Annotated in this window: 210 protein-coding genes, 2 pseudogenes and 2 riboswitches (2 of these 214 cut by a window edge); of the genes and pseudogenes, 175 read left to right on the top strand and 37 right to left on the bottom strand. The window is 37.8% G+C overall.

The window, feature by feature from the left end; translation table 11 throughout:
- The 4 genes from AC4G3O_RS13210 to upp all read left to right on the top strand — a co-directional run.
- A protein-coding gene (locus AC4G3O_RS13210) for a TIGR01440 family protein (protein WP_066109323.1) crosses the window boundary here: on the top strand, positions 1–137 show its 3' end. 433 nt of this gene lie to the left of the window's left edge; 137 of the gene's 570 nt are visible here — the last part of the coding sequence; its start codon lies beyond the left edge, outside the window; its stop codon occupies positions 135–137.
- 107 nt (positions 138–244) lie between these two features.
- Positions 245–1,486, top strand: a complete 1,242-nt coding sequence (gene glyA / locus AC4G3O_RS13205) for a serine hydroxymethyltransferase (RefSeq protein ID WP_066109321.1) — start codon at positions 245–247, stop codon at positions 1,484–1,486.
- Positions 1,487–1,636: 150 nt separating this feature from the next.
- Entirely contained in the window at positions 1,637–1,777 is a 141-nt protein-coding gene (locus AC4G3O_RS13200) for a hypothetical protein (RefSeq protein ID WP_175354322.1), read from the top strand.
- A 499-nt stretch (positions 1,778–2,276) separates the two neighbouring features.
- Positions 2,277–2,906 (top strand): uracil phosphoribosyltransferase, encoded by a 630-nt coding sequence (gene upp, locus AC4G3O_RS13195; protein WP_066109318.1) that lies wholly within the window; start codon positions 2,277–2,279, stop codon positions 2,904–2,906.
- Between the two features lie 191 nt (positions 2,907–3,097).
- On the opposite strand, the gene AC4G3O_RS13190 is transcribed toward upp, so the two are convergent.
- Positions 3,098–3,685 carry a hypothetical protein gene (locus AC4G3O_RS13190; RefSeq protein ID WP_066109314.1) on the bottom strand — a complete coding sequence of 196 codons (588 nt, stop codon included), beginning with the start codon at positions 3,683–3,685 and terminating at the stop codon, positions 3,098–3,100.
- Between the two features lie 216 nt (positions 3,686–3,901).
- On the opposite strand from AC4G3O_RS13190, the gene AC4G3O_RS13185 reads away from it, so the two are divergent.
- From AC4G3O_RS13185 to fabZ, 32 genes are all read left to right on the top strand, one after another.
- Positions 3,902–6,091 carry a S8 family serine peptidase gene (locus AC4G3O_RS13185; protein WP_491136331.1) on the top strand — a complete coding sequence of 730 codons (2,190 nt, stop codon included), beginning with the start codon at positions 3,902–3,904 and terminating at the stop codon, positions 6,089–6,091.
- Between the two features lie 426 nt (positions 6,092–6,517).
- Entirely contained in the window at positions 6,518–6,898 is a 381-nt protein-coding gene (locus AC4G3O_RS13180; protein ID WP_066109306.1) for an ATP synthase subunit I, read from the top strand.
- A 7-nt stretch (positions 6,899–6,905) separates the two neighbouring features.
- The gene (atpB, locus tag AC4G3O_RS13175) at positions 6,906–7,616 is read left to right on the top strand and encodes a F0F1 ATP synthase subunit A (protein ID WP_066109305.1); all 711 of its coding nucleotides are present in this window, start codon (positions 6,906–6,908) and stop codon (positions 7,614–7,616) included.
- Positions 7,617–7,673: 57 nt separating this feature from the next.
- Positions 7,674–7,880: a F0F1 ATP synthase subunit C gene (atpE, locus tag AC4G3O_RS13170; RefSeq protein ID WP_066109752.1), complete on the top strand. Its 207-nt coding sequence runs from the start codon at positions 7,674–7,676 to the stop codon at positions 7,878–7,880.
- 143 nt (positions 7,881–8,023) lie between these two features.
- Positions 8,024–8,548 carry a F0F1 ATP synthase subunit B gene (atpF, locus tag AC4G3O_RS13165; protein WP_066109304.1) on the top strand — a complete coding sequence of 175 codons (525 nt, stop codon included), beginning with the start codon at positions 8,024–8,026 and terminating at the stop codon, positions 8,546–8,548.
- Complete coding sequence (locus AC4G3O_RS13160) at positions 8,545–9,081, top strand: F0F1 ATP synthase subunit delta (protein WP_066109301.1); 537 nt, start codon at positions 8,545–8,547, stop codon at positions 9,079–9,081. Before atpF ends, AC4G3O_RS13160 begins: the two co-directional genes overlap by 4 nt.
- A 24-nt stretch (positions 9,082–9,105) precedes the next feature.
- A complete protein-coding gene (gene atpA / locus AC4G3O_RS13155; protein WP_066109298.1) occupies positions 9,106–10,614 on the top strand; it encodes a F0F1 ATP synthase subunit alpha in 1,509 nt (502 codons plus the stop codon).
- A gap of 35 nt (positions 10,615–10,649) precedes the next feature.
- Positions 10,650–11,507: an ATP synthase F1 subunit gamma gene (gene atpG, locus AC4G3O_RS13150; RefSeq protein ID WP_066109294.1), complete on the top strand. Its 858-nt coding sequence runs from the start codon at positions 10,650–10,652 to the stop codon at positions 11,505–11,507.
- A 60-nt stretch (positions 11,508–11,567) separates the two neighbouring features.
- Positions 11,568–12,989, top strand: a complete 1,422-nt coding sequence (atpD, locus tag AC4G3O_RS13145; RefSeq protein ID WP_066109291.1) for a F0F1 ATP synthase subunit beta — start codon at positions 11,568–11,570, stop codon at positions 12,987–12,989.
- Between the two features lie 28 nt (positions 12,990–13,017).
- Positions 13,018–13,425 (top strand): F0F1 ATP synthase subunit epsilon, encoded by a 408-nt coding sequence (locus AC4G3O_RS13140; protein ID WP_066109289.1) that lies wholly within the window; start codon positions 13,018–13,020, stop codon positions 13,423–13,425.
- Between the two features lie 563 nt (positions 13,426–13,988).
- Positions 13,989–14,363: an NADH-quinone oxidoreductase subunit A gene (locus tag AC4G3O_RS13135; RefSeq protein WP_175354321.1), complete on the top strand. Its 375-nt coding sequence runs from the start codon at positions 13,989–13,991 to the stop codon at positions 14,361–14,363.
- Positions 14,354–14,866, top strand: coding sequence for a NuoB/complex I 20 kDa subunit family protein (locus AC4G3O_RS13130; protein ID WP_066109280.1), 513 nt, complete (start codon positions 14,354–14,356; stop codon positions 14,864–14,866). The genes AC4G3O_RS13135 and AC4G3O_RS13130 overlap by 10 nt, the downstream gene beginning before the upstream one ends.
- Positions 14,867–16,393 (top strand): NADH-quinone oxidoreductase subunit C, encoded by a 1,527-nt coding sequence (locus AC4G3O_RS13125; protein ID WP_491136330.1) that lies wholly within the window; start codon positions 14,867–14,869, stop codon positions 16,391–16,393.
- Between the two features lie 6 nt (positions 16,394–16,399).
- Complete coding sequence (locus AC4G3O_RS13120; protein ID WP_066103293.1) at positions 16,400–17,500, top strand: NADH-quinone oxidoreductase subunit D; 1,101 nt, start codon at positions 16,400–16,402, stop codon at positions 17,498–17,500.
- Positions 17,500–18,501, top strand: coding sequence for an NADH-quinone oxidoreductase subunit NuoH (nuoH, locus tag AC4G3O_RS13115; RefSeq protein WP_066103290.1), 1,002 nt, complete (start codon positions 17,500–17,502; stop codon positions 18,499–18,501). The genes AC4G3O_RS13120 and nuoH overlap by 1 nt, the downstream gene beginning before the upstream one ends.
- A 31-nt stretch (positions 18,502–18,532) precedes the next feature.
- Positions 18,533–18,949, top strand: coding sequence for an NADH-quinone oxidoreductase subunit NuoI (nuoI, locus tag AC4G3O_RS13110; RefSeq protein WP_066103287.1), 417 nt, complete (start codon positions 18,533–18,535; stop codon positions 18,947–18,949).
- Positions 18,949–19,503, top strand: coding sequence for an NADH-quinone oxidoreductase subunit J (locus AC4G3O_RS13105; RefSeq protein ID WP_491136329.1), 555 nt, complete (start codon positions 18,949–18,951; stop codon positions 19,501–19,503). Before nuoI ends, AC4G3O_RS13105 begins: the two co-directional genes overlap by 1 nt.
- A complete protein-coding gene (gene nuoK, locus AC4G3O_RS13100) occupies positions 19,500–19,814 on the top strand; it encodes an NADH-quinone oxidoreductase subunit NuoK (protein ID WP_066103278.1) in 315 nt (104 codons plus the stop codon). Before AC4G3O_RS13105 ends, nuoK begins: the two co-directional genes overlap by 4 nt.
- Before the next feature lie 66 nt (positions 19,815–19,880).
- A complete protein-coding gene (gene nuoL / locus AC4G3O_RS13095; RefSeq protein ID WP_491136328.1) occupies positions 19,881–21,746 on the top strand; it encodes an NADH-quinone oxidoreductase subunit L in 1,866 nt (621 codons plus the stop codon).
- The gene (locus tag AC4G3O_RS13090) at positions 21,743–23,263 is read left to right on the top strand and encodes an NADH-quinone oxidoreductase subunit M (RefSeq protein WP_139892087.1); all 1,521 of its coding nucleotides are present in this window, start codon (positions 21,743–21,745) and stop codon (positions 23,261–23,263) included. Before nuoL ends, AC4G3O_RS13090 begins: the two co-directional genes overlap by 4 nt.
- A gap of 3 nt (positions 23,264–23,266) precedes the next feature.
- Positions 23,267–24,787, top strand: coding sequence for an NADH-quinone oxidoreductase subunit NuoN (gene nuoN / locus AC4G3O_RS13085; RefSeq protein ID WP_491136327.1), 1,521 nt, complete (start codon positions 23,267–23,269; stop codon positions 24,785–24,787).
- A gap of 307 nt (positions 24,788–25,094) precedes the next feature.
- A complete protein-coding gene (locus AC4G3O_RS13080) occupies positions 25,095–25,328 on the top strand; it encodes a DUF1146 family protein (RefSeq protein ID WP_066103265.1) in 234 nt (77 codons plus the stop codon).
- Between the two features lie 87 nt (positions 25,329–25,415).
- Positions 25,416–26,126, top strand: a complete 711-nt coding sequence (locus AC4G3O_RS13075; protein WP_066103262.1) for a YwmB family TATA-box binding protein — start codon at positions 25,416–25,418, stop codon at positions 26,124–26,126.
- A 32-nt stretch (positions 26,127–26,158) separates the two neighbouring features.
- The gene (murA, locus tag AC4G3O_RS13070) at positions 26,159–27,460 is read left to right on the top strand and encodes a UDP-N-acetylglucosamine 1-carboxyvinyltransferase (RefSeq protein WP_491136326.1); all 1,302 of its coding nucleotides are present in this window, start codon (positions 26,159–26,161) and stop codon (positions 27,458–27,460) included.
- A gap of 660 nt (positions 27,461–28,120) precedes the next feature.
- Entirely contained in the window at positions 28,121–29,140 is a 1,020-nt protein-coding gene (spoIID, locus tag AC4G3O_RS13065; protein ID WP_066103256.1) for a stage II sporulation protein D, read from the top strand.
- Positions 29,141–29,299: 159 nt separating this feature from the next.
- Positions 29,300–30,136, top strand: coding sequence for a stage II sporulation protein SpoIIQ (gene spoIIQ, locus AC4G3O_RS13060; RefSeq protein ID WP_066103298.1), 837 nt, complete (start codon positions 29,300–29,302; stop codon positions 30,134–30,136).
- Positions 30,137–30,475: 339 nt separating this feature from the next.
- Positions 30,476–30,742: a sporulation transcriptional regulator SpoIIID gene (gene spoIIID / locus AC4G3O_RS13055; protein ID WP_139892089.1), complete on the top strand. Its 267-nt coding sequence runs from the start codon at positions 30,476–30,478 to the stop codon at positions 30,740–30,742.
- A 189-nt stretch (positions 30,743–30,931) separates the two neighbouring features.
- Positions 30,932–31,933, top strand: a complete 1,002-nt coding sequence (locus AC4G3O_RS13050) for a rod shape-determining protein (RefSeq protein ID WP_066103249.1) — start codon at positions 30,932–30,934, stop codon at positions 31,931–31,933.
- Between the two features lie 895 nt (positions 31,934–32,828).
- The gene (locus AC4G3O_RS13045) at positions 32,829–33,662 is read left to right on the top strand and encodes a flagellar hook-basal body protein (protein ID WP_491136325.1); all 834 of its coding nucleotides are present in this window, start codon (positions 32,829–32,831) and stop codon (positions 33,660–33,662) included.
- 37 nt (positions 33,663–33,699) lie between these two features.
- Positions 33,700–34,545 carry a flagellar hook-basal body protein gene (locus AC4G3O_RS13040; RefSeq protein ID WP_490558514.1) on the top strand — a complete coding sequence of 282 codons (846 nt, stop codon included), beginning with the start codon at positions 33,700–33,702 and terminating at the stop codon, positions 34,543–34,545.
- A gap of 12 nt (positions 34,546–34,557) precedes the next feature.
- Positions 34,558–34,845, top strand: a complete 288-nt coding sequence (locus AC4G3O_RS13035) for a DNA-directed RNA polymerase subunit beta (RefSeq protein WP_066105709.1) — start codon at positions 34,558–34,560, stop codon at positions 34,843–34,845.
- A gap of 306 nt (positions 34,846–35,151) precedes the next feature.
- On the top strand, positions 35,152–35,586 hold the full coding sequence (gene fabZ / locus AC4G3O_RS13030; protein ID WP_066105716.1) for a 3-hydroxyacyl-ACP dehydratase FabZ: 435 nt from the start codon (positions 35,152–35,154) through the stop codon (positions 35,584–35,586).
- Between the two features lie 122 nt (positions 35,587–35,708).
- Here fabZ and AC4G3O_RS13025 read toward each other — a convergent pair whose 3' ends face one another.
- A complete protein-coding gene (locus AC4G3O_RS13025; RefSeq protein WP_491136324.1) occupies positions 35,709–36,761 on the bottom strand; it encodes an SDR family oxidoreductase in 1,053 nt (350 codons plus the stop codon).
- Positions 36,762–37,136: 375 nt separating this feature from the next.
- Between AC4G3O_RS13025 and AC4G3O_RS13020 the strand changes: the two genes are divergently transcribed.
- Positions 37,137–37,535, top strand: coding sequence for a hypothetical protein (locus AC4G3O_RS13020; RefSeq protein ID WP_491136323.1), 399 nt, complete (start codon positions 37,137–37,139; stop codon positions 37,533–37,535).
- A 34-nt stretch (positions 37,536–37,569) separates the two neighbouring features.
- On the opposite strand, the gene AC4G3O_RS13015 is transcribed toward AC4G3O_RS13020, so the two are convergent.
- Positions 37,570–37,983: a YwpF family protein gene (locus AC4G3O_RS13015; protein ID WP_066105723.1), complete on the bottom strand. Its 414-nt coding sequence runs from the start codon at positions 37,981–37,983 to the stop codon at positions 37,570–37,572.
- Positions 37,984–38,242: 259 nt separating this feature from the next.
- On the opposite strand from AC4G3O_RS13015, the gene AC4G3O_RS13010 reads away from it, so the two are divergent.
- The 3 genes from AC4G3O_RS13010 to AC4G3O_RS13000 all read left to right on the top strand — a co-directional run bounded on the left by AC4G3O_RS13010 (position 38,243) and on the right by AC4G3O_RS13000 (position 39,454).
- Positions 38,243–38,617 (top strand): single-stranded DNA-binding protein, encoded by a 375-nt coding sequence (locus AC4G3O_RS13010; protein WP_066105726.1) that lies wholly within the window; start codon positions 38,243–38,245, stop codon positions 38,615–38,617.
- Positions 38,614–38,802 carry a hypothetical protein gene (locus AC4G3O_RS13005; RefSeq protein WP_066105730.1) on the top strand — a complete coding sequence of 63 codons (189 nt, stop codon included), beginning with the start codon at positions 38,614–38,616 and terminating at the stop codon, positions 38,800–38,802. The genes AC4G3O_RS13010 and AC4G3O_RS13005 overlap by 4 nt, the downstream gene beginning before the upstream one ends.
- Before the next feature lie 208 nt (positions 38,803–39,010).
- The gene (locus tag AC4G3O_RS13000; protein WP_066105733.1) at positions 39,011–39,454 is read left to right on the top strand and encodes a CBS domain-containing protein; all 444 of its coding nucleotides are present in this window, start codon (positions 39,011–39,013) and stop codon (positions 39,452–39,454) included.
- A 37-nt stretch (positions 39,455–39,491) separates the two neighbouring features.
- Here the strand turns inward: AC4G3O_RS13000 and AC4G3O_RS12995 are convergent, their stop codons facing one another.
- The 4 genes from AC4G3O_RS12995 to AC4G3O_RS12980 form a co-directional block, all read right to left on the bottom strand.
- Positions 39,492–40,097 carry a DUF3920 family protein gene (locus tag AC4G3O_RS12995; RefSeq protein WP_066105738.1) on the bottom strand — a complete coding sequence of 202 codons (606 nt, stop codon included), beginning with the start codon at positions 40,095–40,097 and terminating at the stop codon, positions 39,492–39,494.
- A 249-nt stretch (positions 40,098–40,346) separates the two neighbouring features.
- Entirely contained in the window at positions 40,347–40,946 is a 600-nt protein-coding gene (locus AC4G3O_RS12990) for a hypothetical protein (protein ID WP_491090141.1), read from the bottom strand.
- A 128-nt stretch (positions 40,947–41,074) separates the two neighbouring features.
- Entirely contained in the window at positions 41,075–43,891 is a 2,817-nt protein-coding gene (locus AC4G3O_RS12985; RefSeq protein ID WP_139892098.1) for a DEAD/DEAH box helicase, read from the bottom strand.
- Complete coding sequence (locus AC4G3O_RS12980; protein WP_491136322.1) at positions 43,878–45,494, bottom strand: hypothetical protein; 1,617 nt, start codon at positions 45,492–45,494, stop codon at positions 43,878–43,880. The genes AC4G3O_RS12985 and AC4G3O_RS12980 overlap by 14 nt, the downstream gene beginning before the upstream one ends.
- A 129-nt stretch (positions 45,495–45,623) precedes the next feature.
- Between AC4G3O_RS12980 and AC4G3O_RS12975 the strand changes: the two genes are divergently transcribed.
- From AC4G3O_RS12975 to AC4G3O_RS12965, 3 genes are all read left to right on the top strand, one after another.
- Positions 45,624–46,532: an LCP family glycopolymer transferase gene (locus AC4G3O_RS12975; RefSeq protein ID WP_491136321.1), complete on the top strand. Its 909-nt coding sequence runs from the start codon at positions 45,624–45,626 to the stop codon at positions 46,530–46,532.
- 187 nt (positions 46,533–46,719) lie between these two features.
- Complete coding sequence (locus AC4G3O_RS12970) at positions 46,720–47,049, top strand: hypothetical protein (RefSeq protein WP_066105755.1); 330 nt, start codon at positions 46,720–46,722, stop codon at positions 47,047–47,049.
- Positions 47,050–47,600: 551 nt separating this feature from the next.
- On the top strand, positions 47,601–48,095 hold the full coding sequence (locus tag AC4G3O_RS12965) for a VanZ family protein (RefSeq protein WP_491136320.1): 495 nt from the start codon (positions 47,601–47,603) through the stop codon (positions 48,093–48,095).
- Between the two features lie 214 nt (positions 48,096–48,309).
- On the opposite strand, the gene AC4G3O_RS12960 is transcribed toward AC4G3O_RS12965, so the two are convergent.
- Positions 48,310–49,227 carry a helix-turn-helix domain-containing protein gene (locus tag AC4G3O_RS12960; RefSeq protein ID WP_491136319.1) on the bottom strand — a complete coding sequence of 306 codons (918 nt, stop codon included), beginning with the start codon at positions 49,225–49,227 and terminating at the stop codon, positions 48,310–48,312.
- 198 nt (positions 49,228–49,425) lie between these two features.
- On the opposite strand from AC4G3O_RS12960, the gene AC4G3O_RS12955 reads away from it, so the two are divergent.
- Positions 49,426–50,160 (top strand): hypothetical protein, encoded by a 735-nt coding sequence (locus AC4G3O_RS12955; protein WP_491136318.1) that lies wholly within the window; start codon positions 49,426–49,428, stop codon positions 50,158–50,160.
- Positions 50,161–50,526: 366 nt separating this feature from the next.
- On the opposite strand, the gene AC4G3O_RS12950 is transcribed toward AC4G3O_RS12955, so the two are convergent.
- From AC4G3O_RS12950 to AC4G3O_RS12930, 5 genes and pseudogenes are all read right to left on the bottom strand, one after another.
- A complete protein-coding gene (locus AC4G3O_RS12950; RefSeq protein ID WP_491136317.1) occupies positions 50,527–51,198 on the bottom strand; it encodes a TcaA second domain-containing protein in 672 nt (223 codons plus the stop codon).
- Positions 51,199–52,177: 979 nt separating this feature from the next.
- Positions 52,178–52,746, bottom strand: a pseudogene (locus AC4G3O_RS12945) (DUF6944 family repetitive protein).
- A 116-nt stretch (positions 52,747–52,862) separates the two neighbouring features.
- Complete coding sequence (locus AC4G3O_RS12940; protein WP_491136316.1) at positions 52,863–54,497, bottom strand: N-acetylmuramoyl-L-alanine amidase family protein; 1,635 nt, start codon at positions 54,495–54,497, stop codon at positions 52,863–52,865.
- A gap of 313 nt (positions 54,498–54,810) precedes the next feature.
- A complete protein-coding gene (locus tag AC4G3O_RS12935; protein WP_491136315.1) occupies positions 54,811–56,676 on the bottom strand; it encodes an N-acetylmuramoyl-L-alanine amidase family protein in 1,866 nt (621 codons plus the stop codon).
- Between the two features lie 320 nt (positions 56,677–56,996).
- Entirely contained in the window at positions 56,997–57,752 is a 756-nt protein-coding gene (locus tag AC4G3O_RS12930; protein ID WP_491136314.1) for an SGNH/GDSL hydrolase family protein, read from the bottom strand.
- A 149-nt stretch (positions 57,753–57,901) separates the two neighbouring features.
- Between AC4G3O_RS12930 and AC4G3O_RS12925 the strand changes: the two genes are divergently transcribed.
- From AC4G3O_RS12925 to AC4G3O_RS12850, 16 genes are all read left to right on the top strand, one after another.
- Complete coding sequence (locus tag AC4G3O_RS12925) at positions 57,902–58,645, top strand: YveK family protein (protein WP_148630462.1); 744 nt, start codon at positions 57,902–57,904, stop codon at positions 58,643–58,645.
- Positions 58,635–59,333: a CpsD/CapB family tyrosine-protein kinase gene (locus tag AC4G3O_RS12920; protein WP_490552762.1), complete on the top strand. Its 699-nt coding sequence runs from the start codon at positions 58,635–58,637 to the stop codon at positions 59,331–59,333. Before AC4G3O_RS12925 ends, AC4G3O_RS12920 begins: the two co-directional genes overlap by 11 nt.
- 80 nt (positions 59,334–59,413) lie before the next feature.
- On the top strand, positions 59,414–60,178 hold the full coding sequence (locus tag AC4G3O_RS12915; protein WP_491136313.1) for a tyrosine-protein phosphatase: 765 nt from the start codon (positions 59,414–59,416) through the stop codon (positions 60,176–60,178).
- A 364-nt stretch (positions 60,179–60,542) separates the two neighbouring features.
- A complete protein-coding gene (gene galU / locus AC4G3O_RS12910; protein WP_491136312.1) occupies positions 60,543–61,418 on the top strand; it encodes a UTP--glucose-1-phosphate uridylyltransferase GalU in 876 nt (291 codons plus the stop codon).
- 56 nt (positions 61,419–61,474) lie between these two features.
- Positions 61,475–63,304 carry a polysaccharide biosynthesis protein gene (locus AC4G3O_RS12905; RefSeq protein ID WP_491136311.1) on the top strand — a complete coding sequence of 610 codons (1,830 nt, stop codon included), beginning with the start codon at positions 61,475–61,477 and terminating at the stop codon, positions 63,302–63,304.
- Positions 63,305–63,688: 384 nt separating this feature from the next.
- Positions 63,689–64,324 carry a sugar transferase gene (locus AC4G3O_RS12900; RefSeq protein ID WP_491136310.1) on the top strand — a complete coding sequence of 212 codons (636 nt, stop codon included), beginning with the start codon at positions 63,689–63,691 and terminating at the stop codon, positions 64,322–64,324.
- A 23-nt stretch (positions 64,325–64,347) separates the two neighbouring features.
- A complete protein-coding gene (locus AC4G3O_RS12895) occupies positions 64,348–65,037 on the top strand; it encodes a DUF1919 domain-containing protein (RefSeq protein WP_491136309.1) in 690 nt (229 codons plus the stop codon).
- A complete protein-coding gene (locus tag AC4G3O_RS12890) occupies positions 65,015–65,881 on the top strand; it encodes an NAD-dependent epimerase/dehydratase family protein (RefSeq protein ID WP_491136308.1) in 867 nt (288 codons plus the stop codon). The genes AC4G3O_RS12895 and AC4G3O_RS12890 overlap by 23 nt, the downstream gene beginning before the upstream one ends.
- Before the next feature lies 1 nt (position 65,882).
- Complete coding sequence (locus tag AC4G3O_RS12885; protein WP_491136307.1) at positions 65,883–66,659, top strand: glycosyltransferase family 2 protein; 777 nt, start codon at positions 65,883–65,885, stop codon at positions 66,657–66,659.
- A gap of 78 nt (positions 66,660–66,737) precedes the next feature.
- Positions 66,738–67,856 (top strand): glycosyltransferase family 1 protein, encoded by a 1,119-nt coding sequence (locus tag AC4G3O_RS12880; protein ID WP_491136306.1) that lies wholly within the window; start codon positions 66,738–66,740, stop codon positions 67,854–67,856.
- A 74-nt stretch (positions 67,857–67,930) separates the two neighbouring features.
- Complete coding sequence (locus AC4G3O_RS12875) at positions 67,931–68,980, top strand: polysaccharide deacetylase family protein (protein WP_491136305.1); 1,050 nt, start codon at positions 67,931–67,933, stop codon at positions 68,978–68,980.
- A gap of 133 nt (positions 68,981–69,113) precedes the next feature.
- Complete coding sequence (locus AC4G3O_RS12870; RefSeq protein ID WP_491136304.1) at positions 69,114–70,259, top strand: hypothetical protein; 1,146 nt, start codon at positions 69,114–69,116, stop codon at positions 70,257–70,259.
- 134 nt (positions 70,260–70,393) lie between these two features.
- Positions 70,394–71,503 (top strand): EpsG family protein, encoded by a 1,110-nt coding sequence (locus tag AC4G3O_RS12865; RefSeq protein ID WP_491136303.1) that lies wholly within the window; start codon positions 70,394–70,396, stop codon positions 71,501–71,503.
- A gap of 347 nt (positions 71,504–71,850) precedes the next feature.
- Positions 71,851–73,368 carry a murein biosynthesis integral membrane protein MurJ gene (gene murJ, locus AC4G3O_RS12860; protein ID WP_491136302.1) on the top strand — a complete coding sequence of 506 codons (1,518 nt, stop codon included), beginning with the start codon at positions 71,851–71,853 and terminating at the stop codon, positions 73,366–73,368.
- A 326-nt stretch (positions 73,369–73,694) separates the two neighbouring features.
- Positions 73,695–74,111, top strand: a complete 417-nt coding sequence (locus tag AC4G3O_RS12855; protein WP_491136301.1) for a hypothetical protein — start codon at positions 73,695–73,697, stop codon at positions 74,109–74,111.
- Positions 74,111–74,290 carry an Ig-like domain-containing protein gene (locus tag AC4G3O_RS12850; RefSeq protein ID WP_491136373.1) on the top strand — a complete coding sequence of 60 codons (180 nt, stop codon included), beginning with the start codon at positions 74,111–74,113 and terminating at the stop codon, positions 74,288–74,290. Before AC4G3O_RS12855 ends, AC4G3O_RS12850 begins: the two co-directional genes overlap by 1 nt.
- Before the next feature lie 235 nt (positions 74,291–74,525).
- Here AC4G3O_RS12850 and AC4G3O_RS12845 read toward each other — a convergent pair whose 3' ends face one another.
- On the bottom strand, positions 74,526–75,302 hold the full coding sequence (locus tag AC4G3O_RS12845) for an SGNH/GDSL hydrolase family protein (protein WP_491136300.1): 777 nt from the start codon (positions 75,300–75,302) through the stop codon (positions 74,526–74,528).
- Positions 75,303–75,503: 201 nt separating this feature from the next.
- On the opposite strand from AC4G3O_RS12845, the gene AC4G3O_RS12840 reads away from it, so the two are divergent.
- The 21 genes from AC4G3O_RS12840 to galE all read left to right on the top strand — a co-directional run bounded on the left by AC4G3O_RS12840 (position 75,504) and on the right by galE (position 97,965).
- Positions 75,504–76,247: a YveK family protein gene (locus AC4G3O_RS12840; RefSeq protein ID WP_491136299.1), complete on the top strand. Its 744-nt coding sequence runs from the start codon at positions 75,504–75,506 to the stop codon at positions 76,245–76,247.
- Complete coding sequence (locus tag AC4G3O_RS12835; protein WP_491136298.1) at positions 76,237–76,935, top strand: CpsD/CapB family tyrosine-protein kinase; 699 nt, start codon at positions 76,237–76,239, stop codon at positions 76,933–76,935. Before AC4G3O_RS12840 ends, AC4G3O_RS12835 begins: the two co-directional genes overlap by 11 nt.
- Before the next feature lie 85 nt (positions 76,936–77,020).
- The gene (locus AC4G3O_RS12830; RefSeq protein ID WP_491136297.1) at positions 77,021–77,785 is read left to right on the top strand and encodes a tyrosine-protein phosphatase; all 765 of its coding nucleotides are present in this window, start codon (positions 77,021–77,023) and stop codon (positions 77,783–77,785) included.
- A 324-nt stretch (positions 77,786–78,109) separates the two neighbouring features.
- The gene (gene galU, locus AC4G3O_RS12825; protein ID WP_491136296.1) at positions 78,110–79,003 is read left to right on the top strand and encodes a UTP--glucose-1-phosphate uridylyltransferase GalU; all 894 of its coding nucleotides are present in this window, start codon (positions 78,110–78,112) and stop codon (positions 79,001–79,003) included.
- 69 nt (positions 79,004–79,072) lie between these two features.
- On the top strand, positions 79,073–79,696 hold the full coding sequence (locus tag AC4G3O_RS12820; protein WP_491136372.1) for a sugar transferase: 624 nt from the start codon (positions 79,073–79,075) through the stop codon (positions 79,694–79,696).
- A 21-nt stretch (positions 79,697–79,717) separates the two neighbouring features.
- A complete protein-coding gene (gene fcl, locus AC4G3O_RS12815) occupies positions 79,718–80,659 on the top strand; it encodes a GDP-L-fucose synthase (RefSeq protein ID WP_491136371.1) in 942 nt (313 codons plus the stop codon).
- Positions 80,660–80,677: 18 nt separating this feature from the next.
- Entirely contained in the window at positions 80,678–81,757 is a 1,080-nt protein-coding gene (gmd, locus tag AC4G3O_RS12810) for a GDP-mannose 4,6-dehydratase (protein WP_491136295.1), read from the top strand.
- Positions 81,758–81,887: 130 nt separating this feature from the next.
- Positions 81,888–83,081, top strand: coding sequence for an O-antigen ligase family protein (locus AC4G3O_RS12805; RefSeq protein WP_491136294.1), 1,194 nt, complete (start codon positions 81,888–81,890; stop codon positions 83,079–83,081).
- A gap of 14 nt (positions 83,082–83,095) precedes the next feature.
- Entirely contained in the window at positions 83,096–84,172 is a 1,077-nt protein-coding gene (locus AC4G3O_RS12800; protein ID WP_491136293.1) for a glycosyltransferase family 4 protein, read from the top strand.
- 16 nt (positions 84,173–84,188) lie between these two features.
- A complete protein-coding gene (locus AC4G3O_RS12795; protein ID WP_491136292.1) occupies positions 84,189–85,697 on the top strand; it encodes an oligosaccharide flippase family protein in 1,509 nt (502 codons plus the stop codon).
- 3 nt (positions 85,698–85,700) lie between these two features.
- Entirely contained in the window at positions 85,701–86,561 is an 861-nt protein-coding gene (locus tag AC4G3O_RS12790; protein WP_491136291.1) for an alpha-1,2-fucosyltransferase, read from the top strand.
- A 40-nt stretch (positions 86,562–86,601) separates the two neighbouring features.
- Entirely contained in the window at positions 86,602–87,594 is a 993-nt protein-coding gene (locus AC4G3O_RS12785; protein ID WP_491136290.1) for a glycosyltransferase family 2 protein, read from the top strand.
- A 38-nt stretch (positions 87,595–87,632) separates the two neighbouring features.
- Complete coding sequence (locus AC4G3O_RS12780) at positions 87,633–88,802, top strand: glycosyltransferase family 4 protein (RefSeq protein ID WP_491136370.1); 1,170 nt, start codon at positions 87,633–87,635, stop codon at positions 88,800–88,802.
- Entirely contained in the window at positions 88,795–89,595 is an 801-nt protein-coding gene (locus AC4G3O_RS12775; RefSeq protein WP_491136289.1) for a WecB/TagA/CpsF family glycosyltransferase, read from the top strand. Before AC4G3O_RS12780 ends, AC4G3O_RS12775 begins: the two co-directional genes overlap by 8 nt.
- Positions 89,592–90,704, top strand: a complete 1,113-nt coding sequence (locus AC4G3O_RS12770; RefSeq protein ID WP_491136288.1) for a glycosyltransferase family 4 protein — start codon at positions 89,592–89,594, stop codon at positions 90,702–90,704. Before AC4G3O_RS12775 ends, AC4G3O_RS12770 begins: the two co-directional genes overlap by 4 nt.
- Before the next feature lie 91 nt (positions 90,705–90,795).
- Positions 90,796–92,184 carry a sugar phosphate nucleotidyltransferase gene (locus AC4G3O_RS12765; RefSeq protein WP_491136287.1) on the top strand — a complete coding sequence of 463 codons (1,389 nt, stop codon included), beginning with the start codon at positions 90,796–90,798 and terminating at the stop codon, positions 92,182–92,184.
- 53 nt (positions 92,185–92,237) lie between these two features.
- Positions 92,238–93,314 carry a glycosyltransferase family protein gene (locus tag AC4G3O_RS12760; RefSeq protein ID WP_491136286.1) on the top strand — a complete coding sequence of 359 codons (1,077 nt, stop codon included), beginning with the start codon at positions 92,238–92,240 and terminating at the stop codon, positions 93,312–93,314.
- A 119-nt stretch (positions 93,315–93,433) separates the two neighbouring features.
- The gene (locus tag AC4G3O_RS12755; protein WP_491136285.1) at positions 93,434–94,753 is read left to right on the top strand and encodes a UDP-glucose dehydrogenase family protein; all 1,320 of its coding nucleotides are present in this window, start codon (positions 93,434–93,436) and stop codon (positions 94,751–94,753) included.
- Positions 94,754–95,034: 281 nt separating this feature from the next.
- Positions 95,035–95,172 carry a hypothetical protein gene (locus AC4G3O_RS12750; protein ID WP_491136284.1) on the top strand — a complete coding sequence of 46 codons (138 nt, stop codon included), beginning with the start codon at positions 95,035–95,037 and terminating at the stop codon, positions 95,170–95,172.
- A 42-nt stretch (positions 95,173–95,214) separates the two neighbouring features.
- Positions 95,215–96,960, top strand: coding sequence for a phospho-sugar mutase (locus AC4G3O_RS12745; protein ID WP_491136283.1), 1,746 nt, complete (start codon positions 95,215–95,217; stop codon positions 96,958–96,960).
- Between the two features lie 15 nt (positions 96,961–96,975).
- Positions 96,976–97,965, top strand: a complete 990-nt coding sequence (galE, locus tag AC4G3O_RS12740; RefSeq protein ID WP_491136282.1) for a UDP-glucose 4-epimerase GalE — start codon at positions 96,976–96,978, stop codon at positions 97,963–97,965.
- 454 nt (positions 97,966–98,419) lie between these two features.
- Here galE and AC4G3O_RS12735 read toward each other — a convergent pair whose 3' ends face one another.
- Positions 98,420–98,551 carry a hypothetical protein gene (locus tag AC4G3O_RS12735; protein WP_258188215.1) on the bottom strand — a complete coding sequence of 44 codons (132 nt, stop codon included), beginning with the start codon at positions 98,549–98,551 and terminating at the stop codon, positions 98,420–98,422.
- Positions 98,552–98,567: 16 nt separating this feature from the next.
- Positions 98,568–98,659, bottom strand: a riboswitch (cyclic di-GMP riboswitch).
- Between the two features lie 737 nt (positions 98,660–99,396).
- Positions 99,397–100,458, bottom strand: coding sequence for an acyltransferase family protein (locus AC4G3O_RS12730; protein ID WP_491136281.1), 1,062 nt, complete (start codon positions 100,456–100,458; stop codon positions 99,397–99,399).
- Between the two features lie 266 nt (positions 100,459–100,724).
- Here AC4G3O_RS12730 and galU (AC4G3O_RS12725) point away from each other — a divergent pair, with 266 nt between their 5' ends.
- The gene (galU, locus tag AC4G3O_RS12725) at positions 100,725–101,603 is read left to right on the top strand and encodes a UTP--glucose-1-phosphate uridylyltransferase GalU (RefSeq protein WP_491136280.1); all 879 of its coding nucleotides are present in this window, start codon (positions 100,725–100,727) and stop codon (positions 101,601–101,603) included.
- 379 nt (positions 101,604–101,982) lie between these two features.
- Here the strand turns inward: galU (AC4G3O_RS12725) and AC4G3O_RS12720 are convergent, their stop codons facing one another.
- On the bottom strand, positions 101,983–102,303 hold the full coding sequence (locus AC4G3O_RS12720; RefSeq protein WP_491136279.1) for a hypothetical protein: 321 nt from the start codon (positions 102,301–102,303) through the stop codon (positions 101,983–101,985).
- A gap of 426 nt (positions 102,304–102,729) precedes the next feature.
- On the opposite strand from AC4G3O_RS12720, the gene wecB reads away from it, so the two are divergent.
- Both wecB and AC4G3O_RS12710 read left to right on the top strand, forming a co-directional pair.
- Entirely contained in the window at positions 102,730–103,881 is a 1,152-nt protein-coding gene (wecB, locus tag AC4G3O_RS12715) for a non-hydrolyzing UDP-N-acetylglucosamine 2-epimerase (RefSeq protein WP_491136278.1), read from the top strand.
- Positions 103,882–103,989: 108 nt separating this feature from the next.
- Positions 103,990–104,151, top strand: a complete 162-nt coding sequence (locus tag AC4G3O_RS12710; RefSeq protein WP_491136277.1) for a YwzD family small protein — start codon at positions 103,990–103,992, stop codon at positions 104,149–104,151.
- 37 nt (positions 104,152–104,188) lie between these two features.
- On the opposite strand, the gene tagU is transcribed toward AC4G3O_RS12710, so the two are convergent.
- Both tagU and AC4G3O_RS12700 read right to left on the bottom strand, forming a co-directional pair.
- Entirely contained in the window at positions 104,189–105,127 is a 939-nt protein-coding gene (gene tagU / locus AC4G3O_RS12705; RefSeq protein ID WP_491136276.1) for a polyisoprenyl-teichoic acid--peptidoglycan teichoic acid transferase TagU, read from the bottom strand.
- A gap of 170 nt (positions 105,128–105,297) precedes the next feature.
- Positions 105,298–106,563 carry a C40 family peptidase gene (locus AC4G3O_RS12700; protein ID WP_491136275.1) on the bottom strand — a complete coding sequence of 422 codons (1,266 nt, stop codon included), beginning with the start codon at positions 106,561–106,563 and terminating at the stop codon, positions 105,298–105,300.
- Positions 106,564–106,730: 167 nt separating this feature from the next.
- Between AC4G3O_RS12700 and AC4G3O_RS12695 the strand changes: the two genes are divergently transcribed.
- The gene (locus AC4G3O_RS12695) at positions 106,731–106,892 is read left to right on the top strand and encodes a hypothetical protein (RefSeq protein WP_491136274.1); all 162 of its coding nucleotides are present in this window, start codon (positions 106,731–106,733) and stop codon (positions 106,890–106,892) included.
- Positions 106,893–107,272: 380 nt separating this feature from the next.
- Here the strand turns inward: AC4G3O_RS12695 and AC4G3O_RS12690 are convergent, their stop codons facing one another.
- Positions 107,273–109,396, bottom strand: a complete 2,124-nt coding sequence (locus AC4G3O_RS12690; protein ID WP_491136273.1) for an LTA synthase family protein — start codon at positions 109,394–109,396, stop codon at positions 107,273–107,275.
- Between the two features lie 195 nt (positions 109,397–109,591).
- On the opposite strand from AC4G3O_RS12690, the gene AC4G3O_RS12685 reads away from it, so the two are divergent.
- The 3 genes from AC4G3O_RS12685 (at position 109,592) to AC4G3O_RS12675 (ending at position 112,565) form a co-directional block, all read left to right on the top strand.
- Complete coding sequence (locus AC4G3O_RS12685) at positions 109,592–110,776, top strand: processed acidic surface protein (RefSeq protein ID WP_491136272.1); 1,185 nt, start codon at positions 109,592–109,594, stop codon at positions 110,774–110,776.
- Positions 110,773–111,381 (top strand): class D sortase, encoded by a 609-nt coding sequence (locus AC4G3O_RS12680; RefSeq protein ID WP_491136271.1) that lies wholly within the window; start codon positions 110,773–110,775, stop codon positions 111,379–111,381. Before AC4G3O_RS12685 ends, AC4G3O_RS12680 begins: the two co-directional genes overlap by 4 nt.
- A 167-nt stretch (positions 111,382–111,548) precedes the next feature.
- Positions 111,549–112,565, top strand: coding sequence for an LCP family protein (locus AC4G3O_RS12675; RefSeq protein WP_491136270.1), 1,017 nt, complete (start codon positions 111,549–111,551; stop codon positions 112,563–112,565).
- A 238-nt stretch (positions 112,566–112,803) separates the two neighbouring features.
- Here the strand turns inward: AC4G3O_RS12675 and AC4G3O_RS12670 are convergent, their stop codons facing one another.
- A complete protein-coding gene (locus tag AC4G3O_RS12670; protein ID WP_491136269.1) occupies positions 112,804–113,877 on the bottom strand; it encodes an MraY family glycosyltransferase in 1,074 nt (357 codons plus the stop codon).
- 293 nt (positions 113,878–114,170) lie between these two features.
- Positions 114,171–114,905 (bottom strand): WecB/TagA/CpsF family glycosyltransferase, encoded by a 735-nt coding sequence (locus AC4G3O_RS12665; RefSeq protein ID WP_491136268.1) that lies wholly within the window; start codon positions 114,903–114,905, stop codon positions 114,171–114,173.
- 309 nt (positions 114,906–115,214) lie between these two features.
- Here AC4G3O_RS12665 and AC4G3O_RS12660 point away from each other — a divergent pair, with 309 nt between their 5' ends.
- The 3 genes from AC4G3O_RS12660 (at position 115,215) to AC4G3O_RS12650 (ending at position 120,630) form a co-directional block, all read left to right on the top strand.
- Positions 115,215–116,633 carry an MBOAT family O-acyltransferase gene (locus AC4G3O_RS12660; protein WP_491136267.1) on the top strand — a complete coding sequence of 473 codons (1,419 nt, stop codon included), beginning with the start codon at positions 115,215–115,217 and terminating at the stop codon, positions 116,631–116,633.
- A gap of 12 nt (positions 116,634–116,645) precedes the next feature.
- Positions 116,646–117,821 carry a DHHW family protein gene (locus tag AC4G3O_RS12655; RefSeq protein WP_491136266.1) on the top strand — a complete coding sequence of 392 codons (1,176 nt, stop codon included), beginning with the start codon at positions 116,646–116,648 and terminating at the stop codon, positions 117,819–117,821.
- 619 nt (positions 117,822–118,440) lie between these two features.
- A complete protein-coding gene (locus AC4G3O_RS12650; RefSeq protein WP_491136265.1) occupies positions 118,441–120,630 on the top strand; it encodes an N-acetylglucosaminidase in 2,190 nt (729 codons plus the stop codon).
- A 288-nt stretch (positions 120,631–120,918) separates the two neighbouring features.
- On the opposite strand, the gene AC4G3O_RS12645 is transcribed toward AC4G3O_RS12650, so the two are convergent.
- Positions 120,919–122,469 (bottom strand): glycosyltransferase, encoded by a 1,551-nt coding sequence (locus AC4G3O_RS12645; RefSeq protein ID WP_491136264.1) that lies wholly within the window; start codon positions 122,467–122,469, stop codon positions 120,919–120,921.
- A gap of 288 nt (positions 122,470–122,757) precedes the next feature.
- Between AC4G3O_RS12645 and AC4G3O_RS12640 the strand changes: the two genes are divergently transcribed.
- The 18 genes and pseudogenes from AC4G3O_RS12640 (at position 122,758) to rfbD (ending at position 151,870) form a co-directional block, all read left to right on the top strand.
- Positions 122,758–123,474 (top strand): IspD/TarI family cytidylyltransferase, encoded by a 717-nt coding sequence (locus AC4G3O_RS12640; RefSeq protein ID WP_139892148.1) that lies wholly within the window; start codon positions 122,758–122,760, stop codon positions 123,472–123,474.
- Positions 123,467–124,498, top strand: a complete 1,032-nt coding sequence (locus AC4G3O_RS12635) for a ribitol-5-phosphate dehydrogenase (RefSeq protein WP_491090202.1) — start codon at positions 123,467–123,469, stop codon at positions 124,496–124,498. Before AC4G3O_RS12640 ends, AC4G3O_RS12635 begins: the two co-directional genes overlap by 8 nt.
- A 34-nt stretch (positions 124,499–124,532) precedes the next feature.
- Positions 124,533–125,693: a CDP-glycerol glycerophosphotransferase family protein gene (locus tag AC4G3O_RS12630; RefSeq protein ID WP_491090203.1), complete on the top strand. Its 1,161-nt coding sequence runs from the start codon at positions 124,533–124,535 to the stop codon at positions 125,691–125,693.
- Between the two features lie 118 nt (positions 125,694–125,811).
- Entirely contained in the window at positions 125,812–127,731 is a 1,920-nt protein-coding gene (locus AC4G3O_RS12625) for a CDP-glycerol glycerophosphotransferase family protein (protein ID WP_491136263.1), read from the top strand.
- Between the two features lie 88 nt (positions 127,732–127,819).
- Positions 127,820–129,073: a CDP-glycerol glycerophosphotransferase family protein gene (locus tag AC4G3O_RS12620; protein ID WP_139892151.1), complete on the top strand. Its 1,254-nt coding sequence runs from the start codon at positions 127,820–127,822 to the stop codon at positions 129,071–129,073.
- 26 nt (positions 129,074–129,099) lie between these two features.
- Entirely contained in the window at positions 129,100–131,382 is a 2,283-nt protein-coding gene (locus tag AC4G3O_RS12615) for a bifunctional glycosyltransferase/CDP-glycerol:glycerophosphate glycerophosphotransferase (RefSeq protein ID WP_491136262.1), read from the top strand.
- A 265-nt stretch (positions 131,383–131,647) separates the two neighbouring features.
- Positions 131,648–132,046, top strand: coding sequence for a glycerol-3-phosphate cytidylyltransferase (gene tagD / locus AC4G3O_RS12610; RefSeq protein ID WP_066105967.1), 399 nt, complete (start codon positions 131,648–131,650; stop codon positions 132,044–132,046).
- A complete protein-coding gene (locus AC4G3O_RS12605; protein ID WP_139892153.1) occupies positions 132,039–133,235 on the top strand; it encodes a CDP-glycerol glycerophosphotransferase family protein in 1,197 nt (398 codons plus the stop codon). The genes tagD and AC4G3O_RS12605 overlap by 8 nt, the downstream gene beginning before the upstream one ends.
- Positions 133,236–133,294: 59 nt before the next feature.
- Positions 133,295–134,101, top strand: a complete 807-nt coding sequence (locus AC4G3O_RS12600; protein WP_139892154.1) for an ABC transporter permease — start codon at positions 133,295–133,297, stop codon at positions 134,099–134,101.
- An 18-nt stretch (positions 134,102–134,119) separates the two neighbouring features.
- Positions 134,120–134,899 (top strand): annotated as a pseudogene (gene tagH, locus AC4G3O_RS12595) (teichoic acids export ABC transporter ATP-binding subunit TagH); the annotation flags it as partial.
- A gap of 829 nt (positions 134,900–135,728) precedes the next feature.
- Positions 135,729–138,320, top strand: coding sequence for an SH3 domain-containing protein (locus tag AC4G3O_RS12590; protein ID WP_491136261.1), 2,592 nt, complete (start codon positions 135,729–135,731; stop codon positions 138,318–138,320).
- Between the two features lie 285 nt (positions 138,321–138,605).
- Positions 138,606–141,962: an SH3 domain-containing protein gene (locus AC4G3O_RS12585; protein ID WP_491136260.1), complete on the top strand. Its 3,357-nt coding sequence runs from the start codon at positions 138,606–138,608 to the stop codon at positions 141,960–141,962.
- A 272-nt stretch (positions 141,963–142,234) separates the two neighbouring features.
- Positions 142,235–144,913 (top strand): SH3 domain-containing protein, encoded by a 2,679-nt coding sequence (locus AC4G3O_RS12580; protein ID WP_491136259.1) that lies wholly within the window; start codon positions 142,235–142,237, stop codon positions 144,911–144,913.
- 300 nt (positions 144,914–145,213) lie between these two features.
- The gene (locus AC4G3O_RS12575; RefSeq protein WP_491136258.1) at positions 145,214–147,862 is read left to right on the top strand and encodes an SH3 domain-containing protein; all 2,649 of its coding nucleotides are present in this window, start codon (positions 145,214–145,216) and stop codon (positions 147,860–147,862) included.
- A gap of 718 nt (positions 147,863–148,580) precedes the next feature.
- Positions 148,581–149,480: a glucose-1-phosphate thymidylyltransferase RfbA gene (rfbA, locus tag AC4G3O_RS12570; protein ID WP_491136257.1), complete on the top strand. Its 900-nt coding sequence runs from the start codon at positions 148,581–148,583 to the stop codon at positions 149,478–149,480.
- On the top strand, positions 149,477–150,037 hold the full coding sequence (gene rfbC / locus AC4G3O_RS12565) for a dTDP-4-dehydrorhamnose 3,5-epimerase (protein ID WP_491136256.1): 561 nt from the start codon (positions 149,477–149,479) through the stop codon (positions 150,035–150,037). The genes rfbA and rfbC overlap by 4 nt, the downstream gene beginning before the upstream one ends.
- Positions 150,037–151,023 (top strand): dTDP-glucose 4,6-dehydratase, encoded by a 987-nt coding sequence (gene rfbB / locus AC4G3O_RS12560; protein ID WP_490552653.1) that lies wholly within the window; start codon positions 150,037–150,039, stop codon positions 151,021–151,023. Before rfbC ends, rfbB begins: the two co-directional genes overlap by 1 nt.
- A gap of 1 nt (position 151,024) precedes the next feature.
- On the top strand, positions 151,025–151,870 hold the full coding sequence (rfbD, locus tag AC4G3O_RS12555; RefSeq protein WP_491136255.1) for a dTDP-4-dehydrorhamnose reductase: 846 nt from the start codon (positions 151,025–151,027) through the stop codon (positions 151,868–151,870).
- Between the two features lie 301 nt (positions 151,871–152,171).
- On the opposite strand, the gene AC4G3O_RS12550 is transcribed toward rfbD, so the two are convergent.
- From AC4G3O_RS12550 to AC4G3O_RS12540, 3 genes are all read right to left on the bottom strand, one after another.
- Positions 152,172–155,084, bottom strand: coding sequence for a S8 family serine peptidase (locus tag AC4G3O_RS12550; RefSeq protein WP_491136254.1), 2,913 nt, complete (start codon positions 155,082–155,084; stop codon positions 152,172–152,174).
- Positions 155,085–155,106: 22 nt separating this feature from the next.
- Positions 155,107–155,259, bottom strand: a complete 153-nt coding sequence (locus AC4G3O_RS12545) for a hypothetical protein (protein WP_491136253.1) — start codon at positions 155,257–155,259, stop codon at positions 155,107–155,109.
- Positions 155,260–155,842: 583 nt separating this feature from the next.
- Positions 155,843–156,475, bottom strand: coding sequence for a YigZ family protein (locus tag AC4G3O_RS12540; protein WP_066106000.1), 633 nt, complete (start codon positions 156,473–156,475; stop codon positions 155,843–155,845).
- A 301-nt stretch (positions 156,476–156,776) separates the two neighbouring features.
- On the opposite strand from AC4G3O_RS12540, the gene AC4G3O_RS12535 reads away from it, so the two are divergent.
- The 20 genes from AC4G3O_RS12535 to fliS all read left to right on the top strand — a co-directional run bounded on the left by AC4G3O_RS12535 (position 156,777) and on the right by fliS (position 172,917).
- Positions 156,777–157,931, top strand: coding sequence for a sensor histidine kinase (locus tag AC4G3O_RS12535; protein WP_066106003.1), 1,155 nt, complete (start codon positions 156,777–156,779; stop codon positions 157,929–157,931).
- 118 nt (positions 157,932–158,049) lie between these two features.
- Entirely contained in the window at positions 158,050–158,736 is a 687-nt protein-coding gene (locus tag AC4G3O_RS12530) for a response regulator (RefSeq protein ID WP_066106006.1), read from the top strand.
- A gap of 160 nt (positions 158,737–158,896) precedes the next feature.
- On the top strand, positions 158,897–159,397 hold the full coding sequence (locus AC4G3O_RS12525; RefSeq protein ID WP_077248102.1) for a GNAT family N-acetyltransferase: 501 nt from the start codon (positions 158,897–158,899) through the stop codon (positions 159,395–159,397).
- Between the two features lie 113 nt (positions 159,398–159,510).
- A complete protein-coding gene (locus AC4G3O_RS12520; RefSeq protein ID WP_066106009.1) occupies positions 159,511–160,359 on the top strand; it encodes a DegV family protein in 849 nt (282 codons plus the stop codon).
- A 66-nt stretch (positions 160,360–160,425) separates the two neighbouring features.
- On the top strand, positions 160,426–161,808 hold the full coding sequence (locus AC4G3O_RS12515; protein ID WP_491136369.1) for an ATP-dependent helicase ComFA: 1,383 nt from the start codon (positions 160,426–160,428) through the stop codon (positions 161,806–161,808).
- On the top strand, positions 161,805–162,497 hold the full coding sequence (locus AC4G3O_RS12510; protein WP_491136252.1) for a ComFC family protein: 693 nt from the start codon (positions 161,805–161,807) through the stop codon (positions 162,495–162,497). Before AC4G3O_RS12515 ends, AC4G3O_RS12510 begins: the two co-directional genes overlap by 4 nt.
- 64 nt (positions 162,498–162,561) lie before the next feature.
- Positions 162,562–162,873 (top strand): TIGR03826 family flagellar region protein, encoded by a 312-nt coding sequence (locus AC4G3O_RS12505; RefSeq protein ID WP_491136251.1) that lies wholly within the window; start codon positions 162,562–162,564, stop codon positions 162,871–162,873.
- Positions 162,874–163,101: 228 nt separating this feature from the next.
- Positions 163,102–163,365, top strand: a complete 264-nt coding sequence (gene flgM, locus AC4G3O_RS12500; protein WP_490552643.1) for a flagellar biosynthesis anti-sigma factor FlgM — start codon at positions 163,102–163,104, stop codon at positions 163,363–163,365.
- Between the two features lie 60 nt (positions 163,366–163,425).
- Entirely contained in the window at positions 163,426–163,920 is a 495-nt protein-coding gene (locus tag AC4G3O_RS12495) for a flagellar protein FlgN (protein WP_491136250.1), read from the top strand.
- A 21-nt stretch (positions 163,921–163,941) separates the two neighbouring features.
- Positions 163,942–165,546 (top strand): flagellar hook-associated protein FlgK, encoded by a 1,605-nt coding sequence (gene flgK / locus AC4G3O_RS12490; RefSeq protein ID WP_491136249.1) that lies wholly within the window; start codon positions 163,942–163,944, stop codon positions 165,544–165,546.
- A 10-nt stretch (positions 165,547–165,556) separates the two neighbouring features.
- The gene (gene flgL, locus AC4G3O_RS12485) at positions 165,557–166,432 is read left to right on the top strand and encodes a flagellar hook-associated protein FlgL (protein WP_491136248.1); all 876 of its coding nucleotides are present in this window, start codon (positions 165,557–165,559) and stop codon (positions 166,430–166,432) included.
- A gap of 81 nt (positions 166,433–166,513) precedes the next feature.
- Positions 166,514–166,645: a hypothetical protein gene (locus AC4G3O_RS12480; protein ID WP_302621341.1), complete on the top strand. Its 132-nt coding sequence runs from the start codon at positions 166,514–166,516 to the stop codon at positions 166,643–166,645.
- 139 nt (positions 166,646–166,784) lie between these two features.
- Positions 166,785–167,225 carry a flagellar assembly protein FliW gene (fliW, locus tag AC4G3O_RS12475; RefSeq protein WP_066106029.1) on the top strand — a complete coding sequence of 147 codons (441 nt, stop codon included), beginning with the start codon at positions 166,785–166,787 and terminating at the stop codon, positions 167,223–167,225.
- 3 nt (positions 167,226–167,228) lie between these two features.
- Positions 167,229–167,468, top strand: coding sequence for a carbon storage regulator CsrA (csrA, locus tag AC4G3O_RS12470; protein ID WP_066106032.1), 240 nt, complete (start codon positions 167,229–167,231; stop codon positions 167,466–167,468).
- A gap of 125 nt (positions 167,469–167,593) precedes the next feature.
- Positions 167,594–168,421: a flagellin N-terminal helical domain-containing protein gene (locus AC4G3O_RS12465; RefSeq protein WP_066106034.1), complete on the top strand. Its 828-nt coding sequence runs from the start codon at positions 167,594–167,596 to the stop codon at positions 168,419–168,421.
- A gap of 305 nt (positions 168,422–168,726) precedes the next feature.
- Positions 168,727–168,891: a carbon storage regulator gene (locus AC4G3O_RS12460; RefSeq protein ID WP_066106037.1), complete on the top strand. Its 165-nt coding sequence runs from the start codon at positions 168,727–168,729 to the stop codon at positions 168,889–168,891.
- Between the two features lie 200 nt (positions 168,892–169,091).
- On the top strand, positions 169,092–169,925 hold the full coding sequence (gene hag / locus AC4G3O_RS12455) for a flagellin Hag (RefSeq protein WP_491136247.1): 834 nt from the start codon (positions 169,092–169,094) through the stop codon (positions 169,923–169,925).
- Between the two features lie 229 nt (positions 169,926–170,154).
- Positions 170,155–170,517: a flagellar protein FlaG gene (gene flaG / locus AC4G3O_RS12450; protein WP_491136246.1), complete on the top strand. Its 363-nt coding sequence runs from the start codon at positions 170,155–170,157 to the stop codon at positions 170,515–170,517.
- Between the two features lie 12 nt (positions 170,518–170,529).
- Entirely contained in the window at positions 170,530–172,494 is a 1,965-nt protein-coding gene (gene fliD / locus AC4G3O_RS12445) for a flagellar filament capping protein FliD (protein WP_491136245.1), read from the top strand.
- Between the two features lie 21 nt (positions 172,495–172,515).
- Complete coding sequence (fliS, locus tag AC4G3O_RS12440) at positions 172,516–172,917, top strand: flagellar export chaperone FliS (RefSeq protein ID WP_066106049.1); 402 nt, start codon at positions 172,516–172,518, stop codon at positions 172,915–172,917.
- A 62-nt stretch (positions 172,918–172,979) separates the two neighbouring features.
- Here the strand turns inward: fliS and AC4G3O_RS12435 are convergent, their stop codons facing one another.
- The gene (locus AC4G3O_RS12435; RefSeq protein ID WP_066106052.1) at positions 172,980–173,183 is read right to left on the bottom strand and encodes a hypothetical protein; all 204 of its coding nucleotides are present in this window, start codon (positions 173,181–173,183) and stop codon (positions 172,980–172,982) included.
- A 236-nt stretch (positions 173,184–173,419) separates the two neighbouring features.
- Between AC4G3O_RS12435 and AC4G3O_RS12430 the strand changes: the two genes are divergently transcribed.
- The 20 genes from AC4G3O_RS12430 to AC4G3O_RS12335 all read left to right on the top strand — a co-directional run bounded on the left by AC4G3O_RS12430 (position 173,420) and on the right by AC4G3O_RS12335 (position 194,256).
- Positions 173,420–175,636, top strand: coding sequence for a hypothetical protein (locus AC4G3O_RS12430; protein ID WP_491136244.1), 2,217 nt, complete (start codon positions 173,420–173,422; stop codon positions 175,634–175,636).
- Positions 175,633–175,932, top strand: coding sequence for an EscU/YscU/HrcU family type III secretion system export apparatus switch protein (locus tag AC4G3O_RS12425; protein WP_140461800.1), 300 nt, complete (start codon positions 175,633–175,635; stop codon positions 175,930–175,932). Before AC4G3O_RS12430 ends, AC4G3O_RS12425 begins: the two co-directional genes overlap by 4 nt.
- Before the next feature lie 42 nt (positions 175,933–175,974).
- A complete protein-coding gene (locus AC4G3O_RS12420) occupies positions 175,975–176,400 on the top strand; it encodes a flagellar export chaperone FliS (protein ID WP_140461799.1) in 426 nt (141 codons plus the stop codon).
- Between the two features lie 20 nt (positions 176,401–176,420).
- Entirely contained in the window at positions 176,421–177,245 is an 825-nt protein-coding gene (locus AC4G3O_RS12415) for a flagellin N-terminal helical domain-containing protein (protein WP_491136243.1), read from the top strand.
- 18 nt (positions 177,246–177,263) lie between these two features.
- Positions 177,264–177,701 carry a YaaR family protein gene (locus tag AC4G3O_RS12410; RefSeq protein WP_490552618.1) on the top strand — a complete coding sequence of 146 codons (438 nt, stop codon included), beginning with the start codon at positions 177,264–177,266 and terminating at the stop codon, positions 177,699–177,701.
- 68 nt (positions 177,702–177,769) lie between these two features.
- The gene (gene fliT / locus AC4G3O_RS12405; RefSeq protein WP_066106070.1) at positions 177,770–178,123 is read left to right on the top strand and encodes a flagellar protein FliT; all 354 of its coding nucleotides are present in this window, start codon (positions 177,770–177,772) and stop codon (positions 178,121–178,123) included.
- 180 nt (positions 178,124–178,303) lie between these two features.
- Positions 178,304–178,852, top strand: a complete 549-nt coding sequence (gene hpf / locus AC4G3O_RS12400) for a ribosome hibernation-promoting factor, HPF/YfiA family (protein ID WP_066106072.1) — start codon at positions 178,304–178,306, stop codon at positions 178,850–178,852.
- 443 nt (positions 178,853–179,295) lie between these two features.
- On the top strand, positions 179,296–181,800 hold the full coding sequence (gene secA / locus AC4G3O_RS12395; RefSeq protein ID WP_490558614.1) for a preprotein translocase subunit SecA: 2,505 nt from the start codon (positions 179,296–179,298) through the stop codon (positions 181,798–181,800).
- A gap of 157 nt (positions 181,801–181,957) precedes the next feature.
- Positions 181,958–183,059, top strand: a protein-coding gene (gene prfB, locus AC4G3O_RS12390; protein WP_139063848.1) for a peptide chain release factor 2 whose coding sequence is annotated in 2 segments (ribosomal slippage) — positions 181,958–182,029 and positions 182,031–183,059 — 1,101 coding nt in all. Because the reading frame shifts where the segments join, the coding sequence is not laid out codon by codon here.
- A gap of 183 nt (positions 183,060–183,242) precedes the next feature.
- Positions 183,243–184,172, top strand: a complete 930-nt coding sequence (locus AC4G3O_RS12385; RefSeq protein ID WP_140461795.1) for an ABC transporter ATP-binding protein — start codon at positions 183,243–183,245, stop codon at positions 184,170–184,172.
- Positions 184,169–185,119 carry an ABC transporter permease gene (locus tag AC4G3O_RS12380; protein ID WP_491136242.1) on the top strand — a complete coding sequence of 317 codons (951 nt, stop codon included), beginning with the start codon at positions 184,169–184,171 and terminating at the stop codon, positions 185,117–185,119. The genes AC4G3O_RS12385 and AC4G3O_RS12380 overlap by 4 nt, the downstream gene beginning before the upstream one ends.
- 159 nt (positions 185,120–185,278) lie before the next feature.
- The gene (locus tag AC4G3O_RS12375; RefSeq protein ID WP_395940468.1) at positions 185,279–186,148 is read left to right on the top strand and encodes a YitT family protein; all 870 of its coding nucleotides are present in this window, start codon (positions 185,279–185,281) and stop codon (positions 186,146–186,148) included.
- A 55-nt stretch (positions 186,149–186,203) separates the two neighbouring features.
- Positions 186,204–186,545, top strand: a complete 342-nt coding sequence (locus AC4G3O_RS12370) for a c-type cytochrome (protein ID WP_077248104.1) — start codon at positions 186,204–186,206, stop codon at positions 186,543–186,545.
- Between the two features lie 343 nt (positions 186,546–186,888).
- On the top strand, positions 186,889–187,575 hold the full coding sequence (ftsE, locus tag AC4G3O_RS12365) for a cell division ATP-binding protein FtsE (protein WP_066106856.1): 687 nt from the start codon (positions 186,889–186,891) through the stop codon (positions 187,573–187,575).
- On the top strand, positions 187,565–188,458 hold the full coding sequence (gene ftsX / locus AC4G3O_RS12360) for a permease-like cell division protein FtsX (RefSeq protein ID WP_066106086.1): 894 nt from the start codon (positions 187,565–187,567) through the stop codon (positions 188,456–188,458). The genes ftsE and ftsX overlap by 11 nt, the downstream gene beginning before the upstream one ends.
- A 99-nt stretch (positions 188,459–188,557) precedes the next feature.
- Positions 188,558–189,808 carry a murein hydrolase activator EnvC family protein gene (locus AC4G3O_RS12355; protein ID WP_066106090.1) on the top strand — a complete coding sequence of 417 codons (1,251 nt, stop codon included), beginning with the start codon at positions 188,558–188,560 and terminating at the stop codon, positions 189,806–189,808.
- 213 nt (positions 189,809–190,021) lie between these two features.
- A complete protein-coding gene (locus AC4G3O_RS12350; protein ID WP_491136241.1) occupies positions 190,022–191,128 on the top strand; it encodes an AimR family lysis-lysogeny pheromone receptor in 1,107 nt (368 codons plus the stop codon).
- Positions 191,129–191,132: 4 nt separating this feature from the next.
- Entirely contained in the window at positions 191,133–191,258 is a 126-nt protein-coding gene (locus AC4G3O_RS12345; RefSeq protein ID WP_257469103.1) for a hypothetical protein, read from the top strand.
- Positions 191,259–191,363: 105 nt separating this feature from the next.
- A complete protein-coding gene (locus AC4G3O_RS12340) occupies positions 191,364–192,800 on the top strand; it encodes a S41 family peptidase (RefSeq protein WP_491136240.1) in 1,437 nt (478 codons plus the stop codon).
- Between the two features lie 280 nt (positions 192,801–193,080).
- A complete protein-coding gene (locus AC4G3O_RS12335; protein WP_491136239.1) occupies positions 193,081–194,256 on the top strand; it encodes a PDZ domain-containing protein in 1,176 nt (391 codons plus the stop codon).
- A 90-nt stretch (positions 194,257–194,346) separates the two neighbouring features.
- Here AC4G3O_RS12335 and AC4G3O_RS12330 read toward each other — a convergent pair whose 3' ends face one another.
- Positions 194,347–194,958 carry a PH domain-containing protein gene (locus tag AC4G3O_RS12330; protein WP_491136238.1) on the bottom strand — a complete coding sequence of 204 codons (612 nt, stop codon included), beginning with the start codon at positions 194,956–194,958 and terminating at the stop codon, positions 194,347–194,349.
- Positions 194,959–195,201: 243 nt separating this feature from the next.
- Here AC4G3O_RS12330 and AC4G3O_RS12325 point away from each other — a divergent pair, with 243 nt between their 5' ends.
- Entirely contained in the window at positions 195,202–196,356 is a 1,155-nt protein-coding gene (locus tag AC4G3O_RS12325) for an FtsW/RodA/SpoVE family cell cycle protein (RefSeq protein WP_490558620.1), read from the top strand.
- Positions 196,357–196,993: 637 nt separating this feature from the next.
- Positions 196,994–197,078: riboswitch (cyclic di-GMP riboswitch) on the top strand.
- 36 nt (positions 197,079–197,114) lie between these two features.
- Positions 197,115–197,240 (top strand): anti-repressor SinI family protein, encoded by a 126-nt coding sequence (locus AC4G3O_RS12320; protein WP_148630634.1) that lies wholly within the window; start codon positions 197,115–197,117, stop codon positions 197,238–197,240.
- A 132-nt stretch (positions 197,241–197,372) separates the two neighbouring features.
- Here the strand turns inward: AC4G3O_RS12320 and AC4G3O_RS12315 are convergent, their stop codons facing one another.
- The 6 genes from AC4G3O_RS12315 to AC4G3O_RS12290 all read right to left on the bottom strand — a co-directional run bounded on the left by AC4G3O_RS12315 (position 197,373) and on the right by AC4G3O_RS12290 (position 205,045).
- Entirely contained in the window at positions 197,373–197,693 is a 321-nt protein-coding gene (locus tag AC4G3O_RS12315) for a helix-turn-helix domain-containing protein (RefSeq protein WP_139892193.1), read from the bottom strand.
- A 161-nt stretch (positions 197,694–197,854) separates the two neighbouring features.
- A complete protein-coding gene (locus tag AC4G3O_RS12310; RefSeq protein WP_491136237.1) occupies positions 197,855–198,793 on the bottom strand; it encodes a cation diffusion facilitator family transporter in 939 nt (312 codons plus the stop codon).
- A 767-nt stretch (positions 198,794–199,560) separates the two neighbouring features.
- A complete protein-coding gene (locus tag AC4G3O_RS12305) occupies positions 199,561–201,501 on the bottom strand; it encodes a glycoside hydrolase family 15 protein (RefSeq protein WP_139892194.1) in 1,941 nt (646 codons plus the stop codon).
- 36 nt (positions 201,502–201,537) lie between these two features.
- Positions 201,538–202,362, bottom strand: coding sequence for a carbohydrate ABC transporter permease (locus tag AC4G3O_RS12300; protein ID WP_140461786.1), 825 nt, complete (start codon positions 202,360–202,362; stop codon positions 201,538–201,540).
- Entirely contained in the window at positions 202,363–203,658 is a 1,296-nt protein-coding gene (locus AC4G3O_RS12295; RefSeq protein WP_140461785.1) for a carbohydrate ABC transporter permease, read from the bottom strand.
- A gap of 100 nt (positions 203,659–203,758) precedes the next feature.
- Positions 203,759–205,045 carry an ABC transporter substrate-binding protein gene (locus AC4G3O_RS12290; protein ID WP_139892197.1) on the bottom strand — a complete coding sequence of 429 codons (1,287 nt, stop codon included), beginning with the start codon at positions 205,043–205,045 and terminating at the stop codon, positions 203,759–203,761.
- A gap of 266 nt (positions 205,046–205,311) precedes the next feature.
- On the opposite strand from AC4G3O_RS12290, the gene AC4G3O_RS12285 reads away from it, so the two are divergent.
- From AC4G3O_RS12285 to AC4G3O_RS12255, 7 genes are all read left to right on the top strand, one after another.
- Entirely contained in the window at positions 205,312–205,539 is a 228-nt protein-coding gene (locus AC4G3O_RS12285; protein WP_066106119.1) for a CsbA family protein, read from the top strand.
- 195 nt (positions 205,540–205,734) lie between these two features.
- Positions 205,735–207,711 (top strand): excinuclease ABC subunit UvrB, encoded by a 1,977-nt coding sequence (uvrB, locus tag AC4G3O_RS12280; RefSeq protein ID WP_140461784.1) that lies wholly within the window; start codon positions 205,735–205,737, stop codon positions 207,709–207,711.
- 7 nt (positions 207,712–207,718) lie between these two features.
- Complete coding sequence (uvrA, locus tag AC4G3O_RS12275; protein WP_491136236.1) at positions 207,719–210,589, top strand: excinuclease ABC subunit UvrA; 2,871 nt, start codon at positions 207,719–207,721, stop codon at positions 210,587–210,589.
- 211 nt (positions 210,590–210,800) lie between these two features.
- A complete protein-coding gene (locus AC4G3O_RS12270; RefSeq protein WP_139892200.1) occupies positions 210,801–211,124 on the top strand; it encodes a magnetosome magnetite crystal formation protein family in 324 nt (107 codons plus the stop codon).
- Between the two features lie 34 nt (positions 211,125–211,158).
- Positions 211,159–212,259: a DUF4097 family beta strand repeat-containing protein gene (locus AC4G3O_RS12265; protein WP_066106130.1), complete on the top strand. Its 1,101-nt coding sequence runs from the start codon at positions 211,159–211,161 to the stop codon at positions 212,257–212,259.
- Positions 212,260–212,297: 38 nt separating this feature from the next.
- Positions 212,298–212,510 carry a PspC domain-containing protein gene (locus tag AC4G3O_RS12260; RefSeq protein WP_066106133.1) on the top strand — a complete coding sequence of 71 codons (213 nt, stop codon included), beginning with the start codon at positions 212,298–212,300 and terminating at the stop codon, positions 212,508–212,510.
- Positions 212,507–212,851: a phage holin family protein gene (locus AC4G3O_RS12255; RefSeq protein WP_066106135.1), complete on the top strand. Its 345-nt coding sequence runs from the start codon at positions 212,507–212,509 to the stop codon at positions 212,849–212,851. The genes AC4G3O_RS12260 and AC4G3O_RS12255 overlap by 4 nt, the downstream gene beginning before the upstream one ends.
- Positions 212,852–212,886: 35 nt before the next feature.
- On the opposite strand, the gene AC4G3O_RS12250 is transcribed toward AC4G3O_RS12255, so the two are convergent.
- The 3 genes from AC4G3O_RS12250 to nagA all read right to left on the bottom strand — a co-directional run bounded on the left by AC4G3O_RS12250 (position 212,887) and on the right by nagA (position 215,718).
- Positions 212,887–213,585, bottom strand: a complete 699-nt coding sequence (locus tag AC4G3O_RS12250; protein ID WP_491136368.1) for an N-acetylmuramoyl-L-alanine amidase — start codon at positions 213,583–213,585, stop codon at positions 212,887–212,889.
- A gap of 217 nt (positions 213,586–213,802) precedes the next feature.
- Entirely contained in the window at positions 213,803–214,531 is a 729-nt protein-coding gene (nagB, locus tag AC4G3O_RS12245; protein ID WP_490558653.1) for a glucosamine-6-phosphate deaminase, read from the bottom strand.
- An 11-nt stretch (positions 214,532–214,542) separates the two neighbouring features.
- Positions 214,543–215,718, bottom strand: coding sequence for an N-acetylglucosamine-6-phosphate deacetylase (gene nagA, locus AC4G3O_RS12240; RefSeq protein WP_490552591.1), 1,176 nt, complete (start codon positions 215,716–215,718; stop codon positions 214,543–214,545).
- 156 nt (positions 215,719–215,874) lie between these two features.
- On the opposite strand from nagA, the gene hprK reads away from it, so the two are divergent.
- The 17 genes from hprK to rapZ form a co-directional block, all read left to right on the top strand.
- The gene (gene hprK / locus AC4G3O_RS12235) at positions 215,875–216,798 is read left to right on the top strand and encodes an HPr(Ser) kinase/phosphatase (RefSeq protein WP_066106142.1); all 924 of its coding nucleotides are present in this window, start codon (positions 215,875–215,877) and stop codon (positions 216,796–216,798) included.
- A gap of 21 nt (positions 216,799–216,819) precedes the next feature.
- Positions 216,820–217,620: a prolipoprotein diacylglyceryl transferase gene (gene lgt, locus AC4G3O_RS12230; RefSeq protein WP_139892202.1), complete on the top strand. Its 801-nt coding sequence runs from the start codon at positions 216,820–216,822 to the stop codon at positions 217,618–217,620.
- Between the two features lie 78 nt (positions 217,621–217,698).
- Positions 217,699–218,667 carry a nucleoside recognition domain-containing protein gene (locus tag AC4G3O_RS12225; RefSeq protein WP_139892203.1) on the top strand — a complete coding sequence of 323 codons (969 nt, stop codon included), beginning with the start codon at positions 217,699–217,701 and terminating at the stop codon, positions 218,665–218,667.
- The gene (ppaX, locus tag AC4G3O_RS12220; RefSeq protein ID WP_139892204.1) at positions 218,636–219,280 is read left to right on the top strand and encodes a pyrophosphatase PpaX; all 645 of its coding nucleotides are present in this window, start codon (positions 218,636–218,638) and stop codon (positions 219,278–219,280) included. Before AC4G3O_RS12225 ends, ppaX begins: the two co-directional genes overlap by 32 nt.
- Positions 219,277–219,804, top strand: coding sequence for an acyltransferase (locus AC4G3O_RS12215; RefSeq protein ID WP_066106154.1), 528 nt, complete (start codon positions 219,277–219,279; stop codon positions 219,802–219,804). The genes ppaX and AC4G3O_RS12215 overlap by 4 nt, the downstream gene beginning before the upstream one ends.
- A 193-nt stretch (positions 219,805–219,997) precedes the next feature.
- The gene (locus AC4G3O_RS12210) at positions 219,998–221,185 is read left to right on the top strand and encodes an ATP phosphoribosyltransferase regulatory subunit (protein ID WP_491136235.1); all 1,188 of its coding nucleotides are present in this window, start codon (positions 219,998–220,000) and stop codon (positions 221,183–221,185) included.
- The gene (gene hisG, locus AC4G3O_RS12205; protein ID WP_139892206.1) at positions 221,182–221,817 is read left to right on the top strand and encodes an ATP phosphoribosyltransferase; all 636 of its coding nucleotides are present in this window, start codon (positions 221,182–221,184) and stop codon (positions 221,815–221,817) included. The genes AC4G3O_RS12210 and hisG overlap by 4 nt, the downstream gene beginning before the upstream one ends.
- A gap of 15 nt (positions 221,818–221,832) precedes the next feature.
- The gene (hisD, locus tag AC4G3O_RS12200; protein ID WP_491136234.1) at positions 221,833–223,116 is read left to right on the top strand and encodes a histidinol dehydrogenase; all 1,284 of its coding nucleotides are present in this window, start codon (positions 221,833–221,835) and stop codon (positions 223,114–223,116) included.
- Complete coding sequence (hisB, locus tag AC4G3O_RS12195) at positions 223,113–223,700, top strand: imidazoleglycerol-phosphate dehydratase HisB (RefSeq protein WP_066106166.1); 588 nt, start codon at positions 223,113–223,115, stop codon at positions 223,698–223,700. The genes hisD and hisB overlap by 4 nt, the downstream gene beginning before the upstream one ends.
- Before the next feature lie 19 nt (positions 223,701–223,719).
- The gene (gene hisH, locus AC4G3O_RS12190) at positions 223,720–224,358 is read left to right on the top strand and encodes an imidazole glycerol phosphate synthase subunit HisH (protein WP_066106169.1); all 639 of its coding nucleotides are present in this window, start codon (positions 223,720–223,722) and stop codon (positions 224,356–224,358) included.
- Positions 224,358–225,104: a 1-(5-phosphoribosyl)-5-[(5-phosphoribosylamino)methylideneamino]imidazole-4-carboxamide isomerase gene (gene hisA / locus AC4G3O_RS12185; protein ID WP_491136233.1), complete on the top strand. Its 747-nt coding sequence runs from the start codon at positions 224,358–224,360 to the stop codon at positions 225,102–225,104. Before hisH ends, hisA begins: the two co-directional genes overlap by 1 nt.
- Complete coding sequence (hisF, locus tag AC4G3O_RS12180) at positions 225,101–225,859, top strand: imidazole glycerol phosphate synthase subunit HisF (protein ID WP_139892209.1); 759 nt, start codon at positions 225,101–225,103, stop codon at positions 225,857–225,859. Before hisA ends, hisF begins: the two co-directional genes overlap by 4 nt.
- Positions 225,856–226,527, top strand: coding sequence for a bifunctional phosphoribosyl-AMP cyclohydrolase/phosphoribosyl-ATP diphosphatase HisIE (hisIE, locus tag AC4G3O_RS12175; protein ID WP_066106181.1), 672 nt, complete (start codon positions 225,856–225,858; stop codon positions 226,525–226,527). The genes hisF and hisIE overlap by 4 nt, the downstream gene beginning before the upstream one ends.
- 729 nt (positions 226,528–227,256) lie before the next feature.
- Positions 227,257–228,747, top strand: coding sequence for a tetratricopeptide repeat protein (locus AC4G3O_RS12170; protein ID WP_066106184.1), 1,491 nt, complete (start codon positions 227,257–227,259; stop codon positions 228,745–228,747).
- A gap of 113 nt (positions 228,748–228,860) precedes the next feature.
- Positions 228,861–229,814, top strand: a complete 954-nt coding sequence (gene trxB / locus AC4G3O_RS12165; protein WP_066106186.1) for a thioredoxin-disulfide reductase — start codon at positions 228,861–228,863, stop codon at positions 229,812–229,814.
- A 294-nt stretch (positions 229,815–230,108) separates the two neighbouring features.
- Complete coding sequence (locus AC4G3O_RS12160) at positions 230,109–230,573, top strand: 8-oxo-dGTP diphosphatase (protein WP_139892212.1); 465 nt, start codon at positions 230,109–230,111, stop codon at positions 230,571–230,573.
- A gap of 3 nt (positions 230,574–230,576) precedes the next feature.
- Positions 230,577–230,686, top strand: partial view of an RNase adapter RapZ gene (gene rapZ / locus AC4G3O_RS12155; RefSeq protein ID WP_373925482.1) — the 5' end (the start) only. The gene runs 817 nt beyond the window's last position; only the first 110 of its 927 coding nucleotides appear in the window; it begins with the start codon at positions 230,577–230,579; the stop codon falls past the right edge of the window.

The following is a 230,686-nucleotide window of genomic DNA, read 5'->3' as shown; positions in this document are numbered from 1 at the left end:
TGAAGCATGTTGCAGTCCCGTTGCGTTCAGCGATTAGAGAGATTGGGAAGGCGCATGTAACATTTGCTATGACCCGGCCGAAACTGATAGGTGGGCCGAGAGCTCAATATGATAGAGTAAATATTAGAGAAATGTAAGAATTATACGTCAATGGAATAAATGACTATTGTCCTTTTTCGTGCTAGAATTGAAGGGATTAAATTGAAGATTTGTCCGTTTTGACGAAAAGGGAGGAAGCTATAAGATGAGGCATTTGCAAAAGCAAGACTCGCAAGTATTTGATGCAATTCAACAAGAATTGGACAGACAACGCGGTAAGATTGAGCTGATTGCTTCAGAAAACTTTGTCAGCGAAGCAGTAATGGAAGCTCAAGGATCCGTGCTTACGAATAAGTATGCGGAAGGATATCCAGGCAGACGCTATTACGGCGGCTGTGAATATGTGGACGTAGTTGAGGATTTGGCTAGGGAACGTGCCAAAAAGATATTTGGCGCGGAGCATGCAAACGTACAGCCACATTCAGGCGCTCAAGCAAATATGGCTGTTTACTTTACGATTTTGAATCCAGGAGATACGGTACTTGGAATGAACCTATCCCACGGAGGCCACTTAACTCACGGAAGCCCTGTAAACTTCAGCGGAATCCAATACAATTTTGTTGAATACGGTGTTGATGAAAAAACCCATCTTATAAATTACGAGGATGTTAGAGAGAAAGCAATCCAATGTAAGCCTAAATTGATTGTTGCCGGTGCGAGTGCGTATCCACGTTCAATTGATTTCAAGAAATTCCGTGAAATTGCAGATGAAGTAGGCGCCTATTTAATGGTGGACATGGCTCATATTGCAGGGCTTGTTGCAGCCGGTTTGCACCCAAGTCCAGTTCCTTATGCGGAATTCGTCACGACGACAACTCACAAGACATTGCGCGGACCACGCGGAGGAATGATCCTTTGCAGAGAAGAGTTTGCCAAGAAAATAGACAAGTCCATTTTCCCTGGTATTCAGGGAGGACCTCTAATGCATGTAATTGCTGCAAAAGCAGTGGCATTTGGCGAGGCACTTCAGGATTCCTTTACAGATTATGCAAAGGAAATTATAGAGAATGCAAAACGCCTTGGTGAAAGTCTGCAGAAGGAAGGACTTACGCTCGTTTCAGGCGGTACAGATAATCACTTATTATTAATCGATGTCCGCTCCATCAACTTAACTGGTAAAGTAGCAGAAAAGGTACTGGACGATATTGGTATTACAGTGAACAAAAATACGATTCCATTTGACCCAGAAAGCCCATTTGTAACGAGTGGGGTTCGTATTGGAACAGCGGCTGTTACAAGCCGTGGATTCAAATTGGAGGATATGGATGAAATCGCGGCAATCATCAGTCTCGCCCTCAAGAACCATGAGGACGAAGAGAAACTGAAAGAAGCTGCAGAGCGAGTGACTAAGCTATCTGGAAAATATGAATTATACCCTGAGTATTAAGGGTGAATAGAAGAGGTGTTGGTGAGTCTGATAGGACTTATTGACACCTCTTTTTATGATGTTTGGCAGTATAACATGTCGTTTTATATGGTTTGGGCAAAACGATGCTGAATGGGGATCAATGAGCCTGGAAATTTAGGAATGGCTGGAATGAGGAGTGTTTTGGCTGGTAAAATCCGTGGTTCGGCTGAATTAATATTAAAATTGGCTGGAATAATTGCCGCATTGGCTCAATTAATTCTCATTTCCGCTCAATTCACGGAAATTTCACATCCATTTACGTTTCTTTAACGATTTTAACACTTTAAAAAGTGGATAATAGAGAAGAAGGTATAGAATCATGTTTTATTAAAAAACTAATGAAGACTAAAAAGCTGAGGCGACTGCCCAGCTCCGACAAGCATAAGAGGAGGCACGTAGGGAGGCGCTCTTTCCTCCCGTAGTGGCTACACTTATGACCTCGAGGAGCTAGGAGCCGAAGCTAGATTGAATAAAAAGCTGAAACTGATTTAGGGAACGAAGACTAAAATCGCCACGTCCTGTGGCAACGTCTTCATGACCTACATCCTGTAGGCCCGCGAGGAGTATAAGACAGGATCTCGGAAGGAGGTGTACTTCCCTCCTGCAGAGGTCATGCTTATGTCCTGAGCTTCTAGCTGTTGAAGCTAGATTAAATAAACCTTGAATGCGGTAGATTTTGGCATACAGAAACTTAATTGAACTAATGGAGAATTTTCTGTACAATAAAACGAGTGCAAAAATAGGAACATAAAAGTGAGGAGAGATCCATATGGGAAAAGTTTATGTGTTTGACCATCCGTTAATACAGCATAAGTTAACATTTATCCGTGATAAAAATACGGGTACAAAAGAATTCAGAGAATTGGTAGATGAAGTATCTACTTTAATGGCTTTTGAAATCACCCGAGATCTCCCGTTAGAAGAAGTGGAAATTGAAACGCCAGTCAGCAAATCAACATCTAAAACAATTGCGGGTAAAAAAGTAGCCATTATCCCTATTTTACGTGCTGGTCTTGGTATGGTTGACGGCATGATTAAAATTATTCCGGCAGCAAAAGTTGGACATGTAGGTTTATACAGAGATCCAGAAACATTGAAACCAGTTGAGTATTATGTAAAACTTCCTGCTGACGTAGAGGAAAGAGAATTTATTGTAGTTGATCCAATGCTTGCGACAGGTGGATCTGCTGTCGATGCCATTAGCGCAATCAAAAAGCGCGGGGCAAAAAATATTAAATTCGTTTGTCTAGTTGCTGCGCCTGAAGGCGTTAAAGCAGTGGAAGAAGTCCATCCGGATGTCGATATTTTCATCGCTGCACTTGATGAAAAATTGAATGATCACGGCTATATCGTTCCAGGTCTAGGTGACGCGGGCGACAGATTGTTCGGAACAAAATAAAGATAATTTATAGAGGTGTTCATCAGCCGTTTCTGACTGATGAATACCTCTTTTTTTTGCGGATAATTGACTCGTCTTAGATCAAGTAAGTTCTCTGGGCGATACCTCAACTACACCGCTTTAAGGATTCCAGCATATGCTATTCAGGCATAAAAATATGCTGTGATAGCAGAACTGATTTCATTAAAAGCCTAAGATTTTAAATGTTCATCGCGCTCTTTTTTGATTTCTTGAATTCTCTTTATTTCTTCCTGATATTGTTCCTCGACTTCTGATGTGGCCGGAAGGAAGGATTCATTATTATAATCAACCCTTTTTCCGTAACGGATCATTTCATAAATGATCATACCATTATTAGGTTTTCCGTTAATTGTATGCATTGGTATAACGTCAAACAGAACATAATAAATCGCATAGAAAGCAAAGCGATCCCAAAATGTCTTGAACTCCTCAATAAAATGGTTGGCAATTAAAAAGTTGATGAGGAGGGCGATGGATAGGTTCATTAAAATCGGACCTAGATAGATGCAGATGTAAGCAAACTTACTCTTGCGCTTTAATTCATCATACGAAAACCAGCTATATAAGTGGTAGTATTTGCGAATATCGATCATTCCAATTTTTTTGATACGGGGGCCGGAACCAATCGTAAGTCTCGGATTGATTACGCCAAATAACCAGCTGACTAACAGATAGCCTGTCTCCCGAAGAAAAACAACGACAGGCAAGATGATAAAGGCAGAAATCACTAATGACGTAAGATCGGCCAGACCAAACATAACTCTACACATCCTAACTTAAATTACTCATATACCTGACACTCATACCCAGACCTATTTAACATACAAACAGGAAGAATGTGGACATTCATTTTTTTGTAATCAGGAGAATCAATCCATTACCCGAAAATGGAGAACACAGAACAACCACTATTTATTTTTACATGCATAAGAGACTGCCGTTAATCCATTCTAAAAACAAGGATGTGATAATCATTGAAGCAAATTTTAATTGGAGCTTTCATATTTATTCAATTAATAGTATATGCTCCACATAGTTCTGCTGAGGATATAGAGGTGGTGATGATTGAAACAGTAAAAGACACATCAGCTCATCGAGTGGCGAAAGAGCTGATAGAAAAGTATCCAGCAATCAAACCGCGCTATTATTTCAATTTAGTGTGCAACGGCTTTTCTGCTAGCGTACCTTCTATATTAATACCGAGATTAAAAAAGGAAGAATCAGTTTCAGCTATTTTTCTATCGGGTCCAATTAAAGCTACTATTAAAAAGAATTCTCTGCCAAAAGGTCAGCCGCAACTTCAATTCAACCAGCCAATTCAGGCTACGGGCAAAGGTGTAAAGGTCGGAGTGATTGATACGGGAATTGATTATAGGCACCCTGATCTTAAAGCAAACTATAAAGGCGGCTATGATTTAGTGGATCAAGATGAGGACCCAATGGAGACGATGGGGAGCTCTAAAAAAGCAACCATTCATGGGACGCATGTGGCTGGAATTATTGCGGCTAATGGAAAAATGAAAGGGATAGCTCCTGAAGCAAGCATTTATGCATACAGAGCACTAGGGCCGGGAGGATACGGAACAACTGATCAAGTCATTGCTTCAATAGAAAGAGCGGTAAAGGACAAGATGGATATTATCAATCTGTCCTTGGGAGATACGATGAATGGTCCGGATCTTCCTACAAGTAAAGCGCTCGATAAGGTAGTTAAAAAGGGAATAGTGGCTGTTGTAGCAAATGGAAATGATGGACCGGGTATTTGGACGGTAGGTACGCCTGGGACATCAGGGGGAGCGATCAGTGTAGGGGCGAGTTCAGATGCAGGTAAATCGAAGAGGTTGAATTTTACGAAACCATGGGCGGACATTGATTTTCAATTAACAGCAGGCTCCCCCGAGTGGGATTTTTCACATTCTATGATCATGACTTATGCAGGCCTTGGTAAAAGGGAGAATTACGAAAATATCAATGCGAAAAATAAAATTGTGTTAGTGGAGCGGGGAGTAATATCATTTAAAGATAAAGTAAAAAATGCAGTGAATGCCGAAGCTCTGGGTGTAATTATTTTTAATAATGAACCTGGTGAATTAAGCGCTTCTCTCGAAATGAATTCAAAAATTCCCGTAATCACCGTTTCGCAAAAAGATGGGCGAAAAATGAAAAAGGATCTGGAAAATGGACAACTCACCTGTAGGACAATTGATATAGAAGAAAAAGAGAAATTAGCCTCCTTTAGTTCAAGAGGTCCGGTTATTCATAGCATAGCGATAAAGCCGGATGTAGTAGCACCGGGTGTGAGAATTGAAAGTACGATACCGGGCGGAACGTATCTTTCTTTGCAAGGAACGAGTATGGCTGCTCCTTATGTGGCGGGTGTGTGTGCATTGATTAAAGAGGTTCATCCTGATTGGAGCCCAGAAAAAATCAAATCGGCTTTAATGACCAGTGCTATATCGTTGAAAAATGATAAGGATGAAATATATCATACATTTGAACAGGGAGCTGGTCGGGTAAATGTGAAGGATGCACTGCAAGAGGATACATTTTTAGCTCCGTCATCTGTAACTTTTGGCATGGCAAGCAATGGTCGAATGTATAAAGCGAATATAGTAGTAGAAAATAGAAGTAGTAGAAAAAAGCGATATTATTTTTCTATTCCACGTAAGGAAAGATTTATGACATGGAAACTGCCGTTAGCTTTTGTACTTGAAGGAGGCCAAAAGAAGAAACTGGAAGTTCAGCTTGAATTGGATAATTGGAAAGAGAAAAGTGAACTGGATGATGGTTATCTATACCTCAATGAAGCGGGAAGAAATAAGGTGCGCAAGATCCCTTACATTTTTGCAATGACGAAACCTGATTACCCAATTGCTGAAGGGGTAGAGGTTGTTCAAGAGAAAGGCGATCGCAAGATGGAAATAAGTGTTTATTTACCGTTTGGAGCCGATTCTGTAAGATTTACCTTGTATAATGCAGATTCACTTCTTTACATAAAAGATCTAGTAGAAGTGAAAGGTGTTAAAAGAGGGGTACTTAAACAAAAAGTCGACTTACCGGAAAATATCCTCTCAAATTATTACGAAATTGTGACAGAAGTTGAAAAAGACCATCAAAAAGTAGTGCTTAAGAATACAAATTACTTGAAATTTCAGTTAGAATGAAATTTATACACTTATTTTTAACATAATTGATAATTTATTCTAGTATAGGTAATGGATTTCACACCTATCTGAATTGACAATCATTTTTGCCTATTGTATTCTTACATAGGGTATAAATGGTAGGGTTTTCAAATTGACAGACAATTTTCCATTTATATTGTCAATTGTGTTGATTATACACCTCTAATATACATATCTGAGTTGATTCGATACAAAATAATAATCGCAGTGTTTTTCTGCAACGATTTACAATGTCTGCCGGTTTATTATAATTGATCGGCCCAATACTATCGGAATTTTATTGGTAGGTGGCTATAATCATAATCGCTAACAATTGGAACCCCTTATTGTCTCCTGATCGGATTAGTTAGTGAAAGGTGTATATGCTATCCGTTCAAATAACTCTTAATGGAGAAACCTATTCAAATGCTAGAAGTCCACATTGTTTTCAGACGCTATCTGAGGTACACGTTCACCTTATTATCCATTTATGTTATCCTATGGGGAGTAACCCCTTATAAAACAGAAGCCTTGGGAATGACACTTGGCAGTATAATTGGTATTTATAATATTTGGCTTTTATCAAGAAAAACTGCTCAATTAGGTGAGAAAGTGCTTGAGGGAAGCAGCATGAAATCACTTGGGACAATCTCAAGAATGGCAGCTGCAGTTTTAGCTGTCGCCATTGCTATGCGATATCCTGATCAATTTAATGTATTTTTTGTCGTATTGGGATTAATGACGGGTTACCTTGTCATTATGATAGATTTAACAATCCATAACATAAGGCGGGGGGAAAAGAGGTGAATTTAGATTGAATCATGGAGCACCTACAGTCGAATTAATGGGCCTTACTTTTAATCTTGGTAACGTTCTGATGATTACGGTCGCAAGTGTGATTGTATTTTTAATCGCCGTATTGTCGACAAGAAAATTGGCAGTTAAGCCATCTGGTATGCAGAACTTTATGGAGTGGGTCATTGACTTCGTCAGAAACATTATTAATAGCAATATGGACTGGAACACTGGCGGGCGCTTTTTAGTTCTTGGAACGACGCTTATCATGTACATATTTGTTTCAAATATGCTTGGTCTTCCATTCTCAGTTACTTATAACGGAGACCTATGGTGGAAGTCGCCAACAGCCGATCCAGTAGTCGCTTTAACCCTTGCAGTAATGATCGTAGTCCTTACAAACTTCTATGGTATCAAAATGCGAGGCTTTAAAGGGTACAGTAAAAACTTTGTATCACCTATGCCGTTCTTATTTCCGCTTAAGATTATTGAGGAGTTCGCGAATACCCTCACACTGGGCTTGCGTCTATTCGGTAATATTTATGCGGGTGAAATCTTACTCAGCCTACTGGCGGGATCTCTTGCAACAGATTTCTGGAGCAGTGCCCTTGCTATTGGTCCAACCATTGTATGGCAAGGTTTCAGTATATTTATCGGAGCAATCCAGGCATTTATCTTTACGATGTTAACAATGGTTTACATGGCCCACAAAGTCAGCGAAGACCATTAATAATATAAAAAATTTAACTATAGTTATACAAATTAAAGGAGGAACTTCATAATGGATTTGGGAGTTATAGCAGCAGCAATCGCAATCGGTTTAGCAGCTCTTGGAGCAGGTATTGGTAATGGTTTGATCGTATCTCGTACAGTAGAGGGAATTGCACGTCAACCAGAAGCACGTGGTATGCTTCAAACTACAATGTTCATCGGGGTAGCTTTAGTTGAGGCGATTCCTATCATCGCGGTTGTTATCGCGTTCATGGTAATGTAATTGACAATACTGATGGCGGAGAATCTAGGGATTATCTTCGCCATTCCTTTATGTTTACTAAAATCCGGCCGTGAGTTCACGGTTTAAACGTATATGCAATAAAAAAGCAAGCCGTAAAGACTTCTGAAGGGAGTGAAATAGGGGTGTTATTTAATAATTTGGTACTTGGAGCTGCAGCGCATAGCGGTCTAAATACGGGAGATATCATCTTCCAATTAGTCGCTTTCATCATCTTGATGCTTTTACTGAAAAAATTCGCATTCGGTCCTCTTATGGGCATTATGAAACAACGTGAAGAACATGTTGCGAGTGAAATTGAAGTAGCAGAAAAGAATCGTGCAGAAGCAGCTGCTTTGTTAGAAGAACAACGTACTATGCTGAAAGAAGCTCGCCAGGAATCTTTATCTCTTATTGAAGAGGCTAAGAAACATGGTGAAAAACAACGCGAAGAAATCATCGTTGTTGCCCGTCAGGAAGCTGAACGTGTGAAAGAGTCAGCGAAACGTGAAATTGAACAGCAAAAAGAACAAGCTATGGTTCAACTTCGTGAGCAAGTTGCATCCTTGTCTGTTCTAATTGCGTCTAAAGTGATTGAAAAAGAACTTAGTGAAGCTGATCAACAAAAATTGATTAACGATTACATTCAAGAGGCAGGAGAAGAGCGATGAGTAATACAGTTGTAGCAAAACGCTATGCAGATGCTCTTTTCCAAATTGCCAAGGAAGATAATCAAATAGACCGTTTGGAAGGCGAAATGCGGACTTTGAAGGAAGTATTTCTATCAAACAAGGAGCTTACTTTATTCCTTGAGCATCCAAAGGTATCTATGGAGAGCAAAAAAGACGCCATAAGAACGGCTTTTGCTACTATGTCTCCATCTATTCAAAACCTGTTAATGATTCTTGTAGACCGTCATCGCGAGGATATTGTGGCGACTTTGGCAGATGAGTTTATTTTATTAGTAAACGAATACACAGGTGTAGTCGATGCTAAAGTTTATTCTGTCCGTCCTTTAACGAAGCAGGAACAAGAAGGCATTTCAAAGGTTTTTGCCCAAAAAATTGGAAAACAGGCACTGCGCATTGAAAATATCGTAGACAGCAGTCTTCTGGGTGGAATCAAGCTGCGAATCGGTAACCGTATTTTTGATGGTACGGTCTCAGGTAAGCTAGAACGCTTGGAACGTCGTTTGCTGGGTTAATATTAGAAGTTAGGGGTGAAATTCATGAGCATCAGAGCTGAAGAAATCAGCGCGCTGATTAAGAAACAAATTGAAGGCTATCAATCTGATATAGAAATGAGTGAAGTCGGCACCGTAATCGTTGTTGGTGACGGTATCGCGCGTGTTCATGGATTGGACAACGTCATGTCCGGAGAGCTGCTTGAGTTCTCAAACGGTGTAGTTGGTATGGCGCAAAACTTGGAAGAAAATAACGTCGGTGTTATTATCCTCGGTCCTTTCCGCGACATTAAAGAAGGAGACGAAGTACGCCGTACAGGCCGCATCATGGAAGTACCAGTAGGTGAGGCTATTATCGGACGTGTCGTTAACCCTCTTGGACAACCACTTGATGGTATGGGTCCAATCGCTACAACTGCAACATTACCGATCGAAAACAATGCACCGGGTGTAATGGATCGTAAGTCTGTACACGAGCCTTTACAAACAGGTCTTAAAGCGATCGATGCCCTTGTTCCTATCGGACGTGGACAACGTGAATTAATCATTGGTGACCGTCAAACAGGTAAAACATCTGTAGCGATTGACACCATTTTGAATCAAAAAGATGAAAACATGATTTGTATCTATGTAGCAATCGGTCAAAAAGAATCAACAGTTCGTGGAACAGTTGAAACTTTCCGTAAGCATGGTGCATTGGATTACACAATCGTTGTTTCAGCATCTGCATCTCAACCAGCTCCATTGCTATACTTGGCTCCTTACAGTGGGGTAACAATGGGTGAATATTTCATGCGCCAAGGCAAGCATGTCCTTGTTGTATATGATGATTTATCTAAGCAAGCAGCAGCATATCGTGAGCTTTCCTTGTTGCTTCGTCGTCCTCCAGGCCGTGAAGCATTCCCAGGGGATGTATTCTACTTGCACTCCCGTCTATTGGAGCGTGCTGCTAAATTGAACGACACACTTGGTGCGGGTTCAATCACAGCATTACCGTTCGTTGAAACACAAGCTGGAGATATCTCCGCTTATATCCCAACAAACGTTATCTCCATCACAGATGGACAAATCTTCTTGCAATCTGATTTATTCTTCTCCGGCGTACGTCCTGCGATTAATGCGGGTCTATCCGTATCCCGTGTAGGTGGATCAGCGCAAATTAAAGCAATGAAAAAAGTTGCCGGTACTCTACGTTTGGACTTGGCATCATTCCGTGAGCTTGAAGCATTCTCCCAATTCGGATCTGACTTGGATAAAGCAACTCAAGCGAAATTAAATCGTGGTCAACGTACAGTTGAAGTATTAAAACAAGATCTTCATAAGCCATTGCGTGTAGAACAACAAGTATTAATTCTATACTGCTTGACTCGTGGATTCTTAGATGATATTCCATTGGCTGATATCAGACGTTTTGAAGCTGAAATCATTGAATGGACTGCACGTAACCACAACGAATTATTTGAACATATCCGCACTACTGGCGATCTGCCAAAAGAAGAGGATATGAAAGCAGCAATCGCTGAATTTAAAAAACAATTTGTTGTATCGGAATAACAGGATAGGCATTTAATAAAGGATGGTGAGAAGAAATGGCATCATTACGTGATATAGATGCGCGTATAAAATCAACGAAAAAGACGAGCCAAATCACAAAAGCCATGCAAATGGTTTCCGCCTCCAAATTGAATCGTGCCGAAGCAAACGCGAAAGCTTTTGTACCGTACATGGAGAAAATCCAAGAGGTCGTAGCGAGCATTGCGAATGGAAGCTCGGATGCATCTCATCCGATGCTGGTCACTCGTCCTGTGAAAAGAACCGGATATCTGGTTATCACTTCCGATCGCGGATTAGCTGGACCATATAATAGTAGTGTCTTAAGAAAAGTTTATCAGACAATCAATGAACGCCATAAATCCCCGGATGAATACGGTATTATCGTTCTTGGGCGGGTGGGAAGTGAATTCTTCCGTATCCGCGGTATGAACGTTATCCAGGAAATGGTCGGATTGTCTGATCAGCCAAGCTTTGATGACATTAAAGAAATAACCGCCAGTACGGTAAAGTTATTCGCAGACGAAACTGTTGACGAAATCTATATGTACTACAACCACTTTATTAGTGCTATTTCCCAAGAAGTAACGGAAACTAAACTTTTACCTCTTGGAAGTGTAGAAAGCGATGCTGTAGCTACACTTTACGAATTCGAACCAAACCAGGAAGAGATTCTTGAAGTGTTACTGCCACAATATGCTGAGAGTTTAATATATGGCGCATTGTTGGATGGTAAGGCAAGCGAACACGCATCACGGATGACAGCAATGAAGAGTGCAACTGATAATGCTTCTGAGCTTATCGGCTCTCTAACATTGACATACAACCGTGCACGCCAAGCTGCAATTACACAAGAAATTACCGAGATTGTCGGCGGAGCCGCTGCACTCGAATAGATAAAATGGAAATATAGATTCGAACATTCACACGGCATAGAGTAAATAGGAGGGAATGGAATGAACATAGGACGCGTTACTCAAGTCATGGGTCCGGTTGTCGACGTTAGATTTGAAAACGGCAAACTACCTGAGATCTATAACGCTCTGAAGATCAACATTTCCAAAGGAGCGCCTGCTGATGAGGCAGAATACCTTACTTTGGAAGTTGCTCTTCACTTAGGCGATGATACGGTTCGTACGATTGCAATGGCTTCTACAGACGGATTAGTCCGTAATGCAGAAGTAATCGATACAGGAGCACCAATTTCTGTACCGGTTGGAGACATAACACTTGGTCGTGTATTCAACGTATTGGGTGAAAAAATTGATTTAGATGCTCCTTTAGAAGGCAACTATCAAAAAGATCCAATCCACAGAGAAGCTCCAAAATTTGAAGAGTTATCTACTGAAGTTGAGATCCTTGAAACAGGTATCAAAGTAGTAGACTTACTTGCACCTTACATCAAAGGTGGAAAAATCGGATTGTTCGGTGGTGCCGGTGTAGGTAAAACTGTATTAATCCAAGAATTAATCAACAATATCGCCCAAGAACACGGTGGTATCTCCGTATTCGCAGGCGTTGGAGAACGTACTCGTGAAGGAAATGACCTTTACCACGAAATGACTGACTCCGGTGTTATCAAGAAAACAGCCATGGTCTTCGGACAAATGAATGAACCGCCTGGTGCACGTATGCGTGTTGCCTTGACAGGTTTGACAATGGCTGAGTATTTCCGTGATGCACAAGGTCAGGACGTACTTTTCTTCATCGATAACATCTTCCGTTTCACACAAGCCGGTTCAGAGGTTTCTGCCCTGCTTGGACGTATGCCATCTGCCGTTGGTTACCAACCAACATTGGCTACAGAAATGGGTCAATTACAAGAACGTATTACATCCACTAACGTGGGTTCTGTTACATCTATTCAAGCAATTTACGTACCAGCCGATGACTACACGGATCCGGCTCCAGCTACAACATTTGCCCACTTAGATGCAACAACAAACCTTGAGCGTAAACTTTCTGAAATGGGTATTTACCCAGCGGTGGATCCGTTGGCATCTACTTCCCGTGCGCTTTCTCCTGAAATCGTAGGAGAAGAACACTATGAAGTTGCCCGTAGCGTTCAATCTACATTACAACGTTACAGAGAGTTGCAAGATATTATTGCCATTCTAGGTATGGATGAATTGGGAGAAGAAGATAAATTAGTTGTTGCCCGTGCACGACGTATTCAAAACTTCTTATCTCAAAACTTCCACGTAGCTGAACAGTTTACTGGTCAAAAAGGTTCTTATGTACCAGTTAAAGAAACTGTTAGAGGCTTCAAAGAAATCCTTGATGGTAAATACGACAACCTTCCTGAAGATGCATTCCGCCTAGTTGGACGCATTGAAGATGTTGTAGAAAAAGCTAAGCAAATGGGCGTTGAGGCTTAACCGAAGGATCTTATAGGAGGGCACATATATGAGAACGATTAAAGTTTCTGTAGTTACTCCTGGCGGTCCTGTGTTGGATGAAGAAGTAGAAATGGTCAGTACGAAAGCAAAAACGGGGGAACTTGGTATTCTTGCCGGACATATTCCAATGGTAGCTCCACTTGATATCGGTTCCGTTCGTTTAAAAACGGGTAACAATACAGAATGGGTTGCTGTATCCGGTGGATTCATGGAAGTCAACGGTGAAGAAGTAACCATACTCGCACAGTCAGCTGAACGTGCTGAAGATATTGATACTGCTCGCGCCAAACAGGCTAAAGCACGTGCTGAAAGACGACTTCAAGACAGACAAGTTGAAATTGATGCACATCGTGCTGAATTGGCACTTAAGCGTGCTTTAAACCGTCTAGATATTGCTGAACAAAGACAACGTTAAACGTTGAATAAACTCCAGGGGAGAGGGGCCCCTGGAGTTTTTTTGTACATAACTTGGCAAATGAGAAATATATATAGGAAATGAGGAAGGAAGAATGGAACAAGTGGGATGAGAGGACTTTGTCTCTTGCTGTTGGGTCGGTGGGAGGTCGGTCATAGGTCGGTGGTAGATGGGTGAAAGATCGGTGATAGGTATGCGGAAGGTGGGGGAAAGGAGCTCTGGGGTACCTATCAGGCACCTATGCCCTACCTATACCGGGGTAAAGGTCGGTCAAAGGTATGTGAAAGGTGGGGGAAAGGAGCTCTGGGGTACCTATCAGGCACCTATACCCCACCTATACCGGGGTAAAGGTCGGTCAAAGGTGTGTGAAAGGTCGTAGAAAGCTCTGCTATCAACTACCTATGAGTCACCTATCATCCCCACCTATCCAATAAAATTGAGATAAAAGTGGTATGACCAAAATCACCATATCATATCGACACGTATATATCAGAATGTTATAATGTATACGGTTACATATTGAATATTTAGAAAATTTTAGTGGGGAAAATGGGGGGATGAGATTGGCATCACTACATTGGTATCAGAACAATTATATAATCGTTCTGGTTTTTTTATGCCTTGGAATATTGCTTCCAATTGTAGCATTGTCTTTAGGGAAGTTATTAAGACCTCACAAACCTACCGACGCAAAAGGTACAACCTACGAAAGTGGCTTGGAGCCCTTTCATGATTCAAGGGTTCAATTTAATGTACGTTATTATATCTTTGCCTTGCTGTTTGTTTTATTTGATGTAGAGACCGTATTTCTTTATCCATGGGCGGTAGCCTATGAAAAATTAGGCGTATTTGCATTAATTGAAATGCTGATTTTTGTGTTGATGCTTGTACTTGGATTACTTTATGCCTGGAAAAAGAAGGTGCTGAAATGGAATTAAAATTGGAAGAGCTCTCTCCAAGGGAGAAGGATGAACTGCAACGTACGATATTTTTGGCAACACTGGAACAGGTAAAGGGATGGGCGAGAGGAAATTCCCTATGGCCACTTACATTTGGACTGGCATGCTGTGCTATTGAAATGATGGCTGTTGGTTCCTCGCATTATGATGTTGATCGATTTGGTTCCTTTTTTCGTACATCTCCACGTCAATCAGACGTCATGATTGTTTCAGGGACTGTGACAAAGAAAATGGCTCCTATTTTAAGAAGACTGTATGACCAAATGCCTGAACCGAAGTGGGTCATCGCGATGGGTTCCTGTGCTACCGCAGGAGGTCCATATGTGCGCTCCTATAGTGTAGTGAAGGGAGTCGACCAAATAGTGCCGGTTGATGTCTATATACCAGGATGTCCTCCCAATCCTGCAGCTCTCATATATGGAATCAATAAATTGAAGGAAAAGATTAAATATGAGGCGAAAACTGGGAAGAAGGTGTTGTAGTTGAGCGAAAAAGACTTATCCCAGCAAAAGAAAGAGGCAGCAGAAAAGGCGAAGGAAGCAGCCAAACAAAAGCTTGCTGAAAAGCAATCCTCCGAGCAATCACCTAAAGCAGATCCTCATCAAGATAAAGATGATATCGCTCTCGCGAAAGCAAAAGCGGCAGCCGCGGCCAAGGCAAAGGCAGCTGCAATAGCGAAGCAAAAACGGACAGAGGGAGAAGCAAACTCTGAGTCCACCACACCGCCAGAGGAAACAGAAAAAGAAAAAGCCATCGCCCTCGCGAAAGCAAAAGCAGCAGCCGCAGCCAAGGCAAAAGCAGCCGCAATAGCGAAGCAAAAACGAATAGAGGGAGAAGCAAACTCCGAGAACGCCACACCGCCAGAGGAAACAGAAAAAGAAAAAGCCATCGCTCTCGCGAAAGCAAAAGCGGCAGCCGCAGCCAAGGCAAAAGCAGCCGCAATAGCGAAGCAAAAACGAATAGAGGGAGAAGCAAACTCCGAGAACGCCACACCGCCAGAGGAAACAGAAAAAGAAAAAGCCATCGCCCTCGCGAAAGCAAAAGCGGCAGCCGCAGCCAAGGCAAAGGCAGCTGCATTAGCGAAGCAAAAACGGACAGAGGGAGAAGCAAACTCTGAATCCACCACACCGCCAGAGGAAACAGAAAAAGAAAAAGCGATCACCCTCGCGAAAGCAAAAGCAGCAGCAGCGGCCAAGGCAAAGGCGGCCGCAATAGCGAAGCAAAAACGAACAGAGGAAGAAGCAAACTCTGAAACCACCACATCGCCAGAGGAAACAGAAAAAGAAAAAGCCATCGCCCTCGCGAAAGCAAAAGCGGCAGCCGCAGCCAAGGCAAAGGCAGCTGCATTGGCGAAGCAAAAACGAACAGAGGGAGAAGCGCAATCCGAATCTGCCACACCACAAGAAGAAACAGAAAAAGCCAAAGCCAAAGCAATTGCAGTAGCAAAGGCAAAAGCCGCGGCAGCAGCCAAGGCGAAATCAAAACTTGCCGAAAAAACATCCGCACCTGCATCCGAAGAAGCGCCATCTCCAAATCAATCCCTGCTTGATACCTATCGAACGATACTAGAAACCAATATTGGACCTGAAATTTTGGAAGATGCCTATATTAATAGGCTTTCTAAGGATGTACCAACGATTGTTTTAAAAAAGGAAGCATACTATCGAACTCTCGAATTTTTACGAAAAAATGAGCAACTGAAGTTTAATTATTTATCTGAGATTCACGGAACAGACTTTGTCACCCATTTCGAGGTATATTTATATTTGTATTCATTTCCATATCAGCGTGAAATTGTCATTAAGGTCAAGGTGGATCGAGAGCAGCCAGAGCTGGAATCTGTCGTTCCGTTATGGATAGGTGCAAATTGGGCAGAGTCAGAAATATATGATTTGCTGGGCATAACGTTTACAGGCCATCCGAACTTAGAGCGAATACTACTCGGGGAAGACTGGGTTGGTCATCCACTGCGCAAGGATTATGAGCAGTATGATGATGTGGAGGTGTAGGAGGGCATGATTCGAACGGAAGAAATGCTTTTGAATGTAGGGCCGCAGCATCCAAGTACACATGGTGTTCTGCGGATTGTCGTTAAAATTGATGGAGAAATCATTACCGAGGCAAAACCGGTTATTGGCTATTTACATAGAGGAACGGAAAAGCTGGCGGAGAACCTGCAATACACTCAAATTATTCCCTACACCGACCGGCTTGATTATTTATCTGCCATGACCAATAACTATGTGCTCTGCCATGCGGTCGAAACAATGATGAAGATTGAAGTGCCGGACCGGGCTGAGTATTTAAGGGTTATGGCCATGGAACTGGGGCGGATATCGAGCCATCTTGTGGCATGGGGGACATTCGTGCTGGATTTGGGAGCGACCAGTCCATTTATCTATGCATTCAGGGAAAGGGAAATGATTCTTAATTTCCTGAATGAGCTATCTGGTGCCCGACTGACATTTAATTATATGCGTGTTGGTGGTGTGAAATGGGATGCACCGGATGGATGGATTCAAAAGGTGGCTGAATTTATTCCATATATGCGTGAACAGCTGCAGGGATACCGTCAACTGGTAAGCGGAAATGAGATCTTTTTGACACGGGTGAAGGGTATAGGAATTTACTCCGCTGAAGAAGCGATTGCCTATTCATTAAGCGGTCCAAATTTAAGATGCACAGGTGTGAAACAGGACTTACGAAAAACGGCTCCTTATTCGATTTATGACCGTTTTGATTTTAAAATAGTTACACGTGAAACAGGGGATGTGTTATCCAGATATGAAATTCGTCTGGATGAAATCGAAGAATCCTTAAAGATTCTTGAACAATGTATTGAACAATTTCCTTCTGATGGGCCTGTTATGGCTAAGGTTCCAAAAATAATAAAGCCGCCAAAAGGGGAAGGGTACGTCCGAATTGAATCACCAAGAGGAGAAATCGGTTGTTACATAGCGAGCGAGGGAAAAAAAGAGCCGTACCGTCTTAAATTCAGGCGCCCGTCTTTTTACAACCTGCAAATTTTGCCGAAGTTATTAAAGGGAGAAAATATCGCCAATCTGGTTGCAATATTGGGTGCAATTGATATTGTCCTTGGGGAGGTTGATGGGTAATGATTCAAAATTTACTTACCTCAACTCCGAGCTGGAGTTCATTTGCAGTCTTTGCTGGTTCGGCAATTGTACTCATGTTCGTCATACTGGGATTCGTGACATTTGCCATTTTAGCAGAGCGAAAGGTTATGGGGTATATGCAGCTGCGCCATGGACCCAATCAGCTTGGAGGGAAATGGGGCTTACTCCAGACAGTTGCAGATGTCCTCAAATTGCTACTTAAGGAAGATACGATTCCGGATCAGGCTGATAAACCATTGTTTAAATTGGCTCCCTTTATTGCGTTTGCACCTGCGATGGTTGTTGTAGCTACATTGCCATTCACAGAAGCTCTGCAATTTGCGGATTTGGGTGTAGGGTTGCTCTATTATATTGCAGTGTCAGGGGTTAGTACAGTTGGGATATTGGCAGCAGGATGGGCTTCCAATAATAAATATTCCTTAATGGGCGGGATGCGTGCAGGTGCACAAATGATTTCCTATGAGGTTCCGCTCGTCATGTCTGTGATTGGGATTGTTCTCTTAACAGGCAGCTTAAATTTAAATGATATTGTAGAATCCCAGGCAGGTGTTTGGAATATTATCCGCCAGCCAATTGCGTTTGTTGTCTTTCTGATAGCGGCAGTAGCGGAATTAAATCGCGTTCCTTTTGATTTATCCGAGGCTGAATCGGAGCTGGTAGCAGGATTTCATGTTGAATATTCGGGTTTTAGATGGGCATTCTTTATGCTTTCAGAGTATGTGTACATGTTTGCGATGGCCACATTGACTGTAATCTTGTTTTTTGGAGGGTGGCAGCCTATCCCGTTCCTGGATTGGATTCCAGGTGCCGTTTGGTTCAGCTTGAAATGGTTTGCGGTCACGTTTTTCCTAGTTTGGATTCGTGTGACGTTCCCACGTTTACGAGCAGATCATTTAATGGAGTTTGGCTGGAAGGTGTTATTACCGGTTGCCTTACTAAATATCTTTGTAACAGCATTACTCATAAAAATAATAGCCTAAGATAGAGAGAGTAATAGAGGGAGGGAGAAAAATGTTCGGTTTAGCTAAGGGACTGAAGTACACACTGAAGAATTTATCTCGTGAAAAAGTGACCTACGATTATCCAAATGAGTCGATTATGGTACCCGACCGTTTCCGCGGCATTCAAAAATTTTATCCCGAAAAATGCATTGTATGTAACCAATGTATGAATATTTGTCCAACAGATTGTATTCATCTGACAGGTAAAAAACACCCTGACTCTACTAAAAAAGGCAAAATTATCGATACCTATGATATAAATTTTGAGATTTGTATACTATGTGATTTATGTACAGAGGTTTGTCCAACTGAAGCCATTGTAATGACGAATAATTTTGAACTGGCGGAGTATAGCCGGGATGAGTTATTTAAGAATCTGGAGTGGCTTGATGAAAATGACGAAAATATTCGAAAGGTGAATCAATAATGAGTGGAGAAATGACAGCATTCATTGTGCTGGGATTAATAGCAATCTGCGGCGCTGTGCTGATGATCCATCTAACCAAGGTCATGCATATGATGGTGTCACTTGTGTTTACCTTTATCAGCATTGCCGGAATCTATGTGTTACTGTCAGCAGAGTTTGTGGCAGTAGTCCAAATCATGATTTATTCTGGAGCAATCACAATCATTATGCTTTTTGGAATTATGCTGACCAATCACCGCGACCCAAGTGTAACAAAGGCAAGCATGTGGAGGAAAGCCTTTGTCCTAATAGGAGTTTTGGGCTTTGCAGGTGCAGTCTATGCAGGCATCTACAATTTAAACTTTGCAGAGACTGTCAATACAGCAGGTGGCGAGACAGATCTGGTCAGCCAATCGAGTACTCTGCATTTAAATAATACAGAGAAAATTGGGATTGCTATTTATACGAAATTTGTGATTCCATTTGAGCTTGTATCCGTATTGCTGCTGGTTGCCTTGGTAGGTGCCGTCGTATTGGCGAAAAAAGATGATCAGAAGGAGGGGGAGGAGAAATGACTTCAGTTCCGCTTCCTGCCTATTTAACACTAGCGTTGACACTATTCTGTATTGGGCTTTATGGTGCTCTGACAAAGCGAAATATAATTATTGTCCTCGTATCGATTGAATTAATGCTAAATGCCGTGAATATCAATCTAGTAGCTTTCAGTAAGCTTGGACCGGCCCCTGCCATAACCGGGCAGGTATTTGCTTTGTTTGCGATTGCAGTAGCAGCTGCTGAGGCTGCAGTAGGACTCGCAATTTTATTTTCACTTTATCGGAATCGAAAGACTGTCAATATAGATGAAATGGACACATTGAAAAATTAACGTCAATGGATAACACGAATTGAAGAGGGGAACTGCTTCTCTTCAATCATAAGGGGAAATGTTTATATGATGAAGCTTGTATGGGTCATTCCTCTTTTCCCGCTCCTGTCATTTGTGCTTCTGCTTGTGGTTGGAAAGAGGCTGAAGGCTTCGAGTGCATACATAGGGATTGGCTTCACGTTACTTACTTTCCTTTTCTCCCTGCTGGTTCTCATTGGCCGCCTTCAATCACCTGACTATCGCTCTGTAGTGGGTTGGCTAAGAATTGGTGAGAACCAAGTGACAATGGGGGTAGAGGTAAATCAATTAAATGCGTTGATGCTGGTGATTGTTTCACTTGTAAGCTTACTGGTACATATTTATTCAATTGGGTATATGCAAGGCGATGGAAGAGTGCCCATTTTCTTTGCATATTTGGGGCTGTTCACGTTTGCCATGCTGGGTTTGGTGGTTTCGCCGAATCTCCTGCAGCTCTATATCTTTTGGGAATTGGTCGGATTGGGATCATTCCTGTTGATTGGGTTTTATTTTTACAAGGATGCTGCCAGGCGCGCAGCTAAAAAAGCGTTTATTATGACCAGAATTGGAGATATCGGACTTTTAATCGGCATTATCCTCTTATTCTGGAAAACAGGCAGCTTTGAGTATGAAGCGATTTTCTCAGCTGTAGAAAATGGAGTCCTGACTTCAGGCTGGATTACAGCCACTGCGCTGTTGATTTTTATTGGCGCTATCGGGAAATCTGGCCAGTTTCCATTACATACATGGCTTCCAGACGCGATGGAAGGCCCGACTCCTGTATCGGCATTAATCCATGCCGCTACCATGGTGGCAGCCGGCGTCTATTTAGTCGCAACGATGTTTCCTCTGTTTGCAGCGAGTGAAACAGCCATGCTGACTGTAGCGATTGTTGGTGCGTTTACAGCCATCTTTGCAGCTGCTATTGCCACAGTCCAAAAGGATATTAAACGGATTTTGGCATACTCGACGGTCAGCCAGCTCGGCTATATGATGCTTGCACTTGGGACAGCAGGCTATGTGGCCGGTGTATTCCATTTAACGACTCATGCATTTTTTAAAGCACTATTGTTCCTGGCAGCCGGCAGTGTCATCCATGCTGTTCATACTCAAAATATCGACGAGATGGGTGGCTTGTGGAAAAAATTACGGCGAACTGGTCCATTGTTTTTAATCGGGACATTGGCCTTAACCGGATTTCCACTCCTATCAGGATTCTTTAGTAAGGATGAGATTATTGTATCTGTTTGGGAGAGCGGCCATATCGTCCTATTTATAGTTGCATTACTAACATCCATTTTGACGGCTTTTTATATGTTCCGCCTGTTCTTTATCGTATTTTGGGGACCATCACGTAATGAAACAAAGGATGTGCAGGAATCACCTGGTTCCATGACAGCTCCGATGATGATACTTGCTGTACTTTCTATCTTTGCAGGCTATGTTAACACCCCGTGGTTTGGAACTTTTCTTGGAGATTGGCTGGCTGAAGGCAACCGATATCTGGGCCATGTACATATAGAGGGACCAATTTGGATTCCTATTGTGGCTACACTAGCCTTTTTAATTGGAAGCGGCACCGCCTGGCTGATTTATGGTAAAAGGAAAAGTGTCGGTGTGGAAAAGGAAGTTCCAGGACCGCTTTATCAAATGCTGGCGAATAAATTTTATGTCGATGAATTTTACGAGTTTACAATTGTGCGGATGGTGAAGGGCTTCGGAATGATTCTCTCCTGGGTTGAAAAATATATCCTGCAGGGAATTGTGTCATCTGTTTCTTACTTGATCAATTTTAGCGCTACTAAAGGTGCCAATGCGCATAATGGCCAAATGCAGATATATGGGACGATTGCTCTGATTGGCCTGGCTGCCGTACTTGTGATCTTTGCATGGACAGGAGGGTATGTCAGATGAACCCATATATTCTTAGTTTGCTCGTTTTCTCCCCTTTGCTAGGGATAGCTGGATTAATGTTTGTTTCGAAAAACAATGAAAACGCACTGAAACGATTAGGTATATTGGGAACCATTCCACCATTGATTCTTACAATCTACCTATATAGTGAATATCTATCTGGAACGAAATTTACGGTGTTTTCGGTTTTTCATAAGTGGTTTCAATTAGGAGGCGGGGGAGTTAGGCAAAGTCAATTATATGCCATACCCTTTGAACTGAGCCTGAACGGAATCTCCCTTGTGATGGTAATTCTTACAGCGATTTTATCAACATTGGCAGCACTAGCCTCTGTTCTTCAGATAAAAAAAGAATGGAAGGGCTATTTTATTCTTCTTCTCTTATTAGAGGTTGGTATGCTGGGTGTCTTCCTATCTCAGAATCTGATTTTATTCTTCCTCTTCTTTGAGGTTACCTTGGTGGCCATGTTCTTCTTGATTGGGAAATGGGGTTATTTCGACAAAGAAAAAGCCGCATTTAGCTTCTTGATTTATAACGGCTTAGGCTCTTGTATCCTCTTGTTTGTCATCATGGTACTTTTTGCGAGAACCGGCACAGCCAATATTGAGATATTGGGGCAAATCTTATCAGTTGGCGGGCAGACGCTTCTAGCTCCAATCAGTACAGAATTGAAATATATCCTCTTTACGGGGATTGTCATCGCTTTTGGAATCAAGCTGCCGATTTTTCCGTTCCATTCCTGGATGCTGCGAGTCCATGTACAGGCGCCTCCAGCAATTGTTATGCTGCATGCCGGAGTATTACTGAAGATTGGTGCTTATGGGTTAATCAGATTTGGAATGGGATTGTTCCCAGGTGAGTTTAAAGAGATGGCCTTTTGGATTGCTTTGCTTGGCGTCATTAATTTCCTATATGGTGCTTGGCTTGCTTTGCAACAAACGGATTTCAAGCTCGTGCTGGCCTATTCCTCAATCTCTCATATGGGAATTGTCCTTATGGGACTGGGGGCATTAAATACAGCAGGAATTCAGGGTGCTTTATTTCAGGTTGTATCTCATGGCTTGATCGCCGCCTTGCTTTTTTTACTGGTTGGCTTTCTTTATGAAAGAGTCGGAACTACAAATCTTAAAGAACTTGGTGGATTGGCTAAATCTATTCCGGTTTTCTCGGGGATTTTACTGGCAGGAGGGATGGCTTCACTCGGTTTGCCGGGGATGTCCGGTTTTATCAGTGAATTCATGGCGTTCATGGGATTGTTTAAGACCGAACCAATCCTTGCTGCCATTGGTACGTTAGGAATTGTATTGACTGCTGTTTACGTGCTGCGTGCCGTTCTAAATATGACATTTGGAGCGCCCAAGAACGAGTTATCCATCGCCGACTTAAAACCGAACGAAGCGGTACTGGCATTTGTATTACTTGGTTTTATTATTTTGATTGGCGTCTGCCCTGCCATCCTGGAAGGACCGCTTCAGGCTGAAATTGCTGACATGATGACAGGGATAGGGGGTGACTAAGATATGGATATGGAAACATTACTGTCGATGAACTGGAATTTAATGATACCTGAATTTATAATCCTTGGTGCAGCGATCATCCTCTCTATATTGGATTTATGCATGCCTAAACAATTTGGAAGAAAGGTACTTGGCTGGTTTGCTTTTGGTAGTATCGGGCTTGCCATCATTTCTTTAATTGGCTTATTCCCATTGGAGGCTGGCTCGATTTTGTATGATACATTCCGATTGGACGCCTTTGCCAAAGCATTTAAGCTTATACTTTTGATTGGATTAGCCTTTGTCATGGTGCTGGCTGTGGTACATAAACCGAGAGCTGGGATGGAGCCGTATCAGGCAGAATTTTATTATTTACTTCTAACTGCTTTATTAGGTGCCATGATCATGACATCAAGCGGAGATTTGATTACATTGTTTGTGGGGCTAGAGCTTTTGTCCGTTTCATCCTATATTCTGGCTGGAATGCAGAAAAATAACCGAAAATCAGCTGAAGCTTCAATGAAATATGTGGTCAATGGGGGAATCTCGACAGCCATCATCCTGTTTGCACTGAGTTATATGTACGGCGTGAGCGGGACGACGAATATATTCGAAATTGGAACTATATTTGCCACCCAAGAAAACTCGCAGCTTCAATATATTGCTGGACTATCCTTCTTTATTTTCGTAATCGGGATATCCTTCAAGCTGGCAACCGTGCCTTTCCATATGTGGGCACCTGATGTATATGAAGGATCGCCGACGCCGGTGACTGCCTTCTTGAGTATTGTTTCAAAAGCAGCAGGCTTTGCGCTTTTACTTCGTATCGTTGTTACCGTGTTTTTAACAGCAACAATGGATGATATCGGATTCCTATCGATTTTTACGGCCAATCAAAACTATCTGGCTGTCCTGGCTAGTATAACGATGATTGCCGGAAATCTAATTGCATTAAGGCAAAAGAATCTGAAACGAATGCTTGCTTATTCAAGCATTGCCCATGCAGGATATTTGCTTGCTGCGGTTACAGCCTTTGGAGAATATACGATTGAATCGATTTGGTACTATTTTGCTGCATACATCCTAATGATGACCGGGGCCTTTGCCGTCATCCAATTCATAGCAGAAGATAGGAAGATTGGGGACGAGGATCAATATATGATGGCCGGCCTGTATAAAAAATCACCATTTTTGGCGGTTTCCATGTGTATTTTCATTCTCTCCATGGCAGGAATTCCTGGTACGGCAGGATTCATTGCAAAGCTGAATATTTTCATGAACCTTTTTGCGAAGGAACAAGGCCATTATATACTGGCAGCAATCATGCTGGTGACTACCGTAATTTCCTATCTCTATTACTTCAACATCATTGTCCATCTCTTTATGAGGACGGAAGAAGAAACAAAAGGTAAGATGAAAATATCAGTCATCCACTATGTAATCGGAATTTGTGCTGTGGGATCGATCCTGTTCGGATTATTCCCTCATTATTTGCTCGATTTCTTCCATCAGAACTTCACGGATATATATCAAATGTTAAAATAAATTTACATGACCAGGAGGGAAAATACCTCCTGGCTTTTTATTTGTTTTCTTTGTAAAGAAAACTTAATAATTACCATTAAATTGTGAAGAAGTGAATCTAGCTATTAACAGGTGTTATGTTGTAAAATAATATTATGCGTGCCTAAATATGTCTGTTTATTACATTATTTGATAGAATCCGTTTATTTCATACGATTTAGATTCTTTTTGTTAGAAAATGTCGATAATTTGTAGAAAAAGAGGAACGGTCCTTTTAAATATGGTACACTGAATTCGTATATCTTTAGTTTTGAAAGGAAAAAAGACCATGAATTCATTCGGAATGCAAGCTTTGCTCAGTATTGTGAGTCATTTGTTTTTTATAGCTGTTACATGGTGGGCATTACAAGCGCTGCACTTTGATAAGCTGCTGAGAGCAGGAAGAGTATTTCAGGCAAGAGTGCTGTATATATTGCTGACCATTACCATCGGTTCAGCAGTCAGCGGATTTTTTCTTGATTACTGGAGTTATGCTCAGCAATTAACGAATCTCTTTAATTAACCGATGCTGTCAGAAAGTGACGAACGGATTTCCGTATGCATATGATTCCCTAAGGTAAAACTAAGGCAATAGGGGAGAGTGGCATACATGAAAAAAGTGATTCTTTCAATAATTGTTGGTTTGATGATTTTATATGTGGGGAATAAAACGACAGAAGCATTGGCTAAAAGCGACTTGCTAATGATTGCTGAGGGTATAAAGCGTGTCGATCCAGCAGCAGAAATAACGGATTGGATTGTTTTGGCCCGAGCAAGTGTTGATAATCAATTTTCTGAAGTGGCGGCTGACATACAGACTGAATATACCAATTATGTTTGGAGCGAAGATTCCAGCAGCAACGGAAAAACATTGGTTGGTACATATCTGAATGAAAAGTTGAATATTACCTCGAAGATTAAAATCATGTCCAGTGATTCACAAAAAACAGTTCTAATTACGAGTATAGAAGGGACTGAGTGGACACGTGGACAAGTTGATTTTATCCAAAACTGGCTAAAAAATGGGACAAAGGTCATGTTTAAGGACCCCCCTCACTATTTCTCTTGTATCAAAGGGATAACCGGTGCTAATATGGATAAGGTTCTACTAAAAAACTGGATGAATGAATATGAAGCTAAGTCAATGGAAAGTGCAATAGAAAGTAATTTTATTTCTGTTGCTGCAAAAAGCAATCAATTTAAGAATATGATGACCAATGGAATGAACCTCCAACTGGCCTTTCGAGATATCAGAGAGGATCAAAAGAACAGTGGGACACAGTTTACCATTGGCACACCGATAATAGCATTTGAATACTAATATAGAGATATTGAACGCGGAGGGGAATAACTTTGGAAAAAATCATTGTCCGCGGCGGAAACAGGTTAGAAGGTACAGTTCGTGTAGAGGGTGCAAAAAACGCCGTTTTACCTGTATTAGCTGCAACATTATTAGCAAGTGAAGGAAAAAGCGTTCTTAAAGACGTTCCGGAGCTATCCGATGTATATACAATTAATGAAGTAATCCGAAATTTAAATACAGAAGTCACTTTTAGCAATAATACTGTAACAGTGGATGCCTCAAAGCCATTAGCAGAAGAAGCGCCGTTCGAATACGTTCGTAAAATGCGTGCTTCAGTCCTTGTAATGGGATCTTTATTGGCTAGAAACGGAAAAGCTCGCGTCGCTTTACCTGGCGGCTGTGCAATTGGTTCACGTCCAATTGATCAGCATCTAAAAGGGTTTGAAGCAATGGGCGCTAAAGTGAGAGTCGGCAACGGTTTTATCGAAGCTGAGGTTGATGGTCGTCTTAAAGGTGCAAAAATCTATTTGGATTTCCCAAGTGTAGGAGCTACTGAAAACATCATGATGGCTGCTGCATTGGCAGATGGTGTCACTGTATTAGATAACTGTGCAAAAGAACCTGAAATTGTGGACCTGGCTAACTATTTGAATAAAATGGGTGCAAAGGTTAAGGGTGCAGGAACAGCTACAATCCGTATTGAGGGTGTAGAAAAGCTATATGGTACTGAACATTACATTATTCCTGACCGTATTGAAGCTGGAACTTTCATGGTTGCTGCTGCAATTACAGGCGGAAATGTATTGGTGCAAGGTGCAGTAATGGAGCACTTATCCTCTCTTGTGGCTAAAATGGAAGAGATGGGTGTTACAATCAAAGAAGAGAAAGATGGCCTGCGTGTAATTGGGTCAGATAGCATGAAAGCAGTAGATATTAAAACAATGCCGCATCCAGGGTTCCCGACTGATATGCAATCTCAAATGATGGCATTGTTGTTACGTGCCAATGGAATAAGCATGATTACTGAAACGGTCTTCGAAAACCGCTTTATGCATGTAGAAGAATTCCGTCGCATGAACGCTGATATTAAAATTGATGGCCGTTCTGTTATAATTTCTGGAGAAGCAAACCTTCAGGGAGCTGAAGTAGCAGCTACAGATCTGCGCGCAGCAGCAGCCTTGATTTTATCCGGACTTGTTGCTGACGGTGTCACTCGGGTAACAGAGCTTAAGCACTTGGATCGTGGATATGTGAATTTCCATGGTAAACTTGCTGCGCTTGGTGCAGATATCGAGCGTATTAATGAATCCTCTGAGCAGGAAGAATCTACAGTTATTGCGGAAAACGCGTAAATTTTAGTGCGTTGAAAGCCAGACAGAAATGTCTGGCTTTTTCGTTTTCACGAAAAACGGTGGACAATTTATTGGTTACCTTTATATAAATATCAACGTATATAGAGTTACCCACAGGTGTATAAACAAATTAACAACAAGTTATTCACAATTGTAACAGGGTTATCAACAGCCTTATCCACATATATGGGTGTGAAAATAGCTCTCCAACATTTCAAACCTTTATTTTTCAAGTTTTTTTAAAGATTTTATTAAAAATATTGGTCGTTCACTAGTTATCCACAACTTTATACACAATTCCATCACTTCTGGGGGTAACTCACTAAATAATCTGAAATTTCAATAGACTATAATTGATAAAATAAAGGAAATGAGATTTTTAGTTTGAAAGACATAAGCGTATCGACCATAATAAAACTTATTTTAATTGTTTGCTTAGCGGTTTTAATCTTTAAGGTAGCTAAGATTTTATTTGATGTTTTATTGTTTGGAATCATTCTATATATTTTATTTAGTCTTTACAGAAACTATGAAAAGAAAAAGAAGAATCATTCCTAATAAATAGTTTGCCCCTCTTAACTATTTATAGACATATTCATATAAGAGAATTCATACATATGAAGTGTTGGACAGTTAACTGAATAGAGGGGAGACTACTATATGAAGCATTGGAAACCGATTATTTTTGCTATTAGTCTTGTTGCAGCCGTTACTATTATGATTCCCACACTCCTGGTCGCACCTTTTAATGATGATGAAGCAGAGGCTGAGCAGCACGTGTTAAGGGAACCGAAACAGCAGCCGGAGAAAAAGGCCGAGATACAAACAACCATCCAAGTGTACAGAAACACTCAAAAGACGGTGGAGGCTGTAGATTTGGAGGAATACGTAGCTGGTGTAGTTGCCGCTGAAATGCCTGCTAATTTCGAGTTAGAGGCATTAAAGGCACAAGCCCTGACAGCCAGAACGTTTATCGTAAAGGCACTTACAGCCACAACGAAGAAGGAAATTCCAAAGGGTGCCGATATAACGGATACTGTGAATGATCAGGTCTATTTAAATGATAAAGAGTTAAAAGCTGCCTGGGGAAATAAATATCAAACGAATATGCAAAAGATTAAAGAGGCCGTTTCCGCAACGAAAGGGCAGCTTTTAACCTATAAGGAAGAATTAATTACTCCATCTTTTTTCTCAACCAGCAATGGATACACCGAGAACTCAGAAGATTACTGGCCGAATGCACTTCCATACCTGCGCAGTGTGGCCAGTCCCTGGGATGAGAAATCCCCAAAATATTTAAGCGAAACAACGATATCGTTATCAGAGTTTGAACGTCTCCTAAATGTGAAGGTTGCGAGCAAAGAGGATGTTGGCAAGATAATTAGCCGAACAGAAGGAAATCGAATTGGAGAAATCGAGATAGGCGGTAAACGTCTCACTGGTAAAAAGGTAAGAGAGCAGCTTGGCCTTAAATCAAGTGATTTCTCCTGGTACAAAAAGGGCGACCAAGTTGTAATCACGACAAAGGGCTACGGTCATGGAGTAGGAATGAGTCAGTATGGAGCGAACGGAATGGCACAGTCAGGTAAATCCTATAAGGATATCATCTCCTACTATTATAAAGACGTAAAAATATCACAGGCAACAGCCTACCTGCCTACGTATACAGCGAAGAAGTGAACTGACCAGAGCCTTTGTATAGGCTCTTTTTTATTTTCTTCTTATAAATAAATTATTTCATGCATAATTTCAGCTTGTTTTACAAAAGATATAAATTTTTTCACCGCCCATGTATATATTTTCTGAAAAGTGTTCAGAATGATGACAGAGGTGATGAAAATGAGAGAGGAAGAAAATAAACGATCTTCTCAGTCAAAAGTAAAAAGTATAATGAAAAAGCGTTGGTTTTTGCCGGCAGTTTATATTTTTAGTGCAGCGGTCCTTTTGACAGGTATTTTAGTTTATCAAGCAAGCGATAATGAATTTACGCAAGATCCATCTGAGAACAAACAAAACATTACGTCTGAAAATAATGAGCCATCTATTGAAGTGAACAATTCGCTGGAAACCTTCACAATTCCAATGAGCGAGGCAGAGTCTGCTGTCATTAAAAAGGAATTTTATGATGTGGATGGAGATACAAAGCAACAGGAAGCATCCCTTGTTGTCTATAATAATACGTATCAGCCTAACACAGGAATCGACTATGCCATGAAGGATGGAAAAGGCTTTGATGTTACGGCTTCTATGAGCGGAAAAGTGAAAAGTGTGCAGGAAGATGCATTACTCGGTAACTTAGTTGTTGTTGAGCACGATAAAGGGATAGAAACTCATTATTCCTCCATTAAGGATATTAAAGTAAAAGAGGGAGACAACCTTAAACAAGGTGAAACCTTTGCCAAAGGCGGAACAAGTGCTATTAATGAAGAAGCTGGCACCCATGTCCATTTCGAAGTGAGAAAAGATAATGTTGCTGTCAACCCGTTAGAGTATCTTGATAAACCAATCAGTTCTTTGAAAGCTGAGAAAAAGGAAGCCGATACAAAGGCTAAAGATTCAGCTGATCAAGAAAAAGAAGAAACAACTGAAAATCAAGATGATGCAGGTAATGAAACATCTGAGGACTCAAATGAGAATCAAGAGTCCGATCCAAATCAAGAACCAGGTAACGAATAAAGAAAATGCCTTCAGGCTCTATTGTCTGGAGGCATTTTTTTCGACGTATTGCCTGTTATTTCTCGGGAAATAGTGCAGGAAAAAAAGTTGTCGAATAGGCTTAAATGGCACGAAAACCAAAGAAGTCTTGTCCTTATTGCATGTTTTGTGCATAAAAGTGGAACCAAGCTAATAAACTTTTACAAACCTGACACATAGAGAATGCAAGAGGTGAAGACTCGTTAAATCTATCAGGAATCCAAGACAATGAATTACTCATTCATAAAAATACATACTAAAGGCTGCAATACAGCGAATCAACATCTCGTACTTCTCAAAAAAATAGGGAGGGCGAGGGAATTGCACGATTACATCAAAGAAAGAACTATCAAGATTGGAAAGTATATCGTGGAAACGAGAAAAACAGTTCGCGTAATCGCGAAGGAGTTTGGTGTATCCAAAAGTACTGTCCATAAAGATCTAACTGAACGACTGCCAGATATAAATCCGGAATTGGCTAATGAGGTTAAGGAAATACTTGATTATCATAAATCAATCAGGCATTTAAGAGGCGGAGAAGCAACCAAGCAGAAGTATAAAAAAACAGAGGAAGAGCCGGTTCAGTAATTGAATAACAGGAGGAAGGGGCCGGAGGAAATCAACGGCCTTTTTAATTTGAGTCATATTCCCTACACTGTTCCTGAATATGGCAGATTTTTTGGTAATATAGTTCCTTTTGTTCTACAAAATATGATAAAATTTTTAATTAGTACAGTAGAAGGAATTGTAGAGTTCCTTGAGGAGGATAATTAGGTTATGTTTTCGAGAGATATTGGAATCGATTTAGGTACTGCAAATGTACTCATTTATGTAAAGGGTAAAGGAATTGTGCTGAATGAGCCATCTGTCGTAGCCTTGGATAAGAATACTAATCGTGTATTAGCTGTTGGAGAAGAAGCACGCCGTATGGTTGGCCGTACTCCAGGACATATTGTTGCCATTCGACCGCTTAAAGATGGAGTGATTGCTGACTTTGATGTAACGGAATCCATGTTAAAATACTTCATTAACAAATTGGACGTAAAAGGATTCTTATCAAAACCACGTATCTTGATTTGCTGTCCAACTAATATTACAAGCGTTGAACAAAAAGCGATTCGTGAAGCAGCAGAGAAAAGTGGCGGCAAAAAGATTTACCTTGAGGAAGAGCCAAAGGTAGCGGCAATCGGCGCAGGTATGGACATCTTCCAACCAAGCGGTAACATGGTCATCGATATCGGCGGAGGCACAACTGATATTGCCGTATTATCAATGGGCGATATCGTTACATCAGCATCCATAAAAATGGCTGGTGACAAATTTGATGCCGAGATTCTAAATTACATCAAACGTACATACAAGCTTTTAATCGGAGAGCGTACAGCTGAAGATATAAAAGTGAAAGTTGCGACCGTTTTTAAAGGTTCCCGTAATGAAACTATTGATATTCGCGGACGTGATATGGTGACGGGACTACCAAAAACCATCACAGTTGGTTCAGAAGAAATCGAAGAAGCATTACGTGAGTCCATTCATGTCATTGTTCATGCAGCAAAATCTGTGTTGGAGCAAACACCTCCAGAACTATCCGCTGATATTATTGATCGCGGAGTAATTCTAACAGGCGGCGGAGCCCTGCTTCACGGCATGGACATGTTATTGGCTGAAGAACTAAAGGTACCTGTATTAATCGCAGAAAATCCAATGGATTGCGTAGCAATAGGAACAGGTATGATGCTTGATAATATTGATCGAATCACTCGCCGTAAATTAGTATAATCACCAGGCAATATAAAACCAGTTCAGTTGATGAACTGGTTTTTTTGTATGGGTAAGGGATGTCCTCTTGTGGAGGGCAATGCCGTGCGTGGGAATGATTCATCTATGCTGCGACCTGTGCCTGTGTAAAGGTGGGTGAAAGGCCGGTCAAAGGTAGGTGAAAGGCAGAGGAAAGCAGCTACAGTCCGCCTATGCCCTGGCTATGAGGCACCTATACCCGGGTATAGGCCGGTCAAAGGTAGGTGAAAGGCAGAGGAAAGCAGGTATGGTCCACCTATGCCCTGGCTATGAGGCACCTATACCCGGGTATAGGCCGGTCAAAGGTAGGTGAAAGGCAGAGTAAAGCAGGTATGGTCCACCTATGCCCTGGCTATGAGGCACCTATACCCGGGTAAAGGCCGGTCAAAGGTAGGTGAAAGGTAGAGTAAAGCAGCTACAGTCCGCCTATGCCCTGGCTATGAGGCACCTATACCCGGGTATAGGCCGGTCAAAGGTAGGTGAAAGGCAGAGTAAAGCAGGTATGGTCCACCTATGCCCTGGCTATGAGGCACCTATGCCCTGGCTATGAGGCACCTATGCCCTGGCTATGAGGCACCTATACCCGGGTAAAGGTCGGTCAAAGGTAGGTGAAGGGTAGAGGAAAGCAGCTATGGTCCGCCTATGCCCCGGCTATGGAGCACCTATACCCGACCTATGCAACACCTCTACAACATCTCTCCTCCCACACAAAAAGAAAAGTCGACAAAAAAAGACTCCAGTTAACACTACAAAGTCCACATATACTCCCCCTATGTCGAGAGAAATCGGTTTTTAGGAAAAAAGTCCGTATCTTATAAAATTATTCCCTATATAATGGTAATATGGGTGTTTGTTAGGCCTATTTGGGGGTGGAGAAATGTTTAAAGGATTCTATACAGCGGCATCCGGTATGCTAGCTCAGCAACGCAAAACGGAGGTGCTTGCAAATAATTTAGCGAATGCCAATACGGTCGGATATAAAGAGGATCAAGCGAGTGTACGCTCATTTCCAGAAATGCTGCTTAGCAGTTATGAAAAAGTGAATCTTCCCGTAGAGGAATCAGTATCCATCAATCATTCAAAATATGTGGGTGCATTGAACACGGGTGTTTATGTACAAGAGACTATCCCATCTTTTTCACAGGGTGATGTTAAAACAACCGACAATACTACGGACATGGCTATTGTAGATCAAGCTATGCCTATTGATCCTGAAACGAATCAATCGGGTACGGCCCTGTTTACAGTTGAGACTCCTGATGGCTTGAGATATACACGAAACGGGAATTTTACATTAGATGGCTCAGGCTATTTAACAACTGCTAACGGTTATTATGTCTTAGATGAAAATAGGGAACGTATCCTTTTAAACTCCGAAAATTTTGCGATTAGTTCTCAGGGTGAGATATCTGAGGGAACATTGAATAGAGGACGAATTGGAATAAGCTTTAGCGCTACTCCAACGGCACAGCTCATCAAGGAAGGCGATGGATTATACCGGATCAATGAAGGAGAGCTGCCTTCTGCCTATACATTAAATAATGTTCAATTTGCTGTTCAACAAGGTTCAATTGAACAGTCTAATGTGGATTCATCTAAAACAATGACTGATATGATGGCTGCCTATCGTACATTTGAAGCCAATCAAAAGATTGTACAAGCCTATGATCAAAGCATGCAAAAAACCGTCAATGAAATAGGTAAGCTGTAAACGATAAAGAGCTGAATGAAGAGGAGGGTAAATAAGGATGAATCGAATGATGATAACCTCATCAAATACAATGGGGCAGCTGCAAAAGAAGCTGGAAACAGTTTCGAATAATATCTCAAATACTTCGACGACCGGTTTTAAAAGAAAAGAAACCTATTTCTCAGACATGCTCGCTCAGGAATTCAATAATCAGGAGCGAACTGAGAAGGAAAAAGGCCGATTGACGCCAAATGGTATTCGAGTGGGTGTTGGCGCAAAAATGAGTCAGTCTCAGCTTAATTTGGCACAGGGTAATCTGCAAAAAACGGAACGTGACTTGGATGTCGCCCTTACTAATGAGAATTTATTTTTTGCCATTCGCACGGCAGATGGCACTAGCAGTGAGCTTGGTTACACAAGGGATGGGGCTTTTTATCTTAGTCCAGCTTCTGATGGATCTAATCAAGTGCAATTGGTAACATCAAATGGCAGTGCAGTATTGGATGAAAATAATCAGGAAATTAGGATAAATGGTAACCCTAGTGACATAACATTTACAGATAAAGGCCAGCTAAATGTCACTACTGAAAATGGGACTCAATCATTTAATCTGGGGATTATCTCCGTCAAGAAGCCACAATTTATGGAAATGATAAATAATAATACTTTCACTCTTCCGAAAAATATGGCACAATTGGATGTATCAGAAAACGACATATATACCCAACTAACCGGTGCTTTTAGAGAAGAAATTTCTATGGTTCAAGGAAACTTGGAGCAATCTAATGTCGATATTAGTACTGAGATGACAGAAATGATGCAAACTCAGAGGTTATATCAATTTCAATCACGAACGGTTAGTATGGCCGATCAAATGATGGGGTTGGTCAACGGTATTCGTTAAAGGAGTAAAAGAATGCAAGCGTTGGTTAATAATAAAAGTGAGCAGACTGAGTCTGAACCAAACAGTCGAATAGATAGAAAAAAACTGGGTAATGATCAAAAAATCAAAATCCGGTTAGTGCCACTTTGGGCTCGTATTATAATTGTCCTTGTGTTGACGATGATGGCCCTTGTTGGTGGAGCCATGGTTGGCTATTCCGTTATGGGTGATGGAAAAGCAATGGATGTATTTAAGAAATCTACATGGACTCATATCGTTGATCTGGTCAATAAGGACACGACGGAGAATAAAGACAAATAATACGGGCAGGAAGGCAAGATATAGCCCTTCCTGTTTTTTATTGGATGGGAGAAGTTTGATGAAAAGTGGTCTTACCACTTTTGCTCTCATTACACTTGCTGCTGGCCTGCAGGACGTGGCGCATTTAGTCTTCGTTCCTTGATTAAGGCCCTTCAGCTTTATAGTGTAATCCAGCTTCGACGGCTAGAAGCTCAGGACATAAGCATGACCTCTGCAGGAGGAAGAACACCTCCTTCCGATGTCCTGTCTTATGCTCCTCGCTTCTGAGCAAGCCGTCTCAGCTTTATAAATAAAGGGGGAAATTATATGTTAGATGTTCAGCAAATTAAGGAGATTATTCCGCATCGGTATCCGTTTTTGTTGGTTGATCAGATTTTGGAGGTTGATGAGGGGAAGCGGGCAGTTGGTGTTAAGAATGTGACGGCGAATGAGGAGTTTTTTAATGGTCATTTTCCGGATTATCCGGTTATGCCGGGGGTGCTGATTGTGGAGGCGCTGGCTCAGGTGGGAGCGGTGGCTGTTCTGATTAAAGAGGAAAATAAGGGCAGGCTTGCTTTTTTTGCCGGTATCGATAAATGCCGCTTTAAGAGACAGGTGCGTCCTGGTGATCAACTGCGTTTGGAAGTAGAATTGACGAGAGTACGCGGTCCGATTGGAAAAGGAATTGGCAGGGCAACTGTGAATGGTGAGCTGGCTTGTGAAGCTGAAATAACATTTGCTTTAGGCGATCAGAAATCCTGAAATCCTTAATACTCACGTAAAAAATAAAAAAGCAGAAGGGCCAAAATGTACTGGCCTTAAAAGTTAGACAGCAAACAACTTTTAAGGGGCAGTTCACATAAATAGCCTTTCTGCTTTTTCGCCTACTTATTTTGCATGAAGGTAGCCAATAGGCAAGCACCGATCCCGGCTGCCAGTACGGAAGTTAGGACTGGGTGTTTGGATGCTTTTACATAATAGCTTGTTTCGCGGATCCAGCCTTTATTGGTGCCGCGTTCATGCAATCCATATCCAGCTTTATACAAGGCGCTTTCCTCCGGTGGGTTGGAGGGACGGTCATCATGCTGTGTATGATACATAGTCTTTTCCATAAATTTATCAGTAAGCCTTGGGGCAAACCGGCCAAGCATAGCCAGGAGTTTAGCCTGAGATCCAACATACATATCGCGTTTTGGATGCTCTGCGGCAAAAAGGATGGCCTCGGCTACTGTTTCAGGTGCATAAATCATCCCTATATGGGTCGGCTGCTTTTCCAGATAACTACGAGCGTGCTCATTGTAAGGTGTGTCAATTCTTCCGGGATGAATGAGTGTCACAGAAATCGGCGCATTTTCCTTCTCGAGCTCCATCCGCAGGTTCTCCGTCCAGCCGTGTAAAGCAAATTTTGCGGAAGAATAGGTTGACTGAACAACAGTTCCCCTATCGCCGAAGAAGCTGCCGATATTAATAATGGCACCTGGGCCACCACGTGTTTTATAATGCTCGACCGCGATTCTGGATCCGTATACGACACCCCAAAAAACAGTATCAAACATGCGGCGCATATCTTTTATGCTGACTTCGGTTGTTTTTCCATAAATCGAAACACCCGCATTGTTCACCCATGTATCAAAGCCGCCAAAATTCAAGATGGCTGTTTCAGCAATTTTAAGGACATCCTCTTCAACACCAACATCTGCATCAACCCAGACTGCTTCATGCCCCTTGCTTTTCAATTCGTAGACTAATTCCTGAAGGGCATCTTTATTCCGGGCTGCCACAACAACCTTGGCTCCATTTTCAGCTGCCATACGTGCCGTAACAAGCCCAATCCCACTAGAAGCACCAGTAATAACAATTACCTGGTCTTTCAGCTCCTTTAAATGGAGTCTCTCCATAGATTGATCTTTCATCTGTTCGACTTTTTTTATATCCATAAAGTATTCCTCACTTATGATGTATGCCTTTTACCTTGAGGCCTTTATGCAAAATGCTTTTTAGGAACTCCGGCTGTATTAGTATGAACCATCCATACAATAAAAATTAGGGTAAGCATCAGCTGAAATAAGGAGCGAACACATTTACGGTGAAGGGAATTTTCACAAATACGTTTAGAATTTACCTGTTTGTGTTATTAAAGGAATATAGGCTAGTGTAAAAGCACTGGCACGTGGATAACCATATCACTTCTCCCTATTTGAAGGCCCAAATGTTTGGGCCTGCTTTTTTTTGCTCCATCATAATCTGCCCTCTTCTGGGTAATCTAAAAACAGACCTGATCAGGTCATAAAAGTTTGAAAGGAGCATGCCGAATGCAGAAGTTTTATAAAGCGATTATGGGGGTTGCGTTGGCATCTGTGTTAATGGTGGGGTGTAATAATAACGATGACAATAACCCGCCTCCAGAAGGTAACAACAACCATGAGCAAAATAACGGTACGAACGATAATAATGGGATAGATACGAACGAAAGTACAAAAGATAATAATGGTACAAATGGTAACAACGGAACGAATGGTAACAATGGTATCAATCGTAACAATGATAATAATGGTATGAATGATATCAATGATAATGGTTCCGATCTAGATAGTGGCAATTTAGATACAGATGTAAGAGAAGGTGGGGATAGAATCAGGAACGATGCAGATCGAGGCGCAGACGATATCCTTGATAACAACAATAACAATGGTAAAGATAAAAATAAGTAACAAGTTTAAGCTGGCGAGGTAATCTCGCCAGCTGTTATTTATTACTACCAAGGCCTTCTTTAAAGGCGTTTTTTAAATCCTCACCATTATATCCTTCATCTACTAGTGTATCCAATAGGAATTCAACGGCTTCTCTTCTGCGATTGCGAATCTTTGCCCGAAACAGGATGCTGGCGAATTGATCCATCTTGCGGACATCAGCGATAGTTGCATCGAAGTAGGCAGGGATATTATCCTTCTTTGTGATGATACAGCTAACGGTAAGCTTGTCAGTATCAGCAGTGATTTCCTTGAAAAGATTGAAATGTTCATAATCAACGACTGCCTCAATAAGCCAAGTGTTAGCCTCATTTTCTTTATTAATAATTAATCCGTCTAGGATATGTAATTCGGTTGGATGCTGATTGTCTGGAAGTAACTGCAAGGAAACTAACTTAAAGGTTTTCATCAACTTACCTCCAATTTTAAATTATTATATGTTCATTATAGCATGGTAAAAAAAAGAAAAAATATTTATATTGTTTGTCGAAGAGTTTGTTAAATAATTCACAGATTATAAATATTGATTACAAACACCATATTTATATATTCAAAAAGGAAATTTGAGTGAAAATCTCCCTCTAAAGTCCCAAATCGCCTCTTTTACTTTTAACCATAACTCTTTTATGATACCTCTGTAAGCTATATAAAAGAGAGGTGAAGGTAGTATGTTAAATCAGGTTGCGCTTGTTGGAAGGTTGACGAAGGATCCTGATCTGCGTTATACACCGGAGGGAAAAGCTGTATCAAACATTACTTTGGCCGTTACGAGAAATTTTAAGAATGCTGATGGCGAGTATGGGACGGACTTTGTAAACTGTACACTTTGGAATCGGGCAGCTGAAAATACCGCATCCTATTGTCAAAAAGGTTCTGTAGTCAGTATCGTTGGAAGAATTCATACACGTAATTATGAAAATCCAGAAGGAAAGCGTACGTATGTAACAGAAGTTATAGTGGAAAGTGTTAACTTTTTAGATCGAAAACGGGTGAATAACCTTCATGAAGGCAGTCTGGAAACGAACGCAGTGCCTATTTTATGAACGAGCGGGAAGTAGTCGCTGATTTAATCCGAATCGTTGGCAGTGTAAATAGCCGTGTATCCAAAAGTGAGTCAGATTTGAGAAAAATCGAACAGACTCTGCAAATCCTCATAAAAGAATTGTCTAACATGAAGGAGCTTCAATATCAATTATGTGAACAAACGTATCAACTCCACGAACATTAATCCCTCACAAACATAATCTGCATACAAAATGCCTCCAATACACTTATAAAAGTTATACCCCCTCTTGATAGCCGCCAATGCGCGGCTTTTTTCAGTTTTGGGATAATTATTTTGCTAAAAGGTAAATTTCTATTAGAAATAGAATTGAAATTATTGGTAAGATAACGGTAGATACATATTTTCTTATTACAGCCAGGAGGGATTTAAGGTGAAAGCAAAGGATTTCATGATCAAGGATGTAATTAGTTTAAATGAAGAGGCAAGTATTAAAACATTGCTGGAAGTTTTAATGAAACATAAAATCGGAGGACTTCCTCTGGTCGATCCAAACAATAAACTGTTGGGGATCGTAACAGATGGGGATGTCCTGAGATATATGAACCCAAAAGCCTTCATTTCCTCTTATGTCACTTATATAGAAGAGTTGGATGAAACCTTAAAATCAAAAAGTGAATCGCCGGTTAAAGCTATTATGAAGAAAAAAGTAGTCTTTGTTCGAGAAGAGGATGAGCTTGAAGATGTACTCAAGCTGCTGGCAACACACCATTTCAAAAAGATACCTGTAGTCAATGAAAATCGTGAGGTTGTAGGTGTAATTAGCCGTGGGGATATGATTCGTAAATTAGGCGAGTTACTACTTGAAAAATTGTAAGAGAAAGGAGGCTCATTTCTGAGTCTCCTATTTATTTCTATTGGCGTACTATTGTTACGTAAAAACGTCCCCAGCAGCTTTGCCATAAGAAATCGATACTTAAAATAGTGTTGATAGAGTTGCGATGCTTCTCAATCATCCTTTGGGCAAACATGTTAGCATCCCGTTCAACCCATTGTGATTGATAGCCATTTCTGCCTGTGTTGACATAGGGCGTATTATACTGCCTCTTCATATAGACACGCTGGTAGGCATGGCGAATTTCATGAAAGAGATCCTGTAGTAAAAACAGCTGCATAAGCCCGCGCTCGTATTTTTTGTTTTTTACCTTATGGTTAAAGGGAAATAATGCAATCTTACCAAGCTTATGGTATCCGCCCAATGTGCCATTTAAAGAATCCTCATAACACCAATCATCAATAAATTCCTTTCCATAATCGGTTCGGTCTGCAATGACTTGATCTGGATGATCGTATATGGAAATGGTCATTCCTAAGTATTTATAATCGTCATAAAGTAATTTGAGTATTTGTTTAAGCTGGAAATCGGATAGGATATTTGAATGATTACGTAAAACTGTTTTCGCTAATCTGGAGGGGCGATTTAAGGTACTTTCAAGAGAGATGTTTTCTTCTACGATCATTAATGTAAGCAACTCCTGTTAATTAATCTGGCTGTTTTAATTGGGCATATAACATGATATGCCAGGACCGTGACTATACATTCGCAACAAATTACTACATAAATCGATATAGAAAATGTGGAAAAAGAAGGAATAATGTAGAAAAGTATACAACGAAGAACAAATTTCGTCAAATAAGTGGTTTGGCTTTATTTAAAAGAGGGTAAGTAAATAAATTGCTTAAAAAAGGAAAGAGGAGAGCCCCTTTCCTTACTTATACAAATTGCTATCTTGATTGATATATAGAGTCGTTTCATAGTACATATCATCTCTATATTGATTGGATAACTCATCTTTAATAGACTTATAGGTGAGATATGGAGCGGTATCTGCCTGTACGTGTTTAATCTTTACTTGAGTCGAAATCTCCTGTTTCTTGCCATTCTTTCCGATAGTTAAAAATTTCACGTGTACGGTAGGTGATCCCTTTTTTAGATGCATTGAAGGAATTGCCTTGTCACTATCTGTATTCGTTGCCTCTACCTGTTCAATGGCCAGCCTCTCCTCAGGCTGTGAATCCAAGTAAGCAAGTAAATATTCTTGTTTCCATTTTTCCTCATCTAGTGAATAATCATATTCAGAGATATTCGTATATAAGTGAAACGCAATGAAGCCAACTGCGGCCAAGGAAATCACTCTTATACCAACCGCAACACTGGATAAAGATCTCCGATCACGTATGACATGATAGAAAATAGCTATTCCAATGATTGTCCAACAGATCACCGCAATATACGTGAGCGGTGCATCAGCTAACTCTTGTGTCTTCTCAAAAGTTTGTACAACCTCTTTAAAACTCAGTTTCCTCACCTCTGTTTCCATTTCCTTTTACTAATAACTGTAAATTATTTTATTTGTTTAATCAATTTTTATTATTCCGACTCTAATAGATACAAAAAAGCCATCCCCTATTTTTTAAGAAGGGGATGGCCAAAAAGTTATCTTTCAAGCACCAGCAAATCCTTTAATTCATCTGAGGATAGCTCGGTAATCCAATTGTCACTTTGGACGATTTCATCGTTAAGCGATTGTTTTTTCTCCAGCATAACGTCAATTTTCTCCTCAAGTGTACCGGAGGAAACCATCTTATGGACATGTACAAAGCGCGTTTGTCCAATACGGTAGGCACGGTCGGTCGCCTGATTTTCAACAGCTGGATTCCACCAGCGGTCATAGTGAATGACATGGTTGGCAGCCGTCAGGTTAAGCCCTGTACCGCCCGCTTTCAGGGAAAGTAGAAGAATCGGATACTTGCCATCCTGAAAATCGGCCACCATGGTATCCCGTTGTTTTTTATTGGCGCTGCCGTTCAGGAATGGAACGACATGACCATAGCGGCGCTCAGCGATTTGCTTAATCATATTACCCATTTCAATGTATTGTGTAAAAATAAGCACACTTTCATCCTGTTCATAAATGATATCGAGCAATTCAATTAGCTTTTCCATTTTCCCGGATCGATGAAGAATATGCTTTGGTGCCTCTTCCTTTAGATAAAGGGCAGGATGATTACAGATTTGCTTCAGCTTGGTTAGCATCTGCAAAATAAGCCCTTTCCGTTCGAAACCGCTTAGTTTTTCAACTTGATCAAGCGTATCTTTAACAAGCTGTTCGTATAAAGCGGCTTGCTCGGTTGTTAGGCTGATAAACTCCTTTTGCTCCAATTTATCCGGCAGATTGAGAGCAACCTCTTCATCCTTTTTCGTCCTTCTTAAAAGGAAAGGCTGAATTAGCCTTTGCAGGGTGGCAATTTTATTCTTATCACCATTGCGTTCAATCGGTCCGGCAAAGTTTTTATCAAATTGCGTTAGTGAGCCAAGATAGCCCTTATTAATAAAATCAAAAATGGACCAAAGCTCACTCAGTCTATTTTCCATTGGAGTACCGGTTAAGGCGATATGATGAATGCCTTCAAGCTTACGGGCAGAACGGGATTGCTTCGTATGGGAATTCTTGATATTCTGCGCTTCGTCGAGCACAACAGCATTCCATTGCATGGATAAAAAGTCTTCCTCATCCTGATGAAGCAACCCAAAGGTTGTCAGAATCACATCGGCATTGCCAAACCCATCCCTAAACTGTTCACCCTTCATACGACTTGGACCATAGTGAAGATGGACGTTCATGGATGGAGCGAACTTTTCAAACTCCTTCTGCCAGTTTCCGAGCACAGAAGTCGGACAGACAATCAAGGATGGAGATTTTGCTGGACCATTCTTCGCCTCCACCGCTAACAGATAGCTGATGAGCTGAATCGTTTTCCCTAGACCCATATCATCGGCCAGACAGGCACCGAATCCATATTCACGTAAGAACATCAGCCAGCTCATTCCCTGTTGCTGATACGGCCGCAATTCGCCCTGGAAGGCATCGGGTACCTGGACAGTCGGGATATCCTGAAGTGAGTTGATGCGAGTCATAAAGCGTCTCAGGTCACTATTCAGCTCAAATTGAATTCGTGCGTAATCCCCTTCATTCTCATCCTCAAGCTCCTCATCCTGTGCGAACTCCTGCTGAAGTAGATCATTGATACGCAATCCTCGCTCATCTGCTTCCTTCTTCAATTCCTGCATGCGCCTCATTAAGGCAGGATCCAGTTTCACCCAGCGTCCTCTAATATAGACAAGCTTCCGTTTTTCCTCAACAAGCTTGTTAAATTCCTCCTCGGAAACCTCAGCGCCATTGACGGAGAAACGCCAATTATAATCGAGCAAGGCATTCATACCCACAAATGATTTTCGGCGACTTGGTGAATTTTTCACTTTAGCCTTCATGGCGATTTTCGCATCCTTAATTGCCTGCCACCATGATGGCAATAGAATTTCTACGCCAAGCATATGCAGGACCTCGGATGCATCCGTCAAGAAATCCCAGGCCTGATCCTCAGTGACAATATCATCAATCCAAGGGAAAATATCCTTCCAGCGAGCGATTTCCTTCTCAGCCATCTCTATATGCTTTTTCCAGGCAAAAGGAATCCTATGACGATCATCCCAAACGAAAAATTGCTCCTCATTTCGCTTGCCGCGCATAAACGGTTCTAGCTTCCATTGGTCAACCTCATCACCCGCTGCAAAATCAGGCTCGCTCAGGCGCATTCCCATAGAAAAAGGCAATTCATCTTCTTTGGCACCGGTCCAAATTTCCCAACGGTCTCCGTCAAAGAAGCGGCTGAGTACCTTGGTGGAGATATTTTTTTCAGCAAACAAATCAAGCAAATCACCTACGCGATGATTGCCGGGACGGTCTTTAATCGCTTCATTTAACCATTCCTCCGCAAAACGCCGAACCGTAATGGTTTGGATTCCGTCATGCTCGTGTCTGGCCATTTCCTGTTCCCAAAAGGAGTCCTGAAAGTCTTCGAGAATTTCCTGTGGGAGCGGGAAGGTAATGCCGTCTTGATTCCGATCGTTAAAATCAGGCATAACCGTTCCGTTTTCAACGGTTTCATATAAGGATTGGGCCAAAGCTAAACTAATGGATGCCCAATTGGACCAGGACCAATTAATAAAGCTATTGAAAGGCTCTTCTGCCAGCACCTTCATCCATTTATGGGCGCTCATGAGGACACCGCTTTTACCATCCAGTGTTTGGATATCCAATTTGGTCCCAAAGAAACTATCCGCGTCCCAAAGAAAGAAGCTTGTTGCCCACAATTCGGCAGGAACGGGCTCACCCTCGTCCGTTCCATAAATAAAGACACGTCCGCCTTCAAGTAATTCAATTTGAATATGAAGAGTTTCAATCAGCTGCATCAATTAACCTTCCTTTCTTAAGTTCTTCCTGAAAAGCGCGTAATCGCTTATTATCATCGCTGATATATTCAATATAAGATTCCCAAACGTTTACGCGCTTAAGTTTTTTATAAATAGTTCTCAGCTTTTTTAAATAACGGACCGCTTCCCGGTAGGATGAACGATTTTTAGCCGCAATCAAATTAACTACCTGCAGATGCAGAATAGGAAGGAGGACTTCAGGCTGTTCCTTTTGAATTTCCTTCGTTTGATTGGACCATTCATAAAGGACATCAACACGCTCAGCAACCTGGAGCTCGACCCATTTTTTATACTCCTTCTTCTCATACAAATAGTGTGAATATGGAATAAGGGAGTAAGGAATGGTTTCCCTTAGAATACGTTCGAGCAAGTCGAATCGTTTGGCGGCTGAGCAAAAAGGACGAATAATTTGCAGGGCATTATATAAAAATCGAGTTCTCTTATACTCCTGAGTCTGATAATCATGCAAATAAGCTTTAATATTTTTTGAGAAGAATTCAACAAAGGGAACCATTCGTGCATGTTCCTTTGCATTATGCAGTTCCTCTAACACAAAGGTAAGGAAGAAGCAGGATATCGGACCAAGCTTATTTAAACATTCTAACGCCTGCTCATCCTTGCCATCGACCATATATATGTGAATCATCATCCAAAAGACCAACTCAATTTGCAAGGAGTCGGCGAGAGCCGGGAGCTGGTTTGACAAACGATCTATTTCAGCCCCGCGTTCTTCTTTTGTTGTAATGATATTTGTCCAAATCGTTCGATAGATATCCCAGCGATAATAGCCGCTTCCCATTTCACCGGTTGGCAAATTCTTTGTTTCATCAATCCAGGAATGGATAAACTCCTCTGAATCAAATGGACGGATAGAGGATTCAAACCGATGAACTTCATCCTTAAAGGCAAGGAACAGTTCGTGAATCATAGATTCCAGCAGTTCCTCCTGAAAGTGATCCTTCGTACTACTCTGCAGATCAAATAAATGTACCAAGCCCATATAATAGGCAATGCTGCGGTATAAAGGCACCCATTGCTGATTGGAGGGCTCGCTGCGCTGGATTGCACGCTGAAAATTAGAAGCAGAGCGGTTTATCCCGGCCATAAAGTAAGGAGGGATGGCTAACTCTTCCCGTGCGGAACGGATGAAAAATTCCTTCCAGGCACTGTATGTATGCTCCGGTTTAGAAGGCTTGCTTTTTTCTTTATATACGGGGCCATTTTTTAGTGATTCCTTTAAACGGAACATGGGGTCCTCTTTATTCTTCCAATGATCCACCCATTCCGTAACGCTGGCTTCCTTACTGTAGGCAGCAAAGAATACAGCCAGCTGATGCCGGCATAAATCAATCGCTGGACAGGAACAAGAGCTATTGCTTGGAAAACTTAAATCCAAAGTGACGTTCACCTTTGTCACGTCCTGTACGACACCTTGAATAAGATCAGATTCGATCGATAGCTTTACCACTGTCCCTTGACGATAAAGAACAAGACCCTTCGAAACTAAATTGACATCATTAGTTGATTTAGGAGAGAGAATATCCGAAATTCGCTCCCCGTAGAATTTAAGTGCATCGTGCATATATCATTCTCCTTACGAGACAGTTTAACCAAGTTTAATCTTAATTGTAACAAAACTGATCAAAAAAACGTATGAAAAGGGGGAGGAAAGTAGAAGACTAAAGATAAAAACTAAAAAGAAGAGAATGCGATGAATGTAAATCGAGGTGCAGATAAACGAAAGAAATATAGATGGTTATGGATTTCCGGGTTTGTAATTGTGATTGTCCTGGTTGTCGGATATCCTATTTATCAGGCCTTTCAAGCAATAAAGGATCCACTGCGGGAACGCCAATCACCCTATAGAGAAGAACAGCTTGATTTAACTAAAAAAGAGCCATTTTCATTATTGCTGCTAGGTATAGATACAAACGGCAGACCGGATACAACAATGGTCATAACGGTCAATCCGGAACACAATAACATTAAAATGCTTGGTATTCCACAGGATACAAGAGTAAAAATTGCTAGAAGCAAGAATTGGGATAAAATCAGCGATGCCTATCAAGAAGGCGGAGCGGAACTGTCGATGGAGACAGTTGAACAGTTTTTCGGAATCCCGATTGATTATTATGTGAGCATCAATACGGATGGGGTGGAGGAGCTGGTGGACGCCATCGGAGGTATCACCGTTGAAAACCAGTTAGACTTCTCTTATGATGGCCAACATTTTGCTAAAGGTAAAATCCAGTTAAATGGTGAAGAGGCATTGGCCTATATGCGCATGCGCCAGCTGGAGCCAAATGGTGAAGAAGGGCGGCAACAACGCCGGTACGAGGTCATTGGAGAGGTAATTCGAACAGGTGCCAATATCCGAAGCTTAACTCACTATGATCAAATCGCTACTACCTTAATGAATAATGTGAAAACAAATATCACAATTTCAGAGATGATAAAAATAAAAAATAACTATAAGGAGGCAGTTCAGCATATTGATCGTATCAGTATGGAAGGCACAGCTGAAAAAATAAATGGAATCTATTATGAGGTAATTCGCGAGGAAGAGGTCAAAAGAATTAAAGGAATTTTACAAAAACATATGGAATATTTTAGGTATTAAAGGTAGAATAAAGAATATAAAATATTCGTCTAGGAATATTCCTGGAGTTATAAAAATATGCGCCAGAGCGAGCATTTTTGAATAAACATGTAAGAATATTGGTGTTTTACTCATATGTGGTCAGGCCACCTTCATAGGCACTCCTGTTATACTAGGAACAAATAACCAATGAAGGAGGCTGGGCATAGTGGAGTTAAACGTAAAAGTACAACCAAAGTTTATTGACGGTGAGTGTTCAATTGAATTTTCGTTCTCTTTTGATTGGGAAAACATGAAAATTGGTGAAGCGGTTATTCTGACATGTGAAGAGGAAATGGACGCTCAACTTATTGAAGAAAAGCCGATGCTAAACCCTAAGAAACGTGAAACAAAATACCCGAAAATTGCCTTTGTCACGGACCTAGCAGTCATAGACGGACATAAAACAGCCGCTATTAATGAAATCAAAAAATTTCTAAACGTCATTGGAATCCAAAATATTCGTTACCAAGATAATCGACTAGCCAGTATGGCATAATTATATAAGGTAAGACCAGATTTTGTGCTCTTAGGAGGCGGGGTTTGGTCTTTTTGCATTTATAAGAGATGAAGTAGCAATTACCGGGTAAAAGTTCTCTCTGGGTGTTTTAAGGCAATACTGTTATTGGAGAGAATGCAATGACTAAAAGACTATCTTTCTTTAGATGTAGGCATAAAAAGAGATTTTTGGGAAGAATGAACAAACAGGATCTGTTCATATGTCCCTAGAGACGTTAATTTATCGGCTTATATTACTAAATTAGGGATATTAGCAATCTATTGAGCGATTTGTACTGTAAATGAGCTAATTCCCGATAATGCCTCTCCGTTTCATACCTATTAAAAAGTAACCTCCCTAAAAGAATAGCCAAAACCGTGAAACAGCCACATCAATAGGGTTTTATTAGCCATTGTGTTTTATATCTTTCATACAGGCAAACATACATGATACATAGAAAACGAATTAATCAATCGATTGATTAAGAGAAAATCTCCATTCTGCAAGTCTTTGGCATTTACCTTGCGGATGAATTCGGCTAGGATAGGAATATGAATAATGCTAGGAAAAAGATCATATACCGTTTAATCCTTTTATTGTTGGTTGTAGGAGTAGTATTTTATTCCTCCTCACAGCCTTATACCGAACAAAACATTCAACCGTTACTGAGTGAGAACTTAAAGCTTCCTGATTCGGTAGTGGCTTTGCTTTCAAAAATAAGCTTCACCTATGCTGGTGTAGAGATTAGTGTGGAAGCCTTAGGGTTGCCGGGTTTTATTGAGTTTTTTATCCGTAAGGGTGCCCATTTTAGCGTTTACTTTGTAATAGCGTTTATATTGGCCAGTATCGTCAGAGTATGGGTACAGCGAGAGGTGAAGGTAACGGCAATCACGATGGGAATTGTCTTTCTATATGCCTGCTCAGATGAATGGCATCAGTCATTCACAGGTGACCGCACGCCACTCTTTCATGATGTGATGATTGATACAGTGGGTGGATTGACAGGGATTGTCTTATATTTTGTATGGAGAAAATTTCGAAAGTAATATTTATTGGAGAGAAGCTGGAACATAATAGCTTCAAATAAGAGAAAAGGCGAATTGAATACACACAACTTCGCCTTTCTTAAAATCTAGTTGAGCTTAGGCGCCGGTAAAAAGATGTATATATATCATTCAGAAAAGCTCTTTGGAAAAGTAAATATCTATGTAGATGCTTTAACGGGTGATAATATTGTTAGGGTATAATAGAAAAAGCTGATCATGTTTTAGAATGATCAGCTTTTGTTGTGTCTCCGTAGTTTAATTCCAAGGAACTCTTTTTTTCCTTCAGAAGGTTCATATATTTTTTATCTTCGATTAATTCGAATATCGAAATAGCCTTATTTAAATAATATATGGAATCCGAATACTTACCAAGCTTTTCAAGATTGTAGCTAACTTGATAATGTAATTCAGCCAATGGGAATAGATTGTCTTTTTCTAAGCAATATTTTATACCGTTTTTACAGTATGTAATAGATTCATCATATTGTTTCAATCGAGTATACACTCTGGCAATATTATAATACAGCCGCGGTAAAATCGAATGATCACTAATGAAAACTAAATGTGATAAATGCTCTTTAGCTTCCAAAAATATTTTTAGAGAAATCTCATTCTGATTGTCTGTAACATAGACTGCTCCCATAGACATGAGTACTTCTATTTCTCTTTCATTCCAAACTTTATCCAAAACATGTGTTAAGTCAATTGCTGACTTAAGCAATTCTATAGATTTTTCCACATTATTATTTACAGCATGCTCATAGACACCCTTGTGCCATAAGATCAGCTGTCTGTTACGCCCATTTTGCGTAAAGAGCGGATTGTCCTCTTCTAATTTTACAATTCTATTCATCTCTTCGTAGAGGAGATGGCGCCGCGTTAGCCGTAACTGTCTGCTTACCTCATTAACATAGTCTACTCTAGGAGTAGAACCAATTTCAAAGAAGTAGTTAACATCCACTCCTAATTTTTGTGAAATGAGATATAAGGTATTAGCATAAGGATATACATCACCTTTTTCAATTTTACTTATCTGTGCTTGTGTACATATTCCTTGGGCTAGCTCATCTTGAGATAGTTTAAGTGATTTCCTCAAATCTCTTATTCGCTGACCAATTGCGGAGAAATCCATTCATGGTATCCCCTTTCCGATAGTATTCCTATAGTTATATTTATATGTAAAAAAGTATGTATGTGCTTGTTATATTGAATAAATTGGATCTAAAGTCCCTGTATCGAATAAACCTTTAAAAGTAAATATATGGTTAAATGTAAGTATAAACATAAACCAATTATACTTATAAACTTATGAATGAAAAGGGGAATATGTATGAAAAAGAAAATTATGTTAATCGGCGCTAGTGTGTTAGGTATCAGTGCTTTGACAGCGACAATTACTATTTCTAAAACGGATCTTGCAGAGCTCCCAACGATGTACAATGTAAAACCAACACAAGTAGCGGAGCTTCCGACTATGTACAATGTAAAACCAACGCAAGTAGCGGAGCTTCCGACTATGTACAATGTAAAACCAACGCAAGTAGCGGAGCTTCCGACTATGTACAATGTAAAACCAACGCAAGTAGCGGAGCTTCCGACTATGTACAATGTAAAACCAACACAAGTAGCGGAGCTTCCGACTATGTACAATGTAAAACCAACGCAAGTAGCGGAGCTTCCGACTATGTATAATGTAAAACCAACACAAGTAGCGGAGCTTCCGACTATGTACAATGTAAAACCAACACAAGTAGCGGAGCTTCCGACTATGTACAATGTAAAACCAACGCAAGTAGCAGAGCTTCCGACTATGTATAATGTAAAACCAATGCAAGTAGCGGAGCTTCCGACTATGTATAATGTGAAACCAACGCGAGTAGCGGAGTTACCGACTATGTATAATGTGAAGCCCACACAAGTGGCAGAGTTACCGACTATGTATAATGTGAAACCAACACAAGTGGCAGAATTGCCGACTATGTATAATGTGAAGCCCACACAAGTAGCTGAACTACCAACCATGTATAATGTAAAACTGAGTAACGGAGTGAATACAATTGGCTAACCATATTGATGAATTTTTATATGTGAGACAGAAGGAAAAAGATGATAAGACGTCGGATGAGTTGCCAACAGTATATTAAGAAACTGTTTACATCAGAATAATTTTTCTGTACTGAGGAAATGATTTTCTCAGTACTTTTATATGGAAAAACGAATCATAAAAATGGGCTTTCTTCTACAATATTATCGAATGTTCGTTTTCTGTGCTTGATTCAAACTTCCTATTTGTAAAAGTATACTGAGAAGTTTTAACAATATAATAAGAGAATAGACCTAAGTTTCTTTTTTGTTGCTTATGATATTTCAGTATATATTTGTAAAGAATGAAATAAAAAAAGACAAAGACCGATCTTTGTCTTTCTTATCATTATTCATTTGTATCCAAGCCGACTTCCTCATCATTTAAATTCATGTTGATTTTCTCATCACTATTCCACAAAACAACCTGCTTCTTTTCATTGATATCAGTATCATTTGTTTTCAATTTTGCCTCGACTTTGTATTCTCCCGGTAGAAGGGGACCGACTTTCTTTTCATAAATGACTTCGTTGGCCTTCACGACTTGTTCACCATTCACCATTAAGGTGGCATGCTTAGAATTTGTGGTAATCGTCAGATAAACTGGATCGATTTCAATTGAATAGTTGTCGGGCAGCCAGGAATTTGTATTCTTTTTTAGTGTTAAAAATCCTTCAATCCTGGGCTGTTCCTTACCTGTTTTGGATGAATCATCATCATAATATCGGGATTGTTCATGGAGAACTGTCAGAAGGCTTTGGGTGTAATCAGGATTTTTTTGAAGGTAATCCATCAAGATTTTTGTATTTTCTTCGTCAATAACCAGGTCTTCATTTGATGAGGTTAGAATCCGGGAGAGCTGACGTACATTTTGATCGGCGAGAGCGGTCTCAACTTTTTTGACAAGAGTATCCTTATCGAGAAACGGTCCCTTTATAAAATAAAAGCTAACGAATAAAAGGACAGTAAGTATAATCATTAGGGATATTTTAAATAGTGGGGATATTTTTAGATTCGCCATTTTCCTCACACCACCTTTAGGGTTGGGTCATAAGTAACAGTTACTTACTTCTACTATATCGGCATATCAAAGATAATTTCAAATAATACATATTGAATTTTTTATGACAAAAGACAGTAACCATCTATATGTATAGTATACTTTCAACCCAGAGGAGTTAGAAGACCAAATTAATCAATCGATTAATGAATAGGCCCAAATAAAATAATCACCCGTCAAGATACGGATGATTGGTTACTTGAAAGCAACAATGGAGGAAAAGTGAGAAAGAAAATAAAGCGAAGGATTGTATATTTATCTTTTTAGAAGTGAACAGAGGAAAAGACCTTTAACCTACGTTCCTGCCCTACAAATATACTTGAGGTAAGGAACCATCCGATTGGCGATGATTAAAATGTCCGACGCTGACTGACTGCATTCAGGATAAAGATCTTTTCTTGTTTAGAAAGCATTCTCCAACTGCCTGCTCGGATTCTCATAGTTTCGCGCCTCCTTTTTTATACATAATTTGGAATAGTTGTACCCTATTTATACCGTAAAAAACACGAAGTGAAACAAAACAAATACCAACAAATAGTCATTTTAAATGAACTGGTTAGCCAGAAACTGTGGAAAAGTGATAGGGAAACCTGTATAACGGCTATCTGAATAGCAGAAGGTGTCGGTAAAAAGTTTAAGAAATTTATAAAAAAGAACGTTTATTAGGGGATTAGACTTATTGTCATCATGGGAATCTTCTCAAGTGATACGATAGCAGCTATTTCTTTCCGACATATTCTATAAACCAACTCCCACTATACATCAAACTTCAGGAAATCTTGTTGTCCAGAATATACTGTCGCTAATCAGCTCGTCATCTAGCGGAGGGCACAGAAAGTTGGTCCCGATATATACCTCTATTGGATTCTCCGCTTTTCTCCCTACTATTTAAAGCTATTCCTGTATGTAAAAATGTCCTCCTCCAGAGGAGGGCATCTTATTAGTTAATACCTGGTTTATTTTCATGAGCCTCCTCGAGTTGTTGACCGATGGCGGATAGAACAGCGCCAACGGCTTGAATCCAGCTTCCCAATGCAACATAGAATTGTCCCTCCTGCTGGTCATTAACTTGAATTTTAACGCCGAATGCTTGAATGACACTCCCAATGGTCTGAAGAATATTACCGATCAAAATTTTTGATGCTCCTAGAGTAGTATTATCGCCCAATTCATCAGCTGCACTGACTCCGCTGCCTAATGCCTGTAACAAATTACCCTGAATCGCGATATTCGTATTGGTAGGTTCAGGGAAATCAACAGCAATTCCTGTAATGACTTCCAAGGCTCCGATACTAGATATAACATTCCCTGCATATTCAAGTGAGGATTTATTATCTTGTCCGTCTGCGGCTAAGCCGGCACCAACTGCTTCCAGTTCATTCCCGACTAAATTAAGTTCCTTTGTATTTTGTTTGATAATTCAGTGTTTGGAGTAGAGCCGATGGCTACAACAATGGCTCCGATAGCCGTCAGCCAGGCTCCAACTATTTCTTTCAATTGATTTGACACCCTATCACATCCGTTTATGGATAATCGTTATAGTGTATTCCGACGATTGAGTGATGGATTGGATTTTAGTTAAAATTAAAAGCCTCCGAAGTATTTCAGAGGCTATAGATTTAACATTATTTATTTTTGAAATATACATTTAAGCCATTTAATATACCCTGTGCTGCTTTCTTGTGATAGCTGGTTTGGGAAATGGTTTTTTCCTCGGCTGCATTTGAAAGGAATCCGAGTTCGAGCAGAGCAGCAGGTTGTTTATTATCTCGTATGACTCGATAATTACCATATTTAACTTTACGATTTTTCAAGCCAGTAGCTTTAATTAATTCACCATGTATGGCATTTGCCAAGGTGCTATTATGATGATAAAAAGTTTCTATTCCAGATGCTGATGGTACATTTGGTGCATTATTGTAATGAATGCTTACAAACGCATCTGCTTTTTTAGAGTTACTGAGTGCTACTCTGTCTTCTAATGAAATAACGGTATCATTACTGCGTGTCATAATGACGGTTGCACCGGCATTCTTAAGTAGGGTAGCCAGTTGATTGGCCGTACTTAGATTAATATCCTTTTCCATTGTTTTTAATTTTACACCAATAGCTCCCGTTTCTGAGCCGCCATGACCAGGATCAATAACGATGATTTTTTCCTTCACACTCTTATATACCAGTGTTTGGCTTGGAATCCATCCAATCTGACCGGATGTCAGCTTGACCTGTGTAAAGTTGCCTTTTGTAGTAAGCTTTATCACACTAGTGTTTTTAGCAACTGAGGCTAAAACAGTAGATTTAGTATCAGCATCCTTGTACAGGGATGTGTTGGTGTTAGTGTAAAGGTATTCTGTTGTAGCCGATTCGGCCTTTTTGGTTGATATATATTGCATAGCAACCCAACCAACTTTACTGTTGGAAGTTTTAATTTTCCCCCAAGATCCACTTTTCTGTTGCAGAGTAACAGCAGCATTTTTCTTCACCGTGGTGATAACCTTGGAAGAAGTACTCGCACTTGCGCGAACATTTAAACTGGTCGCTGTGACATAGTAGGTACCGAGATTCGTCGAAGTCACCGGTTTCTTAGTAGAAATATAGGATAAAGAAACCCAACCAACTTTACCGTTGGAAGTTCTGATTTTCCCCCAGGATCCACTTTTCTGCTGAAGAGTAACAGCAGCATTTTTCTTCACAGTCATGATAACTTTGGAAGAAGTGCTCGCACTAGCGCGAACATTTAGACTAGTAGCTGTGACATAATATGTACCCAGATTTGCTGCGGCAGTCGTTGGCTTTGTCTTTGTCAGGCTTGAAGCAGGTACCCATCCGGTCACCTTTTTGCTTGAATAATAGACTTTAAGCCAGTTGCCCTTTTGCCCTTTTACTGAAACGGCTGTGCCTTTCTTAATGGTCGCCAGAGATTTGGCAGAGGAAGAAGCTGTTTGTTTTATGGACAGATTGTCTGTCTGTGCATAGCCATTCCAGCTTACATAGGTAAGATAAGAACTCGAAACCCAACCCGTTTTTTTATCATATGTAATCTTGCTCCAGTTATTTTGTTCTGATTGAACAGTTACCACTTTGCCCTTTTTAATTTTCCCTACAATAGACGATTTGGTCGAAGGCTTAGAGCGGACATTTAATGTGCTGGCGTTGACTTTAGATGAGTAGCTGGCAGCATTTGCTTTCTCCGGTAACATAGTAATGAAAAATGATAGCATAATCAGCACACTGACAGCTTTAATAGAGAGTTTCCTCAAAATATCACCTCTTACATAAACTATTCTATTTTTTAATCGGACAAATCTAATGTGTTTATTAAAGAATATGGAATAGATTTTTCCTTATGGAGCGTAAAGGCCCATATATTAAAATATAATAGAAGGCTAGAAGGGGTAAATAAGAAAAAGGTGTTAATTATGTAAGGAATTTATAAGTCAAAAAGCACCCAAATATCAAGCTGCATCTAAATATGTTAGAAGTGTCTAACAGCTGGGCGCAGTTCAAAATAGGGTTCTTTTTATCTATAGTTTTCGGCTTCCTTTGAATAGGAGGCTGCAAATTAAAATGCTATTATTTTTGTTTGAAATATACATTCAACCCATTATAGATTGCTTGGGCTGCTTTTTTATGATAGCTGGTTTGGGAAATGGTTTTTTCTTCGGCTGCATTTGTCAGAAATCCAAGTTCTAGCAAGGTAGCTGGTTGTTTATTACTCTTGATGACTTGAAAATTACCTTGTTTAACTTTCCGATTTTTCAAACCTGTTGCTTTAATCAATTCAACGTGTATAGCACTTGCCAGACTGCTATTATGATAATAAAAAGTCTCAATTCCAGTTACTGTTGGATCCTTTCGAAATGCATTGTAATGAATGCTTACAAACGCATCTGCTTTTTTGGAGTTACTGAGTGCTGCCCTGTTGGCTAAAGAAATAAAGGTGTCATTGCTGCGAGTCATGATGACGGTGGCACCGGCATTCCTCAGTAGGGTAACCAATTGATTGGCTGTACTTAGATTAATATTCTTTTCCTTCGTTTTTAGCTTTACCCCAATAGCTCCCGAATCTGATCCGCCATGCCCTGGATCAATAACGATGACTTTTCCCCTCACACTTTTGGAAACAATCAGTGTTTTGCTGGTAATCCAACCAATCTGGCCGGATGTCAGTTTTACCTGTGTAAAGCTACCATTTGTATTCAGTTTCATCACACTAGAGTTTTTTACAACTGAAGCCAATACGGTAGATTTTGAGTCAGCATTCTGGTATAGAGAAGTGTTGGCGTTGGTAACCAGGTACTCCGTTTTATTTGATACTGGCTGTGGTGTTTTCGTATTAACCGGTTTTTTAGTTGAAATATGTTTCATAGCAACCCAGCCGATACTACCGTTAGATGTTTTCACTTTTCCCCAGGTACCGCTTTTTTGCTGAAGAGTAAGGGCAGCATTTTTCTTCACAGTCGTGATGACTTTGGAAGATGTGTCCGCCTTCTGACGTACATTTAAACTGCTAGCCGTAACATAATAAGTACCAAGATTCGTAGCCGGTTTTTTAGTAGAAAGATAAGAGAGACTTACCCAGCCGACTTTACCGTTTGAAGTCTTCACTTTCCCCCAGGTACCACTTTTCTGCTGAAGAGTAACCGCGGCGTTTTTCTTTACCGATGTGATGACCTTGGATTTGGTGCTGGCTTTCTCACGAACATTCAAGCTGGTAGCCGTGACATAGTAGGTACTAAGATTCGCAACTGATTTTTTAGTAGAAATATAAGTGAGGGATACCCAGCCAACTTTACCGTTAGAGGTTTTTACTTTCCCCCAGGATCCGCTTTTTTGTTGAAGCGTAAGAGAAGCGTTTTTCTTCACAGTTGTGATAACCTTTGCTTTTGTGCTCGCTGTCGTACGAACATTCAGGCTGGTAGCTGTGACATAATAGGTTCCCAGGTTTGCTGTACCAGTTGCAGGCTTTGACTTTGTCAGACTTGAAATAGATACCCACCCAGTCACCTTTTTACTAGAATAATAGACTTTAACCCAGCTTCCTGTTTGCCCTTTTACTGTAACGGCCGTCCCATTGTTAATAGTTGCAAGAGATTTGAAAGAGGAAGAGGAAGAGGCCGTTTTTTTAATAGACAGATTATTTACTTTTGCATATCCTGTCCAATTGGAATATGTAAGATATTTGCTCATTACCCAACCAGTTTTCTTATCGTATGTAATCTTGCTCCAGTTATTTTGCTCAGATTGAACTGTGACCACTTTGCCTTTTTTGATTTTTCCGATGACAGAGGATTTGGTAGTTGCTTTGGAGCGGACATTTAGGACATCAGCGTTGACTTTAGATGTAAAGCTGGCGGCATCTGCTTTCTCTGGTAACAGAGTAATGATAAATGATAGCAAAATCAGCAAACTGGCAGCTTTAATAAAATATTTTCCCAAAAGTTCTTTCACCTCTTTTTTATTTATTCTTTTCTTTTCATCGGATGAATGAAATAAATTTAAAGAGGTTTGTTAAAGAATGTAAAAAAACTAGGATGAAAATAGTGTTTTTTATCTTTTAAACGTGCAGTATCTCCTGAATTGTGAGGAGAAAGGATGAATGAACTGTAGATTTTGTTGATAACATAATCGGTTAGACTCAAAACAAAAAACACCCAAAAATGGGTGCTTAGGAGATTCTCGTCTTCAATTATTGGCAACTCTATAAGTTTAATTAATATAAAATCGAAGGTACCATATCTATTCTTCAGAGCTTCTTATTATATCCCAAATAATTTCAAGACCTCTTTACTCCAAATCTCAATCCCTTTTTCGTTTGGAGAACTTTTATCTGATTTCAGGTAATCCATTAATTCAGCTTCATCTGGCCAAGCCTGCCAATGGTCAATATATGTATAGTCCTCCTCCGCTGCGAATTCCTTTAGGGCGTCTACTTGTGTTGAATAGATGGGACCATTTGGGATAGGATGAGTAGGCATAAGAATCACGTAAAGATCCTCATTGATCGATTGTAATTCTTCAATGATAGTAGAAATATTATCGTGGTTATCCTCCACTTCAACATTGCCATTATCAGCTAGAGTCAGAGCTTCTAGAATAAGAACATCAGGCTTGGCATCCTGATAATTACTGATTAAGCCTTCTTCTATTAATTGAGTTGATGTGCCGTTGAAATCTATGAATGATACAGTAACATCCGACTCAAATGACCTTTGCAACTCCTGACTGATTGTTAACCCTAACCCGCTTTTTTGATCTCCCAATGCTTTCGATCCGGCTATCAAAATATTAGCCTTTTCATGCATGCTGATCGCTTTTTCGAGAGCGCTCTTCAGGTCATCCTCTTTAACATTCTCAAAAGGTGAAGAGGTCTTCTCCTCTTTTTTTGGTTCAGCTTGTTCTTTTTCGTTTTCCATGGCAACGGTTTTTGCGATTTGGCTGCTCCAGTAGTTTTGACCGAAAACTAGAACAAGGACGGTGAATATTGTAAGTAAAAGCATGGTAATAGATTTCATTTTTCTCCCCCCCCGAGTCGACAAATAATTTCACTTTATATGTATATATTACATTTTATTAGAAAGAATTAAATAAAATTTCCAAAAAACAGATGAAATTTTCCAAAATTGTTGTATAATACTTAATATTATGTTAAACGGAGGATGAAATGGAAGAAACTATTAGCCTGAAAGATTTGTTTGAAACCTTAAAAAAACGTGCATGGTTCATTATCATGATTACCGTTTTGGCAGTTTTAATAAGCGGAGTAACAAGCTTTTTTATTTTGACTCCAATCTATCAATCTTCTACACAGCTGCTTGTTAATCAGGCAAAAAGTGAAGAAGCAATATATAACAGCAACCAAGTTCAAACAAATCTGCAACTCATCGAAACGTACAATGTCATTATGAAGAGCCCGGCCATATTGGATAAGGTGATTGAAGAATTGGATTTGAAACTATCACTAAGCCAGCTCACCAATAAAATAACGGTAGCAAGTGAACAGGAATCGCAGGTAGTGAATGTATCTGTTACAGACGAGGATCCGCATATGGCTGCAAAAATAGCCAACACAACAGCAGAGATTTTTAAAGAAGAAATCGTGGAAATTATGAAGGTCGATAATGTCAGCATCCTTGCAAAAGCAACGGTTTCAGAGAATGCTTCACCGATTAAACCGCAGCCACTTCTCAATATCGCGATTGCCATGGTTGTTGGATTAATGATTGGTGTGGGAATTTCCTTCTTAATGGAGTATTTAGATAATACGATTAAAACAGAACAGGATATCGAACGAATTCTGGATTTACCGGTGATTGGTGTCATTGGTGTAATTGAAGAAAGCAATGTGCAAATGGAAGGAAATGCAAGAACGAAACGAGCAGGAAGAGGTGAGCAACATGGCGCGTAAGAAGGGCAGACAGTTTGGAAACAGCAATCAGCGAAAGCTCGTTACCTATTTGGAACCAAAATCACCGATTTCGGAGCAGTTCCGTACATTAAGGACTAATATCCAATATTCCTTTATAGATGAAGAGATGCAAACGATTATGATTACATCTTCTGGCCCCACTGAAGGGAAATCAACAACAGCTGCTAATATCGCCGTAGTGTTTGCCCAACAGGGGAAAAGGACATTATTCATAGATGCCGACCTGCGTAAACCTTCTTCGCATTATACGTTCTCGTTTACGAACAACGTGGGATTAACAAGTGTATTGACGAGACAAATAGAGTTAGGTAAAGCAATCCAGATTGTAGAGCCTTTGGGTCTACATGTGTTAACAAGCGGACCGCTTCCGCCAAATCCTGCTGAGTTATTATCATCAAAATCGATGAATGAATTGATTAATCAGGCGAAGGAAGACTTTGACATCATCATCGTTGATACCCCGCCGATCACAGCCGTTACAGATGCACAAATAATTGCGAATATTTGCCAGGGAGTCGTACTCGTAGTGAGCAGCGGACGGACGCAGGTGGAAGATGCTGTCAAGACGAAAGAACTTTTATTAAATACCGGTACTAAAATCCTGGGTGCTGTTCTTAATAACAGAAAAATGAAGGATAATACGTACTATTATTATGGTAAAAAATAGGTATGTTGCTAGACTTTTACAATAAATATTAGTAAGATAGATTCATTGATTATAAATAAACAAGAAGGGGTTGCTTTATAATGATTGACATACATAGTCATATCTTGCCAAGTGTAGATGACGGTGCACAGAGTTTAAAAGATTCAATGGACATGGCAAAGCTTGCTATCAGCGAGGGAATCAACACAATCATCGCAACCCCACATCATAAAAATGGTGCATACGAGAATACAAGAACAAACTTATTACCCGAGATTGATCAATTAAATGAACAATTGGAGAAAAGCCAAATTTCATTAAAGGTTTTACCCGGCCAGGAGGTCAGGGTGTACGGCGAATTGCTCGAGGATCTGGAGCAGGGCTTTATCCAAACAGTAAACAATTCCTCTTATCTCTTGATTGAATTTCCTTCAAATCATATACCAAGGTACGCAAATACATTATTTTTTGAACTGCAGCAAAAAGGGATCAATCCAATATTAGTCCATCCGGAACGGAATATGGCTATTGTTGAAAATCCAAATCTCCTCTATGAATTTGTCCAAAAAGGTGTCAGTACACAACTTACATCCGGCAGTATCGCCGGTAAGTTTGGCAAGAAAATCAAGAAAGTATCGATGGATTTACTGTCCTCAAACCTGATTCATTTCGTTGCATCAGATGCACATAATGTCTCAACCAGACAGTTCTGGATGAATGAAGCATTGGATGAAATAGAAAAACAGTTCGGATTGGATCAAATCTATTATTTTGAAGAAAATGCAGAGTTACTCATTAGCGGGCAGATAATAATGAGAGAAATGCCACAGCCAGTCAGACAGCGTAAGTTTTTAGGGCTATTTTAATGATGAACCCAATTAGGTGATGCCTCCTAACCTTTATCAAGGGAGACACTCGGCCATGCTGTGGGAGGTTTAATAAGCTTCCTTAGATGCAAGTCATCAGTAGGATGGTGTGAGGGTGGGTTAGATGCCCATGTTTTTTAAAATTCATGTGAATTGATTATAAGTGTGTATAAAAAATTAAAAATAGCTATAAAAAACGTGCGATTAATTACCCCTAATATTGATTATGAAACATAGTAATTGTAATTGTCTAATAATTTTTAATTGTTTTTCGATAATTGAGAATTTATACCTAATTATTTTCCCTGAAAATGTAAAATTTATGATTCGTTATATATGGTAGTTGTGAAAAGGAGGCTATACCTTGCAAAAAGTTAGAAAAGCAATTATTCCCGCTGCTGGACTCGGAACGCGATTCCTGCCAGCTACAAAAGCAATGCCGAAGGAAATGCTGCCAATTGTAGATAAGCCGACGATTCAATATATCGTTGAAGAAGCAATCGAGTCTGGGATAGAAGATATTATTATCGTAACCGGTAAAGGGAAGAGATCCATCGAGGACCATTTCGATCATGCGTATGATTTAGAGAATAACTTGATGGAAAAGGGCAAGTTTGATCTTCTCGAAAAAGTACAAGCTCCTTCCAAGGTCGATATCCATTATATCCGTCAAAAAGAACCAAAGGGTTTAGGCCATGCGATCTGGTGTGCTCGTAATTTTATTGGAGATGAACCATTTGCGGTTTTACTTGGTGATGATATTGTCCAGGCAGACAAGCCATGTCTTCGTCAATTGATGGATGAATATGAAAAAACATTTTCTTCTATTATAGGTGTTCAGCATGTACCAATGGAAGAAACTCATCGGTATGGAATCATTGATCCGATTGAACAAAATGGACACCGCTATCAGGTGAAGAGTTTTGTAGAAAAGCCGGAAAAAGGAACAGCTCCTTCTGATTTAGCGATAATGGGCCGATATATTTTACGTCCGGAAATTTTTAAATTTCTTGGTGAGCAAAATATAGGGGCAGGCGGAGAGATTCAGCTGACAGATGCGATTCAAAAGCTCAATGAAATCCAACGAGTCTTTGCCTATGATTTTGAAGGAAAACGATATGATGTTGGAGAAAAATTAGGATTCATTGAAACATCGATTGAATTTGCGCTTCAGGATGAATCCTTACGCAATGATTTATTACGCTTTATGGAAGAAAAATTAAAAGTGATAAAAAAATAAACTAATTGGAGATAGACCGGACATGTGCCGGTCTTTTTTAGAGGAGAGGTTTGAACGTGACATACCGTAAAAGGTTGACCACATTGATACTAGTAGACTCCATTATCGTGTTAACGGCTATTTATTGCAGTTACCTTGTCCTCCACCCGTATTTGGATATCTTCAAAATGGAAACCTTATTAATAACCTCTTTAGCATTGTTAATCAGTCATCATGTGTATGCATTTATTTATAAACTTTATAACAAGGCATGGGAATATGCGAGTATTCGAGAGTTAATTGCGATTGCAAAAGCTGTAACGTTAACAATATTAACAACTGCTATCATTCAAACGATTGTTTTCCAAGATATATATATAAGGGCCTTAGGGATAACCTGGATGCTTCATATCCTGTTGATTGGCGGTTCACGTTTTTCTTGGAGAGTATTCAGGGGCCGTTATATGGGCACGAATGATCTTGCAAAGAAACATACGTTAATTATCGGAGCCGGTGCAGCAGGAACGATGGTAGCCAGACAACTGCTTCAAAAGGTAGATACTGATTTAGTACCTGTAGCCTTCATCGACGACGATCCATATAAACAAAGGCTTCAAATCCATGGTTTACCAGTAGTAGGAGAGACATCTGATATCTCAATGGCTGTTGCCTTACATGAGGTTGAAGTCATAATTATTGCAATTCCTTCCTTATCAAAGGGTGAGATAAAGCGGATTTATGAAGAGTGCTCGAAAACAATGGCGAAGGTTCAGATTATGCCAATGATTGAAGAAATCATGTCAGGCAATGTCTCAGTCACGCAGTTTAGAGATGTAGAGGTAGAGGATTTATTGGGTCGTGAACCAATTCAGCTGGATATTAGTAGTATTTCTGAATATGTGGAAGGGAAGACGATACTGGTTACCGGTGCGGGAGGATCAATTGGCTCTGAAATTTGCCGCCAAATATGCAAGTTTACTCCAGGTAAACTCCTTTTGCTGGGACATGGAGAAAATAGCATTTATTTAATTGATATGGAGTTAAGGAAGCAATATGGTGATTCAATTGAGATTATCCCTATTATTGCAGATATACAGGACAGAAGCAGGATATTTGATGTCATGGAACAATATAAACCGGACGTCATCTATCATGCAGCAGCACATAAGCATGTGCCGATGATGGAATATAATCCGAGAGAAGCTGTTAAGAATAATATTCTTGGTACTCGAAATGTCGCAGAAGGTGCAGATACATTTGGTGTTGGTACGTTTGTGATGGTTTCAACTGACAAGGCAGTAAATCCTCCTAATGTAATGGGAGCAACGAAGCGCTTTGCTGAAATGATTATTCAGAATTTGGCAAAGGAAAGTAAAACAAAGTTTGTTGCAGTACGTTTTGGGAATGTACTAGGTAGTCGTGGCAGTGTGATTCCATTGTTTAAGAAACAAATTCAAGCTGGTGGTCCGATAACGGTTACGCATCCTGATATTACAAGATATTTTATGACAATCCCCGAAGCTTCACGTCTTGTTATACAAGCGGGATCATTAGCTCGTGGAGGAGAAATATTTGTTTTAGATATGGGGGAACCTGTTAAAATTGTTGATTTGGCTAAAAATTTGATCACCCTTTCAGGTTATTCAGTCGATGAAATTGGACTTGAATTCTCAGGTTTAAGACCGGGTGAGAAGATGTATGAAGAGCTTCTTAATGAGAATGAGGTTCAGAAGGAGCATGTATTTCCAAAAATCTTTATTGGGAAGGCGGAGCCGATGGAGAAGCGAGCACTTTATCAGGAGATCGAGGAGCTTCTTGATAAGGATGCGGATGAGATGAAAGAAACGCTTGTAGGGATTGCTAATACAAGATTTAGTGAGAAGCAGTCTTTAATGATTGGTAGTTAAGAGTTGGTTTAAAGCTATATGTTGATTAGTCGGATTTGCTAATCAATGTATTAATTTTTTCTCGTGAAGCTTATATAGATATTAACTATGCATTTCAAAAAAACATTAGCTATCCTTCTTGAATAAAGACTTGATTATTTATTAGTGAAAATAAGAATGGCTGAAAAGAATCTGCTAGTAAAATACTTAATTTAACAAATTGCCCCCTTTATAAGTATTTAGTTACAAAGAAGAAAAGGATTTTATATGGTGTATATAAAATAGGAATTGAATATATATTATATAAGCAATTTTGGTGATTTAGTACTTGCTCGGAACAGATAATTTAAAGATTTGAATTAAGTACTAATGTACTAAAATTATTATTTAAGGAGTGTATTTGTAATGTACTTAAAGATAAAAAGATTAGTAGATGTCATACTTTCCTTAATTGGGCTTATTGTTTTATCACCATTTTTTTTGATTTTAATTATTGCTATCAAATTGGATTCAAAAGGTCCCGTTTTATTCAAACAAAAGCGGGTTGGAATCAATAAAAGTCATTTTAATATTTTAAAGTTCCGTACTATGAAAATAGATACACCAAAGGACACTCCTACACACCTTTTAAATAATCCCGATGAGTATATAACAAGGGTAGGAAAGTTTTTGAGAAAGACATCGCTTGATGAACTACCACAAATTTGGAATATCTTTGTTGGTAAGATGAGTATTATAGGGCCGCGTCCTGCACTTTGGAACCAGTATGATTTAATTGCCGAGCGTGATAAGTATGGCGCCAATGATATTTCACCTGGTTTAACTGGTTGGGCTCAGATTAATGGTAGAGACGAGCTTCCTATTGATATTAAGGCCAAGCTAGATGGAGAGTATGTAGAAAATATTAGTTTTTTTATGGATGCAAAGTGTTTCTTAATGACAGTAATTAGTGTTTTGAAGAGTGATGGGGTTGTTGAAGGAGCTACTAAAGGAAAAAGTAGTAAGATGATAACTATCAATAAAAGTAGCAGAAAATATTAAGAATTATTTTTGGAGAGAGGAAAATGGGCATGGTTCGAATATTAAAAAAAAAGGCCAAATCAATTATAGAAACAACTTGGTTTAAGAGTCCATATATAGAGAATAAGGTTAAAAAATATCGTGAGTATATGAGAAGTAGGTATAACTATGAAAATAATCCAACTATTATAAGTTCTAACTGTATTGGTGGAATTATTTATAATAATTTGAATCATCCTTTTCTGTCTCCTACCATTAATTTGTTTATATCGAGTAAGGATTTTATAAAGCTAATTTCGGATTTAGAAATTTATCTAAATACGGAATTGATATTTAAAGAGACTAGTAAAGAAGGGTATCCAATTGGATTACTTAAGGATATCACAATTTATTTTAATCATTACAAAACTTTTGAAGAAGCAAAAAAGAAATGGGAAGAAAGAGTTAAAAGGGTGAACTATAATAATCTTTATATAATGATGCATGATAGAAATTTAGATTACGAAGACATAAAAAAAATAGGCACAGTACAATGTAAAAGATTTATTTTATTTTCAGCAAAGAACTATCCAGAATTTGACTATGTTTTTCAGTTTAAGCGCTATGAGAAGGTGGGTAAGGTTGGTGGTTTTGTAATGAAGGACATAGATGGTTTTAGGGAATTTGAGAAAGCATTTGATTATGTTGACTGGTTAAATGGAGGTGATAATTTTGGTAATAAATACCTATTCTAAGAAAATACTAATTACTGGTACTAATAGCTTTATTGGTACTTCTTTAGAACGGTGGCTAAACAAATATCCTGATAGATATTATATTGATAAGCTTAATATGAGAGATGAAAAATGGATAGATACACCTTTAACCGGATATGATGTGATTTTCCATGTGGCGGGTATAGCTCATATAAAGGAAACAAAAGAAAATGCCAATCTATATTATAAAGTCAATCGTGATCTAGCAATAAAAATTGCAAGAAAGGCTAAAAAAGAGAGAGTTAAACAATTCATATTTTTGAGTTCAATGAGCGTATATGGAATGGAAACAGGTCTGATAGACGAAAATTCAGTACCGAATCCAACTACCTATTACGGCAAATCTAAATTAGAGGCTGAACAGTCTATTATTGAACTAAGAAGCGCTAATTTTAAAGTGGCAATTATCCGTCCACCAATGGTTTATGGAAAAGGGTGTAAAGGAAACTTTCCTAAACTAGTGAATGCAATAAAGAGAACTCCTGTATTCCCTGATATTCAGAATAATAGAAGTATGATTTATATTGATAATTTGAGTGAATTTGTAAGATTGTTAATTGAGGACAGTAGTCAGGGATTATTTTTTCCGCAAAATGAAGATTACGTATGCACAACTGAAATGGTAAAAGTTTTATCTAGAGTATATAAAAAAAGAATATGGTTCACTAAATTATTTAATCCGCTATTAAGAATGCTATCAACTAACACAACTGATAAGGTATTTGGAAATTTAGTATACAAAGATAGTCTTTCGACTTATAAAAGAAAATATTGTATTTATGATTTTGAATCCTCTATATACCAAACTGAGAGGAGTAGTTAAGTTGAATTTTGATATAAATGATAACCCATTAATAAGTATTATTATGCCAGCGTATAATTGCGAAAAGTACATCGAAGATGCAGTTATTTCCGTCATTAATCAGACCTATAAGTGCTGGGAACTCATAGTGATTGATGATGGGTCAAAAGATAATACCGTTAATATACTTAAAAAGTATGCATTGAACAATCATAGAATTCGTTTTTATAAAAATGAAACCAATATGGGTGTTTCTGAAACAAGAAATCGTGGTATCTCACTTGCTAAAGGTGAATGGGTTGCATTTCTAGATAGTGATGACCTTTGGGAAAAATCTAAACTTGAAAAACAGATCAATTATTCTAAAAAAAAATCTGCTAAATTTGTTTTTACAGGTTCTTCCTATATCAATGCGAGTGGCAAACCTTATAAGGGGGTTTTTCAAGTTCCTGAAAAAGTAACCTACAACAAACTAAGGAAACACAATGTTATCTCATGTTCATCGGTGCTTGTAAAGAAGGATTTTTTTGGAAATATCAAAATGGAAAAAGATGAAATACACGAAGATTATGCAGTTTGGCTCAGAATCCTCAATAAAGGTGAGATTGCATATGGATTAAACGAGCCACTATTAATATATAGAATTTCTAAGAATTCGAAATCCGGAAATAAAATTAAAACTGTAAAGATGACGTATAATGTATACAGATTTATTGGTATTAATCCAATATCTGCTTTATATTTTACGGTAAGTCATTTAGTAGGATCAGTTATTAAATACAGGAGAATCTTAAATTGATTTATAAAAATATTCATATTCATTATGTAAGGAGTATTTCTATTATAGGGATACAATAAGCTTAACGAGGTATTAAGAATGTCCGAAAAGAGAGTCTTACATGTTGTTTCTAGCTTGAGTTTAGGAAATGGTATTACTGGCGTTGTTATGAATTACTATAGAAATTTAAATAGACAAAAAATCCAATTTGACTTTCTTTATTTTGAAGATAGTCAAGAAACTTATAGAGATGAAATAACATCTCTTGGTGGAAGAACATTTAAAATTGATCCACCAAATATAAGAAATATATTTTATTATAAAAAATACGTAAGAGGGTACTTTGAGAGTTTTGAATTTAATTATAATATTGTACATTCACATGAATTAGCACTTTTAACATTTATATCATCAGTACTAAGAGAAAATAATACAAAACACATCATTGCACATAGTCATTCTGTGGCCTATTCATACCACCCATTAAAAGCACTAAGAAATTTCGGGTTATCGCTACCTATTAAAAGAATTTCTGATAGTTTTTGTTCATGTTCAAATGCCTCCGCTGAGTTTTGGTTTGGAAAAAGGTACGTAAAAGAAGGTAAAGTTAACTTAATAAAAAATGCTATAGAATGCGAGAAATATTTTTTCGACGAGACAGTAAAAAAAGAGATTCAGGAAAGTTTGGGTTTGAAGGATAATTTTGTTATCGGGCATGTAGGTAGACTTTCACGTGAGAAAAACCAAGCGTTTTTAATTGATATTTTTCATGAAGTTTATAAAAAGAATCCAAGTGCACGTTTATTATTAGTAGGTGAGGGGCCAATGTTTGCAGATTTAAACGATAAAGTCCACTTTTTAAATTTGAAAGAAAAAGTTATTTTTTTAGGGCAGCGAAATGATGTAAATAAACTTTATCAAGCTATGGATGTTTTTGTTTTCCCGTCAATAAGTGAAGGTTTAGGTATGGCGGCTGTAGAAGCTCAAGTTTCTGGTTTGCCATGTATTATATCCAATACTGTAACAAAAGAAGTTAATCTTCTTAATGCTAAATTTGAATCTCTAAAGGAAAAGCCTCAAGTTTGGGCAGAAAAGATATTAAAGGTTAATCCTAAAAGGAAGAGTACTTATGAAAGTATTAAGAAAAGTGGATATTGCATCAAGGGGGAAGCTAAAAAACTAGAGAAATACTACAAAGATATAATTAATAATATCTAAAGAAGGATTTTTATAACTGTTATATTTATTACAAAATAAGATATTTAAGCAGTTTATATTGAAAGGGATATATAATGAAGAATATTGTTAAAAATCAGGTACGAAGAGCGTTATCAAATCCTTATTTAATTCCTCTAACTTCTCTTTTCTCTCCTATTTATTCAGGTATGGGGAGCATCATTATGTTCCATAGAGTCCTTCCAAATAATGAGGAACTAGTGTGTGAAGATATTGAGATTAAAAAGGACTTTCTGGAAAAAACAGTAAAATATTTTTTGGAAAATAATTATAAGATAGTATCTTTAGATGAAGCATATGAGATAATTACGAGTAAAAATAAAGAAAAGCAAAAGTTTGTTGTATTTACTTTTGATGATGGGTATATAGACAATTATACTGTAGCATTTCCCGTTTTTAAAAAATATAACATACCCTTTACAATTTATGTAACAACAAGTTTTCCTGATAAAACTGCAAAACTCTGGTGGTATGGTTTAAAAGATTTAGTTGAACTGAATGAAAATATTAACTTTAAATATAATGGGGTAAATTACAACTTCTCAGCAAAAACAAAGCAGGAGAAGAAAAATACCTATTTAGAAATTAGAAGATTGATATTGAGTGTAGATGATTTGGATCTGAATAGTTTGTTGAGTGAAATATTCACAAATAATGGTGTAGAGATAAATAATTATGTTAATAGACTTGCTATGAATTGGGATCAAATTAGAGAGTTATCAAATGATAAACTAGTTACAATAGGAGCACATACAATTAATCACTATAATCTGAAACAGTTAGAAATAGAAAGTCTTAAAAAAGAAATATTAGAATCTAAAAATCAAATAGAGTTGCATACGAACAAAAAAGTGGAACATTTTGCCTATCCTTTTGGATCTAAGAATGAAGCGAGTGAAAGAGAATTCGAAATCATAAAGAATTTGGGTTTTAAAACAGCTACTACAACAAGATGCAGTAATATATTTAATAAGCATGCCTCTTACACTAATATTCTACCAAGGATAACTGTAAGTCCTTATACGGAATCTCCATACTTAGAATACTATAATAGTGGGTTAATACCAGCAATTAGGAATAAGTTTAAGAGAGTTATAACAGATTAAATATAATAAGTGAATTGTTTGGAATTATAAATCACTAGCACCTTTTAATAGCCGAATTTATTACGTTTAATATCGATAGAATATTAAACATATAAGTTAATTCCTATAATTATTTCTATATGGAGTTGGAAAGATGAAAAAAATATTAATATTAGCAAATGAAAATGAGAGAGCTGCTGTGTCTTGTTTTAGAGCCTTGCATTGCACAGATACAGAACTATATTTAGCATTCTCAAATAAAAGTATGAAAAACCATTTTATTTTTAGAAAGTATATGAAAAAGAATAAAAAAATAAATTATTATAACAATAATTCGAAGGAAGAGTTTATTAATTCTTTGTTGAATATTCAAAGAGATATTGGGGAGTTTTTTTTACTAAACTTTGGTGATAAGTTAACAAGATGGACAATAGAAAGCAGTAGGGAGTTAGAGGAAAATGGAATAAACATAAAATCTCCTAGTTTATCAGCATTTGATCAAATGTTAAATAAACATTCTTTTATGGATAATTGTGTGAAATACAATTTAGAGGTACCACGAGAAATACCAGCAGATAAATATTTAAAACAAAATAGCTTTAAAGAAAAAATTGTAATTAAAGCAAAGAGCAGTGCAAATAATAATAGTAATTTTGTGTTGAAGGCTCCTATGTTAGTGGAAAATGAAAAATCATGGAAACAACTGATGGGGGAAAGGTTAGATTTTGAAAAACACTTTGTTCAGAGCTATATTAATGGCCCGAGCTTTTATTATTGCGCTTTATATAACAGGGGAAAAAAAGAAATTCACTTTATTCAAAAAAATATAGTACAACAACCGGGTGGAAAATCAGTTATAAAAGCAGTCCCGAGCCAGCTACCAAGAGATGTAATTAAAAAAATTGATAGCATGATGTTGAATTATAATTGGGACGGCGTAATGATGATTGAATTGAAAGAACAGGATAATAAATTCTATGCTATAGAATGTAATCCTAGATTATGGGGGCCAATACAATTAGCAATAGACAATGGTGTGAATTTCCCGAGACTAATTTTAGGTATTAATATGAAGCAGAAAAAAGATACAAATAAATATGGGTATTTTTGGTTAACTGGTTATTTATTAGGTGTCTTATATAAATTAAAGACAAAAACAAATTTTCAAGTGCATTTTGAAGAAAAGAATAAGAATCTAATTTATAAGGATGTTTGGTTAAGAAAAGATACATTTATATATTTTATTCTCGAATTTCCATTCACTATTTTAGGGCAATTAAGTAAATATAAAAAAGTTTAGCTGTAATATTTAATTATTACTCTAATTTCAAATTTTACTTATTTTAGTTTAAGAACATTTCCTTCGAATTTTAATAATCTGACTAATAATTATTTTTGAAGGAGATTGTTATTTTCCATTTTAGAGGTGTTTAAATGTGGCAATTCTACTTAATAATATTATACATATTATTTAGTGCGATAATTTTCTTGTGTATTGGTAGAAATAAGATAAGTTCTGCTTTATACCTAATATTAAATATAGGCCTATTAACTATCCTTGCAATGTTGAGGTCGGAAGAAATAGGGAATGATACTGAAACTTATGTAAATTTGTTTTATAGTATTTTGAATGGAACGGAATTATCTGCTTACTCAGCAAGATTTGAAGTGGGTTATCTATATCTGAATAAAATATTAAGTCTTTTATCTTCAAATCATCAAATATTATTGATAATAACTAGCTTATATATTTTTATTGTTTTAGGTAGATTTATATATAAATATTCTAAAATACCTTGGCTAAGTGTATTTTTATTTTTTTCCCTGAGATATTATGATATAGCCCTTAGTGGAGTAAGGCAGATGCTTGCTATTGCAACTATCCTAATTGCTTATGATTTCATTGTTAAAAAGAAACCTATAAAATTCATTTTAATTATTATAATTGCGGCTTCATTTCATTCTGCGGCATATTTATTCCTTATTGCTTATCCATTGTCAAACTACAAATTAAATAAAAAAATAGTCTGTATTATTACAGTGATTTCAGCAATTTTATATGTTAATTTAAATCAAATATTAAATGTTGTACTAGTATATTTCCCGAGATATTACTCTTATGTTAAAAATAGCACAGAGGACTTAAAAATTGCAACTCTTCTTGGTTTTGGAGTAACATTTGTGATTTTAATATTCTGTGAAATTCTGAATAAGAATTTAGTTATTTCAAAGAAGACTCCATATAATAAACTTCCATCATTAAAGAGCCAGGAAGATCAAATACAGTCAATTTATTTACTGATATCGTGTGCTATTATGTTTGTCGCATTAAAAGTAGATATGTTGCAAAGATTTGAAAATATATTTAGTATTTTTGCGATTGTATACTTGCCAAATTCGATTATGAAAATTTCTGATAAATACCTCAGGTTTATTGTGATAATTATAGTTGTATTTTTCTTTTTTATTCATATAGCAGCTATTCATGAGTTAAGACCAGAGTGGCAAAGTACGTTTCCTCTAAAATTTTTTTGGAATAATTAGTAGGTAAGGTTATTTAATTTTGGTTGTTATTAAAGGTGGTTACTTATAGGAATAGAAAGTTAGTGCTTGTTGAAATGACTGTTAGGTAATACCAATATTTAAAATTAGGAACTATAAAAAAATAATATACGCAGAAGGAAAAAGTATATATGTAAGGGTCTATTATTCTCGAATTTGTAATCACCATAGGACAACAATGGGTTTTGGCTTAAACTAAGATATGGAAGCTGCTAATGATATTTCTAAAGTGATTAAAGAGCTTTGAAGAAAGTCTATTAAGGAATAGGGTTATATATAGTTTTTTGATAGTCTTTTTGATTTTAACATTAGGAACTATGAGGTACTCTATGAAAAAAACGGCACTAATTTTGATAGTTTTAACGATATTAGCAAAATTCATCGGGTTTGGTAGAGAGATTACACTTGCCTATTTTTATGGAACATCTAGTATTAGTGATGCATATTTAATAGCATTAATTATACCAACAGATATTTATGCATTTATTGGTAGTGCAATATCTACTGGCTATATACCAATGTATAATAAAATTCAAAAAGGCCAAGGGGAAAGGCAAGCTAAAAAATTTACAAATAATTTGATAAACTTAATAGTATTAGTCTCTATTTTGATTATCATTATAGTAATATTATTCCCTCAGCCGATAGTTAAAGTATTTGCTTCAGGATTTGATCAATCAACATCAAAATTAACGGCAGATTTACTTAGAATAAGTATATTTGGAGTAATTTTTATTGGACTAGGTTATATAATGAAAAGTTATTTACAAATAAAAGGTAATTATTCCGTTACCGCATTAACAGGTTTGCCGATGAATATGATAATGATGGTTTCAATTTATTTAAGTTTTGTTATGGAAAACATGATGATCTTATCTATTGGCTTAGTTATGGGAATGTTTGCTCATTTTATTTTTATGGTTCCTTTTGCAATGAAAAAAGGATATCACTATAAATTTGTGATAGATATAAAAAACCCTCAAATAAAGGAAATGATGCTGATAACGTTTCCTGTGTTATTAGGTGTATCGGTGAATGACATAAATAGAATAATTGATAAAACCATAGCATCTCAACTTGCTACCGGAGCAGTTTCTGCATTAACCTATGCAAATACTCTTAATAATGTCATACAAGCTATCTTTGTATTGTCCATATCTACAGTTATGTATCCTTTAATCTCAAAAATGTCAGTTGAAGGTAATCTTAAAGGCCTTAAAAGGATGGTATCAGATTCATTAAATTTAGTTTCTTTATTTGTTATTCCAGTAACAATAGGTATAATGGTATTTGCTGAACCTATTATAAGTATATTGTATGGAAGAGGGACGTTTAGTGATGAATCTATTACGATGACCTCTAATGCTCTGTTTTTTTACTCTATAGGAATGTTTGGAATGGGATTACGTGAAGTTCTAACAAGACCATTTTACGCAATGCAAGACACTAAAACACCAGTAATAAATGCTTCAATAGGAGTAGTTTTAAACATTGTTCTAAATATAATATTATCTCGTTATTTAGGAATTGGAGGAATTGCATTAGCTTCTAGTATATCATCATTTATTATTACTGGCTTGATGTTCATCAGCCTAAGAAAAAAAATAGGGCCTTTTGAAAATATATATATATTTTCTCCATTGATAAAAATATTTATTGCATCTATAATTATGGGATTTTTAGCTAAGCTTTCTTTTAATTATTTAACCATTAATATTAATCAAAATATATCTTTAGTTATTTCTATTTTAATCGGGGCATTTTTATATTATTTATTAATATATCTAATGGAAGTAAAAGAGGCTACAATAATAGTAAAAATGATAAAACAGAAGTTGAAAAAATAATTCTTAAGATTTAGTTTCCGAGATAATATGGCATATGAAATGCTAAAAAATATAATAATATTAAATGATTAGTTATAACTAACTATCACCCGTTAAACCTTTATGATTTGACTGTTTGGCGGGTACCTTTATGTAATTATAATTTGGTGTGGAAAGTTGTACATGTTAATCAAGCGAAAAAAGAAATACGTTCACAATCATTATCCTTCAAATATATAAGAACTCTTCCTTTAGTCTCCCTTTAATATCAAGATTATGTTAAAGAGATATATGTCATTCAAAATTGGCAAATCCTTTAGAAAATAAGGTCGCACTATAAAAGTGTTATGCTCGAGATTATCAAAGATATTAATGGGGTTAAAGCGGCAGGTGTATATTCACTCATTGTTACTGATACAACCGGAAACAAAACAACAGTGAAGTTTACAATTGATAAAACAGCCCCGAAGATATCAGGGGTTAAAAATAATGCTCATTATAGAAAAAATGTCAAAATTACTTTTAATGAAGGAAAGGCAACATTGAATATAGTGGCATTTAAAAGTGGGTCTACAGTTAAACATGCAAAGACATATACATTGATCGTGACAGACTCAGCTGGAAATAAAACTACGGTCAAATTTACAATCGGCAAAACCGCACCAGCTAAACAGAAGGTAAATACAATCAAGAAGACGCACACAACTTTAACCGGTACTGCAGAAAAGCATTCAACGGTTACGGCCAAAGCCGGAAAAAGGTAATTGGAACAGCAACTACCAACAAATATGGTAAATATAAAGTAAAAGTTTCAAAACAAAAGAAAAATAAAGTCTTGTATGTATCAGCAAAAGATAAGGCAGGGAATGTAAGTAAAAGTAGGAAAATTGTAGTGAAGTGGATAAAGTTTATATATTTAAAAAACAGCGGAGAGATTGATTAAGATTTCTCCGCTTTTTTAGTGTTGAACAATTTATATTCCTTCCTCGATATTTCCTCAAAAATATATTCCTGAATTTGATCAAGAAGGATGTTTTAAGAAAGGCTAAATCTATACTATTTGTCCACTCGTAAACTTTCCATTCCGAAAATCCTAATAAAGGCTTGCTTCCAACCCTTCAACCTAATCATATTCCAGGCTTATGTAGAATGGGAAGAATCCCCTGTCCTACTTCATTTTAAATTCCAAACAACTCAAAAATCTCTTTGCTCCAAATCTGAATTCCCTGTTCATTCGGAGCGCTCTTATCCTCTTTCAAATACTCCATCAATTCGGCTTCGTCCATATAATCAGGCCATTCAGTCCAGTGATCAATATACGTGATGTTATTTTCTGCGGCATATTCTTTTAAATCATCTACTTGTTGTGGGTAGATGATCGCATTAGGAATAGGATGAGGCGGCATCATAATGACAAAAAGATCTTCATTGATAGACTTCAATTCTTGAATAATAGTTGCAATGTTTTCGTGATTTTCCTCCAATTCCACAACTCCGTTATCTGCCAATGTGAAAGCTTCAAGAATAAGAACATCAGGGTTGGCATCCTGATAATCACTGATTAGACCTGTTTCTATTAATTCGGTGGATGTACCGTTATATTCCATATGAGATACCGCGATACCCTCGTCAAATTCTTCTTCTAATTCCTGACTAATTGTTTTCCCAAGACCGTTATCTTGATCACCCAATGCTTTGGAACCTGCAATCAAAACATTGGCTTTTCCATGTTTATTGATCCCCTTTTCAAGCGCGCTCTTTAGTTCTTGATTTTTAACATTCTTATATAAAGAGCCGATGATCTTGTCTGTGTTCATTTCTTTTTTTTGTTCAGTTTGCTTTTTTTTACTCTTCACCGCTACAGTTTCTTCAATTTGATTGTTCCAGCTGGTTTGTCCGAAAACTAAAACAACGATGGTGAATAAGGTAAGTGAAAGCGTTGTTATATATTTCATTTTTCATCCTCCGCATTGACAAATTTATTATAATAATATAATTAATAATATATTATATATTATATATTTTTTTGAATTGAAATAAAAATTCACTAATTTTTCCGAGTTTAATTAGTATTTTTATGAACTTCCAGAAAAAGTAAAGGTGGTCAAAAAAATATTGTAGTATAATATATATTATTATTTTAATCGGAGGACGAAATGGAAGAAACTATCAGCTTGAAGGATTTGTTTGCAACCTTAAAAAAACGCGCATGGTTCATTTCTATGATCACTGTTTTGGCCATTTTGATAAGCGGAGTAACAAGCTTTTTTATTTTGACTCCAATCTATCAATCTTCTACACAGCTGCTTGTTAATCAGGCTAAAACAGACCAAGCTACGTATAACTACAACGAGGTTCAAACGAATCTGCAACTTATCGAAACGTACAATGTCATTATGAAAAGTCCAGCTATATTGGATAAGGTAGTTAAGGAACTGGGACTAGAGCTATCAGTAGGACAGCTTACTGATAAAATCACGGTGGCTAGTGAACAGAATTCTCAGGTAGTGAACGTATCGGTTACAGATGAGGATCCTCATATGGCTGCTAAAATAGCCAATACGACAGCAGATATTTTTAAAGAAGAAATCGTTGAAATCATGAATGTGGATAATGTCAGCATCCTTGCGAAAGCAACGGTTTCAGATAATGATTCGCCAATTAAACCACAGCCTTTACTTAATATCGCGATTGCGATGGTAGTAGGTTTGATGGTCGGTGTCGGATTAGCATTCTTAATGGAGCATTTGGACCATACAATCAAAACCGAACAGGATATCGAGAAAATCCTTGATTTACCGGTTATTGGTGTGATTGGTGTTATTGAAGCAGATAATACGCAAATGGAAGCGAGAGCAAGAACGAAGCGATCAGGAAGAGGTGGGCAGCATGGCGCGTAATAAGGGAAAACAAACTGGAAATCGAAATCAACGAAAACTAATCACCATGTGGGATGCAAAATCACCGATCTCAGAGCAGTATCGTACGCTTCGCACTAACATTCAGTTTTCTTCGGTTGATGAAGAGATTCAAACGATGTTAGTAACGTCTTCTGGGCCGGCAGAAGGGAAATCAACCACTGCAGCTAATATAGCGGTTGTGTTTGCCCAACAGGGAAAACGTACATTATTTATTGATGCAGATTTACGTAAGCCCTCTTCACACTACACGTTTTCTTTTACAAACACATTTGGATTAACAAGTGTTTTAACGAAACATTCGAGTTTAGAAGAAGCTGTTAATGTTGTTGAACCGCTTGGATTGCATGTGTTAACGAGTGGACCGATACCTCCAAATCCAGCTGAATTATTATCATCTAAAGCAATGAAAGATCTGATTAACGAGGCAAAGAATGATTATGATTTGATTATTATTGATACACCGCCTGTAACGGCTGTAACGGATGCCCAGATTATTTCAAGTCTTTGCCAAGGTATTGTGTTGGTAGTCAGCAGTGGGAAAACTCAGATAGAGGATGCAATTAAAACAAAGGAACTACTGACTAAAACTGGTGCTAAAATTCTTGGTGCTGTTCTTAATAACAAACAAATGAAGGATAATACCTATTATTACTATGGTAGTCATTAAAGTATTTCTATAGCACTATCTTTGGATGTGAGTGAAGCATATCCAGTTTACGACATTATTACATTAACTAAGGGGTTGCACAAGAATGATTGATATACACAGTCATATATTACCGAACCTTGATGATGGGGCTAAAAGTTTAGAGGAATCACTAAATATGGCCAGACTAGCCGTTAATAATGGCATAGAGACCATTGTTGCAACCCCTCATCATAAAAATGGAAAATACGAAAACGGAAAAGAAAGTATTCTATCGTCAGTTAAACGACTAAATGAAGAATTAGGAAAGAACCAAATACCTCTAACAGTCTTACCAGGCCAAGAGGTACGAGTTTATGGGGAACTGCTTGATGATATGGAGCAGGGATTCATACAAACCGTGAACGATTCTTCCTATTTATTAATAGAATTCCCCTCAAACTATGTTCCGAGATATGCCAATACTTTATTTTTTGATTTACTCCAACGCGGAATAAATCCTATATTGGTTCATCCTGAACGGAATGCAGCCATTCTTGAAAATCCGAACTTACTATACGACTTTGTACAACAGGGTGTCAGTACGCAAATCACGAGCGGTAGTATTGTTGGTAAATTCGGTAAGAAGATCAAGAGGTTATCTATAGATCTCATTGAAGCCAACCTTATCCATTTTGTGGCATCTGATGCGCACAATGTTTCGTCCAGACAGTTCTGGATGAACGAAGCGTTGGATGAACTGGAAAAAAGGTTCGGATTGGACCAAATTTATTATTTTGAAGAAAATGCAGAGCTACTCATAAACGGGCAAACAATCATGAGAGATATGCCACAGCCAGTTAGACAGCGTAAGTTTTTAGGGCTATTTTAATGAGTAAATAATTAGGTGATGCCTCCTAACCTATATCAATGGAGGCACTCGGCCATGCTGTGGGGAGCCAAGAAGCTTCCTTAGGTGCAAAAAGTCATCAATGGGATGGTGTGAGGGTGGGTTAGATGCCCGGTTTTTTAATTTATGTAAGATTAAGTGTTTTATTTAAAATCACGGATTGAATTTAAATACTGATTAGTTAACATCCTTACTTAAAATTATTAAACATATTAAATTAAAAATCTAACTTTTTCGTATGTATATTGAAAACTCAGGATTTACAGCTATAAAATACATACTTAATCTTTAGAAGGAGGAACACTCTTGCGAAAAGTAAGAAAAGCGATTATACCTGCTGCAGGACTGGGAACACGATTCTTACCGGCGACAAAAGCGATGCCAAAGGAAATGCTACCGATTGTAGACAAGCCGACGATTCAATATATCGTCGAAGAAGCGATTGAATCAGGGATTGAGGATATCATTATAGTAACTGGAAAAGGAAAGAGATCCATCGAGGACCATTTCGATCATGCGTATGATTTAGAGAATAACTTGATGGAAAAGGGCAAATTTGATCTTCTCGAAAAAGTACAAGCTCCTTCCAAGGTCGATATCCATTATATCCGCCAAAAAGAACCAAAAGGTTTGGGACATGCCGTCTGGTGCGCGCGCAATTTTATCGGAAATGAACCATTTGCTGTTCTATTAGGGGATGACATTGTTCAAAGTGATAACCCTTGCTTACGTCAACTCGTTAATGAATATGAAAAAACCTTATCTTCTGTAATTGGTGTGCAAACAGTAGGTGACAATGAAACGCATCGTTATGGAATCATAGATCCTGCAACACAAGAAGGAAGAAGATATCAAGTGAGTAATTTTGTTGAGAAACCATCTCCTGGAACTGCTCCATCAAACTTAGCTATCATGGGACGTTACGTGTTAACACCGGAAATCTTTATGTTCCTTGAAAACCAACAAACTGGTGCAGGTGGGGAAATTCAGTTAACCGATGCTATTCAAAAATTAAATGAAATCCAAAGGGTTTTTGCGTATGACTTTGAAGGACAACGTTATGACGTTGGTGAAAAGTTTGGGTTTGTGAAAACAACAATTGAATATGCATTACAGCATGAAGATCTCCGTAATGAAATGCGACATTACTTGAAACAATTGGTTGTTGGTTTTGAAAATGAAGAATCATTGGTTGAGTAAAGGCAGGGATCAGGATTGTCTAATCAAGCAAATCAGGATGTTACATTATTTAGAGGTCAAGATGTATCGATTCGGATAAATGAAAGCCGGGTTTATCTATATACTAAACGTTTAACTGATATCATTGGCTCAATATGTGGAATTATCTTATTAAGTTTATTGTTTATTGTTGTTGCTATTTTAATTAAAATCGATGAACCAAAAGGCCCGGTATTCTTTATTCAAAAGAGAGTAGGATTAAACGGTAAAGAATTTAACATGTACAAGTTTCGATCCATGGTAACTGATGCGGAGGAAAGATTAACAGATCTTCTTAAATATAATGAAGTATCTGGTGCGATGTTTAAAATGAAAGAAGATCCCCGTATAACAAAAATAGGTAGGTTCATTAGAAAGACAAGTATAGATGAACTTCCCCAACTATTTAATGTTTTAAAAGGGGAAATGAGCTTGGTAGGCCCAAGGCCACCTCTACCTAGAGAGGTAGAAATGTACTCTAATTATGATAAACAACGGTTAATGGTTACGCCGGGATGTACAGGACTATGGCAGGTTACTGCTCGAAATAGCGTCGGCTTTAAAGAAATGGTTGAATTAGACCTTCAGTATATTGAAAAACGTTCATTTCTATATGATATTAGAATTCTCATTAAAACAGCTGGTGTTTTATTTGGTTCGAAAGATGCATTTTAGAGAAGAGGGATTTTTTAGATGATGAAAAAGGATTCAAAAATATATGTTGCTGGTCATCGAGGCCTTGTAGGTTCCGCAATCGTTAGAAGGTTAGTAGAACAAGGTTACACAAACCTAGTTTATAGAACAAGTAAAGAATTAGATTTAAGAGATAAATATTCAGTAGATATTTTCTTTGCAGAAGAAAAACCTGAATTTGTTTTTCTTGCTGCAGCAAAGGTAGGAGGAATTGTTGCCAATAACGAGTATCCTGCTGATTTTATTCGGGATAATTTATTAATCCAAACAAACATTATTGATGCAGCGTATCGAAATAATGTAACCAAGCTTTTATTTTTAGGAAGTACTTGCATTTATCCTAAAATGGCTGCGCAACCATTGAAAGAAGAATATTTATTGACAGGTGAATTGGAACCAACAAACGAACCATATGCTATTGCAAAGATAGCAGGTATTAAAATGTGTGAGTCTTATAATCGACAATATGGTACACAGTATATTTCAGTGATGCCAACGAATTTATACGGTGAAAATGATAATTTTGATTTGCATACATCTCATGTCCTTCCAGCGTTGATTCGCAAGTTCCATGAAGCAAAGAAAAACAACGCACCTTTCGTTGAAGTTTGGGGAACAGGTTCTCCTAAACGTGAATTCTTATATTCTGATGACCTAGCTGATGCATGTGTATTCTTAATGAATACATATTCAGGTAAAGAAATTGTTAATATCGGCGTTGGTGAAGATATAACTATTAAAGAGTTGGCGGAAAAAGTGAAAGAGACTGTCGGATATACAGGAAATATTCAATTTGATACAACTAAACCTAATGGTACACCAAGAAAATTAGTTGATGTAACAAGGTTGAACTCTCTTGGATGGAAAGCGTCCACTTCATTAGAAGAAGGGCTGGAAAAAGCTTATCAATGGTTTTTAGAAAATGAAATTACAACAGTGAACTAACATAATTGGAGGATTAAAATGAAGAAAGCGTTAATCACAGGGGTAACAGGGCAAGACGGATCCTATTTAGCAGAGTTTTTATTAGAAAAAGGGTATGAAGTACATGGCATTATTCGAAGAAGTTCTTCTTATAACCAAGAGCGTTTAGAGGATCTTTTAACTGAAGAAGAAAAAAATGCATTATTAAACAACAAAAACTTTCACCTCCATTATGGCGATATTACGGATGCACTAAATGTAACGCGTATAATTGGAGAAATCCAACCAGATGAAATCTATAACTTAGCGGCACAATCCCATGTACGCGTATCATTTGATATGCCAGGATATACATTAGATGTAGATGCAAAAGGTACATTAAATATTCTTGAAGCTGTTCGTATTTTAGGTTTAACTGAAAAAACTCGTGTATATCAAGCTTCAACATCCGAGTTATTTGGAAAGGTACAAGAAGTGCCACAAAAAGAAACAACACCATTTTATCCACGTTCTCCATATGGTGTAGCGAAAATTTATGGTTTCTGGATTACCAAGAACTATCGTGAATCCTATAACATGTTTGCTGTTAATGGTATACTATTTAACCATGAATCAGAGCGTCGTGGAGAAACTTTTGTTACCCGCAAAATAACATTAGCAGCGGCAAGAATAGCTCAAGGTAAGCAAAAGAAACTTTCCTTAGGAAACTTAAATTCATTACGTGACTGGGGCTATGCAAAAGATTATGTTGAATGTATGTGGCTAATACTTCAACATGATAAACCTGAAGATTTTGTAATTGCTACTGGTGAAATGCATACAGTTCGGGAGTTTGTTGAATTAGCATTTAAGCATGTTGATATTGAGATTGAATGGACTGGAGAAGGTGTTGAAGAGAAAGGGATTAATAAAGCAACTGGTGAAGTAATTGTTGATGTTGATCCTAAATTCTTCCGACCTGCAGAAGTTGATCAATTATTAGGTGATCCAACTAAGTCAAAGAATTTACTCGGGTGGAATCCAACAAAAACAACATTTGAAGAATTAGTTAAGATTATGGTTGAGGCTGATATGAAAAAAGTTATAAATGAAGTTAAAAATAAAGTTATGTATGATTAAAATAAGCTAGGAGCTCTTTAATCTATTTACCTTGAAGATCAGCAAGAAGTTGATGAAATTTCTTGCTGATCTTTCTTTGCGTATTAAAAACATAAATTATTTTAATGTAAGGGATAGGACTTTGTAATCAATGAAAAAAAACGAGGATTTTGAAATAGTTTATCAATATATATATATTTTTATTTTTTTGTTATTATCATTTAATCGTTTTTTTATTAATAATATATTTTTGGTATTTATAATTACTTTTGCATTATTCCAGTTTTATCGGAAAGGCATTAAACTCTCTACCTTAAGTATAACTAAACTATTTTTACTATTAAGTATGTTTTGCTGTATTTCTAGTATTTGGAGTGTAAATACAAATGCATCTGTTGTTACATCGGTTCAGTTGCTCATAGTGACTGTATTTATTTTTTCTTTTATCAATAACTATAATGTAAACAAAATGATAGATATTTTAACTATATATGCATTTTTAATGATGTTCCTCAATGTTTGTGTAATTGTCTTCCTTCCAAGTATCTCTGCAGATTTTGATTTTAGATATGGAGAAGTTTACAAAGGACTATTTCTACAAAAAAATGGCTTGGGGAAATACGCTGGAATCTGTCTATTTATATCATTATGGGGATTGTTTATTAATAAAAAGTATAAAGTCTTAAATCTAGCAACCATTGGGTTTTCTATAGTGTGTTTACTTTTAGCTAAGAGTTCCACTTCTTCTATGATTGCAGTGTCCCTAGTTATTATTTTAGTATTCTTTATCATAACTAGTTCAAGTAAGTTGATTATTTTTAGCTCAATAGGGCTCTTTTTCATGTCTCTATTCTTAATTATCACTCCACCAAGATTTGTTGAGTATATTGTAGTGAATATTCTGAATAGAGATCTCTCTTTTACTGGGAGAGTTCACATCTGGGATATTGTTAAAGAGGCAATTGCTAATAGTCCAATCTTGGGGTACGGGTATCAATCATTTTGGTCAAACGAATATTATTCAATGGTTAACTCTAGGGCAATCTTATTCAATCCTACACATTCTCATAACGGGTTATTGGACATTATACTTGGTATGGGTCTAGTTGGACTATGTATTTATGTATTAATATGGATTTTATTTAGTAGAAACTGTTTAATGCTCATAAAAAGATATAAGAATTTAGTGATATTATGTTTTGGAATTAATTTCTCTATTTTACTAAATAATATAATGGAAACTGATCTAATCTACCCATATTCAATGTTTTATCCAATACAAATAATAATGTTTTTTATAGTGACTACAACTAGGAAACAGTCGGCTAGTATTAATAATTATTAGAAAGGTGAGAGGCGTTGAAGACAAACATAATAGTTGGTAGGTTTAGTAAGATGGGGGGGACAAGAACTTTTTTTAAATCATTATATGAATATTATGTCAACAAGCAAGATGATATAATACTATTTTTAACAAAGGAACAGTTAGATGAAGAAATTGAAACATTAATTAAAAGTGGAGGAAATACTAAATTAATCATATTGCCCAATTTAATATCAAATAGAAAGTTTAATATTTTTATAGAGAATTTAATAATACTTTTATATTGTTTATTTTACAAAAAAAACAAGTTAGAGAGAGTTATCTATACAGAATGGGATATTTTTAAAGATGTATTTAGTTTGTTTATTCCAAATAAAACTATCTTTTATGTTCACTCGCTGCCAAATAAAGAATTCCCAAAACAACTGCAAAAGTTTTTGACTTTTTTATTAAGAAACAAATATCTTATAACGGTATCAAATTTCGCAAAAAAGGAAGTTATATCAAAATGGTTAGGAGAATCATTAAAAGATAAGATTAAGTTTGTCCATAATTTTTCCAACATCCCTATTACGCATAAACAAGAAAAAAATGTTATTCGTATTTTAACCTTAGGACATGTAAGAGACTATAAAAACCCTGCGCTTTGGCTTGAAATAGCCTCTGAAATTATAAAGAAATATAACAAAATAGAATTTATATGGGCGGGTGAAGGTGAATTACTGAGACAATATCAGGAGAAAACCAGCACAATACCTCAGATTAATTTTACGGGTTATATTCGAGATGTGGAAAATTTATACAAAAGCGCAGATATATATATTCAATTAAGTCTGCTAGAAAGTCATGGAATTTCTGTTTTAGATGCCATGAAGTATTCTATTCCATCTCTGGTTTCAAATAGAGGGGGGTTGCCGGAAAGTATTAAAGATGGGAGAAGTGGTTATGTAGTTAATATTGATAATAAGGTTGATGTATTAAACAAATTGGAAAATTTAATTAGAGATAAAACTGTAAGAATGGAAATGGGGAAAAATGCTTTTGAGGATTACCAACTTAAATTTTCCAAAGAAGTTTGGGTGAAAAAAATAGATGAGATTAACCAATTATAGGTGGAGGAATTAGTAATTGAACAGCGATTCTTATGTAAAAACTATCTTAAAGAATATAAAGTCAAACTTTGTAAGGAATATATTGGTTTCTGGGTTAAGCTTCATAGCATCTATAATCTACGCAAGGTCGTTAGGATCAGACCTTTACGGACAATATACCTATGTAACGTGGTTGATTTCAACTGTAGTCGTAATTATTAGCTTAGGTGTCCCAGGGACAATAACAAAATTTATGCCAGAGTATTATTTCAATAGAAACTATAAAGAGAGTTACAATTTCTACAATAAAGTTAACGTATTTTTTAGCATCTTGGGTATATTTGTAATACTATTATTAATTCTTACAAGTACTTACTGGGTAAAATATACGAGTATAAATGGTGATAATTGGTTTCTTGTACTTGGGTTGTCTAGTATTGCAATTCTTCCAGCACTATTACTTTCTTTTAATACGAGCTTTATTCAAGCAATAAGAGCATTTGATTTTTATGCAAAAGTTAATGTCATATCTCAAGTTCTATTAATAATGACAAATATTGTTATAGTTCTGACTATAAAAGATATTTTATATATGGTATTAGCTTTAATCCTAGTAAACATTATACAGGTTATATCATATGGTAAGTATATTAAAAAGCTAATTTACAACAAAGAGTATGGGAAATTGCGTGGAAGACTAAAAGATAAAAAAAGAATAGTTAATTACTCTAAAAATATGTATATAAATATACTGTGGCAGCAAGTGGTTTGGACCAAATCAGAATTCTTTTTCCTTGGTATCTTCTCTAATTCTAAAGCAATATCTGTTTACGGGTTAGCATTTAGTCTAAATGCAATAATTAATACTTTGTTCTTGCCAATTATGAATGTATTAGTTAACCATTTTTCAGAGCTTGTTAGTAAAAAAAACCATAATTATTTGAACACATTAATTTATTACACTACAAAATATTTTAATTTAGTTTTAATTCCTCTATTTTTTATTGCATTAGCCTTCTATCAACCTATACTGAATTTTCTCTATTCAAGTGAATACTCTGGAGTAACCGTGATTTTTCCAATTTTATTTTTTGGTACGCTTTTTTCAGTTGTTATGAGTGTAGGTAATTCAATTCCTTTTTATTATGAAAAACCTAAATCTGTAATTTTAATGGGATTAGTTGCTGGTGTAATAAATATTATTTTAGATATTATGTTAATTCCTACCTATGGGTATTTGGGAGCTGCTATAGCGAATACATTTAGCCAAGTATTTTTTACGGTACTAGCATTCATTTACAACATCAAAGTATTTGATATTAAGTACCCTATAAAATTTTTGATAATCTCCTCTGTGCTTGGAATGGTGTTGTACACTCCTGTATTATACTTTGTTAATAATTATTTTATTAAAGGAGCTTTTTTAGTTATTGTGACCATCATTTACTTTAAATTGTTAATAAAATTTAAGATGTTTGATAAGGTCGATAAAAATAATTTTGAAAAAGTTAAAGGTTTTTTAATTAAAAATAAAAATAAGGAGTAACATATGTTAGTAGTTAGAATTATAGGTGGATTAGGAAATCAGATGTTCCAATATGCATTTTACAGGGCATTATTGGAGCGGAAAGATAATGTGAAAATGGATATTTCGGGATTTTTAAATTATGGTTTGCATAATGGATATGAGCTTGATGAATTGTTTAATATAAATGAAAAGATAGCGACATTAGAGGAAATCAACAAATTAGTTGATAATCGAAATGATTTTTTAAGTAGAGCTAGAAGGAAGTTAATTGGTAGAAAAAAAACGCATTTTGTTCAAGATCAATTTCGATATATACCTGAGGTGTTTGAAATAGATAATGCTTATCTAGATGGCTATTGGCAAAGTGAAAAGTTTTTTAAAGACATAGAGTCTATAATAAGAGAAGAATTTAGGTTTAAAAAAGAGTTAGATAATAGGAGCAAATTGATTTTGGAAAAAATCGAGAGTTCAAATTCTGTAAGTGTTCATATTAGAAGAGGCGACTATGTTAACAATCAAGAGTCAAGTAAAATTCATGGGGGAATTACTACTCTTCAATATTATACGAATGCATTAAAAAAAATAAAAGAAGATGTAGAAAATCCCACATTCTTTGTTTTTTCCGATGATATAAAGTGGGTTAAAGAAAACTTTAATATACCTAATAGTTACTTTATTGACTGGAATACAGGAAAAAATAGTTATAAAGATATGCAACTAATGAGTAGGTGTAAACATAATATAATAGCAAATAGTTCATTTAGTTGGTGGGGTGCTTGGTTGAATAGAAATGAAACCAAAATAGTAGTTGCGCCTGATAAGTGGTTTAATAATATAGATCACAGAGATATTCAGGTAGATGATTGGTATAGATGTAAATAAAAGTACCAATTATATTTTTATTTTATATGGAGTGGTTTGGTTGATTGAAGTAAGTGTGATAATTCCGGTTTATAACTTAGAAAGATATATAGAGAGATGTATAAATTCAATAACTAATCAATCATTCAAAGCTATTGAAATTATAGTGGTTAATGATGGATCAAACGATAATTCATTAAAAAAAATAAAAACAATCGCTGATACTGATAAACGAATTGTAATAATTAATACAACTAATCAAGGTGTATCCTCAGCTAGAAATGTTGGTATATCAAATGCAAAAGGGAAGTATATTTATCAAATTGATGGCGATGATTGGATTGAAAAAGACGCAATAGAACAATTATATAATGCAGCTGAAAGTAATAGTGCAGATATAGTTATATGTAATGCTATTGTTGATTATGATAATGGTAAATTAGCACCTTTTATAGATGGTGGATCGTTAACTGAGGATTATATTTCTGACTTTTTTTTAGGTAAAATAAAACCATGTATTTGGTCTAAATTTTATAAAAAAGATTTATTTGATAAAAACAATATAAGATATGTTGATAATATAAAGATAGGGGAAGATTTATTAATAAATTTTCTCCTATTTTTTAATGCTAAATCTGTTTATAAGTTAGACAATTCATATTTACATTATATACAAAGGTCTAGTAGCGCAATTAATACTTATAATGAGAATATCTTTGATATTTTCATTGTTTTTGACTATATAGAGGAAATTCTAATGGACATGGATTTACTTAAAAATTATAAGGAAGAATTTATGTACTTCAAATATCTTCATACTTATTATTATAGAGTAGTAATGTCTGATAAATTAGGGGTTATCCATAAAGATATTTATAAAAAATGGAAAGATGATAAAAGTTTGTATGCAAATAATACGTATATAGATAGATTATTAGAAAGTGAAAGAATAGAAAATAGACTACTAGAGTTTTTATATAGAAAAAATTATTATTTTGGGATTGTTTTTCGCAAAATCAGAATGTATATTAAAAGTATTTTAAGTTATAAATAGATATCTATGACAAGAAGGTGGATATAATTAAAGTCTTAATGGTTCATAATTATTACCAAAAAAGTGGTGGCGAGGATCGAGTAGTTGAAGAGGAGATAGAAATGCTCCAAAAAAATGGAGTGAAGGTTGTAAAATATTCAATTAATAATGAGCAAATAAATACTAAAGGGTTGTTAAATAAAGTAAATTTAGGGGTAAATACAATTTGGTCAAGAAAACAGTATAAAATCATGAGGGAAATTATTAAAAGAGAGAGCCCAGATATTGTCCACTTTCATAATACATTCCCTTTACTTTCTCCTTCAGTTATTTATGCATCCAAACAATCAGGAGTACCAGTGGTTCAAACTCTCCATAATTACCGTTTGTTATGCCCAAACGCTTTATTATTAAGGGAAAATAATATATGTCAAGAATGTTTAAATGGTTCTCTTTGGAATTCGCTGAAACACAGCTGTTACAGAGATTCAACAGCCCAAACATTACCAGTAGCAGCGATGATTAAAACACATCGCTTTTTTAATACATGGAATGAAAAGGTTGACAAGTTTATTGTTTTGAGTGAGCACAGTAAAAGTCTGTTTATAAAGGGGGGAGTACCTGAAGAGAAGGTTAATGTGAAACCTAATTTTGTCTCTCCTACTAGTATTAGTACTAAGGATAGGCAGAATTATTACTTATTTGTTGGAAGGATTTCTGAAGAAAAAGGACTGGTATCCTTACTAGAGGCGTGGAATAGGATAGGAGAAACATCAAACTACAAATTGAAAATAATAGGTGACGGACCTTTAAAGAGTCAGCTTGAAAAACATTATCTAAATCCGAATATAGAATTCTTAGGGAGTATGAATAAAGAGGAAGTAATTAAATATATGGCTAATGCAAAATACCTAGTTATACCATCGATATGTTACGAGTCCTTTGGTATGGTTGCAATTGAGGCATTTTCAGTCGGTACACCAGTTATTGCTTCTCAAATAGGTGCTTTAGGAGAATTAATAGATGATAAAGTCAATGGTTTCAATTTTAAAGCAGGGAATATTAATGAATTATCTAGAGTAATACATGAATCTTTTTCTTACGGTAAATACAATGAATTACAAGAGAATTCTTTAAAGATATATGAACAGAATTATACTCCGGAAATAAATTTTCAAATGTTACTAAACATATATTTAGATGTTTTAGGGAGAGAGCATATTGAGTAAAAATAGTAAGTTTGGGTATGTCTTAAATTCAAAAATATCAACTACTAGTTATCGGGATGTAATTGAAAAAGTTGGCAGCTGGATTCATTCTAATAAAAAGCAAAGATATATTTGTGTTTGTAACACACACTCACTTGTTACTGCAACTAAAGATCGCTATTTTAATAAAGTACTTGATGATTCTGATATTTGCACACCAGATGGTATGCCATTAGTCTGGGCCTTAAGAATGTTTGGATTCCCCAACCAAGAACGAGTAGATGGGCCTAATTTAATGCTAGAATTAACGCAAGAAGCTGCTAAGAAGGGTTATAGAATATTTCTCTTTGGAGGAGAGGAAGAAGTATTAAAAAGGTTAGAAGTTAAATTAAAACAAGATTACAAAGGCGTTAATATAGTTGGTTATTTTTCTCCACCATTTAAAGAGTTATCTGACGAAGAGGAATTAAAAATTATTGATGAGATAAATGCTGTTAAGCCAGATATCGTATTTGTGAGTCTAGGATGCCCAAAACAAGAAAAATGGATGTTTCGTAATTGTGAAAAAATGGACAGCATTTTAATAGGTGTTGGTGCTGCATTTAATTTTATTATAGGGGATATAAAAAGACCACCACTTTTAATGCAAAAATTGGGGATGGAGTGGTTTTTTAGGTTAATTAGCGAGCCTAAGAGGTTATGGAAAAGATACCTATATAATAATACAGTTTATATATATAGTTTTATTAAAACTTATAAAAGGAATAAGGCAGTTAATAGACAAATAATTAACAAAGATGGGAATTTAAAATGAAAAAGATTTTAATTGTGAGAAACTTTGCTAAAAAACCCAATCTTAATAATTACAATTTGCAGGAAATTGGATTAGGAAAAGCTATTGTTAGGAAAGGTTATGACTGTGATGTGGTTTTCTATACTAAAGAAGAGCAGTATGAAGAAGTGGTATATGAAAATAACAAAAATAAGTTAACTATTAAATGGATGAAAGCACTTAAATTTATGAGTAACAGTATTTATATTAAAATATTAAGGCCTAGTTTTTTGAATAGATATGAATATATAGTTACCTTTGAATATAATCAAATTATGTCATTTTTTCTCCCACTGTTAACTAAAAGCAAAGTTATATTATATCATGGTCCATATGTTGATAATAATAACAAAATAGTACAGAAAATTTATGACCTTTTATTTAGACGTCAAATTGCTAACCGAGTGTTTAAGACTTTCACAAAATCCGAATTATCTAAATTGTATTTAGAGAAAAAAGGGTTTAAAAATATTATGACTTTAGGTGTAGGTTTGGATATAGAAAATATAGATAGTAAAATTGCACCTGATCATACGAGAACTGAAGATCTTTTTAAACAATTAAAAAACAAAAAAGTATTACTTTATATAGGAGTGTTAGAGGAAAGACGAAATATAAAGTTTTTACTAAGAACTTTTAAAAAAGTATTAGAAAAGGAAGATTCTATTCTATTAATTGTGGGAAGCGGGGTAAAGGCAGATATAAACCAATACTTTGAATTGGCTAAGAAACTTGGGATTGATGATAATATTATATACCATAGTAATATGACTCAATTACAACTAAAATGGGTTTATAAAGCGGCTGATGTTTTTATATTCCCTACAAAATACGATATATTCGGTATGGTTCTTTTGGAGAGTATGTATTTTGGAGTGCCAGTAATATCATCGGTTAACGGAGGAGCTATTACATTAATTAATTCAGAAAATAGTTATATTATTTCCAATTTTGATGAAGAGCAGTGGGCTGCAAAAATAATATACTTATTTAATAACCCAGAGACTAGAAGCAAAATCGCTTATTCTGCGAAAAAAACAGTTAAAGAAAACTTCACTTGGGATAAGATTGTAGATAAGATGTCTTTTTAGCTAGAGAATAGATATGTATTATTACTTAAAAGTCCTCCTTATTTTTTATAAAATTTGGAGGACTTTTTAAATTATTTTTGGGGGAATTTAAATGAAACTTGTATTATTATCTGGTGGTTCCGGTAAACGCTTATGGCCGTTATCAAATGATACTAGATCAAAACAGTTTTTAAAAGTACTAGAGAATAAGAGCAAAATGAAACAGTCCATGGTGCAGCGTGTATGGGGACAATTAGAAACAGTTGGTCTTGCAGAATCCTCTGTTATTGCTACGTCAAAAATGCAAAGAGACATGATTCACAGTCAAGTAGGTACAGATGTACCACTCATTATTGAGCCTGAAAGAAGAGATACATTTCCGGCGATTGCTCTAGCGGCTTCCTATCTTTATTCGGTCCAAAACGTTTCCAGCGATGAGTATGTTGTTGTACTTCCAGTTGATCCCTATGTAGAAGATGACTTTTTTGAGAAGGTGAAAGAATTAGAGCAAGTTTTAGTAGATTCTAATGCTGATTTGGCACTTGTTGGTGTTAAGCCAACCTATCCATCTTCGAAATATGGTTATATTGTCCCTGAAGGTAAAGCTGATGGTGAAAGATATTTTACCGTTAATCATTTTACAGAGAAACCTAATGAAAAAAATGCACAGACATTGATCAAAATGAATGCACTTTGGAATTGTGGTGTCTTCGCATTTAAATTAGAATACCTTATGAATATTTTATTAGACAAAGAACTACCACTTCAATATGATGAGCTTGTTCGTGGTTATAATCTTTTACCTAAAATAAGCTTTGATTATGAAGTAGTGGAAAAAGCCAATCATATTGTTGCTATCCCTTATGAAGGTTGTTGGAAGGATTTGGGCACTTGGAATACTCTAACTGAAGAAATGGCTACGACTCAAATAGGTAAGGGGGCCTTAAGTGAAGATTCAGTTAATACTCACTTAATAAATGAACTTGATATTCCAGTGACGGTCCTTGGGACAAAGGATATTGTCGTAGCAGCAAGTCCCGATGGTATTCTAGTTGCAGATAAAGCATCGAGTCCTAAAATTAAGGATTTAATCGGTGATTTTAATCAACCTCCAATGTATGAAGAGAGAATCTGGGGTTGGTCACGAGTACTTGATTACGTTAAATATGAGGACGGAAATGAAATGGTTACAAAACGAATTTGTATCCATAAAGGGAAAAATTCAAGCTATCACTTTCATAACTTACGGGATGAAGTTTGGACAATCGTTCGTGGTGTAGGAGAATTAGCATTAGATGATCATATCACTCGTGTCAAGGCTGGGGACATTATTCATATTCCAGCTGGAAAGAAGCATGGAATTAAAGCTCTTTCTGAATTAGAATTCGTTGAGGTACAAACAGGCGCTGGAATTAGTGATGAAGACTTTACTCGCCTTAACTTTGAGTGGGATGAGGTTATTACACACTTTACTAAATCAAAGGCAAAAGTAATTTTATAAAGTATTAGGGAAAGAAAGGCGATTCTTTCCCTTTTTAGTGTGAGGAGATTGAATTGAAAACCATCGCCTACTATATTTCAGAATATGGATATGGTCATGCTTCGAGAAGTATAGCTGTTATTAGAGAATTACTGAAAGATCCTAAAGTGAGTATTATTGTTTGCCATTCGTTTGCACTTACCTTTATTAAGAGCTCGTTTCAGAGTAAAAGAGTCACTTATAGGTGCATTCAAACAGATGTAGGATACTTTTTAGAAAAGAACTCAATATATCCTGATAAAAATTTACTGTTTAAAGAATATAAAAATTATCTTTTTGATTGGGAAGCCAAGGTAACGGAAGAGAGTGACTTCTTAAAAGCTAATAACGTTAGATTGGTGATATCAGATATATCCCCACTGGCTATTGAGACAGCAAATAAATCAGGTATTCCTTCAATTGGCTTATCAAATTTCACATGGTATACAGCTTATAAGGGATTAATCGAGGAAATAGAGCTAAATCCTTTTAAAGAGATTTATGAAAAAATGAATCATTATTTTGCCCTAGCGGGTAGTCAAGAGTCGTGGAATAGTAAAATTCAGAACTATGGATTTTTCTCAAGGGTTATAGATGAAAAAGAGGTTAACCGAATCCAACAGTTAATTAACCCTACAGGTAACAATAATATAGTATTTCTAGGACTTGGTATGAAGATTGACCTCGATATACTTGAAAGTCTACCTATTTGGGAAAGTCCAAATATATCTTTTATTGTGTCCACTAATGTTAATGTAATTCGGAAAAATGTCTATCAAGTACCAATTGACTACATTGAGACACAAAACTATATAGCAGCATCCGATTTGGTTATATCAAAGGCTGGTTGGGGAACGATAGGGGAGGCTCTGTGCTCAAATACCCCATTATTGATCGTTAACAGACAATCAATGAGAGAAGATCGAAATACTATTCAGTATTTAAAGGAACGTAATTTATGTAAGACAATTGAATGGGATGATTTTAAATCCTTTGAAGTTGATTCTGAATTTATAAAGGAACTATATGAAACAACAAATATAAGAGATAATAAGTTTAGTAATGAGGCTAGTAGAGTGGCAAAGGGAATACTCGAGTTAATGAAATCGTAGCTATATATACATTTAATAGTGGTACACTATTGCTGAAAATTATTATACTAGTATAGTGATGATCATCAGATCTATTAGATAACAAGTTTAAAATAATCCATAAATATGAGGTGAGCAATATGAAAATTGCAGTAGCAGGAACAGGATATGTTGGTTTAGTAACAGGTGTTTGTCTTGCAGAGCATGGTCACTCTGTTACTTGTGTAGACATTGATGAAAATAAAGTAGCCATAATGGAAGCAGGAGTTTCCCCAATTTATGAACCTGGTTTAGAGGAATTAATGAAGAGAAACACAGAGCGATTAACTTATACAACTGATTATCATGCTGCTTATAAAGATGCTGATGTGATTTTTATCGGTGTAGGTACTCCCGAAAAAGTTGATGGATCCGCTAATTTAACTTATGTTTATGGAGTAGCAGAACAAATTGCTAAGAGTATTGAAAAAGACTGTGTAGTTGTTGTGAAATCCACTGTACCTATTGGGACGAACGATAAAGTTGAGGAAATGATTAAACGAAATTTAGTTCATGACGTCAATGTTTACATTGCTTCCAACCCAGAGTTTTTAGCTCAAGGAACAGCAGTTCGTGATACTTTGCAAGCTTCTAGAGTTGTAATTGGCGCTGAAGAAGATTACGCAGCGGAGGTCTTGAAAGAGGTTTATAAAGATTTTAATGCCCCTATCGTTGTAACGAACCGTAAGAGCGCAGAGATGATTAAATACGCTTCCAATGATTTTCTGGCACTAAAAATCTCGTTTATTAATGAGATTGCGAACCTATGCGAAACCATTGGAGCAGATATTGAAGATGTTGCGCTTGGTATGGGCCTTGATGGTCGTATAGGAAATCGTTTCTTAAATGCTGGGATTGGCTATGGTGGTTCCTGTTTCCCTAAAGATACAAAGGCATTACATTGGATAGCAAACTTCCATGATACTGAGTTGAAAACAGTTAAGGCTGCGATTGATGTCAATGAGAATCAAAAACTTAAGTTATTTAAGAAATCACGTAAGTATTATAATAATCTACAAGGGTTAAATGTTGCGGTGTTAGGGTTAACGTTTAAGCCTGGAACGGATGATTTAAGAGAAGCACCTTCATTAGTAAGTATTCCATTGATACTTGAGGATGGAGCAAAAGTAAAAGCATGGGATCCAGTTGGTGTTGATAACTATAAGAAGATATATCCTAATGAAATTACGTACTGCAACTCAATAGAAGATACTCTTAAAGATGCAGACATTTGTTTTATCTTTACTGAATGGGATGAAGTTAAAGATTTTGATTTAGAGAAGTATAGCCAGTTAATGAAGAACCCAATTATCCTTGATGGTCGTAACTGCTATAACTTAACATCTGCCAAAAAAGCGAATGTTGTTTATGAATCCATTGGTAGAAAAACAGTTAATAGCTTAGAAACTGCACTTGTTTAATTTTAAAGCGGGACTTATTTCTATAAGAAATAAGTCCCGCTTTTTTCTATGCAAATCAACCAGTAACTAAATGAAGCAGAAGTTTGATGCAGTCTAGGAAGGCAATGGATACTAAAAGAAATTCCCCATACAAACTCAATTATAAAATTCCCTCATTTATCCATGTTCACAACTCCTTATAAGGTTTGACTACATTTTTGTTTATTTACATGAAATGTTTATTACGAGCCTGATTTGAATGGAATGAAATTATTAATACAAGGTAAGAGGAATGCTGTTAGGTGAAAAAGGCTATTTTGGCAGGTAAAGCTAAAGTTATTGTGTTTATAAATTTTAATAGTAATGATGAAATTTTGAAGGTGGATTGTACTTATGAACGCTGGAAATCAGATTTAAATCAAGTAATAATAGTTGATTAGTTAAAAGTTAAATTAATATAGAATGAGAGAGGAGAATAAAGAGTGAACTGGAAAAGTAATGCAGATAAATGGTTATCATTTGAACAGCTTAATGATGATCTTAAAGAAAAATTAAATGAACTTAAAGAGGATTCAAAAGCTTTAGAAGACCTATTTTATAAACACTTAGAATTTGGTACTGGTGGCATGCGTGGAGAACTTGGTCCAGGTACAAATCGTTTGAATATCTATACTATTCGTAGGGCAGCAGAGGGGCTTGCTCGTTATATAGCGGAACAAGGAGAGCTGGCAAAACAACGTGGGGTTGTCATTGCCTATGATTCTCGTCACAAATCACCGGAGTTTGCATTAGAGGTAGCAAAAACAATTGGGAAATATGGCATTAAAGCATATGTATTTGACGAGTTACGGCCAACACCAGTGCTATCCTTTGCGGTTCGTTATTTGAATGCATTCTCTGGAGTAGTGATTACAGCAAGCCATAATCCACCTGAGTATAATGGGTTTAAGGTATATGGAGAAGATGGGGGCCAGATTCCTCCAGAAGCAACCGATACGATTATTCGTTATGTCGAAGCAATTGAAAATGAATTGACTGTTGAAGTCGCAGAAGAAAAAGAACTTCTTTCAAGTGAGGTATTAACATATATAGGGGAAAAGGTCGATCAGGCGTATATTCAGCAATTAACCACTTTGCAATTGAACCCTGAGATGGTCGCTGATGTCGCGAAAGAGCTGAAAATTGTCTACTCCCCGTTACATGGGACAGGGAATAAACCGGTACGTGCAGGTCTTAAGGCATTTGGTTTTGAAAACGTAACAGTTGTCAAAGAACAGGAGTTACCAGTTGCAAACTTTTCGACTGTTCAATCCCCAAATCCAGAAGAGCATTCTGCGTTTGAGTTGGCTATTCAATATGGGAAGAAGATTGATGCCGATATTCTCATGGGAACGGACCCGGATGCAGACCGTCTTGGGATAGCTGTGAAGAATGAAGCAGGAGAGTATGTCGTCTTAACGGGAAACCAAATCGGTGCTTTGATGCTGGAATACTTGCTTTCTCAGAAGAAGGAAAAAGGAGAGCTTCCTGCAAATGGAGCTGTCATTAAAACCATCGTAACATCTGAAATTGGTCGTGCTATTGCTGAGCATTATGGTATTGTTACTCTTGATACATTAACTGGTTTTAAATTTATTGGAGAAAAGATTAAAGAATTTAAAGTAACCAATGAACATACTTTCTTGTTCGGCTATGAGGAAAGCTACGGTTATTTGATTGGAGACTTTGTCCGTGATAAGGATGCTGTTCAATCAGCGATATTCGTGGCTGAAGTGGCGGCTTACTATAAAACGAAGAACATGACGTTGTACGAAGGACTGCTATCTATTTTTGAAAAGTATGGGTTTTATCAAGAAGCCTTGCAAAGTATTACACTTAAAGGAAAAGACGGCGCAGAGCAGATTGCAAGATTGATGGAGACATTTAGAAATGAACAATTAGTTGAAATTGCTGGTGTGAAAGTTATTGCGGTTGAGGATTATTTAGCTTCTATTCGAGTTGTAGATGGACAAGAAGAGAAAATTGAATTGCCCCGTTCGAACGTGTTGAAGTATCATTTAGCTGATGGATCCTGGATTGCTTTACGTCCATCTGGAACAGAGCCAAAAGCGAAATTCTACTTTGGTGTGAAGGGCCAAACGATGGTGGAGAGTAGTGATAAGCTGGAAGCTGTTCAGAATAGCTTGATGAGCAAAGTAAATTCTTTATTACGTAACATCAATAGATAAGAAGAAGGTGTTAGGATGGCGATACTTATTACAGGGGGAGCAGGCTATATTGGCTCTCATACAGTGAAGTACTTTTTAGACCAGAACGAAGAAGTGGTTGTTGTTGATAATTTACAAAGTGGACATAGAGAGGCAGTAGACGTTGATCATTTTTATGAGATTGATCTTAGAGATAAAGAAGATTTAGATCGTGTCTTTAAGTCTCATAATATCGAGGCTGTTATTCACTTTGCTGCTAACTCATTAGTTGGAGAAAGCATGAGTAGGCCTTATGAATATTATCATAACAATGTTTACGGCATGATGTGTTTGTTAGATGTCATGAAAAATAATAACGTCAACAAAGTAGTATTTTCCTCCACAGCGGCTACTTATGGTGAACCAAAGAATATTCCAATCATTGAAAATGATAAAACAAATCCTACCAACACCTATGGTGAAACCAAACTTGCGATGGAAAAAATGATGAAGTGGTTTGACCAAGGATATGACATAAAATATGTTTCTTTAAGGTATTTTAATGCTGCTGGAGCACATCAGAGTGGAAATATTGGAGAGATGCATGACCCAGAAACACATCTTATTCCATTGGTTTTGCAGGTTCCGCTTGGTCAACGGGATAAAGTTTATATGTTTGGTGATGATTATCCTACAGAAGATGGAACGTGCATCCGTGATTACATTCATGTAATGGATTTAGCATCAGCGCATTATCTAGCATTAGAATACTTAAGAAAAGGAAATGCTAGTGATATCTTTAACCTTGGTAATGGGAATGGATACTCTGTTAAAGAGGTTATTGATGTAGCAAGACATATAACAAACCATTCTATCCCAGCAGAAGTTAAAGAAAGAAGAGCTGGAGACCCTGCTGTCTTAATTGCTTCGTCACAGAAAGCAAAAGACATATTGGGTTGGAAACCGCAGTATGATTCTTTAGAAAAAATCATTTCGGATGCATGGAATTGGCATAAGAATAATCCTAAAGGTTATATGTCGAAATAATAGCTGTGTGTTGAACTAATTCAAAAGACTAGGATAGAAGTTAAACCCAGTATTCTCTAAATATATCAAGACGTACAATGGTTTACGGAGAATTATATAGAAGTAGATTATTATATTTTCTTAATAAATAAAGAGTGTTTCAAAAAGTGGAGAAAACGTAACGTTTTCTCCACTTTTCTACTATAAAATGCCTCAAAATTACTCCCCAACACTAGTACTACTAAAAATAAATTCACGATATCTTCTAAGAAGGAACCTCGAATTTTAAACTAGGATATTGAAGAAGATAATTTCATCTTTTATTCAAAAAATTTTTTTTATGTAAGGTATTTTGGCTATTCATTTTAAGATATGTGTATGAAAAATTGCTACGTAGATAGAACCCTTTTCCTGCATCAAAAGATAAGATGAATGAACATAAAAAAGAATGGAACCCATAGTCCCACTCTTTTTTTTACATATTGTAGAGCAGCACTTGTAATCCTAAAATGATTCCAACAGCTACTACAATTAGGCCTGCATAGGTTGCAGTCTTTTTAAGTTTTCTTTTTCTGTACATTTCCTCAGGAGTTTGATAGTAATTCAATTTCGTGCCTCCTCGTTTTGGTAACTGGCTGACTTAGCTAGCATGAGACGAGCCTTAGTCCCTTTAGTTTTGCGTCACTAGTTTTCGCTAGCTTTGCTTTTTCGACGTTTAATATAATGGTACAAAATGTATTAAATATAAAATAGGGAACAAAGTCGCATTTTGTCAAAAAATAGAAGAAAATTTTAAGAATTATACCAACTTAAACAATAGCAGTATTTAAAATTAACTGTCAATACTGGTTTTTTAAATGGATAAATCTACCTAAACTCTGGATAATCCTCTTCTCTAATTACTTACAGTCATTGATTACTCTGTTCTGTCTTTATGGCATTTCCTCTCAATCTTCCAGAAAGCTCCCATAATAAATGGATGAATCAATCCGGCAACATTTCAGTATTCGCTGCCGCAGAACCTGCTAGAACATAAGTTGTAAAGTAGCTTACATAGATTTAATTAACAAGCATACTGCTCTCTCGGGAAAATTGGAGATGGTCCGGATATTTTTTTGTTATTTTAGAGGGATAGAATGGGATATGTAGTATTAGTTATATAAGTTGAAAAATAAAAACGGTGGGAAAGGATATATATATATAAGAATCGGGAAAAGAGGCAGTAAGCCTTAGAACAAAATATATAGAGGAACGTAAATTTGATTTATTAAAAGAGGCAAAAACCCCTTGAGCTTGAAATTATGCATTATATTTTCCCGGGAGACCAATAGAGAAAACTTTACCTCAACCCGACGATAATAGACTGCTAAAAGTAATTCCAGCAGTCTGCAGAAGATTATATCATACTATTAATTATGATTTTTATATTCAACTTGAAGTTATCGTTTTAAATCATGAAATTCTATCTCTAGCTTGCAAGGTAGGGGCGACTGGTTGACCGTTAGAATTTTGTTTAGGTACTGATTTTTTCAATTGTCCTATGATATAAGAGCCAAATGGTAAGAGTGAAATTAGTTTGATCAGACTCATACTGATTAGCAAGGAAACAAAAAATAAGGCTAATACTCTTGTTGATGTATGATCAAAGAAACCAGCAATATATGGTGCTACAAGCCGTTGAACCTGCCAATGAATTAAATAGATACCGAATGAATAATTACTAATTATATTGATAATACGATAATTCGGTATTTTCTGACCCCATGCCAGGATCAATGCACTTGTAACTATAACAAATAATAATAAATCGAATCTTTTAGATGATACGCTGGTATTTCCAGATTCATAGGAAATATACATAACGGCTAAAGAGATAATAAATAGAAGCACCGTCATCCACCTATATTTCATTAACATCTCTGAAACAATTTTATAATTTTTACCCACAGCATATGCAATAGTGAAGTAAGCAAACCAAGCAAGAAAAGGTATGTGTATAGTCATTCCATATTGTGCTGAAAGCTCTGGATTTAGCCTTATCATATCTAAGTAAAATGACATTAGATATATACTTAATGGTATCATCCAAACCATAGAAAGCTTAAACTTCGTTACAATATAATGAAGAATATAAAATTGGAAAATAATCAGTATAAAATATCCTTCATATCTGCCGAATACAGCATTATTAATGATCTTCTCTGGAAGGTCTGTATTTGGATTTAAATAAAACGTTACAAATGCATCAATTAAAGCGAAGGCTAAATAAGGAATAAAAATAAACTTTAATCTTTTCATCCAAAAGTTTTGAGGAAGCTTAGATGGATACCTATTAGCCAAAATAATCTCCGATAAAACAATAAATGTTGGAGTAGCATAACATAATAGCATCCTATAAAAATGATAGTTTGTTATCTCGGGATAGCCAATACTTCTGCCAATTTGAGTCGTACAATGTAATAAAACGATACTTAGACAAGCAATAACACGCAGTAAATTCCATTCTTTAATCACGATTCTACCACCTAATCATTAAATTCTGTCTTATTGTATCATTCATCGTTATCTGTATAAAGAAAAATGTGGAAAAATACAACTTGGGTCATATAGGTGAATAAAGTTAAAGAGATTATAAGGTATTTAAATAATGATGATAGTTAACTATTGATATTCAAATACTGAGATATTAAACAAGTTATACCGTTTTATCATATAGGTCTATTATTTAGTTGGGGTATTAGTTATATAGAATGAATAATAATACTGAAAAGGGGATGCGTATGAAAAAAATTACGAAAGCCATCATACCGGCAGCAGGTCTGGGAACTAGGTTTTTACCAGCCACTAAGGCCATGCCAAAGGAAATGCTGCCAATAGTTAATAAACCGACCATTCAATACATAGTAGAAGAAGCTGTTGCATCAGGGATTGAGGACATAATCATCGTAACAGGTAAGGGTAAGAGAGCCATTGAGGATCATTTTGATCATGCTTATGAATTGGAGCAGAATTTAAAAGAGAAACGTAAATTCGATTTATTGGAGGAGGTACAGAAGCCATCTGAGCTTGCGAACATCCATTATATTCGCCAGAAGGAACCAAAGGGTCTAGGTCACGCCATTTGGTGTGCACGGAATTTTATTGGAGATGAGCCTTTCGCTGTATTGCTCGGAGATGATATTGTCGTACATGATAAGCCATGCTTGCTCCAGTTAATCGATCAGTACGAGGTACTCGACTCTTCAGTTATCGGCATTAAAGCAGTTCCTGACAATGAAACCGACCGGTATGGTATTATCGATCCTATTCATATGGATGGGCGTTGCCATCTGGTAGACAGCTTTGTAGAAAAGCCAGTGAGAGGAACTGCACCTTCTAATCTGGCTATTATTGGACGATATATTTTTAAGCCAGAGATATTTGATTTTCTCGGTGAAATGGAAATAGGAGCGGGTGGTGAAATTCAGTTGACCGATGCCATTCAAAAGCTCAATCAAATCCAGCGTGTCTATGCCTATGAATTTGAAGGGGAACGATATGATGTAGGTGAGAAGCTAGGGTTTATCAAGACAACGATTGATTTTGCTTTGAAAAATGAAGAAATAAGAGAGGATGTTCTGCAATATATTGCCCGGTTGATTGAGATGGAGAGAAGATGAGTTTATTTTATGGAGTAGAATGATTAGAACATATTCCATTCTACTCCATCTATATGAATGGATCATCCATTGGATTGTTCACCTGAAATATAAAATTTCTCTATTTCATTAAGCTTTAAATGTAAGTAATAATTTTTTTTGTTTAAATCCTTTTTTATTTCGGGATTAGTGCAGGAATCTGCTTTATTGATAAGGCGTTTTAGTCTGTATTTATACCAAAGATGTTTTAGTAGTATCATTTTAGCACCTCATTTTGTTCAGTATATAAAAAATATATTCCCTTCTAATTCTAAAATAATCCATTTGTCCTGAATATAGGTAAAAGGACTGAGTCTTTTTTTGCAGAAAAAAAGACCGAACACTCTAATGTCTAGTCAGATTAGTCTTCTTTTTGTTCAATTAGAGGGGTAAGGTCCTGTAGCACCTCTTTTAATTCAGTGCTTTGATGCTTCGAATCATCGTATACATTTTTGATCACCTTTTGGGCTTCTTTTAGCTTTTTTTGCTGCTGGTCATTAATTGATTTTCGTTCATTTTCGAGTTGTGTTTCTTCTAGGCTCTGGTTTGCCTGATCCTTCGTGTATTGCTTGTACGCTTCTGCACGGGACTTCTCAATTTTCGCATGATAATGGTTATTCCCATAGACTAAAAATCCAATAGACAGTAGAACTGTTACACCTGTAATCCATATTCGCTTCATAGCTCACCTCTTATTCTTTTTACAAATATTAACACGATGATTGAAGTCTGAATAGGCTATCACAGTAAGTTTTTTAGCGTCTGAAATAGCCTGTTCGATATAGTTGATGAGATATAGGTAGGATATTTTTTCAGGAATATAAACAGTTTAACGGACCATTAATTTGTATATGAATAAAAACCGGAATTTGTAAATTATGCCTATGAGTTCCTGGGATAATTTTTATGATCCAGGGTAATAGAGAATAGCGAAAGATTATATTAATAATGGAGTTTATTATCTATAATATATATGTATATGGTAATATGAGGATGTTTTTTAATGTTTCCTTTGTTCAAATTATGCTTACTTGTTAGTATAGGATATATGAACTAACTTGAGTTTTTAAGTTCAACGTTTATTGATTGTCGAAAAAGGAGAGTTCCTATGGCTCAAAAAATAAAGGTAATGACTGTTTTTGGTACAAGGCCGGAAGCGATTAAAATGGCTCCCTTGGTTAAAGAGTTAGAAAAGTATCCAGAGCAAATTGAAACGATTGTTACGGTAACAGCACAGCATCGTCAAATGCTTGATCAGGTACTTGATATATTTGATATTAAACCGGATTATGACTTGAATATTATGAGAGATAAGCAAACATTGGCAGGAATCACGACCCGTGCACTTGAAGGGCTCCACGAGGTAATGGGGGAGGTTAAACCGGATATTGTCCTTGTCCATGGTGATACGACCACAACCTTCGTAGCAAGCCTTGCAGCGTTTTATCAATCCATACCGGTTGGGCATGTCGAAGCGGGCTTGCGGACACATGATAAATATTCTCCATATCCTGAAGAAATGAATCGTCAGCTTACTGGGGTCTTAAGTGATCTGCATTTTTCACCTACCTATCAATCAAAACTCAATTTATTAAACGAAAATAAACCGGAGGGATCAATCTTTATCACCGGAAATACGGCGATTGATGCATTGAAAACAACCGTGAAAGAAACCTATTCTCACCCTATTTTAGATACTTTGGGAGAAGACCGTCTTGTCTTAATGACAGCCCATCGCAGAGAGAATCAGGGTCAGCCGATGCGTAATATGTTTAAAGCCATTCAGCATTTGACTGAAGTCCACCAGGATATTCAAGTGGTCTATCCTGTCCACTTAAACCCTGTGGTTCGAGAGCTGGCAGCTGAAATTTTGGGTGAAAATCCGCGTATTCATTTAATAGAACCATTGGATGTGATAGATTTTCATAACTTTGCATCCAGATCCTATTTAATCCTGACTGATTCAGGCGGTGTTCAGGAAGAAGCTCCATCACTTGGGGTTCCGGTATTGGTATTAAGAGACACGACAGAGCGTCCGGAAGGAATAGAAGCCGGCACATTGAAGCTCGCAGGTACAGATGAGGATGTGATTTTCAATATGGCAAATGAGCTTTTATCAGATGAAAAGACACATGCCAAAATGGCGAAAGCATCCAATCCTTATGGAGATGGTGAAGCTTCCAAACGTATTGTCGAGGCTATTCTTTATTATCAAGGGAAAAGAAATGAAAGACCGTTAGATTTTTTGTCATCTAAGTAGAGGATTGTTTCATCAGCATTACTATTATGTGTCAAAATCTTTCATATATTTACAACATATAGATTAATTTGTATAATTAGGTAATGGTTATTGAAGGAGAAAAGTAAGATGACAAATGAACTAAAATACAGAGAGACTGAAGATACTCAGGCAAGAGCATTTATGGACCTAATCAGAAATGCCTACAATCGTGGAACAACAGATGAAACATTAACTGCACAGGAATTCATCGAAGAGATTAAATCAGAAATCAAGAATATCTATAAATGAGGAAAAGGATTAAGCAGTCTGCTTAATCCTTTTCTAATTACTTATTGATTTGTAAATGTTTTTTTAATGTATCCTTTAAGTTTGTTAAGGAATTATCAGAAGGGATATAGTAATAGACTTTATTAATTTTTGTACCTTGACCCTCAAGCTGCAGCTGTTCTAACGACTTGGCTGCTTCTTTATAATTACTCTGGATGCTGACCATTTGAGAGAAGCTGATATCAGTCTTCACATTATCACCAAGTGCATCCAAAATCCCATCAAAGCGGGTTAGAGAAGAAAGGCTTGCCCCTTCTTTAAGGACCGCCTGGATAATCTGTCTTTGCCTCATTTGGCGTCCGAAATCTCCACGTGGATCCTCATATCTCATTCGTGAGTATTTTAGGGCCTGCTCACCATTCAAAGTAAGGGTTCCTTCTGCGAAGTGCTGCCCCTCATAAGTAAAATCAAGATCATTTACAACAGTGACGCCGCCAACAGCATCGACGATATCTTTAAATCCTTCCATGTTAACCTGTACATAATAATCAATTGGAATATCAAGGAAGTTCTCTGCTGTATCCATGGACATTTCCACACCGCCAAAGGCATATGCGTGGTTGATTTTATCATCTATTCCTTTTCCGATAATTTCCGTCCTTGTATCGCGAGGGATACTTACCATTTTGACTGATTCGAGGATTGGATTTACCGTCAGAACAATCATTGTATCGGAGCGTCCCTTGTCGCCTTCTCTTTCATCTACACCTAATAAAAGTACAGAAAAAGGTGTCTTATCCTTCAAGCTGACCTTCTCTACCCTCTTTTTAGAGCCTTCCCGGCTAGTTGGATCGTGCATAGCATCTAAGGCGTTATCGAAGGAACGATACACCGTAAAGGCAAATACACCGCCAACTAAAACAAATAGCCCTATAATTCCCAAAACGACTTTCTTCCACGTTTTCATCTTTTTCTTTTTTGTTCTATCTGTTCTCATATAGATCCCCGTTTTCTACAAAATATAACAATCTATTTATATTATATAATATTTATATATGATTGAAACGAAGAAATTACATATAGTACTTTTATTAATTAATATTAATTTAAGAGTACCTATAATGTAATAAAAAAAATCCAGCCTAACAATTAGGCTGGATCCTGAGTTTAATAGAATCTCTTGAAACTAGAAAAGTGCTTCTTATAATATGAATTACTTAAGCTTACAATTCTAACGCCGCTATTATCTGCATTGATGAACTGATTATTTCCTATATAGATCCCTAAATGAGAAATTCCCTTTTTATAGGTATTCTCGAAAAATACTAAGTCGCCCGGCTTCGGATTATCTACATAATAAGAACGGTCATAATAGCCTGCTGCTGAGTAGCGATTAATATCATATCCGGCCTTGTTAAATACATAATAGATAAAACCACTGCAGTCAAAGCCTGATGTGCTGGTGCCGCCAAAGACATATTTGGTTCCAATAACCTTTTTACTTTCATCGATTAGCCTAGAAGTGAAAGTGGAATTGCCGATTTGACTATCTGAATCATCTCGTACAATTTCATCTTGTTTAGGAGCTGGTTTGCTTGCAGAGTTACCTGATAACTTTAGTGTTTGTCCTACATAAATCATATCTGATTTAAGGTTATTTAATGATTTTAACTGTGCCACTGTCATTCCATATTGCTGACTGATTCTGCCCAACGTATCTCCGCCCCTTACAGAGTATGTTGTATTGGTTGATGGAGTTGGAGTTTTAGGTACAGTTGGCTGTTTGGGTGGATTGGTTGTAGTCACAACTGCCACCTTTAGTTTCTGCCCAACATAAATTAAATCGGACTTAAGATTGTTAAGGGTTTTTAGCTTGGCTACCGTTAATCCGTACTTTTTTCCAATTTGGCTTAGGCTATCGCCACTCTTCACGACATACACTGTAGTTTTTGAGGTAGAGGGGGACTTAGGGGATGTAGTGACTGGTTGATTAATAACCGCTGTAGTCCTTGAAACTTTAAGCACCTGATTTGGATAAATGATGGTACTTTTTAGATTATTCCACTCTATTAGATTGTTAATGGAGACTTTATACTTGGCTGCAATCTTAGAGAGGCTGTCTCCTGATACAACTTTATATGTTTTAGCAGAGCTTGTCTGGGATGGAATTTTGGCTTGGGCGGTCTTTTTAGTTGTTGCCTGTTTGGTAGGACTAGTAGATATAATCTTTAATACTTGGTTGGGATAAATCAAGTCGGATTTTAGTTGGTTTACTTGTTTAAGAGCAGCTACAGTTGTTCCGCTTTTATTGGCAATAGCCGACAAGGTATCTCCTTTTTTTATTGTATATGAATTGGAATCGGCAGATGCAGATCCTGCATATGTTGCAGAAAGTATGGCGACGGCAGCGAATGCGACAGCTTTTGATTTCATTTTGGACTCCCCCTTTGAAAGTATCTCCTATAATATGGTAACACAAGGAAGGGGGTTTGGGAACTTTTTCTATTTTTATGATAAAAAAGAACTATGTGAGTTTATAGGGAATAATGGTAAAATTGGTCGAATTATATATTTATATAAGTGAGAAGAGGAGCAGTAGAATGAAAAGAATGATAGTGGCGCTGAGCATTATCGCTTTTGTGTTGGCGCCGTTAACTCCTGTCGAAGCAGCTATACAAAACTCAAAAAATAGCAAAGAAACGACTGATAGGGTTATTGTGAAGGTCAGCCATTCGAAGCTTTTAAACCGATTTCTTCAATAACAAATCAGTTTAAATGTTAAAGGGGTTAAAAAGTTTGATGTTAGATTCCGCAGTGCAGAAAATAACGGTAATTATAGAACGATTAATTTTGTGAATGTAAAAATTAAATAAAAATCTTTAAGTCTTTGCTATGTTGGTGGGACTTTTTTAATCTTGGTTTTTGAGATGAGGGCGATTACTTATATAATCGTCTTTTTTATGTCCATTTAAGATGGTGATGCTTATTGTTACGCTGCAAGCACACTAGTAAATAGATTGATAGATAGGGGGAAGAGAGTGGAAGAATATAAAGAATATAAGAAGAGGTTATAGTGCAACTGCCAAATGACATCTTTGGTAATTAATAAGCCCCCCCTGGAATAAGGAGGGGCTTTCTTTTACTAGTTGACAGGATATTTATTTGTTTTTAATAGAATTGTTTCACGGTCATCTTCTACCACGAAATAAACTTTTTTTGGATTGCCTTTTACTTTAAAAGTTGATGTACCCTCATCTGAGGTCAACCAGGTAATGGCGAGTTCATCATTAGATTCATCAAAAAGTTTAGCATATTTAGGTATTCCCTCTGCATGTACTATGATTTCATCGCCACTCTTAGTTATATGGACTTTTGGTTTCTTTGTCCATCCTAAGGTGTAATCAGAAAAATCTTTAGTAGCTAAGGAAGTCTTTGTGAAATACCTTTTACCATGAAGGATGTCGTACTGAAGCATTTGTAGATCCTTCATTTCAGCTGTGAAGTCTCCCATTTCCTTTGTAAATTGCTTGTAAGGGAAGTAAGACGTTCCGCTCTCTGTAACTTGGGTCAACAGGTTTGTGATTGCATTCCCTTCTATATTAGCCATATCCATAACGATTTGGCTGAACATATTTGGTGTAACATTTCTTTCAAGCGGCTTGTTTTCTTTACTATTCCAGATAAAGTAAGGGACTTTATGAAGCTTCATCCAGTCCTCGAAGCTGCCATTTAGGCTGGCAGTATAATTTAATCCTTCTTTTCCGTACACAGTTTGAAAGGGTGTGAACCCAGGGAAATGGTCACCCCAAAAGACGACAATGGTAGGTCGTTCAAGTTTCTTTAGTTCCTGCAAAAATCTGCCCAAATCTTTGTCCACGCTGTTTAATTTATTTACATAGGTACCAAAGGTTTCGTAAGTGTTCACTTCCATTTTAGTTTTATCAAGAAAAGGTGAGCCTTTTTTTGCTCTTGGATACGGCATGTGGCCTTCAAGTCCAACAGCATGAATAAAGGAAGGATTCTCATTTTCCTTCACAATTTTTAAAATAGAATCAGTCATATGTCGATCGGAGGGGTAGCCTTTCCCGCTATTGAATGGAAAATCAAGATTCATAAAATCACCAGGTATAAACCGGTTGAATCCCAAGTTTTTATATGCGGTGGCACGCTGATAATACCAATTCTTAAAAGCATGAATAGCTGTTGAGTGATACCCTGCTTCGTTAAATTCCCTTGCAACGGATGGAACTGGATGATTTAAATATTGATTATAGGCTACATCATCTCCGGGGAGGAATTGTCTGCTTAAACCAGTTACCGCCTCAAATTCGACATTTGCCGTTCCTCCGCCATACTCGGGTGAATACATAAACCCGTGCATTGATTCCTGGAAAGCCTTTCTGAAATTAGGCGTGGGATCCTCCTTGAAATATTTCTCACCCCAAAGATATGGATCAACGAAGGCTTCGCTCATGATGTAAATCACATTTGGTTGTTCGCTTTCTTCATTTGTTTGTTTCATCGTTTCGGGTTGATATTTTTCAGCGAGCGCTTTAATTTTAGCTTCAGAATACCCTGCGGGTGGCTGGATTTGTGCCTTCTTTGCAAAGAGAGTGAAATTGCCTATTAAGCCATTTTCGCTGATGCCCAGTTCCGGTCGCCAGCGTGTATACCAAAGATTAGCCTGGGCCATTGGAGATATCGGTTTCTCATTCCATAATATAAGGAGAAAAACGAATGAACCAGTAAACAGTAGAGTCTTGGGAATCCAAAACTCTTTCCCTTTTGGTAAGAAGTAGATGATCAGTATACCGACAATTAAAATTACAAGTCCCAATATAATAGGTTTCATTGGTAATTCTAGATTATCTAACCCCTGCAATTCCTTAATAAGACTTATATCGGATAACATAATGGGGCTATTTCGCAATTCAAGTTTCATTTGATTAGCAATCGTAAAGAGAATGAATAAACCGCTTATGACTAGAGAAGTAACATAATATAATTTACGTGGAAGTATACAGAATAGATTAATTACGGCAAAATAAATCAGATAATTTAATAGGAAGGCTTTCGTCTTTAAATTAAAAAATTGATCGAGTGTGTATAAATTCAGGTCATTCCTGACCATGGTTTCACAGATAATCATGACACCTAACGGTAAGAGAAAGATAAAACATATAGTCATAATGGAAAGCCAAATAGAGACTTTCATTTTTTTATTCACACAGACGGGCGAATGTAATTGCTTTCTTGTTTCCAGCAAAGCTAGCTTCCTCCTTGAAAAAATATAATATTACAAAATGTTATCGCATACATGGTCATTTTAACCTAAGTTGTCAGAATAATATATATAAAAATGTATTTTTTGGAAAAACGGTGTGGTAAAAATTTCTAGATGGTATTATACTAAGTTTGGAGTGTAATATTTTTGTAACATTACTTTCGTAGGAGGAAGATTATGAAACGGATAGCTTTGTCTTTAGTTGCTTTTATGCTGTTATTCACAGTTATAAAGCCGGTGGTAGGTTTCGCTGCAATTAATGAAGGGGATTTTGACAAGTTTGCCGAAACAGAGGGGATTTCACCAGATCAATTAGAAGAACTCATACTTACATACTTCGGAAAAGAATATACAGAGTATAACTCGATTGATGAGTTGAAAGTAGCATTGGGTGAAAAAATAACTGAAGAAAATCTTCAAGAGCTGATTGAAACATACGGATTTACCGACAAAGATGAATTGATGGATGAATTGGAATACGAAGATGGCTACGATAAGTCTAAATCAATTGAGGACACCTACGTTTATTTAAATATTTTAGAGCATGCATTAAGCTGGGAAGAATTTGAGGGCACTGAAATAACAGATGAATCCTTGAAACAATGGCTTGTGGATTACGAAATGACTTTAGAGGAATTAAATGAATTGCTAACCAGCAATGGAGACAGCTTATCTAATTATCAATACCTTGAAGATCTTGAAGCAGCTATTTTAGGTTATATGTTTATTGATGCATTATTAGAAGGGCTTGCTGAATTCGGAATTGATAGGCAAGAGTTAGAGAATTTAGAAAAACACATCTCTGCCATAGATTTTGACGATCCTGCGCTTGAGGAGAAACTCCTGGAATTAGAAAAACGAGCAGATAATTTACCGGAATTTGAGAGTTCTTCAGAGTTAACTGAGGCACAGATGAAAGAGATTGTAGCTTTGTTTAATGAAGTTTTGGACATCTACCAAATGAAAGCTAAATTTCATTTAACGAAAGATGGCAGCAAAAAGGCGATTTCCATTGATGAACTTATGGTACTTGAATCAACTAATGGTGCAGATCTGCTAATCGAGCTTTATAATAAACAAGGTGAATTACTTGCAGACATGATTATTACAGCAGAAATGTTTGGTTCTGATTTAATTGATAAGGTTACTGAACCGGTTAAGACAGTTCCAAAGCCACTGGTGGAGAATAAGGTAGGGAAAATCGAGAATAAAGAAGGAAAAGCCATTAATAAAACAATTAGTGGCGGTAAATTGCCTAATACAGCCGGCAATTATGCTGAAGGTGTATTACTAGGAATAGGAGCCTTGGCAGCAGGAGCCGGACTATTATTCTTCCGTCGGAAAAATAAGGATGCTGCATGATTCCTAAAGCAAGAATAGTGGTGCTTTTGGCCGGCATTCTGATCTTCATAGGTGCTGGCATGATAGTGAAGTATGGTCTGCCTCTTATAACGGCAAAAGCGCCTGAGCCGGTAATAGTCGAAGAGACTCCCGAACCTGCATCTGTTTCCGAGTCGCAAGTTACGAATCAATCGGATGATTTATATAAAGTGTACCCAAAAAAGGGTGAAGAATTCGGTGAGTTAATTATCCCGAAGATATCAGCTTATCTCCCGATTATTGAAGGAACAGATGAAGATGAACTGGAAAAGGGTGTAGGACACTATTCAGACAGTGTACTGCCTGGAATGAAAGATAATTCAGTTCTATCTGGCCATCGTGATACAGTATTTCGTAAACTCGGGCAGGTTGGTAAAGGCGATGAATTGATTGTTCAAACAACGGCTGGGACTTTTACCTATAAAGTATTTGGCGTCCGAATTGTAGATGCAGATGATCGGACCGTTATTGTGCCTAAGTCACGTCCTGTTCTGACAGTCACTACATGTTATCCATTTGATTATATAGGGGATGCGCCGCAGCGTTATATACTGTCAGCCAATTTAATAAAAATGGAAAGACACTAGAGTGGTTTATTCTAGTGTCTTTTTTTTGAATTATATTGATGAGATTTAGAGCAATACCCTTTTTTTGGGAGAAAAAATTAATTTACGCAATATAAGAAAAAGGGTACAATGATGTAAGACTGAAAATGACTTCTATGTTTTTTAATATATATAAAAGGAGAAAACCAATGCAAAATAGGCAAAATATGCGCAAGGTAAGGCGTAGACGGAAAAATAAGAAACGCATTGCAGCGGTCATCTTATTTCCTATTCTTATTGTTATTTTAGTTGCTGGTGGTTATGCAGGTTACTTATATGTGAAGGCTCAAAATGTACTCTCTGAATCATATGATGAAAATTTTGCAAACGATGGACGGGGAGTAAATCCTGCTAAAGATAATGTATCCGTATTATTTATGGGAGTAGATGATAGCAGTGTGCGCAATAATGAAAAAGGTTCCAGAACAGATGCGCTTATGCTTGCTACATTCAATGATAAAGAAAAAACAGTTAAATTGTTAAGTATACCGCGTGACTCATATGTATACATCCCTGGGAAAGATAACTATTCAAAAATTACTCATGCCCATGCATATGGCGGGGTAAAATATACAATCGATACAGTCGAAGAATTACTGGATGTTCCAGTTGACTACTATGTGAAAATGAACTTTAATGCCTTTGTTGATGTAGTTGATGCATTGGAAGGCATCGAAGTTAATGTACCTTATACATTCTCAGAGCAAAACTCAAATGATGAGCAAGGTGCGATCACTCTTGAAGAAGGTTTACAAACATTAAACGGTGAAGAAGCATTGGCATTGGCCAGAACAAGAAAGAAAGACAGTGATATTGAGCGTGGTAAACGCCAGCAAGAGATTCTGACAGCTATTATTGACAAGGCAGCATCAGCTAAATCGATTACGAAATATGCCGATGTCATCGAAGGAATCGGTAAAAATATGAAAACCAATATGACATTCAAAGAAATGAAGAGCTTCTCAAGCTATGTATTGGCAGCATCCAACCTTCAAATCGAATCCATTAGTCTGGAAGGGAAGGATTCTTACATTGGCGGTACGTATTATTATCAATTAGATGAGCAATCCCTGGCAAATATCAAACAGGAGCTTCAAGCTCATCTTGATTATAAAAAGGATGCAGAAACAGAATCCATTCCCAATGATTCAGTTATAGTTGAATAAAGATTAATAAACATCAACCCCTAATTCTTAAATAGAATTAGGGGTTTTTAGCATTTAAAGAGATATTGGTAGGTACAAGACTGTATTCATTATGCGCAAGTTCAAAAGAATAGCAAGCGTATGGTATTTTTTAATGAGCATTAATGAAATGAAGCGGAAGCGACAGTTTCCAGTCCAACAATTATAATCCCATTAAAAAAGCTGCCATTTATTTGTATGGCAGCTCTAACAATTATTATTAAAATCTTTCTTTTGAATCAGCTGAACGTAATGCTAAAAGTTTGTGCAATGGTCTATGATTTTCGCCAAGAAGGCCAATTCGTTCAACCATCAATTCAAGTGCTATAAGCAGAATAAAACTGAAGAATATTCCGCCCCATAGTGTGGCCATACTAAAGATGAAAGCAGCCAGTCCAAAGACAGCAGCCATTGCATAAATCATCAGTACAGTGGTTCTATGGGAATAGCCTAATCGCAATAAGCAGTGATGCAAATGAGACTTATCCGGTGCATGCAGTGGTTTCTTCTGCAGGAACCTCCGTACCATTGCAAAGAACGTATCAGAAATTGGTACACCTAGTATTATAATCGGTATGACTAAGGAAATTACCGTAATATTTTTAAATCCTAACAGGGATAGTACGGATATCATGAATCCAAGGAACATAGCTCCTGTATCTCCCATGAATATTTTGGCTGGGAAGAAATTGAATTTCAAAAATCCTAATGTACTTCCAGCAAGAATCAAAGCAATCATGGCAACGAACATATCGCCAATTCTAAAGATAGCCATCGCGGAGATGGTTAATAACGCTATTGTTGAAACACCTGCTGCCAATCCATCCAATCCGTCAATTAGGTTAATAGCATTCGTGATGCCCACAATCCAAATAACGGTGATTGGGATCGCCATAAATCCAAATTCAATCGTTTCCCCAAACGGTGTATTAATATAGTTAACCTGGATATCGCCGACAATAACAATAATTAAAGCGGCAGCAATTTGCCCGATTAACTTCACTTTTGCATCCAATTCATATTTGTCATCAAATATACCAAGAATTAAGATGACTGCTGCACCAAAAAACATGGCTGAAAATGTGTCTGAACGGGCAATTTCCGGTGAAAAAATCGGAAGCGTTATAATAAAGCTGAGGAAAATTGCTAATCCGCCCATGCTTGGCATCACTTTTATGTGCACTTTTCTATTATTGGGAGCATCGGTTGCTCCTATTTTATGCGCTAATTTAATTACAAATGGGGTGATGAGTATGGTTAGGCATATGGCAACTAAAAAAGCTGCAATTAACAAATTGTCCACCCTCTATCTTATAAGTCTGAATATAAATACCCAATATGATTATTTTTAAACCAAATTGCAGTAAATATAATAGTAGATTGAAATAGTTGTATAAATATATCAACCTCAACTATCAATTATATACGGTTTATGTCAAAACCTCTACTAAAAATTGATTTTCTCTAGTATTTTTACAAAATATGTAATTTATAAATGTCTATTTCTAGTTTAATTCTACAGAACTAGGATAGAGGGATGTGAAAAATTAACAAAATGAGCTGAAAGGGAATAGGTTTCCTTTCAGCTCATTTAAGCAATTTATGTTTTAAAACTCTTAGAAGAAATAAGGGAAGGACCAGCATCCGTTTCCAACGGCTTGGCTGCTTGAGCAATCTATACAGCCATTCGAGATTTAGCTTAATCCAAAATTCGGGTGCTCTTTTCAGTTTGCCGGAAAAAACATCAAAGCTGCCGCCAATACCAATGAAGACCCCTTTGTTAAACTTATCATAATGTTTGGTGATCCAGTTTTCCTGACGTGGAAAACCCGTGCCAAGTAGAACGAGATCAGGTTCTAAAGCACTAATTTTCTCGGCAAAATGACTATCATCTATATCGATAAAACCATGATGGTATCCAACCAGTTCAACATTGGGATAGGATGCTTTGATTTTTTCAGCACAATTTTTGATTACTTCAGCTTCAGCTCCAAGCATATATATGCGCAATGGCCGCTTTGTATTCATTTTTAAAAATTCAAGCATCATATCATAGCCAGTTATTCTTTCTTTTAATGGTTTATTGAGAATTTTTGAAGCTATAATAATGCCAACTCCATCCGGTGTGATATAGTCAGCTTGAAGAATTATTGAACAGTAATCATCATGACTGCGTGCATATTCAACTATCTCCGGGTTGGCAGTGACAATAAAGGTTTTTTGCCCTTCATCTATCCGTTTTTTAATCTCTATATGAATAAAATCTTTCATTGTTGATGAATAAAAAGGTATATCTTCTATATAAACTACATTCTTCTTCATATCTTTAAGTCTGCCCTTCTAAAATCGTACTTTCCTTATTTTACTTCACTGAAGGTTAAAAAGGAAATATCATTATTAATTCTCCAATAATAAGGTACGGATAAACTGCCAGTTGTTTGATGAGACAAGAATATAGGGAGTACTCTTCTCGCCTTGAGCTCTGCGAAGTAAGAGCTCGTTACATTGGAATTAATTACAGATGAAAAATTATAGCTTGAATATCAGTGGAATATATGCACTAATTTTGGTAATATATGTTACTATTTTATTTAGAATTGATTTATTGCCAAGAAAAAGAGAGGGAAGTACATGTTATTTAGTTCGACTGTTTTTTTATTCTTATTCCTGCCCATAGTTTTAGTGGCATACTTCATGGTCCGTCCAGGACTTAAAAATATAGTGCTGTTGGCGGCCAGTCTGTTATTTTATGCCTGGGGTGAACCAAGATTTGTAATTGTTATGATTATATCGATTATAATGAATTACCTGTTTGCCTTATTTGTAGACGCTAAAAGGGACAAAAAGATTCAGGTTAAATGGATATTGGGAATTATGGTTAGTTGTAATCTATTACTATTGGGAGTTTTTAAATATGCTAACTTCCTAGTGGATAGTATCAATGGGATTCTTAATACTTCCATTTCTATTCCAACCATTCCGTTGCCGATTGGTATATCGTTCTTTACATTTCAGGCTATGAGTTATGTAATAGATGTTTATCGGAGAGACGGTGATGTACAGAAAAACCCTCTTAATATGGCTTTATATATCTCTTTGTTTCCACAATTGATTGCCGGCCCTATTGTGCGGTATCAAACAGTGGCAGACCAAATTAAAGTACGGTTTGAAAACTTCGATAAATTTTCTGAGGGCGTAAAAAGATTTATCATTGGTCTCGCCAAAAAAATGCTGCTTGCCAATAACTGTGGGCTAGTAGCTGACCAAATATTTGCATTGCATCCTTCAGAGATGTCAACTGGTCTGGCTTGGATTGGAATTATTGCGTACTCCCTGCAGATTTACTTTGACTTTTCAGGATACTCTGATATGGCAATTGGTTTAGGGAAAATGTTCGGATTTGAATTTTTGGAGAACTTTAATTATCCATACATATCTAGGTCAATAGCTGAATTTTGGAGAAGATGGCATATATCTTTAGGATCCTGGTTTAGAGATTATCTGTATATTCCATTGGGGGGTAACCGTAAAGGGAATTTAAATACTTATAGAAACCTACTAATTGTTTGGTTTGCCACAGGTTTATGGCATGGAGCAAGTTGGACTTTCATAGCATGGGGTCTGTATTATGGATTATTTATTATGATGGAAAGAGCGTTCCTAGGTAATCTGCTAAAGAAATTACCAGCGGCTCTGCAACATGTATACTCACTAGTTATTGTAGTTATTGGTTGGGTTTTCTTCCGATCAGAAACTTTTGATTATGCATTTGCTTATATACAGACCATGTTTGGTCTTAATGGTATTGGCATATGGGATCTTGAGGCGAAATATTACAGTTTTGAATATGGAATTATTATTTTAGTGGCTATTATAGCTGCGACACCTATATTTAAATTACTACAAGAGAAACTTGTGTTTTCATCATCCAAATTGATGATTGGTGGAAGAGAAATGATGTCTGCTGTCTTTTACTTAGCTATATTTTTGCTTTCAGTCACGTATGTTGTATCAAATACTTTTAACCCATTTATTTATTTCCGTTTTTAAAGGAGTAATCACATGGCAAAAAAAGCGAGCCAATATTTTATAGGAATATTTTTCTTATGTTCTATTTTCATTTTTGGCATATGGTCCTTGATAGATAATGATCGTGTAAGTTCAGAAATGGAAGGAAGGACTTTGGAGAAGCGACCTGATTTAAATTTAGAAACTGTGACCTCCGGTGATTATTTCAGTAGGTTTGAGGACTATTATAATGATAGTTTTCCTTTGCGTAATCAATGGATTGAAACTAATTCATCTGCGAGTCATAAAGTTTTTGGACAACACCTTTTCAAGGGTGTTTATATTGACGATGATGGATATCTGATTAGCACTATGGAATTGGATAATCCACAGGAATCCATCAAACGCGTCCATTCGAAGATCAATGATTTCACAACTGAGCTAAAGGAAAAAGATATTCCTGTCTTTTTTGCTTTGACTCCTAATAAGACAACGATGCTAGAGTATCACTTGCCTGATTATATAGAGAGTAGAGCCAATGAATTGTCTGAAGAGTTATCCAAAGGTTTTAATGAAGATGTGAATTTACTTGATTTAAGATCAGCTATTGAGCCGCACATGGATGAAGAAAATATGTACTTTTATACCGATCATCATTGGAAGCCAAAGGCAGCGTATTATGCTTATAGTGAAATTATAAAAAATATGAATATGCAAATTCCCGATATTGGACAACCTTTACCAATGTCCTCCTACAATTGGAGGGAAGATATAACACCCTTTTATGGATCTGAGGCGAGAAAGGTTGGTAGAGAAAATATATCCCAAGCTGACACAATTACTATAGTGGAGAAAAAGTCAGAAGGAAAACCTCTTGAAATATCCTATAGGGGCAAAAGTAATCAACCGCTTTTTAATGAAGAGGTATTGAAAAAAGAAGATGTTTATACGAATCGTTATGTTAGTTATTTTTCTGGAGATGTACCAGAGGGTATTATCCAAAATCCAAACGTGCAAAATGGAAAAAGAGTATTAATCCTTAAAGATTCCTATGCTAATGCGATGATTCAATTCTTCCCTTCCCATTTTGAGGAAACAAGAATACTGGATTTAAGGTATTATAAACATATGACTGTTAAGGATTATATTAATAAAAATGACATTGATGCTGTGGTATTTGCCCACAATATTAATTCTATTCTCATTACCCCACAATTAATTAAATTTTGATTTCTCGTAATAATAAAGAAAGGGTTGCGCTCTAAAATTCATCTACGGATTTTGGAGTGCAACCCTCTTTTTCTATTTAAATGGTAAATGATACATAACTTTCTCATTTAAAAATGAAGTCACTATAATACCATACTCGAAAAAATGTCCTTCCCCACTGTAAAAATCCTGCGAATTTCCTTTTTTAAGTTAGCTTAATTCTAATGATTGTTTAATAAAGGTGATAAGTATTTCCCACTCTGTAATCAAAATCACTTATAAAAACTGGTTTTCTTATACCTTATTTAACCAAAAATGGATGCTATTTTTTTGGTAATTTTATTGTGAAAGAAGTTAAAATCAATAGGTGTGTTGTTGATGTTTTTACAAATTCTGACTGGATCCTTGTTTGCTTATAACACAAAAAACAGATAATACTGGGAGGGTGCTAATGAGAAGGTTTGTAGCAACGTTTCTGATTGTAATGATGTTTTTTAGTTTAGTGGGACCTTATTATGCAGAAGCAGAGGGAAACACAACAGACAGCTTTCAAATTGAAACAGGAAATGAAGACACACTTACTAAAGAGAGTCAAAATCCTGATTCAACAGTTAACCAATCAGAAATAGAAAATGCGTCGGTGAGTAAATCAAATGATAGTGATTTAATTGAATCTATTGATAAAGAGGAAACAAAAATAGACGATATTACAATAAATCAACCCGATAGCTCGACTATTGGAGAAACAAGCGAATCTGCAGAAGAAGATAAAAATAAAGTGCATGAATCTAATGATTTAGATAGTGAACAAGTTCCTTTAGAAACACAGAAGGAAACAGCGGAAGAGATTGTAAATACACAGGAACAGGATGCAACATTAGATACTGAAATAAAACAGAAAATATTAGAATCATCTATAAGTAGGCTAGGACAAATTAAAAGTACAACTGCTAAAATATTCAAAGATTTAAATAATACCTCTTCTTTTTTCACAGCAGGTTCATCGTATACAAATTCCGTATATTATATAAAAAAGCAAGCTGATATGGAGGGGCAAACATATTATTTAATCAGTACTAAACCCAGCTCTGTGAATGGAGTAATCGGTTGGGTGAATGCTTCCGATCTAATATCATATACCCATGTTGGAGTAGATAAAAATGCCAAAACCCTTTATATAAAAGGGGATGGAAAAGCGTATAGTAAGGCATGGGGCGGAAGTAAAGATATTGTCTATTCTTCGCTATCTAGCTATAAAAATAGTGAATTTGCGGTGAATCTAACAGAAAAAGTCGGAAATAACATATGGTACCGTGGTATTTTAGGAGGCAAGACAGTTTGGATTCACTCAAGCTATCTTGCAGAAAAAGTTGAGAGCAATACAAGCCGTCTGGGTCAAATACTAGATTCCAAAGTTAAGATTTATAAGACAATAGGAGATTCTTCATCTGCTTTTACGGCTGGAACAAAGTATATTAATTCAGTTTATTTTATTAAGAAGCAAGCAAAAATTGGTGATCAAGTTTTTTATTTGATCAGTACTAAACCCAGCTCTGTGAATGGAGTAATTGGTTGGGTAAATGCATCGGATCTAAAATCTTATACCCATGTTGGAGTGGATAAAAACGCCAAAACCCTTTATATAAAAGGGGATGGAAAAGCGTATAGTAAGGCATGGGGCGGAAGCAAAGATATTGTCTATTCTTCACTATCTAGCTATAAAAATAGTAAATTTGCGGTGAAACTAACAGAAAAAGTCGGAAATAACACATGGTACCGTGGTACTTTAGGAGGCAAGACAGTTTGGATTCATGAATCATATGTTCATGAGGGGAGTGTAGTATTAAAGTCATATACTGACTATAATATAAGCCTTAGTAGCATGTTAGATATTCAAATGAAAGTTTCACCAGTTTCTCCTCAAACCGATAAGAGCTATAAGCTTTGGATTAGGGAAGATGCCTTTAAGTCAGGGAGTATAGCAAATGGTAAAGGAACGATACAGGGAGATAAATGGAATTTAAGAAGGGGACCTGGAACAAATTATATGGCTGATGGCCAAGTTAGCGGTGGGACTGTTCTTACAATTTATGATAATGCAAAAGGAACTGATGGATACACATGGTATCATGTGAAAAATACTTCTGGATGGGTTAATGCTAATCCTGAAGATGTAAAATACTATTTAAATCCTACCAACTTTACAGGAACTTTAAAAGATTCCATGCAATTCGTTAAACTCTCCGAGAGTGCAAATTTGAATATAAATGAGGTTAATCAGAAAATATTAGCTGGTAAGGGAATATTGGCTGAGAAAGCAAAAGCTTTCATTGATGGTGGTAAGGCCAATGGTGTAAATGAGATTTACCTAATCGCCCACGCTTTACTGGAAACAGGAAACGGAACTTCTCAATTAGCAACTGGTGTCGAAGTAGGCCGCGATAGTAAAGGAAATTTAGTGGTGGCTAATGATAGTAATAGAAAGAATTTAACAGCTATCAAAAAGACTTATAACATGTATGGAATCAATGCTATAGACAGTAATCCATTAGTAGGTGGTGCAACATATGCATATGAGATGGGTTGGTTTACTCCAGAGGCTGCAATTAAAGGTGGAGCTGGATTTATAGGTAATGGCTATGTGAATAGAGGGCAGGATACTCTTTATAAAATGCGTTGGAATCCTCTATATGCTGCAACTTATGGGACAGCCTCACACCAATATGCTACAGATATTGCATGGGCATATAAACAAACCACTAGAATGTACCAGTTATATCAATTATTGGACGAATATCATATCGTTCTGGATATTCCTAGATATAAATAGTACTTGGTTTATTTTAAATACGTGTGAACAAATAGAAGATGTAAAAATATAAACCAATTAAAATAACCTATTTTAGGCCATCTTGAAGGAGATGATTTCTGTATTGAACAGGGATCATCTTTTTTTGTCTTAAAAACCTATTCAATTGTTGTCGAAAGGATATTCTAATATTTAAATAAAAATAAGTACCTTACAAAGTGCACTTTTTTAAATGTTCTGCTCTGTAAGGTACAAATGAAATTTGCATAAACCTTTTTTGAAATTTTTACACACTAGTTATTTTAGGTTTCAATAGTTATTACCTTGTTTCAATTTATTAAATAAATCAATCCATTGTTTTTTTACAATTTCATTTGAGTAGTGTTGTTCTACTTTTTTTCTGCCCATTTCTCCTAATTTTTCAACTTTTTCTGGATCATTAAGCAATTTAATAATTGTTTTTGCGAATTTAGCGCTATCACCTTCACTAATTAAATAGCCATTTCGCTTGTGTTCGATAATATCGCTTGGCCCATATTTTACATCGTAGCTAATGAATGGTGTTTTATTTAATAAAGCTTCAATGATTACGATTCCGAAAGCCTCGTATTTTGAAGTCAAAATGACAGCCTGTGATTTAGCCATCTCATCATGTACATTGTTGCAATATCCTTTTAAAAAGATATTATTTTCCATGTTTAATTCTTTAATTAGCTTTTGATATTTGTCATGTCCATTACCGCTACCCCAAATATTTAAAATAGCATTAGGCTGTTTTTTAACAACGTTGCTGAAAATTGTTATTGCCTCAGGTATTCCTTTTGTATCAATAAGTCTTGAAAATAAGGATACTAGGTAAGGTTGTTTTTCGATTTTTTTTGAATCAATATCATTTAGTGCAATGGAATTAGGAATGACATCTAAGTTACCGGGATCACCGAACTGTTTGATGATATCCTTTTTTTGTTTGTCGGTAAGAATGACAATCGATTCGGCAGTGTTATAATGATCAAATAAAGCTTTATGATCAGGTCTAATTGGGCTGCCTACAGTCCTTGGCTCATCTAAATGATTAGTGTGTATAGGGATAATTTTGTGTACAAACTCATCATTTACTTCAAATAATTTCGAAGAAGTTCCTATACCATCACATATAACAAAAGGCTTTTTTTCATGCCCCTTAAAGAAGTTATTTAACCAATGTATATGCAACTCCCTTAAATTGTTAAATCTATGAGATGTTGCGGAATCTCGATCAAAGAGAAATACATTTTGAATACTTTCTTTTTCATGATTATACCAGATGGATAGATAACAAAAACCATCAGGTGTATAGAATATTTCTTGATTCTTTTTATTAGAGTTTAGGTTAAAATAAGTATCCTTGTGATGGTATCCATTTTGTTTAAATTCAGAACGCTTTGTTCTGCATCTATTTTCATTAAAATAATCAATAAATAGCAAATTACCTTTAGTATCCCATTTTTTATACTTTGTATAGCTCCCATTTAGAAAGTAGCGGGCATAATTTTTTTGTTCAAATTCATCATTCTGGACTATTAAGGACTCTTCTTGCAAAGTATTTTCTTTATCGTACAAAGTCTTGTCTATACTTGCACCATTTGAATATTGCTTTATCAACTCATCATAAATATTTATAATTGATACATTTTCGTTTAATCGGCCTATTTTTCTAAGTTCGTCTTCAATTTCAGAATAATTTAGAGTGAAATCTAATGTTAGAATATCCGCTTTCCATTCATTGTCGTTTAGCATATTTGCTCTGTTCATTAATGCCTGAGTTGCTCCACCTCGATTAAGTTTAATGTCATTAATTAACATATATACATGATCTTTCATATGAATTATTCTCCTTATTTTGTATGTCTAAAGAAATATTATTATTCTTCTTATTATCCGTGTCTATTAAATTTTAACATAGTAATTATATAATGATTAATGAAAGCATCACGGAATTTGAATTCGTTAAATAAAATGCTTTATATTTCAGAATAGTTATAATAGAGGGACGCTTGAAATAGTAAATAAAAAAGTGTATAGTTTACATGAATTTTTATTATGGATACTCGTGGTGAATTATAATCCTTTTTGTCATAAATTTGAATAAAAATGAAATGAGGTAAGGTAATGATATATGCAGAAATATTAGCAGGTGGTAAGGGCACTCGTATGGGTAATACGAATATGCCTAAACAGTATTTACCTTTGAATAATAAACCGATCATCATTCATACAATTGAAAAATTTATGTTAAACGATCGATTTGATAAAATTTTGGTCGTTACACCGAAAGAATGGATCAATCATACTAAAGATATTATCAGGAAATTTATTGGTGAAAATCAACATATTGTCGTAGTGGAAGGCGGCAAAGACCGTAACGAATCCATTATGAGCGGTATCCGTTATATTGAGAATACATTTGGGATTAATGATGATGATGTTATTATTACCCATGATTCCGTACGTCCGTTTTTGACGCATCGGATTATTGAAGAGAATATTGATGCCAGTCTTCAATATGGTGCTGTTGATACAGTGATTGAAGCAATCGATACTATCATTCAATCTGAGGATGGGCAAACTATCTCAGATATTCCTGTTCGTGACACAATGTTTCAGGGGCAAACCCCGCAAAGCTTTAATATCAAAATGCTAACTGATCACTATAACTCGCTTACAGATGAGCAAAAGCGTATCTTAACAGATGCGTGTAAAATCTGTGCATTAAAAGGCGAAAAAGTTCGAATCGTTAAAGGAGAAGTATTTAATATTAAGGTTACTACTCCATATGATTTGAAAGTGGCGAATGCTATTATACAGGGGCGAATAAATAATGATTAATCAGGTATATAGACTTGTATCTCCTAGGCAATTTGAAGTAGCTTATAATGATCGTTCACTACAGTACCATGAAGATTTTGTTGTAGTTAGACCAACGCATCTATCTATTTGTGCTGCTGACCAACGATACTATACTGGATCTCGAGGGAAAGAAGCAATGGCGAAAAAGCTGCCAATGGCTTTAATCCACGAAGCTATAGGTAAGGTCGTCTACGATCCTAAGGGTGAAATTAAGAATGGTACAATGGTCGTTATGATACCTAACACACCGACAGAGAAAGATGAAGTAATTGGTGAGAACTACTTGCGTTCCAGCAAATTCCGTTCAAGTGGCTATGATGGATTCATGCAGGATTATGTCTTTATGGGACGGGACCGCATTGTTGAATTACCAGAAGGAATTGACCCGTATGTTGTTGCATTTACGGAATTGATGACCATTACAACTCATGTTTTATCCAGATTTGAGAGTCGGTCTCATAAACGCCGCAATGTATTTGGCGTATGGGGAGATGGAAACCTTGGGTTCATTACGACTCTATTCCTTAAAAAAATGTACAAAGACTGCAAAGTTATTATTTTCGGTAAAACCGGATATAAATTGGACAACTTCTCCTTCGTGGATGAAGTTTATACAATTGATGAAATCCCGGAAGATTTGAGAATTGATCATGCATTTGAATGTGTTGGTGGGAAAGGAAGCCAATATGCGATTGACCAGATGATCGACCACCTTCATCCGGAAGGTTCTATATCTCTAATGGGGGTATCAGAGTTCCCAGTTGAGGTTAATACAAGAATGATTTTGGAAAAAGGAATCACACTAATTGGAAGCAGCCGCAGCGGACGTGAAGATTTTGTGAGAACAGTTAACTTCCTAAAAGAAAACCCGGATGTTGTTGAGTATCTGGGAACATTAGTTGGTGAAGTACAAGAGGTTAAGACAATCAGCGATATTCTATCTGCGTTTGAAAAAGATTTGACGTCCTCTTGGGGTAAGACTGTGATGGAGTGGAAAATATAAGATTTACTTTTAAGAGGGGCAGGAAGGCGAATAAATGAAACACTTACGTATATTACCTACATTATTTACTAAGTATCTTATTCAGCTTGCCTATTTCCTGACCTCTCTTTTTTTTAAGGTTGATCACAATAAAATAACGATTGCTACTTATCGCTCCACCGGTTTGGAAGGTAACCTAGCTTTTATTAAAGAAGAAATAGATCAAAATTATCCCAATATCAAATGTATCGTCCTTGCAAAGAAGTTTAATAGCTCTCTGGCTGGCAAAATAGAATATGCCATTCATTTAATAAAGGCTAGTTTTCATATGGCCACTTCTCGATTTTTTATTATTGATGATTTTTACTTCCCTGTATACGTTATTCATCCGAGGGGAGGAACCGAGATTGTACAAGTTTGGCATGCAGCTGGAGCTTTTAAAAAATTTGGTTTAAGTACGATGGGCAAGTCATTTGGTCCAAGTAGTGATTATTTAAAACATGTTAAAATTCATGGCAATTACTCAAGGGTTTACGTTAGTTCAAAAGAAGTTGTACCACATTATGCTGATGCTTTTGGAATGGATGAAGGACGTATATACCCGCTGGGTGTGCCGAGAACTGATTATTTCTTTGATGAAGAAAGGCAGAATCTTGTCAAGGAAAAGTTATACCGTTCATTTCCTGATTTGAAAAATAGAAAGTTAATCTTGTATGCTCCAACATTTAGAGGGAAAAGTCATTACCAGGAGACATTTAATATTCCTATTGATATGAGGTTAATGAAGGATAGTTTAAGTGATGAGTATGCCCTTTTAATTCACTTACATCCGTATATGACCAATGGGGTCAGATTAGATGAAAATCTAAAGGGCTTTGCCTATCATATTCATAAAGATTTTTCTATCGAAGAATTATTACTTCTTTCAGATATTCTTATAACGGATTATTCCTCTATCATATTTGATTACAGTATTCTTAATAGGCCAATCGCCTTCTTTGTTCATGATTTGGAATCATATTTAGAGGAAAGAGATTTTTACTATTCTTTTGAGTCGTTTGTTCCAGGTCCCATTCTTTATGAGAGTGAAGCTTTGATTAAATGGATAATCGATGAATCAAAAGATTTAGAGAAGATTAAATGCTTCCGTCAACGTTTTTTTGATCAGTTAGATGGAAAAGCGTCTGAGAGAATTGTAAAAGACCTTTTAGGTTAAAATTAAAAAGGGGTATATACCCCTTTTTTTTTATATAATATACGAAAAAAGTTTTTCTTTTGCATGTTTTTTTATACAATTAAATAAGAGTATTCTGATATAGATAGGAGAAACAACCATGTTTTCAAGAATGAAAAGAGTCATCAAGAGAATGCTATTTGGAAATAAACAATCCTCAACACCAATTGATCAAAACCCTGAGGTAATTTCAGACGTTTATTTGGAAGAAGATCCTTTGGTTATAAATGATAATGAAGTGATTGTAAAACGGGACATGTTAGAGGAATCCTTGCCGATTATTGAAAGACTTGCAAATCTAGAGGAAAAGCTTATTCCAAGAAGGAAAGTAACTTCTTTGGATTGGAATGGACCTATCATGGAAGTCGGTGGTTACTTTTATTTAGAGGGCATCCCTATGTTAGATGAAGATCTCGTTAAAAAGAGACTATTATTAGTAAATACAAAGGCGAATAGCAGCATCATTATCCCTTTAACAGATGTTGCTATAACAGAAGTTATTACAGAAAAAGACATAATAGATGAACAATATCATTGGGCTGGTTTTAAAGGTAAAGTCAACTTTGCTACTATATCTGATAAGAATATGCCTCTTTATCAAGGGGAATACCGTGTGTATTTAGAGGTAGAGGTTCATATACTTGGTGATCGAAAATATAGTAAGAGTTTTACATTGGGAAATGTCAATGAATTTTTGGCTAACGGATTCCATTCCACCAAAATGGAATACTTTACAGCAAAAAGAGAAATGGCTTTTAATTTGTTGGTAACATATGACCTGCCTAAGAAAACATTAAAAATCACCTCTACTAAATTAAAGGATATGGATCCAGCTGAGATGGCATTGGATGCAGAAGAAAAAGAAAGAGGATTTGTTTATAAAGCCTTATCTAAAGCTTTGTTTAATACGGCGTATCGTTTTTATTCCTTATATCCCTTAAAAGAAAATAAAATTGTGTTTGCTTCAGATAGCCGCGATGACCTCAGTGGAAACTTTCAATTTGTCTATGATGAGTTATTGCGTAGAAATGAAGATTTTGAATTTAAATTTATGCTGAAAAGAGCGGTAGATGAGAAGAAAACATATAGGGAATTAATAGACCTTGCTAAACAGTTGGCTACCTCTAAATATATATTACTGGATGATTTTTACCCGCTGATTTATCCATTGAAAATTCGTGAAGGAGCCGAATTAATACAATTATGGCATGCTGTGGGGGCTTTTAAAACATTTGGTTTCAGTCGTCTTGGCCGTCCAGGTGGTCCTTCTCCAAAATCAATTAATCATAGGAACTATACGAAAGCGATTGTAAGCTCTGAAAAGGTCGCGAAGCATTATGCTGAAGGCTTTGGAATTGATCAGGAAAATGTTATTCCGACTGGTATTCCGAGAACAGATGTATTTTTTGATACTGAATATCAGCAAGAAGTTAGAGAGAGATTATATGAGGAATATCCATTCCTGAAAAATAAAAAAGTAATTATGTTTGCTCCAACTTTTAGAGGAAATGGACAACAATCAGCTCATTATCCTATGGAAGTCCTTGATTTAAAGAGACTTTATGAGAATTTAAGTGATGAATATGTATTTTTATTTAAAATTCATCCATTTGTTAAAAATGATATCAGTATCCCATATCAATACAGTGATTTTTATTATGATTTTTCTTCTTATAGAGAAATTAATGATTTGTTATTTATCACTGATATATTGATTACGGATTATTCCTCGGTTTGTTTTGAGTTTGCTTTATTAAACAAGCCAATGCTATTCTTTGCGTATGATGTAGAGGAATATGTGAGAACGAGGGACTTCTATTATGAATTCCATTCTTTCATCCCGGGCCCACTTGTCAGAACGGCAGAGGAAATTGTTGCCGCCATTGCCGAGGGTGATTACAAAATGGAGAAAATACCTCCTTTTGTTAATTATTTCTTTGGGGAATTAGATGGTAAATCGAGCGCAAGGGTAGTTGATCAACTGATTTTAAATAAGAATCCGGAAGAAGATGCAGAATAGACTGACTAAAATAACTCCAATCTTTAATTGGGGTTATTTTTTTTTATAAAAATTTTCCACACAAACAAAGGGTTTTTCCCTAGGTGTGTTGTATTTATTAAAAGATGTAATTTTATTACTAATAAAATTGGAAGAAGTGAAGACAACTATGTTAAAGTTCATAGCTGTTTCCAAAAATGTAGTACAAAAAATAGAAAGGAATAGAGGGAATTTATTTTATAGGTTTTTTCGAACCTATATATTTAAGTTACTTTATTATTATTTCTGTTTACTACCATTAAAAAAGAAAATATTGTTTATTTCTGATAGTCGTACCGAAATGGGGGGGAACCTAGGTTATATATATGAAAAGCTAATGGCAAGCGATAAAGAGTTTCGCTGTCATATGTTGTTTAAGGAAAGTACAGCTGCAAAAAAAACTTATAAAGAAATGCTATTACTTGCTTATAATCTTGCAACATCTAAGGTGATATTTTTGGATGATTTCTATCCTATGATCTACCCTTTGAAAATAAGAAAAGGAGCAGAATTAATTCAAGTATGGCATGCAGTAGGGGCTTTTAAAAGGTTTGGGTTTAGTCGTTTAGGTATGCCAGGAGGGCCTGAACCTGATTCGCAGAACCATAGAAACTATACTAAGGTTATTGTAAGTTCGAAAAATGTCATAAAGCATTATGCAGATGGTTTTCGAATAGATGAGAGTAAAGTGATTGCTACTGGTATTCCAAGGACGGATCTTTTTTTTGACGAGAAAAAAGGATCGGAAATTAAAGATAAATTATATAAACAGTTTCCCGCTTTTAAAGATAAAAAAGTAATTTTGTTTGCTCCAACTTTTCGGGGGAATGGGCAACAATCAGCTTACTATCCATTAGATTTTCTTCATCTTGAGAACATTTATCAAAATTTAAAAGACGATTATATTTTTATTTTTAAGCAACATCCATTTGTCAAAGATAAGTGGGAAATACCAACGGAATATAGTTCCTTTTTTTATGACCTTACCGAGTATAGTGAGATTAATGATTTATTATTTATCTCGGATTTGCTCATTACGGATTATTCATCGGTTTGTTTTGAATATGCATTGTTAAACAAACCGATGCTATTTTACGCTCCAGATTTAGAAGATTATACGTCTGATAGAGACTTCTACTATGATTATAAAGAATTTATTCCAGGTAGATTAGCTACATCACAAGGTGAAATGATAAAGATTATTTCTGAAGGAGATTTTCAAAAGGAAAAAATTCAATCCTTTAAACAATATTTCTTTGATGAATTAGATGGTAAGGCTAGTGAAAGAATAGTTGATTTAATAACTGTAATTTTAGAAAAATAATCCCAACTCAGGAAAGGTACAACAATATGAACCAGGTTAAGGTAAGTGTTATCACCCCAGTCTATAATGTAGAAGAATATATTGAAGAAACTTTGGAGTCATTAGTAAAACAAACATTATCACTTATAGAAATAATTATGATTGATGATGGATCAAGTGATAAGAGTGCTGAGATAATTAAATGTTATCAGAAAAAGTATGCGAATATAATATACTTAAAGCAGAATAATGCAGGACCGGGAACAGCAAGAAATACTGGGTTAGATATAGCTAAAGGTGAATATATCAGCTTTGTAGACTCGGATGATATCTTGCCCACTGACGCCCTGGAGAATCTATATAAGGCAGCTATTGAAAAAAAGGTTGAATTAGTGATTGGAGCTTCTCAAAGTTTTAATAAACATGAAACCTGGTTTATTGCAAGCCATTATAATAATGGTGTATATACTGAAGGGTATAAGAACCTTATTTCCAATCAGGAATTACTATATTCTTTAGGTCCCTGTAATAAGCTCTATAGTAAATCTTTAATCCGGGATCTGAGATTCCCTACTGTAATTAAGGTCACTGAAGATCAACCGTTTGTAATTGAGGCCTATTTACGAGCGGGGTTTAATATATATACGATTGATAAGGTCATTTATCGCTATCGTACACGTGAAGCAGCAGATAACTTGTCATTATCACAAACTGTATTGGTTAATTCGGTTCATGTTATGCAGGATATCATGAAGAGCATCCTTGTTTCGAACCAGCTTTGGGAAAACTATATCGAAAATAAAGTTTCCCGTTATCATTTAAAGAAATATTATTATAATCGATTAGTATCTGCAGATATTTGGCCGGCTTTACGGAATGCTATAGACAGTCGGAATATTAAAGCCCAACTAGATACTATGGAGATTTTTTATTCATGGGTAAAAAATCTTGATATGACTTTATTTAATGATATTCCTGCATTGCATACGGTTATTTATAAGAATATCGTAAATCGTTATGATTTACTTACCAGTCCAGCTAAAAGACTGTATTTAAAATTAGTAAGAATGGCTCATTCAAAAATTTCATTAAAGAATGAAGTGAACATCAAGATTTATCAAGAATCATTCAACGCAGTATTAAAGGCAGGAAGAAAAAATAGTATGATTCCAATACTTCAGTATATTTATAAAAGAAAATATCAAAGAGCCACTTCAAAAATCAAAACGGCAATCTTAAGACATATAATATTTCCGGTAAGCGGATATATGCCTCAACAAAATAAAATTACTTTTGTTACTAATAAAACACAAGAACTGCAGGATTCCTTTGAATATATTTATAATCAACTGATTAAAATAAGGCCTGAATATAAGGTAGTAGGGCATTTTAAAAAGAAAAGGTCTTTTAGAGATTTCGCCAAATTATATTATGACATTGCTACATCAAAATATGTCATTCTTGATGATTATTACCCACCATTATATAAATTGAGGGCCAGAAAAAGAACAGAAGTGATCCAAACCTGGCATGCTGCCGGTGCCTTTAAGAAATTTGGCCATAGTGCAGTAGGTTACCGCGAAAGCAACACGGAAGAGTTTGAAAATCAAGCTCATGGTTCTTATACGAAAGTGGCTGTTACGAGTAAGGAAATTATCCCTCACTATGCGGAAGCCTTTAAAATATCTCATGAAAATGTATATCCGGTGGGCCTACCAAGAACAGATGTGTTTTTTGATCAAGAAGGAATTGAATATTTAAGGCAAAAATATGCGGCGGTTTATCCAGCTATGCGTAATAAAAAAATTATAGCGTATGCCCCAACCTTCAGAGGAGGTCCGGGAAAGCGCTCCAGCTTCAATATCCAGCTTGATTTGAAGAAAATGGCTAAAGAGCTTTCTGATGAATATGTATTGATCTTGAAACTTCACCCATCTGTTACAAAAGGTGTTGACATCCCGAAAGAAGCAAAGGATTTCGTGCTAAATTTAAGTAAGAATGATATCAATAATGTTCTTTCCATTACAGATATACTAATCAGTGATTATTCATCCGTTATTTTTGAATATGCACTGCTTGAAAGACCGATGATCTTCTATGCGTATGATTTAGAGGAATATTTGCAGGATAGAGGGTTCTATTATGAGTATAGGGATTTTATTCCTGGTCCTCTTGCAGAAAATACCGAACAAGTTATATCGCTGGTTCAACAAAATTCCTTTGATATTCAAAAGGTTAAAGCTTTTAAAGAACGATTCTTTGAAGACTTTGATGGACAAGCGTCCAAACGTTTTGTTGAAACATTAATAAAACCGATTAAAAAATCATGATCAATTCGATCATGATTTCCTTTTTTTGTGAGGTGAATTCACTCTTCTGGCATGTTATAAACATATATACCATCATGCACTGCAAAAAACTTTATGTTACAAATAATACATGATTACGTTATAATTTAGATTGTATTCGACACAGGTTTGAAAGTTTTATGTATGAGTTATATAATTAAGAATATGTTTTTTGATGTTACTGTACGTTGCTCCGTTTTTTGGTCAGTTACCAGTTTGCTAATGAACTAGGTAAGGAGATGTAGAAATGAAAAAGATTATTACGTATGGCACCTTTGACTTATTACATGTCGGTCATATCAATATTTTACGAAGAGCCAAAGAAATGGGCGATTATTTAGTAGTGGGCTTGTCCACTGATGAGTTTAATAAGGCGAAAAATAAAAAAGCTTATCATAGCTATGAAAATAGAAAACTGATTTTGGAATCAATCGAATTTGTTGATGAAGTGATTCCAGAGGAAAACTGGGAACAAAAGATTAAAGATATTAAGGAACATGATATAGATGTTTTTGTCATGGGAGATGATTGGGAAGGCCATTTCGACTTTCTGAAAGAGCACTGCCAGGTCGTTTATTTACCAAGAACGATCGGTATTTCAACATCTCAAATCAAAAAAGATTTATTTAAGGTGAAAAATGGCTAAAGAACTAGTTATTCAGTTGTATTTGTTGATCTTTAAAATAATATTTAATATTTTTAATCTATTTCCCCTCAAAAACAAGGTGGTATTTGTTGTATCTTTTGGTGATAACACTCAGTATGTGTATGAAGAAATGCGTCGGAAACATATTTCTTTTGACGTGGTTTTTTTATGTAAGGGTGCAAGCTATAAAAGATTTCAGCAATATGAGGATGCCACTATAGCTTTGATTGAAAATAAAAATCCGGTTGATTTCATTCAATCTATATATCATTTAGCCACATCTCGCTATGTAATGGTTGATAATTATTATGGTTTCTTGGCAGCTACTGACTTCAGACCTGAAGTGGAATGTGTTCAGCTTTGGCATGCCTCAGGAGCCATTAAGAAATTTGGTCTGGAAGATGCTTCTGTTCAAAACAGATCTGATCAAGCAGTAAAACGATTCATGGATGTGTATAAACGCTTTAATAAAGTGGTTGTTGGTTCTGACATCATGGGCACTTATTTCATGAATGCATTTGATTTAAAGGGAGAAAATATCCTTAGAACTGGTATCCCCCGAACTGACTTTTTTTATAATCAGGCTGAAAAAGAAAATGTATTCAATCAATTAACTAAGGAAAACAGATTGCTTTGGGATAAAAAAGTAATATTATATGCACCAACTTATCGTGATAACGAACTGAATGAATTTCAGTTAGAATTAGATTTAAAAAAATTATATGATGAATTGCATGATGAATATGTTGTTATGTTACGTTTACATCCAGCGATTAAGAATATTCCGGACTATACTAAAATCTATCCCGATTTTGTCCTGAATTATTCTAAACCAGAGTACGATATTAACGAATTACTGGTGGTTGCGGACATTTTAATAACAGACTACTCCTCTATATCATTCGAGTTCTCTTTATTAAAGAAACCGATGATTTTCTTCGCCTATGATTTAGGTGAATACACAAAAGACAGAGGGTTATGGGATCAATATGAAAAAATGGTCCCAGGACCAGTAGTAAACAATACAGAGGCTATTATTGACCTCATTAAAGAGAACAGTTTTGATATGGACACGATTGAAGAGTATGCAAATAAATGGAATAAGTATTCAAAAGGACATTCCAGCGAAAACTTAATTTCATATTTGTTTGATGAAAAAACAATACTATCCAGACAGAGAGCGTTATAATAGACTCTTTGCAATACATGTATCTGTTGTAAAATAGTGGGGAAGGATATTCAAAATTTATGAAGTCTATGTTTACGGTCATACAAGAACAAATACGTTCATTTTATTTAATTCGACGATTGTCTGTATTTGAATTAAAAAGTGCTAATAACAACAATTATTTAGGTATATTATGGGAGTTCTTAAATCCTTTGATACAAATAGGAGTATATTGGGTAGTGTTCGGTATGGGAATCCGGGGAGGCAGAGAAATTGGAGACGTACCGTTTATCTTCTGGATGTTATCCGGTATTTCTCTGTGGTTCTTTGCTAATCCTGCCATTATGGATGGGACGAAATCGATTTATACGAGGATCAATTTTATCTCTAAGATGAGTTTCCCTATGAGTGCTATTCCCTCATATGTTATTATGTCGAAATTTTATCAGCATATTGTCATCGTGATTATTGTATCCATCATTTTGCAATTTGGTGGATTCCCAATATCCATTTATTATATACAGTTGCCTTACTTTATGGCTGCAGCGGTTATTTTGCTCTTTGCCGTTGCGCTTGTCACATCCACACTGGCTACCATTGTTCGAGATGTAACGATGATAGTACAAGCTATTATGAGGATGCTGATTTATTTAACGCCTATATTATGGGTATCAGATAGTTTGCCAGGATTTTTGCAAATGATTATAAAATTTAATCCACTTACCTATTTAGTGGAAGGGTATCGTGCAGCGATGTTAGGTCAATCCTGGTATTTCATCGAGCATTCACACTATACCTTATATTTTTGGGGAGTAACGATTGTGTTACTCATGATTGGATCAGCGCTTCATTTGAAATTTAGAAATCATTTTGTAGATTATTTGTAAAATGGAGTGAGGTCTACTATGGAAACAGTTATTGTAGAAAATGTTTATAAAAGATATAGAATGCATAGCAAAACCTCGGAAAAATTACTTGATATCCTTCTGCCGGGAGGATATGGAGATGATTTCTATGCGCTTCAGGATATAAGTTTTACAGCCAGTAAAGGCGATGTTATTGGACTGATTGGGGTTAATGGATCAGGAAAATCAACATTATCCAATATAATAGCGGGGGTTGTTCCTCCTACGATGGGTTCAGTTAAAACAGTTGGACAAACCTCCTTGATTGCGATTGCTTCCGGTTTGAATAATCAGCTGACAGGCCGGGAGAATATTGAGTTGAAATGCCTAATGCTTGGGTTCAATAAGAAGCAGATTAAGGAATTGGAGCCGGAAATCATTGAATTTGCTGATATTGGCAAGTTCGTTGACCAACCTGTTAAGAAATATTCCAGCGGGATGAAATCAAGACTTGGTTTTGCAATTTCCGTAACAGTTGATCCTGATATTCTGATTATCGACGAAGCTTTATCAGTAGGTGACCAAGCTTTTGCTGAGAAATCCAAAAAGAAAATGTACAGCTTTAGGGATCAAGGAAAAACGATTTTCTTTGTTAGTCATGCAATTGGACAAATTAAGGATTTCTGTAATAAAGCTTTATGGCTTGAGTATGGAGAAATAAAAGACTTTGGTACAGTTGAAGATGTTGTACCAAAATATGAGAAATTTTTAAAAGAATATAGAACTATGACTCCAGCTCAACAAAAAGCATTTAGAGAAGCTGCTATCCAAAAACAAAGCAGCATGACGATTACATCTAAATAAAATACCTGAAAATTATTTTCATCAACAAGCTATCATCTCAGGATGATAGCTTGCTTGCGTTTTTTAAACTAAATCTGAAGATGGACACTAAAAGCGACCAAGGAACGGGTATTGTCAGATTAGAGAAAGTAACAAGTAATGTATAAGTTTGGAAGAAGGTGAGAAGACCGGATATATCTTCCGTAATAAATGTAAAGGAATAGACAAGTGGCCATTATACAATTAGTTAACAAAGGAAGGAAAAGTAAAATCAAGATGAGATTAGCTTTTCTAGACAAAAAGAGAAAGAAGCAAAATTTCTAATATATATCTTGAAAATAGAACCCCTTAAGAGTAAATCTACCCCTTAATAAAATGGAGAAATCGATTACTGATCACATAAAACACACCAAAAATAAAAAGAAGACTTTATTCCTCATAAAGAAATAATGCTACTATTCAACATAAATGTAATTTCAGCATCCTAACAACTTTGTTACGCAAATTTAGGATGTTGAAATTACATTTTTATAGATAGCCATGATTGATACCCTTGTTTCCTTCGGATAGATGGGCAAGCCTTCGCCAAGACGAACCTCCTCCAGCCCACCAACTCTCCATAATTTCTAAAATAACATAATTTAAGTTAGTTGTAGTTTGATATGATGGGCTTATTTTTAGTGGTTATATTTAGGTGAATTACTAAAAAAGGAATAACAATGACCGATACATAGATTGTTAGTAATTTTGCTAATAGAAAATGGAATAACAAGATGTCATATGAACTGTTTTATATAAATTATGCAAAATAAAGGGGGATGTCCTATTGGATAAGCGAAATAGAATCTCGGCCATTGTTGTTAGTACTATGTTTCTTTTATCTGCAGCATTTACAACGGGGGAATCGGTTATAGAAACTGCAGGTTTTGGCAGCACTCACGTGGAGGCAGCTGCAGCAACTTATTATAAAACAACAGACAAGTTGAATTTGAGAAGCGGCGCGAGTACAAAGAAATCTGTTATAACTACCATTCCTAAAGGAAAGCAAGTTGCGTACATTTCTAAAACTGGGGACTGGTACAAGGTTAAATATGGTTCTGAAACCGGTTATGTCAGCAAAAAATATTTGAGTAAGGTAACAAATTCATCTTCATCAGTAGCCAAATCCTCTTCAACTTCTACATCAAAAGCAACTTATCAAACAACTGCCAATGTGAATTTGAGGAAGAGTGCATCCACTAAAGGCAAGGTCCTGCTGACTATACCGAAAGGCAAAATGGTTACCTATAAATCGAAGTCAGGCAGCTGGTTTAAAGTGAGCTACAAATCCAAGACCGGTTATGTAAGTTCTAAATATATCAAAAAGACAACTACAAAAACCACAAAAACGGTCAAAACCACAAAAATAGCAGCAACCAAATTTAAAACAACCGCCAAATTGAATATGCGCTCCACATATTCAACAAAGGGAAAAGTCCTGGTTACCATTCCGAAGAACAAAATTTTGTCCTCAGCCGAAAAGTATGACAGCTGGTATAAGGTGAAGTATGGATCAAAGACCGGATGGGTCAGCGGCTCCTATATGAAAGAATACTATCAATATATAACAACGAAGACAGCCTATTTATCTACTAAAAAAACAAGTTCGTTACATTCCACACCAGATACAAAAAAAGCAAAGGTATACTCGATTCCTACTAATAATGTATTTACATTTACCCAAAGAATCGTAAATAGCAAAGGAGAAACTTGGTATCGAGTATCTTACAAAGGCAAGAATTATTATGTCATTTCCAGCTTGGTTAGTAAGATAACTCCTGCTAATCTGACTGAAACAAGCTATCAGGCAAAGTCGAACACTTTCTTATATAAATCATCAGGAGCTACGTATGGCAGTCTGCTGACTGTAAATAAAAATACAGTCGTGAAAACAAATTATCGCGTGGGCAACTGGTATAAGGTGACCTATAAAGGGAAGACAGGCTATATCGATATCAGCAAATTTGCTAAATATACGGCACCGGCAGTAACTCCAGCTCCTGCACCCAAGCCAGTTCCAAATCCGATGCCAAAGCCAACTCCAAAACCGGTACCTAAGCCCGTGCCCGTGCCCGTGCCTGTCCCTGATCGGCCAGCTGGAAAAGTGATTAATAAGAGTACTTATGTATTGATTACAACAGGTGCTGACTACTATGCGTCAAATGACACGAGTTCAAAAAAACTTGGAACGATACCTGGAGGGGAAGCTATTTCCAGTGCGTATCGAACAAATAACGGTTGGTATGAAGTGAATTATGGTGGCGAAAAAGGTTATGTGCCGGGGACGTATTTACTCACGCAAGCAGAGATGGACCGGGTTAAAAAGCTAGAGGGAAATAAAAATAGCTATCTGTTTATGGATTTACGTACTAAGTCCTCGGTAAACGCTAAACAAATAAATGATTATATTGCCAAGGGAGCTAATGGTAAGAGTAGTGCCTTAGCTGGTCAAGGGCAAGTCATTATTGATGCAGCTAAAGCCAATGGAGTGAATGCCCTATATCTTGCAGCCCACGCTATTCATGAAAGCGGCTATGGAACTTCCGTTATTTCAATGGGTAAAAAGAATTTATTCGGCTTTGGAGCATATGATTTAGCCCCTTATGTAGGAGCGGTTAAATTTAAGTCAATTAAAGAAAATATCGACTATATAGCCAAAGAATTAAAAACTACCTATTTAAACCATTTAAATCCAAAGGAATATAGGTATCAGGGGGCTTATCTGGGATATACCGTGAAAAATATCAATGGTGCCAGAGTAGACAGTATGAGTAAAGGTATGAACTTTTACTATGCGAGTGACTCCAAGTGGGGAGAGGGGATTGGCATACATATGTCCGGAATTCTTGCCTATAGCAAGGAAGGGGCGAGGAACGAAAAGGCTAATACATCTGTTCCAACGAAGCCAGCTAGGCCAAACACATATGACAGTTTTCCTGCGGGTACAAAAGCAGTAGCAAATGACAATATCAAGCTTTATAGCAAAAAGGGAGATACCAAAAAAGTAGCAGCAACCATTAAAAAAGGAGCTAGCTTTAACCTAGTGAAAAAATGGAATGACTACTGGCTGGAGGTTACATATGGCGGTAAAACCTACCATACAAATGCGGTCAGTTTAAGCAAATATAATGAGTATATGACAGTTTTAAACCTAGCTCATATTACGACAACCACATTGAATGTTAGGAAAGCAGCTAGTACTGACTCTGATAAACTTGGTACATTTAAAAACTATCAATATATTGAATTAGTTTTGGATAAGGAAAATAAACCAGAATTAAAGAATAATATGTATAAGGTTAAATATTCTAAAGGTGAGATTAAGTCAGGATGGGTTTCAAAATCTGATATTTCAATCGATTTAAATAAAAGTAAATAAGTTCAAAAGATGACAACTGATAGCAGTTCAGTTGTCATCTTTTTTTTGTTAATTGCTACAAGGCAAATAAAGGGCTAATAGATTTTTATGGAGTATTTTAGAGGTAAATCTGCTAGATAAAAATTATCAATAAAATACCATTTAAATGAATGAAAATATTAGTTTAAAATAATATAAAAATACGTAATTGAAGTATATAAATTATTAATATTGAGTCATAAAACTAAATATTAATATATTAAAATAATATTTATATCCGGTATATCATTTGAAAAGGAGATTTTTATGAATAAAAGAAAAACGCTGCCATTCAAGGTCATGGCGACATCTGTTCTTTTATCTACTGGCTTGGTTTTAGGAAGCGGTATTGGGCCAGCAGATAGTTTAACGGGTATACAAGTAGCTGAAGCGGCTGATACATATTATAAAACAACCGATAATTTGAATATGAGAAAGTCTGCAAGTACAAAGGCGCAAAAAATCACAACAATTCCAAAAGGAAAACAGGTTACTTACATATCTAAAAGTGGCAGCTGGTTTAAGGTGAAATACGGAACTAAAACTGGATTTGTCAGTTCGCAATATTTAACAAAAGTGACGGCGAGTTCAACAGTTTCATCTTCTGCCTCCACAACAAGTACTTCTGTATACACAACAACAGACAATTTACGTTTGCGTAAACAGGCATCAACCAGTTCAGCTACGTTATTGACCATCCCAAAAGGGAAAACAGTGACGTATGTATCTAAAAGCGGCAGCTGGTATAAGGTGAAATACTCATCAAAAACAGGATATGTTAGCTCCAAATATATAAAAGTTTCTAAAAAAACAAGTTCCTCAGCTTCTGCGTCTACGTCTACATCTACAACGATGAAGGCCACTAAATACAAAACGACAGAAAAATTAAACATGAGATCCAACGCATCAACGAGTGGTACACGGATCCTTACTATACCAAAGGATAAAGTCGTCACAGCCACGGCGAAATCTGGCTCCTGGTATAAGGTATCTTACGGTGGTAAGACCGGTTGGGTAAGCGGCTCGTATTTACAAGAATATAATCAAACTACGACGACAAGCACGAATTACTATAATACAAAGGCTGCAAGTTCCTTATATAGTGCTGCTAATACAAATAAAGCAGCTGTTTATTCCATTCCAAAGAATAATGTATTTACTTCTACGCAACAGGTCGTTAATAGTATTGGAGAAACCTGGTATCGAGTTTCCTATAAAGGAAAAAACTATTATATTCAATCCAGTTCAGTAAGTAAGGTGACTGCAGCCCAGGTTACGAGCACCTCCTATACGGCAAAGGAAGCTACTTATTTATATTCCTTTGCAGGAGCAACACACGGAACACTAGTTACCATTCCTAAGGGAGCTAAAATAACCACTAATTATCGAATTGGTGATTGGTATAAAACATCCTATGGCGGAAAAACAGGTTACATTGATTTGACTAAATTTACAAAAATAGTTGCTACTTCGGAAACATCGATTAAGGCTACAAAATATAAGGTTACGGCTAATTTAATTTTACGTAAGACAGCTTCCGATTCCGGTGCGAAATTAAATACAATCCCTGCGAATACTGTTGTCACAGCTACTGCAAAATCTGGCTCCTGGTACAAGGTCTCTTACAGTGGTCAGACCGGTTGGGTAAGCGGCTCGTATTTACAAGAATATAATCAAACTACGACGACAAGTACGACTTACTATAATACAAAGGCTGCAAGCTCCTTGTATAGTGCTCCTAATACAAATAAGGCGGCTGTTTATTCTATACCAAAGAATAATGTGTTCACTTCTACCCAACAGGTCGTGAATAGTATAGGAGAAACCTGGTATCGAGTTTCCTATAAAGGAAATAACTGTTATATTCAATCTGGTTCAGTAAGTAAGGTAACACCGGCGAATGTTACGAGTACTTCTTATACAGCAAAAGAAATGACTTACTTGTATTCCTTTGCAGGAGCATCTCACGGAACTTTGGTTACTATTCCAGAGGGAGCTAAAGTAACTACTAATTATCGAATTGGTGATTGGTATAAAACATCCTATGGCGGAAAAACAGGTTACATTGATTTGACTAAATTCACAAAAACAGTCACTTCAACGACACCGTCTTTTACGGCTACGGAGTTTAAAACAACGGCTAATGTGAATTTACGTGAGACAGCATCTGAATCAGGTGCGAAATTGACTACAATACCTGTGAATACAGTAGTTACAGCTACAGCACAATCAGGCGATTGGTATAAAGTTACATACAATGGTTATACCGGCTGGGTAAGTGGTGCTTATTTGACAAAATACACTAGCAGTACTGGTAATAACAGCTCAAGTAGTAACAACGGAAATCAAACAACATTACCGAGTGGCACTGCTATAACTGAAACAACATATTTACCAATCAGTGAATTAAATATCCGTGCTTCCGACTCTACTTCATCAGCTAAAGTTGGTTCAATCCCTAAATATACACAGGTGAAATCTACCTATAAAACAAGTAAGGGCTGGTACCGTGTGACATATGGTGGAGTAACAGGTTTTGTATCGGGAGAGTATTTAATCACAAAAGCGAATTACGATAAAATGAATTCTTATGAGGCAAATAAGAATTCCTATATGCATTTGGATTTACGTAAAAAATCCTCTGTAACAGCTGCACAAATTAATGCTTATATTGCTAAGCATGCAACATCAGCTAATAGCGTTCTCTACAATAAAGGCTCGGCATTTATTACAGCGGCTAATAAATATGGTGTGAATGCCCTCTATTTAGCAGCACATGCGATTCATGAAAGTAACTATGGAAAATCTACAATTGCGTTAGCAAAAAATAACTTGTTTGGCTTTGGATCCTATGACATTACGCCATTTGTAGGTTCGGTTAAATTTTCTTCTATTGAAGAGAATATTGCCTTTATTGCACAAGAAATGAAAGCCACCTATTTAAATCCATCTAACTGGAAATACAAAGGTGCAACACTTGGCTATACAATTAAAGATGCGAATGGAAATCGAATTACTGATTTAAGTAAAGGAATGAATTTTTACTATGCCAGTGATTCCGATTGGGGAAATAAGATTGCCAAACATATGTCTAACATCCTGGATTATGGCAATGAGGGGGCAGTCAGCCAAAGTCCAAATACAACGGTTCCAGCCAAACCTAGCTATCCAAGCGGCAAGGATGTGTTCCCGACAGGTACAATCGCTGTTGCCAATTCTTCTATCAGTCTTAGAAACTCAAAAAGCAGTTCAGCAACTGTGGCCGCAACGATTAAGAAGGGTGAGACCTTTAATTTACTGGAAAAATGGAATGATTATTGGCTAACAATCAGTTATAAAGGCAAAACATATTATACAAATACGGTTAGTCTGAGCACCTATAATCAGTATATGACCGTGAAAAATTTAGCGCGTGTAAATGGTGCCAGCACATTGAATGTCCGCGCGTCAGCTAATACGGCGTCAGCTACAGTGGGAACTTTAAAAAACCATCAATATGTCGAACTTGTGGTAGATTCAAGCAATAATCCAGTTACTAGTAGCGGATGGTATAAGGTTAAGTTATCTAATGGCACAGTTGGCTGGGCATCAGGTTCTTATTTAGCAAGAGAATTAAATAAATAGGATTTAGGAAAAGAGGTTGTTGACATGGTCAACAACCTCTTTTTTTATTAAATACACTATTGGATAGAGAGGATTTAACTTTGAATGATGTATAAGTGAAAGAGAATAAGAGATTGGCTTTTATATTATTTAAACATAATATAAACAAGCGTGATTATTTATGTATCTAGCAAATTATTTGATAATTTTAAAACTATATAAGAAAATTATTTTATATCAAAATAGTAATTTAGTTCGGTGTCTTATTTACTAAAGAGGGAGATTTTATTGCAATGAATAATAGGAATAATCAACCGCTTAAGGTTATGGCAACATCCGTTCTTCTATCTACTGGTTTGATTTTTGGACCAGCTCTTGAACCCAACCAGAGTTTTACAGGTACTAAAGTTGAAGCAACTGCTGGAACATATTATAAGACGACAGCCAATCTGAATTTGAGAAAGACAGCGAGTAAAACCGCAAAAATAATTATAACCATTCCAAAAGGAAAACAAGTCACATATATATCTAAAAGTGGCAGCTGGTACAAGGTGAAATATGGATCGAAGACAGGCTATGTCAGCTCTAGCTATCTGAAGATTGTATCGAGTTCGACTACTCCGGCAACAAGTACATCCGTATATACAACGACGGCCAATTTGAATTTACGCAAAACAGCTTCAACCCGTTCGGTAATCTTAACGACCATCCCAAAGGGGAAAACAGTCTTGTATCTATCAAAGAGCGGCAGTTGGTATAAGGTGAAATACGGAACAAAAACCGGTTATGTCAGTTCCAGCTATATAAAGGTTACGAACAAAACAAGTGCATCTACTTCTGCGTCAACAACTATTAAGTCGACTAAATATAAAACTACATCCTATTTAAACATGAGGTCTAAAGCCACAACGAGCAGCAGTCGGCTCTTAACTATACCAAAGAATAAAGTTATTACAGCCACAGCAAAATCCGGCTCGTGGTATAAGGTCTTTTATAGCGGTCAGACCGGTTGGGTCAGCGGCTCGTATATAAAGGAGTACAATCAAACTACAACGACAAGTATTGCTTACTATAAGACGAATGCGACAAGCTCCCTGTATAGTGCTGCCAATACAAATAAAGCAGCTGTTTATTCGATTCCTAAGAATAATATATTTTCTTCTACACAAAAAGTAGTCAATAGTATAGGAGAAACCTGGTATCGAGTTTCTTTTAAAGGGAAAAATTATTATATTAAAGCTGGATCAGTAAGTAAGGTATCTGCAGCAAATGTTACAAGTACCTCCTATACGGCAACCCAAAATACTTATTTATATTCATTTGCTGGGGAAAAACACGGGACTTTGGTTTCTATTCCAAAGGGAGCCAAAATAATAACCAATTATCGCATTGGAGATTGGTATAAAACAACGTATGGTGGAAATACGGGGTATATCAATATGGCTAAATTTTCGAAAACGGTAACTTCATCAAGCACGTCTATTACGGCTACGATGTTTAAGACTACCGCCAATCTGAATTTAAGAAAGACAGCATCTACTTCCGGAGAGAAATTAGACACAATACCTAAAAATACGATTGTCACAGCTACTGCCAAATCTGGCATTTGGTATAAAGTGAGTTACAATGGTAAAACCGGCTGGGTAAGCGGTACGTATTTGGCTACGTATAGTAGTTCCAGCAACAATACTGGCAGCAGCCCGAGCGGTTCTGGTGTTACGGAAAACATATACTTGCCGATTGCTAAGTTGAATATTCGTGCCTCCGATTCGACAACATCGGCTAAAGTTGGTTCAATCCCTAAATATACTCAAGTGAAATCTACCTATAAAACTAGCAAGGGCTGGTATCGGGTTACATATGGTGGAGTAACAGGCTATGTCTCAGGAGATTACTTAATAACAAAAGCGAACTACGATAAAATGAACTCTTATGAAAATAATAAGAATTCCTATATACATATGGATTTACGTACAAAATCCTCTGTAACGGCTGCGCAAATTAATGCCTATATTGCAAAGCATGCAACATCGACTAATAGTGTTCTCTATAATAAAGGATCTGCATTTATTACAGCAGCCAATAAATATGGTGTGAATGCCCTGTATTTAGCAGCACATGCCATTCATGAAAGTAACTATGGGAAATCTACAATCGCATTAGCGAAAAATAATTTGTTTGGTTTTGGATCCTACGATAGTACGCCATTTGTGGGCTCCGTCAAATTTGCTTCTATTGAAGAGAATATTGCCTTTATTGCACAGGAAATGAAAGCAACCTATTTAAATCCATCTAACTGGAAGTACAAGGGTGCAACGCTAGGTTATACAATTAAAGATGCGAATGGAAATCGAATCACTGATTTAAGTAAAGGAATGAACTTTTACTACGCGAGTGATTCTGATTGGGGAAAAAGGATTGCCACCCATATGTCGAATATATTGGCTTATGGCAAGGAAGGAGCTGTCAGTCAACGTCAAAATACGACGATACCAGCCAAACCAAGCTATCCAAGCGGGAAAGATGTATTCCCAACAGGTACGAATGCAGTTGCCAATTCATCTATTAGTCTAAGAAACTCAAAAAGCAGCTCAGCGACTGTAGCCGCAACAATTAAGAAGGGTGAAACCTTTAACCTACTCGAAAAATGGAATGATTACTGGCTGAAAGTTAGTTATAAAGGCAAAACATATTATACAAATACGGTTAGCTTAAGCACATATAATAAGTATATGACTGTTAAAAATTTAGCCCGTGTAAGTGTTGGTGGTACGAGTACCTTAAATGTACGCGCATCTGCTAGTACGGCAGCGACTAAAGTGGGATCTTTATCGAACCATCAATATGTCGAGCTTGTGGTGGATTCAAGTAAAAGTCCAATCACTAATGGCGGTTGGTATAAGGTTAAGCTATCAAATGGCACAGTTGGCTGGGGATCGGGTAGTTATTTAGTAAGGGAGTTAAATAAATAGGTTTAAGAAAGAGAGGCTGTTGATCATGTCAACAGCCTCTTTTTGTTGGTCATCATTAAGAAAGTGGGCACGAATAAGATTGAAACTATTATGGGAAGAGAATGAAATGGTAGTGTGAAAAGTAAGCATTTTTACAAGAAAATTGATGAATGAATGAATTAATTCAGTGCTTACCCTTAGAAAACCGCTCTATTATTCGTAATTCTATTAATGGGGGGAATATATGCTTATAAGAGAATAAAATATATCTAAATAATAGTTTAGTACGGTGCGTCTTATTTACTAAAAAGGGAGAGTTCAATGAATAAAAGGTATAAACAACCAATTAGAGTTATGGCAACATCCGTTCTTCTATCTACTGGCTTGATTTTTGGGCCTGAAATTGGATTGAAGGATAGTTTTTGGGAATTAAAAGTAGAAGCAGCTGCGGAGACATATTACAAGACAACAGCTAATTTGAACTTGAGAAAGTCTGCAAGTAAGGCTGCATCAATTATTACAACGATTCCAAAAGGAAAACAAGTTATATACTTATCAAAAAGCGGCAGCTGGTATAAAGTGAAATATGGAACAAAAACGGGTTATGTCAGTTCTAGCTATTTAAAAGCAGTTTTGCCAACGAGTACATCAGTATACACAACGACAGCTAATCTGAATTTACGCAAATCAGCTTCAACCAGTGCGGCCATCATTACGACTATACCAAAAGGAAAAACAGTTTCGTATCTTTCAAAAAGCGGCAGCTGGTATAAAGTGAAATATGGAACAAAAACAGGTTATGTAAGCTCAAAATATATCAAAGTCACTAAAAAAACGAGCTCCTCTGCCTCTGTTTCGATTAAGTCGACTAAATTTAAAACGACAGCAAATTTAAACATGAGGTCAAAAGCATCAACAAGTGGCACTCGACTCCTTACTATACCAAAGAATAAAATGATCACGGCTACGGCAAAATCAGGCTCATGGTATAAGGTCTCTTATAGTGGTAAAACAGGCTGGGTAAGCAGTTCGTATATAAAAGAATACAATCAAACTACGACTATAAGTACCACTTACTATAAGACGAATGCGACAAGCTCCTTGTATAGCACTGCCAATACAAAAAAAGCTGCAATCTATTCCATACCAAAGAATAATATATTTACATCTACTCAAAAGGTAGTTAATAGTATAGGAGAAACCTGGTATCGAGTTTCCTATAAAGGGAAGAATTATTTCATAAAATCCGGGTCTGTAAGTAAGGTGTCTGCAGCTAAGGTTACTAGTACTTCCTATACGGCAAAAGAAGCGACGTATTTATATTCCTTTGCTGGGGAGAAACATGGAACATTGGTTGCTATCCCTAAGGGAGTCAAAATAACAACCACTTATAGAATTGGGGATTGGTATAAAACAACGTATAGAGGAAAAACGGGTTATATCAACATAGCTAAATTCTCGAAAACGGTATCATCAACAGACACGTCAATTACAGCTACAAAGTATAAGACGACGGCCAATCTGAATTTACGAAAGACAGCGTCCACTTCCGGAGAAAAAATGGACACTATTCCTGTAAATACAATCGTGACGGCCACAGCAAAATCAGGAGATTGGTATAAAGTGAGCTATAATGGTCAAACTGGTTGGGTTAGCGGCACTTATTTGGTTGCATATAGTAGTACCTCAAGCAACACTCCGAGCGGTTCTACTATTACTGAAACAACCTATTTGCCGATTGCTGATTTGAATATTCGTGCCTCCGATACGACATCGTCTACTAAAATCGGTTTAATCCCTAAATACACACAAGTAAAATCAACCTATAAAACCAGTGAGGGATGGTATCGGGTAACGTATGATGGAGTAACAGGCTATGTATCAGGAGATTACTTAATTACAAAAGCGAACTACGATAAAATGAACTCTCATGAAGCGAATAAGAATTCCTTTATACATATGGATTTGCGAACGAAGTCCTCTGTTACAGCTGCACAAATTAATACTTATATTGCGAAGAATGCAACATCGAGTAATAGTGTCCTCTATAACAAAGGCTCGGTGTTTATCACTGCCGCCAATAAATATGGCCTAAATGCCTTGTATTTAGCAGCACATGCGATTCATGAAAGTGATTTTGGAAAATCGACGATTTCTTTGGGGAAAAACAATTTATTTGGTTTTGGATCCTATGATCTAGCACCATTTGTAGGCTCTGTAAAATTTTCCTCCATTGATGAGAATATTCTCTTTATTGCACAGGAAATGAAGGCGACTTATTTAAATCCATCTAACTGGAAGTATCAGGGGGCGACACTTGGATATACCATTAAGGATGCCAATGGAAATCGGAGTGCAGATTTAAGTAAAGGAATGAACTTTTACTATGCCAGTGATTCCAATTGGGGAAGTAAGATTGCCAACCATATGTCCGAGATTTTAGCTTACAGTAAGGAAGGGGCAGTCAGCCAAAGTGCAAATACGACAGTACCAGCCAAGCCAAGCTATCCAATTGGCAAGGATGTATTTCCGACAGGTACAATTGCTGTTGCCAATTCTTCTATAAGTCTAAGAAATGAGACAAGCAGCTCTGCGACTGTGGCAGCAACAATTGGAAAGGGTGAAACCTTTAATCTATTGGAAAAATGGAATGATTACTGGTTGACAGTCAATTATAAAGGCAAGAAATATTATACAAATACGGTCAGCTTAAGCAAATATAATCAGTATATGACTGTTAAAAACTTAGCTCGGGTGAGTGTCAGTGGTTCGAGTACCCTGAATGTACGGGCAACAGCGAGTACTGTGGGCGATATATTGGGATCATTGCCAAATCATCAATATGTCGAGCTTGTGGTGGATTCAAGTAAAAACCCAATTAAAAGTGGATCTTGGTATAAAGTTAAATTATCAAATGGAACACAAGGCTGGGTTTCTTCTGCTTATCTAACGATGGAATTAAATAAGTAATATCTTTAAAAGTTGTCGGAATTCTGACAACTTTTTTTGTTTACATCAGGGGGATTTTGCATTTTTTGACCATCAAATCACTTTAAACTAGGCACTAGCTCTATCAAATTAGGATCGTTCAGACTTCCCCAGTAAAAATAGGTAGATATAATCTCTTAATTTTTGTATGATTTTGTTAAATGATATTATTTCTATTTAAGGAATTAAATGTTAATAACCTGGTCTTATGGATTTAGTAAGTATTCTAGTTTGAAATGGGGGTAAACAAGTGATTTATGCAGAGATTCTGGCAGGTGGGAAAGGTACTGAATGGGTAATACCTTACTGCAGCTATACCCATTTATAATGCGGCCAGGCATTTAAATGGAATTAATCAAAGCAATAAAGTAGGTTCGTTTCGATTAAGCTATACTGTGCGCTCTTATTTTACAGAAAAATTCGACAATATATCTCTCGATGTAAAACTGCCGTCTACAGTTATGAATAGAATGGTGGAGGGGTTGGGATGATGAAAGCCAGGACAAATAAAAGCGATGTTTACAATATGCACGGCCTTCTGTGAATTCTATTGTCGTTCATCACTATACAGAAAGTGGAGTAGAGTTAACAATCTATCCCAGTGTAAAAGGTTGGTATGAACTGCGCCCGTTGGATACGGACGGAGTATAAATACAGAATTTGTTCAAGTGAGTGATGTTGACTATTAAGGAGGATGGAAATGAAGGGAATTATATTGGCAGGCGGAAGTGGTACCCGATTATATCCATTAACCAGTGCTATTTCCAAACAAATGCTGCCGGTTTACGATAAACCGATGATTTATTATCCTTTATCCATATTGATGCTGGCAGGTATAAAGGAAATCTTAATCATTTCAACTCCAGAAGATACATCACGTTACGCACAACTGTTAGGAGATGGTTCCAATATTGGCATAAGCCTTTCCTATGCTGTACAAGAAAAACCGGAGGGGCTAGCACAGGCTTTTATTATAGGTGAAAGCTTCATTGGCGAAGATTCTGTTGCGCTCATTTTAGGGGACAATCTATTTTATGGACAGGGATTATCCAAAATGGTACAAAAAGCGGCATCGAAGGAGTATGGAGCTACTGTATTTGGCTATCATGTACATGATCCTGAACGCTTTGGTGTAGTAGAGTTTGATAATCAGATGAAGGCTATATCCATAGAAGAAAAACCAAAGAATCCGAAAAGCAATTATGCTGTGACAGGTGTCTATTTTTACGATAATAGAGTGGTAGAATATGCGAAAAGAATTGAGCCATCTGCCAGAGGAGAATTGGAAATTACAGATTTAAACAGCATCTATCTTGAAAATGGCGAGTTGACCGTAGAAATCATGGGACGTGGTTTTGCCTGGTTGGATACAGGTACGCATGAGAGCCTGCTCGAAGCTTCCACATTCATAGAAACAGTGGAAAAAAGACAACGGCTTAAGATTGCCTGCCTAGAAGAAATCGCCTATCGAATGGGCTATATTGATGCTGTGCAGGTCAGACAATTGGCTGAACCACTTTCGAAAAATGAGTATGGGCAGTATTTGATGAGGATGATCGAGCAAGATCAAATGACGCCTAAAGAAGAGGTGGAATTATGAATGTTATTGAAAGCGGATTGAAGGGTGTTAAATTAATCGAACCTGCCGTTTATGGGGACCATCGTGGTTTCTTTACGGAAAGCTATAATGAAAAGCTATTTCATGAACATGATATCCTTGATCAGTTTATTCAGGATAATCATTCCCTTTCAAAGGAAGCTGGCGTATTGAGAGGGATGCATTACCAGTTGGAACCTAAGGGCCAAACCAAATTAGTACGTGTGGTAACAGGAGCAATCTATGATGTAGTGGTAGACATACGAAAAGGATCGCCAACTTTCGGGCAATGGGAAGGATTTATTCTCAGTGAATTTAATAAGCGCCAATTATTCGTTCCAAATGGGTTTGCACATGGATTTTGTACCATTACGGAAAATGTAAATGTACTTTATAAGGTGGATGAATTATATTCACCTGAACATGACCGGGGAATTGCCTGGAATGATGAGGAGCTAGCTATTAAATGGCCAGTTTCGGTTCCGATTTTATCTGATAAGGACCAAAAACATCCGATGCTTCATGGAGCTGATTATAATTTTGTTTGGGAGGATGCCTAATGAACATTTTGGTTACAGGAGGAGCGGGCTTTATTGGAAGTAATTTTGTCCGTCATCTATTAACTACCTATCCTGATTATCGAGTTATTAATTTGGATTTACTAACTTATGCGGGTAATATACATAACTTGGATGATGTGATGGAGAATCAAAATCACTATTTTGTCCAAGGGAATATCACGGACCGTGAGCTAATCAAAAGCTTAATCGAACAATATGATATCCAGGCAATTGTTAATTTTGCGGCTGAGTCACATGTGGACCGCAGTATTTTGGATCCAGGAATATTCATTGAAACGAATATTCAGGGAACATTGGCTTTATTGGATGCAGCGAAGGAATGTCATGTACAAAGGTTTTTACAGGTATCGACGGATGAGGTCTATGGATCGCTGGGGGAAACAGGGTATTTTACGGAAGAGACACCGTTAGCACCGAACAGCCCATATTCAGCAAGTAAAGCAGGAGCAGATATGCTCGTCCGTGCTTATCATGAGACTTATGGCTTGTCGGTTACTATCACACGCTGCTCAAATAATTATGGGCCTTATCATTTTCCTGAAAAATTAATTCCATTGATGATAACGAATGGAATAGATGGGGACATGTTACCGATTTACGGAAATGGAGAGAATATCCGCGATTGGCTGCATGTTACCGATCATTGTGCCGCGATAGATTTAGTGCTCCATAAGGGGAAAAGTGGAGAAGTGTATAATGTTGGCGGTCATAATGAGCGGACCAACAATGAGATCGTTCAAAAAATTGTAGAGCATCTCGGTCTCTCAAGTGATAGGATTCACTATGTAGAGGATCGGCTCGGGCATGATCTCCGTTATGCGATTGATCCCACAAAGCTCGAAACTGAGCTAGGCTGGAAGCCAAAGTATACCTTTGATACGGGGATTGTGGAAACAATTGATTGGTATGTCAATCATGAGGAATGGTGGCGTCCATTAAAGGAACGCGCCAAACTGGGTAAATAAGATGAAGATACTAGTAACGGGAGCGAATGGCCAACTCGGGACTGAAGTTGTTACCCTGCTAAAGGAGGATGGGATACACACGGTATTCCCCTTTATTAAGGAAGAGTTGGATATATCTAATGAACAGGAAGTTTCCGAGACCATATCTTCCATTCACCCGGACTGGGTTTTGCATTGTGCAGCTTATACGGATGTTGAAGCTGCGGAGGAAGAAGGCAGGGAAGCGAATTGGAGAATTAATAGAGATGGATCTGCTTATATTAGTAAAGCGGCAGCGGAGACTGGGGCTCGAGTTATTTATATAAGTACAGATTATATATTCGATGGAACAAAAGAGGCAGCATATTTACCGTCAGATCAAACAAATCCTATCAATCAATATGGTGCGGCTAAACTTGCAGGTGAAGAGGCAATTTTAAAATACAGTCCTTCTGCCTATATCATTCGTACTTCTTGGATATTTGGAGAACATGGCCGTAATTTTGTTTATACCATGCTGAATTTAGCTAAGAAAATGGATACGATTAAGGTGGTAAATGACCAATATGGAAAGCCGACCTATGCGCATGATTTAGCGGCATTCATGGTTTATATTGTGAATCATGAAGTCGAGGCAGGTGTCTATCATTTTTCGAATGATGGAGTGGCGACATGGTTTGAGTTTGCTAAAGAAATATTAAAAGGTAAACGGGTAGAGGTTTTGCCTGGGACATCAGCTGAATTCCCACAAAAGGCTGCAAGGCCAAAGCATTCTGTCCTGTCATTGGATAAAGTAAAGGATACAGGTTTTGTCATACCAACCTGGAGGGATGCACTAGAGCGTTTTATGAGGCAAAGAGTTCATTGACCGCTCTGGATGACAAACTAAAAAGCTGCGATTATCCTAAAAAACGGATAGTGCGCAGCTTTTTTAGTTCTGGTGATTTATTTACTCAAGCTTTATCTATTTGTGACCAAGTATTTGCTAGAAGTCTTAGAGGAAAATGGGAGAACTATTTTCTTTGTCAGCCATTCCATTAAGCAAACTATAGAATCAACTATAAAATGAGAGTGTTGATTACATGAGCTAGGCTATAAATACCTATACTTAATTAGAGTGCGCCTAAGAAGATACGTTTTCTTAGACAGCTAATTTAAGATCCTATAAATTAATAGTTATAGTACCCATCGTTATAGGCGTACTCGTATTTATTCCCCAGTTCATCCTTATAGGATAATACATACATTAAATCGATGTAACTATTATCAACAAAGAGATTGTCAGGTACAAGATAATTCAAGGTGTTTTGCCCTGTTTTGAATGTATATGTTTGCTGATCATAATAGCTACTAAGATTGCCGGAGTTATAATGATTATAATCATAGACAGTTAATTGCATCTCTGTATCTTTTGATAAGTTTGTTACTATATCGATGCCCGTATTATGTGTATCTACGGAATGACTTTGAATCCACTCTGGATATTCCTCATAATAATTGCTTAAGATAGAGCCGGTTACTTTTGTTTCTCTGCCCATCTCTGTTTTGGCTTTAATAACGTAATTGAGAGGTTCGTAATACCAATAATCGTTGCCATCGTCACTTACTCCATCCCACGTGAAATTCTGAATTCCCGCCTCTTGTTTTACATTTTTACTGATAGTCTTAACTAGAGAATCATCTCCGTCATAAATTTCAACCGTGACGGTAGCAGGATCAGAGAGTTTATAGAAGACCTCAATATCTGTTTTATAATACTCTTTAGATTTATTTTGTACGTGCTTCGGATACTCAACTTTAATAACTTGGCGATCCACATTAAGATTTGCACTGTAAGTTGCGTTATTTTTATACTTGTCAGATGCGTTGATTCTGTAGGTATAAACTCCATCTCCAATATACTCACCATTAGAATTGGTTCCATTCCAAGAGAAATCATAGCTGCCAGCCTTCTGGTCCTCATCTTTTAGGATTGTTTTTACAAGTGTCGAGCCTTTATAAACATTGATAGACACACTGGAAGCTTTAATGAGTGTATATGGAATAGCAACGTCCGTATTACCGGTGATATTCTTTGTTCCTTTGCCACTTACAAAATTAGCACGATGATCTTCGAGGTTGAAAGTTTTACTCTTAATCGTTTTTTTATTACCGATGAGATCTTTTAACTCATACTGAAAAACATAAATTCCTTCTGTAACAAATTTATTCTTACTGTCTGTTCCATTCCAACTATGTTGTATGGATGAAGGATCATACAATTTGTTAGTAACCAGTGTTTTTACTTTCGAACCCTTGCTATTCAAAACAGAAACAGTCATATATAGTTTTTCTTTGGATTTAAAGGTTGCATTCTGTTTATTCTTCTCTGTTGCTTTAAATGGGGTAGCTATATTATTTAGAGAGCCATTTATAGTCGTATCCACAGTGATACTTGATTTAACTGTTTTTCCTTTGACCTTCGTTAGAGAGATGGTTTCGAATGAAAGTTTATAACTGCCATCCTTCACTAGCTTGTTACTGGAGTTTTTCCCGTTCCAAGTAATTGATTGTTTGCCACCTTTGATGGTCTTGCTCTTCATAATTGTTCCAACTGTTTTCCCCGTACTATCCAAAACTTTAACAGTTACTTTTGAATCTTTGTTAAGTACATAAGGAACTTTTATCGATGTAGTGACCTTGTGTGAAAAATTGGCAGCTTTACTGGTGACTGTTGGGGCTACATTATCCTTAACTGTCACAGTTTTGGTTTTATAAATGTTTTTGCTGCCTCTAGTCATTCTTGCAACAAGCGTATATTTTCCTGATTTGGCGTAGCTATATGATCCTGTCTTTCCGTCCCATGATGTGGAAATTTTCCCCCAACTCCACGGTTTATTGGAGACTAAACTTCTAACCAATTTTCCTTTGGAATCCTTTACATAGATTGATAGTTTTGACGAGCCATATGCGCTTACAGAGATGTTATGTTTATTTTTCCCTGTAGCAGTGAATTTTGTACTCGCGGTTATCGTTGATAACTGCCCAGGTGTATTTGACATTGCTTTGCTCGCATCAATTCGACCATATCCATATAAAGAATCCCAGCCTTTTTTCCCGAGGTCTTTGACAGATTTATTCATAATAATTTCTATTTGGTCTGGTGATAACCAAGGATTTTTAGAAAGCATTAGAGCAGCTACTCCACTTACTAAAGGAGCCGCCATTGATGTTCCATCCATATATTCATAAGAACTGCCGTTGACGGTAGAATAGATATCTTCACCAGGAGCTGAATAATTTATGTAGTTTCCAAAATTAGAAAAGTATGAATCGCTGTCTTTCTTATTAGTGGAACTAACTGCCAACACATGATTTAAAGCAGCTGGATAAGAAGTGTAGGAGGTGCTGTCATTACCTGCAGCTGCAATAATAATAGCGCCCTTCGAATGCGCATATGCCACTGCACTGTCTACATATGAACTGTAAGAATAACTTCCAAAGCTTAAATTCAATACTCTTGCACCATTATTGACTGCATATATAATTCCATCACCAATACTATAAGCGTCTGCATATTGCCCATTGAAAACTTGAACAGGCATGATTTTAACCTTTGGAGCTACACCTGATATACCGATTGTGTTCTGAGTAGCTGCAATGATACCAGCTACATGGGTACCATGAGCTGCCGATGTTATCGTCGAGTTGTTGCGTACAATATTTTTTTGCTTAGTAATTTTCCCTTTTAGATCTGGATGATTTGTCTGCATTCCATTATCGATAACAGCAACTATGATCGAAGAGGATCCTTTTGATTTATCCCATGCTTTTGGCATATTGATTTTTGGTAAATGCCATTGTTTTTTATAATGTTTATCTTTTGGGGTATAAGCCGTTTTGTATAATATATTTGGTTCAACCAATTGAACGGATTTGTGCTTAGAGAGCCTTTTGGCAATAGAAGATAGGTCAGTATTTTTTACTACAGAGACTAAAGAATAATTTCCTGTTTCAGAAAAGGATAGCTCACTACCTTTAATGCTGTTGATGATTTGCTTTCGCTGACCCTTAGAAAGGACAGATTTAAACTTAACAATCAACTCTTGCTCTGTGTATTCTTTCTCATCCGCAGTACTGAATAATTTTATACCGCCTTTTTGAGCATTGTTCTGTTTTTTGTAATGTTTCCGCAGCGTTTACATTGGCAGTGGAAACCATGAAACAAAACAAAAATACAATAAAGGCACTAATTCCTTTAATTAATGAATTCCTCATTCAATATCCCCCTAGTTTAAATGCATTAATTACAATAATCCCCTATTTATTATATCGGATAAATATGGTAATATTTAACTATTTTAATAGTTATACTTTGGATCTTTTTAATAGACTTTAATATGGATTCTTTTCTATAAAAATTGTTTTTAGTGGCTAATTGTCGAGTTAATAAAAAGTGTGGGTTGTATTTTGGCTTAGTTATTTTGCATTAGGTTGCTATGATTAAAGTTAGCGGGGAAGTTGGCCTAAATTTTAATAGAATTGAAAATTATTTCATGGCGTATACAGTTTGAAGAATCTGTGCTGAAGATGTTGTGGATTTCCTGAGTTAAAACAGGAGTGGATATTTTTTTCACGTGTGCCTCTGCCGATAAGGAGGTTGCCAATAGACAGACAACGAGTACCGTGAGGCTGAATAGAACCTGGTATACTCTTTTCATAAATAACCCCTTCTTTGTCCAATTTCGTATTGATTCATTTTACCTAATTGCAACTATAATTCTTGTTGTATTTTGTCGATAAAACTAAACTTTTTTCCTAAGATTTTAGACAAAGAAGGGGGAATTGAGTTCTTTTAGAATTAGAGGTCATGCTCGAGGTATAGCATTTCGCCTTCTTCTATGGATGCCTGTCCATTTGATAAATCCGTCATCCAGTCTATGAAGGCTTCCTTTGCGTCTTCCTCTGCGTAGGATTCAATCATGACTCGGTCCAGATAATGAATTTCTTTAATGGAATAGTGCGAATTTCGAAGTTCATTTTCAATTTTCCCGAGAAGTGTATAATCGAACGTGGACTTCATGATGCGCATTAATCTTCTTTCCACCACACCGGTTGCGTTAATTCCTTCAGAAGCTGCTCCGCCGTATGCGCGGATTAATCCGCCAGCCCCAAGTTTAATTCCTCCGAAATAGCGTGTCACAACCACCGCAGTGTCCTTCAAGCCCTTTTTCTTAATGACTTCGAGAATAGGGACACCGGCTGTGCCGCTAGGTTCACCATCATCATTGGCTTTTTGGATGAGGTCATTTTCACCGATCATATAGGCTGAACAATTATGGGTCGCATCCCAGTGCTTTTTCTTGATTGATTGAATAAATTGTATGGCTTCTTCCTCTGATTCCACGCGATTCACATAGGCAATAAAGCGTGACTTTTGGATGATTTGTTCAGATTCGCCATATCCCTTTACTGTTTTATATGAATTCAGCATTTAAACTGCCGCCTTTCTCTTTATATCCCTTCTAGTATACTTTATTATTCGGTTCGTACGACATCTTTATTACAGAAGAGTAATATGCTGTGATGGAGATGTGAAATAGTAAAAAGTAAAAAAAATACTGGTAATCGTGCTATAATTTAACTATTATGTAGTATTTCACTGGTATATTAACTTATTTACCCAATAATTTCTAAAAACACCCACAAAGGAAATTCGTGAAGACCGAACTATTTTATATGAATTGGTACAGAAGAAGCGGAGGATTCTTTTGCGTCAAACAGGAGGTAAGATTATGCGGGTACCTAAGCTGGATGGAAAGGCACTCGATAACATCCTTAATCATATGATCAGTACCGTGGACAATAGTAAGGGAGAAATATATGAAATAGGGGAACACTGTCAGCATGAATTTGCTCAACTTTCTTCTGAATTAGAATCTGTTAAAACAATGGTGCTGAAGGTCATTGCTGATGGGGATGAGCTTGATCAAAAGGCGCGTGAATCCCGTAAATGCTTATCAGATGTTTCCTCCCGTTTCAAGGAATTTACGGAGGTACAAGTGAGGGCAGCCTATGAACAGGCACATACGTATCAGGTTGACCTGACCATGAACAGAGAGCTGGAAAAACAGCTCCGTAAACGTCGAGATGACCTTGAAAGAAGGCTCATTAATCTAAAGGAAACTATTGATAGAGCTGAGAATCTCGTTTCGCAAATCACGGTTGTTCTGCATTATTTAACAAGTGACCTGCAGGACGTGTCTGAGGTTCTCGATATGTATAAACAGAAACAGGACTTTGGCTTTAAAATCATTGAGGCCCAGGAAGCCGAGCGCAAAAAGCTTTCTCGTGAAATTCATGACGGTCCTGCACAAATGCTTGCCAATGTGATGGTCCGTTCAGATTTAACGGAGCGGATATTCAGGGAACGCGGTCCTGAGGAAGCGTTGCTGGAAATAAAATCTCTGAAGCAGATGGTTCGGAGTGCGCTGGCTGAGGTTAGGCGAATTATCTATGACCTGCGGCCTATGGCCTTGGATGATCTTGGGCTTATCCCGACTCTGCGTAAGTATTTGCAAACCATTGGTGAATACAATTCAGAGATTGATTTTAAATTTCAGATTTATGGACAGGAAAAAAGACTTGAGCCGAATTATGAAGTTGCGTTATTCAGGCTTGCCCAGGAAGCAGTCCAAAATGCAATCAAACATGCGAATGCCAGCCTGATTCAGGTTAAACTGGAACTTTTGAATGATAAAGGGACATTGACTGTACGGGATAATGGCCGTGGATTTGAGCCGCATAAACAAAAGGAAGGTTCCTTTGGAATCATGGGAATGAATGAGCGTGTTGAGACACTTGAAGGAGAAATGACCATTCAATCAAGTGTGGGTGGAGGTACGCTTGTCTATATTCAAATTCCATTAAAGGCATCAATAATTGTGTAATTTTTTTATAAAATAGTTTTTTAGTTATATTTATTGTAAATGTTTGGAGTTTACTAGTAGTCAAGAATATAATTAGGATAATGACTACTTACTGTAAAAAGATGGGGGATGAGAGATAATGACAACTACAATTGCAATCATAGATGATCATCAATTATTTCGCGAAGGGGTTAAACGGATTCTCGATTTCGAATCTTCTTTCTCGGTAATCGCTGAGGGGGACGATGGCAGCGAGGCGATCTCAATTGTTGATACATATCATCCGGATGTTATCATCATGGATATCAATATGCCAAACGTCAACGGGGTTGAGGCAACAGGCCAGTTGATTGAGAAATTTCCGGATTCCAGAGTAATTATGCTTTCAATTCATGACGATGAAAACTACGTAACCCATGCTTTAAAAACAGGTGCCCGCGGCTATTTATTAAAGGAAATGGATGCGGATGCCTTGATTGACGCTGTTAAAGTCGTTGCAGATGGTGGTTCCTACCTGCATCCGAAGGTTACTCATAATCTAGTACGTGATTACAGAAGATTGGCAACGGATGAAGCAGCAAATGGCGATAATGTCATGAATGTCGAGATTCGCCGTCCATTGCATTTGCTGACAAGACGTGAGTGCGAGGTCCTTCAATTATTGGCTGATGGCAAAAGTAATAGAGGAATCGGTGAGACTTTATTTATCAGCGAGAAGACCGTTAAAAATCATGTAAGTAATATCCTTCAAAAGATGAATGTAAATGATCGTACTCAGGCGGTTGTATATGCGATTAAAAACGGCTGGGTTGAAGTTAGATTATAATAGATGATAGATTTAAGCGCCGACCAATTGGTTGGTGCTTTTTTAATCGGGATGGATTCTGTCAAACTGTCAGTTTATATATTTTTTTTCAATAGTGTATATACATTTTTCATATTTTGTTAAAGTTTTTAATAAAGATTAGGGTAGGAGAGGAGATATTGTGAATCAACCGTATACAATTAGAGATGCTAAAGAGAAGGATTTAGCACGCATCGTTGAAATTTATAATTCTACTATTCAGAGCAGAATGGTGACAGCTGACACGGAAATGGTGGATGTAGGAAGTCGCTTGGAGTGGTTTTTGAATCATACCTCTGAGAAAAGGCCTTTATGGGTTATGGAAAATGATGGTATGATTATAGGGTGGCTCAGTTTTCAGGATTTCTATGGACGACCTGCTTATCAAGCTACTGCTGAAATCAGTATCTATATTGACCCGGCTTATCGAAAAAAAGGAATAGGAGCAAAATTTTTAGACTATGCAATTAAGAATGCTCCCATCCTCAGGATTCATACATTGCTGGGATTTATTTTTGCCCATAATGAGCCAAGCATACGTCTATTTAAGCAATTTGGATTTGAAGAATGGGCTCATTTGCCTAGTGTAGCAGAATTAGATGGAGTGCAAAGAGATTTGCTGATTTTGGGTAAAAAAATATAGATTGAAAAGTTTAAAAATTACCATTTTAACCAATGTAATGCAAACAGACTGATTATGATTTAAAATGGAGAAGATAATAAGGAAAATCTCAATAATAAGGATGGTTTTCAATAATGAGAACTGCAATAGTTACAGATAGTACAGCTTATATACCAAAAGACCTGCGAACGCAATATGATATACATATGATTCCGCTAAGTGTAGTGTTTGGAGATGAAGTGTATCAGGAGGAGAATGAAATAACTGCTTCTGACTTTTATGAAATGGTCGAGCGTTTGGATATGCTTCCAACGACCTCACAGCCAGCAACCGGAAAATTCGTTGAAAAATATGAAGAGCTTGCGAAGGACTATGATGCTGTGATCAGTATCCATTTATCGAGTGGAATTAGCGGTACCTATCAAGGTGCTATTACAGCTGGAGAAATGGTAGATGACATTAAGGTTTATGCTTTTGACTCCGAGATCACTTGCATGATTCAGGGATTATTTGTACTCGAAGCAGCCAAAATGGCGAAGGAAGGCAAACATCCTGATGAAATCATCGCACGCTTGCATGAACTCCGCGAATCATCTAATGCTTACTTCATGGTAGACGATCTATCCAACCTGCAAAGGGGCGGCCGCTTAAATGGCGCTGCAGCTCTAATTGGCAGCTTGCTTCAAGTGAAGCCAATCCTGCATTTTGAAAACAAAGTGATTGTCCCTTTTGAAAAAATCCGTACGAAGAAAAAGGCATTAAAACGTATAGTCGAGCTTTTTGAGCAGGAATATAAAAAAGGTGAGCCTCTTCAGGCTGTTTTAATCCATGGCAATATTGAAGAGGAAGCGACTGAAATGTTAAATGAGCTAAAAGAGAAATTCCCTGAAGCGGAATTTAGACTAAGCTATTTTGGCGCAGTTATTAGTACTCACTTAGGCCAGGGAGCAACGGGACTTGGCTGGACAAAACGATATAATTAACTAGTAATATGGGGCTTGGCTGTTTGGCCGCCCCTTTTTATTTAAAAGGAGGTTTTCAATTTGAACGTGAAAGCATCCAGACACTCAACAGGATCCTCACCTATATCTCTGCAACAGCTCCTCATTGGTAAAGAACTCCTCATAACTGAAATTCCAAATGAATTAAAGGAACAATTGGATTTAAATGAACAAATTTATTCTGTGAGAGGGATTGAGAATGGTATATGCAGACGCTGCGGCAATACGGATTCCCGTTTGTTTGCAACATTCCCCCACAGTGCGTGTGGTGAAAACTGTCTGTATTGCCGCCATTGTATTATGATGGGCCGAATCAGCTCCTGTTCTACTCTTTTTGGGTGGAAGGGGGAAAATCTTGGCTGGAGTCCTGAGTTAGCTCGGCTTCGTTGGGATGGTTTGCTTTCCTTGTCCCAAAAGGAGGCTTCAGAAAAAATCATGGAAGCTGTCCGAAATCAAATGGATTTACTCATTTGGGCAGTATGCGGAGCCGGGAAGACAGAGATGATCTTTGCCGGTATAGAAGAAGCTCTTTTCTCAGGCAAACGAGTTTGCCTGGCAACTCCTCGTACAGATGTTATCCTTGAGCTTGCTCCAAGGCTTCGCAGGGTATTTCCAGATATTCCGATCGTCGCCCTCTATGGTGACAGTCAAGAAAAACAGCTTTTTGCTCCATTTGTCTTATCGACTACTCACCAGCTGATGCGTTATGCCGATGCTTTTAATGTGATGATTATTGATGAAGTAGATGCATTCCCATATTCCTTTGATCCTCATCTCCAATATGCGGTTCAAAAGGCCTGTAAGAAAGATGCTGCTGTTATTTATTTGACGGCAACGCCTTCAAAACAGTGGCAGCTCGAATTTCAACAGGGTATAAGAAATGGAATTCTCCTCCCTGCCCGTTTTCACAGACACCCTATTCCTGTCCCCACTATGAAATGGGTTGGAAACTGGCAATCCTCCATTCAGAAAAATAAACTCCCCAATCCTCTCGTATATTGGCTCAAAGCTGCTATCGAGTGCAAGAAGCCCTTTCTTATTTTTTTCCCGAATATTGCCTTAATGGAAAGAGCCCTTCCTCTCTTTCAAGGCTATGCGCCTGAAATACTTTCTGTCCATGCAGAGGATGCGGAACGTAAAGATAAAATAATGAAGCTGCGCAGAGGTGAGATTCAGGGCTTACTGACAACCACGATATTGGAAAGAGGCGTTACGATTCCTAAATTGAATGTAGCGGTGATCGGGGCTGAGGATGAAATTTTTACCGAGTCAGCACTCGTCCAAATTACCGGACGGGTTGGCAGAAGTAAGGACCATCCTCGCGGTGATTGTGTATTTTTTCATTATGGAAAAACAAATGCCATGCTAGATGCGATCCAGCAAATCAACCAAATGAATAGGGAAGCTGCTAAAAGGGGGCTACTGGATTGAAGATTTTCCAATCATCGCTTTGTCTTTATTGTCACAGCCCAATTCGTGAGAGTGCAGGCTGGGCGAATATCTTCTTTTTGGAGGAGGACGATTTGCTATGTCTGGCCTGTCGCTCCAGACTTATTCCGATTCAGGGGAATTCGTGTGTGATTTGCTGTAAACCGCTTCAGACGGGGGACAAATGTCCGGATTGTGAAGAATGGCTGGTGGATCCCATGTTTGGCCAAGCACTTGATTATAATGTCTCCTTATATACCTATAATCCGTTTATGAAGGATGTGATTGCCCGATTTAAATATCGGGGTGATTATGAATTGGCACGTATATTTGCTGCCGAACTGCGTAAAAAAGCGCCGAAGGCTCATTTTGTCATTCCGATTCCGCTGAGTGACGAGCGCCTGAACGAGCGTGGGTTTAATCAGGCTGAAGCAATCGGTATGATGGCTGGAATGATATTGGAACATGGGCTGGTTCGTGTACATGGTGAAAAACAGTCTAAGAAGAGTCGGTATGAGCGTATCCATACTGAACAGGTCTTTCGTATTCATTCTAAAGCCCTGGATTTTCAGGATAAAACGATTCTTATACTCGATGATATTTATACGACAGGCTCCACCTTAAGGCATGCTGGTGCCCTTTTAAAGGAGGCGGGGGCAAAAAGTATCATTTCTTTGACGATTGCACGATAATCTTTATCTTCGAAGAGAATATCCGATAAGAAATCTAAGAGCATTTCCTGAGGAGGTAAAGAATATGAATGAATTGACCAACTGTCCGACTTGCCAGGCTCTAATCGTGAAAAATCAATTCAGAGATGTATGTGAGAGCTGCTATAAATCTTTATTAATGAGATTTATCAGGAGTGGAAAGCTGCGTATTACATCCAACCCTAATTTGGGCTATGCCTGTGAGCATTGCGGTTCCCTCATTCGCGAGGGCCGCTTTTGTGCAGACTGCAGGGATGATCTTCAGGCAGACCTTGTGAGGCATGAACGGGATGAGGTACTCTATAAAGAGATAGAGGAACGTGAGCGCCAAATGACCTATTACCGAAAAACGCACTAAAAAATAAGTATTTAGACCTGTTAATTCCTTTTTGAATATTGCTTTTCTGTATGTCATAATTTTCATCACAGACAGTAAACAAATCCCCCTTGTTGTCGATACTAACAGTAGATAAGCATAAAGATCTTCTTGATGATCTGCCTGAGACATTTGTAATATGACTCAAATTATAAGATCACCATAGACCTTGGAAGCTAGTGTGACGGAAGGGAAAGTGAGGAACGCGAAATGAAAATTAATCATCTTAATCAATATGGCGTAAATCCGTACCAAAAGGCAGTTAATAAAGCCGATACCTCCATGAAGCCTTCTCAGCTTGCCGATAAAGTGGAAATTTCCAGTAAAGCGAAAGAATTGCAACAGCTATCGAGTGTAGAAGTTGAGCGTCAGGCTAAAATAGACGAAATTAAAAAACAGGTAGAGAACGGCACCTATCAAGTGAATGTCAATGAAACAGCAAAAGGCGTATTGGATTTTTACTCAAAAAACTAAACCTGAAGCCAGTATGAGGCTTGTACTGGCTTTCTTTTTTTATATGGGGTGAACTAATTAATGTCAGCTCAATCTATCATTCAAACCCTTCAGCAGCTGGTCGATCTGCACAGAGAATTGAACAAAATGGCTCAGGAAAAAACAGAGGTCATTAAAGCAGAAGAGTTAAAGTCGTTAATCAGCCTGCTTGTTCATGAGAGGAAGCTAGTCGTTGCGATTGAACGGCTTGAGAATGTGCGGCAGAGTGATGTACATGCCTTTCTTAGAGAAAAGGGCGTGCAGAATGGAACCGCACTCTTATCAGAATGTATTCAATATGCTTCGGAAAACGTGCGAACAGAACTTACCAGCCTGGGCGGTGAATTGCGAGAAGAGATTATGAGTTTAAAAGAGCGGAATGAATTAAATCAGCAGTTAATCTATCAATCTCTTCAATTTGTGAATCTGAATTTAAATCTTATGTTACCAGAGAATGAGAGCTATACATACGACAGGCCACAGGATCCAGAGGGTGCAAGAAAACCAAGTAAATCGCTATTTGATTCGAAGGCCTAAAAAGAAACAGGGGGAGCATTTATGACATCAACCTTTCATGGGTTAGAAACAGCCAGGCGCGGACTGACGACTCAGCAGGCAGCTTTATATGTAGTGGGCCAAAACGTTGCCAATGCCAATACACTCGGATATTCACGCCAACGGGTTAACATGGCAGCGGAAACGGCTTACCCAAACCCGGGTATGAACCGCGAACAAATTCCTGGTCAAATGGGTACCGGTGTTAAAGCGGGCTCAATTCAGCGGGTTCGTGAAAGCTTTTTGGATGTTCAATATAGAAGCGAAAGCACGAAGCTGGGGTATTGGACGGGGAGAGCGGAAGGGTTAAGCAAAATAGAGGATGTCATGGACGAGCTTAAGGGAACAGGCCTTAGTGATTCCGTTGATTCATTTTGGCAATCCATACAGGACTTGGCCACCAATTCTGTCAACTCAGGTGGTAAAGCTGTAGTACGTGAACGAGGAATTGCGCTGGCGGATACGTTTACCTATCTGAGCAGCTCCCTAAATATGGTCCGCTCCGATTTGAAGAATGAATTGGATGTGACGGTTGAAAAGGCCAATAGCATGCTGGGAAGCATCGACCAGCTTAATAAACAAATTGCAGCGATTGAACCGCATGGCTATTTGCCGAATGATTTATACGATTCTCGTGATCTGTTGATTGATGAGCTTTCCTCCATGATGAATATCAAGGTCGATTATGTGAAAAACGGCGGCAATTCAGAGGCCCAGGCAATGGGATCGGCGGTCATAAAGCTTAACAATGGCACTGCTGAACCGATGACTTTGATTGATTCTACTGCAGTTAACCCTATTACTCTAACGTTTAATGGGGAGGATGGCGCTATGGATAGCATATCAATTGGTGGGAATGCAGTAACTTCAGCTGATTTTATTTCAGAGGGCAAGCTGCTGTCCCTTTTGCAAACATACGGATATACAAATGCAGAAGGAGAGTTGGCGGGGGATTTGCCAGATATGCTCAAAGAACTTGATCATATGGCTTATACCTTTGCGACAGAGTTTAATAAGGTTCATAAGGAAGGTCTGAGTGCGAAGGAGCTTGCAGCCTGGAAAACAGCTCTCGAGAGTGATCCAGCTGCGAAGATAGAAGATTTTAATGAGGATATTCTATTCTTTGCTGATGAGAATAATGCGGAGCCTCAGAACGTCAAAGGCTTTGCCAGCCGTATTCGAATATCCGATGAAATAAAAGAAAGCTATGATTATATTGCCAATGCGTCCGTTGCTACTCCTAATGACGGTGATGCAAGCAATCTATTGAAGCTTGCGGATGTCTTTTATGAAAAGTTCAATTATAGGGATGCATTAGCTGACACTTCTCCAGCTGCTGAAAAAGAAAGTTTAGGCGCTTACCTGCAAAGTGTCATAGGGACATTGGCGGTTAAAACGGAGCAGGCGGATCGATTATCTGTGAACAGTGCGACCCTGCTGCAGAATGTCAGCGACCGACGTTCTTCCGTCAGTGCAGTTTCATTGGATGAAGAAATGACCAATATGGTTCAATATCAGCAGGCATATAATGCATCCGCACGAATGATTACGATGATTGATGAATGTCTTGATAAAATAATCAACGGCCTTGGCGTCGGTGGCAGGTAGGTGAATACGTATGAGAGTCACACAAAGTATGGTTGCAGCCAATTCTTTGCTGAATATCAATAAGAGTTATGGATCGATGGCGCAGTATCTTGAACAGCTATCAACAGGTAAAAAGATTACAAAGGCCTCCGATGATCCAGTGATTGCGCAAAAGGGGATGTATTATCGGACAAGCCTGAATGAAGTAGAGCAATATAAGCGCAATTTATCGGAAGTTTATCTTTGGATGGATAACTCAGAGGCTTCGATGGATCAGGGTAACAAAAGTTTTCAACGTATCCGTGAATTGATGATTCAGGCAAAAAATGATACAAACGAAACCACCGACCGGGAAGCCATCGCAAAGGAAATCGCTCAGCTGAAAGAGGACTTAGTATCCGTAGCGAATACGCAGGTTGCCGGCCGTTATATTTTTAATGGAACGAGTGTGAATACAGCACCTGTTACCTCCGATGCAAATGGTGTCGTGGTCAATTCAGAGAATGATCCCTATCTGGTGGAAGTATCAAGAGGAATTCAATTGAAGGCAAATGCAGATCCTTCTCAGCTATTCAGTCAGGAATTATTTAATACAATCGGAGAGATTGAGAGCGAATTATCAGCGGATGATATGGATCTTGATTCTTTACTCCAGAAATTCGATGGTTTGGTCACTGCCTTTTCAGCGGAACGCTCCGACCTTGGCGCCCGCTATAATCGCCTGGAGCTATTGGAATCCAGAATAGATAACCAGGAGGTATTGGCGAAAAAGGTACTGAGCGAAAATGAAGATGTAGACATGGAAAAGGTCTATACGGATTTTATTACGCAGGAAAGTGTGCACAGAGCTGCTTTACAAATGGGAGCGAGCATCATTCAGCCAAGCCTGGTTGATTTCTTACGATAAAAAAGATGAGTTGACTCAAGAAGCGCCCAGTGGCCAATTGGGTCAACTCTTTTTGTATGTTTTGAGGAGGAGAGACTATCCATGTCCATTGCCCAATTACAAATGAACTCAACATCAGCGCAGCTCGGCTACCAAATCAAACGTATTAATCAATCGATTGAACAACAGATTGCAGATGTATCGATCGAACAGATATACAGCCTCAGAAGGTGAATATTCAGGTACAAACCCATCAGCCAACGATTAATTATTCCAGGCAGTATAAGCTATTACATGAAACAATATCAATCTCTTGAATTTTTTATAGCTAATCAAAATCCATTCGAAATGAAACTATAGGGGTGAAGCTAACGTGAAGCTGACAACAAAATATCATGGTGAGCAAGTGATCGAAGAAAAAGTTATCATTACCTTTGATGAAGGTATTCCCGGCTTTCCGAACGAACAGAAATTTGTGCTGCTTCTTTTAACAGATGATCAATCATTCTTTGTGCTTCAATCTGTGAAGACACCGAATCTAGCTTTCGTGGTTACAAGTCCGTTCCTAACCTACCCTGATTATGAATTTAAATTAGATGATGAAATTGTGGAATCATTAGGGGTAACAGAGGAACATATTACGGTGTTTTCGATTGTGACAGCGAAGGAGCCATTCGAGGAGTCAACGATTAATCTTCAGGCTCCGCTTATTATGGATACGAAGAAGGGTAAAGGAAAACAAATCATTCTGAATCAAACAAACTACCAAACTAGAACACCTTTATTTCCAAAAGTAGAAAGCAAGGGGGAGTAAAGCATGCTTATTCTATCGAGGAAAAAAGATGAATCCATATTAATCGGTTCCGATATTGAAATTACAGTTGTTTCTGTACAGGGCGATCAGGTTAAGCTTGGCATTAAAGCCCCAAAGCAAGTCGACGTCTATCGAAAGGAACTATTTGAGGAAATTCAGCATGAAAATGTAGAAGCAGCGGAGGTTACGGTTAATATTGGAGATTTGATTAATAACTCTAAAAATAGGACGAAAGACTCATAGAGAGCGATTGAAATCACCCGATACAAATAGTGTACAAGAGAAGGAGAGACGGCCGCTTTTAATCTCTTATACACAAAAAAGGACCACATGGACGTGATCCGTTAAATCAGGGAGGATTTTTTATTATGATTATCAATCACAATATCGCAGCAATCAATACGCACCGCCAATTTGGTGTAGCGAACAACGCACAATCCAGTTCAATGGAAAAATTGTCTTCAGGTCTTCGTATAAACCGTGCCGGAGATGACGCAGCTGGTCTATCTATTTCCGAAAAAATGCGAGGTCAAATCCGCGGATTAGAGCAATCTTCTCGTAACGCTCAAGATGGTATTTCTTTGATCCAAACAGCTGAAGGTGCTCTTAACGAGGTACATTCAATTACTCAACGTATGCGTGAATTGGCCGTGCAATCTGCGAACGATACTAACATTGCAGAAGACAGAGCAGCTTTGAAAGATGAGTTTGATGCCTTGGCTACAGAAGTTGGACGTATTAATACTGATACAGAATTCAATAAACAAAAATTACTTGATGGTACTGCTGGTAATGCAGGTGTTCTATCTATGCATGTTGGTGCGAATAAAGATCAAGTTATCCAAGTTGATTTAACTAGCGTGAAATTAGATGATATTCAAGCAGCAATTGCAGATGCTGATATCAGCAATCAAACTGGGGCAGAGGCAGCAATTGCTACTTTAGATGAGAATATTGCTAAGATTTCTACTGGACGTTCTAAGCTTGGTGCATACCAAAACCGATTAGAGCATTCTATTGCGAACTTGGACAATGCTGCAGAGAATTTGACAGCTGCTGAATCTCGTATTCGTGACGTGGATATGGCGAAAGAAATGATGGAGCAAACAAGATCATCCATTCTATCTCAAGCAGCTCAAGCAATGCTTGCGCAGGCTAACCAAACACCGCAAAATGTGCTTCAATTGCTACGTTAAATCTATCGAAATCGGAATTCTCTATGGGTTCCGATTTTTTTATTATAAAAAATGTTAAAATTTTATATTAAAACTATTAAATGTTAAAATAAGTTTCCGATATAGATTATGTAAGAGAAACAACCCGAAAAAATTTCATACTGAATACTCAGGACGAGTAAATATTTCTTATTGAATCTTCGCAGGACGCGAATGTGAGATAGGGGATGTTTACTTTTTTATGTGTACTAAAGCATAAGGAGGGTAATGTTCTCTATGGGGGTCTTACAAACTGATCACTTTTCTCAAGGAGGAGGACCACAACTATGCTAGTACTTGGTAGAAGACCTGGTGAATTTATAAAAATTGGTGATGACATCACTGTAAAGGTCGTTAAAAGTGAAGATGGACACCTTCGCTTAGCTATTGATGCCCCCAAACACGTAAAAATTACGCGTGGGGAACTATTAGATAACCAACAAAACAAATAGATACCTATTTGCTCATGGACGAGCGGTACTAAACTACGATGCAGGAAGCATCCCAGTTTCAGAACCGCCCGTCTTTTTTAATCTCGTTATTACTGGAACCCCCCATCCTAGGCAACGGGCCAGTTTCCATTAATATATAAATTTAAAATCTATCAGGTGGAAAAGGAAGTCCACCTACACATTCCAAGGAGGAAAATTAAATGATTATCAATCACAATATCACAGCATTAAACACACACCGTCAGTTAGGTGCAGCAACAAATGCACAAGCTGGATCAATGGAGAAATTGGCTTCTGGTATGCGTATTAATAAAGCTGGGGATGACGCAGCTGGTCTTTCAATCTCTGAAAAAATGCGCAGTCAAGTTCGTGGTTTAGACCAAGCGGCTAAAAACTCACAAGATGGTATTTCATTAATTCAAACTGCTGAGGGAGCGCTTAATGAAACGCATTCTATTTTACAACGTCAGCGTGAATTAGTTGTTCAATCAGGAAATGCTGGGACTCTTGAAGCGGATGATCTTAAAGCTATTCAAGATGAAATTGGACAACTAAATGATGAGTTAGACGGTATTGCAGAACGCACACAATTTAACGGAAAAAAATTATTAGATGGTAATTATTCTGCAAATTTACAAATTGGAGCAAATAAAGGGCAACAACATACTATAGCTATTAATTCTGGAACAAAAGATGCTAAAGCGGGGTATGATTCTACAGCATTAACTGTTAAAACTATAGTAGCAGATGGTACTTCTTTTGATACAGATATCGCATTGGTAGATGCAGCAATCTCAAAAGTTTCTGCAGCACGTTCTAACCTTGGAGCGAATCAAAATCGCCTAGAGCACACAATTAATAATTTAGGAACAGCGTCTGAAAACCTAACAGCTGCGGAATCTCGTATCCGTGACGTAGATATGGCGAAAGAAATGATGGAACAAACTAAAAATTCTATCCTTTCTCAAGCAGCGCAAGCAATGTTGGCTCAAGCTAACCAACAACCACAAGGAGTTCTTCAACTTCTTCGTTAATTATAATGAAAATTCGGTTTTTCCTAATGGAAAGCCGGATTTTTTAATTTAAAGTAAAGAGTGTATGGTAAGCCTTCATGAACGAATCAACTGCGACATAATCTTCAAAATTGAATGCTCTAAGAGATTCGCATTTTTATCTTCATTTAATTATCCCTTCCTTCCTTAAAATCTCCCCCATCCTACCGATATACCTAATAACAGTGAACTGAATAGTTGGAGGTGCGAGATGGTGAATGGTATTTCGGCTGATATTGGTCATTTGGCTCCACAGTCTTTTACTAAAAGTTCTGTTCCTATAAAAGAGCAGGCTATGGTTCAGAACGTTATTCCTCAACAAGAACAGTCACCTATGACAGATGTACAAATGAAAGAGAAGCTTACAGAAACGATGGAAGCTATGAATAAATTTATAGGACCGATGCATGCGTCTTTAAAATTCGAGCTTCACGAGGATCTAAATGAATATTATGTAACCGTGGTTGATGATGTAACAGGCAATGTGCTACGTGAAATTCCTCCAAAGAAGATGCTTGATATGTATGCAGCTATGGTAGAGAACATGGCTTTGTTTGTAGATAGAAAAGTTTAAGGATGTGAAAGAATGCGTATTTCCGGTTTAGCTAGTGGCATAGATACAGATACAATGGTTAAACAGCTAATGCAGGCTGAAAGAATCCCTTTAGATAAATTAAAACAAAATAAACAGACACTTGAGTGGAAACGTGATGATTACCGTTCTATCAATACACTGTTAACGAATTTTCGCCAAGATGTATTGAACATGAAGCTGAGTTCTTCCTATCGTTCCAGAACGACAAGCAGTACGAATGATGCAGCGGTTACAGCCACCGCAACATCTGGCGCGAGCGCAACCAGTTATCAATTATCCGATGTTAAGCTGGCCAAAGCGGCTTCTCTTACAACTAAAGTATTGTCCGGTACAAATCCTAAAATAGATTCCAGTAAACCCCTAGAATCCATGTCGGGCAGCTTTTCTTCTGCTATTGATTGGAAATCCGGTGTGGTTGAAACACAGAAGTTTACGGCCAACGGGTCATCCATTGATCTTAAATTACCTGACACTGTAGCTATTCAAAATGATCAGGTTCAAATAAAAGTGGCAGGAAAAGTGTTGGAGCAATATTCGAAGGATGCCGATGGTAAGGACGTTAGAAATTATTCAATTGATAAAGGAATTATTACATTCGAAAATAATATACCTGCATCAGGGTCAGCCATCGAAGTAAACTATGTAACCAATAAAAAGGTAGAAAAAATCTCTATAGCTAAAGATGCCACAAGCTTTCAACTTTCTAAAGTAGCCATTAATGAAGGGTCTATGACCCTGAAAGTTGGGGGTAAATCTGTTACGGTTGACGAAAATGGAGACTTTAGTGTTGGTACTATATCTGGTACGGTAAATTTTAAAACAGGTAAGGTTGATCTTAAAACTGCTGCAAGTGAGGATATAGAAATAGAGGCTGAGTATACGAAAAAATATACTGCCATGAACATGAAGACTACAACCTCAAGTGGAGAGATGAGTGAAACATTCTTCATTACTTCTGATCAATCTCTGGATAACGTAATCAGTAAAGTGAATTCATCAAAGCTTGGATTAAACATGTTCTATGATTCATTTACAGACAAAATATCTATGACAAGAAAAGAAACAGGTACCTTTTCCACAGATTTGAAGGATATTCAAATAGATAATTCATCATTAGCTCAAGCCCTTCAATTGACTTCAGCTGATTACAAAGCAGGTTCCAATGCGTTATTAAAAATTAATGGTTTAGAGACTCAGCGGGCAAGTAACACATTCACTATGAATGGTGTCACATTCACGCTTAAGAGTGAATTTACTGAAGCGGTTACGGTTGGAATTAACAATGATACTACTAAAGTGTACGACAACATAAAGGGCTTTGTAGATAAATACAATGAATTAATTGCAACAATCCAAAGTAAGGTCAGCGAGGAACGTAACCGAAACTATTTACCTTTAACAGATGATGAACGTGATAGCTTGAGTGAAAAAGAGATTGAGAAATGGGAAAATATTGCGAAGACAGGAATGCTGCGCAATGATTCTATTTTAAATGGAGCTTTAGATTCCATGCGGGGGAGCTTTTATAGCTCGGTTAATACATCAACAGGTATGTATTCATCCTTAAGCAGCATCGGAATCACGACAACCTCTGATTACATGGCAGGCGGTAAACTCGAAATCAATGAAACCAAATTAAAACAGGCTTTAGAGGATGATCCTGAAAGTGTAGAAGCTTTATTTGCTTCGGAGGATGGAATTCTATCAAAGCTGCAGAAAAATATATCTGCAGCTACTGACCAGCTGAAGGCAAGAGCGGGAACCTCATTGTCGACCAATGCTACGTTTACGATGGGAAGAGATTTAACCAATATTGATGATCGTATTAGTCGATTTGAGGACAGGCTAGTCCAGGTAGAGAATCGCTACTATAAACAATTCACTGCGATGGAAAAAGCAATTCAACAGGCAAACAGCCAATCAGGATATTTATCATCGATGTTTGCGACTGGTTAATAAAAAGGAGTGTACGTATAAATGGCAATACAAAATCCGTATCAGGCTTATCAAACGAATACTGTTACCACTGCTTCACCGGGAGAATTAACGCTTATGCTGTATAATGGATGCCTGAAATTTATTAAAGCTGCACGAGTTGCGATGGAGTCGAAACAAATCCAGGCCAGACATGAGAATCTTCTAAAGGCGCAAAATATCATTAGTGAATTACGAATCACTTTAAATATGGATATGGCAATCTCTCAAAATATGATGGCGATGTATGATTATATCAACAGTCGGTTGATAGAGGCGAATACTAAAAATGATCCTGCTATGTTGGACGAGGCGGAGGAATTGGTTTTGGAGTTTCGTGATACATGGAAGCAGGCCATTCAACTCAATAGACGAAAGCAATATACCTCAGGAGGACATGCCTGATTCTAATAAAGAAGGGCTGAAAGATGAAGAGAATTGTTCATCTTTCGGCCCTTTTCTTCTATTTATTCGACTATATCCTGATCTTTTATATGAGTGATCCACATGTGATGCACACTATTAATAATACCAATCATGAGAATTTGCACAGATCCAAGAATGGCTAAGTTCAATCCTTGTAATCTTCCAGTTATGAAAGAATAGATGTTAAATATGATTAATACAACTAGTAAGCCATTCAGTATATGGATACTTTTACCCCTTTTCATTTCTCATCCTTCTTCCATTTTGATTAAAAACCCTTATGTGTTATTTATACCCATTATTGCCGATTATTTCTGTCATAGCAAGCGTTTTGTTGTATATTAAGAAATTTTTGTTCTTTTTAACGAATATTAGTGCTTAGGCAAACTAGGAAATTGTGTCTATTTCTTTATCACAAACTAATATTTGTAGGCAATTTACCGATAAAAAGAATAAGGAATTTGGACGGAGAGTGAACGCAATGCAGATTCAAGCAATCCATTCGGGGCATAGCTTAAACGGAAAAAGCAATCAATATTCAGTTGGACAGATTCAGTCTGTAACCATTAAAGAACGGGTATCCGTTAATACAGCTGTTGTTTCTTTAAAAGGGAAAGAGATGAGCATGGCGTTTGAAAATGGAGTACCGGCACAGAACAAGGCTCAAGTTGAGATTACAGCAATTAACAATGACCAATTAACGGTTAAAACTCTTTCAACAAGTCAGCCCGCAGCAGAAGGCCAGGCTCCTACCAAGGTTGAAGAGATTCTGAAAGCGGCCGGTGTTGATGCATCTAATAAAGACTTCCGTCAGGCTGTGCAAATTTTGCAGGAAAAAGGTTATCCGCTTTCTAAAGATAGTTTACAGACGATTCAGCGCTTTATGAACACAGAGGCGGGGACAGTGGAGCAAAAATTAGCTACCATTACGGCTTTGGCGGAGCGTCAGTTAGAGGTACGCATGCCACATTTGAAAGCAATTCACTCTGCCTTACATGGTGAATCAATTGGGAAGATGGTCAGTGAAATTGGCAAAGAGCTTCCGGAGATTTCGAGGGTTTCTACACCACCTATTCATGTGCCGACAACTACAATCCGCGATTTAAAATCAGCCATCATACACCAGCAGGATTCTGCCAAAATCACTGAACAGGTGATGAAATTTATAAAGGATTCACCGGACCTTTCTCAAGCCGAAAAGAGTGCCATCTTAAAATCGCTGCTGGCTGGTAAAGAAGCTTTAATTCAAACTCTTTCCATCATTGATAAAAGCAAGGGAGCAGTCACTCCAGTGAATATGGAGGTTTCTGTTCATGGCAAGGAAGTAATGGATTTGATGAAAAGTGTTCAAAAGGATTCTTCCATGGCGATGGTATTGGCAAAAGCAACAGAATTTCTGAGTGGTGACTCTGCCAAACTATTCGAAGGTATTGAACGTCTGACAGGAGCAGTTGAAAAGGCAACAGAGCTTGTGTCCAAGGGTAGAGAATTGTCAGCGCGCAAAGAACTGATGACGGCATTATCAATCATGCAGGAGGAAAACCCAAAAGTAATGGATGTAAAACCGGCCAACTCATTAACCGAATCTGAGCAGAATGCAATCAATCAGATCATCCAGGGGCTAAATCTCTCATCAAAAGATGTGATCGTTACTGAAATTAGTAAAAAGCTATCCCAGCTTACGATCGATTTTATACATATAAAAAGAGAGATTACGAGAAATTTGGATCAGTCTATCCAAATGATGGAGCAAAAACAGCCCCAGGTTAAGCAGGTTCTGGAATCTACCATTAAGCAGCTGGATCAAGCTATTTTAAAGGGTGAATTCATGCTTTATACCGATATGTCGACGGAGAAGAAGCTCCTGCAGTCTAGCAGCAGATTGCAGGAAGCAAAGAATTTGCTTATGAGCGGGAAGCTACCTGAGGCGAACCAGATCGTGAAGGAAGTTAAAGCATCCGTAGAAGGTCTTTTGTTTAAACCGTCTGATGTTAAAGTTAAGCATTTTGTGGCAGGCGTGACGAGTAATGTCGGTGAAGATGTATTTACTCAAGGTGCAAAGCCAGAGCAGTCTGGACGTAATGTGCTGGAGCTGATTCGGAAACTTGGGATGATGAATGAACATGAGGTGGCGAAATCTTTTTTGAATGGAAAACAGCCTGAAATGCCGCAAACTGTAAAATCCTCTCTGCTTTCGATCTTGCAATCTGACCAGCTTAATCCGAAGCTGGCTCAGCAGGTGGAACAGGCTGTTCAAAATCTAACCGGTCAGCAGCTTCTAGCTAAGCCTGACTCATCCGGTATGCAGAATCTGGCCATGCAGCTTCCGCTTTTACTTCATAAGGAAGTTGAGAATGTGAAAGTATTTGTAAACTCTCAATCTGATAAGGATCAAATTGATTGGGAGAACTGCAGCCTTTACTTTGTGATGGAGACCAAGCGGCTTGGTGAGATTGGGATTTCGCTGACGGCAACCAATCGAAATTTGTTCCTAACCTTTAAAAGTGATAAGGAAGATTTACAGCAATCAATGACTCGGATATCGGATTCATCGCTTGATCGGTTCAAGGAAATTGGTTATTCGATTGGCTCGGTTCAATTTAAACCGATGACCGTGGAAACGAAGAGCTCAGAACGAGAGGCAAGTCCAACAGTCCAAACAGCCTTTACGAAAAAGGGGTATGACATAACGATATGAGACAGCAATATTTCAATCAAATGAACCGTAAAAAGATGAATGGACCGACCGCTGCCGTCATCAGGTACGAAGAACAAAATGGAGAGGCCCCGCAGTTAGTCGCTCAGGGAACTGGGGAAGTAGCCAGAAGGATTATTGAAACGGCTAAGAAAAATGATATCCATCTGCAGGAGGATGAGTCATTGGTCAGCCATCTTTTAGACATTGATCTTGGAGATTCAATTCCTCCGCAGCTTTATGCAGTGATTGCTGAAATCCTCCTTTTATTAGAAGAGCTCGATAAACAATATAACTAGCCCGTCGATATATAAAATAAGAGGATATGGAGGTTTTTGTGAATGGAATTTTTAACAGAGGAACTTATTGTGCAAAAATCATCTCAGGAATTAACGGCATTGCTGTATGAAGGACTATTAACCAATTTATATGAGGCCATTGATCAAATAGATGAGTCTAATTTATTCCAGGCTAATAAAAGCCTGCAAAGGGCCGGTGATATCGTTCATCGTCTTGGTGTGGGACTTCGGTATGAAGCAGGCCCAATTACGGAGAATTTGGACACCCTCTATAATTTCCTGGCTGATGAGCTGATCCGGGTAAATCTAACTAAGAATACGGATAGCATTTCATTCCTGATCAAAATCGTTGAGACTCTATCCACAGCCTGGAATGATGCCATGCAATTGAAAAATAATGCAAAGGCTGATTCGTTAATTAAGATGGTATCGGCCTATGAAAATAACGTGATGAGGAAAAAATTCTAATAGAATGAGGGAGCATTTCCATGAAAATTAATCATAATATTTCTGCCTTGAACGCCTATCGTAATCTATCAACTAATACAACCAATACAAATAAAAGCTTAGAAAAGCTATCTTCAGGACTTCGTATTAATAAAGCGTCCGATGATGCAGCGGGACTAGCTATTTCAGAGAAAATGCGTTCACAAATTCGCGGTCTAAATATGGCGGAACGAAATGCCCTTGATGGAGTTTCTCTCATTCAAACTGCAGAAGGCTCCTTGTCATCTGTCCACGAAATGCTGCAGCGTATGAGAGAATTAACGGTTCAAAGCGCGAATGGGACTTATACGAATGAAGATCGTGAAGCCATCCAGGAAGAGTATAATCAGCTTACAGCAGAAATTGAGCGTGTGAGTGAGACGACTGAGTTTAATAGTGCGAAACTATTAGATGGAAGCCAATCTGAATTTAGTTTTCAAATAGGAGCCAACGCAGGCCAAACGATTGAGTTAACGATAAATAAAATGAATGCTGAAGAACTTGGATTAGGAACCGCCGATGCACCATTGAATGTGAAAACAGCGGAGGCTGCCAATGCTGCTATTTCAAAAATTGATAAAGCAATCGCGGCCGTTTCTGCTGAGCGTTCCAACTTAGGTGCGATGCAGAATCGTCTGGAGCATACGATTACGAATTTACAAACAATGAGTGAAAACGTAACCTCTGCAGAATCACGGATTCGCGATGTAGACATGGCTCTTGAGATGACTGAGTTCACAAAGAATACCATTTTAAATCAGGCAGCACAGGCCATGTTGGCACAAGCCAACCAACTTCCACAGGGTGTGCTACAATTATTGAAGTAACAAAGTTGAGGTGATCTCATGGAGGTACAACGAGTAGGCAGGACTGGTTTGCAAAAGGTCAGTTCTAAGGAAGAGGTAGCCAAGGATTCGATTGCCTTTAAAGAGGTTATGGGAACCAGGCGCAATGATTTGACTCTTGATCGATTGACACGGAAAATGCAGGAGATTGAGGAGCAGGGCAAGAGGCTCGGTGAAACTCAGTCGGTTGATTATTTACGAAAATATAAGAAGCTTGTGAAAGACTTTTTAGATGATGCCGTAAAAAATGGGCTGCAATTAGAGGAGCATCGCGGTTTTAATCATCGTGGATCAGCAAAGGTGTATAAGCTTGTAAAAGAAGTGGATAAAAAGCTGGTTGACCTCACAAATGCAGTCCTTGATAAGGAAGATAAACGTATACATTTATTAGGCATGATTGGCGAAATCCAAGGAATGCTCATTAATATTTATACGTAATGGGGGTTTGGCCTTGGCTTTTACCGAAGTCAGGGCTTTTTTAAATGAGAGACAGAGGAGCTCGGTTTATGATGAGTGCACTGCGGGAATATTTTCAGGTAACAAGGGAAGCGATAGAGGTATTAAGTGATTTGAGCTGGGAAAAAGACCGCGAGATCGCTATTTCTAGGCTGGATGAAATCATTCGTATTCGGGAAAGTCTGCAAAAAGATATACAGCCTCCTTTTACTGACGAGGAAAAAAAGCTTGGCGAGTTATGTGTGAAGCTGAATGAAGAACTGGCGAAAGCAATGGCCAAACGGAGAATGGAAGTGGCTCGGAACCTTAAAATGGTACGGGAGCAAAAGCAGCATAATCAAAAATATGCCAACCCCTATGAGGCGATTTTAACAGATGGAGTTTATTACGATAAGAGGAAATGATTACCTCAAATGAATTATCATGAGAAGTAGTGCTTTTTTGTTGTTGAATAGGGTATACTATATATGAATTCCTTGAAAATCCTGAATATTTAAACTTAAACAAATTGTCGATATAGGCAGGATTTTTAAAAGGGATTAGAGAATATTAATAGTTATAGAGTAGAAAAGGAGGACTCACTTATGAATTATAACATTCGTGGTGAAAACATTGAGGTAACTCCAGCAATCAGAGAATATGTAGAGAAAAAAATCGGAAAATTGGAAAGATACTTTACAGAAACACCTGATGCAAACGTACATGTCAATCTGAAGGTGTACAATGATAAAACAACAAAAGTTGAAATCACTATTCCGCTACCTAACCTAGTGCTACGTGCAGAGGAAACAAATACAGATATGTATGCAGGTATCGATTTAATTAACGATAAATTGGAAAGACAAATTCGTAAATATAAAACAAAAGTTAACCGTCGTTCTCGTGAAAGCGGTAAAGAGTTATTCACTTTTCCAGCTGGAGAAGTCGGTGTTGAGCAAGAAGAGGATGATAAATTAGAAGTTGTGCGTGTGAAACGCTTTGATCTTAAACCAATGGACAGCGAAGAAGCAATTCTTCAAATGGACATGCTAGGACACAATTTCTTCATCTATACTGATGCAGAAACTGACGGCACTCACATCGTTTACAAACGTAAAGATGGCAAATACGGCTTAATTGAAGCACAAAGCTAATTTTATACTTGATAATGGGCAGCTCCTGTAAGGGGGCTGCTTTTTCATTGAATGATCGTGATCAGAAAATGGGCATAAATCCATCTCGTTCAATCAAAACTTGAACTTATTGAAACCTCATCTATGGAGGCACCTAGTCTACTATGTTTGTGTATCAATTCTATTATAATTAGAAATCAGCCTAACCATTTATGAGGAAACCTCTCTTCAATATTTAAGCCCTTCATGCAATTTCTCTATCAAAATTTCAAAGCTCAGTTATGAACTTAAGTATATTTTGAGGTAAAATAACCCAAAAATATCATGTGTGTACACACTCCTTCTGTTGTTTTGTCCATTTGTAAGTGTTACTATTAATGTGAAATTTAAAAATATGAACGATTATTAATCTATATCATTCTAGGGCTAATGAACCCTGTACAGATAAGAGGAGAGACTGCTTAATGGGGATTTTGAATAAATTGTTTGACCCTAATAAATCTGAGCTTAAACGCCTGAATAAGGCTGCAAATAAAATAGAAGCTTTGGCATCTGCCATGGAAGCTTTGTCTGATGAAGAACTGTCTGCTAAAACAACGGAATTTCAAGAACGTTACGCGGGTGGAGAGAAACTCGACGATATACTGCCTGAGGCATTTGCAGTAGTCAGAGAAGCATCACGCCGTGTCCTTGGCATGTATCCTTTCCAGGTTCAATTAATGGGGGGTATCGCCCTTCATGAAGGTAATATTTCTGAGATGAAAACAGGGGAAGGTAAAACATTGACCTCCACTATGCCTGTTTACTTAAATGCGATTACTGGTAAAGGTGTTCATGTCATTACAGTCAATGAATACTTAGCAAGCCGTGACGCCACTGAAATGGGGCAATTATTTAACTTCCTTGGGCTTTCAGTCGGCTTGAATCTTACTGGAATGAGCCGTGAAGAGAAACAGGAAGCGTATAATGCCGATATTACCTATGGTACAAATAACGAGTTTGGGTTTGATTATTTACGTGACAATATGGTGCTGTATAAGGAACAGATGGTACAGCGTCCGCTTCATTATGCTGTAATAGATGAGGTTGACTCCATCCTGATTGATGAAGCACGTACGCCATTGATTATCTCTGGTTCCGCTCAAAAATCAACTCAGCTTTATATACAGGCGAATGCCTTTGTCCGTACTTTATCAAAAGAAAGAGATTACACATACGACGAAAAGACAAAAGGTGTTCAGCTGACTGAAGAAGGAATGAGCCGTGCTGAAAAAGCATTCGGCATTGATAACTTATTCGATATTAGCCATGTTGCCTTGAACCATCATATTAACCAGGCGTTAAAAGCGCATGTTTCCATGCATTTGGATGTGGATTATGTGGTTCAGGATGGCGAGATTGTCATCGTTGACCAATTTACCGGCCGTCTAATGAAAGGACGCCGTTATAGTGATGGCTTGCATCAGGCGATCGAAGCGAAAGAAAACCTCGATATCCAGAATGAAAGCATGACGCTTGCGACGATTACGTTCCAAAACTACTTCCGTATGTATGAAAAGCTTGCCGGTATGACTGGTACAGCGAAAACAGAGGAAGAGGAATTCCGTAATATTTATAATATGAATGTTATTGCGATTCCAACGAACCGCGACATCGTGCGTGATGACCGTGCAGATTTGATTTTTGCCTCTATGGAAGGGAAATTCAAAGCGGTCGTTGAGGATATCGCTGAACGCCATGCGAAGGGTCAGCCAGTATTGGTTGGTACAGTAGCGATTGAAACGAGTGAATATGTATCTGAATTATTGAAGAAAAAAGGAATTCCGCATAGTGTCCTGAATGCGAAGCAGCATGAACGCGAAGGAAATATCATCCTTGATGCCGGTCAGCCAGGTGCCGTAACAATTGCTACGAATATGGCGGGCCGTGGTACAGATATCAAGCTTGGTGAAGGTGTGAAGGAAGTCGGCGGTCTTGCCGTTATTGGTACGGAGCGCCATGAAAGCCGCCGTATTGATAATCAGCTGCGTGGACGTTCTGGTCGTCAGGGAGACCCTGGGGTTACACAATTCTATCTTTCATTAGAGGATGAATTGATGCGCCGTTTTGGATCTGACAATATTAAGAGCATGATGTCCCGTCTCGGTATGGAGGATGACCAACCGATTCAAAGTAAAATGGTATCTAAAGCCGTTGAATCTGCGCAAAAACGAGTTGAAGGTAATAACTATGATGCCCGTAAACAATTGCTTGAATATGATGATGTACTTCGTCAACAACGTGAGATTATTTATAAGCAGCGTTTTGATGTACTATCAAGTGAGAATCTGCGTGAAATCGTAGAGACTATGATTCGTTCCTCTCTGCAGCGCAATGTCTATGCCTTTGCGCCTGATGTGGAAAGCGAAGAGTGGAATATTGAAGGATTGCTTGATTATGTCTATGCCAACCTTCTGCCTGAAGGTACTTTTAATGCTGAGGAATTAAAAGAGCTTGATGGGGAAGAATTAATTGAATTAATTTATGGCAAAATCATTGAAAAATACAATGAGAAGGAAGAAGAGCTTTCTTCTGAGCAAATGCGTGAGTTTGAAAAGGTAATTGTATTGCGTGCGGTTGATAGCAAGTGGATGGATCACATTGATACAATGGAACAATTGAGACAAGGTATTCATTTACGTGCCTATGCTCAAATCAATCCGCTCAATGAATATCAGCAAGAAGGCTTTGCGATGTTCGAGGCCATGGTTTCTGCGATTGAGGATGATGTGGCTAAATACATCATGAAAGCTGAGATCCGCAATAATCTAGAGCGTGAAGAGGTTGTGAAAGGACAGGCTGTTAATCCGAAGAGTGATGAAGGAGAGACAGTCAAGAAGAAACCGAAACGTAATGAAGAATCCGTTGGACGAAATGCTCCATGTCCATGCGGTAGCGGTAAGAAATATAAGAATTGCCATGGAAGATAAATAAGACATGTCAGTATCTTTAGATGACGTTGACGCGTATAATAAGATATGTTAAATAAAGAGGGACGGCTAAAGGATAGGCCGGCTCTCTTTTTCCTGAAAAGGAGATTTAAATTGTGAGTAACAAGCTTTGTAAAAATAGATGAGGTGAACGTAAATGGAAATAGCAGAAATTCGTAACGAGTTAGAAAAAACAGCCACACGTTTGGCGGACTTTAGGGGGTCTCTTTGACTTAGAAGAAAAAGAAGCCCGTATTATGGAATTGGACGAGATCATGTCCGAACCATCATTTTGGAATGACCAAGCGAAAGCGCAGGGAATTATTAACGAGGCAAATGGCTTGAAGGATCAAGTGGGCGAATTTAATGCATTAAATGAGTCATACGAGAATTTGGATTTGACCTTTGAATTAATTAAGGAAGAGCCAGATGTAGATCTCCAGGAAGAACTGGAGAGCGAGCTTATGGAACTATCCGAGAGATTGAATGCGTTTGAGCTTCAGCTGTTATTGAGTGAAGAATATGACAAGAATAATGCCATTTTAGAGCTTCATCCAGGTGCAGGCGGAACGGAATCTCAGGATTGGGCATCCTTACTGCTGCGTATGTATACAAGATGGGCTGAAAAGAAAGGCTTCAAGGTAGAAACACTTGATTATCTTCCTGGTGATGAAGCTGGAGTTAAAAGCGTAACGCTAGGCATTCGAGGCCACAATGCGTATGGCTATTTGAAGGCAGAAAAAGGCGTACACCGCCTAGTACGTATCTCGCCGTTTGACTCCTCAGGACGTCGTCATACCTCTTTCGTTTCCTGTGAGGTAATGCCTGAATTCAATGATGAGATTAATATCGAAATTCGTACAGAGGATTTGAAAATTGATACGTATCGTGCGAGCGGTGCCGGTGGTCAGCATATCAATACAACAGATTCTGCCGTTCGGATCACTCATTTACCAACGAATACAGTGGTCAGCTGCCAAACTGAGCGCTCCCAAATCAAGAACCGTGAAACAGCTATGAAAATGCTGAAATCCAAGCTTTATCAACTGGAAATCGAGCAACAAGAAGCTGAATTGGCAGAAATTCGTGGAGAACAAAAGGAAATTGGCTGGGGAAGTCAAATCCGTTCCTATGTATTCCATCCATATTCCATGGTTAAGGACCACCGTACAAATGCAGAAACCGGGAATATTCAGGCTGTCATGGATGGAGATTTAGATATGTTCATCGATGCTTATTTACGTTCAAAATTATCCTAATTCATATAGAACTTTTAAAGGATCAGCTAAGATATAGCTGGTCTTTTTTTTTTTTTTTTTTTTTGGTTAATTTTTAATTATTTTGTAATTTGGTTAATTTTTAATTATTTTGTAATTTCTGTAACTTTTATCCGTTTTATACGGTATTATTAATAGGTGTAATTTTTGAAAGGACGGGATGGTATGAATGAAACGGCTCTTGAAGTGAAGTCATTAACGAAAAAGATTGGCAGCACTGTTATTGTCAATGATGTTAGTTTCAGCGTTAAAAAGGGTGAAATTTTTGGACTGCTTGGTCCGAATGGTGCTGGTAAGACAACGATTATCAGAATGATTGCCAGTCTAATTAATCGTACGAACGGCCAGGTTCTTATTAATGGGCATGATCTGGATAGGGATTTTGAAGGGGCAATGCATGATTTAGGGGCAATTGTAGAGAATCCGGAGTTTTACAAATATATGACCGGCCGAAAGAATATGATCCATTATGCCCGAATGGCCAAAGAAAAGATTAAAAAAGAGCGGATTGATGAAGTTGCTCGCTTGGTAAAGCTTGACCATGCGATGGACAAGAAGGTAAAGACCTATTCGTTGGGAATGAGACAGCGTCTTGGGGTTGCGCAGGCTGTGCTGCATCGTCCTCAGTTATTAATCCTCGATGAACCAACAAACGGATTGGACCCACAAGGAATACGAGAATTCCGTGATTATTTACATCAATTAGCCAATGAAGGAATAGGTGTGCTAATTTCCTCTCATTTATTATCCGAGATGCAATTAATGTGTGATCGTTTTGCCGTTATTGAGAAAGGAAAGCTCATACATATAGAAAACAATATTATAGAGGAAAAAGAGGAAGATTTAAGAGAAGTGGTTTTCTCCATCAATAATGTATTGGCAGCAGTCAATGTAATTAAAGAGCAATTTTCAAGTCTGAATATTGTAAAGCAGGATAAAAAGATGATTACCCTCCAGGCAACACGCGAAGATATTGCCAAAGTAAATCGACAGTTAAATGAAGCAGAAGTAGATGTTTATGAAATTAATGTTGTGAAGAAAACGCTTGAAGATCGATTCTTCGAGATTACAGAGCAAGAGGAGGTGCGAGTATGATTTCATTGATTAAAAATGAATGGATGAAAATTTTCTCTAAAATGTCTTCGTATATATTTATCGGCTTTTTGCTAGTTGCTCTAGTAGGGAGTGCTATTCTAGTAAAGACCATGAATAATGCAGATGATTGGAAAGTGAAGGAAGAGAATAACATACAGTCCCAGCAAGCTGTTTTGGATGATCCGAAGACGTCTGAGGAAGAAAAAGAGTGGATTCAAGAAGATATTGCCCGAAGTCAGAAATTATTGGATACTGGTATCAATCCTAACCAAGAAACAAGTTGGACCTTTATGGTCAATTGGGTTACGTCAATCGCATCTTTTGTGACCTTATTTGCTGTTATTATCTGCAGCGCCTCAGTGTCCGCGGAGTTCTCTGATGGAACAATTAAGCAATTATTAATTCGTCCGCATCGGCGCTGGAAAGTTCTTCTCTCGAAATATATAACAACTTTATTATATGCAGCTACAGTGGTGGTTGTATTAAGTGTTGCAGGATACCTTGTCGGGTTAATTTTCTTTGGTTCAGCATCATTCACAGATAAGATGATCGACCCTACAAGTTTTGACGAAGTGATAACATTAGAAGCAGGCCCATACTTTTTTGAGCTTATGCTATATTGGGTTCCAGGCTTCCTCATCATTATTACGATGGCTTTTATGTTGAGCACTTTGTTTAAAAGCCAGGCAATCGCAGTCGGTATTTCTGTTTTCATCTTGTTTGCTTCTTCAACCTTAAATATGTTAATCACCTCCCTTGTTGAACGATATGAATGGTTAAAATTTGTTTTGTTCCCTCACATAGATTTGAGAAGATATATTATGGAAAGTGCGCCTATGTTTGAGGGAGCGACGGTAGGTCTCTCACTCGGTGTGTTGGCTGCTTACTATGTACTGTTTATCGCGATAACCTTTATTGTTTTCAATAAGAAAGATATTTCGATTTAATCTACAATAGGTGCCCTTTATAGGGTGCCTTTTTCTTTGCCATTTGGCGCGGTTATTGTCTGACTTTTTCATCTTTTATTGCCTTTCATTGTTTCATGTCGGAATTTCGTATAGAATGAATATACTTTATTAAATGTTTAGACGGAGGCTTTTGCAATTGTGAAGAAAAAAAGAAACGCACAGAAGGAATCGCATCCTTACTTCAATCTAATTAAGGATTATTTATATGTTCTGATCGGCTCTGCCATTGTGGCCATCTCCTTTAATATGTTTTTATTACCGACAAAAGTTGCATCCGGTGGGGTCAGCGGAATCAGTACGATTACGTATAATGTATTCGGATGGGAGCCGGCCTTTGTACAATGGGCCTTTAATATTCCGCTATTTATAGCTGGGGTTATTCTGCTTGGTACGCATTTTGGAATTAAAACAGCTGTAGGAACGATCTTTTTCCCATTCGTTGTTTTCCTGACGAGTAACTGGTCTCCATGGACTCAGGATCCCTTATTGGGAGCTTTATTTGGTGGGATTGGTGTTGGATTGGGACTTGGGATAGTATTCCTTGGAAAAGCTTCAACTGGCGGTACCGATTTAGCAGCGCAAATTGTTAATAAATACACCGGGCTTTCTTTAGGAACCTGTGTTGCCGCCATTGATGGTTTAATCGTACTGGCTGCTTGTCTCGTATTTGATATTGAGCAAGGTCTATATGCATTGATTGGGCTATATGTAACGAGCAAAACTATTGATTTAGTCCAAGTCGGCATTAATCGCTCTAAAACGGTTATGATCATTACCAATCATGAAACAGAAGTAAGACGAGCTATTTTGGAAGAAGTGGATCGCGGGGTTACAAGAATATCTGCCCATGGCGGATATACAGAGAGTGAACGTCCGGTATTAATGTGTGTAATCGATCAAACTGATTTCACAAAACTTAAACAAGTGGTTCAACGTATTGATGACCAGGCATTTGTCGTCGTGATGGATGCTGCCGAGGTACTTGGAGAGGGTTTTAAAAAAGCCTAGATACAGCTAAAATAAGGGCATACAAATGTTTTCCTAATATTGGGAGGGGACTTCCTTGAAGAACTATTTGCATTTTGGCATAGCAGTTGTTATCATTGCCCTTGTTGGTTGTGCAACTCATTCGGGTACTGAGAAAAATGAAACAGCCTCATCCACTCCGATTTCGATTGCTAATGATGGAAGTGAAGCGGCAAAGATTTATGAACAAAAATGTTCAAATTGCCATGGAGACACACTTGAAGGCCGAATTGGTCCTGGGTTGGTTTCTGTAGGTGAAAAATTATCCGTGCAAGAAATTGAAGCAATCATTAATGATGGGGCACCTGCCATGCCAGGCGATTTGATTGCAGAGGATGATGCTAAAAAAGTGGCTGAATGGCTTAGCAATAAGCAGTGAAGTATTTTAATAGAATTTACCAAACCGGAGGAGATTATCTTACCGGTTTCTGTTTGTCCTTTAATTAATTGAATAGGTTAAATGACCTCTTCTTTAAGATTGCAACTTGAGTACAATGAACCACAGGCATAGTTAATACTATATTTACGGTATCTGACAAAAAAGGTAATAGAGTTGAAATATAAATGTAATATAAACGTGGTTTTTCTGACATTTTATGATGTTATAATAAAATCGTGACAAAAGATGGATTTTTCCATCATAAAACAAGAAATAACGACACCTGTCGATAAAGCATAGAGGTACTATACACAACATGAAGGTAGAAAAAGGTGAAAACGACATGATAGAAATGATTAATGTTCAAAAGACATATCCTAATGGCGTTTCAGCAGTCAAGGGCCTAAATGTAAAAATCAAATCAGGAGAATTTGTTTACGTTGTTGGGCCAAGTGGCGCAGGGAAGTCTACATTTATTAAGATGATGTACCGCGAAGAAAAACCGACAAGTGGTACGATCATGATCAATGGCAGGAATATTGCCAATATCAAAAACTCGAAGGTGCCTCTTTTAAGAAGAGATATCGGGGTAATTTTCCAGGATTATAAACTGTTGAATAATCTTACAGTCTATGAAAATGTAGCCTTTGCTCTGGAAGTAACAGAGGAAAGACCACAGGTCATTAAGCAAAAGGTTATGGACGTGCTTGATTTAGTTGGTTTAAAGCATAAGGTTCGTATGATTCCAACTGAATTGTCCGGTGGAGAACAACAAAGGGTAGCGATTGCCCGATCCATCGTTCGCTCGCCTAAGCTGGTAATTGCAGATGAGCCGACTGGTAACCTGGATCCAGAAACATCATGGGAAATCATGAAGATTTTCGAAGAAATCAATAGTCTCGGTACAACAGTTGTGATGGCAACGCATAATAAAGAGATTGTTAATACACTACAACATAGAGTTATTGCGATAGAGAATGGATACATCGTGCGTGATGAACAGAAGGGGGAATATGGCTATGAACTTTAGAACCTTCCTCCGACATATAAAAGAAAGCTTCAAAAATATTGGCAGAAACGGCTGGATGACATTTGCTTCTGTCAGCGCCGTAACAGTTACACTATCTTTAGTTGGTGTATTTGTTGTTATTATGATGAACTTAAATAACTTTGCCAGCAGCATTGAGAGTGATGTTGAAGTACGTGTCCATGTGGATCGCACTGCTACTGAAGAACAAAGGATTCAACTTGAGAGTAATCTAGAAAAATTAGGGGAAGTAGATTCTATTACTTTTTCCCCGAAAGAAGATGAATTAAACAACCTGATTGAAAATATGGGTGATCAGGGAAGTGCCTTTGAACTCTTTGAGCAGGACAATCCTCTGAACGATGTATATATCATCAAAACATATCGCCCTGACGATGTCGCAAAGGTTGCGGAAGAAGCAGGAAAAATGGATTATGTTGAAACTGTCAAATACGGACAAGGATTCGTTGAAAAAATGTTTAAAATAGTCGATACATCACGGAATGTAGGGATTGTTTTAATCGCAGCCTTGTTATTTACGGCGATGTTCTTGATATCCAATACGATTAAAATTACCATCTTCGCAAGAAGACGTGAAATTGAAATTATGAGATTAGTAGGTGCCACAAATGGATTTATCCGTTGGCCGTTTTTCCTTGAAGGATTATGGCTCGGCATCATGGGATCTATTATTCCAATAGCGATTATTGCTGTAGGGTATAAGTTCCTTTACGATAATTTTGCATTAGGTTTAACCATTGATTACATGAGCCTACTTCCATACAATCCATTTATCATTCAGGTCTCCCTATTGATTGTCCTGTTTGGAGCTTTGATTGGTATTTGGGGAAGTTTAATGTCGGTTCGTAAGTTTTTGAAAATATAACCATCTAAATTTCAAACATTATCAATTGTGCCCCTTGTAACAAAGGGGCCTACATAGAATAGACAGATTGTGTTACCTAGTATGAAAGGGGAAAGTCACGTGAAGAAGACCATTGTTGCATTAAACACAGCGCTAGTGCTGGGTTTTGCTGGCCTCTTTGGAGGCAGTGTTCAAGCAGCATCCATTGATTCTTTACAACAAAAGAAGAATAACATCCAAGAAAAGAAATCAGCTGTTGAAACAGATATCTCAGAAGCAAACGGTAAAATCAATCAGATTGAATCTCAAAAAGCTGAAGTAAAAGCAGAACTTAATAAATTACAAAAATCAATAACTGAAACACAAGAGAAAATTAAAGAGAAAAATAGCCAAATTACTTCAACACAAGAGAAAGTTACAAGTTTAAAAGAGAGCATTAAAGAAATTGAGGCCAGAATTGAAACTCGCAATGAGATTTTAAAAGAACGGGCTCGCTCCTACCAGCAAAATGGTGGAGGAGTGAATTATTTAGAGGTTGTTTTTGGAGCCAGCAGTTTTGGTGAATTTGTTGAACGTGTAGGTGCTGTATCCACTATTATGCAAGCGGATAAGGATATCTTAACGGAACAAGAAAATGATAAAGCTGACTTGGTTGCAAAAAAAGAAGAAGTTGAAGATAAGCTCAATAAATTAAATGCAATGAAACAAGAGCTGGTAACTATAAATGAAAAGCTTGATGGCCAGAAGGTCGAAAAAAATAAATTAATGGCTATTCTAAAATCCGAGCAGGCTGAACTTGAAGAAGAAAAACTAAGCCTGGAGGAGGAAAAGCAATTATTGGCGAGTCAAGCAGAAGCTGTGAAAAAAGCCATTCAACAAGAAAAGGACCGTCAGGCAGAAGAAGCTAAAAAGGTTTCTGCAAGCACAGGCGGGGGAAATGGTAATACAGTATCTGCGCCGGCCATTACGTCCGGTAAATTTATGCGCCCTGCAGCAGGATATGTATCCTCAGGATTTGGCGGAAGATGGGGAAGAAACCATAATGGGATTGATATTGCCAAGTCAGGTACAGTTCCAGTCGTAGCTTCGGCAGCCGGTGTCGTAACAAGGTCAAATTTTTCAAGTTCCTATGGGAATGTTATCTACCTGTCGCACTATATAGATGGACAAGTTTATACAACAGTCTATGCCCATTTGAGATCAAGAAATGTTTCTGAGGGTCAAACAGTAAGTAAGGGCCAACAAATCGGAATCATGGGAAATACGGGTCGCTCATTTGGACAGCATTTACATTTTGAATTATACGTAGGTGAATGGACTGCTTCTAAAAAGAATGCTGTAGATCCATTGAAATATTTAAGTGGTATGTAAGTTGAAAGATGCACGTAACGCAGTTCTATTTTGAACTGCGTTTTTTTGTTCCTGGGGTAAATCTGAATATGCTAGCAAAGAAACCCGAAATATGTCGGTTTACCAACTATTTTGATGGATAATTAAAGTGTACTATTTAGACAACGCCTGCTAAAATTTGTATTATGGTATAAAATTTTACAAATAATGAGGTGTGGCATGGAGGGTGTTATTTTGAAGGATTTTCTGATCAAGGACGATCAACAGTTTACAGATTTCATCAGTAAACAAAAAGAACTCTATGATCCTGCACAAATTGATTTACATAGTATTATATTTTCACTGAATGATTTATATCCTAACAACTATGAAAAACAGAAATATTTTCTGAAGGAATATTATATCAATTGCAGAGATGCCATAAAACCTCACATTTTAATGGAGTACTTTACGATGCAGGGAGATACGAAAGAAGTAGAATCCCTCCTCCAATCTGAAAGAGAGTTCGACAGTCCCGAGATGAGGACATGGATCTCAATCTATTCCATCCTAAGTAAGCGAAGAGATGGTCTTTTAACTGGTTCGGATTTAATTGATGCCATTTTTAAGGTGAAGAATACGAATAATGAAACGCTCATTCTTTCATTAATTATTCATCTATATGGAATCAGTGAGACAGGCCTTTATGAACCTTTTCATAAGGTCCGGCGTGTTATCGTACCAATGGTTGAATTACTGGATAATGATTTCCTGCGTGAATCATATTCAATTCGTTTGGCTGAGATGGAAGTTCTTACCTACCTGTATATGAATAAAATTGATCTCTGCAGAGAAAAATGCATGAAAGTGATTGAAAGACGCGAATTGGAAGTATATTTTCCTGTTATCTATTCCGTTTTCTATCACACATTGGGTCAATCCTTTATGTTTGAAAATTATCAGGTGGCAAAATACTGGCTAAATAAATCAATGGCTACTTTAAGTTCCCTGCCAGCCGACATACAATCCAAAAGGATGAGTTTTTTAATAAATACTATGGAGTTTTTGAACTCTTTTTGGGGAGTCGATACTGACTCAATACCAAAGGATGAAGCAGAAAAAGCCCATCGCTATCTTGTAACAGGACGAACAGAAGAGGCTTTGCATATATTAGATAATCTGAAAAAAGAGAATGGGTATTTAACTTCGTATCAGCTGTTTTTTTATAGCATCGCAACTGATAATGAAAAATTAATGCAAGTTGCCAGAGATGTTTTTACATCAAACTCAAACTTTTTTTATCTTCAACTATTGAACTCCGAGAATGTACATAGATACAAAGCAAGATTGGGAGGTGAATAGGTTTATGAAGCGAATAGCTGGGTTTGTCATCACGTTATGCATACTGACTTGCGCTTTTGGAAGTGCTGCAGTATTTGCTAAAGATCCAGGACCGATTGCTCCGGGTGCCAGTCAAAAATTAGATAAATAATCATACTATGTACAAGCCTTTCATACAGTATATAGTAGGACTAAGCATTGCACATTTATACGTGCAGTGCTTTTTTAATTGATAGAACTATGAAAGGAGCGATCTATGAAAAATAAATGGTACTGGTTATTTTCTGTAGCCATCTTTCTATTAGTTGTTACAATCGCTGGCTTGTGGTGGAAGTATGTGACATTGGAGAATACGCTTGAATCGAAGAATCAAAAAGAGAATCAGGCTGATTCCTGGCCCCAGTTTGATAAAGTACGACAGGCATATGATATTATTACGTCTAATTACGTAGAGCGTATAGATGGAGCGCAGCTGACTGAGGGAGCTATTAAAGGGATGCTTGGGGAGCTCAAAGATCCATATTCGGTATATATGGATGAAGAGACTTCGTCGCAGTTTCAACAAACATTGGATTCCAGGTTCCAGGGAATTGGAGCTGAAATAAGTTTTATGGACGGGAAGTTTATCATTGTGTCCCCATTTAAAAATTCCCCGGCCGAACGATCCGGTATAAAACCTGGTGATGAAATTATCCGTATTGATAGTAAGGATGTTAAGGGATTGGAACTATATGATGTGGTTTCCCTGATACGTGGGAAGATTGGAACTAAAGTGACGATAGATATTAAAAGAAACGGCAATGATCAGCCAATCACGTTTTTAGTGGAGCGTGATGAGATTCCGATTGAAACAATCCACACGGCTATAAAGAAAGTAAGGGATAAAAAAATTGGTTATATCCAAATCACCTCATTCAGTGAAGAAACTGCAGAGGATTTTCTGGAAGATCTAAAAGGTCTGGAAGAGGATAAGGTGGATGGACTTTTGATTGATGTAAGGGGAAATCCTGGAGGACTGTTAACAAGTGTTCAGGAAATCCTGGAGGTATTTGTAACGAATGAACATCCTTATATTCAAATTCAAGAGAGAAATGGCAAAAAGAATAAATTTTACTCTACTTTAAAAAGTGAGAAGGAGTACCCGATTGCTGTGCTTATTAATAAGGGAAGCGCATCAGCTTCAGAAATATTTGCCGGTGCCATGCAGGAAGCGGAAGGTTATCCATTGATTGGCGAGAAAACATTTGGAAAAGGGACTGTTCAGCAGCCTGTTTCAATGGGGGATGGTAGTACCATTAAGTTAACCTTCTATAAATGGCTGACACCAAATGGTACGTGGATTCATAAAAAGGGTATTGCTCCGACGATGTCCGTTCATCAAGATAGCTACTATACCTTACAGCCCCTTGTTGTTACGGAGGATTTGCGGAAGGATATGAATAATAAACAGGTGAAGACACTGCAGCAGATGTTAGAGGGATTAGGATATGCACCAGGGCGTACAGATGGTTATTTTAGCAGTAAGACAGAGAAGGCTGTCCTAGCCTTTCAGCGGATGCATAAATTGCCGGTTACAGGGAGTGTTGACCAGGATGTCGCAGCTAAGCTACAGCAGGCCGTAGTGGATAAGATTAAGGATGAAAAAAATGACCGTCAGCTGCAAACCGGTTTAAGTTGGTTGGCCCAGCAATAGCATTCGAGTGCCATGGATACCACTGTGAATATGAGGTGCCTTTGTCTTTAAAAGGTGAATATCAAAAAAGTGAAGGTTATGTGCCTTCACTTTTTTGTATGGCTGATTCATCCATTATTATTGTAATTCGTTACCGATCCTTTGTTTCTTCTGCATGGTGGACATCTTAGAAGTTCTTGGTGAGTTTTGTAGTATAGTGACTATCTGAAAAGAATTGATAGGAAAGGAGGGGGGGATTTGATAGAATATTAAGTAAGTGTATGCGAGGTTGGTGATTAATTTGTGGGAAACGTGGATAATTGAAATTGCAAAAGGAATAGGCGAATTGTTTTTACACCCGCTTTTCTATGTGGGATTTATACTTACATATATACTTGGCTCCATGAGGGTCAAACAGGAAAGAAAACTGTTTCATGTCCGTGTAGAGGATTCTATGATTGAAATGAAGGAATATATTGTTCCTAGTTTAGTATGGGGACTCATTCTATCGGTCATCACTGGGCTACTCGGCTTAGCTGTACCATTTGATTTCATTGTAATCGTAGGAATCTTCATGTTACTGATTAGTGTAAGCATGCAAATCAGATTTCTTTCCCCGGCTTATACAGTTGGATTGGCCTTTCTTGTTATCTATATTTTATATGTAACAGGGTTTGAGGGTATCCTAAATAACAGCTTTTTTGCATTTGAGCAGGCGATTTATCCTTCAATAGCTGTTTTAATAGGTTTATTGATTATTACAGAGGGAGTATTAATTCGGAAAAGAGGAGCTATTCAAGTTTCTCCTTCAGTTGAAAAAGGAAAGCGTGGTCTCTATATTGGAACGCAAACAACAAAAAGAGTTTGGCTGGTGCCGGTCTTATTATTTATTCCTAATGGAATGTTGAATGTTAGCGGAGATTTTTGGCCTGTCTTTTCATTTGGAGGAACGGATTGGAGTCCTATTCTGGTGCCATTTTTTATTGGGTTCTCCCTTAAAGTGAAAAGTAATTTGATGGGCAATGTGGCTGGAAGGCTTGGAAACCATGTAGCTATCCTAGGCATCATTGTATTAGCTCTGGCTGTAGCTGGAAAGTGGTATCCGATTGTCAGTTTAGCAGCTGCCATTGTTGCAATCCTTGGCAGGGAAGCCATACAGTTTGTGTATAAAAATAATGAAAATCATTCGAATGCTTTCTTCACTTCAGGAAAAAAAGGCTTAATGATCCTAGGTGTACTTCCGGAATCGCCGGCAGAGCGAATGGGTTTAAAAGCAGGGGAGCGTTTGACCCGTGTGAATGGACAACAGGTTTACAACTCTGAGCAACTTTATGAAGCCTTACAAATCAATCGTGCTCATTGTAAGCTGGAAGTCTATGATACGAATGAGCAAATCAGGCTTGTCCAAAATGCCTTATATGAGGGAGACCATCACGAATTAGGTATTTTGACAGTTGATAGTGAACTGAAGAGGTAGAAGCTTTATTAATAGTATGAATGAAATAAAACAGTGGTCACAGGCTTATATCTGTGATCACTGTTTTATTTAGTTTTCGGATCATACTATTCAAATATTCCCGGACTTATTCAAAATAATATTCCCTACTCTAATCAACTGGTCCTGATCAAATATTTCATCAAATTCCAATCTACGCTTACCATATTGGATTTTTAATCCTCTTTCTAATAGTCCATCCTTGAACCAGTTGACGTTTCTAACGGTCTGATACCTGAATCTTTGTATTACACTGAACCTCTTATTAACAAAAATTATCCTTTTATTGGTAGGAATTAAGTATCCGAAAATTTCCTTCTTACTGCTTTTATCATATTCACAGTAAATGAAGGCCAAAGCCTTCTCATTAGGTTCAAAAACACGTTGAATAAGGGTTCTAAAGAATACTTTATTCCTTTTAATTTCGTTATATTCATAAGGGGAGTAATTTTGGCCGTTATGTTCCAGTAAATTAGCGATGATGGCTTCTATTTCTCTTCTTTCCTGTTCTTCCCGTTCCCTTTTTAACCGCTCTTTTTCCTGTTGCTTTAGAAGGCGAGCTTGTTCCTTTTCAGCTCTCTTTTGTTCAATGCCGGCTTTAACATCGGCGTATTTTTCTTTTTTTGTAAACAATTTAATAAGCATATCTTCTACTTTATAAAGTATGGTTTGATAAATGTTCATTTTAGCCCTCTTATCTATTCTATTTTTGCCCAATCAATCCTCTTGCTATTGTACTAATTGTCTCTTCCCATGCTTCATTATAATCTTCTCATTAATGATTTCAAAAGGACTCTGATCAGTTTTCAGCCTTAATTTCATTTGTGTAGTCGTAAATTCTTTTGTAATAATAGTATTGGTTTTTGTAATATTTGTAATACATAACGAGCGGATGTTATAATATGGAAAAACAGTAGGGGTCATTTAATGAATTTAAACAAGGTTCGTAAGAGTTATTTTGATCTGGACTTATTGTTGATTATCTTTGTTTTTATGGGCATCAGCTGTTTCTATATTTATAGTGCACAGAAGTATTTACCTTATGGAAATCCATTTGCAATAAAGCAGGCCATTTATTTTTGTATAGGACTAATTCTGACATCGGTTGTTTATTATTTTGATTTGAGCCAGATTAAGAGAATGTCTATCTATCTATATCTTTTCGGAATCGGTGTATTATCTTTCCTTCTAGTCGCTCCTGAAAGTATTGCGGAGGAAACGAAGGGGGCAAAATCCTGGTTTCAACTACCTGGTTTTTCTGTGCAGCCTTCAGAGTTTATGAAGGTATTTCTCATTCTTTTTTTGGCAAAAATCATAGTCTCCCATAATGATAAATTTATGAGAAATAAATCTCTTAAATCTGATTTCATCTTATTGCTGAAATTAGGATTGGCTGCAATTCCGCCTCTTGGATTGATTCTCTTGCAGCCCGATGCAGGTACGGCTATGGTAATCGCAGCTATTTTAATAGGCATGATTTTTGTGTCCGGAGTGAATTGGAGAATCATTTTCACCTTGATTTTAACAGGGATTTCTGCCGTGGTTACGCTGGCTTACATCTATCTTTATCATACAAAACTATTACTAAGCTTTTTAGGAGAATATCAAATAAATCGGATACACGCCTGGGTTGATCCATTTAATTTTAGTGAAGGCTATCAGCTTAAAAATTCCATACTTGCCATTGGATCAGGAATGGATTCAGGCAGAGGCTTTAACAATGGTGTTATGTATGTTCCGGAAGCTCACTCGGATTTTATTTTTACCGTAATTGGAGAAGAGGGAGGATTTATCGTTGCCAGTATGGTCATTGCTCTTTACTTCATTATGATTTATAAAATAATTGCAATTGCCACATTAAATAAGGGACAGTATGAACGGTATATCTGCATAGGCATCGTTTCCATGCTCTCCTTTCATATCTTTGAGAATATAGGAATGGTCTTGGGACTTGTTCCGATTACTGGCATCCCTTTACCATTGCTGAGCTATGGAGGGAGCTCAGTATTGGGAACTCTTCTCGCTTTAAGTATTGTGTTAAATATATCTGCAAAGACAAAGACCTATATGTTTTCTAAATAATAATTGTCAATCCTCTCTGTTGTGAGAGGACTTTTTTGTAATCAGACATCTGGATGCGCCATATAGATTGATACAAAAGAGATTTATTTAAAGGAATAAATAGTATAAGAGTTCGTTCTGGAATTATTTGACTGTTAAATAAATAGGTAGTAAAATGTTCTTAAAAAAGAACGTTTCTATACTTAATAAAGGATATTAAGGATTTAGACCATTAGTCCTTATTCAGGACTTAATCACCATCATTATATGCTATTTTTTTGATATTGTTGTTCTTTAAAACGAACATTTAAGGAGGATATTATATATCGTAAAAATTGTTATATGTGCCATCGAGCTTCTTATAGCAGTTGTGAAATGGGTGAATGGCTATGTCCTTCCTGTGGGAATGATTTAACCAAACAACAGGTGTTAAGGGGCGTAGAGTATTCGCAAAATAAACAAATCTATTATGAAAAATATCAGATGGAAAAGGACAAATTTCATTTGTTTTCGACATAAGTCTGGTTTAGAAACGGCATATATCATCCTTTTTACCTATATTTGTAGAAAAATGAAGGAAAATATACCCAAAAAATGTTTGAAAATTACAAACAGTGGCAATAAAATAGTTAGTAAGCAATTATACTAATGAAGAGCTGACAGTAAAGGGCAAACTTATTGAAAAATAAGGACGCAAAGTCACAGATCTAAGGTTTAATTACTATGATGGCTGGACTACCTGAAATACAGGAGAGTATTTTAGGGAGGAGATATAATTGATGTGTACCGTTAAAGCTGAATTGGATCAAGAGTGGGTAAATCTTATATTGATCGCCCGACAAATAGGATTTACCAAAGAAGAGATTAGGAGCTTTATAGAGAGAGAAGGAAACGCACAGGAATGAGGGTGAATATATGAAATGCCTCGGTTTCAGTTGAAGTTCGGGGTATTTATTTTGCTTTCTTAAACAAGAAAAAACACTTACAGCTATATAAGTGTTTTGGGAATTCTAGTATTTATTTTAAGGCCTTTCTATTCAATCTTTCTTAATACGCCATTTATTAAATTCAATAAACTCTCTGAACTGATCTTTGGATACTCCCGAATTCATTGCTTCTTTTATTAACTCTGCCCAGTCCTCATCAAGATTGGTCATGTCTGGTTCATCGTGTAAGAGAGCATCTAGCGGGATATTTAGTACAGCTGCTATCTTTTCAAGAAATTGAACGGAGGGATTCACCTGTATATTTCTTTCGAGTGAACTTAAATAGGACTTTGCTACTCCCGCCTTCTCCGCTAGCTCCGTCATAGACATCTTTTTCTCTTTTCTAATTCTTTTAACACGATCACCGATCATTTTAAATTCCCTTTCTGGATAAAAAATTACAATTATGTAAACGTGGTCATGAACTGATAAAATTATTATAATAGTTAGAACCTTCACATTCAATTGCTTTTAGAATTTGACTTGAAAACGTAGCGAAATTGTAATCTTAATAGGTTAATGGCCATTCAGTATTAGTTACATGGTTCATGTTGATTGCTCTCTGCTATAGTGTATCCTTCGATTTGAAATGTACAATGTTCAATCTGATGATTGTTCTTTAACCAATTCTGTAATTGAATAAGAATTTCATCACGGTCCACTTTTTTCTCAACGACAACATGGCAGCTAAGTGCAGGGAAACCGGATGTGATCGTCCAGATATGTAAATCATGCACATCCAGAACACCCTCTATACTCATTAGACTTTTTCTTACCTGCTCGATTTGGATGCCTGTCGGAGTACCCTCCATTAGAATATGATAAGAGTCCTTTAATACACGCCATCCGCTAACTAAGACAAGAGTTGCTACGATCATGCTGGCAATCGGATCTGCCAACTTCCAGCCGAACAGAATGATTAAGATTCCGGCAATGATTGCGCCGACTGATCCAAGTAAATCCCCTAATACATGAAGGAAGGCTCCTCGCATATTCAGATTTTCCTCTGTATCACCTCTCATCAAGATCCATGCAACCGCTAAATTGACAATCAATCCAATTAGAGCAATCCAAAGCATATTGGAGCTAACCTCTGGCGGCACTCTAAAACGTTCAATTGCCTCCCAATAGATAAAAAAGGAAATAATGATTAAAGTCATGCCGTTTATAAATGCAGCTAATATTTCGAAGCGCTTATAGCCATAGGTTTTGGAGTAGTCAGCAGCCTTTTCTGAAAGTTTAAAGGCAAATAAGCTTAATCCCAAAGCAGCTGCGTCGCTGAGCATATGGCCAGCATCGGAAAGAAGAGCAAGACTGTTGGTCCAAATCCCGCCAATCACTTCTATAATCATGAAGGCAAATATTAAACTAAAGCTAATCGCAAGGGCTTTTTTATTTGCATTATGATGATGATGATGATGGCCTTCGCTTCCGTGACTATGATGATGACCATGGTGATGATGCCCACTCATTGTAAACTCCTCCAATCTCAGGATTTATAGGTATGTTTATAAGCCTGTTTTCTGTTGACTATTTAATCGTATTATATATGTTATGCCCCCTCTTTATTGAATATCTATCATGAAATAAATACCTGATTTAGTTTCAGCACATGGTTCAATTTTATTTTCGGTTTATTTGGAGTATTTTTTAGACGAACGAAATTATTTAAATATTATTATTTTATAATACTACCTAAGTATAAATCATAATGATTGCAATGTTCATTAGCTTTTTTTTCCTTGATGGCAGATTTAGAGGGATCTCAGTTAATCCCGAGAATCTATAATCATCCAAATGAATAAAGGGGTTATGAATGTTTCGGAAGGTATGCAGTTGATTATAGTTCTTTTCATATGTGTTCTGAAAAGTTTGGAAGCTGCCTCTGAAATAGCCGGAACGTGTAATTGACAGTATTAAGAAATCAATAATCAGATATATATTAACTCAAACAAATATCGAGAATAACCATAGATTAAGTGATGATACTCAGGGTATTGCTGAAAAGGTTGCTTGTCTATAGTATATCCATCCAGTCAGAGATGATGGCTTAAGTTGTTTTAGAAGATCAGAAAGTATATCCATATAAAATGAAAGGATCTTCTGGCCAATATAGACCTGAAGATCCTTTTTGCATAGTTTATCCACAGGGGGAAATTTACTTTGCTTATTAAATGTTATGAATAAACTGTGATTACCGTGTATAAGTGTGTGGACAACTTGGCTTATCCACAGGCGGTTAAAGTTCTATTCCATTCTCTTTCATTTCTAAAACAGTCAAAATGAACATAGCGTGTGACCAAGTAAGCGGTAATACCCAGGCAGGTCTGCCTGTAATTTTGTCAATTTGCTCTGCTAAAAGATCCAAATCAGTGGCATGATCGACGACCCATTTAAATAATTTCTTTGCTTCAAGCTGTTTATTAATGCGAATATAATAAATCGCGAGCCAGAGCGTCGATATGATCCAAGGGTCACCACTAATATAGATATCCCCCGGGAAGCGTTCGATACCGCCAATAATCTTGGAGCGGCACAGTCGGTCAATGGTGGCAGCTGTTTGTTTCATTTTTGGATCATTGGCATCAATCATATTGAAGGGTACCTGAAGGCCAAGTAAACAGATATCGATGACATCATCCCTGACCTGACGATAGATTGGATATCCCTTTGCATCATATTCCTTTGAGACATCCTTGCCCTGAGCTTTCTTATTTAAGTAGGCCGGTTCATCGAGTCTTAAATGAAAAGCTCGGAAAAACGCTTCATTCGTCTCATTGTAGCCAATCTGCATGATAGTCTTTTTAATAGCTGCTGCAGTATTCCTATAAAGAATAGCTTTTTCGGGATGACCTAATTTCTCGGCCCATTCAGAAGATCCTAACAGCCCTCCATATACTGCGGCGGCTGAATAAAAGTGTTCAGCTTCTCTTTTTTCCCATATATCCATGCTAGGAAGAGGAAGATGGGTGATGGGATCGATAAACTTAGTAAGGAAGTCCGCCCCTTTTTCCATGACTGGCCACATTTCAACTACAAAGTCCTCATCACCGGTAATTTCATAAAATTGATGGAGTCCCCACAGAATGGAGCCTGTTTCATCAATTTGCAAGCCCCAGGCAGGAGCTAAATGTCCGTCTAAATAGTGGCGCTGATCCCATTTTCCTTCCTCATCCTGAAGAGTTCTGGCAAATCGGTAAAACTCTTTAACCTGTCTGTGATAGCCTGCACGAGCATATGCAGTGGCGGTGTAGGCTGCATCACGACCCCAGCAATAGGAATATCCACCTGAAAAGGCATATTCCTCATCTACCTCAGGGGCAGCAATGAAACCGCCATTTTTATTATTCATTAAATGAAACATAAGTAAAGAACGCTCATAAATTTTCTTTGTTCGTTCATCTTTAATTTCAACTGGCTTCGCTTGATCCAAATATTCATACCAATAGTGCAAGGTCTCCTTGAAATGTTCGTCAAAGGGAATCTCTTTTACATCCTTTAAGATGTCAATCGCTCCTTGAGAGCCGTTGCCTGCTGCAATATAAAGCGTAATGGATTTTTCCTCGTTGGGATCGAGAGAAAGCGGATCATATTCAATTCCACATGATGATTTATTGGCAATTCTTTTACCCCTAAGAATACCGTCATTTAGCTCCTTAAATGTAGCTCCACATTGAAATTTCTTAACGTTATGAGTGGAGCCAACTGCAAATCCATATTCTCTGTGGTAATGGGTAAAGCTATCTGTATCTTCCTCGAACATAACAGTTTGATAGCGTCTTTTTTCATCAATCATAAAATCGCTGTAAACTACGAAGCTTATATTTTGTGGACGATCTGATAGATTTTTAAAGGTAAAGTGCCGAACATAGACATCTTTTTTGGGTAACACAAAATCGAGCTGTCTGATAGACAAGCCAGAACCGCCGAGTGTGGATATGGTTTCTAAAATGTTCGTGCGGTTCATATAGGCTTGTTTATGATTCCAAACATTCTCATGAAGGAAGAAGGTCTTTACCGAGCCTTCAATGCCGCGAATACCTGTATAAAATAGATTTAGATGCTGGGGAAAATCGATATTTGGCCATGTGATCCTTTGCGCCTGCCCATCTTTTGTTAAAGATACCAGCATGCTTGAATTACCAATGATTGCTTCTGTAATATACGGTTTTTTTTCCAACAAAATCCCCCTCAACGTTGAAACAGTACATTCGTTTTATCCCTTCACTGATCCTGATGTCAAACCGGATACTATTTTTCTTTGGAAAATCAACACCAATATAACAATTGGAATGGTGACGATGACAGTTGCTGCCGTTATATCACCCCAAGGAATGGTGTAATCACTTTGGTAAAGGGATATACCTACTGGTACAGTTCGTGCTGCTTCTTTTGAATTAATAGTTAAAGCAAATAAATATTCATTCCAAGCTGCGATAAATACAAGGATGGCTGTCGTAAATACGCCGGGTGCAGCCAATGGGAAAATGATTCTTCTAAAGGTTTGAAATGGTGTAGCACCATCCATCTTCGCTGATTCCTCAAGATCCTTTGGTATTTTCTGAAAGAACGTGGATAATAGCCAAATAGCCAAAGGTAAGCTGAATGTAATATAGGGAATCACCAACCCTGTATACGTATTACGTAAATTGAAGTCGGTTACAAAGTTATAGATTGGTGAAATAATAGCGATATGCGGAAACATAGATGATGCTAGTATTACAGCAAATATAATACCCTTTCCTTTAATCGGTAAACGTGTTAACGCATAAGCTGCAAATGATGCAAACGTGATGGCGATTACGGTCGTAACGGTAGAAACGATTAAACTATTTTTCATGTAACCGAGCAGGGGCCTTGAAGTTAAAGCAGATTTATATGAATCTAGAGATGGATTCTTGGACCACCATTTATACGAGGCAAAAATTTCACCCGGTTCTTTTAAGGATGTAAGAAAGACCCAGAGAAATGGGAACATGATAACAAAGATAAAAAGAGCAATCGACACATAGAAAAGTATGGTTTTTACAGGCTTCTTCATTTAATTTTCCCCCTTTCCGTTTATGCGGTCTCCAAATAGGTCAGAACCTATGAATTTAATGTAAATCAGACTGATAATCGCCACTGAAACAAACACAATCATCGAGAGGACGGAGCCTTCGCCGAAATTTTGTTGAGCGAATAAGGTTTTATATGCATATATGGTAATCACTTCTGTTGAATTTGCAGGTCCGCCGCCTGTTAAGACGAAAATAAGGTCAAATACTCTGAACGCATCAAGTGTACGGAAGAGCAGGGCAACAAGAATGCTGGATTTTAATAAAGGTAGTGTTATTCTGCGGAATTGGTACCACTTGCTTGCTCCATCGACTGAAGCAGCTTCATAAACATCCTTGGGGATGGTCTGCAAGCCCGCTAACAATAACAAAGCCATATAGGGTGTTGTTTTCCATATATCCGTTAGAATAACAGACGCCATCGCTCCGGCACCTGTGCTTAATAAATCCCCGGCGTTTGAAATAATATGAAGCTCTTCGAACAAGTGGGCGATAATGCCTGATTGCCCATCATAGAGGAACATCCACATCATCGCTGATACAGCGGTAGGGATCGCCCAGGGAATTAATACAACTGCTCTGACCGCACCTCTGCCAAAGAACGCTCGATTAATTAATAAGGCAATGGCTAATCCAATCACCAATTCAAAAAAGACTGTAATAACTGTGAAAATCATCGTATTGGATAACGATTTCCACATGCGTGCATCAGATAGGTATTTACTGTAGTTACCTAACCCAACAAAGTTTTCCTTCAAAATAGAATCAGAGACAGAAGCAGATAAAGCAGCTGTATCCTTTGCAAGTTCTGACTGCTCTCCCTCGATCGCTTTCAATTCACCACTGATGGATTTTAAATCAGCTTTATAGGCTTCTGCTGTATCCTCATTAATGGAGGCATATTTTTCATCTTTCTCCTTAATAGGTTCAAAGTTGGCAACCTTTTTCTCTACATATTCATATTGCTTTTCGATATCGGATTCATTTAAAAGTTTTTGATGATTTTTTTCAATGAGTTCTGCCCATTGGCTGGATTTATCGCTATTCAATTCTTCTAGATTTTTTTGTAGATAATAATAATCAGTGGCATACCGTTCAAGGTCAACTTGAGAAGATAGCATTCGTACGGATTTCTCTGGAGTATTCAATCGATAATCAAACATACTGTTCCAAAAAGACATGGCAATTGGATAGAGAACAACAATTCCAATTAGTATAAGAGAAGGGATAATCATGGCATATCCTAATTGTCGTTCGGATAGCGAAAATTTCTTTTTCATATCATTACTCCTTTCAGGATGGACTTCAAAAGCTAAAAAATAGGAGACAAGCTTTTGTGCCCATCTCCCTCCCATTGCCGTTCCTATTAGGCTAAGTTATCTATTCCTTCAATGCAGCCTTCATTTTCGATTCCATATTTTCAATGGCTTCATCAACTGTAATATCCTTTGTTAATGCTTTAGAAATTTCGATTTGCAAAATATCCGATATTTCCTGGTAATTTGGAGTAACCGGCCTAGGTACAGCGTTTTCTAGTGTTTCAACAAAAGACTTTTCTTTGAAAACAGGAGCCGCATCCTGTACTTCCTTATCCTCATATAAAGCTTTTATGGTTGGAGCACGTCCGCCTTCGGTCGCAGAGATTTTTTGTCCTTCTTCCCCAGTCATGAATTTCACAAATTCCCATGATTCTTTTGGATGATCAGTATAGCGGTTAATCATGGCCATATAGCCTCCGAGTGTCGAAGCTGAGCCTGAATCACCAGCAGGCAAGGAGGTAAAGGCAAAGTTGCCAGCTACCTTTGAGGTACTTTTATCAGCAGCTGTTTTTTCCATATAGGGCCAGTTGCGTGCGAATACAGTTTGGCCTTCTTTAAAGGCAGATTCAGTTTCCGTTTCGGTAAAAGTTAAAATGTTATTTGGCATGAAATCTGCGTTTGCAATTTCAACCATTTTACTAAGTCCTTTTTTGGCTTCTGGACTGTTAATGACGACTTCATTGTTTTCATCGATGATTTTGCCGCCGTAGGAGGCAATGAATTCCATGGCGTTCACAACAATACCTTCATATTGCTTTGCTTGGAAGACAAAGCCTGAGCTTGTGCCTTCTTTCCCGTTTCCTTCTTTAGCCATTTCTATCAACTCATCCCATGTTTTTGGGGGTTCGCTAACCAAATCTGTTCGATAATAAAGAATACCGGCATCTGAGTATTTTGGCAGAGCCCATTGCTTGCCTTCAAATTTCCCGGCTTCAACTGGACCGGGGAAGTAGTCTTCGAGATTTATTTTATCCTGATCGATGAAGCGGTCTAATTCCATCGCATAGTTAGCTTGGGCGAACTCTGCCGGCCAAACAACATCTGCATCAAATACATCAATTTCAGCACTTTTACTACTGAATGCGGTTACATATTGATCGTGCTGTTGAGTAGAACTATTCGGCATTTCCTGATAGTTTACCTTAATATTCGGATGTTTTTTCTCGAATGCTTCTATCAGTTTTTCTGTACTGCCTGTCGTATCGACTCCTCTGGCATATGTAATTTCAACTGTTTCTTCTTTTGAATCGTTCTCATCATTAGAGGTTTCTTCGGCATCCGAACATGCTGTTAAGGCAATCCCTAAGAAAGCAGCAGAAGAGATGGATAACCATTTTTTAAGTTTCATATTTTCCCTCCTATATTAATGAATACTTGCTTCTTTATAAATTCCTTTAGATTTGGTTAACGAAACCTAATTTTGGATAAAATTTCATACATGATCCTAAAGGCCTATGGACACATTTGAAGTCAGAGGGGTGCCAAATGGAGGGCCAGTCAGCGATTAACTTAGTATCCTGCTGGATTAATCACATGAAATGTAATATATTTGTAGCTGAATAGAATTGCTGGAAAATAGCTGCGTGATTCCAGAGGAAGCAGGTGAGACCTCAGATGAAGATTTTAATAGCTCTTTTAGCTCCAGGTTTATTAGTTGTGCTCTTTTCAAGAGTGACATATAGCTGCATAGTCGGTTTGTGTTTAACGGTTGCCCTAATCGCCGCATCAGCGTATAAAGGCTATACATCATCCTGGCCTCTGATTATAATTGACGCATTTTCATTAACGGCCGGGTATTGGTATTCTCAGCGCATGATCAAAAGAACACCTAAAAGTGCATAAACAACAGACTGAGTCTTCCATATTATTGAGGAAGACTCTTTTATTTTTTTGCAGGATGGGCATAAATGATATTATTAAAGTTAAAAAAGGGAATGTTTGTTCGCTTTTTATTGGTTTGTTTATAGATGATTGTGGTAAAATATTGTTATCAAATAAAACGAGACTTGAGATGAAAATGATGAAAGGGGCTTTTGTGTGAGTAAACAATTTGAATTGGTTTCCAAGTATACTCCTCAAGGAGACCAGCCAACTGCAATTAAAGAGCTAGTGAATGGAATTAATAATGGCGTTAAGCATCAAACGCTGCTTGGCGCTACTGGAACCGGAAAAACATTCACGATTTCAAACGTGATAAAAGAGACTAATAAGCCCACCCTTATCATTGCTCATAATAAGACGCTTGCTGGACAGCTGTACAGTGAATTTAAAGAGTTCTTTCCGAATAATGCAGTCGAGTATTTTGTCAGTTACTATGACTACTATCAGCCTGAAGCGTATGTACCTCAGACTGATACCTTTATAGAAAAGGACGCCAGTATTAATGATGAGATAGATAAACTGCGCCACTCTGCAACATCTGCATTATTTGAGCGGAAGGATGTCATTATTATTGCCAGTGTGTCCTGTATTTATGGCTTGGGTTCTCCAGAAGAATACGGGGAAATGGTTTTATCCATACGAGTTGGCATGGAAATGGAGCGGAATCAGCTATTACGTAAATTGGTCGACATTCAATATGAACGAAATGATATTAACTTTCAACGCGGAGCATTTCGAGTAAGAGGAGATGTAGTAGAGATTTTTCCAGTCTCAAAGGATGAACACTGTGTACGTGTTGAATTTTTCGGCGATGAAGTGGAACGGATCAGAGAGGTGGATGCGCTGACTGGAGAAATTATCGGCGAAAGAGATCATGTAGCTATCTTCCCTGCATCCCACTTCGTTACAAGAGAAGAAAAGATGAGGATTGCTATTCAAAATATTGAGACGGAATTGGAAGAGCAGCTCACCTTTTTAAGAGGTGAAGGAAAGCTTCTCGAAGCACAGCGGTTGGAGCAAAGAACCCGTTACGATCTTGAAATGATGAGAGAAATGGGCTTTTGTTCAGGAATCGAGAACTATTCCCGACATCTGACCTTAAGGCCGCCGGGCTCTACCCCCTATACCCTTATCGATTATTTCCCTAAAGACTTTTTAATGGTTATAGATGAATCCCATGTTACAGTCCCGCAGGTTCGCGGAATGTATAATGGAGACCGCGCCCGGAAAGAGGTACTTGTCAATCATGGTTTCCGTTTGCCGTCCGCAATGGATAATAGGCCTTTGCAATTTCAGGAGTTTGAAGAACATGTCAACCAGATTGTTTATGTATCTGCTACACCGGGGCCTTATGAACAGGAGCATTCACCGGAAATGGTTGAACAGATTATCCGTCCAACAGGACTGCTGGATCCAACTATTGATGTTCGTCCGATTGAAGGTCAAATTGATGACTTGTTAGGGGAAATTAACGAGAGAATCACAAGGGATGAGCGTGTCCTAATCACTACATTGACTAAGAAAATGTCTGAGGATTTAACGGATTATTTAAAAGAGCTTGGCATCAAGGTTCAATATTTACACTCTGAGATTAAAACACTCGAACGAATCGAAATCATCAGAGATCTGCGTCTTGGAAAATATGATGTGTTGATTGGAATAAATCTACTGCGTGAAGGGATTGATATTCCGGAGGTCTCACTCGTAGCTATTCTTGATGCGGATAAAGAAGGATTCCTGCGTTCAGAACGGTCTCTTATTCAAACGGTCGGCCGTGCTGCCCGTAATTCAAACGGTCATGTTATTATGTATGCAGATAAAATAACGAATTCCATGGAAATAGCGATTTCAGAGACTAAAAGGCGCCGTGCGATTCAGGAAGAGTATAACAGGAAACATGGCATCGTTCCCAAGACGATTCAGAAGGATATTCGCGATGTCATTCGGGCCACTCATATAACGGAAGATGAAGAAGAAAAAGCTGCAAATAAATACGAGAAACTTTCCAAGAAAGAGCGTCAAAAAGTAATTGCAAATATGGAAAAAGAAATGAAGGAAGCAGCCAAAGCGCTTGATTTTGAACGTGCTGCCGAACTTAGAGATTTAATTTTAGAGTTAAAAGTGGAAGGATGAACATAGGATGGCACTTGATAAAATTGTAATTAAAGGGGCCAGGACCAATAATCTTAAGGATATTGATGTGACAATCCCCCGGGATAAGCTGGTTGTACTGACGGGTTTATCCGGTTCCGGAAAGTCCTCCCTGGCTTTTGACACAATCTATGCGGAGGGCCAGCGCCGCTATGTGGAATCTCTTTCCGCATATGCCCGGCAGTTCCTCGGCCAAATGGATAAACCGGATGTTGATTTGATTGAAGGGCTGTCTCCAGCGATATCAATTGACCAAAAGACGACAAGCCGCAATCCTCGTTCAACCGTTGCGACAGTGACAGAGATTTATGATTATATGCGTTTATTGTATGCCAGAGTCGGCAAACCAGTCTGTCCTGTGCATGGGATTGAAATTACATCTCAAACAATTGAGCAAATGGTAGACAGAATCTTGTCCTATCCAGAACGCACGAAAATGCAGATTCTGTCTCCGGTTGTAACAGGCAGAAAAGGTACCCATGTCAAAATGCTTGAAGATATTAAAAAGCAAGGGTATGTCCGTGTCCGTGTAAACGGAGAAATGTATGATTTGGATGATGATATTCGTCTGGATAAAAATAAAAAGCATACGATTGAAGTGGTCATCGACCGGGTTGTCGTGAAAGAGGGAATCAATGCCCGCTTAGCTGATTCAATTGAATCTGCACTCCGTCTGGGTGATGGTAAAGTTATCATTGATGTAATAGGCGAGGAAGAGTTGCTTTTCAGTGAGCATCATGCTTGTCCGTATTGTGGATTTTCAATTGGGGAATTGGAGCCTCGGATGTTCTCGTTCAACAGTCCATTTGGCGCCTGCCCAACATGTGATGGACTGGGCTTTAAAGTAAAAGTTGACCGGGCTGCCGTAATTCCTGACCCGGAATTAACATTAAGGGAGCATGCAATCGCTCCATGGGAACCTACCAGTTCTCAGTATTATCCTAAATTGCTTGAATGTGTATGCAATCACTATGGTATAGATATGGATGTTCCAGTCTCTCAACTACAGGAAAGCCAGCTTGATAAAATTCTTTATGGCTCGGATGGGGAGAAAATCTATTTCCGTTACGAGAATGATTTCGGGCAAATACGGGAAAACAGAGTGGAATTTGAAGGCGTATTGGCTAATGTAGAGCGCCGGTTTAAAGAAACGAGTTCAGATTATACACGCGATCAGATGGAAAAATATATGGCCGAGCAGGCATGTCCAACCTGTAAAGGCTATCGCCTGAAGAAGGAAACAATGGCGGTATTAATAGCAGGACAGCATATTGGCGAGATTACGGCCCTCTCTATTAAAGATGCTAACGATTTCTTTGAAAATTTGAATCTATCCGAGAAAGATATGAGTATCGGCCGTTTGATATTTAGGGAAATCAAAGAAAGGCTGGGCTTTTTGAATAATGTTGGCTTGGAATATCTGACATTAAACCGAGCAGCCGGAACACTTTCAGGGGGAGAAGCACAGCGAATCAGATTGGCTACTCAAATCGGCTCGCGCTTAACAGGTGTTTTATACATTTTGGATGAACCTTCAATTGGTCTTCATCAACGTGATAATGACCGATTGATTGCGACGCTGAAAAGTATGCGTGACATCGGGAATACGCTTATTGTGGTGGAGCATGATGAGGACACGATGCTGGCAGCGGATTATTTGATTGATGTCGGTCCTGGAGCAGGAGCGCACGGCGGTGAGATTGTCTCAGCAGGTACGCCTGAAGAAGTGATGGCAGATTCTAATTCCTTAACGGGCCAATATTTATCAGGGGAAAAATTCATTCCTTTGCCACAGGAACGCAGAAAGGGCGATGGACGATTAATCCAGATTAAAGGTGCTAAAGAGAATAATCTAAAAAATGTAAATGTATCTTTTCCGCTTGGGACATTTGTAGCTGTTACAGGAGTATCCGGATCAGGTAAAAGTACATTAGTGAATGAAATTCTCCATAAATCATTAGCTCAAAAGCTGCACAGGGCGAAAGCGAGACCAGGAAACCACCGCGAGATAAAAGGTGTGGAGGAACTGGAGAAAGTGATTGATATTGACCAATCACCAATCGGTCGTACGCCGCGATCCAATCCGGCAACCTATACAGGTGTGTTTGATGATATCAGGGATGTGTTTGCTTCCACAAATGAAGCGAAGGTCCGTGGATATAAGAAAGGCCGTTTCAGTTTCAATATTAAAGGCGGACGCTGTGAAGCATGCCGTGGAGATGGAATCATCCGAATAGAAATGCATTTCCTTCCGGATGTCTATGTTCCTTGTGAGGTTTGTCATGGAAAGCGGTATAATCGGGAAACATTGGAAGTAACCTATAAAGGGAAGAATATTTCTGATATTTTAGATATGACAGTAGAAGAAGCACTTCAGTTCTTTGAAAATCATCCGAAAATCAAACGGAAGATCCAAACCATTTATGATGTTGGTCTGGGATATATTAAGATGGGTCAGCCTGCCACAACACTATCCGGCGGAGAAGCGCAAAGGGTTAAGCTGGCGAGTGAATTACACCGTCGCTCCAATGGCCGCTCACTCTATATTTTGGATGAGCCGACAACAGGACTTCATGTTGATGATATCTCGCGTCTCTTGGAAGTATTGCAGCGCTTGGTTGATAATGGCGATACAGTGCTTGTCATTGAGCATAATTTAGATGTCATTAAAGCAGCTGATTATTTAATTGATTTAGGTCCTGAAGGTGGAGAAAAAGGCGGAACCATTTTGGCTACCGGAACACCGGAGGTCATAGCGGAGACACCTGAATCTTATACAGGAAAATATTTGAAGCCCGTTCTAGAACGTGATCGGGACCGTATGAATAATAAAATCAAGGAAAAGCAAGCCGCCAGATAAAACGGCTTGCTTTTTATCCATATCCGGCGTATTTGCTTCAGAGAACTTACTCATACGTTTGCCCGTGCACCTTTAGAAAACTCATAGATTAACGATTTCTGGCCAGGGTATAATCGAAAAGTTACCATTTTCCAATTGTTGTAAGGTATTGTTGATATATAAGAAACTTTCTTTCAATTTATACGTACAATTAGGAGAGGTGTCTGTATCTATGACAACAACTAATCGATTTCTGGCTGCTCTATGTTATTTCAGTTTCTTCTTTTTAGGCTTCATCTTTCCTACGGTTATTTATTTCGTAGCTGTAGATGATTTTGAGCTAAAAGGGCATGCTAAACGAGCTTTAATCTCACATCTATTTCCATTCGTCATGGGCATTATCGTGTTCTTTGTATTTCTAACTCAGCTTGCCTCGAGTTCGGAAATAACGGCCTTGCCCTATACTGCTATACTGGCTATGTTTCTTTTCGGTTTGATTAGCTTTATTGTGATGATTTGGAATGTCATTCAGGGTATTAAACTAGTAAAGGATTGATAGGTACATACCATAGAAAAGGGAGCTGGTAAGAATGAATCAAGAGAAAAAAAGAATTTTGGAAATGGTGAAGGAAGGCTTACTTAACGCCGATGAAGCATTATTATTACTTGAGCAAATTGAAAAGAAAGACAAACTGATTAAAGAAGATGAGCAAAGGACAGAAACCAGTGAATTATCAACGGTTGTAAACCAAAGTGAATCAGAATATAAGGGGTCACCATCCAAAAAGTCTGCATCCACAATGGATAAACTATTAGGAATCGTAGACGATGTTGTTAAAAAGATAAAAGATGTAGATTTTGACCTTAATTTTGGCTCAGCGGTTGATATCGAGCATATTTATCATCATGATCATGTATCTTTGCGTAAAATAGATGTCGATCTGGCAAACGGCAGTGTCCAGTTCCTCCCATGGGATAAGGACGAGATTAGGATTGAATGCCAGGCGAAGGTGTATAGGGCAGAAAATACGACTGAAGCGAGGGAAAAACTTCTTAAAGAAGTAACTTATTCGCTTGAAGAAGGAAGACTTCGATTTGCTGCACACGACAAATCCATTAAATTACAAGCAATCATTCGTGTGCCAGACAATCGCTATGAGGAATTGAAAATTCGACTATTTAACGGAGCAATTACCGGTGAAAATGTTAAAGTCGATACGGTCATGACCAAAACGGGTAATGGGCAAATTCAATTTACGGATTTGAATGCAAGAGAAGCAGAATTTGAGACGGTCAATGGTGTTGTCAATCTTAAAGGATTTGATGTAGGCGAATTGGAAGTCGAAACGATGAATGGTGCAATCCAAATCCAGGGAGGCTTCCGAAAAGGAGATTTCCAGACGATTAATGGAAGCATTCAATGTGAACAAACCGGCCGTTATGGAGAAACGATCCGAGCTAAGGCGTCGGCAGGAAGTATTAATCTGCAAATCCCAGCAAATACTGGATGTGATGGGGAGTTAAAATCCAATCTCGGCAGTTTTAATATTGACCTGAAGGGTATTCACATCATTGAGGAAAAAAGTGATGTGGTCCAAAAGATGCTCCGATTCAAATCAGAGGGTAATTATGAGGAATCCATTCATATTTTGGCCGAATCAAGAGCCGGTAATATTAAAATCAAACATTAATCAATACGTTAATGGATTAAAAGGAGCTGCGGTGTATTTTGAAGGAAAAAAAGCGTTTTGTCCGTTCAAGGTCAGATAAGATTGTTTCGGGTGTCCTTGGAGGAATCTCACAATATTTTGGTATGAGTTCAAAGCTTTTGCGTATCCTATTTATAATCGCGCTCATTCCAACTAGCTTTATGCTGATTATTCCCTATACGATTCTTAGCTGTTTTATGCCGAGAGAAGAAGTGAAGGAGATGGACATATGAAATGGATAGCCAAAATACTTGTTAATGCAGTCGTTTTCGTATTGCTGACACAGATATTTGAAGGTGTTCATGTAACCGGGTTTGGTGCAGCCATTATTGCAGCCATTGTATTATCCATCTTTAACGTAATTGTCAAACCAATTGTGACCATCCTAACGATACCTATAACGATCATTACGCTAGGAATATTTCTGCTCTTCATTAATACCATTGTGTTAATGATTACGGATGCAGCAATGGGAAGTGCCTTTGATATCAATGGCTTCTGGCTGACATTCCTGGTATCGATTATTCTTTCATTGGTTAATACGATTATGGAAAGTGTAATGGATGATAAATAAAGAACCTGAAGCCTGTTTACTAGGCTTCAGGTTTTTTAGCATTCTTGCTTGTCCGTTATGATGGTTGTTTCAAAACCAAGACGTTTTAGCTGTGTTGCTAAGTTGGCTGCATTCTGCTTGTCTGAAAAGGCACCTAACTGAATCTTGTACAGTATTTTTTCTGGATCTGATTGTTTGGCAGGATTGCTTAATTTCTTTTTCAATGAATAATGAGAGATGATAGATTCGGCAATTGCTTGTGCACATTTTTTTCGGTAGTGATCGCTTTTAAGCAGCTTTATTTCCTTTTCATTTGTCATAAACCCGCATTCAACCAGTACAGCTGTCATTTTTGTTGCGCTCAGCACATGAAAATCAGCCGTTTTAACTCCTCGATTTTGTAAACCGGTGGTGGCAATCAATTTATTCTGGATTTTTGTAGCGAGAGAGAGGGCTTCTTTAGGCCCTGATGTATGAATATACGTTTCAATTCCTTCTGCTTTATGCCAACCTCGATTTACGGCGGCATTGGCATGGATTGATACATATAAATCTACATGGAGAGAATTTGCACGATTCGTTCTTTCCTGTAAAGGAACATCTACTATGTCCGAATGGGCAAAGAAAGTATTAACTTGATAGTTGGTTAATAAATCCTTTAAATATTCAGCAACACTTCGATTAAATTCATATTCCTTCATTCCATCCGGTGATGACTTTCCAGGTGTTTTATAGCCATGGCCTGCATCAATCATAATCTTCAATTTTAAAAGCCCCCTGTCCTTTTACTACCATAATATGAGGCAAGCCATCTAAATGGCCCATCTATGGTCATCGTTTTAAATTAAAAGGACAGGATCTCTTGATTAAAATGGATATTTTATCTCAGTCAGCTTCATGGCTGTCAGAATGTATGTAATGGCTTCATCTAATATGCGTTATAGCACTCCATAGAATGTGGAAAGCCAATGATTAATCGAGCATAGAAGCTGCTTCTTTATCTACGATTACGGTTACAGCCGGATGCTGCTTTAGAATACTTGCTGGTAGTTGTTCTGTTAGATCACCGTGAATCAGTTTGTAGGTTGCTTCTGCCTTTGCTTCACCAGAAGAGAGCAGTATAATCTCTTTGCTTTTCATAATTGTAGAAATGCCCATTGTGATCGCTTGTTTTGGAACCTCATCCAGATGATTAAAGAAGCGGGCATTAGCTTGTCGAGTGCTTTCTTTTAATTCAATGATATGTGTCTTACTGGAAAATGGAGTTCCAGGTTCATTGAAGCCAATGTGACCATTCTTTCCGATTCCTAATACCTGAAGCTCTACATTACCAAGATTATTTATCACCGTTTCATATCGCTCACATTCCTGCAAAAGGTCCTCTGCATCCCCATGTGGAAGATGAATATGATTTTGTGGGATGTCCAAGTATTTGAATAGATTATTCATCATATAGGAGTGATAGCTGTTTGGATTATCTTTTGAAAGCCCTATATATTCATCCAGGTTTACGGTATGGATTTGCTGATAGCTTGTCCCATTTTTCTGGTGATCCTCTATAAGATTTTTATAGAGACCGAGTGGGGTGCTTCCGGTAGCGAGTCCAAGGACTGCATCCGGTTTTTGCTTGATTTTGCTGATAAAAATTTCTGCAGCAATTTGGCTCATTTCATCATAATTGTCTGCTTTAATAATCCTCATAGTTGTTTGATTCATTGCTCTTCACCTCTGTAAGCTATTTTACCACGGCAGATTGTCATGGATACATTAAAGTTTGTATCCATAATCACAAGATCTGCGTCTTTCCCAACAGCAATGCTTCCTTTTTGATCATAAATATTAAGCTGTTTAGCTGGATTAACAGATGCCATTTGGACAACTTCTTGCAGTGAATATCCGGTAAAATGACATACATTTTTTATGGCATCGTTCATTTTGAGAATACTGCCTGCCAAAGTACCATCTGCAAGACGCGCTTCATCACCTGTAACGGTTACTTCCTGTCCGCCAAGATCATATTGTCCATCCGCCATTCCTTTTGCCCGCATGGCATCCGTAATAAGAATGGCCTTTTCTGTGCCTTTAACCTTGAGGGCAAGCTTTATCATTTCAGGTGATATGTGAATTCCATCCGCAATCATCTCCACGAATACCTGATCATGCAGCAAAGCTGCTCCAGCGGCACCTATGTCACGATGGTGTAAGCCGGTCATTTGATTAAATAAATGTGTAGCATTCGAAATTCCGTGTTCAATCGCCTCTGATGCCTGTTCGTATGTGGCATTAGTATGACCCATGGAGCAGATGATATTTGAATTGCGGAGATGTTTAATTAATTCCTTTGCACCAGGCTGTTCCGGAGCAAGAGTGACCAATTTGATTGCATTACCTGATGATTCGTTCCACTCCTTAAATAAATCCACGTCGGCATTCTTGATATGATGCAACGGCTGTGCTCCTGCTTTTGATGGACTGATAAATGGACCTTCTAAATGTACGCCAAGCATTTCGGTTTCTCCGGCAGGATTTCCGTTAATCTTAAAGCTTTTGATAGCTTGTAACGCTTTATTTATATTGGCAGGATCCTGTGTCATTGTTGTTGCAAGAAAAGATGTGGTTCCCTCTTTAGGCAGCTCTTTTGCCATGATTCTAAGTGCTTCTTCTGTAGAATCCATGGCATCAGCCCCGGCCGCGCCATGAATGTGGATATCAATGAAACCGGGCAGTACTAGCTGTCCCTCTTTAAGGGTGATAATTTCATCAGCGTGCTGTGGTGAGTTTTCCATAAGACCCACTTCTTTAATTTGATTATCTTTAATTAAGATATATCCGTTTTGCAGGATGGCATTCTCTTGATATATCGTTGCGTTTTGTATCAGTAGTGTCATTTCTCTTAAACCCCCAGGTAAGTTGTCCTATCCTTATGGTACTTTTAACTTTTTAGAAAAACCAGAATTATATTATTGTAATTGTATGGTTATGTAGGAAATAATGATAAAATGAAAGCACAAATTTAATAATCACTAGATCAGGGAGTGAATTTTTTGGCAAAAGTTAAAACAATCGACCTCATTGATGAATTCCAGCTTGAACTGGTTTGTGGTGAAGAAGGTGTAAATAGACCTATCACTACGAGCGATCTTTCCAGACCTGGTTTAGAAATTGCAGGTTATTTCGATTATTACCCTGCTGATCGTATTCAAATCCTTGGGATGACAGAATTATCGTTTTTCTCTAAGTTAAATGATGAAGAAAGAATTTCAAGAATGCAAATGCTATGCAGTGATATTACACCTTGTATCGTTATCACGCGTGATTTAGAGGTGCCGAAGGAATTATTGATGGCTTCTGAAAGCGTTTCTGTACCGGTTTTACGAACATCGATGAAAACGACCCGGTTTTCCAGCCGACTGACTAATTTCCTTGAAAGCAAGCTTGCTCCAACGACTGCTGTTCACGGCGTTTTGGTAGATATATATGGCGTAGGTGTCATGATTACCGGAAAGAGCGGAGTCGGAAAAAGTGAGACTGCGCTTGAACTTGTAAAAAGAGGACATCGTTTAGTTGCCGATGATTGTGTGGAAATTCGCCAGGAAGATGACGACACACTGGTCGGAAATTCACCTGAATTGATCGAGCACCTTTTGGAAATTAGAGGCGTAGGCATCATTAATGTGATGACTTTGTTTGGTGCGGGAGCAGTCAGAAGCCATAAAAGAATCTCCCTTGTCATCAATCTGGAGCTATGGGATCAGCAGAAGAATTACGATAGACTTGGTTTGGAAGAAGAAAAGGTACGAATTATTGATACGGATATCACCCGAATGAATATACCAGTTCGGCCGGGCCGAAATATTGCGGTTATTATTGAAGTGGCGGCTATGAATTTCCGTCTGAAACGAATGGGCGTTAATACAGCTCAGCAATTTACCGAAAAATTGAATGAAGCAATTGAAAAAGAAAAATAATTAGAGTAGGTGTTAGGGTAGATGAATACGATAGACCGTGTTGCCATACATATCGGTTCCATCCAGATTTACTGGTATGGAATTATTATTGGAATGGGTGTCTTTATTGGGCTTTGGCTTGCCATGCGTGAGTCAAAACGCCGTGGGTTGGACAAAGATTTGTTTGTTGACCTGTTGATCTATGCAGTTCCAATCTCTATTATCAGTGCACGTATTTACTATGTTATTTTTGAGTGGTCCTATTATAAAGATCACCTCGGCGATATTTATAAAATATGGAATGGCGGAATTGCCATTCATGGAGCCTTGATTGGGGCCGTCATTACAACCATTTTCTTTGCTCGCTCCAGAAATATATCCTTCTGGAAAATTGCTGATATTGCAGCGCCATCTCTTATTCTCGCGCAGGGTATTGGCAGATGGGGTAACTTCATTAACCAGGAAGCATATGGTGATGTGGTTAGCCGCCAATTTCTTGAGAATTTAATGTTGCCCGACTTCATCATTGATCAAATGTTTATCAATGGTGCTTACCACCACCCGACTTTCTTGTACGAATCCCTTTGGAATTTCCTTGGATTTGGTTTATTGCTTCTGTTAAGAAGAGTTAATCTGCGTCAGGGTGAAATGTTCCTGACATACGTAATTTGGTATTCCATCGGCCGCTACTTTATAGAGGGGATGCGAACAGATAGCCTCATGCTGTTTGGTGAATTCCGAATGGCGCAGGTCTTATCGCTTTCATTGATTATTGGTGGAATAATCCTGCTTGTTGTAAGACGGAAAATGGGATATTCAGAGAAAAAATATTTAGACATATGATGTCCATTGCTCATAACCACATCTTTAGAATTTCAGATTGCAGGTTGTACATCGTGAACAGCTAAAGGGGTGGAATTTATGAAAAAAGATACCATATCAAAAGGGATAATGGCTGGGTTAAGAACTACGTGGATGCTCGGGAAGATTATTTTTCCCGTTACATTTTTAATATCCATCTTGCAATATACACCGGTATTACCTTGGATCATTGATTTGATAAGTCCTGCCATGGGACTGATTGGACTTCCGGGAGACGCAGCAATTCCGTTGGTACTCGGGAACTTTTTGAATCTCTATGCCGGGATTGGGGGCATATTGGCACTCGATTCTTTAACTGTTAAAGAAGTATTTATTATTGCCGTAATGCTTTCCTTTTCCCATAATCTCTTTATTGAAACCGGTGTTGCGCTAAAGGTAGGAGTTAAACTATGGGTTGTCCTGCTCACACGTATTGGACTCGCGCTATTATCAGCCATTGTCATTCATTTAGTATGGCAGGGCGGATCAGAGAGAATATATTATGGAATCAGCGGCAATGAGGAAGTGGTATCAGGCCTCATACCTGTGTTATTGCTGGCATTGGAAAAAGCAGCCTATGGAACATTAAAGCTGGCATTGATCGTTATTCCATTGATGCTAGTTATCCAAATTATGAAGGATCTTAATTGGCTAAATAAATTTTCGGACTGGATGAAGCCTATCACTAGGATGCTGGGGATGAAAGAAAACACATCCATGACTTTGGTTGCGGGCTTGGTCATTGGTCTGGCTTATGGAGCGGGAGTTATGCTTGATGCCGTTCGTGAAGATGGGGTTAGTAAAAAGGATATTACGATCGCCTTTATCTTTCTAATCGCCTGCCATGCAGTGGTGGAGGATACGGTCATTTTTATCCCTCTTGGCGTGCCAGTTCTGCCCCTGCTACTCATCCGTTTGGTGACAGCCATTCTTTTAGCCGTAACAATTGCATTTATATGGAAAAAGGTAGAATTAAGAAAGAGGAAGGACGAACAGCGTGAAGCAGAAAATCACAACATTACTATTTGATTTAGATGGAACATTAATTGATACGAATGAACTAATTATTGCTTCATTTTTACATACATTTAATCACTACTATCCAGGCCAATATTCACGTGAGGACGTCTACCAATTTATTGGTCCCTCCCTGGCTGAAACCTTTGGAGGATTGGATCCTGAGCGTAAGGATGAGATGATTGCATTTTACCGTGAACACAATTTTGCCAATCATGACTTACTTGTTCGTGAATATGAAGGTGTATATGAGACGATTGAAATACTTAAAAAAAGTGGATATAAAGTCGGTATTGTGACAACTAAAATGCGCAATGCTGTTAAGATGGGCTTGATTAAAGGCCGCCTTGAATCCTTTTTTGATGTTGTTGTCACACTTGATGATGTTCAAATGCCAAAGCCAGATCCGGAGCCAATCCAGTTAGCGTTGAAATTAATCGGATCTGAGCCTTCTGAAACGATTATGGTTGGAGACAATAGCCATGATGTTTTGGCTGGGAAAAACGCTGGAACGAAGACAGCGGGCGTTGCCTGGACAATCAAGGGAAGAGAGTATCTTGAGCAATTCAAGCCAGATTATATGCTTGAAAATATGCGCGATCTCTTAACGATTGTAAAGCAATGAGAAGAACTAAGCGTTATCCGGTAAAAGGTGATGGCAATTCCCTTTGGTATGTTTATAAAACCGTTCCCTTTTGGAAGGTTGTTCGGAATTTTATCGTTATACAGCTTGCGAGATATACACCTTTTTTAAGCATGAAAAATTGGCTTTATCGGACTTTTTTAGGAATGAAGGTTGGGCAGAAGACCTCCTTCGCCTTAATGGTTATGCTTGACGTTATGTTTCCAGAAAAAATATCCGTTGGACGTAACTCAGTGATTGGCTATAATACAACGATTCTCGCGCACGAATACTTAATAAACGAATACCGTTTAGGGAGTGTAATTATTGGTGATGAGGTGTTGATTGGTGCCAACTCTACTCTGTTGCCCGGAATTGAAATAGGTGATGGTGCGATTGTTTCGGCAGGGACCCTCGTTCATAAGGATGTTCCGGCAGGGGCCTTTGTAGGAGGTAATCCGATGAAAATCATCTATAGTGCGGAAGAAATGAAAATTAGAATCAAGGAAGATGATTTCTTTCGGTAAAAGAGGAACCCCGTTCATTAGAGCGGGGTTTTTAATTGTGTAATTTGCAGGCCTAATGATAGATTGGTGGAAAGGAATATCCATATCACTTGACGTTATTTGGAAGGAACGATACACTTTAACTTAACTTCATCATATTAGCATATTAGCGAACTAAAGTATTCTAAAAACTTATAATAAAGGACTGTTAATTATGCCGGATTTATTTATGTTTGAAAAGCCCTTGGGCATGCGTGACACATTGCCGGATTTATATAAGATAAAACAATCCATGAAACAAAGGATGATGGATCAAACGGTTCAATACGGATATCGTTTTTTGGAAACTTCATCACTCGAATATTATGAGACGGTCGGTAAGGTATCTGCTATCCGTGATGTTCATTTATTCAAGTTATTAGATAAAGATGGTCATAGTTTAGTGTTGCGACCGGATATGACCTCGCCTATTGCTAGGGTTGCTTCTTCCCATCTATTGAAGGAAGGGAATCCCGAGCGGCTCGCCTATAGTGCAAATGTGTTCAGAGCACAGGAAAAAGAGGGAGGACGTCCAGCAGAATTTGAGCAATTTGGGATTGAATTGATAGGGGATCGTACCCTTTCGGCTGATGCTGAAGTGCTTTGTCTTCTGTCTGATGTTTTAAAATGTGCTGGTTTGGAAAGATTCCATATTACGCTTGGTCATATTGGCTTTGTACAGGATTTACTCCTTCATTTTGGCGGTTGCGCAGAAACTGCAGGGATTATGAGGAAATTTCTGTTTGAAAAAAACTATGTTGGTTTTAAACAGTATGTGAATCAATTGCCAATCTCATTAAAGGATAAAGAGACTCTGTTTCAGCTTCTTTATTTAAAAGGGGGCCGCGAGATTCTGGAAATGGCTGAAAAACTGACAAATGGGCAGCTTGGTCAGCATGCGGTTAAAGAGTTGAAAAAATTGGCCGATATCCTTCTTTTAACAGATCATACAGAAATGATTACGTATGATTTATCACTTGTCAGCCATATGGATTATTATACAGGTATTTTGTTTGAAGTATCTGGGGAAAATGTAGGCTTTCCACTTGGAAATGGAGGAAGATACAACGAGCTATATAAACAGTTCGGGACAGATGCTCCTGCCACAGGATTTGGTTTACGTTTAGACCGTATACTGGAGGCGCTCGATTCAGGAGTTGAAGAAGAGCCGCCCCTTTGCATCATTTATCACCCTGTACAGCAACAGAAAGCGATAAGCCGGGCAACGGAGCTGCGACAATCCGGCATGCGCGTGGTTTTACAAAATGTGAATGGAATAAAGGATGTAAATACATTTACAAATCATTTTCCGAATATTGAATTTATGATTGACATGACAGATGGACCAGGGGGAGAGGGATAATGGAACAATTAACGATTGCCATGCCAAAGGGACGGATTTTGGATGAAGCAGTGGAATTATTAAGAAAAGCAGATTATCAGATTCCTCCTGATTTTGACGATACTAGAAAATTGATCATTCATGTAGAGAATGAAAATCTTCGTTTTATCCTGGCTAAACCAATGGATGTTCCCACTTATGTCGAGCATGGTGTGGCTGATGTAGGGATTGCCGGTAAAGACGTTCTGATGGAAGAAGCACGTGATGTGTATGAATTGTTGGATTTAGAAATAAGTGAATGCCATTTAGCAGTGGCAGGCATGCCGAATACAGAAATGAACAAGATTGCTCCGAAGATTGCCAGTAAATACCCAAATATCGCTTCCCAATATTTTCGTGAGCAGGGTGAACAGGTTGAAATTATTAAGTTAAACGGGTCCATTGAGCTGGCTCCCATGATAGGCCTTGCTGATCGAATCGTTGATATTGTATCGACCGGACAAACTTTACGTGAGAATGGACTGGTAGAGTATGCAGCAATCCAAAATGTGACATCACGATTTATTGCAAATCCGGTAAGTTATCGAATGAAGGAAAAAGAAATCGCTGAAATGGTAACTCGACTGGGGAAGGTTTTGCAGCCGAAGGAATAATTGGAGGGAGAAGGCATGGAAATTAAATCGTTAACGAGTGGATTATCGTTGAAACGTACGGTGGATGGCGGATCCGATGCTCAAAGGAAGGTTGTCCAACAAATCCTGCAGGATGTAAAGGAACGCGGAGATCAGGCTTTATTTTTTTATACAAAAAAGTTTGACCAAACAGAGGTGGATTCTCTTAAAGTAACAAACGATGAAATGGAAAAAGCAATCGCCAACATGCCGCAAGAGATGATTTCAATCATGACTGAAGCTGCTTCAAATCTTCGAAGCTATCATGAAAAACAAGTGCAAAATTCATGGATAGATATGTCCGTGACAGGAACTATGCTTGGTTTAAGGCGTACTCCGCTTGATTCAGTCGGCATCTATGTTCCAGGCGGTACGGCCGCCTACCCATCCTCCGTATTAATGAATGCCATCCCGGCTAAAGTGGCCGGTGTAAAGCGGATTGTCATGGTTTCGCCGCCGGGAATAGACGGGAGATTACCTGACTCCGTGCTTGCTGCCGCGCATATTGCAGGCATCACTGAAATTTATAAGGTAGGCGGTGCCCAAGCAATCGGAGCTCTTGCCTATGGAACAGAATCAATCGGAAAAGTAGATAAAATTACAGGACCGGGTAATATTTACGTCGCGCTTGCCAAAAGGGAAGTATATGGGGATGTGGATATTGATATGATTGCCGGTCCTAGTGAGATTACGGTGCTTGCTGATGAAACGGCAGAGGCTCGGCATGTTGCGGCAGATTTGCTATCACAGGCTGAACATGATGAACGGGCATGCAGTGTGCTGATTACCACGAGCCGAAGATTGGCGAGCCAGGTCAAAGTGGAAGTGGAGAAACAATTGGCCGTGTTACCGCGTAAAGAGATTGCGCTCGCTGCCTGGAATAATTTTGGCGGTATATACGTAGCAAACACATTGGAAGAGGCGATTGAGGCTGTAAATGAGCTGGCCCCTGAACATTTGGAAATTCAAACAGCGGATGCGATGAATGTGGCGGGCGCAATTCGGCATGCAGGTGCTATTTTTATCGGTAAATATAGTTCTGAGCCGGTTGGCGATTATTTTGCAGGTCCCAATCATGTGCTGCCTACAAATGGTACAGCCCGTTTTTCAAGCCCATTGAATGTAGATGATTTTCAAAAGAAAACGAGCTTAATTATGTACAGTCAACAGGACTTTGAGGCTAATGCATCTAAAATCGCTGCTTTTGCTAGATTAGAAGGATTAGAGGCTCATGCGCGGGCCGTGGAATCGCGATTTATTTCTAAGGAGGAAGGTCAATGAAACGTACAGCCGAAATAGATAGAAGAACGAACGAAACGAAAATTAAGCTTGCTTTAGGCCTTGACGGTGAAGGTAAGACGGAGCTTTCAACAGGTGTGCCTTTTCTCTCGCATATGCTGGATCTATTTGCGAAGCACGGCCATTTTGATTTACGAGTAGATGCGGATGGGGATATAGAAGTGGATGGGCATCACACAACAGAGGATATTGGTATTTGTTTAGGGCAGGCGTTGAGTCAGGCGCTTGGAGATAAAAGAGGGATTAAGCGATATGGAAATGCCTTTGTTCCGATGGATGAAGCACTGGCACAGGTCGTTGTTGATTTGAGCAATCGGCCGCATCTTGAATTTAGAGCAGACATTCCGGCACCGATGATTGGATCCTTTGATACAGAGCTTGTACATGAATTCCTGTGGAAGCTTGCGATTGAGGCGAAGATGAATCTTCATGTCGTCGTCCATTATGGCCGCAATTCCCATCATATTGTTGAAGCCATTTTTAAAGCGCTTGGACGTGCGCTTGATGAAGCGACATCACACGATCCAAGGGTGAAAGGAATTCCATCTACAAAAGGGATGCTGTAAGTGGAGAGGGGTGGCAGTCTTGATTGGAATCGTTGATTACGGGATGGGAAACTTATTCAGCGTTTATAACGCATTAGACAGGCTGGGAGCGGATCCTGTGATAAGCGGTGATCCGACTGTATTGGCCGGCTGTGATGGGTTAATCTTACCCGGCGTGGGTGCTTTTCGGGATGCAATAACTGCATTAAAAGAGCAGAAATTGGACGTATTTTTAAAGGAGTATGTCGAAAGTGGTAAGCCCCTGCTCGGCATTTGCCTTGGAATGCAGCTATTGTTTGAGAGCAGTGATGAACACGGGTTTTCCGAGGGGCTATGTTTCTTGGAAGGACATATTGCGAAATTTACGGGGATTGATCAAACCGGTAAAACCTATAAAGTTCCTCATATGGGATGGAATAAACTGCAATTTAAGAATGTGAATCCTTTAATTGAAGGATTGGAAGAGGATTATGTCTACTTTGTCCATTCCTATTATGCCCAAATAAAGGACTCAGCGGAATTAATCGCAACAGCAATGTATGATGTCGAGGTACCCGGAATTGTAGGAAAAGGGAATGTGATGGGAATGCAATTTCACCCTGAAAAAAGTGGACAGATGGGAAAAGGTTTGCTCGGGAACTTCGTGAATCTGGTAATAGAGAAGGCGGGGGATAAGTGATGGGGACTAATTTTACAATCTATCCGGCAATTGATATGAGAGGCGGTAAATGTGTCCGTCTTCTGCAGGGAGATTATGGGCAGGAAACGGTTTATGGAGATTCTCCATTTAAAATGGCCAAGTCCTTCTCTAATTTAGGAGCCAAATGGATTCATATGGTCGATTTAGACGGTGCCAAAGAGGGAAATCCAGTTAATGAGGAACACGTACTAAAGGCAGCCCGGGAATTAAAGAGCGTATCCATTCAAGTCGGAGGCGGGATTCGCAATGAGGAGCAGGTAGCCCGTTACTTGGAGAATGGTATATCGCGTGTCATTCTTGGCAGTGTGGCTGTAAGAGAACCGGAATTTGCCACACGGATGATTCAGCAATATCCGGGGAAAGTTGCTATAGGACTGGATGGTAAAAGCGGTAAGGTGGCGACTGATGGCTGGCTGAAAACAAGTGAATGGACTGTCGTTGACTTAGGCAAGTATTTTGCCGATAAAGGGGCAGAATGGTTCATTTTTACGGATATCGCCAATGACGGGATGCTTAATGGTCCCAGTGTAGAGGCAACAGCTGAACTTGCGCGCGCAACCGGAAAGAATGTCATCGCATCAGGAGGAATGAGTCAGCTTGAGGATATCGCTGCTTTACAGGCCTATCAAGCGGATGGAATTGAAGGAGTCATCATCGGGAAGGCACTTTATGAAAATCGCTTTACATTGCCGCAGGCCCTAGCGAAGGCGGTTGAATCCTTATGATTACGAAACGAATTATTCCCTGTTTAGATGTAAAAGAGGGCCGTGTCGTGAAAGGGATTCAGTTCCTTGGGCTTCAGGATGCAGGTGATCCAGTTGAATTGGCGAAAATGTATGATGACCAAGGAGCAGATGAGCTAGTATTCCTTGATATTTCAGCGTCCCATGAAGGAAGAAAGACGATGGTGGAAGTGGTTCGGGAAGCGGCGACTGTCCTGAGTATCCCATTTACAGTTGGTGGAGGGATTAACTCAGTTGCTGATATGAGGACCATTCTGCGTGCCGGAGCGGATAAGGTATCTGTAAACACGGCGGCAGTGCTTCGGCCGGAGCTGATTGCAGAGGGAGCCAGCTATTTTGGGAATCAGTGTATCGTTCTTGCTATTGATGCAAAGTATGATGCGGAGATGAACGGCTTTCGAGTTTATACACATGGCGGCCGTAAAGCTACCGAATTAAATGCTATTGATTGGGCTAAGCAAGCCGTTGCGCTCGGTGCCGGTGAAATATTACTAACGAGTATGGACTGTGACGGGGAAAAAAGCGGATTCCATATTGAACTGACCAAGGCGATCAGTGAGGCTGTTACAGTCCCGGTGATTGCGTCCGGTGGAGCGGGAAGTAAGGAAGATTTTGCTGAGGTTTTTACAGAAGGAAAAGCAGACGCAGCACTGGCTGCTTCCATTTTTCATTACAAAGAGACAAGCGTACAGGAAGTTAAACGTAGACTGCGAGAACAAGGAGTGCTTGTGAGATGAATATAGAGAATATACGATTTGATACGAACGGATTAGTGCCGGCCATTGTTCAGGATGGAGAAACGAAGGAAGTCCTGACACTGGCTTATATGAATAAGGAATCATTGGAGAAAACGATTCAAACGGGAGAAACCTGGTTTTACAGTCGTTCCCGCCAGGAGCTTTGGCATAAAGGGGAAACAAGCAAAAACACTCAAGCCGTACGGGAAATCCGCTATGATTGCGATCAGGATGCATTAGTAGTATTGGTTCAACCAGCAGGCCCAGCCTGTCATAACGGCACGGTAAGCTGCTTTACGGAATCGCTGTATCAGGCTGATGATATTAATTTAATTCAGCCGGCAGATGAAGCAAAGGATTTTATGTATGATTTGGAGAAAATCATTGCTGAACGGGAAGCAGAGCGTCCCGAAGGCTCCTATACAACGTATTTATTTGAAGAAGGGGTAGACAAGATTCTTAAAAAGGTGGGAGAAGAAGCAGCCGAAGTCATCATCGCTGCCAAAAACCGCGACCTAGAAGAATTAAAATGGGAAGTATCCGATTTATTCTTTCATGTCCTTGTCCTCTTAAAAGAACAAAATCTCCCATTCTCTGAAATTCAAAAAAACCTCCGTGAACGCCATCTTACTAAACAGAATGATGAAGAAACTGACTCAAAAGGATGAATGATATCCTTTTGAGTTTTTTTGTTTGATGAAGGGGGCAGGGTGAAGGAGCTATGTCATGGCTATGGCCGACCTATGCCCGGGCTATACCCGGGTAAAGGTAGGTCGAAGGTGGGTGAAAGGTAGAGGAAAGGAGCTATGCCAGGACTATGACCGACCTATGCCTGGGCTATACCCGGGTAAAGGTCGGTTGAAGGTGGGTGAAAGGTAGAGGAAAGGAGCTATGGTAGGACTATGACCAACCTATAACCTGCCTATACCCGGGTAAAGGTGGGTCGAAGGTGGGTGAAAAGTAGAGGAGAAAGGAACTCTGACTGGGATATGGACCACCTATGACATGGCTATCCTTGGGTAAGGGTGGGGTAAAGGCGAGTGGAAGGTAGAGGGGAAAGGAGCTCTGGCTGGGCTAAGCCCCTCCTGCTCCTGAACCGCCACTCCATATGCTTGTCGGATGCCTACAGGATGTAGGTCACAAAGGTGTTGCCACAGGATGTGGCGTTCTTAATCTTTGTTCCTTGAATCAGTCGTCTCGCCTCCGCTTTTCATCTGATCCAGCGTCAGGGCCTAGGAGCTCGGGACATAAGCATAGCCTCTACGGGGGAAAACATCCCCCTCCGAGCCTCTGTCTTATGCTCCTCGCTCCTGGGCAAGGCCCTTCCGCTTTTCTTTCTATAATTCTCTTAATATGGTATAATTGTAGGGTTAAAGTATATGTGCTTGGAGGACTAGATGGGGAATAATTTTAATTTGACTAATAAGGCAAAAGTTGTTTCGTTTAACCCCACGGGAGAGTTCTATTTTACAAAGGGAATAAAAGCTTTCCAGCGAAGGGAATTATATAGAGCTAAGAAATATATGAACCGTGCGTTGCAGCTGGAACCGGGTGAGCCGATGATTGCTTGCCAGCTGGCTGTGATTTGTACGGAATTAGGTGAATATCAGTTTTCGAATCAGCTGCTTGAGAATATTCTTCAGGAGTTGGATCCGTTTATGACGGAGTGCCATTATTTCCTGGCTAATAATTTTGCTCATATGGGTTTATTTAAAGAGGCCTATAAGCATGCTAACGAATATTTAAATAAAGATCAGTTTGGTGAATTCAGTGAGGATGCAGAAGATTTGCTGGATTTAATCACATTTGAGACGGATGAAACAGAAGAGACCTTGGAAGTTCAGGATGATTTAATGATGCGCCAAGAGGCGGCACGTGAGTTGCTTGAAGCGGGTAATTTTGTGAAAGCCGTTGAAAAAATTGAAGAATTAATCGATTTATATCCTGAATTTTGGTCGGCTTATAATAATTTGGCACTGGCTTATTTCTATGTAGGTAAAACAGAGAAAGCTTTTGAGACGCTCGATCGAGTCCTTGAGAAGAACCCTGGCAATCTGCATGCTCTGTGCAATGGAATGGTCTTTTACCATTATCAGATGGAGCAGGATAAGCTTGATGAGGTTTTCGCTGTCCTAAAAAAAGTCAGACCTATTCTTGATGAACACCGGTTAAAATTAGGAGCGACCTTTGCGCTGACTGGTTATTATGAGGAAGCTTATATATGGCTTCGCCAGCTGCAGAAAAAGGGTTATGAAGGGGACGGAACCTTCTATTATTGGCTCAGTAAATCTGCCCATCAAATCGGGCAAAAGAGAGTTGCTGAAAATGCCTGGGCTAAAGTGGTTGAATACAGTCCTGATAAAGAGGGACTTGAGCCTTGGGGCGAAATGACTGAAGATGAGGAATCTGGATTTGAAGAGCATGCGCCTTCCATCATTAAAAAGTTGGAAAGTGAGTATCTGGAGGAGAGATTGTTTGGTCTCTTTTTAGCGAGTCATTCGGGGGAATTTAATCAAATTAAAACTCATCCCTCTTACGAAACTAATAAACGTTTCACAGCGATGGAACGAGAATATAAAAATAGCATCGAGCTATCCGATAACCGTCAATTTTTTGCGGCAGAGGTAGCAGACACGTTATATAGGTTTTATCAGCCGGTAAAATTGATTGAGTCCGGCCTTTATTTTCTCTGGTTTTCTGTATATGCAGAAGGAAAAGAGAATGGTATACGGTTCTCAAATCCACTTGCATGGGCAGCTGCTATTGATTACGAATGGCACAAGCTGCGCGGTGAAAAAGAATCTCAAAAAACAGTGGCGGAACGATATGGAATATCTAACTCGACACTTTCTAAGTATGTAAAGCTTGTAGCCGAATTGTTGCAATGAGCAAATTTTTGGACCTAATATGTATAGTTTAATACGATTAGTTCGAGGATAAGACGAGAAATGAAATGAATGTGAGAGGCTTCGAGTTCTATCGTAAGAAGGAGTGATTCATAATGTCTGAGGAAAAAATTTATGATGTAATTATTATTGGAGCTGGACCGGCGGGTATGACAGCAGCTGTATATACGTCAAGAGCCAATCTTTCGACATTAATGCTTGAGCGTGGAATTCCGGGCGGGCAAATGGCGAATACGGAAGAGGTTGAAAACTATCCGGGATATGAAACCATTCTTGGTCCAGATCTATCAACTAAAATGTTCGAGCATGCGAAAAAATTTGGCGCAGAATATGCTTATGGTGAAGTAAAACAAATTATTGATGGAAAAGAATATAAAACCATTGATGCTGGTTCCAAGCAATATAAAACGCGTACTATTATTATTGCTACTGGTGCTGAATATAAGAAAATCGGCGTACCTGGTGAAAAAGAGCTAGGTGGTCGCGGTGTTTCCTATTGTGCTGTTTGTGACGGAGCTTTCTTTAAGAACAAAGAGCTTTTCGTGATTGGCGGAGGAGATTCTGCTGTTGAAGAAGGTGTGTACTTAACTCGCTTTGCTTCTAAAGTAACGATTGTACACCGCAGGGACGAACTTCGTGCCCAAAAAATTCTACAGCAGCGTGCCTTTGAGAATGAAAAAGTAGATTTTATTTGGAATACAACGTTAAAAAGCATTAATGAGAAAGATGGTAAGGTTGGCAGTGTAACATTGATATCCACTGTAGATGGTACTGAGCGCGAGTATCCTGCAGATGGCGTATTCATTTATATTGGAATGCTGCCATTAACAAAACCATTCCAAACAATCGGAATTACGAATCAAGCTGGTTATATCGAAACCAATGATCGTATGGAAACAAAAATTCCTGGTATTTTTGCAGCCGGAGATGTTCGTGAAAAGAATTTACGACAAATTGTTACGGCAACAGGTGATGGCAGTATAGCCGCTCAATCCGCACAGCATTATGTGGAAGAGTTGATGGAGCAATTAAAAGCACAAGCAAAATAAAATTGCTTGAAGGCTGAGTAAAAAATTTACATTAAAGTCATTATTAATTAATGTAGCTGTAATCAAAGTGCAATACATTTGGGGTAGAATAAAAATAAGAAATTGACCCCCTTTTATATATTTTTTTGGCATAGGTTATAAAACCTATGCCGCTTTTTTTTGTTGTTTGTCGAAAAATATAGGGATGACTTGAAAAAATTATGATGATTAACGTACATTGTTCATGCACATCTAAAATAGTATAATAAAGAGAAGTCTATCTAATTTGTGCTGTAGCAACTGAGGTGAAATAGTTTGCAAAGAGTAACCAATTGTATGTTAATGGCAGATGGCAAGGCCCTTATGCTTCAAAAGCCCAGAAGAAATTGGTGGGTAGCGCCCGGCGGCAAAATGGAATCTGGAGAATCCATACATGACTCTGTCATGCGTGAATTCTATGAAGAAACCAATTTGAAAATCGAGCGTCCTGAGTTAAAAGGCATTTTCACCATGGTTAATATGAAAGATGACCAAATTGTTCATGAATGGATGCTTTTTTCTTTTCGTGCCTATGCATTTAAGGGAGAAGCATATCAGGAGAATGAGGAAGGGATTCTGAAATGGCATCCTTTAAACGATATTCTGGCATTGCCAATGGCAGAGGGAGATCGCAAAATATTGGATCATATGATGAATGGACAAGGAATACTAATAGGTACATTTAAATATACAGAAGATTTCATACTACTCGATTACAAGCTTGAAAGAAACGGGGAATAAATAATGGAAGAGAAAAAAATAGAAACTGCAGCATCAGAGAATCGACTGGTCATTATTACGGGTATGTCGGGTGCCGGTAAGACAGTTGCGATACAGAGCTTCGAGGATCTGGG

This window comes from Bacillus sp. z14 (2026) (genome assembly GCF_058313575.1).
The sequence above is the reverse complement of the archived record's forward strand: the minus strand, read 5'-3'. Positions and strand labels throughout refer to the sequence as shown.

What these genes read in the sequence shown, in the direction of transcription:
- glyA (WP_066109321.1), top strand. Translation starts at nt 245, where the DNA reads ATGAGGCATTTGCAAAAGCAAGACTCGCAAGTATTTGATGCAATTCAA.
- AC4G3O_RS13200 (WP_175354322.1), top strand. Translation starts at nt 1,637, where the DNA reads ATGAGGAGTGTTTTGGCTGGTAAAATCCGTGGTTCGGCTGAATTAATA.
- upp (WP_066109318.1), top strand. Translation starts at nt 2,277, where the DNA reads ATGGGAAAAGTTTATGTGTTTGACCATCCGTTAATACAGCATAAGTTA.
- AC4G3O_RS13190 (WP_066109314.1), bottom strand. Translation starts at nt 3,685, where the DNA reads ATGTTTGGTCTGGCCGATCTTACGTCATTAGTGATTTCTGCCTTTATC.
- AC4G3O_RS13180 (WP_066109306.1), top strand. Translation starts at nt 6,518, where the DNA reads ATGCTAGAAGTCCACATTGTTTTCAGACGCTATCTGAGGTACACGTTC.
- AC4G3O_RS13160 (WP_066109301.1), top strand. Translation starts at nt 8,545, where the DNA reads ATGAGTAATACAGTTGTAGCAAAACGCTATGCAGATGCTCTTTTCCAA.
- atpA (WP_066109298.1), top strand. Translation starts at nt 9,106, where the DNA reads ATGAGCATCAGAGCTGAAGAAATCAGCGCGCTGATTAAGAAACAAATT.
- atpG (WP_066109294.1), top strand. Translation starts at nt 10,650, where the DNA reads ATGGCATCATTACGTGATATAGATGCGCGTATAAAATCAACGAAAAAG.
- atpD (WP_066109291.1), top strand. Translation starts at nt 11,568, where the DNA reads ATGAACATAGGACGCGTTACTCAAGTCATGGGTCCGGTTGTCGACGTT.
- AC4G3O_RS13140 (WP_066109289.1), top strand. Translation starts at nt 13,018, where the DNA reads ATGAGAACGATTAAAGTTTCTGTAGTTACTCCTGGCGGTCCTGTGTTG.
- AC4G3O_RS13130 (WP_066109280.1), top strand. Translation starts at nt 14,354, where the DNA reads ATGGAATTAAAATTGGAAGAGCTCTCTCCAAGGGAGAAGGATGAACTG.
- AC4G3O_RS13120 (WP_066103293.1), top strand. Translation starts at nt 16,400, where the DNA reads ATGATTCGAACGGAAGAAATGCTTTTGAATGTAGGGCCGCAGCATCCA.
- nuoH (WP_066103290.1), top strand. Translation starts at nt 17,500, where the DNA reads ATGATTCAAAATTTACTTACCTCAACTCCGAGCTGGAGTTCATTTGCA.
- nuoI (WP_066103287.1), top strand. Translation starts at nt 18,533, where the DNA reads ATGTTCGGTTTAGCTAAGGGACTGAAGTACACACTGAAGAATTTATCT.
- AC4G3O_RS13105 (WP_491136329.1), top strand. Translation starts at nt 18,949, where the DNA reads ATGAGTGGAGAAATGACAGCATTCATTGTGCTGGGATTAATAGCAATC.
- nuoK (WP_066103278.1), top strand. Translation starts at nt 19,500, where the DNA reads ATGACTTCAGTTCCGCTTCCTGCCTATTTAACACTAGCGTTGACACTA.
- nuoL (WP_491136328.1), top strand. Translation starts at nt 19,881, where the DNA reads ATGATGAAGCTTGTATGGGTCATTCCTCTTTTCCCGCTCCTGTCATTT.
- AC4G3O_RS13090 (WP_139892087.1), top strand. Translation starts at nt 21,743, where the DNA reads ATGAACCCATATATTCTTAGTTTGCTCGTTTTCTCCCCTTTGCTAGGG.
- nuoN (WP_491136327.1), top strand. Translation starts at nt 23,267, where the DNA reads ATGGATATGGAAACATTACTGTCGATGAACTGGAATTTAATGATACCT.
- AC4G3O_RS13080 (WP_066103265.1), top strand. Translation starts at nt 25,095, where the DNA reads ATGAATTCATTCGGAATGCAAGCTTTGCTCAGTATTGTGAGTCATTTG.
- AC4G3O_RS13075 (WP_066103262.1), top strand. Translation starts at nt 25,416, where the DNA reads ATGAAAAAAGTGATTCTTTCAATAATTGTTGGTTTGATGATTTTATAT.
- spoIID (WP_066103256.1), top strand. Translation starts at nt 28,121, where the DNA reads ATGAAGCATTGGAAACCGATTATTTTTGCTATTAGTCTTGTTGCAGCC.
- spoIIQ (WP_066103298.1), top strand. Translation starts at nt 29,300, where the DNA reads ATGAGAGAGGAAGAAAATAAACGATCTTCTCAGTCAAAAGTAAAAAGT.
- AC4G3O_RS13050 (WP_066103249.1), top strand. Translation starts at nt 30,932, where the DNA reads ATGTTTTCGAGAGATATTGGAATCGATTTAGGTACTGCAAATGTACTC.
- AC4G3O_RS13045 (WP_491136325.1), top strand. Translation starts at nt 32,829, where the DNA reads ATGTTTAAAGGATTCTATACAGCGGCATCCGGTATGCTAGCTCAGCAA.
- AC4G3O_RS13040 (WP_490558514.1), top strand. Translation starts at nt 33,700, where the DNA reads ATGAATCGAATGATGATAACCTCATCAAATACAATGGGGCAGCTGCAA.
- AC4G3O_RS13035 (WP_066105709.1), top strand. Translation starts at nt 34,558, where the DNA reads ATGCAAGCGTTGGTTAATAATAAAAGTGAGCAGACTGAGTCTGAACCA.
- fabZ (WP_066105716.1), top strand. Translation starts at nt 35,152, where the DNA reads ATGTTAGATGTTCAGCAAATTAAGGAGATTATTCCGCATCGGTATCCG.
- AC4G3O_RS13025 (WP_491136324.1), bottom strand. Translation starts at nt 36,761, where the DNA reads ATGGATATAAAAAAAGTCGAACAGATGAAAGATCAATCTATGGAGAGA.
- AC4G3O_RS13020 (WP_491136323.1), top strand. Translation starts at nt 37,137, where the DNA reads ATGCAGAAGTTTTATAAAGCGATTATGGGGGTTGCGTTGGCATCTGTG.
- AC4G3O_RS13015 (WP_066105723.1), bottom strand. Translation starts at nt 37,983, where the DNA reads ATGAAAACCTTTAAGTTAGTTTCCTTGCAGTTACTTCCAGACAATCAG.
- AC4G3O_RS13010 (WP_066105726.1), top strand. Translation starts at nt 38,243, where the DNA reads ATGTTAAATCAGGTTGCGCTTGTTGGAAGGTTGACGAAGGATCCTGAT.
- AC4G3O_RS13005 (WP_066105730.1), top strand. Translation starts at nt 38,614, where the DNA reads ATGAACGAGCGGGAAGTAGTCGCTGATTTAATCCGAATCGTTGGCAGT.
- AC4G3O_RS12995 (WP_066105738.1), bottom strand. Translation starts at nt 40,097, where the DNA reads ATGATCGTAGAAGAAAACATCTCTCTTGAAAGTACCTTAAATCGCCCC.
- AC4G3O_RS12985 (WP_139892098.1), bottom strand. Translation starts at nt 43,891, where the DNA reads ATGCAGCTGATTGAAACTCTTCATATTCAAATTGAATTACTTGAAGGC.
- AC4G3O_RS12980 (WP_491136322.1), bottom strand. Translation starts at nt 45,494, where the DNA reads ATGCACGATGCACTTAAATTCTACGGGGAGCGAATTTCGGATATTCTC.
- AC4G3O_RS12975 (WP_491136321.1), top strand. Translation starts at nt 45,624, where the DNA reads ATGAATGTAAATCGAGGTGCAGATAAACGAAAGAAATATAGATGGTTA.
- AC4G3O_RS12965 (WP_491136320.1), top strand. Translation starts at nt 47,601, where the DNA reads ATGAATAATGCTAGGAAAAAGATCATATACCGTTTAATCCTTTTATTG.
- AC4G3O_RS12960 (WP_491136319.1), bottom strand. Translation starts at nt 49,227, where the DNA reads ATGGATTTCTCCGCAATTGGTCAGCGAATAAGAGATTTGAGGAAATCA.
- AC4G3O_RS12955 (WP_491136318.1), top strand. Translation starts at nt 49,426, where the DNA reads ATGAAAAAGAAAATTATGTTAATCGGCGCTAGTGTGTTAGGTATCAGT.
- AC4G3O_RS12950 (WP_491136317.1), bottom strand. Translation starts at nt 51,198, where the DNA reads ATGGCGAATCTAAAAATATCCCCACTATTTAAAATATCCCTAATGATT.
- AC4G3O_RS12930 (WP_491136314.1), bottom strand. Translation starts at nt 57,752, where the DNA reads ATGAAATCTATTACCATGCTTTTACTTACAATATTCACCGTCCTTGTT.
- AC4G3O_RS12925 (WP_148630462.1), top strand. Translation starts at nt 57,902, where the DNA reads ATGGAAGAAACTATTAGCCTGAAAGATTTGTTTGAAACCTTAAAAAAA.
- AC4G3O_RS12920 (WP_490552762.1), top strand. Translation starts at nt 58,635, where the DNA reads ATGGCGCGTAAGAAGGGCAGACAGTTTGGAAACAGCAATCAGCGAAAG.
- AC4G3O_RS12915 (WP_491136313.1), top strand. Translation starts at nt 59,414, where the DNA reads ATGATTGACATACATAGTCATATCTTGCCAAGTGTAGATGACGGTGCA.
- AC4G3O_RS12900 (WP_491136310.1), top strand. Translation starts at nt 63,689, where the DNA reads ATGTACTTAAAGATAAAAAGATTAGTAGATGTCATACTTTCCTTAATT.
- AC4G3O_RS12895 (WP_491136309.1), top strand. Translation starts at nt 64,348, where the DNA reads ATGGGCATGGTTCGAATATTAAAAAAAAAGGCCAAATCAATTATAGAA.
- AC4G3O_RS12880 (WP_491136306.1), top strand. Translation starts at nt 66,738, where the DNA reads ATGTCCGAAAAGAGAGTCTTACATGTTGTTTCTAGCTTGAGTTTAGGA.
- AC4G3O_RS12875 (WP_491136305.1), top strand. Translation starts at nt 67,931, where the DNA reads ATGAAGAATATTGTTAAAAATCAGGTACGAAGAGCGTTATCAAATCCT.
- AC4G3O_RS12870 (WP_491136304.1), top strand. Translation starts at nt 69,114, where the DNA reads ATGAAAAAAATATTAATATTAGCAAATGAAAATGAGAGAGCTGCTGTG.
- AC4G3O_RS12865 (WP_491136303.1), top strand. Translation starts at nt 70,394, where the DNA reads ATGTGGCAATTCTACTTAATAATATTATACATATTATTTAGTGCGATA.
- murJ (WP_491136302.1), top strand. Translation starts at nt 71,851, where the DNA reads ATGAAAAAAACGGCACTAATTTTGATAGTTTTAACGATATTAGCAAAA.
- AC4G3O_RS12855 (WP_491136301.1), top strand. Translation starts at nt 73,695, where the DNA reads ATGCTCGAGATTATCAAAGATATTAATGGGGTTAAAGCGGCAGGTGTA.
- AC4G3O_RS12845 (WP_491136300.1), bottom strand. Translation starts at nt 75,302, where the DNA reads ATGAAATATATAACAACGCTTTCACTTACCTTATTCACCATCGTTGTT.
- AC4G3O_RS12840 (WP_491136299.1), top strand. Translation starts at nt 75,504, where the DNA reads ATGGAAGAAACTATCAGCTTGAAGGATTTGTTTGCAACCTTAAAAAAA.
- AC4G3O_RS12835 (WP_491136298.1), top strand. Translation starts at nt 76,237, where the DNA reads ATGGCGCGTAATAAGGGAAAACAAACTGGAAATCGAAATCAACGAAAA.
- AC4G3O_RS12830 (WP_491136297.1), top strand. Translation starts at nt 77,021, where the DNA reads ATGATTGATATACACAGTCATATATTACCGAACCTTGATGATGGGGCT.
- fcl (WP_491136371.1), top strand. Translation starts at nt 79,718, where the DNA reads ATGAAAAAGGATTCAAAAATATATGTTGCTGGTCATCGAGGCCTTGTA.
- gmd (WP_491136295.1), top strand. Translation starts at nt 80,678, where the DNA reads ATGAAGAAAGCGTTAATCACAGGGGTAACAGGGCAAGACGGATCCTAT.
- AC4G3O_RS12805 (WP_491136294.1), top strand. Translation starts at nt 81,888, where the DNA reads ATGAAAAAAAACGAGGATTTTGAAATAGTTTATCAATATATATATATT.
- AC4G3O_RS12790 (WP_491136291.1), top strand. Translation starts at nt 85,701, where the DNA reads ATGTTAGTAGTTAGAATTATAGGTGGATTAGGAAATCAGATGTTCCAA.
- AC4G3O_RS12780 (WP_491136370.1), top strand. Translation starts at nt 87,633, where the DNA reads ATGGTTCATAATTATTACCAAAAAAGTGGTGGCGAGGATCGAGTAGTT.
- AC4G3O_RS12770 (WP_491136288.1), top strand. Translation starts at nt 89,592, where the DNA reads ATGAAAAAGATTTTAATTGTGAGAAACTTTGCTAAAAAACCCAATCTT.
- AC4G3O_RS12765 (WP_491136287.1), top strand. Translation starts at nt 90,796, where the DNA reads ATGAAACTTGTATTATTATCTGGTGGTTCCGGTAAACGCTTATGGCCG.
- AC4G3O_RS12755 (WP_491136285.1), top strand. Translation starts at nt 93,434, where the DNA reads ATGAAAATTGCAGTAGCAGGAACAGGATATGTTGGTTTAGTAACAGGT.
- galE (WP_491136282.1), top strand. Translation starts at nt 96,976, where the DNA reads ATGGCGATACTTATTACAGGGGGAGCAGGCTATATTGGCTCTCATACA.
- galU (WP_491136280.1), top strand. Translation starts at nt 100,725, where the DNA reads ATGAAAAAAATTACGAAAGCCATCATACCGGCAGCAGGTCTGGGAACT.
- AC4G3O_RS12720 (WP_491136279.1), bottom strand. Translation starts at nt 102,303, where the DNA reads ATGAAGCGAATATGGATTACAGGTGTAACAGTTCTACTGTCTATTGGA.
- wecB (WP_491136278.1), top strand. Translation starts at nt 102,730, where the DNA reads ATGGCTCAAAAAATAAAGGTAATGACTGTTTTTGGTACAAGGCCGGAA.
- AC4G3O_RS12710 (WP_491136277.1), top strand. Translation starts at nt 103,990, where the DNA reads ATGACAAATGAACTAAAATACAGAGAGACTGAAGATACTCAGGCAAGA.
- tagU (WP_491136276.1), bottom strand. Translation starts at nt 105,127, where the DNA reads ATGAGAACAGATAGAACAAAAAAGAAAAAGATGAAAACGTGGAAGAAA.
- AC4G3O_RS12700 (WP_491136275.1), bottom strand. Translation starts at nt 106,563, where the DNA reads ATGAAATCAAAAGCTGTCGCATTCGCTGCCGTCGCCATACTTTCTGCA.
- AC4G3O_RS12695 (WP_491136274.1), top strand. Translation starts at nt 106,731, where the DNA reads ATGAAAAGAATGATAGTGGCGCTGAGCATTATCGCTTTTGTGTTGGCG.
- AC4G3O_RS12685 (WP_491136272.1), top strand. Translation starts at nt 109,592, where the DNA reads ATGAAACGGATAGCTTTGTCTTTAGTTGCTTTTATGCTGTTATTCACA.
- AC4G3O_RS12680 (WP_491136271.1), top strand. Translation starts at nt 110,773, where the DNA reads ATGATTCCTAAAGCAAGAATAGTGGTGCTTTTGGCCGGCATTCTGATC.
- AC4G3O_RS12675 (WP_491136270.1), top strand. Translation starts at nt 111,549, where the DNA reads ATGCAAAATAGGCAAAATATGCGCAAGGTAAGGCGTAGACGGAAAAAT.
- AC4G3O_RS12665 (WP_491136268.1), bottom strand. Translation starts at nt 114,905, where the DNA reads ATGAAGAAGAATGTAGTTTATATAGAAGATATACCTTTTTATTCATCA.
- AC4G3O_RS12660 (WP_491136267.1), top strand. Translation starts at nt 115,215, where the DNA reads ATGTTATTTAGTTCGACTGTTTTTTTATTCTTATTCCTGCCCATAGTT.
- AC4G3O_RS12655 (WP_491136266.1), top strand. Translation starts at nt 116,646, where the DNA reads ATGGCAAAAAAAGCGAGCCAATATTTTATAGGAATATTTTTCTTATGT.
- AC4G3O_RS12645 (WP_491136264.1), bottom strand. Translation starts at nt 122,469, where the DNA reads ATGAAAGATCATGTATATATGTTAATTAATGACATTAAACTTAATCGA.
- AC4G3O_RS12640 (WP_139892148.1), top strand. Translation starts at nt 122,758, where the DNA reads ATGATATATGCAGAAATATTAGCAGGTGGTAAGGGCACTCGTATGGGT.
- AC4G3O_RS12635 (WP_491090202.1), top strand. Translation starts at nt 123,467, where the DNA reads ATGATTAATCAGGTATATAGACTTGTATCTCCTAGGCAATTTGAAGTA.
- AC4G3O_RS12630 (WP_491090203.1), top strand. Translation starts at nt 124,533, where the DNA reads ATGAAACACTTACGTATATTACCTACATTATTTACTAAGTATCTTATT.
- AC4G3O_RS12625 (WP_491136263.1), top strand. Translation starts at nt 125,812, where the DNA reads ATGTTTTCAAGAATGAAAAGAGTCATCAAGAGAATGCTATTTGGAAAT.
- AC4G3O_RS12615 (WP_491136262.1), top strand. Translation starts at nt 129,100, where the DNA reads ATGAACCAGGTTAAGGTAAGTGTTATCACCCCAGTCTATAATGTAGAA.
- tagD (WP_066105967.1), top strand. Translation starts at nt 131,648, where the DNA reads ATGAAAAAGATTATTACGTATGGCACCTTTGACTTATTACATGTCGGT.
- AC4G3O_RS12605 (WP_139892153.1), top strand. Translation starts at nt 132,039, where the DNA reads ATGGCTAAAGAACTAGTTATTCAGTTGTATTTGTTGATCTTTAAAATA.
- AC4G3O_RS12600 (WP_139892154.1), top strand. Translation starts at nt 133,295, where the DNA reads ATGAAGTCTATGTTTACGGTCATACAAGAACAAATACGTTCATTTTAT.
- AC4G3O_RS12585 (WP_491136260.1), top strand. Translation starts at nt 138,606, where the DNA reads ATGAATAAAAGAAAAACGCTGCCATTCAAGGTCATGGCGACATCTGTT.
- AC4G3O_RS12580 (WP_491136259.1), top strand. Translation starts at nt 142,235, where the DNA reads ATGAATAATAGGAATAATCAACCGCTTAAGGTTATGGCAACATCCGTT.
- AC4G3O_RS12575 (WP_491136258.1), top strand. Translation starts at nt 145,214, where the DNA reads ATGAATAAAAGGTATAAACAACCAATTAGAGTTATGGCAACATCCGTT.
- rfbA (WP_491136257.1), top strand. Translation starts at nt 148,581, where the DNA reads ATGAAGGGAATTATATTGGCAGGCGGAAGTGGTACCCGATTATATCCA.
- rfbC (WP_491136256.1), top strand. Translation starts at nt 149,477, where the DNA reads ATGAATGTTATTGAAAGCGGATTGAAGGGTGTTAAATTAATCGAACCT.
- rfbB (WP_490552653.1), top strand. Translation starts at nt 150,037, where the DNA reads ATGAACATTTTGGTTACAGGAGGAGCGGGCTTTATTGGAAGTAATTTT.
- rfbD (WP_491136255.1), top strand. Translation starts at nt 151,025, where the DNA reads ATGAAGATACTAGTAACGGGAGCGAATGGCCAACTCGGGACTGAAGTT.
- AC4G3O_RS12545 (WP_491136253.1), bottom strand. Translation starts at nt 155,259, where the DNA reads ATGAGGAATTCATTAATTAAAGGAATTAGTGCCTTTATTGTATTTTTG.
- AC4G3O_RS12540 (WP_066106000.1), bottom strand. Translation starts at nt 156,475, where the DNA reads ATGCTGAATTCATATAAAACAGTAAAGGGATATGGCGAATCTGAACAA.
- AC4G3O_RS12535 (WP_066106003.1), top strand. Translation starts at nt 156,777, where the DNA reads ATGCGGGTACCTAAGCTGGATGGAAAGGCACTCGATAACATCCTTAAT.
- AC4G3O_RS12530 (WP_066106006.1), top strand. Translation starts at nt 158,050, where the DNA reads ATGACAACTACAATTGCAATCATAGATGATCATCAATTATTTCGCGAA.
- AC4G3O_RS12520 (WP_066106009.1), top strand. Translation starts at nt 159,511, where the DNA reads ATGAGAACTGCAATAGTTACAGATAGTACAGCTTATATACCAAAAGAC.
- AC4G3O_RS12505 (WP_491136251.1), top strand. Translation starts at nt 162,562, where the DNA reads ATGAATGAATTGACCAACTGTCCGACTTGCCAGGCTCTAATCGTGAAA.
- flgM (WP_490552643.1), top strand. Translation starts at nt 163,102, where the DNA reads ATGAAAATTAATCATCTTAATCAATATGGCGTAAATCCGTACCAAAAG.
- AC4G3O_RS12495 (WP_491136250.1), top strand. Translation starts at nt 163,426, where the DNA reads ATGTCAGCTCAATCTATCATTCAAACCCTTCAGCAGCTGGTCGATCTG.
- flgK (WP_491136249.1), top strand. Translation starts at nt 163,942, where the DNA reads ATGACATCAACCTTTCATGGGTTAGAAACAGCCAGGCGCGGACTGACG.
- flgL (WP_491136248.1), top strand. Translation starts at nt 165,557, where the DNA reads ATGAGAGTCACACAAAGTATGGTTGCAGCCAATTCTTTGCTGAATATC.
- AC4G3O_RS12480 (WP_302621341.1), top strand. Translation starts at nt 166,514, where the DNA reads ATGTCCATTGCCCAATTACAAATGAACTCAACATCAGCGCAGCTCGGC.
- csrA (WP_066106032.1), top strand. Translation starts at nt 167,229, where the DNA reads ATGCTTATTCTATCGAGGAAAAAAGATGAATCCATATTAATCGGTTCC.
- AC4G3O_RS12465 (WP_066106034.1), top strand. Translation starts at nt 167,594, where the DNA reads ATGATTATCAATCACAATATCGCAGCAATCAATACGCACCGCCAATTT.
- AC4G3O_RS12460 (WP_066106037.1), top strand. Translation starts at nt 168,727, where the DNA reads ATGCTAGTACTTGGTAGAAGACCTGGTGAATTTATAAAAATTGGTGAT.
- hag (WP_491136247.1), top strand. Translation starts at nt 169,092, where the DNA reads ATGATTATCAATCACAATATCACAGCATTAAACACACACCGTCAGTTA.
- flaG (WP_491136246.1), top strand. Translation starts at nt 170,155, where the DNA reads ATGGTGAATGGTATTTCGGCTGATATTGGTCATTTGGCTCCACAGTCT.
- fliD (WP_491136245.1), top strand. Translation starts at nt 170,530, where the DNA reads ATGCGTATTTCCGGTTTAGCTAGTGGCATAGATACAGATACAATGGTT.
- fliS (WP_066106049.1), top strand. Translation starts at nt 172,516, where the DNA reads ATGGCAATACAAAATCCGTATCAGGCTTATCAAACGAATACTGTTACC.
- AC4G3O_RS12435 (WP_066106052.1), bottom strand. Translation starts at nt 173,183, where the DNA reads ATGAAAAGGGGTAAAAGTATCCATATACTGAATGGCTTACTAGTTGTA.
- AC4G3O_RS12430 (WP_491136244.1), top strand. Translation starts at nt 173,420, where the DNA reads ATGCAGATTCAAGCAATCCATTCGGGGCATAGCTTAAACGGAAAAAGC.
- AC4G3O_RS12425 (WP_140461800.1), top strand. Translation starts at nt 175,633, where the DNA reads ATGAGACAGCAATATTTCAATCAAATGAACCGTAAAAAGATGAATGGA.
- AC4G3O_RS12420 (WP_140461799.1), top strand. Translation starts at nt 175,975, where the DNA reads ATGGAATTTTTAACAGAGGAACTTATTGTGCAAAAATCATCTCAGGAA.
- AC4G3O_RS12415 (WP_491136243.1), top strand. Translation starts at nt 176,421, where the DNA reads ATGAAAATTAATCATAATATTTCTGCCTTGAACGCCTATCGTAATCTA.
- AC4G3O_RS12410 (WP_490552618.1), top strand. Translation starts at nt 177,264, where the DNA reads ATGGAGGTACAACGAGTAGGCAGGACTGGTTTGCAAAAGGTCAGTTCT.
- fliT (WP_066106070.1), top strand. Translation starts at nt 177,770, where the DNA reads ATGATGAGTGCACTGCGGGAATATTTTCAGGTAACAAGGGAAGCGATA.
- hpf (WP_066106072.1), top strand. Translation starts at nt 178,304, where the DNA reads ATGAATTATAACATTCGTGGTGAAAACATTGAGGTAACTCCAGCAATC.
- secA (WP_490558614.1), top strand. Translation starts at nt 179,296, where the DNA reads ATGGGGATTTTGAATAAATTGTTTGACCCTAATAAATCTGAGCTTAAA.
- AC4G3O_RS12385 (WP_140461795.1), top strand. Translation starts at nt 183,243, where the DNA reads ATGAATGAAACGGCTCTTGAAGTGAAGTCATTAACGAAAAAGATTGGC.
- AC4G3O_RS12380 (WP_491136242.1), top strand. Translation starts at nt 184,169, where the DNA reads ATGATTTCATTGATTAAAAATGAATGGATGAAAATTTTCTCTAAAATG.
- ftsE (WP_066106856.1), top strand. Translation starts at nt 186,889, where the DNA reads ATGATAGAAATGATTAATGTTCAAAAGACATATCCTAATGGCGTTTCA.
- ftsX (WP_066106086.1), top strand. Translation starts at nt 187,565, where the DNA reads ATGAACTTTAGAACCTTCCTCCGACATATAAAAGAAAGCTTCAAAAAT.
- AC4G3O_RS12345 (WP_257469103.1), top strand. Translation starts at nt 191,133, where the DNA reads ATGAAGCGAATAGCTGGGTTTGTCATCACGTTATGCATACTGACTTGC.
- AC4G3O_RS12340 (WP_491136240.1), top strand. Translation starts at nt 191,364, where the DNA reads ATGAAAAATAAATGGTACTGGTTATTTTCTGTAGCCATCTTTCTATTA.
- AC4G3O_RS12330 (WP_491136238.1), bottom strand. Translation starts at nt 194,958, where the DNA reads ATGAACATTTATCAAACCATACTTTATAAAGTAGAAGATATGCTTATT.
- AC4G3O_RS12325 (WP_490558620.1), top strand. Translation starts at nt 195,202, where the DNA reads ATGAATTTAAACAAGGTTCGTAAGAGTTATTTTGATCTGGACTTATTG.
- AC4G3O_RS12320 (WP_148630634.1), top strand. Translation starts at nt 197,115, where the DNA reads ATGTGTACCGTTAAAGCTGAATTGGATCAAGAGTGGGTAAATCTTATA.
- AC4G3O_RS12315 (WP_139892193.1), bottom strand. Translation starts at nt 197,693, where the DNA reads ATGATCGGTGATCGTGTTAAAAGAATTAGAAAAGAGAAAAAGATGTCT.
- AC4G3O_RS12310 (WP_491136237.1), bottom strand. Translation starts at nt 198,793, where the DNA reads ATGAGTGGGCATCATCACCATGGTCATCATCATAGTCACGGAAGCGAA.
- AC4G3O_RS12300 (WP_140461786.1), bottom strand. Translation starts at nt 202,362, where the DNA reads ATGAAGAAGCCTGTAAAAACCATACTTTTCTATGTGTCGATTGCTCTT.
- AC4G3O_RS12295 (WP_140461785.1), bottom strand. Translation starts at nt 203,658, where the DNA reads ATGAAAAAGAAATTTTCGCTATCCGAACGACAATTAGGATATGCCATG.
- AC4G3O_RS12290 (WP_139892197.1), bottom strand. Translation starts at nt 205,045, where the DNA reads ATGAAACTTAAAAAATGGTTATCCATCTCTTCTGCTGCTTTCTTAGGG.
- AC4G3O_RS12285 (WP_066106119.1), top strand. Translation starts at nt 205,312, where the DNA reads ATGAAGATTTTAATAGCTCTTTTAGCTCCAGGTTTATTAGTTGTGCTC.
- uvrA (WP_491136236.1), top strand. Translation starts at nt 207,719, where the DNA reads ATGGCACTTGATAAAATTGTAATTAAAGGGGCCAGGACCAATAATCTT.
- AC4G3O_RS12270 (WP_139892200.1), top strand. Translation starts at nt 210,801, where the DNA reads ATGACAACAACTAATCGATTTCTGGCTGCTCTATGTTATTTCAGTTTC.
- AC4G3O_RS12265 (WP_066106130.1), top strand. Translation starts at nt 211,159, where the DNA reads ATGAATCAAGAGAAAAAAAGAATTTTGGAAATGGTGAAGGAAGGCTTA.
- AC4G3O_RS12255 (WP_066106135.1), top strand. Translation starts at nt 212,507, where the DNA reads ATGAAATGGATAGCCAAAATACTTGTTAATGCAGTCGTTTTCGTATTG.
- AC4G3O_RS12250 (WP_491136368.1), bottom strand. Translation starts at nt 213,585, where the DNA reads ATGATTGATGCAGGCCATGGCTATAAAACACCTGGAAAGTCATCACCG.
- nagB (WP_490558653.1), bottom strand. Translation starts at nt 214,531, where the DNA reads ATGAGGATTATTAAAGCAGACAATTATGATGAAATGAGCCAAATTGCT.
- nagA (WP_490552591.1), bottom strand. Translation starts at nt 215,718, where the DNA reads ATGACACTACTGATACAAAACGCAACGATATATCAAGAGAATGCCATC.
- lgt (WP_139892202.1), top strand. Translation starts at nt 216,820, where the DNA reads ATGAATACGATAGACCGTGTTGCCATACATATCGGTTCCATCCAGATT.
- AC4G3O_RS12225 (WP_139892203.1), top strand. Translation starts at nt 217,699, where the DNA reads ATGAAAAAAGATACCATATCAAAAGGGATAATGGCTGGGTTAAGAACT.
- AC4G3O_RS12215 (WP_066106154.1), top strand. Translation starts at nt 219,277, where the DNA reads ATGAGAAGAACTAAGCGTTATCCGGTAAAAGGTGATGGCAATTCCCTT.
- AC4G3O_RS12210 (WP_491136235.1), top strand. Translation starts at nt 219,998, where the DNA reads ATGCCGGATTTATTTATGTTTGAAAAGCCCTTGGGCATGCGTGACACA.
- hisD (WP_491136234.1), top strand. Translation starts at nt 221,833, where the DNA reads ATGGAAATTAAATCGTTAACGAGTGGATTATCGTTGAAACGTACGGTG.
- hisB (WP_066106166.1), top strand. Translation starts at nt 223,113, where the DNA reads ATGAAACGTACAGCCGAAATAGATAGAAGAACGAACGAAACGAAAATT.
- hisA (WP_491136233.1), top strand. Translation starts at nt 224,358, where the DNA reads ATGGGGACTAATTTTACAATCTATCCGGCAATTGATATGAGAGGCGGT.
- hisF (WP_139892209.1), top strand. Translation starts at nt 225,101, where the DNA reads ATGATTACGAAACGAATTATTCCCTGTTTAGATGTAAAAGAGGGCCGT.
- hisIE (WP_066106181.1), top strand. Translation starts at nt 225,856, where the DNA reads ATGAATATAGAGAATATACGATTTGATACGAACGGATTAGTGCCGGCC.
- AC4G3O_RS12170 (WP_066106184.1), top strand. Translation starts at nt 227,257, where the DNA reads ATGGGGAATAATTTTAATTTGACTAATAAGGCAAAAGTTGTTTCGTTT.
- trxB (WP_066106186.1), top strand. Translation starts at nt 228,861, where the DNA reads ATGTCTGAGGAAAAAATTTATGATGTAATTATTATTGGAGCTGGACCG.